Here is a 187,892-nt window from a genome sequence, read left to right as displayed (position 1 = left end):
CTCGTCGAGGTTCAGGCAGCCATCAAACGCTTCATCGCCGAGAGCAACGGCAACCCGAAACCTTTCGTCTGGACCGCGGACCCGGACCGCATCATCCAGGCCGCCAAACGCGGGCACCAAGCGTTAGACTCGAACCACTAGGTCCACCGCGGGCACGGTTTCGTGTGGAACTGCGATAGGCCCGTCCCTCGACCATCGATGCCGACTGGCCGGATCTCATCCAACTCGGCTTCCTCACGGCGGACCCATGAAGAAGCCCGCCCGGATGCTTTCCGAGCGGGCTCCCGTTACGCCGTCAAACCATGTTTGCCGGCCTGGCTCGCAACGACCTATCGAGGAGATGTCGTACCCGGGGCGGTTCCGGCAAATGCCGCCTTCAGATCCCCGATGACGGCAGTCTCGGCCTCCTTGGCCTTGGCAACCACGTTGCCCATGCCGAAGAACTCGTGCGTGACGCCGGGGTAGTCGCGATACGTCACCTGCCCGCCGGCCGCCTTGACCTTGTCGGCCAGCATCTTGCCGTCGTCGTGGAGCGGGTCGATCTGGGCGGTCACCACCGTGAACGGCGGAAGATCCTTCAGGTCGGCCTTGCCGACGATGTCGAGGCGCGGGTCGGCGCGGTCGGCGTCGTTGCGGACCGTCTGGTCGTAGAACCAGGTCATCATCGGCTTGTCGAGGGGCTTGGCCGACGCGTTGTCCTTGTAGGACTGGGTGTCGAGGTTGGTGCCGGCCATCGGGTAGACCGCGACGACCCGAACCGGCTTCTCGACGTTCTGGTCGCGCGCCGCGATGGCGACGTTCGTCACGAGGTTGCCGCCGGCGGACTCGCCGAGCAACGCGACCTTGGACGGGTCTCCGCCGAAGGTCTTCGCGTTGGCCAGCGCCCACTTGTATGCGGCGAAGGCGTCGTCCTGCTGAGCCGGGAATTTGAACTCCGGGGCGTGACGGTACTCGACCGAGACCACCACGGCCATGGCACCCTTGGCGATGGCGCGCGGGGTCGCGTCGTAGGTGTCGAGGTCGGCGATCACGAAGCCGCCGCCATGGTAGTACACCACGACCGGCAGCGGGGCGGTGGTACCGTCGGGCGTGTAGATCCGGACCTTCTGCTGGCCGCCCGCAGTCCCGTAGGCCATGTCCTTCGTGGTCACGCCGGGCTCGGGCGCGGTGCTCTTGCCCTGCTCCTTGAGAAGCTCCTTCACGCCGTCGGCGGCGCTAGGTTGCTTGCGGGCTTCCTGTGGGGAAAGCTTCGGGATGGGCTTCGGGTCGAGCTTCTTGAGCGCGTCGAGCACGTGCTTCATGTCGAGGTCGAGGTCGGCCATCGGCGAACCCGTCACGGTCGAGACGACGCTGTCGAGGCGGTCCTTCACCGTGGGCTTTTCCTGCGCCCAGACCGAGGAGCCTGTCAGCAGGGTGGTGCCGGCGAGTAGCGCGGCGAGGCAATGCGTCTTGGTGCGTACCTGCATGGAGATCCCTTTTGTAGAATTGGAACGCTCTGGACGGCCGCTCAAGCCTCGACCGGCCCTTCGCGGCGTTTCGTAGTCTCGTGAGTCAACGGGGCCTCGTTCGATCCCGTTGACATCGCTTTCCCTCGACCGGCGTCGCCTCAGCGTGCCTCGACCTTGATGCAGGTGAAGGCGACGGGAAGGGCCTTGTCGCCCTCGGCCTTTTTCGTGAACGACGCGGCATTGGCCGTGGTCGACGCGATGGCGTGTTCGGCGTCGGGGCTGTCGACCGGCAGCACGTAGTCCTGGCCGTCCTTGATCCCCTTGGTCGGGTCGAACACCCGGATGGTGACGTTGAAGGGTTTCAGGTCCGTCTTCGTCATTCCCTCCGCCTGAGCCTGGGTAGAGCCAAGAAGTATGAGAGTGGCGGCGGCCGCCACGAAGGGGTTGAGCAAGTGGATCTCCCTCAGCGCCCGGCGCCGGGCTCGTGGATGGGGCAGCCGTTGAAGCGCTGGCGGAACTTGGCCGAGTGCCTGTAGGGGGCGTTGCGGGCACGATTGATGTTGCCCAGTGGCCGGTGCGCGGAGAGCCCCGTCCAGATGCTGAAGCGCATCTCCTCATCCACGGCCTGCACGCGAGCGGCATCCCAACTGTCCTGCGCCCGGACGGTGATCAGGCCGACCCGCTGGAACGGCGCCTCCTCCTCGTTCCACTCGACCGTCGGGTCCTCGACGGGTTGGCGTTCGAGGTCGCGGCACAGCTGGACCCGGAACTCCCAGACGCCCGTGATGCCCTGCATCTCGGACTGCACCGTCTCGCGGATTGCGTTCGGCCGGCCGGAGGCGTTGATCTCGGTCCCGGTGAGTGCGGTCAGACCAGGAGCAACGGGGGCGACCGAGAACTTGGCGATGTGGTCGCCGTACCGGAAAGGCGTGACGCTGTAGTAGATCTCGCCGAGGGGATCGACGTTGGGCGCCCCGCCGAGCGGTCCGAGAGTCGCACTCTCGATGCCGACCGCCGTCAGCGCCTTGTTCACCCCGCGCAGCACCGTCGAGGCCGCGACCTTCAGGCCCTCCGCCCGGTCGGTGGTCTTAGCCAGCAGCTTGAGGCTGCCGAGGAACTTCTCGGCGTTCGGAGCCTGGAACACCTTGCCGTTGACCAGGATGAAGTTCTGCGTCTTGCCCTCGGCATCCGGCAGGCGCTCGCCTTCGACGTCCAGCACCTTCAGGGCCAGGCCGCGGGGCAGGGAGATGGCATCGGGTAGGATGTCGCCCGCGTTCGTCGACAGCCGCATGAGGACTTTGTGCTCGCCGGGTTTGGCGAACAATCCCTGGGCTAGTTCCGGCGGCAGGCTCGGATCGATCCTGAGTACGCCCTCCAAGATGCCGTGCGCCTTGGCGTGGACGGAGCGGACGGCATGGCCCGAGTCTTCGGCGACCGTCTGCAGGATGGTGTCGAAGGTCTCGTTCAGTTCCTCGATTGTGTTGCCCTCGTCAGGCTTCACCACCTCGACGTCAGGGCTGTAGCGGACAGGCGCTTGCAAGGCTCAGGGCTCCGTTTTTTGCAATTTGGAAATGAACCTCCCTCGTCGTCCTCCGTTCCATCACGCGTGAATGAATTGCCGGGACGTGACTTCCGATGGGGGCGTCCAGCCGAGGCCCGGCACATCGGGAATGGGTCCGACCCAGCCAGGAGACGGAGAGAGACATGAGCTTGCAAGGACGGAAGATCGCCATCCTGATCGCCCCGCGCGGGACGGAGGAGCCGGAGTTCGCTCAGCCGCGCGAAGCGGTGACGAAGGCCGGGGCCAGCGTGACGGTGATCGGGCTGGAGGCCGGCAAGGCCGAGACTGTCAACAACGACCTGGACCCGGCAGGGCGCTACGCGGTCGACGCAACCATCGAGCGTGTCTCGGCCTCCGATTACGACGGGCTCGTCATCCCGGGTGGCTGCGTCGGCGCCGACAAGCTCCGGGCGAGCAAGGCGGTGGTCGCGTTCGTCCGGGACTTCTTCGCCCAGGGCAAACCGGTCGGCGTGATCTGCCACGGACCTTGGACCCTGGTGGAGGCGGACGTCGTGAAGGGGCGTACGCTCACCTCGTTCCCGACGCTTCAGACCGACATCCGGAACGCCGGTGGCACCTGGGTCGACCAGAAGGTCGTCACGGACAAGGGCCTCGTCACCAGCCGCAATCCGAAGGACCTGCCCGCCTTCTGCGCCAAGATCGTCGAGGAGTTCGCCGAGGGCCGCCATCCCGACCAGGCCCGCAGCGTCTGATGGCCGTCCTGCTTTCGGCCGGTCGCACAATCCGCGGCCGGCCCGCGTTGCCCCTCATAAAAACCGCGAGGTGACCATGACCTATCTTCGATACGCCCCCGACATCGAGAAGCCCGCCGAGGGCGAGCAGCAGACGATCGACGGCATCATCAAGGGGATGACGCAGCAATCCGAGACGGTCGAGGCCCGCGAGCAGCACGCGGTGCGCGCCAGCCACGCCAAGAGTTCGGCCTGCGTCACCGGCGAGTTGACGATTGCAGCGGGCTTACCCCCCGAACTGGCGCAAGGGCTCTTCGCCACCCCCGGCACCCACCCCGTCGCGGTGCGCTTCGCGCAGGGGCCGGGCGAGACCCTAGGCGACCGCGTCTCGACCCACCGGGGCATGTCCATCAAGGTGTTCGACGTCCCCGGCGAGAAGCTGCCCGGCCACGTCGTCGATACCCAGGACTTCGTCCTCGCGACCGGCACCACCTTCCCCTCGGGTACGGCGGCCGGCTTCCTGCGCGACGGCACGGTCATCGGCAAGTCGACCGGGTTTCCGGAAGGGGTCAAGAGCGCGGTCTCGTCGACCATGCGCAATCTCAACCGTGCCCTGCACGCCTTCGGCGCCGAAAGCGCGCTCGCCGACTTCTTCGGCCATCCCTACAGCCATCCCCTGGCCGACAGCTACTTCAGCCAGGCGCCGGTCCGCTACGGCGACTACGTCGCCAAGCTCGGGGCCGTGCCGTCGACGGAAAGCCAGCGCGCACTGTCCGAATGGCGCCTCGACCCGCACCAGGACGAGGACGGTTTTCGCCATGCGACGGTCGCCTTCTTCCGGGACCACGAGGTGGTGTTCGAACTGAAGGCCCAGCTCTGGGCCGATGCCGAGCGGCAGCCCATCGAGGACGACTCGGTCGACTGGCCGGTGTCGATCAGCCCCTACCGCACCGTCGCGACGCTGCGCCTGCCGCGCCAGGATGCTTACGCACCGGATCGCGTGCGCTACTTCGACGAGGTGATGACGTTCCGCCCCGCCCACAGCCTCGCGACGCATCGGCCGCTCGGCTCCGTGATGCGCGCGCGGCTCCAGGTCTACCAAGCCCTGAGCGCCTTCCGCCATCGCGAGAACGGCGTGGCGGAGGAGGATACCGCGAGCATCGACCGTATCCCGGCCTAGGACCGGCGTTTCGGGCGCCGGTGTGCATAGCCCTGCCAAAGGAGGCTTCGCGTGAGCGAGCAACAGGTCGAGACCACACTCCTGAATGTCAACGTCCATGTGGCGGGTCCCGCGGACGGCCCTGCCGTACTTCTGCTCCACGGCTGGCCGGATGACGCCACGACCTGGGCGACCGTGGCCGGGCATCTGAACGACGCCGGCTTCCGGACGGTGACGCCGGAACTGAGGGGTTTCGGACGTACGCGGTTCCGCTCGTCCGACACGCCGCGCACCGGCAACTCCAGCATCCTGGCCCATGACGCTGTCGACCTCATGGATACGATGGGCGTCGGGACCTTCGTGGTTGCCGGCCACGACTGGGGCTCGAACGCCGCCGAGGCGATGGCGGTCGGCTGGCCCGATCGTGTGACCCGCATGGCGATGCTCTCGACCCCGTCGCGTCTCGGCGGCATGCCGACCCCGCCGTTCTCGCAGTGCCAGCGCCAATGGTACCACTGGTTCCAGGCGACCAGGCGCGGCCAGGACGCCGTGCGGGCCGATCCCAAAGGGTTCGGCCGCATCATGTGGGACAACTGGAGCCCGCCCGGCTGGTACTACGATGCCACGTTCGAGGCGGTCTCCGCGTCCTGGGAAAATCCGGACTTCGTCGACGTCACGTTGCACTCCTACCAAGCGCGCTGGGACGAGGCCGAACCGGACCCGCGCTCGGCCGAGCTTGAGGCGAAGGTGAAGGCGACGAAGTCCCTATCGACGCCGACCCTGTACATCCAGGGCGCCCTCGATGGGGTGAACCCGCCGGAGGCGAGCAAGAACGTACCGTCGAAGTTCTCTGGCCCCTTCGAGTTCGTCACCCTGGACGGGGTGGGCCACTTCCCTCCGCGGGAGGCTCCGGATGCCGTCGCGGCAGCGCTCGTCCGGCACTTCCGGTCCACGGAGGGCAACGAGGGAGCACGGTGATGCGTGAGGTATGGGATGGCGCGGCGGTCGAGTGGGATTCGGTCGAGATCGAACCCGGCATGCGCCTGCACTACGGCGTAGCCGGCGATGGCGAGCATGTGATCGTGCTGGTCCACGGCTATCCGGAAACGGCCTACGCCTGGCGTCGCGTCGTGCCGCTGTTGGTCCACGCCGGCCTGCGCGTCGTGGTGCCAGACTATCGCGGGGCGGGCGGCTCCTCGAAGCCGCCGGGAGGCTACGACAAGCATACGATGGCCGGTGACCTGCACGCGTTGCTCTACGGCCATCTCGGACTGACGCAGCCGGTGACGATGGTCGGGCACGACATCGGGATGATGGTCGCCTATGCCTTTGCCCGCCGCTTCCCGAAGCAGACCGAGCGGCTCGTCGCGATGGAGGCGCCGCTGCCGGGCACCGATGCCTACCAGACGGCGCTGGGTGACACCGACAGGCTCTGGCACTTCCAGTTCCACCGTGCGCCGGACGTACCCGAGTTGCTCACCGCCGGGCGCGAACAGCTCTACCTGGAGCGCTTCTACCAGGACCTCGCCTACGACACGGAGGCCATCGGCCCGGACGCAATCCAGCGCTACGTGCGGGCCTTCTCGCGGCCGGGCGCCATGCGGGCCGGGTTCGAGCTCTACCGCGCCTTCCCGACCGACGACGCGCACAACAGGGGCGAGGTGAAGCGCGACGGGGCGCTCACGATGCCTGTTCTTGCCGTGGCCGGCGTGCAGAGCGCGTTCGCACCGTTTACCGAGGCGATGATGCGCGAGGTCGCGAAGGACGTGACGTTCCGGACCATCGAGCGGGCGAACCACTGGATACAGGAGGAAAACGCTGAGGGTCTCGTCAAGGAGATCCTCGGCTTCGTCTGTCAGAAGTGACGGTACCGGGTTCGGCGAGGGTCAGTCGGCGGAGCCGGGCTTGGAGAAGACGCGGTGCGCGGCCGCCACGAGGGGCTCGGGCAGCGCCTCCGCCACCGCGCTCATGACCTTGTTCTTGGCGGTCGGGACGACCTTGTCCTTCCCGGCCTGGAGCGCCTCGAAGGCCGCCTTCGCCACCACGGCGGGATCGTCCTTGCCTTCCATCGCGCCGGCCTTGGTGTCGAGCATCTCGGCGCGGTTGAAGAAGTTCGTGTCGGTCACCCCCGGCATCAGGACCGTCACGCCGACGCCTGTATCCTTGAGTTCGCTGCGCAGCGACTCGCCGAACCAGCGCAGGAACACCTTCGTCGAGCCGTAGATGGCCTCGAACGGGTCCGGCATGGACGCTTCGACCGACGACGTGAACAGCAGCTTGCCGCTGCCGCGCGCGACCATGTCCTTGAGAACAAGCTTGGTCAGCTGGACGGCACCGCGGACGTTCAGGTCGATCATCTTGAGCTCGCGCTGCAGGTCGGTCTCGACGAAGGGACCGCCCAGGCCGACGCCGGCGTTCAGGCACAGCACGTCAACGGGTCGACCGGTGGACCGCACCTTCTCGAACAGGCTGTCCACGCCGTCCTCGCGCGAGAGGTCAGACGCGTGGGTCAGTACCCTGGCACCGCTGCCAGACAGGCGTTGCGCCGCGTCCGCGAGGTGCGCCTCGTCCTGGGCGGCGATGAGCACGTCATGGCCGTTCTCGACGAACTGCCGGGCGAGCTCGAAGCCGATGCCGTTGGAGCCGCCGGTGATGACGGCGAAGGGGCGGGATGTATCGTTGGGCATGAAGCGCTCCGTTTCCGACGCCCAACCCTAACTCGCAAGGCCAGGTTCCTGTCCGCCGGCAACGGTCCAAGCACAGCCGTGTGATGTGCCGGAACAGTTCAAACGAAAACGGGTTTGAAAAAGGCTGGCCGTCTTTCCGGCTGCAGACACCCGCAATCTTACATGGGGCCGTCATTCGCGAGCCTCGCAGGAGGCATCCATGAAAGCGCTGTGCTGGCACGGCAAGGGCGACATCCGCTGCGACACGGTTCCCGATCCGCGGATCGAGGATGCGCGCGACATCATCATCAAGGTGACGTCCTGCGCCATCTGCGGCTCCGACCTCCACCTGATGGACGGCCAGATGCCGACCATGGAAGCGGGCGACGTGCTCGGTCACGAGTTCATGGGCGAGGTCGTCGAGGTCGGGCAGGGCTTCACCAAGTTCAGGAAGGGCGACCGCGTCGTCGTGCCCTTCAACATCAATTGCGGCGAATGCCGCCAGTGCCGCCTCGGGAACTGGTCTGTCTGCCAGCGCTCGAACCGCAACGCCGCCATGGCGGCGGCCCAGTTCGGCTACACCACCGCCGGCCTGTTCGGCTACTCGCACCTCACCGGCGGCTACGGCGGCGGGCAGGCCGAGTACGTGCGCGTGCCGATGGCCGACGTCGCGCCGATGCTGGCGCCCGAGGGCGTCGACGACGAGTCGCTGCTGTTCCTCACCGACATCCTGCCGACCGGATGGCAGGGCGCCGAGCATTGCGAGATCAAGGGCGGCGAGGTCATCGCGGTCTGGGGCGCGGGCCCGGTCGGCCTGTTCGCGATCCAGTCCGCCAAGATCATGGGCGCCGAGCGCATCATCGCGATCGACACGGTGCCCGAGCGCCTGGCGCTCGCCCGCACCTACGGCGCGACCGACATCATCGACTACGCGAAGGAAGACGTGTTCGAGCGGATCAAGGAGATCAGCAAGGGCGAGGGCGCCGACGGCGTCATCGACTGCGTCGGCATGGAGGCCAGCGCCGGCCATGGCGTCGCCAGCCTCGTCAACACGATCCAGGAGAAGCTCACCTCGACCGAGCGGCCCTACGCCCTGATGGAGGCGATCAAGGCGGTGCGCCCCTGCGGCATCGTCTCGGTGCCCGGCGTCTACGGCGGCCCGATCCCGGTCAACATGGGGATGATCGTCCAGAAGGGCCTCACCATGAAGAGCGGGCAGACCCACGTGAAGCGCTACCTGGAGACGCTGACCAAGCTGATCCAGGCGGGGAAGATCGACATGACGTCGATGATCACCCACCGCTCCACCAACCTCGCCGACGGGCCGGACCTCTACAAGACGTTCCGGGACAAGAAGGACGGCTGCGTGAAGGTCGTGTTCCATCCGAATTGACCACCTGCGTGGTTGCGGGTCGGCCGTCGCGCCGGTCGGCAACCACGAAAAGTCGGCGCTTCCGTCCCCGAGGCCAGGGTTCGCATCTTTCCGGCACAGCGCGGGCCGGTTCGACGACAATCACGGAGCAAACCAAATGGATCTCGGCATTAGCGGGCGAGTCGCCGTCGTCACCGGCAGCGACTCGGGGATGGGGTTCAAGACGGCGGAGTTCCTTTTGCGCGAGGGCGTGAAGGTCGTCCTCACCGACATCGACGACGCGCAGCTTCAGAAGGCCGCGGGAGAGCTTGCGGCCTTCGGCGAGGTCAGGGCCGTGGCGGCCGACCTCAGCGGGTCCAAGGGCATCGAGGTGCTCGCCGCCTTCGCCAACATGGCATTCGACGACAAGCCTACCATCCTGGTCTGCGCTGCCGGCATCACCGGGGCCTCCGGCGATTTCCTCGAACTCACCGACAACGACTGGCTGGAGGCTATCCAGACCGACCTGATGGCGGGGGTGCGCGCCACCCGCGCCTTCATCCCAGGCATGCGCAAGGCGGGCTGGGGCCGCATCGTGCTGTTCTCGTCCGAGGATGCCGTACAGCCCTACGTCGAGGAGCTGCCCTATGCCGCCGCCAAGGCCGGCGTCCTGAACCTCGCCAAGGGCCTCTCGAAGGCATACGGGCCGGACGGAGTGCTCGTGAACGCGGTCGGGCCGGCCTTCATCGCCACGCCGATGACCGATGCACAGATGGAGAAGAAGTCCAAGGAGAAGGGCATCTCCTTCGACGAGGCGGTCCGGCAGACCCTAGACGAGGAGCGTCCGGGAATCGTGGCCAAGCGCCGGGGCAAGGCCGAGGAGGTGGCAGCCGCCGTCGTCTTCTTGTGTTCCGAGCGTGCCAGCTTCATCACCGGCGAGTTCCTGCGTGTCGACGGCGGCTCGGTCCTGACCATGGGAGCTTAGGCGGCGCCTAAGGTCGATATCTCCTGCGATCCGGTTGACCTGGACGAACGCCGCAACCTTGAGGCACGGATCCGGCGCTCCGTCTAACGCGACGCGGTCGCGGTGTTCTGATGGCGAGCGATCTCGATCTGCCTCTCGGGGACATGCTCGCGGCTGTCCGCGATGCCGCGCTACGCATCGGCGGCCGAGACATGAGTGGGCGGCTCGGGCCCGAAACGCGCTTGAGGAGATAATTGCATCGGCTTCCCGGCAAAGGTGCCAGGTGCGGCATGCGCTGGGGTCCGCTCCTCCCCGGCGGGGGAGGACCGACCGGGACTTCCGGCCTAGGCCCCCGTGGGGGCCGCCGGCATCGGAAGCGCGACGGCGATCCTGAGGCCGTCCGGATCGTAGGAGATGTCGACCTTGGCGCCGACCTGGAGGGTCAGGACGCGGTTGAGCAGTTGCGAGCCGAAGCCTTCCCGCGTCGGCAACGCGACGGGCGCTCCGTCATGCTCGTTCCATGTCCAGTGCAGGACAGGCCCCTCGGGGCCCTCCTCGACGGACCAGTCCACCGCGACCCTGCCGTCCGGATCGGCCAGCGCACCATGCCTTATGGCGTTCGTCGTCATCTCGTGCAGCGCCATCCCCACCGGGACCGCCACTTCCGAGGGGAGAAGGACCTGCGGTCCCTTCAGCGTCACCCGTCGTAGGCCGGGCCGGTCGTAGGCTTCGAGTTCCGTGCGGAGGAGTTCCTCGAAGGAGACGACCTGGACGTGGTCCTCGGTGATCAGCGCATGCGTCTTGGCGAGGGACGCGATGCGGCCGGAGAAGGCCTGCCGGAACTCGGACAGGCCGAGCGACGAGCGCAGGGTGGCGTTGAGCACGGCCTGGACCGTGGCGAGCGTGTTCTTCACGCGGTGGTGGAGCTCGCGCACCAGCATGGCCTGCCGGTCTTCGGAGGCACGACGTTCGGTGACGTCCCGTTGCGCGGACATCCACCGCGTGATGCGGCCCTCCCCGTCACGCAGGGGCGTGATCAGCCATTCGACGACGTAGGTCGAGCCGTCCTTGCGATGGTTGATGGCCTCGCCCTGGAACGCCTCGCCGGCGTCGAGCGCCGCGCGCATCCGGTCGAGGACGCCGCGGTCGGTAAGCGGCCCCTGGAGGATGCGCGGGCTGCGGCCCAGGACCTCGGTGGCCTCGTAGCCGCTCATTCGAGTGAAGGCGGGATTGACGTACTCGATGCGGGGGCCGGGGTGGTCGAGCTCGGCACAGGTGATCAGGATGGCCTCGCCGGACCCTTCGACGGCGGCCAGGAGAACCTCCAGGTCGGGCCTGACCCCTGCCACGATATGTTCCTCCCGCAAGACCGCCCCCTGTCGGCCCACAATCCGAGACCCGGAAGGACAACCTCCAGAGCGGACAGTTGTTTCTGCGTGCGGCACTGTCCCCTGGGCGGGCCTCGGTCGGGAAGGAGCTATCCCTTCGAGGTCGGTGCCGTCGCCCATGCCGGCAGGTCTCGGTCCGTGTCCTTCTCCGGAAATTGGCCGGGACGCATCGTGGAGCCGCTGCCGGCGACGGATCATGGTCGATGTCGTGGCCCTCGCTCGTCAGCGGGATCGCCTCGGATGTCAAAAAGCACCGGAACGGGACCCCGGATTGGAGTGGGCCCCTGATGGTGGTCGGATTGGGCGGGGCTGATTGACCGGATGGCCGGGTCTTCGAAGGATGAAGACCATGGCACGACACCGTTCCAACATGACCTGCAGACGCGTGTTCGCCGCCGCTACGTCACGACCACCGACAGCGACCACGAGAGCCCGATCTTCCCGAACCTGGCCCGGGACATCGTGCCGAATGGGCCCGACCAGCTCTCTCGTCGCGGATCTGACCTACGTCGCGGCGATGGGCGGCTTCGTCTACGTCGCGATCAGTCTGGATGCCTGGTCGCGCCGCGTGGTTGGCTACGCGCTCGGCCGGTCGATCGACGCCCGCCTGACCCTCGCGGCTCTGTGCGCGGCGATCGAGCGGCGTCGGGCGGCACCGGGACTGACCCACCACACGGACCGCGGCAGTCAATACGCTGCCGAGGCCTATCGAAAGGTGTTGGTCGAGCACGGGATCGTCGGTTCGATGGGCCGGCGCGGCAATCCCTACGACAACGCCAAGGCCGAGAGCTTCATGAAGACGCTCAAGGTCGAGGGGATGTACCCGATGGCGTTCGAGACCTTCGCCGAGGTAGTAACCGAGCTACCGCGCTTCATCGACGAGGTCTATAATACCAAGCGGCTGTACTCCGCGCTCGGGTACCTGAGCCCCGTGCAGTTCGAGGAGCAACACGCCCGACCGATGGTCAAACCCGCCGCCTGATCGTGCCTACCATCAGGGGCCCACTCCAAAACGGGGTCCTTATTCCACGCCTAATCACAGGCTGTTGCGCCGCAGGTCTCGGGCTTCCGCCTCTCGTCGACTTCCCGCGTGCAGACTTCGCCACCCTCCATGTGCCTTCCGGTAGGGAGGGGCCATGGAAGGCGGTTGGAAGCCTAAAAGGCCAAGCCGCCGAGGACTGTGGGCACCTGATCCGGATTAACGTGAGCCCCCTCCAGCCTACTCAGGGGACGCATCGAAGGCAGTGGCGCTAGCTCTTGCCGAGGACCTTGTCGGCTTTGACGTCGACCTTCTTCCTGTCGGATGCCGAGAGGTTGCCCGCTTTTTCCTGCTGGGCGGCGCGTGCCTTGGCGTTCCTGGCGTGTGCCTTGTCTTCCACGGGGTACTTGCGCTCGTCGGGCAAGGCGAACTTGCTCTTGGACAGATCCTCGCGTTCCTCGGGTTCGAGCTTCGACATAGCTGGCTCCAGGTGTTCGGATGGATAACGCGGCACCGGATGTCGTGGTGGCCGCCTCGATGGGGTTCACGGCGGACGGGCATCCGTTCCATGCCGACGCCGCCGCGCGGTCGCAGCCGTGTGTGGATGGCATAGGCACCGGCCTTGCTCGGCCGGCGCGCCCGGGCGATCACGAGATTTCCATCAGGAGTCCTTCACCATGAAACGTGTGGCCCAGCACCCGTCCGACTGACTCTGGAGTGCCCTGGCGCGTGCCGAGCCTCCGTGCATGGAGGCTCCCATGACAAACGCCCGTACCTTCTTCGTTTCAGACACGCATTGGAACCACAGGGCGACCCTGGGGGACCGCCTCGGCCTCAACCGGCCCTTCGCGACCATCGAGGAGCACGACGAGGCGCTGATCGCCCGCTGGAACGCAGCCGTAGGCGCCGACGACACCGTCTGGCACCTCGGCGACTTCTGCCACCGCTGCCCAGAAGATCGTGCCCGCACCATCTTCGAGCGCCTCAACGGCCGCCAGCGTTTCCTCGTCCGGGGCAACCACGACCGCATCGGCGCGCGCCTGCCCTGGGACGGCATCTTCGACGTCGCCCGCGCGCTCGTCCCACTTCCGGACGGCGCCGTCCAGGGTATCTGGTGTTCGCACTGGGCGTACCGGGTGTGGCCCCGGCAGAACCGCGGCGACATCCACCTCTACGGTCATTCCCACGGCAGGCTGCCGGGTACGGCGTCAAGCACGGACGTCGGGGTGGACTGCTTCGACTTCCGGCCGGTCACCCTCGACGAGATCCGCGTTCGCCTCGCCGAGAACGCCAGGGTAGCGGGAGGTGTGCCATGACCGCACCGGCCCAGCGGCTGTGGGTTTTCAGCGACCTCCATCAGGAATGGCCCGAGAACGCCTGGGACCCTGGCGCGCACGCGCCGGCGGGTGGCTTCGACGTGGCCGTTGTGGCCGGCGACGTGCACGTACCGCTGACACGGTCACTGGACTGGCTGGCCGACCGCCTGCCCGGCGTGCCGGTCGTCTACGTGCCTGGCAACCACGACTTCTGGTGGGACCGTGGCGAGGATCGCTACACGATCCATGACCAGCTCGAACGCGGAAGGGAGCGTCCCGCCGTGCTCGGCATCCACCTCTTGCTCGACGGCGCCGTGGTGATTGGCGGCACGCGGTTCCTGGGCGGCACGCTCTGGACGGATTTCCGGCTCGGGAGCTACGGCCTCACGCACGCCTTCCGGACCGCCCAGGGGCGCTTCGGCATGGTGGACTACCGCCGCATCAGGACGGGGCCCAGGTCGCGGAACAGGATCGATCCCGGTGAAGTGCTGGCGATGCATCGTGCGACGCGGGCATTCATCGGGGCAAAGATCGCCCGGCCCTATGATGGTCCGACTGTGGTCGTGACCCACCACGCCCCGCACCCGGCCAGCCTGCCGGACGCGCACGCCGACCTAGCTTGGTGCTACGCCTCTGACCTGACGGACTTGATCCATGAGCGCGGACCGGACCTGTGGGTGCACGGGCACGTGCACCAGGCTGCCGACTACGTGGTCGGGCGCACCAGAGTTGTCTGCAACCCTCGCGGCCATGTCGCCGAGAGGTCCGGTTTCATATCCGACCTGACAATTCGAATTTGACTTCGTCGAACCGACGTGACGCCACATGAGCGCGAACTAACCTTTTCGCCGATAGAGATCGTGTTTTATTTCCTCATAATGTACACAACTAAATAAATACGAACGATATTTGGATTATTACAGCGGCAATTTTGTTGGTATGATGAGCAAGGTGTTACGCGAACGACATCATACGACTAGGCCGGAAGCAGCGGTCACCGCCGAAGGCAATTTTAGTCACACAACCTTTCCTCAGCCTGGTGAGACGAGAAGTAGCGTTCTGAATGAAGGTGAAGAAAGTCTCCAAGGAGACGGTGGTCCGGTCTGACGAAGTTGCCTCGACGGACGAGTGCGATCGGTTCGAGTGATCGCTTGCGGGTTGAGCGACGCGAACCTATCTGCGACCCCAGCAAGAAGCTTGGCGGGTGGGAAATGTGGGCTGACGTCGAGACCGACCAGGACTTCCTCAATTTTCGCGTCATGGCCGGCCTCGCCGGACAGATGATCAGGGACACCGGGGGCAAGCCTCTCAGCATCGGTATTTCGGGTGGCTGGGGTGTCGGCAAGTCGTCGATGGTGAAACTCATCGCCTCGGACCTCCGCGAGAAGAACCCCGACAAGCTCGTCTTCCTTACCTTCAATGCCTGGCTCTATCAGGGTCATGACGATGCCAAGGCGGCGCTCATGGAGGAGATCGGCCGCGCTCTGATGGAGCGGGCCAAGGAGGACACCACCCTGCTCGCCCGGGCCAAGGACTTGGTCTCCCGGATCAACGTCTTTCGTTGGACCAGGTTCGGCGCAGAGCTCGGAGCCACCTACGCCACGGGGGTTCCCGTCACCCCGCTGATCAAGGGCGCCGAGCTGATCTACGAGCACCTGACGGACGGCGAAATCTCGACGGACGACGTCGACGAAGTCAAGAAATTCGCCAAGGACAACAAGGACGAGGCCAAGGGCTTCTTCAAGCCAAAGAAGAAACCCGAGACGCCTCCCGAGATGATCCATGCACTGCGAGATCACTTCCAGAAGCTGCTAACAGACCTCGACGTCACGTTGGTGGTGTTCGTCGACGACCTAGACCGCTGCCTCCCCCCGACGGTGATCGGGACGCTGGAGGCCATGCGGTTGTTCCTGTTCATGGACCGGACCGCCTTCGTCATCGCGGCCGACGACAAGATGATCAAGGAGGCTGTCCGCATCCATTTCAAGGAGGCGAGGCTCGATGACGACCTCGTCGTCAGCTACTTCGACAAGCTCATCCAGGTGCCGCTGCGCGTCCCTCCACTGGGGGTGAACGAGGTCAGGGCCTACCTGATGCTGCTCTTCATCGAGAACTCCTCCCTTGAAGACGATGCAAAGGCCGAGGTGCGCCGCGCCGTCAACGCACGTTTAGCGCAAAGCTGGAAAGGCGTGGCGGTCAACGCCGAGTTCGTCACGGGATCGATCGCGGATTGCCCCACGACGCTCAAGGCGGAATGCGCCCTCGCGGACCGGCTTGCCAAGCAGATGGCAACCTCGCGCCGGATCGCCGGTAACCCGCGCCTGATCAAGCGCTTCCTGAACACCCTCTCGATCCGACGGAAGCTTGCCGCCATCCAGGAGATCCCGATGGACGACGCCGTCCTAGCGAAGATCCTGCTCTTCGAACGCTGCGCCACGCCGGCGGCGTTCGACTTCCTCGTCCAGTCCGTCACCAGGACCGTCAGCGGCAAGCCCGAGAACCTGATGTCGGTCGAGCGCACGGTGCGCGGCGGGGGCGACCTGCCCGGCGACGGCAGCGACCCGTGGTCGTCCGACAAGGCATTCGTGACCGAGTGGCTCAGGCTCGATCCTCCCCTGGCCGACGTCGACCTTCGCGGCGTGCTCCATGTCGGACGGGAAAGCCTGCCGCTGATCTCGGCCGACGACCGAGTCTCGAAGGAAGCGCAGGACGCCCTCGCCGAAATCGCCTCGCTGCGCATGCGCGGGACGGCCGACCTCAAGGAACGGTTCGTGCGACTCGTCCCTGACGAGCGGACCTTCGTCATGGACAAGCTACTGGAACGGGCGGCGTCCGAGAGCGCGTGGGGCACCCCCGAGATTCTATGGGGCCTCGCGCTCGTAGCGGACGGCGACGTGGATCAGGCCAAGCGCCTCGTCGTGTTCCTGTCCAACCTGCAGAGTTCGGCGCTGCAGCCCCCGGTGGTCCTCCGCATCCGCGAGACCGCATGGGGAGAGGAGGTCCTGGCCGAGTGGAAGGAGCGGAGCGACCTTCCCGAGACCATGCGGAAGATCATGGCCCGCAAGCCCAAGGCGGTGGCCTGATGGGAACATCACGATCCAGCACCGGCCCCGGCAGGGGTGTCGGCCTCGTGCCGCAGATGCTCGACGTCCCAGGCACGCCGCCTCCGCGACCGCCCCCACCCGCGGCCCCACCTCCGGGAGGTGGTAACCCTGCCCCGGCACCGGGTCCCCAGCCGCCGCCCCCCGTACCGCCTCGACCGGTCCAGGCGCCACCGCAGGTCGGGCAGGCGCTGCCCCGTCGGTTCTCCGACGCCAGGCGCGCCGTTCGGGATTTCGTCGAGAAGGGAAGCGAGGACCGCCTTCGAGCAGGTCTCGGAAGCTACGTCCGCAAGGGATATCGCGGGTCGCGGACCGCCGCCGCGCGGATGGGGCAGGCAGCGACCTCGGCCGGGCGGGCCTACGATGTCCTGAGCCGGGTCGCCGACGGGTCGATCACCCCAGCGGAGCTCGGCTTCGATCCGGCCATGTTGGCTGGCGGTCCGGTCGAGGACATCATCGACTCGCTCGTTGATGCGATCTGCGCGAACGACACCACGCTCGACGACGGGGCCGGTCGCATCGCGGTCAACGAAGCCCTCGGCGAGGTCCTGGGCGAACATCCCGACATCGACGCCTTCGCGATGCCGGTCGAGCACACGCGCGAGGTCTGGCTCAGGACGCTGGCGTATCACGTGTTCGACAACATCATGCTCGACCTCGGTCCGAGCCTCCAGCGGGGAGCTGCGGGGAACGCCGTCCTTCTAAACGACCGTCGCTTCCAGATCAGGGGCTTCGTCCTAGAAAGTTATCGCGAGCAGATGGCCGCGTTCGAGGCCCGGGGTCGTGTCGTCGACAGGGCAACGTCGGACGCCGTCGCCCGCGAGGTGAACGCCGCGGTGTTCGACGTCTACGGGGAGTGGGCGGAATGAGGATCGCCGTCCTTCCCAACCACGTGCCCGCCGCCGGGCTGGACTTCGACGCGAGGATCGCGCTGCTCGAACCGCACCGGCCCGGCATGGCCGGAAGCGTCGGCACCCAGGTCATTCGGGAAACCCACCGTGCGCTCGGCAGGACGCCCCCGGCCCAGGCCTGGGACTTCCTGGCCCTCGCCATGGCGACCATCGCCGCCGACCGTCACGTCAACCGGGCCGCGGTGAGCGAGGATGGATGGACGCGACCGATCCACCTGACCGTCGCGGTCACGGATCCGCACCGTTGGAACCGGCTCGCCCCATCCGTCCAGGCGATGCTGCGCTTCCTGACAGGCGACGTCTGGACGCTGTCGTTCGTGGCGGACGGCATCCAGCCACGTCCGCCCGCGCATGCCTTGGGCGGTCGCCCGGAAACGTGCGTATCGCTCCTCTCCGGCGGCCTCGACAGCCTCATCGGCGCCATCGACCTCCACACCGCCGGAGAGGTCCCCCTGTTCGTCAGCAACCGGGTGAAGGGGGATTGCGAGAAGCAGGACACCTTCGCCGAGGCGGTCGGCGCACAAGACAGGGTCTTGTCCCTCAACCACAACGCCAGGACGGAAACCCCGAACCCCGAGATCTCGCAGCGGCCTCGGTCGCTCGCCTTTCTGACCTTTGGCATCCTCGGTGCCACGACCCTCGACCGTTACTGGGACGGCGGGACCGTCGACCTCCACGTGCCCGAGAACGGGTTCATATCCCTCAACGTCCCCCTCACGCCGCTACGCCTGGGAAGCCTGAGCACGCGCACCACCCACCCTCGTTTCCTCGACGCGATGCAGGCGTTGCTCGGCGAGCTCGGCATCAGGGTACGGCTCGTGAACGATTACCGGCACAAGACCAAGGGCGAGATGATGCTGGAATGCTCCGACCGGGCGCTTCTATCCAGTCTCGCTCCGTCCTCCATGAGTTGCGGGCGCGGCGGTCGGATCAACCGGCATTGCGGTCAATGCCTACCGTGCCTCGTGCGCAGGTCGGCCTTCCTGAAGTTCACCGGATCCGTGGCCGGGGACCTGACCATCCCGGCCTACAAGAAGCCCGAACCGGCCGGAGCGTTCAGGCAGGAGGCGTTCAGCCGTTACGACGACGTGATGCAATGCTTGGCGGCCCTCGATACGGTACGTCGACGCGGTGCGCGCCGCTGGATCGGCCCTGCGATCTCGGCCTTGAAGATGCCGGATCCCGAGCCTTATCGAGGGGTTGCGGAACGCGGGTTGCTGGAAATCGGAGACTTCATGCAAGCGGTCGGACTGGCTTGATCGACTTCCACTGCCACCTCGACCTGTACGCGAAACCGGCCGAGGTCATCGCGGAGGTGGCCAGGCGCGGGACCTACGTCCTCGCCGTGACGACGACCCCGAAAGCGTTCGAGGGTAACCTGCGCTACGTCAGCGAAGTCGCCCGCATACGTGTCGCGGTCGGTCTCCATCCCGAGCTGGTGAAGGAGCGGCACCACGAGGTCGGGCTCGTCTGCGCGACGCTGGCCAGGACCCGATACGTCGGGGAGGTCGGCCTCGACGGCTCACCGGACCATCGCCCGTCGATGGAGCTTCAGCGCGAGGTCCTGCGTAGGATCCTCGGTGCCTGTGCCAGCCAGGGTGGCAGGATCGTCAGCCTCCACTCCCGGATGGCGGCGTCACAGGTCCTCGACGAAATCGAGATCGCCGGTGCGGCCGCGATGGGCACGCCCGTGCTGCACTGGTTCTCAGGCTCGCTCAAGGAACTCGGTCGCGCAGCCGGTCTTGGATGCTGGTTCAGCGTCGGGCCTGCCATGCTGGCCTCCCGGAACGGCCGGACGCTGGCGTCGCTCATGCCGAGGGACCGGGTCCTGCCCGAGACCGACGGCCCGTTCGGCCAAGCCGACGGCAACCCCCTCTCCCCTTGGGACGCCGAGAACGTCGTGCCGGCTTTGGCAGAGCTTTGGGGCGAGCCTAAGCAAGCCGTCGCGACCGTGATGACGTCCAACTTGCGTCGCCTCGTTTCCTGATGGCGAGCCTTCGAAAGCCTCAACCGTAGCGCCCGGCACAGTTAGACGTTTTGACGTCAGAACGTTCTAGCGTCCGGGAATTCCATGCAGCGCAGATCGACGTTTTAACGTCAAAACGATTCCACTGCTGCCACCATGCGGCGCGTCGGTTGACGTTTTAGTGTCGGTTTTAAATGCGATGACGGCATCCAAGTTTTCGGTCGCAGAGCGTATGGGTTCGCCCTGCTGCCTGACCTCGATGAGGCGGTTCGATGGCCCTTGGCGAAGAGTGCGCCTTCCCAGACGGATCGATGACGATGGCTTTCCGGGAGTACCCAGTATCCCGCCCTTGGTACCGGAGCACGACGGTGTCACCAAAGCGCCAAAGCGTTTTGACGTTTTCTGCGCCGACGTGCGCTTAACGTTTTGACGCTACGATTGCTGCGGATCCTGGATTGCGAGGGGTTACGTGACTGCGCGGGTTACGATTTACCTCCCGGCGGATGTCCTTAAAGCCGTGCGGGTTGCCGCGCTCGACCAGGATGTCTTCGTCAGCGACTTCATAACGAAAGCTGCCCAGGCCTACCTCGCCTCAGGTGATCTTGAGGCGCCCGAACAGCGGATGGAGACCGAGATGCCCGCGGCCCGGAAGGTCGGGGCGGCAACGAGGACGGTGCTCGAACTGCTTGGGAAAGCAGGTCCCGGAGGGATCAAGGTAAGCGATCTCAGAGGTGGGTCGATCAGGGCGGGCAACACTCTCGGGGCGACGGACGCGGCCGTCGCGGCGCTGAGCGAGGCGGGGCTTTTGCATCGCGCGGGGAACCGATGGACGCTCGACCGAACGGACGGGTCATTGGACGCGTAAGGCCAGACCACCCGTTTTCGGTCTCGTTCCCCATGCCGTGACGATCGGGTTGGTCACCGCGCCCGTAGCCCTGGATCGAAAAAAGCTGCCGCTGACCTCCGCGGTCAGGGTGCTTATTTCCGCGGCGCGGCCGACCTGTTCCGGCCAGGGTACCGCTGCCTCGTTGATGCCGACGGCGACATCTGCGGCCCGACGAAGCTCGCCGAGGCCGCAGTAGGCGCGCCTTTCGTCGGGATCATCGATGGCTGCCTTATGTTCGCGCCGCTGCTCGCTGGCGCCGCTCCCAATGCGCTCGTCGCTGTCGACCTTCGTTCGGTCAGGTCGAGGCGGGCGGTCGCTAACGCGACGCTGGCGTGTCTGACCTAAGCTTCCAGCGCGTCGGCTGAGAGGACCCAGGCGCAAGCCTTCGATGGCCATCCAAGTCTAATTAACCATGTTTCTGTGGAAGACGCAGTCTCGTCACGGGACGACTTGCGCTACCGCGTCTTTATCGGCACTTAAGAACCCATGTTCGCACCGACGAAATCCACGGCGAACCGGGCGGGGATCCCCGCACCGGCCCACGCCGATTCCTCCTCCCGCGGATAGCCGCGCGTCCCTGCACGCGTGACCGGGAGGCCTTTGAAGGTTTGCTCCCGATGACGACCACCCTCCGAAAATCGGCTGCCATCCCGGCCAGGGTCTTCCCTGGCCGCGACCCGTCACGGGCGCTCACGCGCCTTCCCGACACCCGCTGAGGGCTGACCCGCCGCCATGGAGCGCGGCCGGCTGCCCCTGCGTGGAGGCAGCTATGGTCAGAAGTCTCAAGAAGCCGCTTGTCGACGACGTGCCCACCGAAGAGTACCTGGGCGTCGACCAGGAACGCGCGGGTACCGCGCTCCGGCGGGCCGGATCCAGCCTTACCCTTCTTGCAAGCCTCCTCCTGGAGGAGGCGATGACGCCCGAGATCCGGCACCGCGTCACCAGCGAGCGCGGTCTTGCCGTGTTGGTCGAGGCGCCCTCCGCTGCGTGGGTGCCGCATCTGCGACGCGCCCTCGCGCAAATAGCCAAGTGGGGGCTCATTGAGGGGCGTGACGGGTCCTACCAGGCCCGGCGGAAGCCGACGGATGGCGCCGCGGAGCTGGTCGAGGCCGTCGCCGCGGGCCAGCGTGTGGCAGTGATCTGCCACGCCCCGGAGGCCCACGTGCCGCCGGCCTTCATCGCCGCCGCGGACCTCCGCCTCAGGACGGGGCGGCCCACGGCGGCGCTGGTCGCAGCTGCAATCCGCGCCCTGACGGGGCGGACGCCTCGGAAGTTGCCAACCTCCGTCGAGGGCCTGGACCTGCCCGAGTTGGCGTTGGCCCTGCGGTCGGGGGCCGGCGGGGCGACCGGCTGCGTCAAGCGCCTGCAGCGGACGCTCGCCGCACGCGCGTCGTCCGCGCCCCTGAGGGAGGTCCCTCTGGTGCATAACCTCCACGGCATGGGCGAGCCCGGCGGGTGGGCGCGCCGCCTCGTCGACGACTTTCACACGATGCGGCCCGAATTGTTCTGGCGCGAGGCTGACAAGTGCTCCGTTTGGGCCGGTGACCCCGGGACGGGCAAGACCAGCCTGGCGCACAGCCTGGCCCTCAGCCTCGGGCTCGAATTTCGGGAGACCTCGGTGGCGGCGTGGTTCGAGGGCAGCTCGTACCTCGACAAGACCATCGCGGCCCTGGTCGAGGCGTTCGCCGGTGCCCGCGCGCGAGGCCGGGAAGGAAGAGGGGTCATCCTCTTCTGCGATGAGCTGGACGCGTTGCCCAGCCGCGAGGGCGGGGAGGACGACCGCACCGGCTCGTACTGGAAGCCGATGCAGCAGGCCTATTTGCGGGAGGTGGAGGCCACCGCCGCCGCAGGCGAGCGGGTCATCCTGATCGGCGCCACCAACCATCCCCGCAGGCTCGATCCCGCCCTCCTGCGCCCGGGACGCTTCGGCAGGGTGATCAGCGTGCCCCGGCCGGACGCATCCGCCCTCGAAGGCATCTTGAGACAGCACCTGGGCGAAGACCTCGCCGAGGCCGACCTGGCGAGAGCGGCCTTGGCCGGCCTCGGCGGAACAGGGGCGGACGTGACCGCGTGGGTGAGGGGGGCGCGCAGATCGGCGCGGGTCGCGGGCCGATCCATGACGCTCGACGACCTGCTCGACGAGGTGCTGCCACCCGACGACCGGAGCGCGGACGATCTCTGGCGATGCGCGGTGCACGAAGCGGCGCACGGGGTCGTCGCTCATGCTTTCGGCGGGCAGGTCAGGAAGGTCAGCATCGTCGCGTCGGGCCGACGCGGGGGCTCGACGGTTATCGCCCCCGGCGATGCTCAGACGCTTGGAAAGGACGGCCTGCAAGCGCTCGTCGTCTCCGCCCTCGCCGGCAGGGCCGCCGAGGAAGCGTTCGGCTTGGGCGTCTCGACCGGGGCGCATGATGACCTGGCCCACGCCACCGGCATCGCAGCTTCCGCCCGTGTGTCGTTCGGCCTCGGCGGCACTTTGGTCCATCGAGCGCCGATGGAGCGGGCGGCCACCCTCCTGGAGGGCGATCCCGAACTCCGGGCATCGGTGGGGCGTGACCTGCAACGGGCCTACGTCGCCGCATCGGGACACGTTCGTGACCGGCGAAACCTCGTAGAGGCGTTGGCCCGCCTGCTCCTGACCGAGCGGGTCGTCGATGGCGGCGACTTCATGCGCCTCATGGCGGCCCACGACCGAGCCCAGGCCGCCCTCGACGGTCAGGAGGCGTGCCATGGATGAGCGCATCCTGTGCCTGCTCCAGACCCTCGCCGAGGTGGAGCGCGAACTGGGCGGGGCCGTCTACGACAGCGCCATCGAGCGAGCCCGGCTGGCCGTCGCGGCCGAAGTGATGGTCGAGGCCGAGCGGCGAGCCCTGCGCTCGCGACCGCGCCGCGGGCCCGGCAACGTCGTCTACCTGCGCGGCACCGACAAGCCCGATGGAGGCTGCGATGCGAATCGCTAGGCCCCTCAAGCCCGCCCGCGGCGCGATCCCCAGGCGAACCGACCCCTGCGATCGTAGGTCGCAGGGGCGTGGTTTCGACCCTCGAAACCCGGTCGCCGAGCGACTTCGAGACCCGTCGCCTCGCGCGGTCCCGACCAGCGTTCGGACCCGACCCCGCCGCGGTCGCCGACCGGCATGCTCGCGGCGGAACGCCGGGTTTGACGGCCTCGCGAACGTACCGGGCGGGGTGGTTCAAGAGCAAGGATTGTCGCGCCAATCCTGTCAGGATCAAAATCCTGATCCTGGTGTTCCCGTGCCACGTCCTAGGATTGCCGCAAGGATCAATCATGAGATCCTTGAGCTGCGGCGACGACACCGAACCGGGCTTCCGACCGGCCCGGACGGATCCGCCGAGCCGGTCCGGAAGCCCGTCGCGGGCCGGTTCGGGCCCGGCCCAAACAGGCCGTTTTGCCGGTTTTCGGCGCTTCGTTCGAACCGGTCGCTGAGGGCCGCGCGACGGCCCTCCCGGACCGATTCGCGCCCTCGACGAGGTCGATGCGCTCTTGCACGGCGCCCCGATTGGAGTCTGGATGGGGGCGCCGGATGACCGGGCCTGGACCGACCGAAGGCCAAGCCCAGGCCACCGCGGCACCCATCTCGATGGGCGACTTGATCACGGAGACGGAGGCCTACGAGGTCTACGGCGACGTGCTTGAGGACAAGCAGTTGCGGCGTGCCAGGCAGGAGCGCCGCATAGGATACCTACGGCGGAAGCGTAGGATTATATACCGCAGAGACGAGCTTGAGCGCTACGTTCAGGCCATCCTTACAGAAGGGTACGTGGAACCATGTCCAGAAAGAGCAGGGCCGCCGACAACGCGGCCGAGAACGACGACGTCGACCCCGGCGCCCCCCGCGTCGGAAAGTCCACCCGGCGCTTCAGGGCGACTGACGGACGACGTGCTTCGAAGGGCCGCCGAGAGGCTGCGCCGCCTTCCGTCCGGAATGCGCTGAGGAAGCCGCGCAAGAACGCCGCCCGGAAGCCGCACGAGGCCATCATCCGCGGGCTCGTCGCGATGGGCGAGGCCGCGGAGAGGATCGGCGGCACGTTCGTCATCGAGGGCTACAAGCTGAAGAAGCCGGGAAATTCCCACAACCTCTACGTCGCCAAGTACGATTCGGAGCGAGGCTACGACAACAAGGTCAGCCTCGGCACCGACGACGAGTTGGTGGCGAGGGCGATGATCGCGATCCGCGTCGCCGAGGAGCTCGGCGGGGAGGTCGCCGAGCCGTTCATGCGCGAGGACGACCTGCCGGTCGACGTCGTCGTCGAGCTCTACCTCCTGAGCGACCCCAAGAGGAACAAGAGCTGGGCGACCACCTCGGGGTCGGCCCTCCGTGGCCTCGAAAGGGTGCTGCCCGGGGTGACGGTGGGCGAGTTCTCCAAGGGCAAGCAGAAGAAGCTCATCAACGAGCTCGCGGGCGGCGTGTCCGGCCGGGTGATGCAGGTCGGCACGGTCTCGAACGTGATGATCCTGATCAAGAGCGCGATCAACTGGGCCTGCGACGAGGACGACGACCGCAACCGGCTGTGCGCGGTGACGCGCCCGCCCATCATCAGCAGCAAGGAGCACGTCGCCGACGTCCTCGGCGCCCCGGAGCCCGAGGCGCGGAACTGGCATGCCTCCGTGGAGGAGCACGCCGCCTTCCTCAGGCTCGTCAAGGACGACGAGAACCTGCGGAGGTGGTTCCTCCTGGCGCTCGCCTTCGTCTCCCGGGCCGACGCCGCCGCCGCGGCCACGGCGGCGCAGATCGACCTGCGCAAGGGCGTCTACCACCTCAACCCGAAGGGTCGGGCGCAGGAGCCGACCAAGTACCGTCCCTCGCTGCCCCTGCCGCCCTCGCTGCTCGCCGAGATCGAGTGCTGGGGCGACGGCGTCTGGGTCGGCGAGGAGGTCGTCGACCTGCGCGCGCGGTTCAAGGCCGCCGGCGCCCGGCTCAACCTGGGCCCGGACTTCATCCCGTCGAGCGTGCGCGACTTCGGTTCCACGATCCTGCGCGAGGCCTACGTCCGCTACGGCGTCCCCTTCGTCGTGGAGGAGCAGCGCAAGATGTGGATGGGGCACCGCGAGAAGAGCATCAACCACCTCTACGGCAAGTTCTCGCCCGAGTTCCTCCTGCTGGCCCGGAACGCCATCGAGTGCGTCCTGCACGAGCTCGACGAGCTCAGCGGCGGCGTGCTGTTCCGCAACGCCCGCGCCGCCGGCACGCTGCCGCCCGGCCCGGTCGTGATCGACCCGGCCGAGCTGCGCGGCAGCGGGATGCGGAAGGCGTCTGGCAACCCTGCCAAGCCGGTGGCCGTGGCCGAAGACGAGGAGGGGGACAAAACTACTGCAAATCCCACTCCCGCTAAGGGGGAGAACGAGATGAAAGCCTGGGGCCGGGCGGTCGTCATCGGCTCCAACCGGGCGAAAACGGGCGGTATCGGGTCGCTGAAAGGGCGGTTCTGCCAAGTCCAGGCAAGCCCGGACTGGGTGAACGAGAGGCCGGACAGCATCGCCGCCCGCCTCATCGAGCAGGGCTTCAGGATCGTCGAGTTCTGGCCCGAGGGCGACGAGGGCGGCAACCCGCAGCTTTTCGTCGTCGGCAAGTCGGCGAAGCTGCTGTCGGACGAGGACGCCCGGCGGGTCTGCAACTCGTCCTGGACCCGGTGGGTCAAGGGGCGCCGGACGTTCGAGCCGGGTGCGCAGTCCCCCATGGGCATGCAGGTCGAAGACGAAGTGGCACCCATGGTGGAGGTCACCCGCTCGCCGCCGCTCCCGCCTGCCCGGCGGAAGGCCGCCTCTAAGCGCCGCTGCAAGTACGATCCCCGCTAAGCGAGCTGGCCTACCGGAAACCCAGCACGGCCTCGAAGCTGTGATGGTGAGAAGCTATCAAACCCGCCCCTAAACGGCGAACCACATCATTTGCCGGCCTACTCATTCCATCGAGACCACGTGGTAGATGCCGGCGGCCCGGAGCGCGTCGTTGGTCGCCGGCCCGATCAGACCGCGCTTGCCCGTCACCAGGGCGGCCGCCACCGCCCCCGCCTGCCCCCCCGCGGCCTGCGCGATCCGGCGGGTCAGGGCGTTGCGGGCTTCGTCCAGCAGGGCGGCGAGGCGCAGGCGCAGGGGCGGCGGCTCGGACGGCGCCCGGATCGTGACGGCGCCGAGCAGGGAGCCGACCGCGCCGATTCCCTGGAAATACGCGTCCCGGGCGAAGTCGTAGCCGCCCGGCCGGGCCGCCTCCGGCGGCGGCAGCAGGCGGGCGGTGGCGGCGATGACGTCCCCGGGCCGCGGGATCGGCGTCTTCCGGAACGAGACCCGCACCCGGCCGGGCCGCGCCTCCGGCGCAAGCCCGGCAAACGCCTCCACCCGGATCACCAGCCGGGCGCCGACCTCGCGCTCGTCCAGGGCCTCGACCATGCCGACGAGCGGGCCGATGGTGGTGCGGGCGAGGATCGGGGCGGCGACCTGCGACACCCGCCAGGTCGCCGCCGCGAAGCCGAGGAACGCGGCCGCCGCCGCCAGGGCCAACGCCAGGGCGACCGGCCGCGCGCCCAGGACGGGGACCGGCGCCAGGGCGAGGGCCGCGCCCACCAGGGGCGCGGCCAGGATCGGCGTGCCGTCGGCCGCCGCGAAGTAGACCGCGATCCCGGCGCCGAAGGCCACCGCCAGCCAGGGGAACAGCCGCCGCTGCTCGGCCTCCCGGGCGATTCCCTCCACCAGCCAAGCGCGGATCGCCGGCAGGGCGACGGCGCGCGGGCCGGCCAGCGCCACAGCGCCGCCCGCCAGCCTCGCGCCGATCCGCCGCATTGCCGCCGCCCCGATCCGCGCGACCTGTCGTCGGCGGCCGGGCGATTCCCGTAGCGATTCTTAACCGATCCGCCGGCCCGTGCCACAGCCCGCGCTTCGTGCTACGGGCGCCCTGTCGAGCCCTCTCGCCGCGCCGTCGCCCCTCGCCGTCGCCCCTTTTGCCGCCCCTTCGCGCCCCCGCCGCGAACAGCCCCCGAACCTGTCGGATCGATGTCCTCAGCCGTCGTCACGCGCTTCGCCCCGTCGCCCACCGGCTACCTGCATATCGGCGGGGCCCGCACGGCGTTGTTCAACTGGCTCTACGCCCGCCACATGGGCGGCCGCATGCTGCTGCGCATCGAGGATACCGACCGGGAGCGTTCCACCAAGGGCGCCATCGACGCGATCCTGGACGGCCTGTCGTGGCTCGGGCTCGACTGGGACGGCGACGTCGTGTTCCAGTTCGCCCGGGCCGAGCGCCACCGCGCCGTGGCGGAGGAACTGCTGGCCGCGGGGCGCGCCTACCGCTGTTTCGCCAGCGCCGAGGAACTGGCGCAGATGCGGGAGGCGGCCCGGGCGGAGGGGCGCCCGCCGCGCTACGACGGCCGCTGGCGCGATCGCGATCCCTCCGAGGCGCCCGCCGGGGCCAAGCCGGTGATCCGCCTGCGCGCGCCGACCGAGGGCGAGACCGTGGTCGAGGACGCCGTGCAGGGGCGGGTGACCTGGGCCAACCGCGACCTCGACGACCTCGTGCTGCTGCGCTCGGACGGCACGCCGACCTACATGCTCGCCGTCGTGGTCGACGACCACGACATGGGCGTCACGCAGGTCATCCGCGGCGACGACCACCTGACCAACGCCGCCCGCCAGAGCCAGATCTTCTCGGCGCTCGGCTGGGAGGTCCCGAGAATGGCCCATATCCCGCTGATCCACGGGGCCGACGGGGCGAAGCTGTCGAAGCGCCACGGGGCGCTGGGCGTCGAGGCCTATCGCGACCTCGGCTACCTGCCCGCGGCCCTGCGCAACTACCTGGTGCGGCTCGGCTGGAGCCACGGCGACCAGGAGGTGTTCTCCACCGACGAGATGATCGCGGCCTTCGATCTCGGCTCCGTGGGGCGCTCGGCGGCGCGCTTCGATTTCGCCAAGCTCGCGAACCTCAACGGCCTCTACATCCGCACCAGCCCCGATGCCGACCTCGTGGCGGCGATCGAGTCGATCCTCCCGAATGTCGGGCCCGAGCGCGGCCTGTCGGCGCCGCTGCAGCCCGCCTTGAAGGCGAAGCTCACCCAGGCCATGCCGGGCCTGAAGGAGCGGGCGAAGACGCTGATCGAACTCCTCGACAGCGCCTATTACCTCACCGCGCAGCGCCCCCTGGTGCTGGACGACAAGGCCCGCATCCTCCTCTCCGACGAGGGCCGGGCGCGCCTCGCCGGGGTGCGGCCGGCCCTGGAGGCCGTGCCCGACTGGAGCGCCGTCGCGACCGAGGAGGCCGTGCGGCGCTACGCCGAGGAGGCCGGCTGCAAGCTCGGACAGGTGGCCCAGCCCCTGCGGGCGGCGCTCACCGGCCGCACCACCTCCCCGCCCCTGTTCGACGTGATGGCGGTGCTCGGCCGGGACGAGACGCTGGCGCGGCTCGGCGACCAGATGCCCCAGGGCTAGGGCCGCCCGGCGCCTCCGGGAACTGCCGTGTCCGGCCCGAATTTCGCTAGGTGGAATGCGCGCGGCGAAATTCGCTTGGCGTCGGGGGCGGGTTGTCACCGACGCCGTTGCTGCTGCAGTGCCGTTTGGGTAACCCATGCCTGTGAGCACCCGCAGCATAATGCGGTGTGCTCAGGCCCCCGGGACCGGCTCGGGCAGCCCGAGGCCGGCATCCGCCACGTCGCCACAGAAGGGTCCACGATCCATGAGCGCACCCAGCACCATCACCGTGGACGGCAAGACGATCGAGCTGCCGGTGAAATCCGGGACGATCGGGCCGGACGTCATCGACATCGGCAAGCTCTACGCTCAGACGGGCGCCTTCACCTTCGACCCGGGCTTCACCTCGACGGCCTCGTGCGAATCGAAGATCACCTACATCGACGGCGACGAGGGCGTGCTGCTCTATCGCGGCTATCCGATCGAGCAACTCGCCGAAGAGGGCGACTTCCTCGAGACCTGCTACCTGATGCTGTTCGGCGCCCTGCCGACCGAGGCCCAGAAGGCCGATTTCGACTACCGGGTCACGCGCCACACCATGGTGCACGACCAGATGAACCGGTTCTTCACCGGCTTCCGGCGCGACGCGCACCCCATGGCGGTGATGGTGGCGTCGGTGGGCGCGCTCTCGGCCTTCTATCACGACTCGACCGACATCACCGACGAAAGTCAGCGGATGATCGCGTCGATCCGCATGATCGCCAAGATGCCGACGCTCGCGGCGATGGCGTATAAATACTCGATCGGCCAGCCGTTCGTGTACCCGAAGAACGATCTCGACTACACCTCGAACTTCCTGCGCATGTGCTATGCGGTGCCGTGCGAGGATTACGTGGTCAACCCGGTCTTCGCCCGGGCGCTCGACAAGATCTTCATCCTGCATGCCGACCACGAGCAGAACGCCTCGACCTCGACGGTGCGGCTCGCCGGCTCCTCGGGCGCCAACCCCTTCGCCTGCATCGCGGCGGGCATCGCCTGCCTGTGGGGCCCGGCCCATGGGGGCGCCAACGAGGCGGCGCTCAAGATGCTGATGGAGATCGGCACCCCTGAGAACGTCGGCAAGTACGTCGCCAAGGCCAAGGACAAGAACGATCCGTTCCGCCTGATGGGCTTCGGGCACCGGGTCTACAAGAACTACGACCCGCGCGCCCGGATCATGCAGAGCACCACCCACCAGGTGCTCAAGGAGCTCGGCAAGACCGACGATCCGCTGCTGCACGTCGCCATGGAACTGGAGCAGATCGCCCTCAAGGACGAATACTTCGTCGAAAAGAAGCTCTACCCGAACATCGATTTCTACTCGGGCATCACCCTCAAGGCGATGGGCTTCCCCACCGACATGTTCACGGTGCTGTTCGCGGTGGCCCGCACGGTCGGCTGGATCGCCCAATGGGCCGAGATGATCGAGGATCCCTCGCAGAAGATCGGCCGGCCGCGCCAGCTCTACGTCGGCCCGACCCAGCGCGACTACGTGCCGATGGATCGGCGCGGCTGAGTCGGAGCCTGTCCGACGACGGCACCACGGGGGCGGCCGAGCGGCCGCCCTTCGCGTCTGCGGAGGCGGGCGACCTCCGTCTTCCCTACCGTCCGCCCTACGATTGGGCGGCGATCCTGGCCTTCCTGGCGAAGCGGGCGATCCCGGGAGTCGAGACGGTCGACCCCGGCGGCTCGGCCTACGCCCGCACGATCCGCGTCGCGGGCCGGCAAGGGTTCCTGACGGTCCGGCCCGGCGACGGCTGCCTCCACGTCGCGGTCCGCGGTCTCGATCCCCGGCACGGCCCGGCGGTGGCGGAGCGCCTGCGCCGCCTGTTCGACTGCGACGCCGACCCGGTCGCCATCGCGGGCTGCCTTGCGGGGGATCCGGTCCTGGCAAAACTCGTGGTGGCGCGCCCGGGCTTGCGCCTGCCGGGCGCCTGGGACCCGTTCGAGACCGGTTGCCGGGCGATTCTCGGCCAGCAGGTCTCGGTGACGGCCGCGATCGGTCTCGCCGGGAAGCTGGTGGCGGCGTTCGGGACGTGGCTCGCGGAGCCGGCGGGCGGCCTGACCCACGTGTTCCCGTCGCCGGCCGCGCTGGTCGAGGCGGATGTCGCCCTGGCGCTGAACATGCCGCGCGCCCGCGGCGCGGCAATCCGGGCTCTCGCCGCCGCGACGCTCGCCGATCCGGACCTGTTCGCCCCGGCGGAGAGCCTGGAGGCCGCGGTTCTGCGCTTCACCGCGCTCCGCGGGATCGGACCCTGGACCGCGCAGTACATCGCCATGCGGGCGCTCAAGCTGCCGGACGCCCTGCCGGTGGGCGATGTCGGCCTGCTGCGGGCGCTGGCGACGGGCCCCGGCCGCCCGAGCCCGGCGGTGCTCCTCGCCCGGGCCGAGGCGTGGCGGCCGTTCCGAGCCTACGCGGCCCAGCACCTCTGGGCGGCGGACGAGGCGGCTGCGCGGAGGGCGGTGAGGGATCGATCGGCCTGCGTGCCCCGCAGCGTCCTGCGGGCTAACCTCGCAGCCGGCCGGGGGCGCGGATTCCATGCCGGAAGCGGACGAGGAAGCACGCGACAAGCGCGTCGCGAACGAGCGCATCAAGTTCCCGGCCACTTATGCCAACGGCCTCGCCGTCGCGATCTGTGCCGTAGGCGGTTTCGCGCCGTTCCCATCGACCGCCCTGTCGGATCGTCCGCATTGTGCGCCCGTGCTCGTCGCCCTGGTGGTTGGCTGGATCATGAGTGGCGCCATACATTGGGCTGTGCGGCGCGCGCTTCGGGATCTTCGCCCATGACGACCGCCCAGTTCCTCCTCCTGCTCGCGGTCCCGATTGGCGGCGGCGTGCTGGCTTTTGGCGCACTCTGGCTGAGCCAGCGCGCGCATTGAGGTCGTGGCCTGGATAGGTCCGCTCTGCGTCGAGCCCCCGCTTCAGCGCCCGAACCGCTCGAACTTCGGGAAACTCCGCGCCATCATCAGCCCGACCTCGGCGCGATGGCCCAGCCACTTCTCCAGCACCGACACGTTGGCCAGGCGGCCCTCTGGGGAACCGTCCTGCCAGGGCAGGCCGTCGGCCAGCTTGAAGACGTGCGCGTCGACGAGCCCGCCGCTGCGGCAGCGCTGGAGCCGGACGCCCTTGCCGCGGGCAAGTTCCGCCACCTCGGAGATCGGGAAGACCAGCAGCAGCTTCTCCGTATTGACCACCGCGACATGGTCGCCGTCCGCCGGGACCAGCACCACCGCGGTGGCGTCGCCGTCGAGGCCCAGCACGCTCTTGCCCTTGCGGGTGTTGGCCACCAGCGCGTCGGCGGGCGCCACGAAGCCGCGCCCGTCGGAGCCGGCGATCAGCAGCTTGGTCTCCGGCCGGTAGGGCAGAGCCGCCACGATCTCGGTGCCGTCGTCGAGGTCGGCCATCAGCCGCACCGGGTCGCCGAAGCCGCGCCCGCCCGGCAGCTTCGAGGCCTCCAGGGTGAACACCTTGCCGTTCGTGGCGAGCAGCAGGATCTTCTGGGTGGTCTCGGTCGGGAAGGCGATCTTCAGGGTGTCGTCGCCCTTGAACGCCACCCCCGAGAGGTCGGCGACGTGGCCCTTCAGCGCCCGGATCCAGCCCTTGGTCGAGACGATCACGGTGATGGGCTCGCGCTCCACCAGCGCCGCCGTGAAGTCGATGCCGCCGACATCGGGCGGGCTCGCGAGCGTCGTTCGGCGCTTGCCCAGCTTGGTCTCGGGCCCGAAGGTCTTCTTCACGGCCCGGATCTGCCCCTGGATGGTCTTCCACTGCGCCGGCTCCGAGGCGAGCAGCGCGTCGATCTCGGCCTTCTCGGCGGTGAGCGCCTCGAACTCGCGCTTCAGCTCCATCTCCTCCAGCTTGCGCAGGGACCGCAGCCGGGTGTCGAGGATCGCGTTGGCCTGGAGCTCGGTCAATTCGAACCGGGCCATGAGGGCGGCCTTCGGCTCGTCCTCCTCGCGGATGATGCGGATCACCTCGTCGAGGTCGAGATAGACGATGAGCAGGCCGCCCAGGATCTCCAGGCGGCGGTCGATCTGGCCGAGGCGGTAGCGGGACCGGCGCTGCAGCACCACGCGGCGGTGGTCGACCCATTCCCGCAGGCACTCGACGAGCCCGATCACCTTCGGCACGAGGCCGCCGACCAAGACGTTGAGGTTGAGCGGGATGCGCGTCTCCAGCTCGGTGAGCCGGAACAGCGACTCCATCAGGATGACCGGATCGACCGTGCGCGAGCGCGGCTCCAGCACGACGCGCACGTCCTCGGCCGATTCGTCGCGGACGTCGGCGAGCAGCGGCAGCTTCTTCTCCTGGAGAAGCTCGGCCATCTTCTCGATCAGCCGCCCCTTCGGGATGCCGTAGGGGATCTCGGTGACGACGATGTTCCAGGTGCCGCGGCCGAGATCCTCCTTGGCCCAGCGGGCGCGGACCCGGAAGGCGCCGCGGCCGGTCCGGTAGGCCTCGGCGATCGACTCGGCCGAGTCGACCAGGATGCCCCCGGTGGGGAAGTCCGGCCCCTGCACGAACTTGGCGAGATGGGCCGAGGTCGCCTCGGGATGGTTGATCAGGTAGAGCGCCGCGTCGCACAGCTCGGCGGCGTTGTGCGGCGGGATCGAGGTCGCCATGCCGACCGCGATGCCCTGGCTGCCGTTGGCCAAGAGGTTCGGGAAGGCCGCCGGCAGGACGACCGGCTCCTCCTTCTCGCCGTTGTAGGAGGGCCTGAAATCGACCGTGTCCTCGTCGATCCCGTCGAGGAGCAGACGGGCGACCTCGGTGAGCCGCGCCTCGGTGTAGCGGTAGGCCGCCGGACCGTCGCCGTCGATGTTGCCGAAATTGCCCTGCCCGTCGACCAGCGGGTAGCGCTGGGCGAAGTCCTGGCTGAGGCGCACCAGGGCGTCGTAGATCGCCTGGTCGCCGTGCGGGTGGAAGTCGCCCATCACGTCGCCGACGATCTTGGCGCACTTCTTGTGCGCGGTGTTCGGATCGAGGCGCAGCAGCCGCATGCCGTACAGGATGCGCCGGTGCACGGGCTTCAGCCCGTCGCGGGCGTCCGGGAGGGCCCGGTGCATGATCGTGGAGAGCGCGTAGGCGAGATAGCGCTCCTCGAGCGCGGATTTCAGCTCGACGCTCTCGATCCCGTCGCCGGACGGCGGCTCGAAGGGCTGGCCCATGTCGGCTCCTCAGTTCACCATCTCGACCACACCCCGGTACCCCGGGACCGCGCAGCGGAGACCGGAATCCAGAGCCGCCGACGCCGCAACTCTGTGCACGGACGGGGATTCTGGAGTCCGGTCTCGCCTGCGCCGCCCCGGAACGACGACCGCGGGCCGACAGAACATAACACGAACATTATCCGGCCTCGCGGCCGAGCGCAACGAATCGCGCCCGCTCCTCGGGGGGGCCGAGACCGCGCGGGCCCCAGACGTGCCGGTCGAGGAAGTACCCCGTCAAGGTAAACCCTTGGGCAACGCCGTCGGGGCCCGGGGATCCGCCCGCGTGCAGGAAGGTCGGCAGCGCCAGCAGGCGCGCCCGAAACGGCTCGCCCGCCGAGGCGCTTACCGCCCGCCCGCTCTTCGGGGAGACGTAGGCCAGGGCATCGTTTCCTCCGGTGGCCGCGCAGGCGGTCAGATCGAGGCCGAAACCGAGTTCGGCCAGGATGGCCAGCTCGAACCGCACCATCAGGGGGGGTGCGATCGCCGGGTCGTCGAGGTGCTCGACCAGGATCCCGGCTGCTGCGTAGAGCGCCGGATGCGGGTCGCGTTCGGGGAGAAGCCGCAACAGGGCCGCCAGGTGACCGATGCCGTAGAGCGCGAGGCTCGACGCGATCAGCCGGGAGACCTGCGACTCGAGGGGCTCCACCGCGAAGGACCCGAGACCCTCGTCGAGGCGCGCCCGCCATGTCAGCCGCACGCGGTTGCCGGGCTGCAGCACCGGCTGCATCCGGCGCGAGCGCCCGCCATGCACGAGCCCGAGGTGGCGCCCGTGATCCGCCGTCATCGCCTCCAGGATGACGCCGGTCTCCCCATGCCGGCGCAGGCCCAGAACGATCCCCTCATCCGTCCACTGCATCGGCGATAGATAAGCCTTCCGGGGCCAACTTGGCAGCGCCTCCACGCTCTGGAAAAGATTCCTGATTTGTGGCGCAATTGCCCGCCGGGACGCGGCGAGTCGGCACCATCGGCCCGCCTCGATCCGGCCGGGGCGTCGGAGGCGCGCGTTCGATGGCAGCGTGTTCAGTCGAGAGGCCGCGGTCCGGCAGGGCAGCCGCCGCGAGGGGTCGACGCGGGCCCGGCGAAGCGCCGAGCCGGTGCGGCCTCGTCGTCGCCCTGGTGCTGGCCGCCACCGCGGCGCCGGCCGCCCCGCGGACGGCGAAGCCCGATCCTGCGGATGCGCCCTCCCCCGCCCTCAAGGAGCGGATCGCCGCGCTGGCCCTGAAACAGGTGGCGTTCGGCTCGGTCTCGCTGCTCCCGGTGCGGTTCGAGGGCAGCCGGCTCGCCGGCCCGATCGAGGATGGGGGCCGGACGATCTACTGCGTATCGAGCCGGATGAGCGGCCGGACCTTCGGCAAGCCCGAGCGGCCGAAGGCGGCGATGCGCTACCACGCCGACCGCTTGGAGGTGATCGACGACGACGAGGTCTGCACCGGGCATCGCAGCCAGCCGTTCCCCGAGCTGGACGCGATGGGCAACAAGCCGTGAGGCCCCGGCGTTGAGGGGCATGCCCGCTCCGCCGCGCACCCTCGACCTCAGCCTCGACCTCATCGCCCGCGCCCATGCGCTGCCCGTGCCCGACGATCCGGGCGCCCTCGACGTGCTGAGTGACGCGGAGCTGCGCCCGGGGCTGGAGAGGATCGTCGCGGGGCGCGAGGGCAGCGACCTCTGGGTCTTCGCCTACGGCTCCCTGATGTGGCGACCGGAATTCGAGGTCGCGGAGCGCCGGCTCGGGACCGTGCGCGGCTTCCACCGGCGCTTCTGCCTGCTCCAGCGCCGCTTCCGCGGGACGCCCGAGCGGCCGGGCTTCGTCCTGGCGCTCGACCGCGGCGGCCTCTGCCGGGGCGTGGCGTTCCGCCTGCCCGGGATGGAGATCCGCGAGGCGCTGATGCCGCTCTGGCGGCGGGAGATGCGCGGCCGGGGCTACGTCGCCCGCTGGCTGCCGGTTGCCACCGAGGCCGGCACCGTCTCGGCGCTGACCTTCCTGGTCAACCGCGCCAGCGACCGCTACGCCGGCCGCCTGTCGGATGCCGAGATCGCCGAGAAGATCGCCACCGCCTGCGGGCATGCAGGGCCCAGCGCCGAATATCTGTTCCGGACCGTCGAGGCGTGCGAGCGGCTCGGCATCCGCGACCGTCATCTCTGGAGCCTGCAGGCGCTGGTGGCGGCGCGGCTCAGGGCCTGCGCGCCGGAGGCGTGATCGCGTCTCCCGTCGACGACTCCGGCACCATCGTCCTCGCGACCGCTGCGACGCCGTCCAGGGTGGCGTCACGCTCGCGATGACGGCGCGGTCTGCAGAGCGCCGGGGCGTCCGCCGGAGACGGATGCGGCTCAGGCCCAGGCGCGCTTCATCACCAGGGCGACGCGCCCGCCCGTATGCTCCGCATCCGGGTTGCGCGGCTCCCGGATGCCGGGGGCGCGGCCGGTGGTGAGGTAGACCACCAGGGTGAGGACGAGCAGGATCTTCGTGCGCATCGCGACGCTCAAGCTTGAGCATCGGTGCATAGGATCGATCGGTTTTTACGGAGTTGCTGCAACGCACACGGGTGCCGCCGCAGGTGAGTTCCCGTGAACAGGGTGAAGGAAGGGTTACGGCGGCGCCCCGATCGTCTATGTCGCCGGCCCGGGATCTCCACAGGCGGAGGATACGATGCGGCTTCGGGTCGGCGTGGGCTTGGCGATCGTGATCATCGCCGCCGCGGCCCTCCTCGCGGGACCGCTGAGCCGCGGCGACCGGCTGTCCGACATCCTCACCGGGCGGGCGCCGCTGCTGCCCGGCGGAAGCCGGGTTCCGGGCGGCAGCGCGGACCTCACCGGCACCGCCGAGCTGGGGACGGATCGGAGGCCGGCGACCCTGCACGTCGCCTGCGATCCGGGCGGCACCGGTCTGTCCGCGGCGCTGACCGTGCCGCGCTTCGCCGAGCTGGCGCCGCGCTTCGACTTCGCCGGGCTCGCAGGCTCCGCCAGCGAGACTCCGCTCACCGGTATCCTGGTGGCGAGTGCCGGCAGCGTGCGCTCGGTGCGCATGCCGGTCCAGGGCGCGGCGACCGGGGCGGAGTCCGGTTTCACCCTCACGGTGACGGGCGCCCGCCGGGGCGAGGATCCCCTGCGCGGGGTCGCCCTGACCCTCACCCAGCCCGGCACCAAGCTCACCTGGACGCAGGCGAGCCCGCGCGCGGGCGACCCGGCCCTGACGGCGACGTTTACAGTGGCGGAGGGCGATGCCTCCGCGCTGAAGGCGGCGCTCGGCGGGTGCTTGGCTACGCCGTTCTGACCGCGCTGCCGGGTAGATCCGTCGCCGTGGGGGGCGGGATCGATCTGGGCTCCGGCGTCTTCGCCGCCGTGCCCCCGGGGCGGTCCGAGACCCCGATCCCCCACACCACCCGGGAGGGTGCCGGCGTGCGGCCGGCGGTTCAGGCTCCCTCATACCTCGCGGAGGCGGCGGTGCCCGCGCTGGCGAAAGGCCGATCGAGCATCGCCCCTCCCTAGCTCACCTCCACCTGCACCACCCCCGGCACGGTCCGGAGCTGGCCGGCGAGCGTCGGCGTCGCCTGGAACTTGCCCGGCAGCCGGATCTCGACCTCGCGGCTGCCGCCGTCGAGCTTGAGGATCAGCGACACCTCGCTCTCGCCGCGCATCGACAGCCGCTGCTGCACCGGCGCGACCCCGCGCGGGTCGCTCAGATGGATGCGGATCCCCTTCTGGTGGCGGGCCACCGCGTGATCGAGGGGTTCCGCGGTGAGGATGCGGGCGCGCACGTCCTCGCCCTCCAGGTTCGCCTGGAGCTGGAGCACCAGGGGGCGGCCGGGCTCCAGGATGTCGCGGTACTGGCCGAGCCCCTCGGAGAAGATGATCGCCTCGAAATGGGCGGTCCGGTCCGAGAGGGTGACGATGCCCATCTTGTTGCCGGTCTTGGTGCGGCGCTCCGCCCGGTCCAGCACCGAGGCCGCCACCCGGCCGACGCTCGAGGTCCCGGCCCGCACCGCCCGGCAGAAATCCGCCCAGCTCTGCACCCGCAGCTTGTCGAGCAGGTCGCCGTACTCGTCGAGCGGATGGCCCGAGACGAAGAAGCCGATCGCCGCGTATTCGCGCTTGAGCGTGTCGGCCATCGGCCAGATCTCGTGGGGCGGGATCCGCAGGAACACGTCGTCCGCCACCACGCCGCCGAACATGTCGGTGACGCCGGCGGTCTCGGCCTCCGCCGCACTGGCGGCGAGCTTCATCATCGGCTCCACCGCCGCGAAGGCCCGCGCCCGGTCGGGCTCGATGCAGTCGAGCGCCCCGGCCTGGACCAGGCTCTCCAGGGTGCGCTTGTTGATCATCCGCGGGTTGAGCCGGCGGGCGAGGCAGGCGAGATCCTTGAACGGCCGGTCGCCCCGGGCCTCCACCAGTGCCCGCACCGCCTCGCGGCCGACGCCCTTGATCGCGGCCAGCGCGTAGAAGATCCTGCCGTCGCGGACCTCGAACACCTCGCCTGAGGTGTTGATCGAGGGCGGCTCGACGGTGATCTTCAGGCGCTGGGCGTCCTGGCGGAATTCGGCGAGCTTGTCGGTGTTGTCGATGTCGAGCGTCATGGCGGCGGCCAGGAACTCGACCGGATGGTTCGCCTTCAGGTAGGCGGTCTGGTAGGTGAGCAGCGCGTAGGCCGCCGCGTGGCTCTTGTTGAAGCCGTAATCGGCGAACTTGGCCAAGAGGTCGAAGATCTCGTTGGCCTTGGCCTTGGTCAGGCCGCGCTCGGTGCTGCCCTTCAGGAACCGGTCGCGCTGCGCATCCATCTCGGCGCGGATCTTCTTGCCCATGGCGCGCCGGAGCATGTCGGCCTCGCCGAGCGAGTAGCCGGCGAGCACCTTGGCGATCTCCATCACCTGTTCCTGGTAGACGATGATCCCGAAGGTCTCCTTCAGCATCGGCTCCAGCTTCGGATCCGGGTACCAGGACGCCTCGTTGCCGGCATCGCGGCCGAGCTTGCGCTCGCAATAGACCGGGATGTTGGCCATCGGGCCCGGCCGGTAGAGCGCCACCAGCGCGATGATGTCCTCGAACCGGTCGGCCTGCATCTCGCACAGCGCCTTGCGCATGCCGGCCGATTCCACCTGGAACACCCCGACCGTCTCGCCGCGGCCCATGGGCTCGTAGGTCTTCCTGTCGTCCAGAGGCAGGGAGGCGAGGTCGATCGCGATGCCCCGCTTCGCGAGCAGATCCGTGCAGCACCGCAGCATGGTGAGGGTCTTGAGGCCCAGGAAGTCGAACTTCACCAGCCCGGCCTGCTCGACCCACTTCATGTTGAACTGGGTCACCCGCATGCCGGTCTTCGGATCCCGGTAGAGCGGGACCAGCTCCTCCAGGGGCCGGTCGCCGATCACCACGCCGGCGGCGTGGGTCGAGGCGTGGCGGTGCAGGCCCTCAAGCTTCTTGGAGATGTCGATGAGCCGGCCGACGATCGGCTCCTCCTCCATGGCCTGCTGGAGCTTCGGCTCGCCCTCGATCGCCTGGGCCAGCGTCACGGGGTTTGCCGGGTTCTGCGGCACCAGCTTGGTCAGCTTGTCGACCTGCCCGTAGGGCATCTCCAGGACGCGGCCGACGTCGCGCAGCACGCCGCGGGCGAGCAGCGTGCCGAAGGTGATGATCTGGCCGACCTGCTCCTCGCCGTAGCGGCTCTGCACGTAGCGGATCACCCGCTCGCGGCCCTCGACGCAGAAATCGATGTCGAAATCCGGCATCGAGACGCGCTCGGGATTGAGGAAGCGCTCGAACAGCAGGCCGAAGCGCAGCGGGTCGAGGTCGGTGATGAGCAGCGACCACGCCACCAGCGAGCCCGCGCCCGAACCGCGGCCCGGACCCACCGGAATGTCGTGGTCCTTGGCCCACTTGATGAAGTCCGAGACGATCAGGAAGTAGCCCGGGAACTTCATCGACACGATGACGTCGAGCTCGAAGGCGAGGCGCTTGCGGTAATCGTCCTCGGAGAAGCCCGGCGCCGTGCCGTGCTGCTTCAGGCGCAGCTCCAGCCCGGCCTCCGCCTGCCGGCGCAGCTCCGTCGGCTCGTCGGCGGAGACCGCCTGCACGCCCGTCTCGGCGGCTTCCGCCAGCGCCTTCGCCATGGGCGGGCTCTCGCCCGCCGCCACCGCGCCGAAATTCGGCAGGATCGGCTTGCGGGTCCGCGCCCGGACGGCGCAGCGCATGGCGATCTCGACGGTGGCCTGGAGCGCGTCCGGCAGGTCGCGGAACAGCTCGCCCATCTCGGCGCGGGTCTTGAAGGCGTGGGCCGGCGTCAGCCGGCGGCGGCGCTCGTCGGAGACGATCCGCCCCTCCGCGATGGCGAGCAGCGCGTCGTGCGCGTCGTAATCGTCGGGCTTGGCGAAGTAGGGCTCGTTGGTCGCCACGATCCCGAGACCGTGCCGTCCGGCGACGTCGAGGAGCGCGGTCTCGATCCGCCGTTCCTCCGGCAGTCCGTGCCGCTGCAACTCGACGTAGAGCCGGTCCTCGCCGAAGGCCTCCTTGAGCCGCTTCAGGCGGGCGAGCGCCAGTTCGGGGCGGCCGGTCCGGAAAGCGGCGTCGAGAGGCCCCCCCGTCCCGCCCGTGAGCGCGATCAGTCCGTCCGAGGAGCCGGCGAGCGCCGCCGCGTCGAGACGGGGGGCTTCGCCGAGCGCCGTGTCGAAATAGGCGCGGCTCGCCAGCCGCAGCAGGTTGGCGTAGCCGGTCTCGTCCTGGGCGAGGAGCACGATCCCGTGGCTTGCCGGGGCCTGCCGCTGGTGCGGGTCGGGCGCCTCGAAGGCCACCGCGAGTTGCACGCCGGCGATCGGCTGCAGGCCTTCGCCCGCCGCCTTCTCGGAGAATTCCAGCGCGCCGAACAGGTTGTTGGTATCGGTGAGCGCCAGGGCCGGCTGCCGGTCCGCCACCGCGGCCTTGATCAGGGAGCCGACTTTGAGCGCCCCTTCGAGCAGGGAATAGGACGAGTGGACATGGAGGTGGACGAATCCGACCTCCTTGAGCTGGCGTGGCATGGCCGACCTTGTTCAGGGGCGTCCAGCATCCCCGCTCGCCGGTTCCAAGTCGACGTGTGCCGGGCCGCCGGACCACGATATCCACCGGTCGTGCCCCGGGAGCACCAGTTCGGCCCTCCCCTGTGGATAATCGGCGGCCGCAGGCCGATCGCCTGTGCATAAGCCCGACGCGGCGGGAACCGGGCGGGCTCGCGCATGAAATCGGCTAACGAACCGGTGCCAAGGCTATGGCCCAGGCGCCCACCGCCGCGAACAGCATCCCGAACGCCATGAATTCCGCCAGCCCGGTCAGGACCAATCGCTTCAGCATCGCCGTGGCTCCCGTGTCACGGGTCCAGTATGTTCATGTTTTGTTCTGATGGAAGCGAAATCGGCGGCGCGGCGGTAACGCCTCATATTTATAGTTAAAAGTATCTTGATGCGGATGGGTCGGGCTGGCATGCCCCGGCCCCAGGAAGACCACGTCATCTGACCGGGGGGTTCGAAGGAGCAGGCCATTCCCGTGCACCAGACGGCCGAGCGGTTCGACGTTGCCCTCGTGGCCGTCGGCACACACGGCGACGTCCTGCCGTTCATCGCGCTGGGTCACGAACTCATGAAGCGCGGTCACGGCGTCTCGCTGGCTGCGCCGGCGCCGTTCGAGGCGATGGCGCGTCGCAGCGGGCTCGCGTTCCAGCCCCTCGGCACGGTAGCCGATTACGAGGCGGTGATCCGTCAGCCGGACCTCTGGCATCCGCAGCAGGGTTTCCGGCCCATGTTCGACTATGCCCTGCAGGTGGCGGAACCCACCTGCCTGTGGCTCGGGGCGACCCGGGCGCGGGGGGTGAAGCTGCTGGTGGTCGCTTCGCCGCTGAGCTGGGGGGCTCGGCTCGCCCAGGATCTCTACGACCTCCCGACCGCGACCCTGCACGTGATGCCGTTCCTGATCGAGAGCCGGTACGATCCGCCCCGGCTGCCGGGACTGGCGCTGCCGCGCTTCCTGCCGGCTTCGCTCCGCGCCTTCGTCAATCGCGGCGTCGACACGGTGGCGGTCGGCCCGTTCACGCTGCCGCCGCTGAACGCCCTGCGCGCCCGACTCGGCCTCGATCCGGTCGCCCGGCTGCGGCACTGGTGGAACAGCCCGACGCGCATGCTCCTCATGTTCCCCGACTGGTACGCGGCGCCGCAGCCCGACTGGCCGACCCAGGCGGTGCAACTCGGGTTTCCGCTGGTCGACCGCTTCGGCGACGTGCCGGCGATGCCGCCCGCCCTGGACGCCTTCCTGGCCGCGGGCGACGCGCCGATCGTGTTCACCTACGGCTCGGCCATGCGCCACGGCGCGCCCTTCTTCGTCACCGCCGTGGAGATGTGCCGGCGCATGGGCCGCCGCGGCGTCCTGCTGGCCCCTCAGGGCGGCCAGATCCCGAGCCCGCTGCCCGCCGGTCTCATCCACCTGCCCTACGCGCCCTTGAGCACGCTGCTGCCGCGCAGCGCCGCCCTGGTCCATCACGGCGGCGTCGGGACGGTGGCGCAGGCCCTGGCGGCGGGCGTCCCGCAACTCGTCGTCCCGGTGGCGTTCGACCATTTCGACGAGGGGCGGCGCCTCAAGGACCGGGATCTCGGCGCGACCTTGAGCCGGCGCGCCTTCCGGCCCGCCCGGGCGGCGCGCGTCCTGAACCGGCTGCTCGGCGATCCCGCGGTGGCGCGCGCCTGCGCGGCGGCCCGGGTGCGGATGGCGCGGAGCCGCGACGCGATCACGGATGCCTGCGATCAGGTGGAGGCGCTGGCCGCCGCGCGCCCCGCAGCGGCCAGCCCGGATCTCCGGACCGGAGCCGCACCCCGCCGCTGACCGATCGGGCTGCGGTGCCGGCAGGGCCGGCGCTCCGGCTTCGACCGGTCGAAGCCGGAGCCCGCCCCCGGACCTACCGAGCCAGCAGGAGGGTCGCCGAGCCGACCAGGGTCGTGAGGAGACCGATCACGAATGCGCCGATCATGACGTAGGAGACGGGCTTGAGCGGCATCCGCTACGGCGCCGGATCAGCAACGGTATCCGCCGGCCGTCTGCCCGTACTGCTTGATCGGACGGGTCTGCTGGTCGGCATTGCCCTCTGCGGCCGAGCTCATCGGGCAGCCCGCGTAGAAGGGGCCGTCGTGGACGCCGAGGCCCAGCGCGCCCGTGGTCTCGACCGGGTCGGTTGCGAAGCCGGTCCAGCGCGCGCCGTCGAACGCCAGGGCGGACGAGAGCGGTGCGACACCGAGGACGAGGGCGGTGATGGCGGCGGCGATACGGTTCTTCATGGTGGTGCTCCAGGTTTTTCGCAGCACATGCCGAATGTTCGGCGCTGTTTCGTCTTGCGTGATTGCAATATAGACAGCGAAGGTCTTCCGCGCCGTGACGCGCCGCACGCAGCGCCATGGATTAAACATCGCGCCGTCTCGGGTCTGTCGCGCAGCCGATCGGTTGGCTCCGATGGCGCTCCGATTCTGGTCGGAGGCGACGACGAGCCCCGCGACGCGCGGGCGAACGCCCGGGATGACCCGACGTGCGGGATCCGGCGGACTGCAGGTTCACCGGGTCGCCCGCGGTGCCCAGCGCCGTGGTGGCGGCTCTGCGCCGCGTGAAGTCCGGTTCGGCGGATGTGAGCCAGTCCAACCCGAGACGGTGAGCCGTCGCTCAGTCGAGCGGCGTGATCAGCCCGTCGCGGATCGTCACCCGGCGGTCCATGCGCGCGGCGAGGTCGAGGTTGTGGGTCGCCACCAGGGCCGCGAGGCCCGAGGCCCGCACCAGCGCCATCAGCACCGAGAAGACGTGGCCCGCCGTCCCCGGGTCGAGGTTGCCGGTGGGCTCGTCGGCGAGCAGGAGCCGCGGGCCGTTGGCCACCGCCCGGGCGATGGCGACGCGCTGCTGCTCGCCCCCCGACAGCTCGGCCGGGCGGTGCAGAAGCCGCGCCTTGAGGCCGAGGAAGCTCAGGAGCTCGGCGGCCCGGCTCTTGGCTTCCGGACTCTTCAGGCCGCGGATGAGCTGCGGCATCACCACGTTCTCCAGGGCGGAGAATTCCGGCAGGAGATGGTGGAACTGATAGACGAAGCCCATCTCCTCCCGCCTGAGGCGCGTGCGCTCGGGATCCGCCATCGCGGCGGTGGGCTGGCCGCCGATGTAGATCTCACCCCCGTCCGGCCGCTCCAGGAGCCCGGCGAGGTGCAGCAGGGTCGACTTGCCGGCGCCCGAGGGCGCCACCAGCGCCACCAGCTCCCCGGGCCAGATGGCCAGGTCGGCGCCGCGCAGGATCTCCAGGGCGCCCTCCGCCTGGGCGTAGCGCCGCTCGACGCGGGAAAAGAACAGGGCCGGCACCGGCGCGTCGCCGGCTCTCTGGCTTGAATCGCTCATGGGGCGGCCCGTCAGCCGTAGCGCAGGGCCTGCACCGGATCGAGCCGGGCGGCGCGCCAGGAGGGATAGAGCGTCGCCGCGAGCGACAGCAGCAGCGTGGTGATCACCACCGCGGTGATCTCCCTCGGGTTCATCTGGGCCGGGATCTCGGCGAGGAAGCGGACGGTCGGGTCCCAGGCACCCGGAAACAGCACGTGCTGGATCGGCTTGATGTTCAGGGTGATCAGGACGCCGAGCGCCAACCCGCCGAGGGTTCCGACGACGCCGATCAGCGCACCGTTGATCAGGAACACCCGCATGATCGTGCCGGGCGTCGCCCCCATGGTCCGCAGGATCGCGATGTCGCTGGACTTGTCGCGCACCAGCAGGATCAGCCCCGAGACGATGTTGAGCGTCGCCACCACGACGATCAGGCTCAGGATCAGGAACATCACGTTGCGCTCGACCTCCAGCGCCCCGAAGAAGGTCCGGTTGCGCTGGCGCCAGTCGGTGAGCAGGATCGGGCGCTCGGCCGCCATCTCCAGCGGCTCGCGCATGTCGCCGACATGGTCGGGATCGTCGACGTAGATCTCGATCATGCTGACGTCGCCGTCCTTGTTGAAGAAGGCCTGCGCCTCGGCGAGCGGCATGAACACGAAGGTCTGGTCGAACTCGGTCATGCCGACCTCGAACACCGCCTTGACCGTGTAGCTCTTGGTCCGGGGCGCCGTCCCGAACGGGGTCGACGAGCCCTTGGGCGTCACCAGCGTGATGGTGTCGCCGGCCTGAAGGCCCAACGTGTCGGCGAGCCGCCGGCCGATCAGCACGCCGGTGCCGTCGTCGAAGCCCTCCAGGGTGCCGCCGCGGATCGACGACGACACCGCCGCCAGCGCGTCGAGATCCGCCGCCCGCACGCCGCGGATGATCACCCCCGAGCCGCCGTACTGCGACGACGCGAAGGCCTGCCCCTCCACCAGCGGCACCGCGGCGCGCACCCCCGCGACCTTGGACAGGCGCTCGGACAGGTCGGTCCAGTCGTTGAACGGCCGATCGATCGGCGTGGCGAACAGGTGGCCGTTGATGCCCACGATCTTGGACAGCAATTCCGCCCGGAAGCCGTTCATCACCGACAGCACGATGATCAGGGTGGCGACGCCGAGGGCGATGCCGAGGACCGAGAAGAACGCCACCACCGAGACGCCGCCGCCCCGGCGGCGGGCGCGCAGGTAGCGGCCGGCGAGGATCCACTCGAACGGCGCGAAGGGCGCGGTGCCCGCCCGGAACGACGCCGCGAAGCTCCTCATCCGGTCGATCGCCGCGGATCCCGCCATGATCGGGTCTCAGACGCGCCGGATTCGCGCCAGCAGGTCGACGACCGCGAGACTCTCGCGCTCGCCCCCGGCGCGCCGCTTCAGCTCGACCTTGCCCTCGGCCAGTCCCTTCGGGCCGACGATCACCTGCCAGGGCAGGCCGATCAGGTCGGCGGTGGCGAACTTGGCGCCGGGCCGCTCGTCCCGGTCGTCGTAGAGGACCGACAGGCCGGCGGTCTCCAGGTCGGACTGGATCTGCGCGCAGGCGGCATCGGTGCCGGCATCGCCGACCTTGAGGTTGATCAGCGCCACGTCGAAGGGCGCCACCGAATCCGGCCAGATGATCCCGGCCTCGTCGTGGCTCGCCTCGATGATCGCCGCGACCAGCCGGCTCGGGCCGATGCCGTAGGAGCCCATATGGACCGGACGCTCGATCCCGTCCGGCCCGGCGACCTTGGCGCCCATCGGCTCGGAATATTTCGTGCCGAAATAGAAGATGTGCCCGACCTCGATGCCGCGGGCGGCGAGGCGGTTCTCCTCGGGCACCTCCGCGAAGGCCTCCGGCTCGTGCATCTCCTCGGTGGCCGCGTAGTGGGAGGTCCAGGCGTCGACGATGCCCTGGAGGGCGGCGACGTCGTCGAAATCCACGGTCTCGGGCGGGGTCTGGAAATCCAGATAGGCCTTGTCGCAGAACACCTCGCTCTCGCCGGTCTTGGCCAGGATGATGAACTCGTGGGACAGGTCGCCGCCGATCGGGCCGGTATCGGCCCGCATCGGGATCGCCTTGAGGCCGAGCCCCGCGAAGGTTCTGAGATACGCCACGAACATGCGGTTGTAGGCGTGGCGCGCCCCGGCCTGGTCGAAATCGAACGAGTAGGCGTCCTTCATCAGGAACTCGCGCGAGCGCATCGTGCCGAAGCGCGGCCGGACCTCGTCGCGGAACTTCCACGAGATCTGGTAGAGGTTCTTCGGCAGGTCCTTGTAGGAGCGCACGCTCGCGCGGAAGATCTCGGTGACCATCTCCTCGGCGGTGGGGCCGTAGAGCATCTCGCGCTCGTGCCGGTCCTTCAGGCGCAGCATCTCCTTGCCGTAGGCGTCGTAGCGGCCGGATTCCCGCCACAGCTCGGCGGATTGCACCGTCGGCATCAGGATCTCGATGGCGCCGGCACGGTCCTGCTCCCGGCGGATCACCGCGCAGACGCGCTCCAGCACCCGCAGGCCGAGGGGCAGCCACGCGTAGATGCCGGCGGCCTCCTGGCGGACCAGGCCGGCGCGCAGCATCAGCCGGTGCGAGACGATCTCGGCTTCCTTGGGCGTCTCGCGCAAGGTCGGCATGAAATAGCGGGAGAGACGCATGTCGTCTGGGTCTTGGAAGTGGAAAGGGCCGGGAGGAGCCGCGGCGCGCGGGCACACAACACGCCGGAGACGCAAATTACAAGCACTGCGCGACCACGGACCGGCGTAATCGCCCCTCGCCGGGGGCCGACCACGACGGCCCCGGCCCCGGATACGATCTGCCCATTTGCCGGCAAGAAAGCGCAGTTTTTTCTCTCGGACCCGGTGACAACACGAATTGTTGTTCCTATAAGCGTCCGGCGATGTTTGCGATGCCCGGAAGAGGCGGCGCAAGGTCCGAGTCTCGGGAGGAAAAGCGACCGCCCCGCAGCCAAATGCGAGGGATATATCAAGGTCGAGCCATTGAAGCTTGAAAAGCAAGGCCTCGGGCCTTGCTTTTTTTATTGTCGCGGGCGGTCCGCCGACATCCCCGCGGGCCGAGCCGGCGCCGCCGAGACCCGGTTGCGACATCGTGGGCTCTGTGAAGAGCGGGATTAGCGAGGACAAGCCACCGCTCTGTCGAGTGTTCGACATTGCCCGGTCCCGTCGTTAACCCGCCAGGCTCCCGACGCGCGCAAGGTCGTCCGGTCCCGAATGGTTGGACCGGCCATGCACTTCCAGATCCGCCAAGCCGATACGAGGTGGTCCTGGGTCCTCCTCAACGCGACCCACGAGACGATCGCCGAATCGGACCAGACCTTCCCGTCGGCCGCGCAGGCCTCGGCGGCGGCCCTCGCCTTCGCCCATCTGGTGGCGCGGGCGGGTAAGTCGCTGACGGTGATGCCGACCTCCGGCAGGCTGCTCTGAGCCGCCCGGGCCCGCATCGTCCCGAAAGATGGGGCCCGCCGTTCGGGATGAGGCGCTACAGCCCGGTGAGCGGGAATATCGCCAGGGCGAGCAGGAACGCCGCTCCGGCCACCAGCGTCGTCCAGATGGCCTTCTCGCGCAGCCGCGGCGTCGCCGGCGCGCCCGGATCCTGTCCCGGGACCACGTAGCCGGGCCGGGTCTCCGGCTGGTTGCGCAGGGGCAGGACCGCGAAGAGCAGGGTCCACCAGACCACGAAGTAGAGGGCGATCGCCCCGCCCACCGTGAGCTTGAACAGGCCCACGCCCGCCGCCACGAAGGCGGCGACCAGCACGGTGACCACCGCGAGCGTCACCGGGGTCGAGCGGGCCAGCCGCGCCATCATCCGGCTCACACCTGCTCCAGCTCGACTAGGGTACCCAGGAAATCCTTGGGGTGCAGGAACAGCACGGGCTTGCCGTGGGCGCCGATCCGCGGCTCGCCGGTGCCGAGCACCCGGGCCCCCTGTCCCTTGAGCTTGTCGCGGGCGGCCAGGATATCGTCGACCTCGTAGCAGACGTGATGGACGCCCCCGCCCGGGTTGCGCGCCACGAAGGCCTCGATCGGCGAGCCTTCGCCCAGAGGCGCCATCAACTCGATCTTGCTGTTCGGCAGCTCGACGAACACCACCGTGACCCCGTGCTCGGGCTGCGGCAGGGGCGGCGTGATCGTGGCGCCGAGCGTGTCGCGATAGACCGCGCAGGCGGCCTCGAGGTCCTGCACGGCGATGGCCACGTGATTGAGACGGCCGATCATGGTGTTCCTCCCCGTTCGAATGCCGATGGCAGGCCCTCGCCGTCTCCCTCCATCGCCCTCATCCCGGGGCCGGAGCGCACCGAAGGCCTCGAAGGAGATCTGCTTCGAGGCCCGCGCCGCGGACACTTGAGGATGAGGGGATGGGGAGGATCTGCCTCGGTCTGTCGTGCCGGTTTCGTACCTTAAACTTCCACGACCTGCACGTGGCACGCGGGCTTCTTGCCCCAGACCTCGTTGACCGCGGTCCGCACGGCCCGGTCGACCGCCTTCTCGACGCCCTCCGAGTCCTTGAGCTTGCCGCGCGACAGGCCCGACAGGGTCCGGGAGACCGCGTCCACCACCGTGTCGATCAGCGGGTCGCCCGACCGGCCGCGGTTCGGCAGGCCGATGATGTCCACCGCCGGCTCGCCGAGCACGACGCCGTCCTCGTCGATGGCGATGGCCACCGAGACCAGACCCGCCTGCATGAGCTTGCGCCGCTCGGGGATCGCCCGGTCCTTGTCGTCGATCAGGACGTCGCCGTCCTTGAACAGGCGTCCGGCCTTGACGTTGTCGATCACCGCGGGCGTGCCGGGGCTCAGGCGGACGAGGCTGCCGTTGCGCGCCTTGACGACGTTCTGCACGCCCTGGGCCCGGGCGAAGCGCGCGTGCTCGTCGAGGTGCAGCGGCTCGCCGTGCACCGGGATCGCGGTGCCGGGGCGGGTCCACTTGTACATCTCGACCATCTCGTCCCGGCGCGGGTGGCCGGAGACGTGGACGAGTTCGGTGCGGTCGGTGATCACCTCGACCCCCTGCTCGATCAGGTCGTTGATGATCGACCCGACGTCGCGCTCGTTGCCGGGGATCGCCCGCGACGAGAAGATCACCCGATCGCCCGAGGCCAGGCTGATATCCGGGTGGTCGCGGCGGGAGACCCGGGCGAGCGCCGCCCGCGGCTCGCCCTGCGAGCCGGTGAGCAGGGCCACGACCCGCTCCCGCGGCAGGCTCTTCCACGAATCCGCGCGGCGGAACTCGGGCAGGCCGTCGAGGTAGCCGCACTCGCGGGCGACATCGATCACCCGGTCCATGGCCCGGCCGACCGCGACGATCTCGCGCCCGCACGCCACGGCCGCCTCGGCAACCGCGCGGATCCGAGCGACGTTCGACGCGAAGGTGGTCACCGCCACCCGGTGGGGGGCGTCCGCGATCAGGGTCTTGAGGGTCTCGGCGACGGCCTTCTCGCTGGGGGAGAAGCCTTCCCGCACCACGTTGGTCGAGTCGCAGACGATGGCGAGAATGCCCTCGTCGCCCAGGGCCGTGAACGCTTCCGGCGAGGTGACCGAACCGGCGATCGGCGTCGGGTCGATCTTCCAGTCGCCGGTATGCAGCACGAGGCCCGCCGCGGTGCGGATCGCGATGGCGTTCGATTCCGGGATCGAGTGCGAGACCGGGACGTATTCGAGCTCGAAGGGGCCGGCATTGATGCGCCGGCCGGGCTTGACCTCGCGCAGATCGACCTTCGGAGCCCCGGGATCCGAGAGGCGGCGGGTCTCCAGCAGGTTCTTGGCGAAGCGGGTCGCGTAGACCGGTGCCTTGAGCCGCGACCACAGCTCGGAGATCGCCCCGATATGGTCCTCGTGCGCGTGGGTGATGAAGATCCCCAGCAGGTCCTTGCGCCGCTGCTCGATGAAGGTGAGGTCCGGGAACATCAGGTCGATGCCCGGCATGTTCTCCTCGCCGGCGAAGCCCATGCCGCAATCGACCATGATCCACTTCCGGCCCTTCTCCGGGCCGAACCCGTACAGGGCCGCATTCATTCCGATCTCGCCCACGCCGCCGAGCGGCAGGAAGACCAGCTCCTCCTGTCCCATCACCATCTGTCGTCGTCCAAACTCACGCCGCCGTCGCGGCCGTTCCGAAATGCACCTCGCCCGCCGTCACGGTATGCCGGTTCCCGTCGGGGGCGAGGATCACGAGCCGCCCCCCCTCGTCGATGGTCTCGAACACGCCCCTCAGGGTATGCCCGCCGCTGCGCACCGCGATCCCGGACCCGAGACCTGCGGCCTGCGCCAGCCATTCGGCGCGCAGGGCAGCGAAATTCCGTCCCCGGTCCCAGGCGCGCGCCCGCGCAGCCATCCGGTCCGAGAGAGGCTCCAGTAGCGCTTCGGCGCCGCCCACGTAACCCGTCTCCGCCAGACAGGCGGCGCCCAGACCGTCCGGGGCCGCCGCGACGTTGACACCGAAGCCGATCACCGCGGCCCGGCGGCCGCTCGGCAGCGTCTCCGCCTCCAGGAGCAGACCGGCGAGCTTGGCCGTGCCGAGCAGCACGTCGTTGGGCCATTTGAGCTTCACAGATCGGGCGCCGCCCCCGGCTTCGGTATCCGGCAGGGTGCCGCAGGCGGCCGACAGCGCATCGATCAGCGCGAGACCGGCGACGAAGCCCAGTTCCGCGAGATGCTCCGGCGGCACGCCCAGGACCGGCCAGAGCACGCTCGCGGCGAGGTTGCCCGGCAGCGACGCCCAGGCGTTGCCCCGCCGGCCCCGTCCCGCCTCCTGGCGGTGCGTCACCACCCAGAGCGGGCCGGTCTCGCCCGCGCGCGCCTGTCCCATGGCCTCCGTGTTGGTGGAGCCGAGACGATCGTGGACGTGCAGGCGATGGCCCTGGGCGCGTGCCTCGGGCCCGAGTCTGTAGCTCAAGGCGACGGTTTCTTGATCTGTCGTATGCCCGTCAAAGCCGGAACCCGCGATGCCCTAGAACAGCGACCGGGCGGCCCGGCCGGCGGCGCCGACCAGCGGTCCGGGCAGCAGGAAGAACAGCACCACCACGACGCTCGACAGGGCCAGCACCACGCGAAGCCCCGGGGCCATCGCCTCGTAGGGCTCCTTCGGCTCGTCGAAATACATGATCCGCACGATGCGCAGGTAGTAGTAGGCCCCGATCACGCTGGTGACGACGCCGATCACCGCCAGGGTCACGAGGCCCGCCTTGATGGCGGCGGCGAAGACGTAGAACTTGGCGAAGAACCCGGCGAGGGGCGGGATGCCGGCCAGCGAGAACATCATCGCGGCGAGGCAGAAGGCCAGCCACGGATGGGTGCGCGACAGGCCCGACAGGTCCTCGATCGTCTCGAACATCACGTCCCGGCGCCGGAGCGACAGGATGATCGCGAAGGTGCCGAGCGTCATCGCCAGGTAGATGATCATGTAGGTGACGAGGCCGCTGATCCCCTCCTCCGAGCCGCAGGCAAGCCCGATCAGCGCGTAGCCGATATTGGCGATCGACGAGTAGGCCATCAGGCGCTTGATCGAGGTCTGGCCGATGGCCGCGAAGGAGCCGAGCGCCATCGAGACCACCGAGACGAAGATGAAGATCTGCTGCCAGATCGCCGTCACGTCCGGCATCGCGCCGATGAACACCCGCACGGTCATCGACACGGCCGCCATCTTGGGCGCGGTGGCGAAGAAGGCGGTCACCGGAGTCGGCGAGCCCTCGTAGACGTCGGGCGTCCACATGTGGAACGGCACCGCCGACATCTTGAAGCACACGCCCGCGGCCAGGAACACGATGCCCAGCACGATGCCCAGCCCGGCATTCTCGTTCAGCGCCGAGACGATGCCGGGGAACGAGACCGTGCCGGTGAACCCGTAGACCAGCGAGGCGCCGTACAGCAGCATGCCGGAGGAGAGCGCGCCCAGCACGAAGTACTTCAGGCCGGCCTCGGTGGACTTGGCGTCGTCGCGGTGGAACGCCGCGATCACGTAGGCGGCCAGCGACTGCAGTTCCAGACCCAGATAGAGCGCGATCAGGTCGTTGGCCGAGACCATCACCATCATGCCGATGGTGCAGAGCAGGATCAGCACCGGGAACTCGAACCGGTCGATCCGCTCGCGCTTGAAGAAGTCGTGCGCCAGCAAAATCGTCGCCGACGAGCCGAGCAGAACCAGCGACTTCATCACCTTGGAGAAGGCGTCCGAGACGAAGGCCCCCGACAGGGTCGTGACCCGTCCGGGGACCGGCTGCGACACCACCACGAACAGGGCGACCAGGAGCAGGACCAGCGCGCCGATGCTCACGGATTCGGCGGAGCGGTCGCCGCGCCAGGCGCCGTAGAGGATCAGGACCAGCACGCCGATGCCGAGGATCAGCTCGGGCAGCAGCGGCGTCAGCGAGGGCAGCACGGAGTGGACGGTGGGCATTGTTTCCGTCTCAGCGCGGGATCGGGAGCGCGGCGGCCGCGGTCTGGGTGTTGGCGAGGGCGGCCTTCATGCTCGCCATCAGCGCATCCGTCGAGGGCGCGAACACGTCGAGGATGGGGGCCGGGTGCACGCCGTAGTAGATCGTCAGCACCACGAGGGGCGCCAGGATGATCTTCTCGCGGGTGTCGAGGTCGAGGATGCCCTGGAGGTTCGGCTTCTCCAGCTTGCCGTAGATCACCCGGGCGTAGAGCCACAAGGCGTAGCCGGCCGACAGGATGATGCCGAAGGTCGAGAAGAACGCGACGTTCGGGTTCGCCTTGAAGGCGCCGAGCATCGACAGGAACTCGCCGACGAAGCCGGAGGTGCCGGGCAGGCCGACATTGGCCATGGTGAACACCATCATGGCCACCGCGTAGAGCGGCATCCGCTTCACGAGGCCGCCATAGGCCGAGATCTCGCGGGTGTGCATCCGGTCGTAGACGACGCCGACGCAGAGGAACAGCGCCCCCGACACGATGCCGTGGGAGATCATCAGGAACAGCGCGCCCTGGATGCCCTGCTCGTTCAGGGTGAACAGGCCGAGCGTCACGAAGCCCATATGGGCCACCGACGAGTAGGCGATCAGCTTCTTGATGTCGGTCTGCATCATCGCGGTGAGCGAGGTGAAGATGATCGCGATCACCGACAGCGCGAAGACCAGGGGGGCGAAGTCGTGGCTCGCCACCGGCAGCATCGGCAGGGAGATCCGGATGAAGCCGTAGCCGCCCATCTTCAGGAGGATGCCGGCCAGGATCACCGACCCGGCGGTCGGCGCCTCCACGTGGGCGTCGGGCAGCCAGGTGTGGACCGGCCACATCGGCATCTTCACCGCGAAGGAGGCGAAGAAGGCGAGCCACAGCCAAGTCTGCATCTCCACCGGGAAGCGGGTCTGCAGCAGGGTCGGGATGTCGGTGGTGCCGGCCTGCCAGTACATCGCCATGACGGCGAGCAGCATCAGCACCGAGCCGAGCAGGGTGTAGAGGAAGAACTTGAAGCTCGCATAGACCCGGCGCGCGCCGCCCCAGATCCCGATGATCAGGAACATCGGGATCAGGCCGGCCTCGAAGAACAGGTAGAACAGCAGCAGGTCCAGCGAGGCGAACACGCCGATCATCGTCGTCTCGAGGACGAGGAAGGCGACGAAATACTCCTTCACCCGGAAGTGGATCGAGTGCCACGAGGCGCCGATGCAGAACGGCATCAGGAACGTGGTCAGCAGGATCAGCGGCATCGAGAAGCCGTCGACGCCGAGCTTGAACCGGATCGTCTCCGTGAGCCACGCGTGGCTCTCGACCAGCTGGAAGCTCGCCGAGGCCGCGTCGTAGCGGCTCCAGGCCACCAGCGAGAGCAGGAAGGTGACCACCGTGGTGGCGAGCGCGGCCCAGCGGCTGTTGCGCGCCACCGACTCCTCGTCGCCGCTCAGCGTCAGGATGAAGGCCGCGCCGCAGAGCGGCACGATCAGCAGGCCGGAGAGGATGCCGAGACCGAGCATGTCAGTGAGCACCCTTGGGCAGGCCGGACATCAGGTACCAGCTGATCAGGCCGGCGACGCCGATGAGCATCACGAAGGCGTAGTGGTAGAGGTAGCCGGTCTGCAGGCGGACCACGCCGCGGGTCACGTCCACGACGCGCGCCGCGATGCCGTTGGGGCCGAGCCCGTCGATGATCCGGCCGTCGCCCTGCTTCCATAGGAACAGGCCGAAATCCTTGGCCGGGCGGACGAAGATCCGGTCGTAGATCTCGTCGAAGTACCACTTGTTGAGCAGAAACCGGTACAGCGACGGCTGCTGCGCGGCGAGCGCGCGCGGCAGCTCCGGCCGGCGGATGTACATCCAGTAGGCCAGGACGAAGCCGAGGATCAGCATGATCAGCGGCGAATAGGAGACCAGTGCCGGGACCTCGTGGATCTCGTGCATGATGTGGTTGTCCGGCCCGTGCGCCAGGGCGTGGCCCCAGAACGCGTCCATCCCCTCGCCGATGAAGCGGTTGTGGAAGATGATCCCGGCGAACAGCGCGCCGAAGGCGAGGATCGCCAGCGGCACCGTCATCACCGGCGGGCTCTCGTGGGGCGTGTGGTCGCCGTGCCCGTGATGGTCGTCGGCGACGAGGTCGCTCCTGTGCGCCGGCTCGATGTCGTGACCGTGATCGTCGTGGGCGACGCCCTCCGTGTGGCCGGGCGCCCCGTCGGCCTCGTGCGCCATGGCGGAATGCGCCACCGCGGGGGCGTCGTGATGGTCGTGGGCCGCGTGGGCGCCCCAGCGGGCCGGACCCTCGAAGGTCATGAAGAACAGGCGCCAGGAGTAGAACGAGGTGAAGAACGCCGCCACCACGACGCAGAGAAAGGCGAGCGTGTGCCCGGGCCGGCTCGACGCGTAGGCCGCCTCGATGATCGCGTCCTTGGAGTAGTAGCCCGCCGTGTAGGGGAAGCCGATCAGCGCCAGGGAGCCGATCGCCATCATGGCGCTGGTGTAGGGGATGTAGCGGCGCAGGCCGCCCATGTTCCGCATGTCCTGCTCATGGTGCATCGCGTGGATGACCGAGCCGGCGCCCAGGAACAGCAGCGCCTTGAAGAAGGCGTGGGTGAACAGGTGGAACACGGCGGCCGAGTAGGCGCCGACGCCGAGCGCCACGAACATGTAGCCGAGCTGCGAGCAGGTCGAGTAGGCGATCACCCGCTTGATGTCGTTCTGCACGAGGCCGATCGTGGCCGCGAAGAACGCCGTGATGCCGCCGATCACCGTCACGACGACCAGCGCGTTCGGCGCCTCCTCGAACAGCGGCGACAGGCGCGCGACCATGAACACGCCGGCCGTCACCATGGTGGCGGCGTGGATCAGCGCCGAGACCGGGGTCGGGCCCTCCATGGCGTCCGGCAGCCAGGTGTGCAGCAGGAACTGCGCCGACTTGCCCATGGCGCCCATGAACAGCAGCAGGCAGGCGAGCGTCAGGGCGTTCCAGTCGTAGCCGATGAAGTGGAAGGTGAGCGTCTTGATCGCGTCGACCTTGCCGAAGATCGCGTCGAACGCCACCGAGCCGGTCAGCACGAACACCAGGAAGATGCCGAGCGAGAAGCCGAAATCGCCGACCCGGTTGACGATGAAGGCCTTCATGGCGGCGGCGTTGGCCGAGGGCTTCTCGTACCAGAAGCCGATCAGCAGGTACGAGGCGAGGCCGACGCCCTCCCAGCCGAAGAACATCTGCACGAGGTTGTCGGCCGTCACCAGCATCAGCATGGCGAAGGTGAACAGCGACAGGTAGGCGAAGAACCGCGGCCGGTGCGGATCCTCCTCCATGTAGCCCACGGAGTAGAGGTGCACGAGGGTCGAGACCGTGGTGACCACCACCAGCATCACCCGGGTCAGGGCGTCGATCTTGAACGCCCAGTCGACCTGCAGGTCCCCGGCCGAGAACCAGGAGGCGACCTGCACCCGCTCGGCGTGACCGCCGTCGAGGAACACGCCCCAGGCGATCAGCGCCGTGAAGGCGAGGAACGCCGTGGTGATGTACTCGCACGCCCGCGCCCCGATGTACCGGCCGAACAGGCCAGCGATCAGGAAGCCGATGAGCGGGAAGAAGACGATCGCGTGATACATCGCTCTCTTGCAGTCCGTCCTCCGGGCCGGCCGCCTGGCGGCGGCGTCCGGATGTCACTCGGGGCGGGCGAAGAAGAAGGTCCTAGCCCTTCATCATGCTCACGTCCTCGACCGCGATGGAGCCGCGGTTGCGGAAGAACACCACCAGGATGGCGAGGCCGATCGCCGATTCGGCGGCCGCGACGGTCAGCACGAACAGGGCGAAGACCTGCCCGGTGATGTCGTTCAGCTGCGTCGAGAAGGCGACGAGGTTGATGTTGACCGAGAGCAGGATCAGCTCGACCGACATCAGGATGACGATGATGTTCTTGCGGTTGATGAAGATGCCGAGCACGCCGAGCGTGAACAGGATCGCCGCGACGGTGAGGTAGTGGCTCAGGCCGATCATCGTTCGGTTCCTTCGGCGGTCATCAGACCTCCACGCCCTGGCGCGAGGGGACCTTACGGGTCTCCACCGCCATGGCCTGGGTGCGGGCGTTCTGGACCGCGATGTTCTGGCGCTTGACGCCGGGCCGGTCGCGGAGCGTCAGCACGATCGCGCCGATCATCGCGACCAGCAGGATCAGGCCGGCGAGCTGGAAGAAGTAGGCGTAGTCCGTGTAGATCACCCGGCCGAGCGCCTGGGCGTTGGTCAGGTTCTCGGCCGCCGCGACGTTGCCGAGCGGCGCCTGCACCAGGCCCGGATCGATGCTCCAGGAGCCCACCACCAGCAGCAGCTCGACCAGGAAGATCGCCCCGATCAGGGCGCCGACCGGCAGGTATTGCTGGAAGCCCTGGCGCAGCTCGGCGAAGTCCACGTCGAGCATCATCACCACGAACAGGAACAGCACCGCCACCGCGCCGACGTAGACCACCACGAGGATCATCGCGAGGAACTCGGCACCCATCAGGACGAACAGCCCGGCGGCGTTCACGAAGGCCAGGATCAGGAACAGCACCGAGGCCACGGGATTGCGTGATGCGATCACCATGAAGCCCGACGCGACCGTGACGCTCGCGAACAGGTAGAAGAAGGCGGCTGCTGCGGTCATGCGCTGGTCGGGATCGGCCGCCGGAGCGGCCCCTTCTGCCGTGCGTGGAGACGGTCCGCAGCGGGCGGCCCGTCTATAGAACCCGGTCGGCGGGGGCACAACAGCGCCCCCGGCATGGGGTCAGCGATAAGGTGCATCCATCGCGATGTTGCGGGCGATCTCGCGCTCCCAGCGGTCACCGTTCAGGAGGAGCTTCTGCTTGTCGTAGAGCAGTTCCTCGCGGGTCTCGACCGAGAACTCGAAGTTCGGCCCCTCCACGATGGCGTCCACCGGGCAGGCCTCCTGGCACATGCCGCAATAGATGCACTTCACCATGTCGATGTCGTAGCGCGTCGTCCGGCGCGTGCCGTCGTTGCGGCGGGGACCCGCCTCGATGGTGATCGCCTGGGCCGGGCAGATCGCCTCGCAGAGCTTGCAGGCGATGCAGCGCTCCTCGCCGTTGGGATAGCGGCGCAGCGCGTGCTCGCCCCGGAAGCGGGGCCCGCGATGGCCCATCTCGAAGGGGTAGTTGATCGTGGCCTTCGGCTTGAAGAAATAGCGCATGCCGAGGATCATCCCCGACACGAACTCCTTCAACAGAAGGCTCTTGGCGACCTGATCGAGCTTCATGCCCGGATCTCCGATGCGAAGGGTGGGCTCAGGCGCCCGGTGCGAGACCGGTCAGCTTGAGCACGAAAGCGACGACGACGACCGAGACCAGCGAGATCGGCAGAAAAACCTTCCAGCCGAGGCGCATGAGCTGGTCGTAGCGGTAGCGCGGCACGATGGATTTCACCATCGCGAACAGGAAGAACAGGAAGCTCGCCTTCAGGACGAACCAGATCACGCCGGGCACCCAGGTGAAGGGCGCGAACGGGATCGGCGAGAGCCAGCCGCCCAGGAACAGCACGGTGCCGAGGGCGCACATGCTCATGATGGCGACGTACTCACCGAGCATGAACAACAGGTACGGGGTCGAGGAATACTCGACCATGTAGCCGGCCACGAGCTCCGATTCGGCCTCCGGCAGGTCGAAGGGCGGGCGATTGGTCTCGGCGAGCGCCGAGATGAAGAACACCACGAACATCGGGAACAGCCACAGCCAGTACCAGCCGAACAGGCCGAGGCTGGTGTCCTGCGCCATCACGATGCGCGAGAGGTTGAGCGAGCCGGCGCAGAGCAGCACGCAGATGATCACAAAGCCGAGCGAGACCTCGTAGGAGATCATCTGCGCCGCCGAGCGGAGCGCGCCCAGGAAGGCGTATTTCGAGTTCGACGCCCAGCCGCCCATGATGACGCCGTACACGCCGAGCGACGAGATCGCGAAGATGTAGGTGATGCCGACATTGATGTCGGCGATCGCCCAGCCGTCCGCGAGTGGGATCACCGCCCAGCTCGACAAAGCGAGCATCGCGAAGACCAGCGGCGCCAGCAGGTAGATCGCCTTGTTGGCGCCCGCCGGGATGACCGGTTCCTTCAGCACGAACTTGAGCAGGTCGGCGAAGGACTGGAACAGGCCGAACGGCCCGACCACGTTCGGGCCGCGCCGCAGCTGCACCGCCGCCCAGATCTTCCGGTCGGCGAGCAGCGCGTAAGCGATGAAGATGAGCAGCGCCGAGAGCAGCACGAAGCTCTTCAGCACGATCAGGAGCACGGTCCCGAGGATTTCGAGCGACGTCATCGGTGCGTTCCTACTCGGCCGCCGCGAGGGGCTGCGCCTCGGCGGCCCGTTCGCGGGCCAGCCGCGAGCACTCGGCGAGGATCCGCGAGGCGCGGGCGATCGGATTGGTGAGATAGAAGTCGGACACCGGCGAGGCGAAGGCAGGCCCGCTCGCCGAGCCGCCCAGGGCCGCCAGCCGCTCAACCGCCTCGACCGCATTGCCGGGCTCGACGGTCCCGACCGCGGCGAAATGCGGGTGCGCGGCGTAGAGCGCCCGGCGAAGTGCGGTGAGCGAGTCGAACGGCAGGCGGTGACCCAGCACGTCCGAGAGGGCGCGCAGGATCGCCCAGTCCTCGCGGGCATCGCCCGGCGGGAAGGCGGCGCGGTTGCCCATCTGGACCCGCCCCTCCGTGTTCACCCAGGTCGCCGACTTCTCGCTGTAGGCGGCCCCCGGCAGGATCACGTCGGCCCGGGAGGCTCCGCGGTCGCCGTGGGTACCCTGGTAGATCACGAAGGCGCCCGGGGGCACGTCGCGCTCGTCGGCGCCGAGGTTGAACAGCACGTCGAGCGCGCCGGGCTCCAGCATCTGCGCGAAGGTCAGGCCCCCCTCCCCCGGCACGAAGCCGAGATCCAGGGCCCCGACCCGGGCGGCCGCCGTGTGCAGCACGCCGAAGCCGTTCCCCTCGGCCGAGACCGCGCCGACGTCCCGGGCCAGCGTCGCCGCCGCCGCCAGGATGCCCGGCGCGGCGTTGGCGCCGACGATGACGAGCGGCGCCTTCGCCTCCTTGAGGATCTCGAGGAAGCTGTGCTCGCCGCGGGCCAGCGCCGCCAGCGACTCGGGGCCGGCGCCGATGTAGTGGCTCGGGTAGGTCAGGTCGACCGGCTCGCCGATCACCCCCACCGCCAGCGGCGCCATGCGCCAGCGCTTGCGGATGCGGACGTTCAGCAGCGAAGCCTCGGTGCGCGGGTTCGCGCCGACGATCAGGATCGCGTCCGCGGCCTCGATCCCCGGGATGGTCGGGTTGAAGATGTAGGACGCGCGGCCGAGCGCCGGATCGAGCCCGGCGTCGGTCTGGCGGCAATCGAGGTTGGGCGAGCCGAGGCTCCGCATCAGTTCGCGCAGCGCGAACATCTCCTCGACGCCCGAGAGATCCCCGACGACCGCGCCGATGCGCTTCGGGTCGGCGCCCTTCACCCGGGCGGCGATGGCCTGGAACGCCTCACCCCAGGAGGCCGGGCGCAGCCGGCCGTTCTCGCGCAGGTACGGCCGGTCCAGGCGCTGCATGCGCAGCCCGTCGATGTGATAGCGGGTCTTGTCCGAGATCCACTCCTCGTTGACCTCCTCACTCACCCGCGGCTCGATCTGCATCACCTCGCGGCCGCGGGTGTCGATGCGGATCGACGAGCCGACCGCGTCCATCACGTCGACCGATTCGGTCTTGTTCAGCTCCCAGGGGCGCACGTTGTAGCTCTGCGGCCGGTGCACCAGCGCGCCGACCGGGCACAGGTCGGCGACGTTGCCCTGGAGTTCCGAGGCCATCGACTGCTCGAGGTAGCTGGTGATCTCCATGTCCTCGCCGCGGCCGATGGCGCCGAGATCCGGCACCCCCGCCACCTCCGCGAGGAAGCGCACGCAGCGGGTGCAGTGGATGCAGCGGTTCATCGCCGTCCGCACCAACGGGCCGATGTGCTTCTCCTCGACCGCGCGCTTGTTCTCCTGGTAGCGGGTCGAGTCGACCCCGTAGGCCATGGCCTGGTCCTGCAGGTCGCAATGGCCGCCCTGGTCGCAGATCGGGCAGTCGAGCGGGTGGTTGATGAGGAGGAACTCCATCACCCCTTCCCGGGCCTTCTTGGTGCCCTGCGAGCGCGTCAGCACCTCCGGCGGCTCGCCGTTCGGGCCGGGGCGGCAATCCTTCACCGCGTAGGCGCAGGAGGCCACGGGCTTCGGCGCGCCCTTCAATTCGACCAGGCACATCCGGCAATTGCCGGCGATCGACAGGCGCTCGTGGAAGCAGAAGCGCGGGATCTCGGCCCCGGCGGCCTCGCAGGCCTGGAGCAGGGTGTAGTCGGCGGGGACGTCGACCTCGGTGCCGTCGACGAGGATTTTTGTCATCGGTGCAATCTCAGTGCGGGGCGTCGGCGAGATCGAGGCGTCGCTCGGTGCGTTCGATGCGAAGCTCGACCCTGTCGATCCACCGGTGGACGCCAGCCAGATTCTCTTCGACCGCCGCCATGCGGCCCTTCAGTTCGCGGACATCGTCCCTGAGGCGATCGACCTTCTCGTCGATCCGCCGCAGGTACACGGGCATCAGGTTGTCTGGCTGGCCCGTCATGGCGCCTACTCCGCGGCCATGGGCACAGGCTCGCTGTGCGGGTTGGCGGTGTAGCGGTCGATCCGCTTCTCGATCTCGGGGCGGAAATGCCGGATCAGGCCCTGGATCGGCCACGCCGCGGCGTCGCCCAGCGCGCAGATCGTGTGGCCCTCGATCTGCTTGGTGACCTCGAACAGCATGTCGATCTCGCGCTTCTGGGCGCGGCCCTCGGTCATGCGCTGCATCACCCGCCACATCCAGCCGGTGCCCTCCCGGCAGGGCGTGCACTGGCCGCACGACTCGTGCTTGTAGAAGTACGAGATCCGGGTGATCGCCGCGACGATGTCGGTGGACCTGTCGAGCACGATCACCGCCGCCGTGCCGAGGCCCGAGCCGAGGTTGCGCAGGGTGTCGAAGTCCATCTTGGCGTCGACGATCTGCTCGGCCGGCACCAGCGGCACCGACGATCCGCCGGGGATGGAGCACAGGAGGTTGTCCCAGCCGCCGCGCATGCCGCCGCAATGGCGGTCGATGAGTTCGCGGAAGGTGATGCCCATCTCCTCCTCGACGTTGCAGGGCTTGTTGACGTGCCCCGAGACGCAGAAGAGCTTGGTGCCGGTGTTGTTCTTGCCCCCGAGCCCGGCGAACCACGCGCCGCCCCGGCGCAGGATCGTGCCCGCCACCGCGATCGACTCGACGTTGTTGACCGTCGTCGGGCAGCCGTAGAGGCCCATATTGGCCGGGAACGGCGGCTTCAGCCGCGGCATCCCCTTCTTGCCCTCCAGGCTCTCGATGAGGGCCGTCTCCTCGCCGCAGATATAGGCCCCGGCGCCGTGGTGGACGTAGATGTCGAAGGGAAAGTCGTGCACGTTCGACTGGCCGACGAGGCGGGCCGCGTAGGCCTCGTCCACGGCCTTCTGGAGCGCGTGCTTCTCGGCGACGTACTCGCCGCGGATGTAGACGTAGCAGGCATGCGCGCCCATGGCGAAGCAGGCCAGCATGCAGCCCTCGATCAGGAGATGCGGATCGTGCCGCATGATCTCCCGGTCCTTGCAGGTGCCGGGCTCCGATTCGTCGGCGTTGACCACGAGGTAGTGCGGCCGCCCGTCCGACTTCTTGGGCATGAACGACCACTTCAGGCCGGTGGGGAAGCCCGCGCCGCCGCGGCCGCGCAGGCCCGAGGCCTTCATCTCCTCGATGATCCAGTCGCGGCCCTGCTCCAGGAGGAACTTGGTCCCGTCCCAGGCGCCGCGCTTCTTGGCGGCCTCCAGGCCCGGCGACTGCAGGCCGTAGAGGTTGGTGAAGATGCGATCCTGATCCGACAGCATGTGCTTCGTCCCTCAGCTGACCGGAGCGTCGGTGATGTCGAGGCGGCGCTCGATGCGGGCGAGCCGCGAATCGAGGGCGCCGAACGTCTCGTAGAGGTTGCCGATATCGGTCTGCACGGCGTTCATCTGGAGCTGCTGCGCCTGCTGGTTGCCGCGCACGCCCTTCAACTCGCCGCGCACCTCGCGCAGACCCTCTTCCATGTTGCCCGGACGCGCCTGCACGGCCTTCAGAACTTCGTAGATCAGCTCGTGCGTCACGGCGGCCATGGCGGTCACGCTCCCGTGCCCGACAGGGTCTTGGCCTGCCCGACCCAGTCCTCGCGGTCGATGCGACCCGGGAACGCGAGGTAGGTGCCGACCCAGGCGATCTCGTCGCGGGTCCAGACGGCGATCTGGTCGAAATGGTAGATGCCGAGCCCGTTCAGGCGCTGGCTGTTGCCCGGGCCGATCCCCCTGATCCGGGTGAGATCGTCCGGCTGCCCGGCACGGGCGCCCTCCAGCCCCGGCGGGCGCTTGCCGACCGCGTCGGCCTTCTGCTCGGGGCTCGCATCCTTCGGCAGCGCCGCGAGCGCGCCGGCGACGCGGGCCTCCTCGGCCTCCGCGGCGACCTCGGTCTCGCTGGCGCCGGAGGCTTCCGGCTGCTGCGGGACCGCGTCGCGGGCCGGCGCTTCCTGGTGGCCCTGCTCGCCGGCGGCCGGCTCGCCTTCGGCGACGCGCTTGGCCGGCGAGTCGAGCACATCCGCGTCGCCCGGGCGGGCGGCGCCGTGCTTGGCGGTCGAGCGGCCGCGCTCGGCGGCGTCGGCGCGATCCTCCGGCTTGACGGGTTCCTCGCCGTTGGCGGCGCGCTGGGCCGGGGCATCGCTCACGGTCCGCTCGACCGGACGGCCGGCATCGGGCCGGGCCGGCTTCGGGTTCGTGGCGGCCTGCTGCGCGCTGGCGGCCGCCTCGCCGGTCTTGGAGACCGGATTGGCGGCGGGCTCCTCGGCCTTGCCGGCCTCCTCGAAGCGCTTGCGCCACGCGCCGACCCGCGATCCGTCGTAGAGCGTCGGGTCGATGAGCGTGTTCGCGCCGCCCAGGGGCTCCGAGGAGACGCGGCCGGTCTGCGAGCCGATCTTGACGGGCCGGCCGGCCGCGAGGTCGTCCATGAGCTGCCCGAGCGTTTCGGGCGTCAGGTCCTCGTAATAGTCCTGGTTGATCTGCACCATCGGCGCGTTGCAGCAGGCGCCCAGGCACTCGACCTCGAGCCAGGAGAACGTGCCGTCCGCCGAGACGTGTCCGGGCGGCCCGAGCCGGGCCTGGAGCATCTCCTTGAGCCCGCGCGCGCCGCAGGAATCGCACGGCACCGTGCCGCAGACCTGGATCCAGTAGCGCCCCACCGGCTCCAGGGCGAACATCGTGTAGAAGGTCGCCACCTCCAGCACGCGGATGTTGGGCATGCCGAGCTCGGCCGCCACCGCCTCGATGGCCGCCCGCGGCAGCCAGCCGCCGTTCTGCTCCTGCGCCTTCCACAGGAGCGGGATCACCGCGGAGGCCTGCCGGCCCTCCGGGTACTTGGCGATCTGGGTCTTCGCCCATTCGGCGTTCTCCGAGGAGAACGCGAAGCTGGCGGGCTGCTCCGACGCGGGGGCGAGTCTGCGGTTTGCCATCGCTCTGTCTTATCGATCCACTTCGCCGAACACGATGTCGAGGGTGCCGAGCACGCACGACACGTCGGCCAGAAGGTGCCCCCGGCACATCCAGTCCATCGCCTGCAGATGGGCGAAGCCCGGCGCGCGGATCTTGCAGCGGTACGGCTTGTTGGTCCCGTCCGAGACCAGATAGACGCCGAACTCGCCCTTCGGCGCTTCCACGGCGGCGTAGACCTCGCCCTCGGGAACGTGGAAACCCTCGGTGTAGAGCTTGAAGTGGTGGATGAGCGCTTCCATCGAGCGCTTCATCTCGCGGCGCGGCGGCGGCGCGAACTTGCCGTCGAGCGCCGCGATCGGACCCTGGCCGGCGGGCTCGCGCAGCTTGGCGCAGCACTGCTTCATGATCTTCACCGATTCCCGCATCTCCTCCATGCGGATCACCTGACGGTCGTAGGTGTCGCCGTTCCGGCCGACCGGCACGTCGAAGTCCATCTCCTCGTAGCACTCGTAGGGCTGCGCCTTGCGCAGGTCCCACGGGATGCCCGACCCGCGCAGCATGACGCCGGAGAAGCCCCATTCCATGCACTCGTCGACCGAGACGATGCCGATGTCGACGTTGCGCTGCTTGAAGATGCGGTTGGCCATGACGAGGTCGTCGAGATCCTGTACGACCTGCAGGAACGGGTCGCAGAACGCGTCGATGTCGTCGATCAGCTTCGGCGGCAGGTCCTGGTGGACGCCGCCCGGCCGGAAGTAGTTGGCGTGGAGCCGGGCGCCGCTCGCCCGCTCGTAGAAGATCATCAGCTTCTCGCGCTCCTCGAAGCCCCAGAGCGGGGGCGTGAGCGCGCCGACATCCATCGCCTGCGTGGTGACGTTGAGCAGGTGCGACAGGAGGCGGCCGATCTCGCAGAACAGGACGCGGATCAGCTGCGCCCGCCGCGGCACCGTGATCCCGGCGAGCTTCTCGATCGCCAGGCAGAAGGCGTGCTCCTGGTTCATCGGCGACACGTAGTCGAGCCGGTCGAAATAGGGCGTCGCCTGCAGGTAGGTCTTGTGCTCGATGAGCTTCTCGGTGCCGCGGTGCAGCAGGCCGATATGCGGATCGACGCGCTCGACCACCTCGCCGTCCAGCTCCAGCACGAGGCGCAGCACGCCGTGCGCCGCCGGGTGCTGCGGGCCGAAGTTGATCGCGAAGTTGCGGATGTTGTGTTCTGTCACTGACAGTCTCCGCTGCTCAGGCCGACGTCTTCTTCTCGTCTCCGGGCAGCACGTAGTCGGTGCCTTCCCACGGGGACAGGAAGTCGAAGTTGCGGAATTCTTGGGTGAGCTGGACAGGCTCGTAGACCACCCGCGCCTCGTCCTGGTCGTACCGGACCTCGACGAAGCCGGTGAGCGGGAAGTCCTTGCGCAGGGGGTGCCCCTCGAAGCCGTAATCGGTGAGCAGGCGGCGCAGGTCCGGATGGCCCGAGAACAGGATCCCGTAGAGGTCGTAGGTCTCGCGCTCGTACCAGTTGGCCGCCGGGAACACCTCGATCGCCGAGGGGACCGGCGTCACCTCGTCGGTCTGCACCTTCACCCGGACGCGCGCGTTGTGGCGCAGCGACAGCAGGTGATAGACCACGTCAAAGCGCTTCTCGCGCTGCGGATAGTCCGCACCGCAGATGTCGATGAAGCTGCGGAACGCGCAGGCCGGGTCGTCGCGCAGATAGGTCAGCGCGAAGACGATGTCGGAGGCCTGGACCATCAGCGTCAGCTCGCCGAACGCCAGGGTGTGCGACACCACCGCCGGGCCGAGCGCGCCGACGATGCGCTCGGCCATCGTCGTCAGCGCCGCTTCGCCGCTCTCGGGCTGCGTGTGGGACAGGATCGAGATGCCGTTCGTCATCGCCGCTCCTCAGCGCTCGATCGTGCCGGTGCGGCGGATCTTCTTCTGCAGCAGCAGCACGCCGTAGAGCAGCGCCTCGGCGGTGGGCGGGCAGCCGGGCACGTAGATGTCCACCGGCACCACCCGGTCGCAGCCGCGCACCACCGAATACGAGTAGTGGTAGTAGCCGCCGCCGTTGGCGCAGGACCCCATCGAGATGACGTAGCGCGGCTCCGGCATCTGGTCGTAGACCTTGCGCAGCGCCGGGGCCATCTTGTTGGTCAGGGTGCCGGCGACGATCATCACGTCGGACTGGCGCGGCGAGCCGCGGGGCGCGAAGCCGAAACGCTCGCAATCGTAGCGCGGCATCGACATCTGCATCATCTCGACCGCGCAGCAGGCGAGCCCGAAGGTCATCCACATCAGCGAGCCGGTGCGGGCCCAGTTGATCAGCTCGTCCGTGGTGGTGAGCAGGAAGCCCCGGTCGGCCAGCTCGTCGCTGATCGACAGGAAGGTCGGGTCGTCGGCGCCGATCGGACGGCCGGTGTTGGGATCGATGAGCCCCTTCGGCTGGGGCACGATCGCCGGGGCGCGGGATGGGGTGGTGTCGGTGATCAGGGCCATCGGCGACTCGAAATCCGGTGCGGGCGGGGGCTGACGGGACTCAATCCCATTCGAGGGCGCCCTTGCGCCACTCGTAGACGAAACCGACGGTCAGCACGCCCAGGAAGACCATCATCGACCAGAAGCCGAACCAGCCCAGATCTCCGAAGGTGATCGCCCAGGGGAACAGGAACGCGACCTCGAGGTCGAAGATGATGAACAGGATGGCCACGAGGTAGAAGCGCACGTCGAACTTCATGCGCGCGTCGTCGAAGGCGTTGAAGCCGCATTCGTAGGCCGAGAGCTTCTCCGGATCGGGGCTCTTGAAGGCGACCAGGAACGGCACGACCAGCAGCGCCGTGGCGATGAAAAGCGCCACGCCGATGAACACGATGAGCGGCAGGTAATCCGCCAACAATCCGGTCATGCCAGGGCCTCGCGAGACGTAGAAAACCGCGGTGCGACGCCGACCCGGACTCGCCCGTGGAATTGTTCTTATGCCAGGATGCGCGCGGCCGGAGGCTTAGTCGAGCCGCCGGCCCGTGACAATGGCTTGTCGCGTCGCACAATGCGTGCTGTCCGCCGACTGTGAGATGGGGGCGGGCGGCATGCCTGCAACACGACGGAAGCGCGCAGGTCCCCCCGGTCGGCACGGCGACGAATCCGGGCCGGATGCGCTTGACAGGTTCCGAGGCGGCCCATAAACCCCGCCCCGTCGCCGGGCGAAACGCCCCTTCGAGGCGACCACGCCGTGCGGGCGTAGCTCAGTTGGTTAGAGTGCCGGCCTGTCACGCCGGAGGTCGCGGGTTCGAGCCCCGTCGCCCGCGCCACGTTCCTCCTCCACAACACGATTGACCCCGATCAGCCGGCCGCCGGTCGCCTTGACGTCCGCCGCGGGGTCGACCCTGTGCAGGCGGGCATCGGGCCGAGGATCACGCCACCGTGGACGGCGCCGTGGTCTCAGACGCGGCGGAGGCAGCGGGGGCGGACCGGCCGCCGCGAAGGCTCAGGGCGATCCCGACCAGGATGAGGCTGCCGCCGGCCAGGATGTCGGTGCTCAGAGGCTCCCCCAGGACCAAGTGCGTGCTCAGGATGCCCGCCACCGGCACGAGTAGCGCGAAGGGGGTCACCGTGGCCGCCGGGTATCGGGTCAGGAGCCGGCTCCAGAGGCCGAAGGCGAGGAGCGTCGTCGGATAGGCCTGGAAGGCGATCGACGCGATTGCCACCCAACTCGGATGCGACAGGGAATCGAGGGCGCCGCGTCCCTCCGTCAGCAGCGACAGGGCCAGCAGCGGCGGCGTGGTGGCGAGGCTGCCCCAGACCATCAGGGCGAGCATGTCGACGCGGCCGATCCGCTTCGCGATGATGTTGGCGCAGGCCCAGGCCAGCGCCGCCCCGACCACCATCAGCAGCGGTCCCGCCGGGGCGCCCCCGCCCCGTCCGAGCCCCACCGCGGCGACACCGGACAGCGCGATGGCGCCGCCGAGCAGTTGCAGGCCCCGCGGCCGCTCCTTCAGGAACAGCCAGGCCAGCACCACGGTGAACGGCACCTGGACCTGGATCAGCAGCGAGGACAGCCCGGCCGGCATCCCGAGCCGCAGCGCCGTGAACAGCAGCCCGAACTGGCCGACCCCCAGCGCCAGCCCGAACGCGACCACGAGGGCGAGCGGAGCCCGGGGCGGTCGGATCACCAGGACCGCCGGCAGCGCCGCGAAGGCAAAGCGCAGCGCGCTCAGCATCAGCGGCGGGACCGTCTCCAGGCCCACCTTGATGGCGACGAAGTTCACACCGAGGATCGTGACCACCAGGAGAGCGGCCAGCCCGTCACGCAACGTCATTCCGTCGATCCTAGGCCCCTGTCCGGCCAATCACCACCGCCGTGCCCCCGCGCGGGCATGGCGGCGCTCGTCGCGGCGGCCCACCAGCAACGCGATGGCGTCGTCGCCGTTCGGCACGCCGGCATCCGCCACGTCCTGCGGCGTCAGCCCGATATCCTTCAGCTCCCGTGCCGACAGGCTCGAGAGGCGCTGCAGCACGCGCCGGTTCATCGCCGCGCGCGACAGGTCGGCCCGCAGCTCGGCGCCGAACGCGGCGACGCGCGCGGCCGCCCGGGCGATCCACGGCGTCCGGACTTCGGCTCCGGCGGTCTCGGTGAGGCAACGGTCCATGATCCCCTCCTCCATGTCTCTGGGGCCGGGCGATCCTGGACCGCCGGGGCTGGCGGCGACAGGAACACTTCGGTACGGTTCCGAAGAATTGTCCGGCCGAATGAGCAGTACGGATGGCGATCGGAGCGAACAGTCCCGGGACCCGCGTCGAGGCCGTGGCGGGCGAGATCCGGACGCGGATCGCGGCGCGGCGGCTGGTCCCGGGGGTGCGGATCCCGTCGGTGCGCGCCTTCGCCGACACGATGGGCGTGTCGAAATCCACGGTCGTGGAGGCCTACGAGCGCCTCGCCGCCGAGGGCGCCGTCGTGGCCCGTCCGGGCTCGGGCTTCTACGTCGCCGGCAAGACCCGGCCGCTCTCGCTCCAGGCGATGGGCCCCCGGCTCGACCGGATCGTCGATCCGCTCTGGATCACCCGGCAGGCGCAGCAGGCCGGGGCCGACCAGCTGAAGCCCGGGGCCGGCTGGCTGCCCGATTCGTGGATGCCCCACGAGGCGATCCGGCGCGGCCTGCGCCGGGTGGCCCGGGCCACCCGCGCCGAGATGACCGACTACGACCGGCCGCTGGGCTACGCGCCCCTGCGCCATCAGATCGCCCGCAAGGTCGGCGAGAAGGGCGTCGGCGCCGAGACAGACCAGATCGTGCTGGTCGAATCGGCCACGCAGGCGCTGGACCTCGTCTGCCGCTTCCTGCTCCAGCCCGGCGATACCGTGCTGGTGGACGACCCGTGCTATTTCAACTTCCTGGCGCTGCTGCGCGCCCACCGGGTCGCGGTGGTCGGCGTGCCGATGACCCCGGAGGGGCCGGACCTGCCGGCGCTCGCCGCCCGGCTGGAGCGGCACCGGCCGCGCTTCTACCTGACCAACGCGGCGCTACAGAACCCCACCGGCACGAGCCTCGCGCCCACCGTGGCGCACCGGCTGCTGAAGCTGTGCGAGGCGCACGACACGCTCATCGTGGAGGACGAGATCTTCGGCGACCTGGAGCCGGAGGCCGCCCCGCGGCTCGCCGGCTTCGACGGGCTGGAACGGGTAATCCAGATCGGCAGCTTCTCGAAGACCCTGTCGGCGGCGGCGCGCTGCGGCTGGATCGCGCTCCGGGCCGACTGGGTCGAGCCGCTGGTCGATCTCAAGCTGGCGCTCAGCCTCGGCAACGGCCACGTCACCGCGGCCCTGGTGCACACGCTGATCACCGAGGGGGCCTATCGCCGGCACCTCGCCGAGACCCGCCGCCGGATCGCCGGCGCGATGGTGCAGGCCTCCGCGGAGCTGCGCGCCTGTGGCCTCGAGCCCTGGGCGCAGCCCCGGGGCGGCTTCTTCCTGTGGATGCGCCTGCCGGACGGGCGCGACGGGGCCGAGGTCGCCCGCCGGGCGCTGGCCCGCGGCATGGTCCTGGCGCCGGGGACCTCCTTCAGCCTGTCCGACGCCTGGAACGGCTACATGCGCTTCAACGTGGCCCACTGCACCGACCCGCGCATCCGGCCGATCCTGCGGGAGGCGTTGGGTTGAGCCGCGCGGAAGCACGAACCTTTGGAAGGTGTGGCTCGTCGGCGGGGTCGGGGCGTAGCCCCGATGCATCGGGCGGGGCCCGGCCTCGGTTCTCGTCCGAGAGCAGGATCCCGAGCCTCACGCCGGCACGTGCAGCTCCGCCCGCAGGCCGCCGAGATCCGAGCGCCCGAGGGTCAGGCCGCCGCCGTAGAGCTCGGCGAGCTCCAGCGTGATCGGCAGTCCGAAGCCGTGGCCCGGCACGCCCTCGTCGAGGCGCCGGCCCCGCGCCATCACGGCCTCGACGGCGACGGCGTCGAGACCCGGGCCCTCATCCTCGACCCGCACCTGCACGATCCCCCCCTGCACGGAGGCCGCGACGCGCACCCGGGTCCGGCACCAGCGGCAGGCATTGTCCACGAGATTGCCCAGCATCTCGTCGAGATCCTGGGCCTCGCAGGCGGCGGACAGGTCATCCGGTACGGCAAGATCGAGCGCCACGCCCTTCTCGGCGTAGAGGCGCGCCAGCGCGTCGCGCAGGTCCGCGAGCCGCGGTGCCAGCGGGGTCCGGGACCGGGCGGAGCCGGCGAGCGCCGCGGCCCGGGCCCGGCGCAGGTGATGGCGCACGCGGCGGTCCATATCCTCGACCTGCAGGCGCAGCGCGCCGTCCGGGTCGCGGGCGGGGTCGGCGAGCGCCATCGACAGGGTCGCGAGCGGCGTCTTGAGGGCGTGGGCGAGGTTGGCGACGTGGCCCCGGGCCCGCTCCAGGTTGCGGGCGTTCTGGTCGAGGAGCCCGTTGAGTTCCGCCACCATCGGGGCGATCTCGGCGGGCTGGTCCGCCGGGACCCGCTCGCGCGTGCCCGCCCGCACCGCCGCGAGGTCCGCGCGCAGCCGGCTCAGCGGCGCGAGACCGACGCGCACCTGGAAGGCCAGGCCGCCGAACAGGCAGAGACCGAGCACACCGAGCGCCAGGGCGAGGCTCGTCAGCGCCTCCCGCAGCGGCCCGCGCAGCTCGCCCTCCGGTGCCGCCACCACGATCGTCGCCCGGGGCGGCCCGGGCAGCGAGAGCACGCGGGCGACGAGCGGCTCGCCCCTTGGCCCGGTTCCCGAGGCCGGGTGCGGGCGGCCGGGATCGTCCTCCGGCCCCGGATCGGACAGGCGGATGTCCCCGCCGCGCAGCGAGCCGGAGCGGACCGTCTCGGACCCGCGCCGCACCTCCCAGGCCCAGCCGGGGCCGGGCCGGTCGTAGGGCGGCGCGTCGAGGCTCTGGGTCAGGATCCCGGCCTCGAGCCCGGCCCGCAGGGCGACGATCTGCGCGTCGAGCCGCCCGTCGATCTGCCCGCGCGCGAACCGGTGCAGGATCACCCCGATGGCGAGTCCCGCCACCACCAAAGCCGCCAGGACCAGGACCAGGGCGGCGGCGAGCAGCCGGGTGCGGAGCGAGCGGCGCGGCGTCCCGGCCGCCATCAGGCCGGGTCCGCGTGGAGGCGGTAGCCGTGGCCGCGCACGCTCTCGATCCGCGCCGGCGCGATCTTCCGGCGCAGACGGGTGATGATCACCTCCACGGAGTTCGAATCGACATCCGCGTCGCCCTCGTAGACCCGCTCGATCAGGTGCGGGCGCGGCACGACCGTCTCGCGGTTCAGCATCAGGCAGGACAGAACCCGCCATTCCAGCCCGGTGAGCTTGAGCGGCAGACCCTCGTGCTCGAAGGCGCCGAGACCGGGATCGAAGCTCAGCGGCCCGCAGACGATCCGGCTGGCGCCGCCGCCCTGCGACCGGCGCACCAGGGCGCGCAGGCGGATCACCAGCTCCTCCACCCGGACCGGCTTGACCAGATAGTCGTCCGCCCCGGCCTTGAAGGCCGCGACCTTGTCGCTCCAGCCGTCCCGGGCGGTCAGCACCAGCACCGGCAGGGTCCGCCCGGCCGCCCGCCACGCCCGCAGCACCGAGACGCCGTCGCCCCGCGGCAGGCCGAGGTCGAGCACGACGGCGTCGTAGCCCTCGGTCTCCCCGAGATGCTGGGCATCCACGCCGCTGGCGGCTTGGTCGAGCACGAAGTTCTCCGCGCGCAGGACCTTGGCCACCTCGGCGGACAGCGCCGCGTCGTCCTCCACCAGCAGGATCTTCACCGGCTCCCCCTCCTACACGGGCCCACGCCCGGCCGTCGGTCGTCGCACCCCGGCCTTCCCGGAGGATGGGCCCGCTCTCTCCGTCATCGCGGGCGGAGCGGAGACACCCAGGCCGGCGCATCCTCCGAGCGGGTGCCGCGACCGGATGGCTTCGCGCCGCCCGCAGAGACGGCGGTGCCGAAGCCGTCGGCATCCCCCAGCCCCACCGTCGCGGTCCAGCCCCAAACCCAACGGCGCCAGCACCTTGGCGGCGGGTCCTCGTGTGGCCCGGCATGACGGACGGGTGCGGGCTCCGATCGGTCGGCCGGCCTCAGCCCGCGCTGCCAAGTCCTTGAGCACGCACGGGTTCCGTGGGGTACGCACTAGCGGGCCGGATTTAACCGGGGCTGAACCGGCCGGTTCAGTCCGGATTGCCGGGGGCGCCTTACGAAAGGGGGCATCGGATCGAACGGATCCGGACCATTTGAAGGACGAGACCATGAGCGATGACAAGACCATCGACGGCACCGCCCACGAGATCCGCGGGCCCGCCGCCGGACCCGAAGGCCCGCGCCGGATCGCGGTTCCCCGGCGGACCTGGGTGGTGGGCGCCGTCGCGGCGCCCCTGATGCTGGGTGCCGTGGGCCTGTCCCTGGCCCAGGGCACGACGTTCCAGCCGACGCCGGTGGAGCCGGTGGCGATCCAGGCGCTCGCTCCCTCCGGCGCCACCGCCGTCAGGGGAACGGTCGCCGAGATTTTCGGCAACAAGTTCGTGGTCCAGGACGGGACCGGACGGGCGCTGGTCGAGACGGGCCGCGAGGGCGAGGGCGGCGGCCTCGTCGCCAAGGGCGAGGCCGTGACCGTGCAGGGCCGGTTTGACGAGGGCTTCCTGCATGCCAGCGTCCTCACCCACGGCGACGGACGCAAGGTCCTCCTCGGCCCGGCCGGCGGTCCGGCGACGGGCAGCCTGGACTGGGCGAAGGACCGGCTCGGTCTCGGGACGAAGCCCGACCTCGCCGCCCTGACGGCCACGGTCCAGGCGGCGGGCTACAGCGACATGCGCGTCACCGGCCGCGGCCCGCGCCACCTGGAGGTCGCCGCCAGGGACCGGGACGGGCGCGAGCATCAGCTCCACGTCGGCTTCGACGGCCAGGTCCGCGAGCGGCCCGGGCGCGAGCGGCCGATGCTGTGACCCGGCGCCGGGGCGGACGGGCATGCAACCCTTCCCGCCCTGCCGCGTCCTCCTGTCTCTCACCCGGCAGGAGGTACGCGACGTGGAGCCGATGAAACCGAAGGAACCCATGAAGCCCATGGAACCCATGAAGCCGATGAAGGGCATGGAGCCGTTCTGGCCCAAGGACCTCGGCGATCCGTCCACCAGCGGCTCGCAGAACGGGATGAAATACGCGTTCTTCCCGGACAAGCAGCGCCTGGTGATCGAGCGCGACGGACAGGTCTCCACCTACGACAGCGGCGATCACCGGATCGGCGGCGTGTCGCAGGCGGACGGGGCCTCGAAGACCCTGACCTTCTCCAGCCAGAATGGCGACGTGGATCTCGACAAGCTGAAGAAGCTCGGCTGATCCCGTCGTGGACAGGCCCGGGCGTCACCCTTAAGCCCGGGCCTGCCATGCGAGCCGCTCACCGCGAATCCCCGACGCCATGCGCGCGCTGATCGACCTCGTCCGCGCCCTGCGGGCGCCGGACCGGCGGCGCCTCGCCCTGATCGCCCTCGGTCTCGCGGTGGCGGCCCTGCTGGAGGTGGTGGGGGTCGCCGCGGTGATCCCGTTCCTGACGCTGGTCGGGGACCCCGCGGCGGCGACCCGCATCCCCTACCTGGCCCAGGCCCGGGCCGTCCTCGGGCTCGCCGACGAACGGGGCTTCCTGCTGGCGGCCGGCGGCGCGGCCCTCGCGGCGATCCTAGTCACCGCGCTGGTCAATGCCGGGCTGACCTACGCCCAGCTCCGGTTCACGCATCTGGCCGGCTACGGCTTCAGCCGGCGGCTGCTGTTCCGCTATCTCGACCGGGAGCGTCTGTTCTTCGCGCAGGCCAACAGCGCCGAACTCGCCAAGAACGTGCTGTCCGAGACCGACCGGCTGGTGGTCGGCGCCCTCACGCCCGCCACCGTGCTGGCCTCGCGGGCGAGTTCGGCGCTCGCGGTGATCGCCTTCCTGCTGGCCTACGCGCCGCAGCTCGCGCTGATCCTCGGCGGCGGCTTCGGGGGGCTCTACGTCGGCATCTACATGGTCATGCGGGCCCGGCTCGCCCGGCTGGGCACCCGCACGGTGGCCGACAACGAGGCGCGCTTCCGCATCGTGCAGGAGACCTTCGGGGCGCTCACCGAGCTGAAGCTCTACGGGCGCGCGGCGGCCTTCGCGGGCCGGTTCGACGCCCCGGCCCGCGCCTACGCCATCGCCACCGCGGAGAGCCAGCTCACCGGCCAGATGCCGCGCTTCGTCATTGAGGCCCTGGCCTTCGGCGGCGTGATCGTGGTGGTGCTGTTCGCGCTGGCGCAGGGGCTCGACGTCGCCGGGATCCTGCCGCTGCTCGGCCTGTTCGCCTTCGCGGGCTACCGCATGCTCCCGGCCTTCCAGAACATCTTCACCTCGGTGGCGCTGATGCGCTTCACCCTGCCGGCGGTGCGGGCGATCGTCGACGAACTCGCCGACGAGCGCGACCCCCTGCCCCGCACCGCCGAGCGTCTGCCCTTCACGAAGGCGATCCGGCTCGAAGGCATCGGCTTCGCGTACGGCGCCGGCCGGTCCGCGCTGGCCGGCATCGACCTGACGATCCCGGTCAACACCACGGTCGGGCTCGCCGGCCGCACCGGCTCGGGCAAGACGACCCTGGCGGGGCTGATCCTCGGGGTGCTGAGTCCGAGCGCGGGCCGGATCACCGTGGACGGGTGCGCCCTCGATCCGGACACTCTGCCGGCCTGGCAGAACCGGATCGGCTACGTGCCCCAGGAGGTCTTCCTGGTGGACGGCACCGTGGCGGAGAACGTCGCGCTGGGGCTCGACACGCCGGATCTCGCCGCCGTCGAGCGGGCGGCGCGGCTCGCCGGCGCCCACGACTTCGTCATGGCCCTGCCGCACGGCTACGGCGAGCGGGTCGGCGAGCGCGGCGCGCGGCTCTCGGGCGGCCAGCGCCAGCGCATCGGCATCGCCCGGGCGCTCTACCACGACCCGGACGTGATCGTGTTCGACGAGGCGACCTCGGCGCTCGACGACGAGACGCAGGGCGCGGTGATGCGGGCCCTGCGGGCGCTGTCTGGGCGTCGCACCCTGATCCTGATCGCCCACCGCCTGTCGACCCTGGAGGGCGCCGACGCGGTGCACGTGCTCGAGGCCGGGAGGCTGGTCGCCTCCGGGCCGCCCGAGACGGTGCTGCCGGGGCTCGGCACGGCGGCGTGAGCCGTCGGGCGCGCGCCCGCAACGCCCCCCCGGCTCACACGCGTGTCCCCGCCGCAGGCCGGCCGAACCGCCGGGTCCGCCACCCTTGCTCCCCGCCCCGCATCCGTTACCTCGGTTCTCCGAGGACCAGCGGGAGAGCCCTGTGAACACGCGCATCGACCTGACCGGTCCGGACGGCACCACCGCCGCGCTCTCGACCCACGGCGCCGAGCCGGTCTCTTGGCGGGTCGGCGGGACCGAATACCTCTGGAGTGGCGATCCGGAGCACTGGAATCGCCACGCGCCCTGGCTGTTCCCGGTGGTGGGCGCCTCGGCCGGCGGTGCGGTGAAGGTCGGGTCGGAGCACTACCCCATGGGCCAGCACGGCTTCGCCCGCGACCTGCCCTTCGCGGTGGTCGAGCGCAGCGCCGACGCGGTGACCCTGCGCCTCACCGACGGGCCGGAGACCCGGGCCCACTACCCCTTCGCGTTCGGGCTCGACGTCGCCGCCCGGGTGCGCGCGGCCGGCCTCGACCTCGACGTGACCGTCACCAATCCCGGCGCCGTGCCCCTTCCCTACGCGCTCGGGTTCCACCCGGCCTTCCCATGGCCCTTCGCGGGCGGGACGCGCGCCCGGGACGGCGGCTACGCGGTGGAATTCGAGCACGCGGAGCGCCCGTTCGCGCCCCAGGTCGGGCCCGGCGGCCTGCTGCTGCGCGACGAGCAGCCGATCCCGTTGACGGGCGCCACGCTGCCCCTCGATCCGGCGCTGTTCACCGAGGCCTTCGTGTTCCGGAACGCGCGAAGCCGCCGGATGCGCTTCACCGGTCCCGGACGGTCGATCCGCATGGAGATGACGGACTTTCCGCATCTGGCGGTCTGGACCAAGCCGACGGCGCCGTTCCTGTCGCTCGAATGCTGGACCGGCTACGCCGACTGGGCGGATTATTCCGGCGCACTCGCCGAGCGCGACTCGCAGCGCCTGCTCGCGCCGGGGCGCGCGGCCCGCCACGGCGTCCGCCTCTCGCTGGAAGGCTAGGCGTTGCGCGTCTGGGTGGCGCGGCCCGAGCCGGGGGCGACGCGGACCGGCGCGGCGCTCGCGGCGCGGGGCCATGCGCCCCTCATCGCGCCGGTCCTCGTGGTGCGTCCCACCGGCGAGCGCCCGCCCCCCGGATCGTTCGACGCGCTGCTCGTCACCAGCGCCCATGCGGTGCCGGCCCTTCAGGACGTCGCGGCCTTGCGCGGCCGACCGGTCTTCGCGGTGGGCGCCCGGACCGCCGCCGTGGCGGTCCGCGCCGGCTTGGGACCGGTGCTGGAAGGGCCGGGCGACGCATCGGGCCTCGCCGCCCTGGTGGTGGATACGCTGCCCCCGGGCGCCCGCCTGCTCCATGCGGCCGGCGCCGAGCGCAAGGCCGAGCCGGCGGCGACCCTCGCGGCCGCCGGGTTCCGGATCGAGACCTTCGTGGCCTACGCGGCGGAGGCGCTGCGCCGGCTGCCGGATCTCGCGGACGGGGCGCTGGCGCGCGGCGGCCTCGATGCCGCCCTGCACTACTCCCGGCGCAGCGCCGCGATCGCCCTCGCGCTGGCGGATGGATCGGGTCACGGCGGAGCTTTCCGCAGCCTGAGGCATTACTGCCTGTCGGCGGATGTCGCCGCACCCCTGGAAGCGGCCGGTGTCCCGGTCCATTTCGTCGCGGCGTGTCCGCGCGAAGCGGAACTGCTCGACGCCCTCGAGCCGAACCGTCTCTCGGGGTGCGGTGACAGGGAGGCCGGGCCGCCGTATCTCGCTCTCGCGCCCGGGGCTACCGCGGTGCATAGGGGGCGCGGCGACGCCGAAGACTTGGAGGACTTGCCCGTGACGCCACCACCCAGCGACGCCGACAAGCCCGGATCCGGCGGCCGGAAGCCGGATCCCGTACCCGGAAGGCCCGGGGCGTCTGGAACGGACGGCCGGCCCGCCGCGCCCGCGGGTGGACGACCGGGTGCGCCCGAGGCCCCGAAGGCGCCTCAGACATCCGCCACCGGGACGCCGCCAAAGCCGGCCGCCGAACAGGTCAGTCCCGCCAAGCCCGGCACGACCGACGCCCCCAAGCCCGAGGCCGTCAAGCCGGGTGGCGCGGAGGGATCGAAGCCGGGTGCGTCCAAGTTCGAACCGGGCAAGCCCGTCGCCGCGACGCCTGAGCCCGCAAGGCCGGAACCGGCGAAGGCCGAGCCCTCCCCGGTCGGCGCGCCGAAGGTCGGGACGCCCACCTCTGAGCCGGCAAAAGCGGCCGCCGCGACGGCATCGACGGCGGCCGGCGTGAAGACCGATCCCCCCAAGCCCGAACCAGCCAAGCCCGAAGCATCCAAGCCCGATCCTGCCAGGACCGAGCCCCCGAAGGCCGGTCAGCCGGGCCCGGGCGCCGCCGCGCAGGCGGGCTCCCGGCCCGGCGGACCCGCGGCGGGCACGGCGTCGACCAGCGCGGTGACGGCCGGCCCGATCATCGACCTGAAGGCCAAGCGGATCCCCGACGCGCCGGCGCCCGGGCGGGAGGGTCCGAAGGAACCGTTCAAGGACGCCGGGAAGGAGCCGCCGAAGGGGCCGGTCCCGGGCGCGGCCTCGGTCCAAGCGCCGAACGTCGCGGCTCCGGCGGCCGGTCGGGCCCGCGCCGGGTTCGGATCGCTCGCCGCCGCCGGTTTGCTCGGCGGGGTGATCGGAGCCGGTCTGCTGTTCGGCGCCGAGAAGGTCGGAATCGGGCAGGATCCCCGCCTGAACGCCGTCGACCAGAAATTGTCTGGCCAGATCGCGACCCTCGACAAACGCTTCGACGGGCTCGCCCCCCGCGACGCCGTCGCAGGCCTCGACAAGCGGGTCGCCTCCGCCGAAGCGACCGCCAAGCAGGCGCTCGACAAGGCCGGCCCGGCGCCGGCCGCGCCGGACGGGCAATCCGCCGGACAGGCGCCGGCCGTGCCGGCGGATCTGGCCGCCCGCCTCGACAGCCTCGACCAGCGCGTCGCCGCGCTGCAGGAGGAGCCCGGCCGCGACCAGCCGGCGGAGTCGAAGCTGAACGCGGTTCAGGACGGCGGCAAGCCGCTCGCCGATCTCGACGCGCGCCTGAAGGCCCTCGAGGAGAACGGCGCCAACAAGGGCGCGGCCGAGGACGTGTCGCAGAAGCTCGCCGCGCTGCAGAGCACGCTGGACGAGAGGACCAGGGCGAATGCCGAGGCCGACGCGGCGCTGGGACAGCGCCTCGACGCCCTCCAGCAGGCCCTCGACGCCCGGGTGAAGGCCGCCACCGAATCGGTGCAGGCGGCGACGCAGGCGAGCCGCACCGCCGCCGAGGCCGGGCAGGCCCAGGCCGCCGAGGCGTCGAAGGCGGTGGACCGACGCCTGCAGGAGCAGGCCGACACGATCGCCGCCCTCGACAGGAGCGTGGCGCAGCGCGCCGAGGCCGGCACCGTGCAGGCGGCCCTCCAGCTTGTGGTGATCGACCGGCTGGCCGCGGCCCTGGAATCCGGCGCGCCCTTCGCCGAGCCCCTGGCGGCCCTGCGCAAGCTCGACCCGGCCACGGACGCCCAGGCCAGGTCTCTCGCGCCCTTCGCCGCGACGGGCGCGCCCACCGCGTCCCAGCTCGCCGACGAGTTCCGGCCGATCGCCGAGCGGATCGCCGCCAAGCGGCAGGCGCAGCGGGCCAAGAGCGCGTCCGAGACCGGCGATTTCCGCACCAAGCTCCTCAGCATGGCCGATGGCCTCGTGCAGGTGCGCAAGGCCGACGCGCCCGCGCCGGAGGCGTCCGAGGCTCCGGAGGGCAAGGTCCAGGCGGCCCTCGATCGCGGCGATCTTCCGGCGGCCGCGGCGGCCTTCGCGGCGCTGCCGGCCGAGGCGCGGGATCAGGCGGCCGATTTCGGTGCCCGGCTCCAGGCGCGGGCGGAGGCGGAAACCGCCGTCCGGACGCTGATCGACTCAGCCTTCAAGGCCCTGCCGGTCGGCGCCGCGGCGACCGCGCCGGCCCAGGGGGCGCCAGCCGCCCCCGCCGGGCATTAGGCCGGTGACGGCTCCGATCCGCGCACGGCGCGGCCGCGATCTCCCCGGGCGGACGCGCAGGCGCGCCGCCCCTCCCGCCCCCCGCGACGGTCGTTCGCCGGCCGCCGACAGGAGACACTGATCCCATGTGGCGCGCCCTCGCCTTCCTGGCCCTGCTCGCACTCGCCGCCTTCGGGGCGGTCTGGATCGCCGACAGGCCCGGCACCGTCACCGTCGTGTGGAACGGCTACCAGATCGGCACGAGCCTGGCGGTCGCCCTGGTCGGGGTGATCGCCGCCGCGATCGTCCTGGGCCTGCTCTGGGCGATCGTGCGCGGCGTGATCGGCCTGCCCGAGGCGCTGGTCCGGGGCTCCGCCGAGCGCCGCCGCGCCAAGGGTCTCTCGGCGCTCTCGCGCGGCATGGTGGCGGTGGGCTCGGGCGATCCCCTGGCGGCCCGGCGCTTCGCCGGCGATGCCGAGCGGCTCCTCGGCACCGAGCCGCTCACCCTCCTGCTCAAGGCCCAGGCGGCGCAGATCTCCGGCGACCGGGATGCCGCCGAGAGCGCCTTCCAGCGGATGGTCGACGACCCGGAGACGCGGGTGCTGGGCCTGCGCGGGCTGTTCGTCGAGGCCCGGCGCCGGGAGGACGACAGCGCCGCGCGCGCCTACGCCACGGAGGCCGCCCGCCTCGCCCCGAGCGTCACCTGGGCCAACGACGCGCTCCTGGAGGCGCAGAGCGCGGACGGCGACTGGGGCGCGGCCCTGGACACGATCGAGCGGCGCTCGTCGCTCGGCCTGATCGACAAGGCGAGCGCGCGGCGGCAGCGGGCCGTGCTGCTGACGGCGATCGCCGGCGAGCACGAGGCCGGGGAACCCGAACTCGCCACGGAGCGCGTGCTGCAGGCGGTCAAGCTCGCCCCCGACCTCGTCCCGGCCGCCTGCATCGCCGGCCGGCTTCTCGCCCGCCGGGGCGACCTGAAGAAGGCCGCCCGCATCGTGGAAGCGGCGTGGAAGGCCAATCCCCATCCCGACCTCGCCAAGGTCTATCTCGGCCTGCGCCCCGGCGACTCGGTCCGCGACCGCCTCGCCCGGGCCGAGACCCTCGCCAAGCTGTCCTCGTGGGATCCGGAATCCCGGCTCGCCGTGGGACAGGCCGCCCTCGACGCCCGGGATTACGGCCGGGCCCGGGAGGCCGTGAAGCCGCTGCTCTCCGATCGTCCGACCGTGCGGGCCTGCCTGATGATGGCGGCGATCGAGGAGGCCGAGCACGGCGCGGCGTCCGGTCAGGCCCGCGAGTGGCTCGCCCGCGCCGCCCGCGCCCCGCGCGATCCCCTGTGGATCGCCGATGGCATCGCCTCCGACACCTGGGCCCCGGTCTCGCCGGTCACCGGGCGCCTGGACGCCTTCGCGTGGCGCGAGCCGCCGAACACCCTGGCGCCCGCCGGACCCGCTTTGGATCCCGAGCCGGACGCCGCAGCGGTCGCCCTGGTCCCGGCCGGTCCGATGGGGGCCGCGCCGGCACCGGCCGCATCGACCTCCGCCGGGCCGAAGGCCGCGATGCCCTCGACCGCGCCTGCCGTGCCTGTACCATCCGCATCTGTTCCTGCCGCGCCCGCGCCCGCCATGCCCGCGCCTGCCGTGTCCGTGCCCGCCATGCCCGTTCCTTCCCTCGCCCCCGCGGCGCCGGCCGGAGCCAAGGTTGCCGGGACGGATCCCGTTTCGGCCGGGATGGCGGCGGCGGCGCCAGCGGCCGCCGGGCAGGCGGTGCGCAGGATCGGCTAGCCGGCCGCTCCGCAGCGCCCCTCCCCGGCGCTGCGGATGGATCTGCGGCGTCGCCGCTACGGCATCATCCCATATTCATGTCGCGCGCTGCGACGATCCGCATTTATTGGACGTTCGGTACTGTGTAGCGTGCGCGTGTCGTCGCCGACCGAGGATCCGATCATCCGACTCCCTGCTCACGTTCCGGCCATGCACGCGGCCCGCTCGGGTCCGGCGGGGATTCGGCGCCGCGCGGTGCGGCCGTGACGATCGTCGAGGAGGACAGCGAGCCGCGGCGGCAGGTCGGCGCCTTGCCGTTCCGGCACGGACGGGACGGCAAGCCCAAGATCCTGCTGGTGACGTCGCGGGAGAGCCGGCGCTGGGTGATTCCCAAGGGATGGCCGATGAAGGGCCGCAAGCCCTTCCAGGCCGCCGCCCGCGAGGCCTTCGAGGAGGCGGGCCTGCGCGGGGCCGTCGGCAAGCGACCGATCGGCCATTATCTCTATCAGAAGCGCCTGAAGAACCTCGACGCGGTCCTGTGCCAGGTGAAGGTGTTCCCGCTGAAGGTGCGCAAGCAGCTGAAGCATTTTCCGGAGGAGCACCAGCGCGAGCTGCGCTGGTTCACGCCCGCCGAGGCCGCCGAGGCGGTGTCCGAGCCGGGGCTCGCCGCCATCATCCGCGCCGCCTGCCGCACCTAAAGCGCGCGGTTGCGGAACGCGGCGTTGCCAAGGCGGCGGCGATCCGTTATGGCCCCACTCGACCGGTCGGACCGGCCCCCGCGGGGGCGTCCCGGTCACCTGCTGCGGTAGCTCAGTGGTAGAGCACTTCATTGGTAATGAAGAGGTCGAGAGTTCAATCCTCTCTCGCAGCACCATTTTATCAGGTATTACAATGGTTTAGCTGCCAATCTGTTCGCTGAGTAGCTTCGATAGTCTTCCTGTCACGTTCTGGTCACAGCGACAGGATGCAGCAAGATGGCTACGCTCAGGAAGCGAAACGATAAGTGGCAGGCTCAGGTAAGGCGCGTCGGCACTCCTCCAATCAGCAGGACGTTTACGCTCAAGGCTGACGCTCAGGCATGGGCTCGGCAAATGGAGCTACAGGCCGAGCGGGGTGACCTTCCAGCCAAGGTGACCTCGATACCACCCGTCACTTTGGGTGCGATCGTCGCCCGTTACCGGGATGAGGTCACCCCTCGTAAGCGTAGCGGTAAGAACGAGGCGATCGTCCTCACCGCCTTTCTGCGTCACCAACTCGCTACAGTTCAACTCGACAGCCTCACCGCTGAGCGGTTTGCCGCCTACCGGGATGAACGGCTGGGTAAAGTGAAGGCAGGATCGGTCAGGCGAGAGCTAGCCGTCCTACGTCACTGCCTGGAGATAGCCATCGGTGAATGGGGGATCAACCTCCCGAACAACCCGATCAAGCTAGTCAAGCTTCCCAACGAAGCGAAGCCTCGCGACAGACGGCTCTTGGCTGGAGATAGTGAACGAATCAGCGAAGCCCTGAATTCCCCGTCGGCTTGGTATCTACGGCCATTCATTACCCTTGCCGTTGAGACAGGGATGCGGAGGGGTGAGCTTCTCTCCGTCGTATGGAAGGACGTAGAACTGACGACCCGGACAATGAGGGTGAGCAGGACGAAGAACGGCCATCCTCGCACAGTCCCGCTTTCCCCTGTGGCGGTTGAGACGCTAACCGGCATGGAGCGAACCGGTGATCGGATTTTTCCTGTGACAGCCAACGCGGTCAGGCTGGCTTGGCAACGTGCAAGGAAGAGGGCTGGGCTTTCAGGGCTACGCTTCCACGATCTGAGGCATGAGGCTGTATCGCGGCTTTTTGAAGCAGGCTTGAGTGTGCCTGAGGTTGCCATGGTGAGCGGGCACAGGACTCCAGCCATGCTCTTCCGCTACACCCATCCCAGGGCTGAGGCGGTGGCTATGAAGTTGGCACAAGCTCGCATCGCCGGGGACAACTAGAAGGTCTGAGCCAGGCAGCGCACAATCTGGGTTGAGGGTCTAGCCTCACTGAAGGGTGTTCGGCAGCCGACCTGGTAGTTGAGCCAGTGAACCTTCGCCGAGCTTCGCCGTTGAATCACCAAGGCAAGGCGTTGATCGCTTCACCGTTATTGTCCGGCTCGGCAGTGTAGGGGTTAGCTTTGCTCGCCTACGCCGCCGAGCCTTTTCTATTTCGCGCGACCGACATCCCTTCAGGGGCGCTCGGAAAAGCTCGATCAGAACGCCTAAGACCAGCTTGTCTCGTCGCTGTCGGACACCGCTTCGAAGGCGCCGATGCTTGCTAGGATTTCAAGCTGTCGGATACGGTGATTGCGAGCCGTTGCTCGAAAGAGAACGGCTTCGGCTAGATGTCTCTGGGCCACAAGCTCGAATGCGATCGCTGCGGCTTCGGTGGCGAGAAGGGCGTGCGCTTCCGCCCTTTGCATCAAAATCGAAAGTTGATCGGGCACGAACAGGTTCATGAGCCGGCCCTCGGAGGTCAGCACATAAACACTCGAAACCTGAAAGCGTTCGATCCTACTTGGACTACTGAACTCGTCTCGAGTTCAAACCAGCGCCTTCTGCACGATCATGGCTTCATAGTTTTCAGCTTGAAGACGGGTTAGGCCGGTGACCAGAGCGTGACTGTCTCGATAGACGGTCCAAGTGCCATCCTGCGTTGGCAGTATCCGAATCATGGTTGCCTCCGTAGCCAAACTACGTAAGAGCTTAACCATTCATTAGGTTTTGGCAACGGTCGGTCACTGGAATCGGTGAAGCCTGGTGATTGTTGAGGGCGCGGTCGTGGGATCTGTATCGTGACCAACTTCCCGGTGACCGGGTCGAGGATCGTCAAAGCGATACCCCAGCGATCCGATGGTTTCGGGCCGCGCGCTGGCTTGCGCGGGCATTGTGGAGACGTCGCATGCGCTCCTGGTGAACCTCATCCTCGTGCTGAGAATGGACTGGCTTGGCGATGAGTGAAGAAGCCGCGGAGCTGGTCTCGCGGGTTGCGATCACCTGTTTCATGGCCTGCCCCTATGTTTCTACGTAGGTAGCAAGCTTAACCATTCGTTAACTAATTGCAACCCAGGGGCGAAAAGACGCTGATTTGCCTGGTAATCGGATTCGGCCGATCGAGTGCAATGGCGCCCGTGCGCTATGTGGAGACGGGATGGCTTGAACCAAAACCTCTGATAGGGAAGCTCACGAAGCCGGTCAGCCCAAGCTGAGCAATACAAGCGAAGCGGGAGCCAGTGAGAAATTTTTTCGCCACCTATGCCTTTATTCAATGGTCAACGATTGCTTGTTCCTTCCGCTTGCTTAGCATGCATTGAATTCGCCGCTGCCGCGTGTCGTAGGGCGATGGTAAAGTCTTCGAAGCTAATTTTTTGATAGTCGTCCAGTAAGGAAGTCGCGGGAGGCTCCGATGAAACGGCTTGTCGTCTGCTGTGACGGAACTTGGAATAATGACGACCTCCAGACTGAGGACACCAATGTAGCGCGCATGGCTCGGGCTGTTCATGGATCAGAAGCTACGGGCGGCGTGCTGCAAATCGTGCTTTATATACGTGGTGTTGGCACCACTGGTCTGAAACTCGAGACCTTCGTCGAGGGCGCGACCGGCCTTGGTATCGACGACAACATTCGGTCGGCCTACCAGTTCATAGCGCAGAACTACATTCCGGGAGATGAAATTTTCCTCTTCGGCTTTTCCCGCGGAGCGTTCACAGCACGAAGTCTATCTGGCCTTATTTCGGCCTGCAGCATCTTGAAACGGCAGTCGCTCGGCTCCCTACCGGACGCCTGGGCTTATTACCGCACCGACAGACCGCATTCACCCGTGCTTTTTACAAAGTGGCTCGCTGACGAGGGAAAGGATCCTGCTGAGTTCCATCTCGATGTCACGATCAAATTTCTCGGCGTTTGGGACACTGTCGGCAGTCTCGGTATACCTGGCAGTCTTCTCACGGATTCGAACAAGAAAAAATTTGCCTTCCACGATACGAGTCCGTCCCCCATCGTGAAGACGGCCGTGCACGCCATGGCGGTAGATGAGCACCGCCATAACTTTACTCCCACTTACTGGACAGGCGTCGCGCCGGCAGGTGTCACCATCAAGCAAGTCTGGTTTGCGGGTGCCCATGCAGACGTTGGCGGAGGCTATAAGAACAGAACGCTTGCGGACATTCCTCTCGTGTTCATCGCCAGGCAAGCGGAAGCTGTTGGGTTGGCTCTCGATTGGAGTTGTCTACCGACATCCCCCCTGGACGTCACCGCCCCATCGCACAACTCGTCGTCCGGCTTGTTCGCCCTGGATCACTTCCGGCCAACTCTGAGAGAGATTAGCGGTCGCAAGTGCGATGTCGCCCTCAACGAGAGCCTGTTTGTTCCCGTCGATGAGAATGGCGAGCCTATCCAAACGATCAATGAGATGGTGCATAGGAGCGTCATTGAACGCTATGGCAAGCCGGCGCAGCTATGCGCGAATGACGAACAAGGCTTATGCAGGCTGGAGCCTTACCTGCCCAAGACCCTGAAACCCTTCATCGGTCCGAACGGCTTTTCCGGGTTACCGGTCGTCGATTGACAGTTAGGTGGTGCCCGGCCCTACGTGCGAGACAGAAGCTGTTGGGACGCCTACGATCAATTTATGACTTGGAACTGACCGTCGGCCGTTCGTGGTCACCCTGGCCCGTCAAGGCTCTCTGCTCTGTGAACTCCCGAAGGAGGGCACCTGACGAGTTCGCTAGCCCATCGACCAGAACGACAATAGGCTGACCGGAGTCCGGTCTCTCGGTGTGAGCTACCTCATGAGCCCAGACGAGGCAGACGGGGACGATTGGCGGTCGGTGAGCACCCGTGCTCCCGACAAGGAAACGATTAGGATCGCACAGGAACGGGCTCGCGAGCCTGGCCATGGCCGATCTGCGGCGAAGCCAACGGAGATACCTGCGCTTGGGTGGCGAGACATTCTTATGCGTGTCTTCTGGGCCGTTCCCCAGGATCGTGTCCTGTCCACGGCTGGTGGCGTAGCCTTCTTTACCCTCCTATCCACGTTCCCCGGTATCGCGACGATCGTGTCGCTCTACAGCTTGTTCGCCAATCCGGAGGTCATCGGTCAGCACTTAAGCGTGCTTCAAGGTGTCCTGCCGAGCGGTGTTATCGACCTCTTTGCAGACCAACTCCGACACGTTGCCAAGCAGGGTGCAGGGACCCTCAGCACAGCCTCATTGATAAGCTTCTTGATCGCGTTCTGGAGCGCCAATTCGGGCGTCAACGCCCTCTTTGATGCGCTGAACGTCATCTACAAAGAACGTGAGAAACGCTCCCTGATCCGTCTCTACCTTACGACGTTTCTCTTCACGCTCAGCGGAGCCCTTGTGACCGTCGCGGCCATCGCCATGGTCGTAGGATTGCCCATCGTTCTGAGCCAGATCGGATTGGCGGCGCGAACGGACACGTTGCTCCGGATCATACGCTGGCCTGCCTTGCTCATCCTCGTGAGCCTCGGCCTTTCGTTGGTATACCGTTACGGCCCGAGCCGTCGGACTGCCAAATGGAGATGGGTTAGCTGGGGCAGCGCCGTTGCAGCTGTGGGCTGGGTCGGAACCTCGGTGGCGTTCTCGCTCTATGTGGCGACATTCGATAGCTACAACCGGATCTACGGATCGCTTGGAGCCGGCATCGGATTCATGACGTGGATTTGGCTCTCAATTGTGATCGTGCTTCTCGGAGCTGAATTGAACTCCGAGATGGAACGACAGACAGCGAGAGACAGCACGGTTGGCCGACCAAAGCCGTTGGGATCTCGGAAGGCATTCGCTGCGGATACGGTCGGGCCGCCGTAGGGTCAATCCGTGACATTCTCCTTTCGCTCGTCGCTCAAGTGGACACAGGTGAATTCGGCACAAGATTGTCCGGTCGATCATTCATCTCAGGCGCAATCTGCCGTAAATCGCGATTTTGAGCGGGTATGTATGTTATAGCGGCCGGTATGTCCGACGACGGACCTCAGCCCTATGCCGTCTGTGGTGAGCGTGCACTGTCGTTTGCTCCCTGCTTTTTCGAGGGGGGGGGTGTAGGGGTGGATGGTCTTGACCAAAGCATCAGAATTACAAAGGAAGGTATTTAAACATAATTAATAAATTTTACATTCAAAAAATTAGGAGTAGACCTTACATCCTTACACCACCCCTTCGGAAAGGAAGCAGGAGGGCTGAAACAAGCTTTTACCTCCATGATGAGGTGATAACGTCTTTACGAAGATCGAGTGATGTCCCGACATGAATGCCGAGACATCTGGAATTGGTCAGACTTCCTTCAACCGGATACCTTGGCGATTGTTACCTGATTTGGTTCGCTTTACCTTGAAATTGAGTCGCTGTAAGCCTTTACCGAACTCACTTGTCACGAGTGGCTCGATGCCTTCGTTCCGACACCAAGTCACATAAGCACCGTGAAGTAATCCGACAGCAGTCGATGCATCTTGATCGTTTGTATCACAACAGACTTCGATAAACTGACCCACTGTGTCGTTTTCAAAACGAATTGCGTTCTTAAGATCTACTACCACTTGTGGTGGATCAAGATTATTCATTCGAATGTACTCTTGAAAACCCTTAAGCATCCAGTTCAAAATACCAGGTCGTTCGCTGTCTAGAATTCTCGGAAGGTCAGGTATTCGCATTTCCTGAGTGATAGTGATGTTAAACGGAATAAATTGAAGCCTTCTCCAGATCGCATCATCCGTGCTATCCGTTTTTGGAAATCTATTTGTGAAAAACCATAGCTTGAAGATTGGATTTATAGTCCGCGGGTCTTTGTAGAGTGAGCGAACGGAAATAGGATCTCCGCCCGTCGTCCTCTTGATTTTTGCTCCAGCGAGGAAATGTTCGGACTCACCTTCCTGTGTGAATACATATCTATACCCCTCTAAAGCCGCGAGATCATCAGTTTTGAAGCTCCCAAGTTTGTCTTTGACCAGGGTTTGGATCGGTGCCGGGCATGCATAATCCCCCATGACTTTTGATGCGATATTCTCAAGAGTGCTTTTGCCGTTAGATCCGCTTCCTATGCAGACAAACATGCACTGTTCGCTCGTTGAAGCTGATAGGGTATAACCCCACGCTCGCTGAACAAAACCGATGAGGGACGCATCTTCGCCAAAACTTACAGAGACAAACCTCTCGAACGCAGGACAAAGCGCGGCCGGATCGAAATGGGTGCCTAATTTGCGAGTGATGATATCCTGAGTGTCAACCAGCGTGCCTTTCATCAGGTCCAACACACCATTCGCGCATCCAACAAGCGTAGGATTTAGGTCGAATAAGTTGCTTGAAACCGCGAGGAATGTTTTAGCCTCTCTAAGTATAGCATTTATGCGTTGCGATGACATCATCCTCCTGATGGAATTCGTTTCGTCTTCGCATGATGAATGTGCATATTTTTGATCTAGATAATTATGAACGTTGCCTCGCGTTCTCGGCTCGCTTATAGGAGTGTAGACTCCATCTTTGCGCTCATAGAAAGTATCGTTCGTATCGCAATAGATCAGACTTCCGTGAAGTGATTTCGCGAAGTCGCGCCCATATTCGAGATCAGTAGTGGCAATCTCTTGGTTGCAACGCTTTGCAACAGCTTCGCCCTTGGACTTTCGATTACGTTTCATACCCATCCATTTGTAGATTTGATTTCCGATTACATCCCCCAAAATCCCGCGCAAAGAATCCATTCCGTCGACGGTTTTCCCATTCGTGTGACGTCGATAGGTGTCTTCTACCGCTCGATTGCGATCGGCGCCTTCTTCGTCGCTCGCTTCAACAACTATTACGTCGATTATTTTCAAGCATATCTCTTTGGGGATTCCGTTGGCGGCACAAGCACCCGCAAATGCGAGGGTCTTGAAGTGCCGTGAGCCCTTTTCCCAGTCTTCGGCAAGTAGAAAAGTCGTGGCTACGAATCCACCTTGACGACGAAGATGCTCAAAAGCAATCGTTGTGGGATTGCCGTTTTTCCCTTCGACGAATTCGATCAGTTCGCCATTTTCATTTGTAGAACCCACGCATCGGGTCTGTTCTCCCTCCCCTCTCAGTTCGATAATCGATCTTTGTTTGACGGGATGAACGAATTTTGCACCTTTACAGACTTCGCCCTCCCGGCACCTGTATATAAGGTGGCTAGCAGGTTTGCCAGGTCGGCCAAACACAAAATCAGTTGTGGGAAGTATTCTATGGGCGATGGTAATTGCTCCTAGTTGGTCAATGTCGACGTCTACGGCGCCACCTGACGGCTGTCCAAGCAGTAATCCGGCATTTAGATCGGGATTTTTCGTATATTTGTCGAATAGTTCTTTGCGATCCAAGTGACGCCTTTGCCAGTCATGCTCCAGCGGTATCTTGCTGCGTGGCCTAAGAGGCACGATCTGAAAACCTCGGTCGGTGAGATCGAGAACCAAGTCAGCGATCATTCTAAAACTCCGCAGTCGTTTGATCTAGGAATAGTTGGGCTTCATTTTTTCTTGTAACTGAATCGTGCAGAGACAGTCGACTGGCGAAAGCCAGCTCGATGCTGCTCTATGTTCCATTGCTTAAAGCTACGGCGAACCCGCGCCGTCTGACAGGCGTCGATATAGTGTGTGTCAGAATTTGCGTCAATATCGCCGGCCAAAATTATTAGCGGCTTTGGCCCCCACCGCGTAGGTTTACTTCAGACAATGATATGATGTTTGTATGTTTGGGCCTAAAGCACGGTTTGTTGTCAAAACGTCAAATCTCATGCTTTCCGTCGAAAAAATGCCTTTGACTGCAATCTCGCAAATCCTACGAGATCGTTCGATCCGACTGTTTCACCTAAATTTCAAACAATCATCCCTTTAAGCACAGCTCTGCTGTCTCTCACATACACCGGTCTTCGGCAGGGAAGTTCGAATCCCGGATCGGCTTGACAGCCGTTTCCTGCCCGGCCTTCTGCCGGGATCGGTCTTTCATCCATAGCGAAGCAGTTCGATGTCCAGCGCACTTCTCTGACATCGGCGAACCTTCGCCTTAAGGTGAACACACCGCTCATGACGGCGAAGCCACGTCAAACGTGTTGGGTTCGGTCCAGCATCGCCCAAGCGACATCAACGAGCAAGCGTTGGTCAGTCCAACCGCCATCCAAACAGGGCGTCGGGCCTGGCTCGCAGGTCCTCGCTACCCCATCATCTTCGATCGCTTCCACGGCAACAGTAAGCGGGATCTAAGTCACGTCGTAGATCGTCTGATTCATGTCGCCACGTCAGTCTGGTTTGAATTCTAACCGAGCGAATCCTTCTAGACTATAACGATCTATGATACGATTGGCGAGATCATCATCCTCATAATCATAGAAACTTATGTTACGCAGATCACGTCGTATCTCATTGTATATTAGCTGGCACAGCCTCAAATGTGGTGCGGCTTTCCAAGCTTGTGTTAGGACCGCCAGAACCTCGTCTTGGAATTTTTCGTCGCGCATGGGTGAGTCCTAATCAGTCCAGGAGACCTGATCTGAGATTCTATCACGACCCGCTGCGCGATCGAAACAGTCTCGGCATCTGTAGTCTCCGCAGGTGCTACCTCGAAGGTTTCAGCTTCGCTCCAGCATCGCCTTGGCGATAGCGACCAGCAAGCTTTGGTCAGGGACTGACAGCCGTCCAAAGAGTGCATTGAGTTGCGCCCGTTCGTCCTGGCTAGCTCCGTCATCTCCGATCGCCTGAACGACAGCAGTAAGGGGGACTTTCGTCACGTCGCAGATCGCTTGCAGTGTGTCGAGCGCAGGAAGGGAAAGCCCCCTCTCTACATTGCTCACGGCTTCCTTCGTGCGATCGATGCGTTCGGCCAATTGACTTTGCGTGAGACCCGAAGCTTCACGTGCACTCTTCACCCTTAGTCCGACGATACGGCTCAGCTCTCTTCCCATCCTACCAAGCTCGACCTTCCCTCAGTTCGGAAGCGAAGTTTAGTTCACCAGATGGTGGTTTGCACGAAGTCCGACTCCGTTTTATGGCGCTGAGTGACCTCCCAACGCCTCAGGCGTCTGGCACATGTGACGTTACCTATTGATGTGGGGGCTCCGGTGCGAACGGGGAATCGCGGCTGCCGTGGGCTTCGCGCACTCGTGTTTGACCACCCACATGCTGCTGTGGGGAAGAAGTTAAATTTAAAATCTGTAGATATCTTTCATGATCGACGTCTTTTTGAGCACGTGCACTTGACTACCCTCCGAAGTCGTCGCGTTCGTCGCACACGCATTTAAGGAGGTTCAAATGGACGCCAACACAACTCTTTCAGCATCAGGGCGGCCCGATTTCATCGACCTAACCGCCGATATCGTTGCCGCCTACGTTGCGAACAACTCTGTCCCGGTGGTCGAACTGCCAACGCTGGTATCCGGCGTTCACGCCGCACTCGCTGGGCTGGGTGGCGCCACTGCTTCGCCTGAGCCTAAGGCGAATAGGCCGACACCATCACAGATCCGCAAGTCGGTCACCCCAGACGCGCTGATCAGCTTTCTCGACGGCAAGCCGTATAAGACGCTGAAGCGGCACTTGAATGGCGCGGGGTTGACGGTTGAGCAGTATCGCGAGCGCTTCGGTCTGCCAAGGGACTACCCCATGACGGCGGCCAGCTACTCGGCCATGCGCTCCGAATTCGCCAGGAGCAATCGGCTTGGCCATCAGCGTCGAACCGCCGCAGCGAAGACGGCAAACACCGCTGAAGTGGTGACGGAGGCTCCGAAGGCCCGCGGCCGGAAGAAGGCCAACGAGCCCGCTGCGAAACCATCCAAGGGCAAAAAGCCCCGGAAGGCTAGTTCTTCCGGAGCAAAATGAATCGATCGAGCGATTTTAGACCCAAAAGGAAATTTGCCCGCCCCGGCTTAGGTCGTGGCGGGCTTTTCGCGTCCCGCCTGTGCCGCAGACAGGTCTTACTCGAATCGTGCTCCCCGAAACCACAGCCAATTTCGAGGCGGTAGGGCGGTTCCAAGCAGTCTCGGAATGGCTTTAGTAACGGCTAGATCGCATCCGTCACGCTAAGTAATTGAAGAACATCGGAAAAGTCGGTGGGCACCGCGATCGTCATATCGCGGCTATCCGCCAAAGGACCGGCTCTTCGTCGACGCATTTAAGACGGACTGCCTGAGCCACGGCCACCGCGAGCCGTTACGAGATACAACGGTCAAATCAAATTGGTATTTGAGGGCGAAACCCTCAGCCTGCGTCGCACGAGCTACGATGCCAACCTTCCCGATGGTCTCGCGCATCGTGGTCACGATTAGCTCGGGATCAGGGTTTTTAGGGTCCGACCGAGGTCCCCAACTTTGAAGTCGAATAAACTAGCCCGTTCCCGGTTGACAACGAGGTAGCGCGGCAACTCGATACGCTACTGCAAACGCCGGCAGATGATACCAATGAGGTGCGACACTTCGACTGCATCTCCACGGTCTTAACTTACGTCAGCGACGCATTGCGGGCTAAGTGCATCAGTGACGCAAGCTTCAATTGATTTTGTGGCGACAATGCGCAAGACGACTCGCCAAATCACTCGAATATCAATAATTCGGATGTTGGATACACCCCGTGTATCTGGCAGCAGAGGTTTTATATTGCGTGGCGACAGGAATGCAAGCTTGAGCAACATTATTGATCTAATTCAAAGATTTGTAGACCATTCGGCATAAAGCAAGCATAACTTTTCTTCCATAGAGTGATCAGGGAAGGAATCGATTTTGACCGTTACGGTTCTTGGTATATCTGCTTACTATCACGACTCCGCGGCGGCGCTTGTCCGCGATGGAGAGATTATAGCCGCGGCTCAGGAAGAAAGATTCTCACGAAAGAAGCACGATCCGCGCTTTCCGCACCGAGCTATCGATTTTTGTTTGAGCGAAGCTTTCATTGATCCATCCGAATTAGATGGCGTTGTATTCTACGATAACTCAATGCATACGCTGGACCGCGCCGTAAAAAGCGCTGCAACGGTCGCGCCAGCTGGGCGGGATCAGTTTGTCGCTGCAATGCGCGCCCTGCTTGGCCCGAAGGCGAGGCTTGCGTTGGATTTAGAGTCGGCCCTTGGCGAGCTTCCACGTCTGCTCGGCACCCAACATCACTTGGCTCACGCAGCAAGTAGTTACTTTCCGTCTCCATTTGGAGAGGCGGGAATTCTGACTATCGATGGTGTTGGCGAATGGGCTACATGCACACTCGGTGTAGGAAAAGGCGTAGACATCGATTTGTTGCAAGAGTTACGTTATCCGCATTCGCTCGGATTACTCTACAGCGCCTTCACCTATCACTGTGGTTTCAAAGTGAATTCTGGCGAATACAAGTTGATGGGACTAGCGCCATACGGTGAGCCCCGCTTCGCCAAAACGATCCGGGATAAACTCGTCGACATTCGCGATGATGGATCATTTATTCTGAATACAGACGCATTAGGGTATGTCGACTCTGGGCTCATGACCAATGAGCGATTTGAAAGCCTTTTCGGCGGTCCTGCCCGAAAGCCAGAAGCGTTGATAACCCGCCGGGAAATGGATCTTGCGGCGTCCATTCAACACATTGCAGAAGAAATTGTCCTCAAACTCGTCAAGCACGTCAAATCTATTACACGATCAAATAACTTGACCATGGCGGGTGGCGTCGCGCTGAATTGCGTTGCAAATGGCCGAGTTTGGCGAGAAGCAGGACTGGATGGTCTTTATATCCAACCGGCCGCTGGTGATGCCGGTGGAGCACTCGGCGCGGCTTTGCTTGCTTCACATAAGTTGTTCGGTGTTCCGCGAACATCTAGCAGCATTCGCAATGCACTCAAGGGAAGTTTGCTCGGTCCCGCGTTCTCGCCTCCCGAAATCGCTGCGTTTGTTGACCGCACTGATGCGCCGAATCACCTTGTAGCCGACAAGGATGAGCGCGCGAGCATCGTTGCCGACGCACTTGCTAGTGGCAAGATCGTGGGGCTGTTCAACGGCCGAATGGAGTTCGGACCGAGAGCACTCGGAGCACGGTCAATTTTGGGCGACCCACGCGATGCCGATATGCAGAGCCGAATGAACATAAAGATCAAATTCAGAGAAAGTTTCAGACCGTTCGCGCCCGCTGTGCTCGCAGAACACGCAGCGGAGTATTTCGAGTTGGAGGGCGAAAGTCCTTACATGTTGCTTGTAGCACCAGTCCGAGCGGAGCGTCGGCGACCGCTTCAGCAAGAATTGGACGATGACGACAACATGCTGACGATCGTAAACCGGGTGCGGAGCGATATTCCTGCTGTGACTCACGTCGATTACACTGCACGTGTTCAAACAGTGGGTGAGGAGGCAAATCCTGAATTCCGCCGCATCCTTAGAGCTTTTCACAAAAAGACCAATTGTCCGGTCTTGATAAATACATCATTCAACGTGCGAGGCGAGCCAATAGTTTGCACTCCACAGGATGCTTTCCGTTGTTTCATGCGCACGGACATAGACTTACTTGTCATGGAGGACAGGTTACTCTGGAAGGCCGAACAGCCGGAACTGACCGAAGATAGTGAATGGCAGACCCAATATGAACTCGATTGAGACTAGCTTATCCGAGCGGCTCACTATTGAGCTTTTCGACGAATGCATCATACCATTGACAGCAGGCCGAAACGAAAATGATGTGTCTGCCCTTTTCTCTGCCTGTGATGGGGTAAGCTCTGCTTCGTATTTTCTTAAGCCGGACACGCCTGCAATGGAAGCTGCCGATTTTGACAAATTTGGTTTTGGATCCGCTGAACAGATAATTGAAGCTCTTGCCAGTTACTGGAAAAGTTCCGGGCAGGATGAGTTTTGTTCTTTGATCCCTACGATGAAGAAGATTGCTTCCGCGCTTCAAAAAGAAGACGTCGAGACTGACGGTGCAGTTAGCGTATTTTGCTACGCAATGTTTTAGCGGGGGTTTACCGTGTTGTTTCGCGACGAAATTGAAACCGATATTATAAATTGGATTCGCGAGTTCATTGTAGTTCCAAACGAGTTCTACGATGGCAAGTTCGCTCCATGTCCGTATGCTCAAGCAGCGATGTCCGCACGAGCTGTCGATGTAGCTGTGTGGGAGGCGGGCGATCCGCGCCTCTTCATCCGCGAAAAGGCGTCGACGATGCGCCAAGCGCCCAAGATTCAAACCAGGGTTATCGTTTTTCCTCCGCGAATACAGTGGTCGCTTGGCGTTAGCGAATACATCGATACTTTGAACACAGAATTAATTGCCGAGGATCTGTTTCTAAACACAGGTGTAGCGAAGACGACCAAAAGCTTGTATCCGGGATCTGGGAACAAGCCATATTTCATTGTTGTAGTGAATAGCTTAAATGCGGTTCTTCGTGGTGCGAAGTCGTTGCAAAAAACAAACTTCTATGACAAATGGCCGGCTTCACATTTAAAGATCGTCGTCGAACGCCGGGCGAATTTAGCAGCACGTTACGGTAAATCGAAGGACATATGACGTGACACGCACGTTGATGAGGTATGACTCGGAAGTCGGCGCCCTTTACACTCCGAACCTTAAACTTCGCGTGGCCGGAGAAAAAGGTGGTTATCTGGTTCGCACCAACGAAGCGGGGTTTCGATCCGAGCGGGAGTTTACAGATAGGCGAAACTCTGGATGGTTTAGGGCGGTCATGTTTGGCGACTCGCAGACCGCGGGAGACGGTGTGCCAAATACCCAAAGGTTCAGTGATCGACTCGAACAGAAAGTTCCTGGACTTGAAGTTTTTAATTATGGCATTAGCGGAACGGGGCCGGATCAGCAATTTCTAGCTTATAGGCGCTTTTGTAATGTAGAACATGATTTGTTAATCTTGGTGGTATACGTTGAGAACGTTCGCCGTGTTTGCAAAAGAGTGATCAAAGCTCGCGATCCTAACGGGAAAACTATCTTCTATTCAAAGCCTTATTTTGAACTTGTGAAAGGCAAGCTTGAACCGCGGAATATTCCGGTTCCAAAGCAAATTTGGTCTGAGGTATCGCTTCCAAATGAACTCAAGCCTCATGTTTACTCATATAATGAAACCAACATATTCCAGCAAATTACCGGAACTAAAGTTTCCGCGCCGCGGTTACCGAAGATTTTAGCGCCCCTAAGAAGCGTTTTAAAGGCCGGTATCTTACGCTTTCCCGGTTTTCGGATGCTGCCAGAATACAACACTAGCACGACGTCTGGTTGGGTCCTTCTTCGAACGATACTGGAGGACTGGATCCGGTCCAGTTCCTGCCCAGTATTAGTCGTTACAATCCCGCACTGCGTCACCTTCCTTTCCTCGCGAAATCCCACTCGATATCGGGTGCGTTTCAATGAGCTGGCGAGAGATACCAACTGCCATCACTATGATTTTCTGCCAGATCTGCTCAAAATTCCGCCAGATGATCGTCGAACGCTATGGCTGGACTGGTCCGGCCATCTTTCCACAGCAGGACACGAAATGCTAGCAGAGGTGCTTAAACCGGTGATCCAGAGAATAATGCATCGTGTTCACCTTGCGGTAAACAATGATCACGTTGGCACTGGCCGTTAGTTTGTTGCTTTTATAATCAGTCGCTATAGGTCCAGTCAGAAATTAAATCGAGTTTTGGCCATTGTAATTTCTAACGCAGATTGCTTGTAGCTAGAGGCGCTGTGCTCAAGCGGCGATTGCTTACGGCGGGAATGTCGAGCCCTCACTGTGTGTTGCCTGGGTCGTCCTTACGGCGGTTCGTTGTTTCTTTATGGCGAGGAATTCGGAATCTTGCAGCTGTGTGGTCTCCTTCCGCGAAGCCGTTTGGTTTGGCGGGGCTCCGGCATTTTGCGCTGATCTGACGGCCGGCGTTTCTGAGAAAGCTCTGGTTAGCTGTTCCTTCGTCAGGAACCGCTGGAATGAACCTTGAGCGTCAGAGTCGGATGGCTTCCAGCGTTACGAATGCTGTCTGAGAACGTTGGATCTCCGGGACACATCCCCGGTTTTGCCCGACCTCAACACTGCGGCCTTTACACTCCTTTCGGAACAGATTGCCTCGAAGACGCCATGGCGTTGCGGCACTTGTGTTCCCAGCCCAGTAGGGAGGGGAAATGATTCGATCCACGCTTGCAGTCAGTGCCGGATTAGCGGTGGTCTCGGTCGTGCTGGCTACGCTCTGGATCTCGCATGGCCCCCGGCCTCAGGCCGGCCAGAACAAGCAGTCGCCACCCGTCGTGCCGATCTCACAACAGCGGACTACGGGTTCATCTGGGCAGACAGTCCGCGCCATCGCTACCGCGCCGGCCAACGGGTCGGCCCTCGGCAGCCTCCCTTCCCAGCAAGCCAGAAGCGCTGCAGATCCGGCTCCCTTAGCTGTGATCCCGACCGCCGACTCTCCCCCCACTCAGCCAGGAAACCCCAGTTCGCCCACCAGGCTTGCTGACGTCGCACCCGCCTCAGGCTTGAGAATGGACACCACGGCGAACAGCGCCAATGAACCGGCAGCGACGGGTGGAAGCGTCGACCTGAACTCAGCCTCGGTCGAGCAACTGAACGCCCTTGGAGCCGGAATGATCGGGAAGCGCATCATCGAGTTCCGTCCATACGCCTCCGTCGACGATTTGGTCACGAGACGCGTTTTGAAGCGTTCTGACGTCGAGACGATCAAGGGCGCGGTCACTGTTCGCTAGACCGACGGAAGGGCTTGGAAGGCGATCCCCGATCAACCGATACCTGCATCAGGCTCTCCATGTGGGCGGCAACGGCCCGCAGCCCAGAACGTCAGCAGTGAACAGGCGTCAACCGACGGCGTTGATCCGGAGGTCGCTCGCCAGAAGCGATTGAGGAACGCCTGAGGAGCCTGTCATGCGGAACACCGCTTTGATCGCGGCAGCGAGCTTGCTGTCGATGGGAACTGTCAGCTTAGCCGCCGAGAACTCTGGAGCCACTGGCGCGTCCGGAAACACGCCCCGTATGCAGGGTTCGCCCAACGCTGCTGGCTTTGGAAAGGCCGAAACCACAGGCACTGCCAGCTCTCAAACGCCTGACGCGACGGCCAGCCAAGATGGCCGCATGAAAGGCCCTCCGAACGCGGCTGGGTTTAAGCAAGACAATGCCGGAGCAGGAACCAACAAGAGTGGCTCTGCGTCCGGTCGTTAAGCTTGTATGGCGGGGTTGCAAATCAATGGCAGCCCTGCCGTTCCGGTCTGATCCTATGCGATGATCGAACCGTAGTGCGGACTGCGCTACCCAATCGTCGGCCTCACCGTTGTGGTCTTTAGTGCCAAACAGCGGCGCTCTTAATACTTCAACCGTTCATGCGTCCGTTGTCCTCTTGTTGGTTATCCCCGCGGTTGACCATTTAAATTTAGTGACAACCCCAATGCGCCTCGTGATGTAAGCTTTGCAGCAGCGAAGCTTCGATTTTTAGTGACTTCGATTAAAGTTAGGCGCACTCTCATCAAAAGAACGGGAGGTAGCCATGAGCCTGATAACACCGGGTCGCAATCCATTTTTCAATGAAACTAAAGGCACTCTTATCGCGAGTGCTGTAATCTTGACAGTCCTGGGATGCTTACTTCTAGGTTTGTTGTGATAGGTCTGGCATAGACCGCGGCCATCTCTGCGCGCCAGAACAACGATCTATAAGAATTGTCGGGAGTGAATGCGTCAAGGCTGAAATCGAGAACGTCACTATTCGCAAAGTGATGTGGCGGCTGATGCCGTTTCTCTTTGTATGCTATTTTGTCGCTTATCTCGATCGCGTTAATGTTGGATTTGCAAAGCTGCAAATGAATTCAGCCCTAGGTATGTCGGAGGCCGCATATGGCTTCGGCGCAGGGCTATTCTTTCTCTCTTACTTCCTGCTCGAAGTTCCCTCCAACCTCGCCTTAGATCGTTTTGGTGCGCGACTGTGGATCGCCCGCATAATGCTTAGCTGGGGCGTGATCTCCGGCTTGTTTGCATTCATACGTCCGATCTCTTCGGCGACGGGAATTTCGAACGAGTGGGTGTTCTTCAGTCTTCGTTTCCTGCTCGGTATCGCTGAAGCAGGCTTCTTTCCCGGGATCATCTTCTACCTGACCCTATGGTTCCCGTCGGTCTACCGCGCCCGTGTCGTTGCCCTTTTCATGCTGGCCATTCCCTTCTCTTCGATCCTCGGCGCCCCGGTCTCGGGGGCGCTTCTGAATCTCACCGGCGGCGGTCTCGACGGCTGGCAGTGGCTCTTCATTCTGGAAGCGGTGCCTTCGATCGCGATGGCTATCGGCGTCATCCTCTATCTCACCGATCGGCCAGCCATGGCGACGTGGCTTGCCGACGATGAAAAGAGCTGGCTTGAGGGACGCCTCGCAACTGAGCAGGAACAGAAGACCAAGGATGGGCACGTCAGCATCACCAGGGTTATGTCTGACCCACGGGTGCTCGCCTGCTCCTTCGTCTACTTCTGCCTGAACGCAGCGAGCTATGGGGTGGCGTTCTTCCTGCCCACCATCGTGAAGGGCTTCGGCGTCAGCAACTTCCAGACTGGCCTGCTATCCGCCTTGCCATTCGTGTTCGGCGCGGTAGGCATGATCCTGCTGGGCCGCAACTCCGATCGCACTCTGAAGCGCCGAGAGCACGTCTGCCTCGCGATGATGCTCGCCGCAGTCGGTGTTGCCGGTGCCGCACTCGTCTCCGAACCAGTCCTGGTGCTTGGTTTGCTCTGCCTCAGCCAGATCGGAGTCTCAGCCACACCACCGCTTCTATGGCCCATCCCCAGCGCCTTTTTGACGGGGACCTCGGCTGCAGCGGGCATCGCTGCGATCAACGCGATCGGGAACCTGTCCGGTTTCGCTGGACCCTACGTCATGGGCTACCTCAAAGACGCGACGGGTAACTTCTCCGCTGGCCTGCTCGTCTTAGCTGGCTGCACCTTTGCGGGCGGCATTGTGGCAATGACGTTGAGAGTGAGCAGGCATTTGGAGGCCGTTGAACCGGCCCGCTTGGCTCCGGCAGAGTGAGTTTTGGTTGTGGGCAGTTCGCAAAGCCTCGCGCTCGGTGTGCAGTCCAGCTCCCGCTACAGGTGAGCAAGCTTCCCTCCTGCGTCCGCCACGTTCCATGGCCGACCTCATCCCCTTCCACTCTACCTGTCACAAGCGCCGTCGTTGCGGCCGTTGATATGGTCCCATGCACGGCGGCAGCCTGTGAGATCCCACCAATCACGGAATACAGGATGCTGGAGGACACGGTCGCCTCGCCTTGGGCGACATTCATCTCCAGGCTCAGAGTGCCCGGGCATGCCCCACTCATCGTGGTCGCCTCGATGGTCCAGCGTCCGTCATATTTGGCAGGAACGGACACCGGATTGCCTGCCCAGGCCAGCGGAGCGCCAGTGACCAACACCAGGACTGCCGCGGAAAACGCTGTTCGACGCATCATGTGAACCGCTGTTGGACCGTCCCTACAACAAACCTTCGTGGCGCCAGGTTCGGGACAAGGCTGCTGTCCGTCGCGGCTAGTAGATTCTCGCCGACCAAGCCCGCATATCTGGATCGAGACACTGCCCGGCGGAGCGCATCTCTACCGGAGGGTTTGCACCGCGAAGCGTGCAGAGGATGGCGGACATGCCGCACCCTGCAACATCGACGTGAAATTCGGCCTAGACAACCTAAAAGCGATTTGCCAGCATGAAGGTTGCATAACATAGGTGGACGCCTTGGCTCGGATAACTCGAGATGACATCCTCGCCTTATATGAACTATTTCCATTCGAGCGACATCCGCTATGGACTTCGATTATTGGCGGCCAGTTAAGCTTAAAGCAGGTCTTGTTGGCGGAGGAGCAGCACTACCTACGCTCTAACATTGGCCGACATTTCCGGAGGCGGGCGATGGAAGAGGCCAGAGAGATTTCACACCGCGCTTATCTTCTTCTTTCTGAAACTTATAAAGAAGAGTGCACCGATGATGAAAGTGGGCCAAGTCACGTAGATCTAATCAAGCGGCTTCTTGTTCGGGGCGGCGTCGATCCAACAACTCTCGATCAAACGCCGATGACGCCTGGCAACAGCGCCGCCATCGCCCTTTACAAAGAAATCGGCGATAGAGGACCTCTTTACCACATGATTGGCGCCGGCGCTGTAGAGTATTATTACAGCGAGCTGAGCCCAAAAATTTTCGAGGCGTATACGACTATTTACGGTATGGATAGCGATCAGGCTGAAACTTATCAGCTTCATGGACCGATGGACAAGGAGCACGCCGAACGTGCCTTGAGTCTTGTCGACGATCCATTAGTATATAATGACGCAGGCGAGGTGTTAAGGGCGGTTCGAGACGCGTTCGTTGCGACAAGCCTTCATTATGACGGGATGTTGCAGGCAGCCACCGGAACCATACAATATTGGAGTGGGCGTTGAAGGGCTATATTTATCGGCTATACGGCGGTTCAGACCCTGCAAAAGGATGGATATTTAACGACCCAATCTTCGGCAGCCCACCAACATTGGGTGCATGTGTTCCGAATTTACGGCGTGCTGTAGAACTTGGAGACTGGGTTTATTGTATAAGCGGCCGCGTTGCCACGCATCAACCATATGTCGTGGGCGGATTTCAAGTTGAACAGAAAATATCTGCGCTACAAGCATACGAACGCTTTCCTCAATACCGACTGGATCGGTCCGAAAATGGACAGAACGTCGGGAACGTGATTGTGGACGAGGCGGGCAATCATCATCAACTCGATAAACATGATAACTTCGAAGGACGTGTTGAAAATTACCTGGTGGGCGGAGAGTCATTTTTCGTCTCTGAGCCAGCTCAGATCGAGCGCGCCAGAAGCGAGACTGTCCCAGTGCTATCCAAGATTTTTCAAAAGGCGGCCAATCGGTCGTTCGACATCGTTCCTCGATGGAGACGAATGGAAGAAGCTCAGATCAATGAGATGAACGTTTGGCTTCGGTCATTGACGCGATGACAACTGCACTGCAAGATTATTTTGAAAGCATAGGGATCTCTCGAGAAGCTCTGTCGCGGACAGGCATTAACTCAGTGCGTCTAGACGAACTTTTGACTGGTTCCGATCCTACAATCGATGAAATACGTGCAATTAGCAGAGAATTGGGGATATCCTCCCGGCACCTTATTTCACGTCGTCAGAAATTGAACCTTGATAGATTGAAACGCCGACAAAACTATAGCGTGGACGATTTTAGAGCTTTCACAGAAACGGCAGATATCGCCGACCGGGCGCATGAGTTAAGTCGACACCTTCCCGAAAGGATAGATCTAAAATACACAGTTGCCCTTGAAGAGGATGCTAGGGATTTTGAGCGCGCTGAGCAACTTGCTCACTTCGGGCGACAGGTAGTTCTCAAAGTCTCGGAGCTTGATCCTCTCTTAAATCTTGATCGGCTTTTAATAAAATCGACCAGTGTTTATATGATAGTAGATCAATTCAGGGCCGTTGAAGGTGCGACGTTATCAGCAAATGGACGGCAATTCATATTCTTAGCCGAACGTCCAGATCCAAGGATGCGTTTTACTCTTGCGCATGAATTCGCGCACTACCTTGTTGATGTATTGGAGGACAACCAGGGCTGGTTTGATGAGGATGTCAATCGTCCCCATCCAGAGGAGCGCAAAGCCGAACGATTTGCAAATGCCTTTGCCGCGGCGCTGCTTATGCCTGCGATTGCCATTGGGCGTGCGCTCGCTGTGTTTAGACGCCGCTATAATGTGAAGGGCGATACGATAAGCGATGTCGAGCTTGTCTTTTTAGCCCGCATGTTCGGCGTGAACTTTCAGGTAGCAGCACGACGATGTGAGGACCTAAAGCTAATGCCGCGTGGCGGCGGCCAGTCGCTCTATTCAAACGTTATAAAGAAATACAAGTCACCCGAACGGCTGGCTGATAGCTTCGGCCTGCCGCCCAGGATTGTCTATGATTGGTCATCCTGGGGACATTTCCTGGCTGACCGAATTCGCCCGGCCGTCATGGACGCAGATATTTCGCTCGGGCGTCTTTCCGAACTGGTCGGACTTCCTATTGATGCTCTCCAGGAAAAGCTCTTGTAGATGCTCACTTGTGTCGATTCGTGTTGCTTGATGAACTTGCTAAATGGTGGCGTAGTCGAGCTTATTGTTCGCGCGAGATCCCGTGTGCTGCAATATCAGGGACTTGTCGAAGACGAAATTCTCTCGCATCGGGATTTGTTGGCGGATTTAACAGGCAGAGGATTAATCATTCATATATCTGGGGCGGAAGTGTTTGCCTCTGAGGTCGGTGCAATCGCTGACAAATACAATGTTGGTTTAGGTGAGGCTGAATGTATCGCGATCGGACTTAAAAGCGGCTGCGCAGTTGCGTCTGATGATAGGAAAGCAAGAATTGCCGCAGAGACTGAATTGGGCAGATCCCGAATCATAGGCTCAATTGGACTTTTAGCTGAATCTGTCGCGGCAGGTGTTATCCTGCCGGCAGATGCGTATACTTCTTATAGTATTATGAAGGCTAAAGGCGCTCACTTGCCTCGCCTCTCGGAAGACTACTTTGTTTAAGTGATGAATGGATTTGTGTGTCCGAGTTCCTTGCAAGAGCCGGGGAGCCTGCGTCAAGAAAGCCAAGTTCGGTCATCGCCCGTTCGAAACCGCGACACCCTTAGCCGAACGTCTGAACCTACCCCTCAGAGCCGACTATGGCGTCTCACAGGAACGTGAATTGGTCGACGGGATCCGGAAGCTCACCAGGGGTCGTGATCGTCTTTTTGGGAGCACTAGGCCATCGTCACGGACCTGATCCCAGCCTTGAAGGGTGATCAAATCATCCCCGGCGTTCCGACCAGATGGGATGGCGACCGATTCGACGTGGTGCTCCGGTTCGATAGGGCTGTGCCGGACGCCCCTTGGTCGTTCCGGCAACTATCCCCACGTCTTATGAGCGGCGACAGTGATGCGCCATTTTCCGAGCTTGAGGGATAAGCCGCTGACCGGCGACCGATGATTACCTCATCCGATCTGTGCCTCCGTCTTGGGGCTTCTGTGGCCGCCGGCATGGTGGTTGGCATCAATCGAGAGATGCATGCCAAGCCGGTCGGTGTTCGCACGCTTGGGTTGGTCGGTCTTGGGTCCGCTCTCGTGACGATGGCGGGTTCGGGATTTTCGGCTGAAGGTGTCGATGCCAATGCCAGCCGCGCCATTCAGGGTATCGTTACGGGCATCGGTTTCCTGGGCGCGGGCGTCATCGTCAAAGGCGGCAGCAAGTTTCACGTCCACGGTATGACCACAGCCGCTGCCATCTGGGTAACGGCCGCGCTTGGGATCTCTTGTGGAGTTGGCGCTTATCTACCTGTCGCGGTCGGCGTGGTCCTGTTGCTTCTCCTACTCGGAATCGGTGGTCGTCTCGATCGGATCATCGACGCACGCGGGATGAGGAAGCACGGCAAGGACACCGAGAAAGCCGAAGCATCAGGGCAAGGAAGCGTCGCACCGGATTAGTCCGTGATGATCCTCCGAAGCGTTCAATCACGATCTACTGCGGCTTCCGTCTTGGAGCTTGAGGAATACGAGCAGGTATCTGGAAAACGAACCGCTACGGTTTCCGCCGGGCATGGCTCATTTCCTGATGCTCAGGCTCAACCGCGCTTCCATAGCGGCTCTGTCGGTGGGTGTGCCTCTCCGCGCGTCCTATTTGTGACGGTTTCGCTGTCACAATGGTGTCACACCCGGGCCGAGTCCCAATAGCCCGACTTACCCTCTTGCCAAAGCAGGCGGATTTATGTAGGCACACGGTGTAACAGGTTGAAATATTGAGGTTATCGCAGTTTTACCCCCCCACTCGACCGGTCGGACCGGCCCCCGCGGGGGCGTCCCGGTCACCTGCTGCGGTAGCTCAGTGGTAGAGCACTTCATTGGTAATGAAGAGGTCGAGAGTTCAATCCTCTCTCGCAGCACCATAAAAATTCTTGTCCGCGCAAGACCTCGTGGCATCCTCGGGACTCAGAGCCGCGGCCTTTCGCGGAGCGGTTTGACCGCGACACGTCCACGGCGCGGCGCGCCACCTCTGCAAATCCCGTGTCCAAACGCCTGCGACGCGCCGATCTGACCTCGCCCCGGTCGCCCGGCCTCAGAACCGGTACGCGAGGGTGCCCCTGGCGGCGTGGTCCTGGGCGCGGGCGCCGACCTGGCCGGTGTAGGACACGCCGACGCTGAGGCCCGGGGCGAGCGTGGCGGCGAGCCCGGCCTGCGCCACCAGCGCGTCCCGGTCGACCGGCAGGCCCGCGCTGGCGAACCGGGCGCCGGTGCCGCGGAACGCCAGGACCTGCGGCAGCGCCACGTCGCCGAACGCCCGCCGGTAGCCCACGAGGCCGGTCACGAAGACCGGACTTTCATCCCCGAGCGGCGCCTCTGCCCGCAGCCCCGCCGTGGCGGTCGGCAGCAGGCTGGCGCGCGCCGGACCGGACAGGGCCGCCGCCCCGCCCCCCTCGGCGAAGCGGTCGCGCCCCAGCGCCACCGCGCCCGCCCCCACGAACGGCTCCAGCACCGCGCCCGACCCGATCCGGATCCGGTAGCCGGCCTCGCCGAAGCCCTGGAGGCTGCGCCCGCCCAGGCGCGCCGTGGGCGTGTCGGTCAGCCCCGGGAACGCCACCACCCGGCGCAGCCGCGCCGGCTCGTCGGCGGCGAGCGCCCCGAACCGCAGGACCGCCGGGCCGGCCGCGAGGCCGCCGTAGACGCCGCCGAAGGTGCTCGCCAGCGTGCCGGTCTGGACCTGGCCGGGGCTGGCGAAGCTGGTCTCGACATGGCCGCCCACGGCGCCCAGCCGCAGCCCGCCCGCGCCCCGGGCGTCCAGGCGCGCGTCGACGCCCATGCCGACGCCCATCACGAACCCGGCGGTCTGGCGCGACAGCCCGGCGGCGCTGCCGTCCCCGCGCACGGAGCCGAGGCTGCCCAGCCCCTGGCCCCACAGGCTCACCGGCTCCGGCGGCTCGATCCGCGCCGGGACCCCGCCCGGCGCCGGCGGCCGGGTGGTGTAATCCCGCAGCGCGGGGGCGCCGCCCCAGCGCAGCCGGTCGAGCACGGCCTCGCGGGCGAGGTTGGCGGTGGCGAAGGCGGTCGAGGTCAGGCTGGCATGGCCGTCCCCCGCCAGGGCCCTGAATGCCCCCCGGGCCTGCGGCGCCGACAGGGTCGCGACCGCGTCGTACAGCGCCGAGCCGACCCCGCCCGCCTGCACCGCCCCGGCGACCGCGCGCTGGTCCCGGGTCTGGGCCACGGCGGCGAAGTCGAGGTCGTTGCGCGCCAGGGTCAGGATCACCGCGTCGGGGGCGTAGGCCAGGAACGGGGTCAGGAACGCGAAGTTGCTGGTCACCCCGGCGAACCGGCCCTGGACGCCGCCGGCGGCGGTGAGGATCGCGTAGCGGGTGCGCGGGGCGTAGGCGCCGGTGCCGGCCTGGGCGTCGACCCGCGCCCCCGTGACGGTGGCGGTGCCGCCGACGTCGATGCGGTCGGCGCGGCCGTCGGCGGCGGCGTCGACCCGGTAGACCGATCCGGGGGCCAGGGTGAGGGCGCCGGCCACGGCGATCCGCCCGAGGGCGCCCGGGGCGGCACCGGGGGCGACCACCGCGCCGGCGCCGAGGCTCAGGCTGGCGAAGCGGCCGTCGCCCGAGAGCAGGCTGCCGGGCCCGGCGGCGACGGCGGCGTTGGGCAGGGCGCCGGTGACGGCGAGTTCGCCGCCCAGCACGCTGACCGGCCCCGACAGGGTGCTGAGGCCCGAGAGCGTCAGCGTGCCGGCGCCGAGCTTGGTCAGGCTGGTCGGGCTGCCGCCGTCGACGATCTGGCCCGCGTAGGTGGTCGAGCTGCCGTCGGCCCCGACCGTGAGCCGGCCGTTGCCCAGGACGGCGGCGGGGTTGCCGCCGTCGAGGGCGCCGACCGCCAGGGCGGTGGTGCCGAGATCGAGGGCGCCGTTGTTGGTCAGCCGGGTGATGCCGCCGGTGGCGCCGGTGAGCGCGATCAGGCCGCCGGGGGCGTTGGTCACGGCCCCGGCCAGGGTGCCGGCGGCCTGGACGAAGCCGGTGTTGTCGAGGCCGCCGGTGAGGGTCCCGGTGGTGATCAGGGTGCCGGCATTGGCGAAGGGCTGCGACAGGGTCGCGAAGCGGCCGGTGTTGACCAGCGTGGCGCCGGCGGCGTTGACGGCGTCGGCGGTGTAGGTGCCGGCATTGACCACGCGGCCGGTGTTGACGAGGTCGTCGACCACGCTGGCGTCGGCCGCGACGGTGAGCAGGCCGGCATTGCCGACGCCGCCCGCCACGAGGCGGCCGCCGCCCGCGACCGTGACGGTGCCGGCGTTGGTCAGGCGCCCGGCGAGGCTGTAGCGGCCGGTGACCGAGAGGCTGGCGCCGGCGGCGTTGGCGAAGCCGGCATCGCCGGTGACGGGTCCGGTGACGGCGATCTGCCCGGCATTGCGCACGGGCCCGTCGAGGGCGCCCGCCGTGGCGGTGAGCGACCCGGTGTTGGTCAGGCCGCCCGCGACGGTGCCGCGGGTAAGGGTGGTGCCGGCATTGGTCAGGCCGCCGGCGAGCGTGCCGGCGTTGGTGAGGGTGGTGCCGGCCAGGGTCACGACCGGGGCGACGAGGCGGGCGGTGTCGGTGAGCGCGAGGGTCCCGGCCGCCACGGTGGCGAGGCCGGTGAAGCTGTGGGCGCCGGTGAGCGTCAGGGTGCCGGGGCCGCGCTGGACCAGGGCCCCGGGGCCCGAGACGGTACCGGCGAAGGTGAGGTCGTCGCTGCGGTTGAACGCCAGGGTGCCGGCATCGGCGACGTCGCCGACGAGGCTGCCGGCGGTGCCGCCAGCGCCGACCTGCAGGGTCCCGGCCGCGATGGTGGTGCCGCCGGCATAGGTGTTGGTGCCCGTGAGGGTCAGGGTGCCGGCGCCGGCCTTGATCAGGCCGCCGGCGCCGTCGAGGGTGCCGGCGAAGGTGGTGGAGCTGTCGTCGCCGCCGGCGGTGAGGCGGGCGCGGCCGAGGGCGACGCGGCCCTGGCCGGCCAGGGACCCGACGGTCTCGCTGTCGGCGAGCGCCAGGGTGGCGCCGGCGGCGAGCGTGACGGCGCTGCGATCGCCGATCGCCTGTCCGCCGCGGGCCTGGAGGGTTCCGGCGGCGACCAGGGTGGGGCCCGCATAGGTGTTGGTGCCTGTGAGCGCGAGGGTGCCGGGGCCGAGCTTGGCCAGGCCGCCGGATCCGGCGAGCGCCTGGGCGAGGGTGAAGGTGTTGGCCGGGTCGGCGATGTCGAGCCCGCCGCCGTTCCGGCCCCAGGTGATCGGGCGGGCGGTGGCGGTGAAGGCGGTCCCGGTGACCTGCAGGGTGCCGCCGTCGAAGGTCAGCGGCCCCCCGGCGGCGCCGAGATTGGCCTCACGCGCCACCGACAGGGTCCCGGCCGCGATGGTGGTGCCGCCGGAATACGTGTTGGTGCCGGTGAGCGTGAGGGTGCCGGCGCCGAGCTTGATCAGGCTGCCCCGGGTCGGAATGCCGGCGAAGGAGGCCAGCCGGGCTGTCTCGACCTGAACCTCGGTCTGCCAATCCCCCGCCGCATCCGCCGCGGCCTGCCTGTAATGCGCATCGGTCAGACGAGACAGGTAGATGGTGAGCTGGCCGCCGATGGCCGTGCGGTACGAGGGGTCCTGGGTCGGCCAGATCGAGCCGAGTTGATTGATTCCGATGAAGGTCGCCAGGACCTTGTCGGCCAGTGGATTGGCCTCGATCGCCCGGAGGGCGTCGCCAACGGCCTGGTCGTCACCGTTCTGCAGGGCGTCCGCCGCGGTGTCGAGGACGGCCTGGGCGGACGGGATCGCGGCCAGGAGCGCCGGGAGCTGCATCTGCGGGTCGCGGGCGGCCCTGTGAACCGGCCAGGCGGCAGCCTCGGCGGCATTTTCCTGCTGACGCTGGATCAGCGCGTCCTCGGATATGGCGTTGGACCACGTGTCGGAGGTTCCACCCGAAAGGTTGGCGGCGACGACGCCGAGGAACTGGCCGGGCCCCCGCATGGCCTTGGCGAGGTCGATCACGCCCCAGCCCCAGACGGCGTTGGGCGCGCCGGGATTGGCATCGGGCACGCCGTCGACGGCGTCCCGGTGGAAGGCGGTGGTGAGCAGGACGTCCCGCGTCTGCTCGTTGGTCATGTAGGGGAAGCGCTGCATGATCAGCGCCAGGGCTCCGGTGGCGTGCGGGGCCGCCATCGACGTGCCGCTGATCGCCGTGTAGCCGGTCTGATTGTTGGGATCGATGTTCCAGTCCGGGGCATCCCAGGGGGCGCCCGGCGTGTGGGGCGGAACGGCGCTGAGGATGCCGCTGCCGGGGGCGACGACGTACCAATACTTGTCGACGCCAGCCTTGTTGGAATAGCTGGCTATCGTGAGACTTTGCGGGCTGTAGTCGGCGCTGTTGGTCTGCTCGCCTCCGCCCACGGCCAGCCATCGGCTCTCGAGTTCCGGCCGGAAATAGGGCAGCGAGGCGCGGATGTCGGAATTCTTGTAGGAGGTATTGCCCGCGATCACGACTTGGATGACGCCGTACTTCTGCGTCACCTCGTCCATCGCGTCGAGGAGCGTCTTCTTCCCGGAAAATGTCGCGTAGGCGCGGAGCAGGCCGGCGGTCGTATTGTACTCGTCCTGCACCGGGGGATCGCCCCAGGACGTGTTGATCGCCCGGGCGCCCGTCCGCGCGATCGTCTCGTAGGCGTTCCTGAAGTAGGCGTAGTCGATGTTGGCGCCATGCCGCGAGAAGTCGATGGTCTTGGTGTTCGCGACGTAGACATCGGCCTCGAAGGCGACACCATGCATGCCGGTACCGTCGCGGGAGGCTGCGATCGTCCCGCTGACATGGGTGCCGTGCGGATCGTTGTAGGTGGGGTTGTACGTGCCCGGCACCGTATAGGGCTGCCCTTTGCTGAAGACGCTCCAGGGCGGCGAATTCCATTCCGGGTTCCCGTTGGAATCCATGAGGTAGAACCCATCCGATCCGAAGGTCCCCGTCAGCGTCACCGGCCGGACCCGCCCGTCGGCGAATTCCGGGTGGGCCGCATAGACCCCCGAATCGACGACCCCGACGGTGATGCCCAGGCCGGTGTAGCCGGCCGCGTAGGCGTCGGCGGCGCGCATGGCCTCGAGGCCCCAATCGGCCCGGTATTCCTGGCTACGCCACGAGGCGGGATCCGTCGTCGGCAGGCTCTGGGCGAGGGTCTGGTGCGAGAGGCCCGCGCCCAGCGCGGCCAGCCCGAGGGTCGACCACCACACGACGGATCCCGTCCGCGGTCCGGTTCCGGTCCGGGCTGCAGCGTCGAGACACGTTGTTCTGCGCACGAGCTGCCGTCCTGAATTGAACCAATCGGCCATGGGTCCGTCTTTCTCGAGATCATCGAGACTATACCGGCGCACAGGGTGCCGGTCCGAACATCATTTGTCGGACCGTGCGCGGACAAAATTCGGGAATCAATCGGGGATAAATGACTTTTCATCAATGCTTTAAGTAAAAAGTATTTTGAAACGGAAAAAGTATCTTTGGCTTAGAGACTTCATTGCTCTTGGATGCGCAGCCGGCAATTCATAGAATTGGCATATATCTTGCTTGTATTTTCATGGTCCGCGGCGCGATTCGGACAGCTCCGCCTCGGCCCGTGCGCACAATTCAGCGACCTTCGTCGCATTTGCGCAACACCTCGAGCCAAGCCCCGTACCGCCGGGATGGTGAAGATCGTTCGAGCTGCCCGTCTCCGATCGCGCCACGCAGCGGTGGTCGCGAGACGGTCTCCGCCTCAACGCTTTGGTGGACGCGGCCCTCGCCGTCATCATGCCCGCGGACCGGTGAACGCGGCCACGCGACGCCGGGCGCCGTGGCGCCGACTGTCGATGCGAACGGTCCGATCGGAGCGGCCTCGATACGTCCCGGCATCCATTTCAGCAGCACAGGGACGGCACGCACGAGCGGGTTGTGCTGCGGCGTCTGGTCAAGCGCGACCCGACGCTGGTGCTCTTCGCACAAATGCCGCCGGTGCCGGAGGCGTGCGGCGGACCACCGGGCTGGCCGGCTTCAGGCGCCGTGCCGTGACGTGTGCCTGAGCGCGGCGTAACCGGCCAGGCCATAGGTCTGCCGAGGCGGGAACGACGCGGCCGACGCCGCACCCCCGGCGATGCGATCGCCCAATCCGACCCGCTCCGGCTGGGGTCGGGACTGCGCCGCGGGCCGGGGCTGACCCCGATGATCTGCGGATGCCCGACGGCCACCCCGCCATCGGCCGGCACCGGCTGGGCTGCATCACCCGCGCGCGCTCCGATGCCGCGCAGCCTGCCCTTGGCCGGCGCCGGCAGGCGGTAGGACGACGCGCTCGCGCGGTGGCGCATCGCGTTCCTCGGATCGGCCGAGGCGCGCCGCCGCCCGTCAGATGCCGACGCTGGCCGCGCCCGCATCGGCGGCCTGCTGGACGGTGGCCCCGTCCCGCAGCGCCATCGCGATCGCCGTCGACATGGTATCGACCGCGGCGGCGCGATCCTCGCCGTGATCGTAGGCGCTGTTGCCGCCCGTGCTCAGCCGGGCGTGGTAATTGTCCGGGAAACTCTTATCGACCCGCGTCTTCAGCAGTTTCGTGGCCGCGCGATAATCGGCCTCGAAGTTCCTGGCCCGGGCGGCGGTCTCTCCCTCGTACAGACCCGCCTCCTTGCGTTTCGCCATCGAGCGGCTCCGCCGGCTGTCCCCGCCACCGGAGAGGAACCGTGCTATCTTGGAGATCAGCCAAACGAGCGTGTTCATCGTGGTTCCCTGATGGTGCAGCGGCGCATGCGCCATCTCGGAGAAGACAACGCGCGAGAGCCGCCTTCGACCCTGCGGTGCGGCCATGAGGCCTGCCGGGCCGCGCACCCGCGTTCGGACCGTGCGCCGGATCGCCTGGCGCTTCCGCCGCCGCATCGCGCTTGCACGCGACCGGCTCGGCCCCAGTCCGATCGCCGGGGAGCGGGGCGATGGCGGCGGCATCCGGACTGTTCGGTCATCCCCACGGGACGCGTCCGGAACGGAGACCGGACCGCGCTCACAGGGGGCGATGTTCGGAGGCCGGGATCGACGCCAGCTGGCCGTTGGCTCCACCCACCGCCACGACGCCGAGGCCCGGAGCGGCCTGGGACGCGGCCGGGCGGTTCGGAACCAACACGTACGGCCGCGATTGCCACCTCATGTCCGCTCCCGCCCCGCCCCTCGGTGTCCGCCTGAGCGTCGACGTCAACCTGTCTCGAGCCCGGGACCGTGACCGGGCGGTCCGTCCGCATCCGGGGGCCGGAGGCGCCGGCCCGGTCCCCGCCCCGGACCCGTCCTCCTGACGTCAACGCGCGGACACACCATGGCAGACACGAGCCTTCTCGGGCAGATCAAGGACTTCGCCAATCGCGCCGACCCGTACCCGCTCTACGCCCGCCTGCGGCAAAGCCCGGTCTCGCGCCAGGACGATGTCGGTGAACCGAACGGGTCGTCAGGCGACGGAGCACAGGGCGTGTGGGTGGCGGCGAGCCACGACGCCATCATGCGCCTGCAGAACGACCCGCGTCTCAGCGTCGAGACCCAGCCGCCGACGAAGCGTCCGTCTACGGGCAACCCGGTCACCGATTACCTCGTCAATCCGATCAAGAACCGCATCACCGACCGACATCAGCCGTTTCTGTTCCGCGACCCGCCCGAACACGACCGCCTCCGCGCCGCCACCGTTCGCCACTTCACGCCCGAACGCGTTCACAGGATGCGCGCGCGCTCCGAGCGGCTCGTCGCCGAGATGCTCGACCGCAAGATGGGCGCGGGCGAGATCGACGTGGTCGACGACCTCGCCTATCCGCTGCCGGTGGCGGTGATCTGCGAGTTGTTCGGCGTGCCGGGCGGGGACGAGACGCGGTTTCACGATTGGTCGAGCCAGCTCGCGACCGCGGTCGAGCCAGGGGTCGCGGTCGGCGAGGAGACCCGTATCGAGAATGCCCGGACCTTCGATGCCATCTCCGACTATCTCACCGACCTGATCGCCGAGAAGCGTCGCCGACCGTGTGACGATCTGCTGTCCGGGCTGGCCAACCAGGCCTCCCCCGACGGCGGCCGGATGGGCGACTTCGACCTGATCTCGACCGCGATCCTGATCCTCGTGGCCGGCCACGAGACCGCGGTGAACCTGATCGGAAACGCGTGGCTCGCGCTGATGCGCCACCCGCGCGAGTTGGAGCGGCTGCGTGCCGACCCGAGCCGCGCGCCCCGTGTGGTCGAGGAGGTCATGCGCTACGATCCCCCGGTGCAGCTCGTCAGCCGCAAGACCCTCGGCGCCATCGAGATCGCCGGTACCACGATCCCCGCGGGCGAGGCGCTCGTCCTGATGCTCGCCGCGGGCAACCGCGACCCGGCCGCGTTCAGCGAACCGGACAGGTTCGATCCGGATCGCGTCGGCACGCGCCACCTCGGCTTCGGCGGCGGCCTGCATTACTGCGTCGGTGCGCCCCTGGGCCGGTTCGAAGCCGAGGCCGCGCTCACGGCGCTCGCGCGCCGCCTGAAGGCTCCGCGCTTGGTCGAGGACCCCCCGCCCTACCGACGCCCGGCGACGCTCCGCGGACCGGAGCACCTGCGGATCGCCGTGGAAGGGATCCTCGACTGACCGCCGAGCGCGGCAGCGCCCGGCGCCGAGGCGCGTGACCGATATGCCTACTTGGTGATGCGGACCGAGACGGGATCGCTGCCGGGGAAGCTCTCCTCCAGCGCATCGTCGAGCCGCGCGTGCATCCGGTCCGGATGGTTCTCCGGCAGATGGCGATCCGTCGTCGCCCCGGTCGATCCCGAAGGAACAATCGCCAGACGCCGGCGGTCCGCCGCCGTCCGGAAGGCCTCGTAGACCAGCAGACCGAACCCGGCCGCGATCAGCAGCGCCGGCACGGGGTTGATCCGCACCTCGTCGACGAGGCGCTCGACCGTCTTGCCGGCAGCCTGCCCCGATCTGCGCAGGTCGGCCAAGTCGCGCGGGATCCCCGGCTGGTTCAGCCGGGCCTGCAGATCCGCCAGCGTTCGGTCCAGCCGCCCGCGGCTCGCTTCGACATCCCGCTCCAGATCATCGGGTGCGTTGTTCATGCGTCTCTGCGCTCCGTGAGAACCTGTGCGTCCTGCCTGACCTGCCGCTCCGTGCGCCTGGGTTCAAGCGTCGCGAGTGACGCGTTGCTGCGCCCGAGCAGTCCCAGACCAAGGGCGAGGAGCAGAAAGACTCCGCCGACGATCAGCGCTGCGAGCGCATCCGACTGCACGAGGACCGCGACGCCCTTCACCAAGGCCAGGAGCAACGTGAACAGGCCCGTGATGGCGAGCACGGCCGCCATGAGCAGGAGGCCGAGGCCGAGGGAGATGCGATGGAGGCCCTGCGCCATCTCCGTGCGGAACAGCGCGATCTCGCTGCCGACGAGGTCCCGCAACTCGCGGACCGCGTCGCCGACCAGCGTCGGGATGCTCCGTATTCCAGGATCGGCCATGGCGTCCTCCTAGAGGTCGGGTGTCGGGAAGACGTCGACCGGAACGATCGCATGGGAGCGGGGAATCGGCCGGGCTTTCTGCGCGTTCAGGGTCCGGAACAGCGCAAAGCCGGCCATGACCGCCACCGCGGTGGCCAGAGCGGGGCGCCGCCGCGCCGCCGCGTGGACCTCGTCGTACATCTCGCCGAAGGAGCGGCGCGCGATGCTCTCCGCCAACGCGTCGACGCCGAGCGCGGCCTGATCGAAGAACTCCTTCAGCTGCGGCAGCCCGTCGAAGCCGGTGCCGGTGTCGCGGATCGCGTCGCCGACATCCGACACCAGCCGGGCCGCGTCGGCTTTGCGCTTCTCGACATACCCGTGTGTCTGATCGCGGAGCGTATCGGCAAAACTGCGCGCGTCGTCGCGATCCGGACCCGCGGGGCCTGACCGACCTTCCTGAGTACCGTTCGGCATCGGGCACTTCCTCTGGAATACTCCGGACCAGGGGAACCGCAGGTACCGCCTGCAGTTCCGTGGAGCCGCCGAGACGGCGGGCTCGCAGCCGGGACGGATGGCGCCGACCCCCCGTGGTCGGCGTTCTGAAGTACGCCCGGCACAGGCATGGAGCGGGCAAGTCCACGCGCACGGTGCGTGTCGTTGCCGTCGCGACGGAAGCCGCCGAGGCCGAGGCGCACGATCCGGTCCAGGCCGAAATCCAGGCCGTGGCTGCCCGTCCTGGATCCGACGGGCTCCGGAGCTCTCGGAGCAGGTCAACGCCGATCCGATCGCACTGGCCGTCCCGCGGCGCGTCTGGGCAAGGTCGCCGGAAGTCCCGTCGATGGCGTGGGGTCTGCCCTCGGGCGGCCCGTCGACACCGTCACGCCCGACGAAACCGCCGATTGCTTCGCCGTAGCGGGGCATGAAGCAGATTGAACCGAAAATGCTCCAGTCTCTGGGGAAAGAACGTCCCGAAGCCACTGCCGATGATCAATCCCGGGCGCGGCGGCGTTTTGGCCACACTCTCGACGCAAAGGCCGAGCTTGCCAGCGTACTGGGTATCGACAGCCTCAGCTTGGCAGTGCGCGTGACCAATATGGCTGACGCGTTCTCTGATCCAGAGCAGGATATAGAAAGTCCGGGATCATGATCATAGACGGTGGGCAGGCCGAGACGGGCGCGATCGCTCCGCTCGGAGACCGGGCGAGGCTCCTCAGCCGCCGTTCGTTTCTGGCCGGCTCGGCCGTCGGCATCGGCGCATTGGGGCTCGCCGGTTGCTCGACAACCGATGGCCTGCTCCTCGCCGAGGCGCGGAACACCTATGGGCCGATGCCGAACGAGAAGTTCCCGATCCCGGCAGTCGATATCAGCAAGGTCGATCCGAAGTACTACCGCAGGGCGGTCCGCTACGAGACCAAGGAGGCCGCCGGAACGATCATCGTCGATCCCGGCAACTTCTATGTCTATCGCGTCGAGGGCGACGGGACCGCGACCCGTTACGGCGCCAATGTCGGTCGCGATGGATTTCTGTGGAGCGGTGACGCTTATGTCGGCCGCAAATCCGAGTGGGCGACGTGGACACCGCCGAAGGAGATGATCCGGCGTCAGCCCGAGGCCGCCAAATACGCCCGGGGTATGCCGGGCGGCCTCGACAACCCGCTGGGCGCCCGCACCCTGCACCTCTACCAGAACGGCGCCTACACGCTCTACACGATCTACGCCAGCAGCGAACCGGACACGATCGGTTCGGGTATCACGAGCGGCTGTGTCGGCTTGCTCAGCCAGGACATGATCCACCTCTACGCGCGAACACCGGTCAAGACGAAGGTGGTCGTCCTGCCGGCTTAGGCGGAATCCCCGCCTTGACCCGCGCCTCACGCAGCTTGGACGGATTCCCGTGCCATCGGTCGACCGTCGAGCCGCCGCAAGCGGCAAGGCCCCTTGACGACCGCACCGAAGCTTCGAGCCATGTCGAGCCCGTGTGGTCGTAAGCCGTTCTGTCGCGATCAGCGGCGCGTCGGACGCGGGCCGTCGATCCTCTCGCGCGGCACCAGCCACCGCTCTGATGTCACGGTCGATCCGGTGGATGCCGCCGGTCCCGTGACGGGACCTGCCGCGGATCGATCTGCCGCTGAAGGGAACGTGCGGACGTGAATTCGACAGCCTTGATCACGATGCTGGGCTTCGTCCTCGGTTGGGCGGTCTTGGCGGTCGCCGCGCTCGGCACCGGCCGGCTCGCCACCTTCGCGTTCCTGATCCTGAGCGTGATCGCGCTGTTCCTCTACGTGCCCTGGGTGCGGCTGCGCGTCGACGGGATCGACGGGTCCAGCCGCCCGGTCCGGTTCTGGACCAACGTCGCCATGCTGGCCGTCAGCCTCGCCGCCTGCCTCGCCTTCGGGGTGATGCTCGCCCGGCGGACGGGCTTTCTCTGAGCGGTTCCGGCTCGGGCTCGCTGCTCCCACGGAGTGCGACGCCAGCGACCGATCGCGCGGCGGCCCCGGGGCGCGCGGGACCGTGAGGCTCTGTCCTCCCCCCGGGACCTCGGCGCGGGACGCTTCCCGCCGGGGGTCAATGCTTCGTCAGCGACGCGACAACCGTGCCCTGCTCGAGCGTCTCCGAGAACCGCGCCAGCCGGCTTCGGCTCGGTTCGTTCAGGCCGCCGGCATGGGCGTAGGTCGTCAGGGCGATGCCGACCAGGAACCGGGCCTCCTCCACGGTGACGGCCCGGCCGCTGAGGGTACTGGCGGCGCCGCGCACGGCGAGAACCGCTTCCTGGAAGGCAGGATCGTCTTCGAGTTCCGTCAGTCGGGTCATGCGTGCGGTCTCAGCCTCCGTTCAGGTTTGCGATACGGCCGGCGTGAGCCGGAATTCGCCGGCGCGAGGGCATGTTCGGCCGTGCCATCGATCCGAAGTCTCGGCGGACAGATCTCCACGCGAAAATGCCGCGGCGAGTCCATTCCCTTTACGAGAAGACCCGTCACGATAGCCATGCAACGTATCATCGATCGGTCTCAAGATCAGTGTTTCCGCTGATCCATGTTGCGGCGTGGGCCCGAATTCAGGCGCTAATCGCTTGGCCCATGCTCTCATCCCGCTCCGGTGATCGGCTGTCATGCGCGCACGCTCCTTCGACGATGAGACAACCGACAGGCTGGCGCCCCGGCTCCCCGTCAGCGTCCAGTCTCATCTCGGCCATCTGCTGGCGGCGACTTACGCGCCGGACGCCGCCGAGCCGGCCCTCTCCGATCGCTTCGCCGAACTCCTGAGGCAGCTGCATGCCGCCTTCGGCAAGGCGCTGGACGACCACGAGCGTGAGTTCCAGGCATCGTTGCTGGCGCTGGTGCCGAACCTCCGGCGTTTCGCGCGCTCGCTGCTGCGCAACCATGTCGGCGCCGACGACCTCCTCCAGAACACGCTTCTGCGGGCGTGGCGCTCGCGCGCCAGGTTCACGCGGGGCACCAACCTGGAGGCATGGCTGTTTACCATCATGCGCAACCAGTTCTACAACGAGCACCGCAAGCGCGGCCGCGAGGTGCAGGACGCGGACGGCGTGCAGGCGGAACGCAGGGTCTCTCTGCCCGAGCAGGCGGGCCACCTCGACCTCAGGGATGCGCGCTCCGCCCTCGATCGCCTCGCGCCGTCGATGCGGCGGGCGCTGGTCCTCGTGGCGATCGAGAATCTTACCTACGAGGAGACAGCGGCGGTCATGCAATGTCGCATCGGTACGGTGAAGAGCCGGGTCTGGCGAGCGCGGACGCAGCTCGCGGAGATGCTGGGCTATACCGGGCGCGAAGTCGGCAGCGACGATGTCATGCTGGCCGCGGCCGGTCCGAAGGCGCGCAAGTCCGCGACCGTCTCCTGAGCGCGGCCTGATGGCTCACGGCCGCGCGTCCGGCTCCTGGGCGTCGGGGGGCGCGGTCCCGTCGCGCGCAGGCAGTCCCTGGGGCCGCCTCCCGGCATACGGGCTCGTGCGCGTGGTGGTCGCGCTCGGGCTGCTTCTGGGCTCCTGGGCCGCCCCGGCTCGGGAGAACCCCGGCCGTGCGGTGCGCACCTGGCTCTCGGATCTCGTCACCCGGATCGACGCCGTGGACCGGGCCGCCCGGCGGCCGACCGTCCGGCACCGTGGTGGTCCACGTTGAGGTCGCCGCGGACGGGACCCTGCGGCGGACGGAGATCGAGCGCGGTTCGGGCTTTCCGGAGCTTGATCGACGGGCCCTCCGCGCCGTTCTGGGCGTCGGTCCGCTGCCCGCACCGCCGCCCGCGCTGCTCGGCGGGTCGGGATTCGCCGATCTCAGCATCCCGGTGGAACTCGGCCGCTGACGGCGGGCGGCTCGGATCGGCGGCTCTGTGACGATTGTCAGTCTGAGACGAGGCGCCCCCGCGCCAGGAGTCTGGTCCGCGCCCGGGTTCGGCGCGACCGCGCGAGGACGGCCGTATACCCGCACGCGACGGCGTCCATAAGGCCCGGCCCTCGGCAGCGCGACCGAAAAATCGATTTCATCAATGTTCGTTATCGATCCAATCTGTTTGGATCATGTTGCTGTGCAACGTAGATATCCCTCGAAGCCGGGCCGAGCCCGGACACTCGAGAGGATTTTAGACCATGACCGTTCGCACCATCGCCCTCCGCGCCCTCGCTGCCGCATCCCTGATCGGCCCCGCGTCGGCGGATGAAGCCATCCACCTGACCCCTCCGCTCTATCGCGAACAGGCCCGCGCGGCGGTAGCCCTGCGCCCCGCATCCGAGTTGGCCACGACGCCGCGCCTCGTGCCGGCGGCGCCGGCGCCTCGGCGGGTCGTCGCCACGGCCACCCCGACCGAGTGATGCAGGCGCATGCCCGGGTCCGGCGCCACCGGAAGATCCGGCGGCGCCGGACCCGGCGAGTACCAGCGTCGGGCCTCGCAGGCATGACGGCCGGACGCCGCGACGCGCGGGACTCTGCAGCCCGCAGATCTCCGGCCCCGCAACTCTTGTCCGAGTCGATGGCTGCAGGGCGGCAGGACTGACACGCAACGCTCGATACGCAGCATTGCTATGCCTTCTGTGGGGCGTGCCAGCATTCGCGAATGGTGTATCCTCTCCGAAAATGGAGGATCCAATGGCCTACAAGATCACCTTCCGGAAAGGTAAACGCGTCAGCGGCAGCAAGCTCTGGCCGTGCGATCTCGAGGCGGCCATCGCCCACGCCAAGGCACAGCTTCCGATCCAGCGCGGGCAGACCGGCGCGACCTCCGTCAGCGTGTCCTGCGAGCGAACCGGAGACGTCGTCTTCACCTTCGCGGAGCAGCCGGAATCCGCGGATCTCTGAACGGCCCGGGGCGCATCGGTTGCGGCGGGTGCCCTGCCCTCACGGGTCGTGGGGCCGACGCGGAGGCTTGGCTGGGGCGCCAGGATTCGAACCTGGGAATGGCGGTACCAAAAACCGCTGCCTTACCACTTGGCGACGCCCCAAGGTGGGCCGGGGCTCTCTAGCTGCCGGGGGGCCGGCTGGCAAGATGGCGCATCCCCCCGCCGGGCCTCCGTCCCGCCCGCGCGACCGGCTCAGCGCCCGTCGCGGACGCCGTCGATGCGCCGGGGGAGCTTGAGCGGGTTCGAGGCCTGCAGCGCGGGCGGCAGCAGGGTGTCGGGGACGTCCTGGTAGCTCACCGGCCGCAGGAACCGGTCGATCGCGAGGCTGCCCACGGAGGTGGTGCGCCCGTCCGACGTCGCCGGATAGGGGCCGCCATGGACCATGGCATGCGCCACCTCGACGCCGGTGCCGAAACCGTCCACCAGGATGCGCCCGACCCGGCGCTCCAGAAGCGGCAGCAGCTCCCGCGCCGCCGCGTGATCCTCGGGCGCGAGGTGCAGCGACGCCGTGAGCTGGCCCTCCAGATGCTCCAGCACCGCCCGCATCGCGGTGAGATCCCGGCAGCGGACCACGAGGGCCGCGGCGCCGAACATCTCCTCCTGCAGCACGGGATCGGCCAGGAAGGCGTCCGAGTCGGTGCCGAACAGGGCGGCCCGCCCCTGCGTCGCCGCGCCCTCCGGGCCTTCGGCCAGCAGGGTGACGGCGGCTTGGCCCGCCGCCCGGGCGACGCCCTCGCGGTAGGCGCGGTTGATCCCCGGGGTCAGCATGGTCGCCGCCGGGCTCTCCCGCAGGGCCGCCCCGGCCGCTTCAAGGAAGGCGTCGAGGCCGGGTCCCGGCAGCGCCAGGACCAGGCCCGGATTGGTGCAGAACTGGCCGGCGCCCAGGGTGAGCGAGGCCGCGAACGCCGTCCCGATCGCGGCCCCCCGAGCGGCGAGCGCCCCCGGGAACAGCAGGACCGGGTTGATGCTGCTCATCTCGGCATAGACCGGGATCGGGCTCGGGCGCCCGGCCGCGATGGCCATCAGCGCGGTGCCGCCCCGGCGCGATCCGGTGAAGCCCACGGCGGCGATCCGGGGATCGGCCACCAGCGCCTGCCCGATGGACTGGCCGGCGTCGAACAGGAGCGAGAAGGTCCCCTCGGGCAGCCCGCGGGCGACGACCGCCTTCCGGATCGCTCCGCCGACCAGCTCGGAGGTGCCGGGATGGGCCGGGTGGGCCTTGACCACCACCGGGCAGCCCGCCGCCAGCGCCGAGGCGGTGTCGCCCCCCGCCACCGAGAAGGCGAGCGGGAAGTTCGACGCGCCGAACACCGCCACCGGCCCGATCGCGATGCGCCGCAGGCGCAGGTCGGGCCGCGGCAGCGGCTTGCGGTCCGGCTGGGCGGGGTCGATCCGGGCCTCGACGTAGCTGCCCTCGCGCACCACGGCGGCGAACAGGCGCAGCTGGCCGGCCGTCCGGGCGCGCTCGCCCTCGATCCGCGGGCGCGGAAGCCCGGTCTCGGCCATGCAGCGGGTGACGAGATCGTCGCCGATCTCGAGGATGTTCGCGGCGATCGCTTCGAGGAAGCCGGCCCGGGTCTCCGGGTCGGTCTCGCGGTAGGTGTCGAACGCGGCCTCCGCCAGGGCGCAGGCCCGGTCCAGATCCGCCCGGCTCGCGCCCGGGAAGTCGGGCTCCAGAGGCGCGCCGGTGGCGGCCTCCACGGCCCGAAAGGTGGCCTCCGTGCCGCGCCGCGCCTCGGCGCCGATCAGGTTCTCGCCGCGCAGGGTCATGGGCTGCTCCTCTTGCTGTGACGGGGCGCCGGGCACCGGGCCGCCCCCGCGATGGGCGGTCAGCCCCGCTGGGCGGCCAGGGCCTTCTCGCGGATCGCCGCGAGCGTCAGGGTCGGGGTCAGCGCCTCGGGATCGACCCGGCAGTGGATCATCGCGGGCAGGCCCGAGGCGAGGCTGCGCTCGAAGGCGGCGGCGAACTCCTCGGTGCGCGCCACGTGCTCGCCGTGGCCGCCGCAGGCCCGGGCCAGCGCGGCGAAGTCGGGGTTGCGCAGCTCGGTCGCGGAGACGCGTCCGGGATACTCGCGCTCCTGATGCATCCGGATCGTGCCGTACATGCCGTTGTCGAGCACCACCACCACGATGGCGACGCCGTACTGCACGGCCGTGGAAAATTCCTGCACGGTCATCATCACGTCGCCGTCGCCGGCGAGCGCCACGACGATCCGCTCGGGATGGCTGCGCTTGGCCATGAAGGCGGCCGGCAGGCCGTAGCCCATGGAGCCCGAGGTCGGCGCGAGCTGCGTGCCGAAGGCGCGGAACCGGTAGTAGCGGTGGATCCAGGTGGCGAAATTGCCGGCGCCGTTGCAGATCACCGCGTCCCGCGGCAGCCGCTCGCGCAGCCACGTGATCGCTTGGCCGTACTGGAACGCCCCCGGCTTCGGCTCCGGCGTCTCGGACCACGCGCGATAGGCGGCATGGGCCTCGGCGGCCCGCCCGCCGCCGGTCGCCGCGAAATCCGGCAGGGCCGTGCAGAAGGTTTCCGGCGTGGCCTCGATCGCCAGCGCCGGCTGATAGACCCGGCCGAGTTCCCCGGCGTCGGGATGGACATGGACCAGCGGCAGGCCGGGATCGGGGATGCCGAGCAGGCCGTAGGATTGCGCCGGCATCTCGGAGAGGCGCCCGCCAACCATGAGCAGCAGGTCGGCGTCCCTGATCCGGGCCAGGAGCGCCGGGTTGGGCCCGATCCCCAGCTCGCCGGCGAAGTTCGGGTGATCGGCCGGGAACAACTGCGCCCGCCGGAACGAGACCGCCACGGGCACGTCGTGGCGCTCGGCCCAGACCGCGATCGCCGCCACGGCCTCGGGCGTCCAGCGCGAGCCGCCGAGCAGCACCACCGGTCGGCGCGCCTGCGCCAGCATCGCCCGCAGGCGCGCCACGTCGGCCGGGGCCGGGGCCGGCTCGGCCGGGACGACGCGCGGCGCGTCGGCGACGGCGGCGATGTCGTCGAGCATGTCCTCCGGCAGCGCCACCACCACGGGGCCCGGCCGACCCTGCAGCGCCACCCGGAAGGCCCGGGCGAGGATCTCGGGGATCCGGGCCGCGTCGTCGATCTCCACCGCCCACTTGGCGAGGCCGCCGAACATCTGCCGGTAATCGACCTCCTGGAACGCCTCGCGGTCCCGCATCCGCCGGGCGATCTGCCCGACGAACAGGATCATCGGCGTCGAATCCTGGCGGGCGATGTGGACCCCCGCGGAGGCGTTGGTGGCGCCCGGCGCGCGCGTGACGAAGCAGATGCCGGGCCGGCCGGTGAGCTTTCCGGCGGCCTCCGCCATGATGGCGGCTCCCCCCTCCTGCCGGCAGACCAGCACGTCGATGCCGCTGTCGCGCAGGGCATCGAGCACCGCGAGGTAGCTCTCGCCGGGGACGCAGGTGACGCGCTCGACGCCCTGGGCGAGGAGCTGGTCGACGAGCACCTGCGCGCCGGTGCGTGGGGGCAATCCGCTCAAGCCGTCTCTCCCTGGCCTCTCGCTTCGCCCCGGACTCCTGCCGGGGCAGCCTGCCGCGATGTTGCCCCGCGGTCTGGGATGCGCCTGATATCTCAGTCACGGATAGAGGCGTGTCCTCGGCCCTCAACCTGTCAGACGAGGGGCCGCCGGTCGAGGGCCTTGCGGGTCATGTGGTCGAGAAAATCGAACAGCGACCCGATGCCGGCGATCGCCGTCTCGGGATCGCGGGCCGCCACCGCGGCCACGATCCCCGCGTGGATGCGCGCGCAATCGAGGAAGCTCGCGGTCGGCTCGTAGGTGTACCAGAAGCGCCGGGACTGGGCGTGCAGCGCCGCCATGGTGCTGGTCAGCGTCGGGTTGTAGGCGGCCCCGACCAGAGCCTCGTGCAGCGACCGCTTGATCCGGAAATAGACCTCGCGGTCCCGGGCTCCCGCCGCCGCGACCAGCCCGGACGCGCGTTCCCGCAGCGTCGCCACATCCGCCTCCGAGGCGCGCGCGACCACGCAGCGGGCCACGGTCTCGTCGAGGGGGCGCCGGACCTCGAGGAGTTCGAGATGCTTGATGATGTCCACCGGGGTGACGAGCACGCCGCGGCGCGGGTGAACCTCGACGAAGCCGATCGCCTTGAGCCGCGCCAGCGCCTCGCGGACCGGGGTGCGCCCGAGCGCCAGCTCCTCGCCGAGTTCCCCCTCCGACACCATCGCGCCCGGGGCGAGGCGGCGGCTGATGATCATCTGCTCGATGGCGTCGTAGGCGGTCTCCGCCAGGGAGCGCGCCGGTCGCGGGCCCGACGGGATCGAGCCGCCCTGCCCTTCAGCCGCACCCAGTCCAGACCCGGCCAACACAGTCCTCGTCACCTTCGGAAGACCGTCCGACGCTTCGCCGGCCGGACGTATTCGTGTTGACAATGGATTCACGGCGCGTGCTATTCAAGTCCTGAGATATCAGTCGGTGCCCAGGGCCACGCTTCGGCCGGATCGGATCCTCGACGGTCCGGTCCGCGGCGCCACGATCGTCGGGAGGAGAAGCGGATGTCCGGGCTGTCCCCAGAGACGCGCGCCAAGCTGAAGACCGTCAGCACGGCGACGCTGATGACCGCCCTCTACAAGCGCGGCTTCCGCAACCAGATGATCCAGGGCGTGCTCCCCCTGAAGCGCGGCGGCGGCACCATGGTCGGCGAGGCGTTCACCCTGCGCTACATGCCGGCCCGCGAGGACCTCAACCCCATCACCGTGTTCCGGGACCGGGCGCATCCGCAGCGCAAGGCCGTGGAGGAGTGCCCGCCCGGCGCCGTGTTCGTGATCGACAGCCGCAAGGATGCCCGGGCGGCCTCCGCGGGCTCCATCCTGGCGACGCGGCTGATGGTGCGGGGCTGCGCCGGCCTCGTGACCGACGGCGGTTTCCGCGATGCCGACGAGATCGCCGCGCTCGACATGCCGAGCTACCACGCGCGCCCGTCGGCACCGACGAACCTCACCATCCACCAGGCGATCGACATCAACGTCCCGATCGGCTGCGGCGACGCCCCGGTCTTCCCCGGCGACGTGATCGTGGGCGACGGCGACGGCGTCGCGGTCATCCCGGCCCATATCGCCGACGCGGTCGCCGCCGAGGCCGTCGAGATGACCGCCTACGAGGATTTCGTCACCGAGGAGGTCCGCAAGGGCCGCTCCATCCTCGGCCTCTACCCGGCCACCGACGAGCAGAGCCTCGCCGACTTCGCCGCGTGGCGGACGCGGAACGGCCGCTGAGCGCCGCGCCCCGTCTCGGCTTCCGGGGCGACGCGACGACCACCACGATAGGATTTCGGAGGGCGCCATGGCGGCGGGCATTCCAGCGATCGCGGCGGCGCCGGAGATCGAGCGGCGGACGGTTTCCAAGGTGTCGTGGCGCCTGCTGCCGCTGATCGTGGTGATCTACTTCGTCGCCTACATGGACCGGACGAACGTGGGCTTCGCCTCGTTCGGCTTGAACCGCGAGTTCGGCTTCTCGTCCTACCTGTACGGCTGGGGCGCGGGCATCTTCTTCCTCGGCTATTTCCTCTTCGAGGTCCCGAGCAACGTCCTCCTGGAGCGCACCGGGGCGCGGATCTGGATCGCCCGGATCATGATCACCTGGGGGCTGATCGCCGGCGGCATGGCGTTCATCGCCGGTCCGGTCAGCTTCCTGATCATGCGCTTCCTGCTGGGCGTCGCCGAGGCCGGGTTCTTCCCCGGCATGATCCTGTACTTCACCTACTGGTTCCCGCGGAAATACCGGGCCCGGGTGGTGGCGGCCCTGTTCCTGGCGGTGCCGGGCTCGAACGCCCTGACCGCGGTGATCTCGGGGGCGCTGCTCCAGCTCGACGGGACGCTCGGCCTGCACGGCTGGCAGTGGCTGTTCCTCGTCGAGGCGGGTCCCGCCATCGTCCTGGCCTTCGTGGTGCTGGCGCTGATGACCGACCGACCCGCGAAGGCGAAGTGGCTCTCCGAGGACGAGCGCCGCTGGCTGGAGGAGACCCTCGAGACGGAGCGCCGCGGCACCGTCAAGGCGCACGGGCACTTCACGCTCCGGCAGGCGCTGACCGACTCCCGGGTCCTGACGCTGGCGGCGATCTACTTCACCATCGTCACGGCGACCTACGGCATCACCTTCTTCATGCCGCCGATCCTGAAGAGCCTGAAGCTCACCGACTGGGAGACCGGCCTCGCCACGGCGGTGCCCTACGTGGTCGGCACGATCGGCATGGTCGCCTGGAGCTGGTCGTCGGACCGGCGCAACGAGCGGCGCTGGCACTTCGTCATCGCGGCGATCGTCGCCGCCATCGGGTTGATCGCCTCCGGGCCGCTGCTCGGCAGCCTATGGGCCCTCGTGGCGATGTCGGTGGCCACCGTCGGCCTCTACGGCACCAAGCCCGCCTTCTGGCCCCTTCCGGCGGAGTTCCTCTCGGGCCCGGCCGCCGCCGGCGGCATCGCGCTGATCAACTCGGTGGGCAATCTCGGGGGCTTCGTCGGCCCCTACGTCCTGGGCTGGCTGAAGGATGCCACCTGCACCTACGAGGCCGGCCTCTATTTCCTGGCGGGCTGCGCGCTGGCCTCGGCGGCCCTCGCCTTCGTGTCGATCCGCCCGCAGGCGCCGGCCACGGAGGCGGTGGCGACCGGGGCCGTCCGCCCCGCCCGCCCGAACGCGTGAGACCCGGAGAGATCGCCATGACCGCGCGCAAGAAGACCCTGGGCGAGCTGCGCAGCCAGCGCTGGTTCGGCGCCACCGACCTGCGCAGCTTCGGCCACCGCTCGCGCATGCTCCAGATGGGCTACGAGCGCGCCGATTTCAGCGACAAGCCGGTCATCGGCATCATCAACACCTGGAGCGACATCAACCCCTGCCACCAGCACTTCCGCGAGCGCGTCGAGCACGTGAAGCGCGGCGTCTGGCAGGCGGGGGGCTTCCCGATCGAATTGCCGGCGCTGTCACTGTCGGAGAACTTCGTCAAGCCGACCACGATGCTCTACCGCAACCTGCTCGCCATGGAGGTGGAGGAACTGCTGCGCCAGCACCCCGTCGACGGCGCGGTGCTGATGGGCGGCTGTGACAAGACCACGCCCGGCACCGTGATGGGCGGCATCTCGATGAACCTGCCGATGGTCTTCCTGCCGGCGGGCCCGATGATGCGCGGCCATTTCGGGGGCAAGATCCTCGGCTCGGGCTCGGACGTGTGGAAATACTGGGCCGAGAAGGAGGCCGGGACCATCACCACGCAGGAGTGGAACGACATGGAGGCCGGCATCGCCCGGTCCGCCGGCACCTGCATGACCATGGGCACGGCCTCGACCATGACGTCGATCACCGAGGCGCTCGGCCTGTCGCTGCCCGGCGCGGCCTCGATCCCGGCGGCCGACGCCGACCATCCCCGCATGGCGAGCGCCTGCGGCCGGCGCATCGTCGAGATGATCTGGGAGGACCTGAAGCCCTCCGACATCCTCGACCGCCGCTCGATCGACAACGCCCTCGTGGTCCACAACGCGCTCGCCGGCTCCACCAACGCGATGATCCACCTCGTCGCGATGGCGGGCCGGGCCGGCATCCCGGTCAAGCTGACAGAATTCGACGAGTTCGCCCAGAAGGTGCCGGTGATCGCCAACCTCCGGCCCTCGGGGCAGTGGCTCATGGAGGATTTCCACATCGCCGGCGGGATCCGCGCCCTGATGGCGCGCCTGTCCCCCCTCCTCCACCTCGACGCCCGCTCGGTCACCGGCGGCACGATCGGCGACGGACTCGCGGGCATCCGGGTCTACGACGACGACGTGATCCGCCCGCTGGACCGGCCGATCGTGGCCACCGGCGGCACCGCGATCCTGTACGGCAACCTCGCCCCGGACGGCTGCGTGATCAAGCCGCCCGCCGCCGACCCGCGCTTCCTCAAGCATACCGGGCCAGCCCTGGTCTTCGACGATTACGACGCCATGACCGCGGCGGTGAACGACCTCGACCTCGATGTCACCCCCGACCACGTCATGATCCTGCGCAATGCCGGCCCGATCGGCGGCCCCGGCATGCCGGAATGGGGGATGCTGCCGATCCCCAAGGTCCTGCTCCGGCAGGGCGTGCGCGACATGGTCCGGATCTCGGACGCCCGGATGAGCGGCACGAGCTACGGCGCCTGCATCCTGCACGTGTCGCCGGAATCGGCCGCCGGCGGCCCGCTCGCCGCCGTGCGCAACGGCGATCTCGTCACGGTGGACGTGCCCGGGCGGCGCATCCACCTGCACCTGGACGATGCCGAGATCGCCGAGCGCGTGAAGGCGTTCCGCCCCCCGGACCGGGCCTATCCGCGGGGCTACAACCGCCTGTTCGCCCAGCACGTGCGGCAGGCCCACGAGGGCTGCGACTTCGATTTCCTGGAAGGCGCGGGCGGCATTCCCGAACCCGAGATCCATTGACCGGTCCGAGCCGCCGAAGAGCGGCGGGCCATCACCACAGGGAGGCGACATGGCGATCATCGCGCGCAGGGGCCTGCTCGCCGGAGCGGCCCTGCTCGGCGCCGCGCGGGCGGCGGGAGCGGGCTGGGAGCCGTCGCAGCGCGTGCCGGATCCGGCCGTCGAGGTGCTGGACCCGGCCTTCGCCCGGTACCGCCTCGCCTCCGCCACGGTGGAGCGGGTCGCGACGGGACTGCGCTGGGCCGAAGGGCCGGTCTGGTTCGGCGACATGGGGTCGCTGCTGTTCAGCGACGTGGTCAACGACCGGATCATGAAATGGGAGGAGGCGTCGGGGGCGCTCTCGGTCTTCCGCAAGCCGTCGAACTACGCCAACGGCAACACCCGCGACCGGCAGGGCCGGCTGATCACCTGCCAGCACAAGACCCGCAGCGTCACCCGGACCGAGCATGACGGCACCATCACCACGCTCATGGACCGGTTCGACGGCAAGCCGCTGAACTCGCCCAACGACGTCGTCTGCCATTCCGACGGCGCGGTCTGGTTCACCGATCCGGCCTTCGGGCCGAACCCGCACGAGTCGATGGCGGCGCCCGAACTTCCGGGCAACGTCTACCGGATCGACCCGGTGACCGGGCAGGCCGGCATCCGCCGGCACTCCGCGCGCCCGCGGCAGGGCCTTGCCGCCAGCCTCGTAACGCGCCGTTCCTGCCGGAATCCGCCGTCGTTGCGAGCGCAGCGAAGCAAGTCAGAGGAGCGCCGCGCCCGCCGGCCGCGCGCCGGCGCGACGCCTGTTGGTCCACTTGCCAACGACCGCCACCGGCACCATCCTGGCCGACATGAAGGCCGAACTGCTGCCCAAGGAGAGGATCGCGATCATCCCTGAGCGGTCGTTCGCCGAGATGGTGGTCTGAAGCGCGCCGGCTCCGGTTCGCGAGAGCCCCCACGGCTTCAAGTATCGGCTCGCTCTCGTGGTCGATCGCGTGTGCGTGCTCCGCTACGACAACGAGGCCGGAAAGAGCGACCATAAGCACGTCGGCGGGCAGGAGTTCCCCCTACCGCTTCACCTGCCCGGAGGCCTTGCGGGCCGATTTCTGGGCCGATGTCGAACCCTGGAGGCAGCCATGAGGACCGTAATCATTGGCGTTTCCTCGCTCGAGGAGGCCAGTGCCCGCGCCCTGGCTGCCTTCCGCGGAGAGGCGCAGGGCGCGTTTGTCTCCTTTCCCACCGTCGAGGGATTGTGGACCGTGCTGACGCCGCGTCGCTGGGCGCTTCTCGGGGCACTCGCGGGGCAGGAGCCCATGTCGCTGCGCGCCGTGGCACGGCTGCTGGATCGGGATGTGAAGAACACGCACGCCGACGTGCACGCGCTTCTGAACGCCGGCATCCTGGGACGCACGGACGACGTGCGGATCGTGTTCCCCTACGATGCCGTGCACGTGGATTTCACGATCGGGAAGGCCGCCTGAGGCCCCTTCCGACGCCGCATCACCCCGTCCCTGCCGCAACCCGCCGTGCCTGCGCGTTCCGCGAAGAGGCCGGGGCAACGCTGGCCGACCTCACGCTGCCCCGGGGGCGCTTCGCGGCGCCCGCGATGCCGGGCGGGGAGAGCGCAGGCCCCCGCCCTACTCCGCCGCCTGCGCCAGATACCGCGCCGGGTCGTAGTTCAGGATCGGCCCGAGCCAGCGCTCGACCTCGCCCACATCCATGCCCTTGCGGTCGGCGTAATCCTCGACCTGATCGCGCTCGACCTTGGCGACGCCGAAGTAATGCGCCTCCGGATGGGCGATGTAGATCCCCGAGACGGACGAGCCCGGCCACATCGCGTAGGACTCGGTGAGCTTCACGCCGATCCGTCGCTCGGCCTTCAGCAGATCGAACAGCGTCGTCTTCTCGGTATGGTCGGGCTGGGACGGGTAGCCGGGGGCCGGGCGGATGCCGGCATAGGGCTCGGAGGTCAGTTCCGCGGGGGTGAACGTCTCGTCGGCGGCGTAGCCCCAGAACTCCCGGCGCACCCGCTCGTGCATGCGCTCGGCGAAGGCCTCGGCGATGCGGTCGGCCAGCGCCTTCACCAGGATCGCCCGGTAATCGTCGTTCGCCCGCTCGAAGCGTTCGGCGATGCGCACCTCCTCCAGCCCCGCCGTGACCACGAAGCCGCCGACATAGTCGGCGATGCCGGTCTCTGCCGGAGCCACGAAGTCCGACAGGCAGGTGTTGGGCCGCCCGTCGCGCTTCGAGAGCTGCTGGCGCAGGCCGTGGAAGGTGGCGAGCCGCTCCTGCCGGCTCTCGCCCGTGTAGAGCGCGATGTCGTCGCCGACGCTGTTGGCCGGCCAGAAGCCGATCACCGCCTTCGGGTTGAACCAGCGCTCCTCCACGATCTGTTTCAGCATTTCCTGCGCATCCTCGTAGAGGGCGCGGGCCGCGGGGCCCTGCTCGGGATCGTCCAGGATCGCCGGGAAGCGGCCCTTGAACTCGTAGGTCTGGAGGAACGGCGTCCAGTCGATGTAGGGCACGAGGTCGGCGACCTCGTAGGAGCCGAACACCCGCGCATCCGTGAAGGCCGGCTTCTTCGGCGCGTAGCCCGACCAGTCGATCTTGAAGGCGTTGGCCCGCGCCTTGGCGAGCGGCAGCCGCTGCTTGTCGACCTCCGCGCGCCTGTGGGCGTCGGCGACCTTGGCGTACTCGGCCCGGACCTTCTCGATCGTGGCGCCGCGGGTCTCCTTGGAGATCAGGCTCGACACCACGCCGACCGCCCGGCTCGCGTCGGTGACGTAGACCGCCTGACCCTTGGCGTAGGCCGGGTGGATCTTCACCGCCGTGTGGACGCGGCTCGTGGTGGCGCCGCCGATCAGCAGCGGCACGTCGAAGCCCTCGCGCTCCATCTCGCCGGCCACGTGGACCATCTCGTCGAGCGACGGGGTGATCAGGCCCGACAGGCCGACGATGTCGACCTTCTCGCGCTTGGCGGTCTCCAGGATCTTGGCGGCCGGCACCATCACGCCGAGATCGATGATCTCGTAGTTGTTGCAGGCCAGCACGACGCCGACGATGTTCTTGCCGATGTCGTGGACGTCGCCCTTCACGGTGGCCATCAGCACCTTGCCGGCGGCCTGGCGCTTGCCGTCGCCGCCGTTGGCGCGCTTCTCTTCCTCCATGTAGGGCTCGAGATAGGCGACCGCCTGCTTCATCACCCGGGCGGACTTCACCACCTGCGGCAGGAACATCTTGCCCGCGCCGAACAGGTCGCCGACCACGTTCATGCCGGCCATCAGCGGGCCCTCGATGACGTGGAGCGGCCGCTCGGCTTGCGCTCGCGCCTCCTCGGTGTCGACGATGATGTACTCGGTGATGCCGTTGACCAGGGCGTGCTCGATGCGCTTCTCGACCGGGGCCTCGCGCCAGGTCAGGTCGGCGATCTTGGCCTGGGCCGAGGCGCCGGTCTTGAAGCGCTCGGCCGACTCCAGCAGGCGCTCGGTGGAATCGTCGCGGCGGTTGAGGACCACGTCCTCGCACAATGCGCGCAGCTCCGCCGGGATCTCGTCGTAGACGGCGAGCTGGCCGGCATTGACGATGCCCATGTCCATCCCGGCCTGGATGCAGTGGAACAGGAACACCGCGTGCATCGCCTCGCGCACCGGCTCGTTGCCGCGGAACGCGAAGCTGAGGTTCGAGACGCCGCCCGAGATGTGGGCATGCGGCAGGGTCTGGCGGATCTGCCGGGTCGCCTCGATGAAGGCGACGCCGTAGCCGTTATGCTCCTCGATGCCGGTGGCGACCGCGAAGATGTTCGGGTCGAAGATGATGTCCTCGGGCGGGAAGCCGACCTGCTCTGTCAGGATCTTGTACGCGCGGGTGCAGATCGCGACCTTGCGCGCCTGCGTGTCGGCCTGCCCTTGCTCGTCGAAGGCCATCACCACCACGGCGGCGCCGTAGGAGCGGCAGACCTTGGCGTCGTGGATGAACTTCTCCTCGCCCTCCTTCATGGAGATCGAGTTCACGATCGGCTTGCCCTGGATGCACTTGAGTCCGGCCTCGATCACCTCGAACTTCGAGGAATCGACCATCACGGGCACCCGGGCGATGTCGGGCTCGGCGGCGACGAGGTTGAGGAACTCGACCATCGCCTTCTGGGAGTCGAGCAGGCCCTCGTCCATGTTGACGTCGATCACCTGGGCGCCGGCCGCAACCTGGTCGCGGGCGACGTCCAGCGCCGCCGCGTAGTCTCCGTTGGTGATGAGCTTCCTGAACTTGGCCGAGCCGGTGACGTTGGTGCGCTCGCCGACGTTCACGAACGGGATTTCCTTGGTCAGGACGAACGGCTCCAGCCCCGAGAGCCGCATCAGGCGCGGGATCTCGGGGATCGGCCGCGGCGCCTTGCCGGCGACCGCCTCGCTGATTGCGCGGATGTGGTCCGGGGTGGTGCCGCAGCAGCCGCCGACCATGTTGACGAGGCCGGATTCGGCGAACTCGCCCACCAGCTTGCCCATCGCCTCCGGGCTCTCGTCGTAGAGGCCGAACTCGTTGGGCAGGCCGGCATTCGGATAGGCGCAGACCAGCGTGTCGCAGATCCGCGACAGCTCGGCGATGTGGCCGCGCATCTCGCGGGCGCCGAGGGCGCAGTTGAGGCCGAAGGTCAGCGGGTCCGAGTGGCGCAGGGAATGCCAGAAGGCCGCCGGGGTCTGGCCCGAGAGGGTACGGCCCGAGAGGTCGGTGATCGTGCCGGAGATCTGGACGGGCAGGCGGATGCCGGTCTCGTCAAAGACCTGCCAGGCCGCCGCCACGGCCGCCTTGGCGTTGAGCGTGTCGAAGATGGTCTCGATCAGGATCAGCTCGGCGCCGCCGTCGATCAGCCCGCGGATCTGCTCCACATAGGCCTGCTTCACCTGGTCGAAGGTGACGGCCCGGAAGCCCGGGTTGTTCACGTCCGGCGAGATCGACAGGGTGCGGTTCGTCGGCCCGATGGCGCCGGCCACGAAGCGGCGGCGGCCGTCCTTCTCTTCGGCGAGCCGGGCGGCCTCCCGGGCGAGCCTTGCGCCCTGCCGGTTCAGCTCGTGGATGATCGACTCCATGCCGTAATCGGCCTGGGCGATGGTGGTGCCCGAGAAGGTGTTGGTCTCGCAGACGTCGGCGCCGGCCAGGAAGTAGTCGAGGTGGATCTGCCGGATCGCGTCGGGCTGGGTCAGGATCAGCAGGTCGTTGTTGCCCTTCTGATCGTGGCCGTGATCCTTGAACCGGTCGCCGCGGAAGTCCTCCTCCGAGTACGTGAGCCGCTGGATCACGGTGCCCATCGCCCCGTCGAGGACGAGGATCTTCTCCGCCGCGCGCTGGCGCAGGGCCCGGGCGATCTCGGGGCCGTCGACGGGGGGAAAATCGGTCATTGTGCGTCCTGTCAGATCACCTCATCCTGAGGTGCCGGAGCGAAGCGGAGGCCTCGAAGGAGCCCTCCAGAAGTCTCGGTGTTCCCTGGAGCCCTCCTTCGAGGCCGCTCGCGCGGCACCTTCCGATGAGGTGGAGGGTGGGTTCTTCGGTCTCTCGTGCGCGCCCGAGCAGTCGGCTCGGACACGTCGCGATCTTTGCGAGCGAAGCGAAGCAAACCAATGCGACGCTTCAGTCTGGGCTGGGCCGGGTCAGCCTGCCTTCTCCGGGGCAGCGAGGCGCCTCTCGATCGCGCTGAGCCGCCCCGCGACCCCCGCCGCGGCGTAGCGACCGAGGACCGATTCGCCGTTCACGGCCTCACGCAGATTGTCGAACCGCCGTTCTAACCTGTCGAAGCGTGCATCGACGGCTTCGAACTGCGGACGGACGTCAGCGAAGCTCGTTTGCATCTCCGCTCTCATCTCCCGGAGGAGCGGAACGATCAGATCCTGCGGCTCGGCCATGATGGTGCCCCCTTCCGCGCCCGAACCGGGCGCAGGCGGAATTTAAGCCGCCGCCTTCTCCGCCACCAGCTTCGGCGCCTGCGCGCGCAGGCCGAGCAGGTGGCAGATCGCGTAGACGAGGTCGGATCGGTTCATCGAGTAGAAGTGGAAGTCCTGGACCCCCTCGTCCACGAGGTCGAGCACCTGCTCGGCCGCCACCGCGGCGGCGACGAGGCGGCGGGTCTCCACGTCGTTGTCCAGCCCTTCGAACCGGGCGGCCAGCCAGTAGGGCACCGAGGCGCCGGTGCGGCGGGCGAAGTTCGCCGCCTGCTTGAAGTTCTGCACCGTCAGGATGCCCGGGATGATCGGGATGGTGATCCCGGCGGCCCGGACCTTCTCGAGATAGCGCAGGTAGACCTCGTTCTCGAAGAAGAACTGGGTGATCGCCTGGTCGGCGCCGGCATCGACCTTGGCCTTCAGGGCGTCGATGTCGGCGTCCAGGGACGCCGCCTCCGGGTGCTTCTCGGGGTAGGCCGAGACCGAGACCTTGAAGTCGCCGATCCGCTTGATCCCGGCGACCAGTTCGGCGGTGGTTGCGTAGCCCTCGGGATGCGGCCTGTAGGCGTTCCCGACGCCCTCGGCGGGATCGCCGCGCAGCGCCACGATGTGGCGCACGCCGGCATCCCAGTAGGACTGGACCACCGCGTCGATCTCGGCGCGGGTGGCGTCCACGCAGGTGAGGTGCGCGGCGGGCTTGAGCGTGGTCTCGCGGACCATCCGGGCGACCGTGTTGTGGGTGCGCTCGCGGGTCGATCCGCCGGCCCCGTAGGTGACCGAGACGAATTTGGGCTGGAGCGGAGCCAGGCGCTCGATCGAGGCCCAGAGGATCTTCTCCATCTCGTCGGTCTTCGGCGGGAAGAACTCGATCGAGACGCGGATCGGGAGGTAGCCGTCGCGGCTGGCGCGGTGGGTGGAGCGGCGCATCGGGTCTCGTCCTCTGTGTCGATCGGGTCAGACGATGGGTCTGCGAAGGGTCTGCGAGGGGTGGTGGGCCTCAGGCGACGGCGCGCTGCGGCGGTTCGGTATCCTGGTCGGCCAGACCGTCCTGGGCGAGCCAGAGGGTCACCGTGAGCTGGCCCGACTCGCGGGGTGCGAGATCGCGGGTGGCGATTGTGGCAAGTCCAGCCTCGGCGAGCCAGCCGGAGACCTGATCGGCGGAGAAGCCGAGCCGCCGGTGGGCCTGACCGATCCGCAGGAATTCGAGTTCGTGCGGGGCGAAATCGACCACCAGGAGGCGCCCCCCCGGGGCGACCAGGCGTGCCGCGCCGCGCAGCGCCCGGGCCGGATCGTCGAGATAGTGCAGCACCTGATGCACCACCACGAGGTCGAAGCTCGCCCTGGCGAAGGGCGGCGCGTGGATGTCGCCCTGCCGCAGATCGACCCGCGACAGCCCCTGCCGCTCCAGGTTGGCCCGGGCGACGGACAGCATCGCGTGGCTCGAATCGAGGCCGGTGGCGCGGGCCGCCCGGGGCGCCAGCAGGCCCAGCATCCGCCCCGTGCCCGTGCCGAGATCGATCAGGCTGCCGATGGGCCGCTCGCCCAGGGCATCGAGCACCGCAGCCTCGACGATCGCCTCCGGCACCTGGAGGGAGCGCAGCTCGTCCCACTTGGGCGCGAGGCGGGCGAAGAAGGTCTGGGCTGTCTCGGCCCGCTGCGTCCGGACGGCGTCGAGCCGGGCGCGATCCTCCGACAGGGGCGGCACCGTCCGGTCGAGCCCGGACAGGAGCGGATCCGCCAAGCCGGCGCGGCCCTCGGACAGCCGGAAGAAGGCCCAGGCGCCCTCGCGGTGGCGCTCGACCAGACCCGCCTCGACCAGGAGCTTGAGATGGCGGGAGATCCGCGGCTGCGACTGGCCGAGGATGTCGGTGAGGTCGGAAACCGACAACTCCCCCTCGACGAGCAGCGCCAGGATGCGCAGGCGCGTCTCCTCGGCGGCCGCGCGCAGGACGCCCAACGCGTCCGGGAAGGGGATCGATCCCGCCACTTGCCTGCCATCGATAGACATAAAGATATGTTTATGTCCGTTTTGGCGCGGGCGCAAGCGGGATCTTCGATGCCGCGCTCGGGCTGCACCCTCCTGGGCATTTCGGATCCGCGCAGGCGGGAACCCTGCGGCCTACCGGAGCCGGTAGCGGTCCGGCTGCAGGGCCTCCGGCATGGCTTCGCCGAGGGCGTGATGCACGATGCGGTCGACGGTCCGGACCATGGTGTCGAGGGGCAGGTCGTTTGGCTCCGTGCCGAAGGGCTCCTCCAACTCGTCCCCGAGGGCGTCGAGGCCGAAGAACGTGTAGGCGACGAGCGCCACCACCACCGGGGTCACCCAGCCCAGGGCGCCGGTGAGCCCCACCGGGAGGAGCAGGCAGTAGAGCCATGCGGTCCGGTACACCAAGAGCGTGTAGGCGAAGGGCAGCGGCGTGTTGGCGAGCCGCTCGCAGGCGGTGTGGACCCCCGACAACGCCTCGATCCGCGCCTCCAGGATGCCGAACTGGATGTCGCTCAGCCGGCCCGCGCGCGTCAGCGCGGCGAGATCGCGGGTCATGGCGGCCAAGACGGAGTCGGTGGCGTTCGGGCCGGACAGGTCCGATCCGGGACACGTCCGCGCCACCGCCGCGGCCTCGTCGAGGTCGCGCAGCCGGGCGTGGAGGCCGTGCGCGAAGGCCGACAGGCGCCGGAGGTGGGGCGCGGCCTCCTGCGCCGGCAGCAGCGCCGGCAGGGCGCGGGCGAGGTTGCGCACCTCGCCGATCAGGCTGCCCCAGTGCTTCCGCGCCTCCCACCAGCGCTCGTAGCAGGCGTTGTTGCGGAAGCTCAGGAAGATCGACAGGGCGAGGCCGACCACCGTGAAGGGCGTGACGCCCGCGGTGATCGGGAACGCCGCGGGCCAGCGCGCCTCCGCCCAGACCACCGCGCAGGAGACCGCGACGATCCCGGCCAGCTTGGGCGCCACCCGAGGCAGAATCGATCCACGCAGGGTGAACAGCAGGGTCAGGAGGTTGGGTCGGGTGCGGACGATCATCGGGGCTACGAAGCTGAGGCGGGGCTCTCCTGCCCCGTCCGCCGCGCCGTCGCAAGGAACGTCTCGGTCAGCCGGGCTGCGGAGCGGGTCGTCGCCACCGGTCCGCCCGGCGCCGGACCGGTGGCCCGGTCCGGGGCGCGTCGGTCATTCCGCCGCCGCGGCGCACGGCCTGTCGGCCAGCGGCGGCAGCGACCCGGCCGACGCGCTCTGGGCCGCGCCGACGGGCAGGCGCACCGAGGCTGGGGAGCAGCAGGCAGGGCGCTTCTGCACGAACGCGTTTCGAGCCCGATGAGAGGGCGGGTCCGGCTGGAAGATGTTCCTGTACATCTGGGTCAACTCGGCGCGCCGATACTGGGCGAGCGGCCGGCGCCCCTCGTCCTCCAGGCGCTGGACCCGCTTGGCCGCGGCGATGGCGGCGTGATCCCGCACCTTCGCGGCGGCGAAGACCCGCCCCGCCTGCTCGAACGTCTCTGCGTCGCCGGCGATCACCGCGTCGGCCCACGGCCGGAGGCGGGCCCCGCGGTTCTTCCAGGACCGCGTCAGGCGGCATCCGCCGCCCACAGCCACGCCGCCCCCCGCACCCCCGACGCGTCCCCGTGGTGGCTCGCCCGCACGGGCGTGTCGAAGGCGTCCGCGAACACGTGCGGGGCGATCGCGGCCGGCAGGCCGGCGATCAGCTCCGGGACCCGCGACAGGCCGCCGCCGATCACGATCACATCGGGGTCGAGGAGGTTCACCGCCTGGGCAATCGCTCGCCCGAGACGCTCGACGTGGATCGAGAGGGTCTCCTGCGCGTCCGGGCTGCCGGCCCGGGCCGCGGCGGCGACGGCCTCGCCGGTGAGGCTGCCGCCGTGCCGCCGCGCATGGTCCGCTGCCAGCCCGGGGCCCGACAGCCATGTCTCGACGCAACCCCGGCGGCCGCAATAGCAGGCGGGACCCGGCCGCTCGTCGTCGCGGGGCGACGGCAGGGGGCCGTGGCCCCACTCGCCCGCGATGCCGTTGCGGCCCGGAAGCACCCGCCCGTCGACGGCGATGCCGGATCCGACGCCCGTGCCCAGGATCACCGCCCAGACGACGCGGGCCCCCGCGCCCGCGCCGTCGATGGCCTCGGACACCGCCAGGCAATTGGCGTCGTTCTCGATCCGCAGGGGCCGCCTCAGGCGCTCCCCGAGGTCGACCGCGAAGGGGCGGCCGTTGAGCCAGTGCGAGTTGGCGTTGCGCACCAGGCCGGTCGCCGGGGACAGGCTGCCCGGCATGCCGATTCCGACGCTGCAGGGGGTGCCGGCCTCGGCTTCGAGATGCAGCACCAGGCCGGCCACGGCCGCCAGGGTGGCCGCGTAGTCGCCGCGCGGGGCGGCGATCCGGGCCTCGGCCAGGGTCGATCCGTCCCGGTCGAGCACGATCCCGGCGATCTTGGTGCCGCCGAGATCGATGCCAAGGCGGGGCCGAGCCCCGGACCCACGCGCGGGCGAACCCATCACTCCGCGGCGGCGACCTTGTTGTCGGACGCCATCGGCTGGGGCGCCGCGTCGGTGATGTGGGTGCCGATGGAGATCGGATTGGCCATCACCTCGTTGAGCTTGGCGACGTCGAGTTCGCCCTCCCAGCGGCTCACCACCACGCAGGCGACGCCGTTGCCCACGAGGTTGGTGAGGGCCCGACACTCGGACATGAACTTGTCGATGCCGAGCACGAGGGTCATGGCGGCCACCGGGACCGGGCTGTTGGGGATCGCCGACAGCGTCGCCGCCAGGGTGATGAAGCCCGCGCCGGTCACCCCGGAGGCGCCCTTCGAGGTCAGCATCGCCACCAGGATGATCGTGGCGTACTGGGTGAAGTTGAGATCGACGCCCACCGCCTGCGCCAGGAACAGGGTGGCCAGCGTCATGTAGATGTTGGTGCCGTCGAGGTTGAACGAGTAGCCGGTGGGCACGACGAGGCCGACCACCGAGTCCGAGGCGCCGAGCCGGCGCATCTTGGTCATCAGCTGCGGCAGCACCGTCTCGGAGGACGAGGTGCCGACGACGATCAGCAGCTCGTCCTTGATGAAGGCCAGGAAGCGCAGGATCGAGAAGCCCGCCACCCGGGCGATGGCCCCGAGCACCACGACCACGAACAGGATCGCCGTCGCGTAGAAGGTGCCGACGAGCCACGCGAGATCGTAGACCTTCTGGATGCCGTACTCGCCGATCGTGAACGCCATCGCCCCGAAGGCGCCGACGGGGGCGAGCTTCACGACGATGCCGATGATCTTGAAGAAGATCTGGCCGGCGGTGTCGATCGCGTGGTTCACCGAAGCCGCCCGCTCGCCCAGGCTCGTCACCACGACGCCGGTCAGGATCGAGATCAGCAGCACCTGCAGCAGGTCGCCGGTGGCGAAGGGATCGAAGAAGCTCTTCGGGATGATCGCCAGGATGTGGGCGACGGTGGAGTCGGCCGCCGCCTTGCTGGCGTAGGTCGCGACCTTGCTGGCATCGAGCTTCGACGGGTCGGCGTTGAAGCCGGCGCCGGGGCGGACCACCTCGCCGACCAGCACGCCGACGAGCAGCGCCAGGGTGGAGACCAGCTCGAAATAGACCAGCGCCTTGACGCCGACGCGGCCGACCTTCTTCAGGTCGCCGACCGACGCGATGCCGTGGACGATGGTGCAGAAGATGATCGGTGCGATCATCATCTTGATCAGGCCGATGAAGGCGTCGCCGAGCCACTTCATCGACTTGCCGGTGGCCGGGTCGTACCAGCCGAGCAGCACGCCGAGCGCGATGGCGATCAGGACCTGTATGTAGAGCACCTTGTACCAGGGCTCGCGGGGCGCCGTGGTCGGACCCGTCGCGTGGATTGCCTGTGCCATATCCATCCCGTGCGACTGCCGCGCACCCTCCCAATGTGCCGGCACGCTAGCGATTATCCGTCCCCGCCTCAACGGCCGCTCGGTAATCTGCGGAGAACCATCCGTGACAAAAACCTGTCAATTCCGGCTGGGAAGACTTCTCCGGCCCGGAGATTGCGCGCATCCCAGTTGACACGGTTCTTCTGGCGTCCCGCCAGGTCTACCGGTCTTGGCGCGGTGATTTCGATATGTCCTCGAGGCGCTTCGCGGCCGTGCCCGATTGGGCCAGAACTGGATTTCTGTGCGGCCTCCTCGTCTTCGGCTCCGCTGAAGGGGCCGCCGCCGGTGTCGTCGCGCAGATCGACCAGTCGCGCCAGCGCATGCGCGTCTTCGTCGACGGCATCGCCGCCTATGACTGGCCGGTCTCGACCGCCCGAAGCGGCTACTACACGCCGAACGGCCGGTATCGGGTCGGGCTGATGGCTCCGATGTGGCGCTCGCACAAGTATCACGGCTCGCCGATGCCGCACGCCATGTTCTTCCGGGGCGGCTACGCGATCCACGGGACCTACGCGACCGGGTCCCTGGGGCGCCGGGCAAGCCACGGCTGCATCCGCCTCGCACCCGGCCACGCGGCCGCCCTGTTCGGCCTCGCCCGCAGCCGCGGCGGGGCCGCGGTCGTCATCCGAAACTGACCGGCTGCCGTCATCGGCCCGCGCGATTCGGCTGCCCCGGTCCCGGACAAGGGAAGGGCCGCGGCGCGTTGCGCACAGCGGCCCGGAAGGGGTCGGGTCGTCGGTCCGGGGCGCTCGGCCGCCGGTTCAGTTCTGCTGCTGGGTCCGGCGGGGGCGCACGGTCCAGCGCTCGAAGACCGAGCCGGGATCGTCGCCCTTCCCGTCCTTGTTCTCGGATCCGGGATCGGGCTGCTGGTGGATCGCCGCGCCGAGCGCCTGCGACAGGCTCTCGATCACGTCGTCGATGCGGGCGTCGCCATGGAGGGTGTCGGCGGCGCCGTTGTGCGCGGGGGGCGACTCGGACGCGGCCGGCGCCGCATGGGGGACGGGTTCGGGGGCGGGAACCGCCTCGGGCTCGGCCTGGTGTTCGGGGGCCGGCTCGGCATGCATCGGGGCCGCGGCCTCGACAGGCTCCGGCGCGGGCGGCGGCACGGGGACGGCGGGCGGCGGCGGGGGAGCCGCGGGGGCGGCCGCCGGAGGCGTGGCGATGCGGCGCGTCGCGGATTCGTCGGACTCGCTCGACCGCGCGGCGCTGCCGTAGCGGCCGAACCCGAACCGCGGCTCGATCAGATCGAGGATCGCCTCCAGCGCGGCGTTGCTCAGGGCCACCTCTTCGCCGGCCGGCACACCCTGGATGGCCAGGGCCTGCCGCTCATAAGCCGGCTCGCCACTGACCTCCCGGCCGAACCAGCTCGGCGCCTGGAAGCCTGCGGCCTCGCCGTCGCTGTCGAACGCGACGCTGATCAGATCCAGGCTGCCCGGGGTGACGTAGCGGTCGATGGCGATCTCGCGGCCGCCCGCGCTCAGGGTGCTGCGATCGTAGGCGGCCTTGCCGGGGCAGACGTCGAGCAGCGCGTCGCCGTGGGCCCGCGGCACGTCGGTCCGTTCCTCGACCGGGATGCCGTCGGGCCCCTTGTTCACGAGCACCAGCTGGCAGACCTGGCCGTCGACGCGCACGTAGGAGGCGCGGCCCCCCTGCGGCGCGAAGTGTCCCTCCGTGATACGCGCGCCCCCGCGCTCCTTGCGGATCAGGCGGACCAGGGACGGGGCGACCAGGAATCGGCGAACGGTGCTCATATACTCAAAAACCCTCCCGCTAGGCCGGCGGCGCGCCGTTCCGGCGGACAGCCCTCAGGTCCCCCGGCTCGGGCGGGACGGATCAAGTGGAACCGATCGCAGCGACGTATAAGCTGAGCCGCAACGCCGTATTCGATCGGACCTGACCGCTTCCGCCGGAAATCACCGGACAGCGACAACATGAGAGTATACAGCGCTAAGCAAAAAAGCGACGAAATCAAGACCGGAACCCGCCGATGTTCCGGTCGGACCGGATTCTGTCCCCGCTATCCCACTCTCGCGCCGCGATTCTGCAACCCAGATTAAATCGACGGCTGCCTTACGTTGCCGGCTCAAAACCCATGGCGGCGCCGTTCATGCAGTAGCGCAGGCCGGTCGGGGCCGGACCGTCGTCGAAAACGTGGCCGAGATGGCCCTTGCAGCGGGCGCAGTGCACCTCGGTGCGGACCATCCAGTGGCTGCGGTCCACCGTGGTCTCCACGGCGCCGTCGATCGGTTCGAAGAAGCTGGGCCATCCGGTTCCGGATTCGAACTTGGTCCCCTGCTCGAACAGGGGCTGGCCGCACCCCACGCAGGTGAAGGTGCCGGGCCGCTTCTCGGCGAGCAGGCAGCTCGTGCCGGCCCGCTCGGTGCCGTGCTCGCGCAGGACCCGGTACTGCTCCGGCGTGAGGGTCGCGCGCCACTCGGCGTCGCTGCGGGCCTCGGGGCTGGTGGTCGGCGTATCGGCCATGACGGTCTCCCTTTTCGCACCGCTATATAGGGAACGCGCCGGGTCTTCGGCAGTCCTGAGTCAGTCGCACGGGGTACGACCGCACCCTGCGCCGGCGTCTCGGGGGCGTCCGATCCGCCGGTCCGGCCCCGCCCCAGGAGCCTGGACGGCGTGCCGGCACCTGCGGGAGCGACCGGAGCAGTGTAGCGGCCGCGCCGCACCGCCCGTCAAAGCGTCGTCACGGCCAAGCCGGAGCTTGACTGCCGTCCCGGCCGGGCCATCGTTCGCGGATGCAGGACCGCACACCCGTCGAGGCACGCGCCATGCGCCCGATACTCAACGGCCTCGCCCTCGGGCTGGCCCTTCTCGCGCTGGCGCAGCCCGCGCTCGCCCGCTCGGCCCGGGAGGACATCGAGCCGTCCGAGGAGCGGATCTTCCCGTTCGACGCGGACATCCCCGGCTGCCAGGATCCCTCGGTGCTGGAGCAGCTCTCCACCAACTTCGCCGAGAAGGAGGCGAAGTTCTGGAACTCGTCGATGACGATCCTGTCCTTCGACACGATCGCGCGCACCGCCTGGCGCCCCTGGGGCCTCGACACCTATCCACGCCGCTTCTGCACCGCCACCGTCACCACCTCGGATGGCGTCCGCCGCAAGGTCGACTACTCGGTGCGCGAGAGCCTCGGCATCATCGGGGCGACCTGGGGCGTCGAGTTCTGCGTCCACGGGCTCGACCGCGAACTCGCCTACGCCTACGCCACCGCCTGCCGGATGGCGCGTCCCTGACGATGCGCGGCCTCGTCGCCTGCCTCGCCGGCCTGCTGCTCGCCGGCCCGGCCGCGGCACAGGATTACGGCGGCTTCGCCCGGCGCGGCGCCCCCGGCGAGTTCGACTTCTACGTGCTGGCCCTGTCGTGGTCGCCAACCTACTGCGCCGACAGGGGCGACCAGCGGGACGACGTCCAGTGCGCCCCCGGCCGCAATCTCGGTTTCGTCGTGCACGGGCTCTGGCCGCAATATGCCCGGGGCTATCCGGAGAACTGCTCCGCGGTGGTGCGCCCGCCGACCCGCCAGGCCATGGAGGTGGCCGGGCAGGTCTATCCGAGCGAGGGGCTCGCCCGTTACGAGTGGCGCAAGCACGGCACCTGTTCGGGCCTCGATCCCGCGGCCTACTTCGCCGCCGCCCGCGCGGCCCGGCTGGCGGTGACCATCCCGGACGCGCTCAGGGGCGGGTCTCCGCCGCAGTCGCTGGCGCCCATCGAGATCGCGCGGCTCTTCGTGGCCGCCAACAGCGGCCTCCGGCCCGACATGATGGCCGTCGCCTGCAACCGGGGACGGCTGCAGGAGGTCCGCCTCTGCTTCGGCAAGGATCTGCGCGGCTTCACCCCCTGCCCGGAGGTCGCCCGCGGCAATTGCCGGGCTCCCGAGGTGACGCTCGACGCCGCACACTGAGTTTTTTCGGCGGTTCCGGCGGCGCGCACTGGACCCGGGGCGCGCGATCGGCTTGAGGGCGCTGCCATGAACTATCGGCACGCCTTCCACGCCGGCAACCATGCCGACGTCCTCAAGCACCTCGTGCTGGCGCGGGTGCTCGACCACCTGCGCCTCAAGGACAAGCCGTTCCGGGCGCTGGACGCCTTCGCGGGGCTCGGCGTCTACGATCTCGAGGCCGACGAGGCGGCCCGCACCGGCGAATGGCGGGACGGCTGGGGTCGGATGGATGCGCCGTTCGCGCCCGCGGTCGAGGCGCTGCTCGCGCCGTATCGGGCGGCGGTGGCGGCGGTGCGGGCGCATCACGGCGCCAACGCGTATCCCGGCTCGCCCGCCCTGATCCGCGAGGCGCTGCGGCCCGGCGACAAGGGCGTGTTCGTGGAGCTGCATCCGGCGGACGCCGCCACCCTGCGGGCGCGCTACGAGCGCGACCCGCGCACCAAGGTGCTCAACCTCGACGGTTGGACCGCGGTCAACGCGCAGATCCCGCCGCCCGAGCGGCGCGGCCTCGTGCTGATCGATCCGCCCTACGAGGTCCCCGGCGAGACCGCGCGCCTCGGCGTCCATCTCGCCCGTGCCGTATCGAAGTGGCCGACCGGGATCTTCCTGGCCTGGTACCCGGTCAAGGATGCCGCCGCCCTCGACCGCATGGTCCGGGACCTCGACGGCGCGCTCCCCCGCCCGGCGCTGCGCCTCGATCTGCTGATCGACCGGCCGGACGATCCGACGCGGCTGACCGGCAGCGGGCTGATCGTGGTCAACCCGCCCTGGCGGCTGGCCGAGGAGGCGATGCTGTTCCTGCCCGCCCTCGCGGAGCGCTTGGCCCGGAACGACTTCGGAGGTTTTCGCTGCGATTCGATCGGCACGGCAGGCTGATCCGGCAGCATTCGTCAGCATCGGGCCATCCGGCCGCGTATCGCCACAAGATGCCGCCGGTGCCGGCAAATCGAATGTGGCGACAAAGTCACATTCGCGCGGCTAACGACCCACGCCGTCGTGAAATGCTCAAAAAATATGCAAGTGCTCGATGTTTGATTTTGTCTCATTCACCACTCGATGTCAGCTTGGCCGTTGACGAACCTCAACGAGCTGCGATCTCCATGCTGAAGCGATCAACCCTGACCGGCCTCGCCGCCGTGCTGCTGTCTTCGACCAGCATCCTCGCGGCCGATCTCGCGGTCCCGGCGCCGGCTCCCGTGCCGCCCCCGGCCGAGCCCTGCAAGGCCACCCTGATCGGCCCCGCCTTCAACGGCGTGATCAAGGCGAACCCGAATCCGACCTGCTTCCCGGTCGGCGGCCTCGGCGACATCTACATCGGCGGCGCGCTCACCGGCTACGGCTACACCCAGAGCAACCCGTTCGCCTTCACGGCGCCCACGACGCCGGCGGATCGGGACCGGGTCGCACGGTTCGACTTCTCGAACCTTCAGGGCTGGGTGCAGAAGGCCGAGGGCACGTTCCAGTTCTACATCCAGGGCGGCGGCTACGCGATCCCGCAGCTCGGCGTCGCCAACTTCAGCTCGGTCACCCAGACCGACCTGCTGTTCACGCCGCTGCCCGTCGCCTTCGGCAAGATCCAGATCAACGACGCTTGGTCGCTCCAGGGCGGCCGGATGCCGACGCTGATCGGCAGTGAGGCGCCGTTCACGTTCCAGAACCTGAACATCAACCGCGGCCTGCTGTTCGTGCAGGAGAACGTCATCAACCACGGCGTGCAGCTCAACTGGGCCGAGGGACCGTGGTCGGTCTCGGTCGCGGGGACCGACGGGTTCTTCTCCGGCGAGATCACGTGGTTCACCGGCGCCGTCACCTACAAGCTCGACGATTCGAACACGATCGGCGTCAACGGCGGCCTGAATCTGGGCCGGCAGAACGCCTTCGACCGCAGCCTGCGCTACCAGTTCGCCACGCCGGGCTTCCAGCAGAACAGCGGCATCTTCGACATCAACTACACCTACTCGAACGGTCCGTGGATCGTCTCGCCGTACTTCCAGTTCACCAACGTGGAGCGCGACCCGCGCGCCGGCATCTTCGCCAGCGCCTCGACCTATGGCGGCGCGCTGCTGGCCTCCTACGCCTTCACCGAGAACTTCGCCCTGGCGGGCCGCGTCGAGTACGAGGAGCAGACGGGGGTTCGGGGCTCCGGCACCACCAGCCTGCTCTACGGTGCGGGCAGCAACGCCTTCTCGGTCACGGTCACCCCGACCTTCACGTTCGACCGCTACTTTCTTCGGCTCGAATACGCGCATGTCGAGCTCGGCGGCATCACCCGCGGCAGCCTCGCGGACGGGACGCTCGGCACCGGCTTCGGCCGCACCGGCAACCGCACCACGCAGGACCGCTACATGGTCGAGACCGGCATCACCTTCTGATCCGACCCCATCCGTCGCCGGCCCCCCGGGCCGGCCCTGGACAAGCCCCCGGTCTCAGGCCGGGGGTTTTTTATGTGCGGTGCGGCAGTTCTTTTTGTGTCGTGCATGAGAGACTTGCAGTCTATCCACGAAGATAATGAGTATTAATATTGAATAGTGATCCGTCCGTTTCAAGACCCATCATCGGTCCATTGAAGTCCCGCGGGCGCGGCGAGCGCACAACTTGCAATGTCATGCTGTAGTCATGTACGGTCCGCGCCTTCCAGCGATGGGAAGACCGGGGACAGTCGGAATGGTTTCGATCGAAGATTTGTCGGCCACGTTGCGCAGCATTGCGGCGCCGGGCATGACGCCGAAGGCGCTGCGGAGCGCTGTCCGCGAGAAGCACCCCGAGGCGTCCAAGAAGGACGTGGTGCGCGCGGCCTTCTACGCGCTGACCGAGGCGCAGTCCTTCGGCGGCCGCGGGGTCGACGAGCTGCACAGCTTCGCCCTGTCCGAGCGGGCACCCGACGACGAGCCGCCGATCCGGATCGGTGAACGCCGCAAGAAGAAGCGGCTCCGCGAGGCCGGGACGGCGGCCAAGCCGGCCGATGCCGCCGTTTGAGGACAGGGGACGGAGGCGGGGCCCGTGATGGCTCAGGCGGGCCTCGCGCTCGATCTGCGGCCGATCCGAAAGCGAAGCGGACCCGGGCCGGTGGCACTCCGACGGAGCTTCAGTCCCGCCGGAGCAGCCGGCGGCCCGGACGGTGCCCGTCCTCGCCGGTATCGCGGAAGCCGAGCTTCTGAAGCAGGCCCCAGGAGGCGACGTTGGCGGGCCGGCACTCCGCCACGATGGTCCGCGCCGGAAAGCGCGCGCCGAGCGACCCGATGATGGCCGAGACCGCCTCGAAGGCGAAGCCCCGTCCGCGGGCCGCGCCGCCGATCCAGTAGCCGATCTCGATCACGCCCACCCCGCGCAGGTGTGTTCCCACCACCCCGACGAGTTCGCGCGCGGGCGGCTCCGGCGCCGGTTTCCCCGCGCCGAGGCCGCCGGTGCGCATCCAGGCGCCGAGAAAGCGGTCCTGGCCACGCGCGCCGCTCCGGATCAGGTCCTCGGCATCCTGGAGCGTGAACGGCGCCGGGAGAAAATCCACGGCCGCGGTGATCGCCGGGTCGTCGGTGAGCTGGCGCAGGACCTGCGCATCCTCCGCCCGCAGGCCGACGATCGACAGGCGCGCGGTCTCGATCCCGGGCAGGTCGGCGAGGCTGTCGCGTGCGGCGCGCATGGTAAACATGCCTTCGATGTGGGGTGCCGCCCGGGATGAAAAAGGCACGCGCGTCCCCCACCGGATCATCCCTCGCGGCGCGCGAAATCTCTGCGCGTTCCTTCGCGCGAGGGTCGCAGACATGCGGAACGGGAACGGTTGCTTAACCTGAATCCGTCTTCATTGGGGCATCAGGTTGCGTCAGGCAAACGGGTGCGTCGATGCGGGTGCGCGGTACGGGTCAGATGTTGCGGACGCTCTCGCGCGTCGCGCTCATCGGCATCATCGGCGGTGCGGCGGCCGCCTGTTCGTCGGACGCCTCGCGGCTGACCAACCCGTTCTCGAACCCGTTCGACGCGGAGCCCTCCGCCACAGGCAGCCTGCCGGACGGCACCCTGAAGCCCGGGCCCGCGATCCGGACCGGCCGGATCCAGTCGGAGGCGCTGAGCCCGCCCTCGACCCCGCGTCCCGTCGCCGCCGCCAGCCCGGCCCCGACCCATTCCGCCGCACCCCCGACCCGCGTCGCCTCCACCGGCGCGGTCGGCTGGAGCGCGCAGGGCGGGACGCAGATTACCGTCTCGCAGAACGACAGCTTGAACCAGATGTCCACGCGGTTCGGCGTGCCCGCATCGGCGATCCTGTCGGCCAACGGATTGACCAGCGCGAGCCAGATCACGCCGGGGCGGCAGCTCGTGATCCCGGTCTACAACGCCTCCGGCATGAACCCCGCCGCGGCTCCCATGACGGCCCGCCCCGCCCGCGCGGCCGAGGAGAAGCGCGAGGACGCCAAGCAGGTCGAGTCGAAGATCGCCGCGAAGCGCGAGGAGGCCAAGGAGGCGGCCAAGGAGGCGGCCAAGCGCGCCGCCGCCGCGAAGGAGGCCGACCGCAAAGAAGCGGACCGCAAGGACGCCGAGCGCAAGGAGGCCCTCGCCCGCGACGCCGCCGCCCGGAAGGTCGCCGACGCCAAGTCCCGCAAGGAGGCTTCGGTGAAGGAGGACGACAAGCCGCGGCACGTGCGTCCCGGACAGGTCGCCAAGGCCGACGACAGGAAGGCCGACGACAAGAAGGTTGAGGCCAAGGCCGAGGCGAAAGCCAAGGCGGAGGCGAAGGCCACGGAAGCCAAGGCCGAAGCGAAGGCGGCTGCGAAGGCCGAGGCGGCCCAGAAGCTCGCCGAGGCGAAGGCCGCCAAGGAGGCCGCCCAGAAGGCGGCCGCCGCCGAGAAGACCGAGAAGGTCGCCGCCAAGGAGGCGCCGAAGGCAGCCGCCCCCGTCGCCCCGGCCAAGCCGGAGCCGGCCGCGACCGGCTCGGTGGCCGATGCCTCGGCTTCGGAGAGCTTCCGCTGGCCCGCGAAGGGCCGGGTGATCTCGGGCTACGGCACCTCGGGCAACGAGGGCATCAACATCGCGGTGCCGGAGGGTACGCCCGTGAAGGCCGCCGAGGAGGGCACCGTGGCGTATGCCGGCTCCGACGTGAAGGGCTACGGCAAGCTCGTCCTCGTGCGCCACGCCAACGGCTACGTGTCGGCCTACGCCCACAACGGCGAGATCGACGTGAAGCCCGGCGACAAGGTCAAGCGCGGCCAGACCATTGCCAAGTCCGGCGCCTCCGGCAACGTGACCTCGCCGCAGCTGCATTTCGAGATTCGCAAGGGCGGTTCGCCCGTGGACCCGATGTCTCAGCTGGCCAGCAACTGAGCGGTCCACGCGATCCGGAACGAGAGGCGGTCCCGGGAGGGGCCGCCTTTCTCGTTGCGCACCGTTACCGCTGCGGCTCCCGCAGCGTCCCCTCGGGGCTGTGGTGGTCCACCGCCGCGGGCAGCGTCTCGGCGAGGGTCGGGAAGAGCTGATCCACCGGGATGCCGAGCTTCTGCGCCATCTGGTGCACCTGCTCGTTGTTCAGGACCTTGCGCAGGTCGTCGGCGGTGATCGGCTCATTGGGCCCGCGGCCCAGCCAGGAATTGACCTGGCTCTCGTAGCCGGAGCGGCGGAGCTGCTCGAGCAGCGCGTTGAGGCCGCCCGGAAGGACCTGCTGAATGATGCCGGGCAGCGCCTTGAGCGCCATCTGGCCCAGCGAGCCACCGAGGGAATCGAGCAGACTCATCCTGTCCTCCTGGCGGTCCCGCCGTTCGCTGGCATTCTAGAGCGCCGGCCGGGAAACGGGAGAGCGCGCGGGCCGCCGAGCCGCGTGAACCGCAATTTAATCGACACCACCCGGATGTTTGCCCGGTATGCCGGCTCGGCCTCCGTCCACGGTCAAGCGGTCATGAGATGTTTGGCGCTGTCTGTCGTGCTGTTCGTTGCGACCGGCGCGGCACTGGCGGTGCCGGATGAGACGCCCCGGCCAGCCCGTATTGAGCGAACCCTCACGGACGGCGTCTTCGTCCGGCCCCTCTACGGGGTGTATCGGCATTGCGGCGGCGCCTGCCTGAAGAGCGGGGAGCTGACCTGGTACTGCTTCGCCAAGCAGAGCTGCTCCCTGAGTTGCGCGACCGCGCCGCCCCAGATGAAGTGCGCGACCCCCTAGCACCACCTCGCCGGAACCCGGGGCGCCGCCCGCCTTCTCCGCCCGCTCAGCGGATTTGGGTGCTGAAGTTCGGTTGTGGCCTGAGCCGGCCGTCCGCGCTCTGCTCGGCGACGGCGGCCGGCAGGAACTCCGACAGGGCCGTGGCGACGCGATCCTGCGGCAGACCGAGATCGTAGGCGAGGCGCTCGGTGACCGCCTCCGGCAGGCAGGCCGCGACGGCGGCGGCCGGGACGGTCTGCCGTTCCCCGGAGGACGACCAGGAATCGACGGCCGTTCCGTGGCCGTCCGCGCGCAGGCGGTCGAGGAAGCCCGCGAGGCCCCCGGGGTAGAACTTCGCCAACGCCATCGCGAGCTTGCCGCTGCCGGTCGCCTCCAGCGCCCGGTCGGCCGCCGCGGTGACATCGCCGATCAGGTTCTTCGCAGTGTCGAGCAGGCCCATGAGTCTCCACCGTCGCGTGTTGCGATGCGCTCGGGACTTCGGGCGCGCCCGGCCGTCGGCAAGCGCGTGCGGCAATTGCGCGGTGGATCGCCGCGCGGGTCCTGCGCACGCGCCACGGCCGGTCAGCGGATCTGGACGGTCTTCCGTTTGCAACGCCTTCGCGCCCGGTCCTAGGATGCGGGACGCCGGGTTCCGGGAGTCATCATGAAGCGCGTGCGCGCGGGCGTGCTGGACGTCGCCTATCGGGAGGTCGGACCGCCGGACGGTCCGCCCGCGGTGCTGCTCCACGGCTTCCCGTACGACATCCGCGCCTGCGAAGCGGCGGCCGAGCGACTGGCCGGCACCGGGATCCGCTGCCTCGTCCCGTACCTGCGCGGCTATGGACCGACCCGGTTCGTCGACGCCGCGACCCCCCGCTCGGGCGAGCAGGCGGCCCTCGGAGCCGACCTCTTGGCCTTTCTCGACGCCCTCGGCATCGAGCGCGCCGTGCTCGCCGGCTACGATTGGGGCGGTCGAGCGGCCTGCGTGGTCGCGGCGCTGTGGCCGGACCGGGCCAGGGGCCTCGTGAGCTGCGGCGTCGGCTACAACATCCAGAACATCCCGGCCGCCGGCCGACCGGTCGCGCCGGAAGCCGAGCACCGGCTCTGGTACCAGTACTACCTTCACGGCGAGCGCGGCCGGGCGGGCCTCGCGGCGAACCGCGACGCGTTCTGCCGCCTGCTCTGGCAGCTCTGGTCGCCGACCTGGACCTTCGACGCGGCCACCTTCGCGGCGACCGCCCGCGCCTTCGAGAATCCCGATTTCGTGGACGTGGTGGTGCATTCCTACCGCCACCGTTTCGGCCTCGTGCCGGGCGACCCGGCGCTGGTGGAGATCGAGGCGCGTCTGGCGGCCCAGCCGCAGATCTCCGTGCCGTCGATCGTCCTGCTGGGCGCCGAGGACGGCGTCGGGCCGCCGTCGGTCGCCGACACCGACGCGCGCCACTTCACGGGCCCGTATCGGCGTGAGATCGTCGCGGGGGTCGGGCACAACTTTCCGCAGGAGGCGTCGGACGCCTTCGCGGCGGCGGTCCGCGCCCTGGTCTGACGCCGTCGCGGGTCCGCGCCGCTTCGGCGTTGCTTTCGGGAAGCCCCTGGCTATAGTCCGCGCGCTTTTCGACAGGTCTGGCCACGCCGAAAACCGGCCGCCGGCCCGCGCGCCATTTGCAGGAGACGCTCGTTGATCACCCCCGCCTTCGCGCAAGCGGCCGGTACGGCCGCTGGCGGAGCGGAGATCGCCTTTCAGGTGGTCCCGTTCGTCCTGATCTTCGTGATCATGTATTTCCTGATCCTGCGGCCGCAGCAGAAGCGGGTCAAGGATCACCAGACGCTGCTGAAGGCCGTGCGTCGGGACGACACGATCGTCACCAACGGCGGCCTCGTCGGCCGCGTGGTCAAGGCGTCGGACGACCAGCCCGAGATCGAGGTAGAGATCGCCCCGAACGTGCGCGTGCGGGTGGTCCGGTCGATGATCTCCGAGGTCCGGGCCAAGGGCTCGGTGAAGGCCGTCTGAACTTCCAGTTGAACCGGCCGGCGTAACGTGCCGGCCCACAAGAGAAAAAAGACGGCCGATGCTGCGCTTCTCCCGTGCGAAGATCATCGCGACGCTTGGCCTTATCCTGATCGGCCTGATGCTCGCCGTGCCGAGCTTCTTCTCGCCCGAGCAGCGGAAGGGCTTCGTCGCCAGCCTGCCCTCGTGGTTCCCGAGCTGGGTGGTGCCGACCCGCGCGATCGTGCTCGGCCTTGACCTCCAGGGCGGCTCGCAATTGCTTCTCGAGGTCGACCAGAACGAGCTGATCGCCTCCCAGGCCAAGGCCCTGCGCGACGACGTGCGCCGGGTGCTCCAGCAGGAGAGCGTCCGCGCCGACGGCGGCATCGGCCTGCTCCAGCGCGGCGTCCAGGTGAAGATCGCGGACGATGCCGCCCGGGCCAAGGTCCTGCCGAAGCTTCAGGAACTGTCGCAGCCGATCACCACCTCGCTCGGCCAGACGGCGGCCCGCACCCTGGACGTGTCCGAGCAGCCGGGGGGCTTGGTCCGCCTGACGCTCACCGATGCCGGCATCACCGACCGCACCCGGCGGGCCGTGAGCCAGGGTATCGAGGTCATCCGCCGCCGCCTGGATTCCACCGGCACCACCGAGCCCTCGATCCAGCAGCAGGGCGCCGACCGTATTTTGATCCAGGTGCCGGGCGAGCAGAACCCCGAGCGGCTGGAGAAGCTCCTCGGCTCCACCGCCAAGCTCGAATTCCGGATGCTCTCCGACAGCCCCTCGGGCGATGTCGATATGCTGCCCTCCAAGGACGAGAAGGGCGCCAAGGTGCCGGTGGAGCGTCGGGTCATGGCCGACGGCGGCGAGCTGACCGACGCGCAGCCCTCCTTCGACCAGCAGTCCCACGAGCCGATGGTCAGCTTCAAGTTCAACCTGCGCGGGGCGCAGCGCTTCGGTCAGGCGACCTCCGAGAACGTCGGCCGGCGCATGGCGATCGTGCTCGACAACGAGGTCGTGTCGGCCCCGGTGATCCGCTCGGCGATCACCGGCGGATCGGGCCAGATCACCGGCAACTTCACCGTGCAGCAGGCCAACGACCTGTCCGTCCTGCTGCGGGCCGGCGCGCTGCCGGCGAAGTTCACCGTGGTCGAGCGCCGCGTCGTCGGGCCGGGGCTCGGCCGCGATTCCATCGAGGCCGGCAAGCTCGCCACGCTGGTGGCGGCGGGCCTGGTGGTCTGCTTCATGTTCGCCACCTACGGGACCTTCGGGTTCATCGCCAACATCGCCCTGATGGTCCACGTGGGCCTGATCCTCGGCCTGATGTCGGTGCTGGAGGCGACCATGACCCTGCCGGGCATCGCCGGGATCGTGCTCACCATCGGCACCGCGGTGGATTCCAACGTGCTGATCTACGAGCGCATGCGCGAGGAGAGCCATGCCGGCCGCTCGCTGATCTCGGCCCTCCAGGCGGGCTTCGATCGGGCGTTCGCGACGATCATCGACTCGAACTCGACCATGGCGATCGCCGCCCTGATCCTGTTCTTCCTCGGCTCGGGCCCGGTGAAGGGGTTCGCGGTGGTGTTCATCCTCGGCATCCTCACGACGGTCATCACCGCGGTGACGCTGACCCGGATGATGATCGCGGTGTGGTACAAGACCTTCCGGCCGAAGGCCCTGCCGTTCTGAAGATGCTCACTTTCGGGAGACCGATCACCGCTGGCAAAGGCCGCTCCAAACCACGCCCTCATCCTGAGGTGCCCGCGCCAGCGGGCCTCGAAGGAGCCCTCCAGCCGGCGCCGTGAGTTCTGGAGGCCTCCTTCGAGGCCTCCGCTGCGCTCCGGCACCTCAGGATGAGGGTAAGGATGGGATGAGCGGGTCGGCGCTGTCACTCCCCAAATGTTAGGTCCGAAACAATGCGCCTGCTCCGCCTCTGGCCCGATGAATCGCATTTCGACTTCATGCGATTCCGGCGCTTCACCTTCCCGCTCTCGGCGCTGCTGTCGCTCGCCACCGTGGCGCTGTTCCTGACGATCGGGCTGAACTTCGGCATCGATTTCAAGGGCGGCACCCTGGTCGAGCTGCAGGCGAAGTCGGGCAACGCGGATGTGGCCGCGATCCGGCACACGGCCGTCGGCTTCGGCTTCGGTGAGCCGGAGGTGCAGGAACTCGGCAACCAGGGCACGGTGCTGGTCCGCCTGCCGCTTCAGCCCGGCGAGCAGGGCCAGACCGCGGTGATGAACAAGGCGCACGCCGCCTTCGATCAGGATTACGAGTTCCGCCGCACCGAGACCGTCGGCCCGCGGGTCTCCGGCGAGCTGGTGCAGTCGGGCACGCTCGGCGTCGTGCTGTCGGTGGTAGCGGTTCTGCTCTACCTGTGGTTCCGTTTCGAGCGGGAGCTGGCGCTCGGCGCCATCGTGGGCACCCTCCACGACATCGTGCTGACGATGGGCGTGTTCATCGTCACCCGCATCGAGTTCAACATGACCTCGATCGCCGCGATCCTGACCATCGTCGGCTACTCGCTGAACGAGACGGTGGTGGTGTTCGACCGTACCCGGGAGCTGATGCGCCGGTACAAGACGATCCCGACCGTCGATCTGCTCAACCTGTCGATCAATTCGACCATGTCGCGCACCGTGATGACGTCGATCTCGTCGTCCCTGTCGCTGCTGGCCCTGGTCTTGTTCGGCGGCGAGGCGATCAAGGGGTTCGCCGTGGTGATGCTCTGCGGCGTCGTGATCTGCACGTACTCGGCGATCTTCATCTCGACGCCGGTGTTGATCTACCTGGGCCTGATGCTCTCGGGCGCCCGGGCGGCCGCCGAGCGGTCCGGTGTCCCGCAACCGGCGGAGTAGTCTGTTTCCGACATGGCCGAGCGGGAGACATCGACGGGCTTCGAGTCGGGCTTCGTGCCCGGGCGCCACATCATCGACACCTATGGCAACGGCGGCTTCCGCTTCGCCGGCATGTCGCATCGTGGCTCGATCCTGCTCCTGCCCTCGGGGGTGCGCGCCTGGGAGGTGACGGAGCCGCGGGCGATCGATCGGGCGGCGCTGCGCCCGGTCCAGGCGGAGGCCGGGGGGATCGAGCTCCTGCTCGTCGGGACCGGCCTCGACATCGCGGCCATCGATCCGGCCCTGCGGGGGTGGCTCAAGGATTTCGGCGTCGGCCTCGACGTGATGCAGACCGGGGCCGCCGCCCGGACCTACAACATCCTGGTGGCCGAGAACCGTAAGGTCGCGGCCGCTCTGATCGCGGTGGCCTGATGCCGGAGGTCGAGGGCACGACCGCCGAGACGGGCCTCCCCTTCGCGCAATCCCATTGCGAGGGTCTGGTCCGGGCCGGCGACCCGGACCGCTACTACGCCACGCTGTTCGCGCCGGCCGAAGCACGGCCGCACCTGTTCGCGCTCTACGCCTTCAGCCTGACCATCGCCCGGGTGCGCGAGGCGGCCTCGAACCCCATGGCCGGGGAGATCCGCCTGCAATGGTGGCGCGACGCCCTCCAGGGCGAGGCCCGGGGCGACGTGCGCGCCAATCCGGTGGCGGCCGCCCTCGAGGAGGCGATCCGGGTGAACCGCCTCGGCCGCCAGCCCTTCGTCGACCTGATCGACGCCCGGGTGTTCGACCTCTACGAGGATCCGATGCCCCGGGTGAACGACCTGGAGGGCTATTGCGGCGAGACCGCCTCGGCGCTGTTCCGCCTGGCGAGCCTCGTGATCGGCCACGGCGCGGAGCCCGGCGGCGCGGGCGCGGCCGGGCATGCCGGCGTCGCCTACGGGATCACCGGCCTGCTGCGCGCCCTGCCCTGGCACGCCCGCTCGGGACAGGTCTACCTGCCCGCCGACATCCTCGCGCGCTACGGGGTCACCCGCGAGGACGTCGTCACCGGCCGCGGCGGCCCGGGCCTGCGCCGGGCCTGCGCCGACCTGCGCGCCCTCGCCCGGCAGCACCTGAAGGCCTTCGAGGCGGCACGGCCGACCATCGCGCCCTCGGCCGGGGCCGCGTTCCTGCCGGTGGCCCTCGTGGAGCCCTACCTCGCCGCCATGGAGCGGGCGAGCTACGATCCGCTCAACACGTCCGTGGAGCTGCCGCGCTGGCGCCGGCTCTGGCACCTGTGGCGGGCGTCGCGGCGGATCGGGTGATTCCAACCAGCGTCCTCATCCTGAGGTGACCGCGTCAGCGGGCCTCGAAGGAGGGCTCCAGCCAGCCGCGCGATCCCTGGAGGGCTCCTTCGAGGCTTCCGCTACGCTCCGGCACCTCAGGATGAGGGGGGATGGGTTGGAAGGCCGATCTGAGCTTTGATAGTCTCGTGCAGCCGTCGATCTTGCGGGGGTCGAGCGACCAACTTCGCGGCCAGTTCGGATGGCTCAAGCGACTGCGCGTTTCACGGGGCGGAGGTCCGCCGCCGCGACGGGGGCGAGCGCGCTGACCGGCTCCGCGAACTCGACCTCAAAATCCACACCGTCGCGCCGGATGTCGACGATCGTTCCTTCGGTCCCCACAACCATCGTGAAGCCGTCATCCGTCACCTCAGCGGCGGTGAGCGTCACGCGATCGAGATCCCGGAGGTCCGACGGCAACTCGCTGCGTCTCACGATGTAAAGCGCATCGATCGACGTGGCGGAAGGAAGAAGGGTCGCCTGCCGCGGCGCAGAGGCCACGGTGTCATAGAATTTGCGCCAGTTCCGGCACCAGCGCCGCGAGGCGGATCGGGACGCCCGCCTCCGCTTCGGCCTCCGGCGACGCAAGCACCGCGACCCGGCACACCCCATCGCCCCTGAGCCCCGTGACCAGCCGTCCGCCGGGTTCGAGGGCCGCGCGCCAGTGCGGCGGGATCGCGTTCACGCTGCCGTGCACCAGGATCCGGTCGAAGCCCCCGTCCGGCAGCTTCGGGGCGAGGCCGTCGGCCCGGACGACGTGCACCTCCGACAGGGCGGCGAGCCGCATCGCCGCGTCGGCGGCGAGGGAGGCGTAGCGTTCCAGGCTCAGGACCGCGCCGGCCCCGAGCCGGGCGAGCAAAGCCGTGACGTAGCCCGATCCGGTGCCGATCTCCAGGACACGCTGGCCGGACCCGACCCGCAGCAGCGCCAGCATCAGTGCCACCGTCGAAGGCGCCGTCATGGACGCGCCGCAGGGCAGCGGCAGGGCGATGTCCCGCCGGGCATGCTCCCGATGCGGGGGCGGCGCGAAGGCCTCCCGCGGTACCTGCTCCATCGCCCGGAGGACCGCTGTGTCCCGCAGCCCCCTGCCCCGGAGCGCCATCACGAAGGCCGCGTTGCCGGCAGCCGTCTCCAGGCTGCCCAGATCGATCACTCGGCGAAGGCCTGCGCGAAGCGCGTCAAGGTCGGCTCGTCGGTGAGGTCGAGGCGGAGCGGCGTCACCGCGATCCGCTTCTCCGCGATGGCCTTGAGGTCCGAGCCGTGGCCGGGCTCGAAACGGGCCTTGGCGAAGGCGAGCCAGAAATACGGGTTGCCGCGGCCGTCGACCCGGGCGTCGATCGACAGCAGCGCCTGGTTGCGGAACCCCTGGGCCGCCACTGCGATCCCCTGCACGTCGGCCGGCTCGCAATCCGGAAAATTCACGTTGACCAGGATGCCGGGTTCGATCCCGGTCTCCAGGATCTTCCGGACGACGCGCGCCCCGTGGGCCTTGGCGCAGTCCCATTTGAGGTTGCCGCGCCCGCCCGGGCCGTAGGCCTGGCTCATCGCGATGGAGCGGATGCCCAGGATCGTCCCCTCCATGGCGGCCGCGATGGTGCCCGAATAGGTCACGTCCTCGGCGACGTTCTGGCCGCGGTTGACCCCGGACAGGACGAGGTCCGGCCCGTGATCCTCCAGGATGTGGCGCACGCCGAGGATCACGCAGTCGGAGGGCGTGCCCTTCACGGCGAAACGCTGGTCCGAGATCTGCCGCAGCCGCAGCGGGTCGTTCAGCGACAGCGAGTGCGACACGCCGGACTGGTCGCTCTCCGGCGCCACGACCCAGACGTCGTCGGACAATTCCCGGGCGATCTCCTCCAGGGTGGCGAGGCCCGGCGCGTGGATGCCGTCGTCGTTGGTGACCAGGATGCGCATCAGCGGGTGCCCTCGATCCGGTTGAGCCCGCCCATGTAGGGGTGGAGCACCGACGGGATCGTGATGCTCCCGTCCGGGTTCTGATAGTTCTCCATCACGGCGATGAGCGCGCGGCCGACCGCGACCCCCGAGCCGTTGAGGGTGTGGACATAGGCCGGCTTGCCGTCCTTGCCCCGGAAGCGGGCGTTCATCCGGCGGGCCTGGAAGTCGCCGCAGACGGAGCACGAGGAGATCTCGCGGTGGGTGCGCTGGCCCGGCACCCAGACCTCGATGTCGTAGGTTTTTTGCGAGGCGAAGCCCATGTCGCCGGTGCAGAGCGTCATCACCTGGTAGGGCAGATCCAGCTTCTTCAGGACCGCCTCCGCGCAGGTGAGCATCCGCTCGTGCTCGTTGGCGGATTCTTCGGGCGTGGTGATCGAGACCAGCTCGACCTTGTTGAACTGGTGCTGGCGCAGCATGCCGCGGGTGTCGCGCCCCGCCGCCCCGGCCTCGGCCCGGAAGCAGGGGGTCAGCGCGGTGAAGCGCAGGGGCAGCTCCTCCTCGCGGAGGATGGATTCGCGGACGAGGTTCGTGAGGGGGACTTCGGCGGTGGGGACGAGCCAGAAATGCTCGTCGCTGATCGGGGCGGCGTCCGGGGGGGGCGCATCGCCCTGCCCTGGACCGCGCAGCGACTTCACATAGTCCAGGCCCTTGAAGACCGAGAACTGGTCATCCTCGAACTTCGGCAGCTGCGCCGTGCCGAACATGGCCGCGTCGCGCACCAGCACCGGCGGCGCCACCTCCAGATAGCCGTGCTCCTGCGTGTGCAGGTCGAGCATGAACTGGCCGAGCGCCCGCTCCAGCCGGGCGAGCTGACCCTTCAGCACCACGAAGCGCGAGCCCGACATCTTGGCCGCCGCCTCGAAATCCATCAGGCCGGCGGCCTCGCCGAGATCGAAATGCTCACGTCCCTCGGTGAGCCGCGCGCGGGTCGAGGCATGGCTGCGGTAGAGCACGTTGCCGTGCTCGTCCGCGCCCTCCGGCACGTCGGCCTTCGGCCGGTTCGGGATGGCCGCGAGGCGGTCCGCCAGGGCCTTGTCGGCCTCGTCCTGCGCGGCCTTCAGCTCCGGCTCGGCGCCTTTCAGCGCCGCGACCTCCGCCATCAGCGCGGCGGCGCGGGCCTCGTCCTTGGCCTTCTTGGCGCCGCCGATCTCCTTGGCGAGCGCGTTGCGCCGCTCCTGGTTGGCCTGCGCGGCCGACACGGCGGACTTGCGCGCCTCGTCGAGGGCGATCAGCGCGGCCGAGAGCGGCGCGAGGCCCCGGCGGGCGAGGTCGCGGTCGAAGGCGTCCGGGTTCTCCCGGATGGCGCGGATGTCGTGCATCGAGTCGGCTCGGGTCTTTGCGCGCGGCGTCGGCGCGCGGGCCCCGCTTTGCCGCATCGCGCCCGGTGGGACAAGCGCAGGGGCGCCCCGACCGTGGCCGTCAGTCCTTCGGTGGCGCGAGCTTGAGCTGGTCGATCGCCCAGAGCCACGTCCCGTCCGCCTGCTCGCGGGCGACCTCCACCGAGAAGGCACCGTTGGGCAGCCGGGCGAAGGTCATGGCCAGCGCCCCGGTGCGCAGGGGCGGCAGGGTTTCCGGGCTCGGGAAGTCGGATTTGCGCGCCAGCAGATCGGTGTAGAAGCTGCGGATCTCGGCGTGCCCGGTGGCCACGACCCGGCCGGCGGCCAGCACCGCGTCGGGCTCGTAGAGGGCGACGAGCCCCTCGACGTCGCCGGCATTGGCGTACCGGTTGAAGAGGGCGGCCAGCGCTTCCGGGGCGCGGGCGGGCTCTCGGGTCTCATCCGACATGGCGTCTCCTTGTCCGGTTCGGCCGACCGGTTCGCGCTGCGAGAATGCGCCGGCCGGCGGATCTTTCGGCGGGGGCGCTCATTTCAGGCGGGTTCCGTCGCGATCCGTCACCGAGACGGCGACCGGGATCCCGGCCTTCACGCTCTCCGAGACGGTGCAGAACCGCTCGAACTGCTCCAGCACCCGGTCGATCCGGGGCATCTCGTCGGCGGCGGCGCCCAGGCCGATCCGCACGTCGATGCCGGTGATGCGCAGGCGGCCGTCCAGGTTGCGTTCCACCCGGCACGACGCCTCGGCGGCGACGCCCCGCCCCTCCTGCCGGAACTTTCCGAGGGCGAAGACGAGACTGGCGCAGAGGCAGTTCGCGACGCCGGCGATCAGGACCTGCTCGGGAAACGGCCCGGTCCCGCCGCCGATCGGGGGCGCCTCGTCGGTGACGAGCGCCGGCAGGGCGGCACCGAAATCGACGGTGAAGACGTAAGCATCGACCTGGGTGATCCGGATGGTCGGTCCCGCGTCCATCTCTGTTCCCCGGCGGCGCGTCTCGCCCTCTGGAGACGCCAACGCTCGATCCCGGCCCCGCGTTCGGGAAACCGCGCAGCCCCTCCAAGGTGTCCGACGTGGAGCGCGGTGTCGGATCGCTGCTCCCGCGCTCATGACGGGCACACGCCCTTGCCCGGACAGGTGGAGCGTCAGCGGAACCTGATCCGGGATCCAGCGCGAGGAGCGCCGCGAAGCGGCACATTTTTTGACGCTCCGCGATGTCTCGCGCTGGATCCCGGGCGCATTCCGCTGTCGCGGCATGCGCCCGGGAAAGGGGCCGTGCACCATATCAATGCGCCGCCGCAATGGCGTCGGAATGCGGTTCAACGCCTGGAAAGAGCCGATGGGCCACGCCATGCGTCCGCAACCGGATGCTTTCCCGCGACGATCCCCGTAGAACCGGCCCCCTGCCCACCCCGAACCCTCCGAGCCGATGACGAGCGCCCCCACCCTCGACACCCTGATGCCGCTCCTGGAGCGCATCGCCACCGCGCTGGAGCGGGCCGCGCCCCCGGTCCCGCCGGCCTTCGACCCGAACGCCGCCGATGCCTTCCTGTGGGGACCCGAGCGCCGGCTCACCCCGGTGCCGCAGGTGGCCCGGGTGGAGATGGGCCTGCTCACCGGCATCGACCGGGCGCGCGACATCCTGGTGGAGAACACCGAGCGCTTCGCCCGCGGCTTGCCGGCCAACAACGCCCTGCTGTGGGGCGCCCGCGGCATGGGCAAATCCTCCCTGGTCAAGGCGGCCCATGCCGAGATCAACGCCCGCCGGCCCGCCGGATCGCTGCCGATGAAGCTCGTGGAGATCCACCGCGAGGACATCGAGGCCCTGCCGGACCTGATGGGCCTGCTGCGCCCCGACCCGCACCGCTGGCTGGTCTACTGCGACGACCTCTCGTTCGATGCCGACGACACCTCCTACAAGTCGCTCAAGACGGCGCTCGACGGCGGCATCGAGGGGCGGCCCGGGAACGTGCTGTTCTACGCCACCTCCAACCGGCGCCACCTGCTCGCCCGCGACATGGTGGAGAACGAGCGCTCCACGGCGATCAACCCCGGCGAGGCGGTCGAGGAGAAGGTCTCGCTCTCGGACCGGTTCGGTCTCTGGCTCGGCTTCCACAAATGCAGCCAGGACGAGTATCTGGCGATGATCCGCGCCTATGCCGAGCGCTACGGCCTCGCCGTGAATCCGGAGCAGCTGCGGGCGGAATCCCTGGAATGGGCCACCACCCGCGGCTCGCGCTCGGGCCGCACCGCGTTCCAGTTCATCCAGGACCTGGCCGGGCGGCTCGGCAAGACGCTGGACTGACCGCCGCTCCGATCACTTGTCCGTCCCGACATCCCGGGTTTCCGAAGGTCTCGACCCAGCCCGTTCAAGGTGTTTGGCCGAGCACCCGGTATGGGATCGGTACGCCGAGGCTTCTGACGCGCGCCCTTTCCCGGGCAGGTGAAGCGACAGCGGAACCTGATCCGGGACCCGGCGGATGAAGCGCCGCGCCTGTGATCAGCAATGCGGTCAGTGTCCGGACCCATCGGGCGGATCCATTCGAGATATCGCTGATCATCGTCCTGCCGTCGGTCGAACGTCGTCTTGACCTTGTCGCAGGCTGGTCGTGGTTGCGTCGGTTCGCGTTGCGTCAAGATCTGTCCGGCGCGTCTAACATCTTTCGGCAACATTCACAGGCAAAGTAGATTTGACTTTTTCCAGTTCTTGATTTCGAGGATTTTCCGGATGCCTTGAGAAGATTAATCGATCTTTCGGAATGGCGCACGAGCGAGTGTTCGCCCGCTGCACTTCCGTGCGGACGATCGATTGTCGGCGCGGAGTGTATTGCTCACCAGCTCAGCGCGGATCGCCGATGACGCCGAGTTGCCGCCGGGCCCGGGCTCCGGAACGCCCGGCGACGCGGAGGGATCTCCGCCGCTAACGCCCGCTCGATCCGAACCCGCCCGCGCCGCGCCCTGACCCGGGGCCGGACTCGTCCGTCAGAACGGTCAGGACCGGCCGGGCGATGCGCGTGAAGACCAGCTGCGCGATCCGCTCGCCGGGCTCGATGCGGATCGGCGTGGCGTCGTCGCGGTTCCAGGCGGAGACCATCAGCGGACCCTCGTAATCCGCGTCGATGACGCCGGTGCCGTTCCCCAGCACCAGCCCGTCCCGGTGGCCGCGGCCGGAGCGGGGGACGATCAGGCCGCACCAGTCCGGATCGCGGATCAGAACGCTGAAGCCCGCGGGGACCAGCGCCGGCCGACCGCGGGGCGGCAGGATCAGCGGCCCGTCGAGGCAGGCGTGCAGGTCGAGGCCCGCGGCCGCCGCCGATCCCCAGCGCGGGAAGCCCCACGCGGTCAGCCGCTCGTCGAGGAGGCGCAGGCCGACCTCCGGCAGGTTGCCCGGTCCGGCGTTCACGCGCCGAGCCGCGCGATCGCTCCGGCCATGGCGAGCGTGCGCCGGGCCGCCTCGACATGGAGGCGCTCGACCATCCGGCCGTCGACCGCGACGACCCCGCGATCCCGGTTCTCCGGGGCCTCGAAGAGGTCCATCAGCCGGCGCGCCTCGGCGATCTCCGCGGCCTCCGGCCCGAAGGCGGCGTTGGCCGGGGCGATCTGGCTTGGATGGATCAGCATCTTGCCGTCGAACCCCAGATCACGCCCCTGCGCGCACTCGGCCTCGAACCCCGCCGCGTCGCGCAGGTCGGTGAAGACGCCGTCGATCGCCTCGATCTCGTAGGCCCGGGCCGCAGCCAGCACGCTCATCAGCCACGGCATCAGGGCGGCGCGCCCCGGCGGCCGGATCCGCGCGGCCTTCAGGAGGTCGTTGGGGCCGATCACCAGGGCGGAGAGCCGCCCGTCCACATCCCGCGCGGCGCCCGCGATTTCGGCGGCGTTGACCACCGCCATCGGGGTCTCGATCATCGCCCAGATGCGGGTCGCGACCGGCGCGCCGAGCCGGCGCAGGCGCGAGCCCGCGGCGATCAGCGCGTCCGAGCTGCGCACCTTCGGCACCAGGATGGCGTCCGGCGCAGCCGCGGCGAGCGCCGCGAGGTCGGCCTCCCCGTCGTCGGTATCGGGCGGGTTGATCCGCACCACCACCTCGCGGGGACCGAAGCCGCGCCGGGCGACCGCCTCCGCCACCTGGGCGCGGGCCGCATCCTTCATCTCGGGGGCGGTGCCATCCTCCAGATCGATCAGGATCACGTCGGCGGGAAGAGTCTGCGCCTTCTCCAGGGCCCGCGCGTTGGAGCCGGGCATGGCCAGGACGCTGCGGCGGGGACGGATCTCGCTCATCACGTTTCTCCCGAGGCGGCGGTGGCCGCCGCGACGCGGATAGCTTTCCGCGGCCATGCGGGCAAGAACGCGGGCCCGGTTCCGCGCGGGCGGCGGGGGGGAGGCGCGATATGACGCGCTGGGTTGCGGGCCTGGATGGATGCCGGGGGGCGTGGGCGGGCGCGCTCCTCGATCTCGACGATCCCGGTCGGCACCGCTGTGCCCGCTTTCCCGATGTGGCCGCGCTCCTCGACGCGCCGGAACGGCCCCTCGTCGTCGGGATCGACGTGCCGATCGGCCTGCCCGACCGGATCGTCGGCCGCGGCCGGGCGGCCGATCTGGCGGCCCGCGCCCGGCTCGGGCCGGCCCGGTCGTCGGTCTTCCCGATGCCGCCGCGGGCCGCCGTCTACGCGCCCGATTACGCGGCCGCCAAGGCCGCCTCGCGGGCCGCCAGCGAGCCGCCCTTCGCGCCCTCGATCCAGGGCTACAACATCTTCCGCTACGTCCGCGCGGTCGACACGCTGCTGCGCGAGCGCCCGGAGGCGCGCGACCGGATCCACGAAGTCCACCCCGAGGTTGCGTTCCACGCCCTCAACGGCGACCGGCCCCTCGGCCTGTCCAAGAAGGGCCCCCGGGCGCGGGCGGGGCTGGACCTCCGGCGGGCGCTCCTCGCCGCGGCGAGTCTCCCGGCGGCGCTGATCGACGCCAGGGTCCGGGGCATTCCGGAGGACGACCATCTCGATGCCCTGGCCGCGCTGGTGGTGGCGCGCGACATCCTTGAGGGCTGCGCGCGACCCCTTCCGGCGGTGCCGGAGCGCGACGCGCACGGCCTGCCGGTGGTGATCTGGACGCCGGCCGTGCGGACCATCGCGGCCGAGCCGGACGCCCCGGCGGTTCCGCCATCGCGCCCGCCCTCCGGCACGGAATGAGTGTTTTTCCGCGGTCGAAGCCCTAGCTCTGGCGCCATGAGCGCACCGACATCCCTCCCGATCCGCCACATCGCCCGGGCGATCGTCCTCGATCCCCAGGACCGGATCCTGCTGATCGCCTACGCGTCGGTCCACGCGAAGGGGCCGGACGGCGCGCCCCTGCGCTTCTGGTTCATGCCCGGCGGCGGTCTGGAGCCCGGCGAGGACCACGTCACGGCGTGCCGGCGGGAACTGGACGAGGAGATCGGCCGCGCCGACGTGACGATCGGCCCGCAGGTCGCCGTCTGCGACGGCCCGTTTCACCTGTTCCGCCAGTCACGGGATGCCCGCGAGCGGTATTTCCTGGTCCGTCTGCCCGACGACCAGGTCGATACCAGCCGCCTCGCCGAGACCGAGGACAACCCGGTGCTGGGCACCCGCTGGTGGCCGATCGCCGAGTTGCGCGCGAGCGGCGAGCGCGTCGAGCCGGCAGGTCTCGCCGATCTCGCGGCCGAACTCGCGCGCGGGACTATTCCCTCCGATCCGCGCGTTCTGGCTTGGCAAGAGCGGTAGGTTCGGCCCTACCGGAGCGGCGTGTCCCCAACCGAAGGTGATCTGATGTTCCCCATCTATCTGACAGAAGGCTACCGGTCGTTCCTGGAGGCCCGATTCCCGACCGAGCGCCGGCGCTTCGCACAGCTTGCCGACAGCCAGACGCCGGAGATCCTGGTGATCAGCTGCTGCGACAGCCGGGTCTCACCGAGCGCGATCTTCAATGCCGGGCCGGGCGAGCTGTTCACGATCCGCAACGTGGCCAACATCGTGCCGATCTATCAGCCCGACGGCCAGTATCACGGGACCTCCGCGGCGCTGGAATTCGCCGTCCAGGCCCTGGAGGTGAAGCACATCGTCGTGCTCGGCCACGCGACCTGCGGCGGCATCAAGGCCTACGCCAACAAGGCCAAGCCGCTCTCGCCCGGCGACTTCATCGGCAAGTGGGTGTCGCTTGTCGGTCAGGCGGAGGACAAGGCGGGGGATCCCGAGGCCCCGGACTACCTGACCCGGCTGGAATACGCCGTGGTCACGCAGGGCATCGACAACCTGAAGACCTTCCCGTTCGTGAAGGAGCGGGTCGACGACGGCCGGCTCGAACTGCACGGCGCGCATTTCGGCGTGGCCAACGGTTCCCTGCTGGTGCGCGATCCGCAGACCGGCGAGTTCAAGCCGCCGATCGATACCGCGGGCCTGCCTGTCCGGTCGGTCGCCGCCGTGACGTGCGACTGACGCGGCCACGCCCGACCGCGTCCCCGACCCGCCGGGATTCAGACGGGGCCGGACCGATGCCCGGGGGGCTCGGCTGCGGTCGCGGAGTCGAACCGGCGTTTGCCGGAGGCGCCGGTCAAAAAAAGACGGCGGCGGGTTCGCACCCGCCGCCGACCGCTGCGACCCGGCCGCGGCCGGATCGCCCGACGTCCAGTCGGACTTACATCGCGCCCGGAAGGCGCTGGGCCTCCGAGAAGTGCATCTGCAGAGCCGGCAGAGCCTGCTGCGCGTAGTTGCGCAGGGCCGGGTTCGGGCCGCCCTGGGCATAGGCCTGGGTCATCGCGATCGACATCTGATGCGCCTGGATCTGCTGGGTGGCGTAGACGCGGTCGAAGCGCGGGCCCGCCGGGGCCGCAGCCAGCTCGGACAGCATCGCCTGCTGCTCGGGGCTCGGCGCCACCAGGTTCGAGGCACCGGTCGCGGCCACATCGCCGCGGCCCAGGCGACCGCCCGCGGCGGCGCCATTCGCCGCACCGGCACCCGCGCCCTCAAGGCCGCCGACCGGGCCGCCCGCCAGCGTGCCGCCGACCACGCCGGTCGCCGCGCCGACACCGGCGCCCACGGCGCTGCCGGCCACCGCGATCGGGGCCGTGACCAGGCCGCCGAGGCCGGGATCGCCGGCCGCCATCGCGCCGGGCTGACCGCCGGCAAGCGCCACATTGGCGGCGCGGTGATCGCGGATCACCTCCTGAGCGTAGGAGCGGATCCGCGGGTTGCGCGACTTGGACAGGGCGATCTGCGACGACTGGATCTCGAAGGTGTTCGCCTGCATCGACTGGAGGCGGAAATCGTTCGCGCTCTGGGCGAACGCGGGGGCCGAGAGCCCCAGGACCAGCGCGGAAGCGGCAGCATAAGTCTTCAGCATAAGGAACCTCGGATTGAGAGGAATGTGCGAATCGGCATGGCCTGCCGGAGGCGCAGGGCGATGAATCTCACCCCGGCACGTTCGCGAGTTGGTGCGTCAACGATGCCATCGGCCTATGGTTCCTCCGGTTTTCGCGTCGGATGGGTCGGCCGGGTGAGCGTCCTCCGCAGCATGGTGCGCGGCTCCGGGCCCGGTGCCGCGCCGGCCCGGATCGTCGGCGCGGATGGGACGCCGACCTCCGCGTGGCGGCGGATCGGCCGGTGACCCTCGTCGCGATCCAGATCCTGCGCGCCGTCGCGGCCCTGATGGTCACGTGGCACCACGCGCGCCACGAGGCTGGGTTGCTGGCGGAGCGCGGCGCCGGCCCTTCCCTCGATCCCGGGACGCTCCTGCCCTGGTGGGGCGGGGTCGACCTGTTCTTCGTGATCTCCGGCTTCGTCATCGTGCTGGCGAGCGGGCGCCAGCGCGGGACGCCGGGCGGCCGGGCCCGTTTCCTCGCCCACCGGATCGCCCGGGTGGTGCCGCTCTACTGGCTGGCGAGCCTCCTCTATCTGGGCCTCGCCCTGGCGCGTCCGGACCTCCTCGGGGAGGCCGCCTCCCTGGCCCGCGAACCCGCCTATCTCCTCGCCGGGTTCCTGTTCTGGCCGGCCGCCCGGCCCGACGGCACCGTCCAGCCGCTCTACGGATTGGGGTGGACCCTGAACTACGAGGCCTTCTTCTACGTCCTCTTCGCCGCCGGTCTGGGCTTCGGCCGGCGCGCCGCCGTGGCCTGGCTGGTGGCGATCCTGGGGCTCCTCGCGGCGGCCGGCGCCGTCGTGCCGGATCTGCCGCTGCCGGTCCGGTTCTGGGCGGATCCCATCGTTCTCGAATTCGCCGCGGGGGCCGTCCTGGCCCTCGCCTACCAAGAGGGTTTCCGACCGGCGGCCCCGGTCCGGGTCGGGTTCGCGATGCTCGGCGTCCTCGGCCTGCTGCTCGCCGCCCGGGCGTTGGCCGGCCTGGACGGCGCCGACGGAATCCTGCGCCCGCTCCTCGTCGGGGTGCCGGCGGCCTTACTGGTGGCGGCGTCCCTGGGTCCGGGACACGATGCGGCGCAGAGCGCGCACCGGCCGGCCCCACTGCGCGCCCTCGCGGCCCTCGGCGACGCCTCCTACGCCCTTTATCTCGTGCATCCCTTCGTCCTGCGTCTGGGACGTGAGGTCCTGATGCGGCTCGGCCTCGCCCCCGCGCTTCACCCCTGGGGCGGCATGGTCGCGATGCTGCTGGCCAGCGTCGGGGCCGCCCTCCTCGTCCACCGCCTCGTCGAGCGGCCCTTGAGCCGCCGGCTCCGGGCCGCCCTCGACCCGGGCGACGGGCAAATCCGTGTGCGCGCCGCCCCGGGACCGGTTCCCCACGGACGCCGCCCGGATTAGCCTTCGCCCCAGAGGAGGACGCCGCCATGAAGACTCTGCTCGTACCCGTCGCGATGCACGACGCCCTGCCCTCCGTCTTCGAGACGACGCGGCTGGCGGCGACGCGCTTCGGCAGCCTGATCGAGGGCGTCTCCCTGCGCCCGGCGCTCGCCGAATATGTCCCGGTCGACATGGTCGGCGGCATGACCTGGCTGCGGGACGAGGAGGCCGACCGCGCCGAGGCCGAGGAGGCGGGCGGCCGGTTCATCGCCTTCATGGACGCCGCCGGCGTCCCGCGCCACGCCCGCGACGGGTTGTGCATCCCGGACCGGGTGGCCGACGCGGGCCCGCGTTACCGGTGGCGGCAGGACGTGCCCACCGGCGACGCGTTCCTGGGCCAGTACGCGCGGCTGTTCTCGGCCACCGTGGTGGGCCGTCCGGGGACCTCCGACAACGCGCCGCGCATGACCACCTTCGAGACCGCCCTGTTCGAGAGCGGCCGGCCGATCCTGCTCGCGCCGCCGACCCCGCCGGCCAGCCTCGGCGAGGCGGTTCTGATCGCCTGGAACGGCTCCACCGAGACCGCCCGGGCCGTGGCCTTCGCCATGCCGTTCCTGCGGAAGGCCGCGCGGGTGATGGTGCTCAGCGTCGAGGGCGGCATGGTGCCGGGCCCGACCGCGCAGGACCTCGCCCAGGCCCTGGCCTGCGAGGGCGTGGACGCGACCCACCGGGCCCTGCTGGCGGGCCGGCGCGCGCCGGGCGAGACCTTCCTGGCCGAGGCCAGCGCCTTCGGCTGCGATCTGCTGATCAAGGGCGCCTACACTCAGAGCCGCCTGCGCCAGATGATCTTCGGGGGCGTCACCAGTCACGTGCTCGCCCACGCCGACATGCCGGTTCTGATGGCGCATTGAGACGAGCGGGACCGCGCCCGCGCGGTCTGATGGGGAACTGCGGCTCCGGAGCGGCGTTCGGGTCCGGCATCCGCCCCGCAGCGATTGGGAGCCCCGTGACGAGACCCGTGCAACGCCTCATCCTGGCCGCCCTGCTGTCCCTGGTCGCCGTCGCCGCCGTCCGGGCGGAGCCCGCGGCCGCCCGGTTCCGCGGGGTCGTGATGCGGGCCGAGGCCGACCGCCTGGAGATCCGGCGCGCCGGCGGCAGCACCCTCACCCTGCGGATGACGCCGCGGACCCGGGTCTACGCGGTCAACGAGTCGGCCCTCCGGGCGATCAAGCCGGAGAGCTATGTCAGCGTGGTCGGCGCCCCGGGGTCGGAGCCGCGGCGCGCCCTGTCGGTGACGCTGTATTCCCCCTCCGAGCGCGGGTTCGAGGCCGGGACCCAACCCTGGGACGGCGAGCCCGGCGCCACCCTGACGGCCGGCTGGGTGGCCGACCTCCGGGGCGGTGCGCCGCTCCGGCTCGGGCTCGCCTATCGCGGCGGCCAATCGACCTTCGACATCCCCGCCGACACGCCGGTGACCCAGCTCTCGCCCGGCGAGAAGGCCCTGCTCGAACCCGGCGCCGCCGTCACGATCTTCGCGCGCTCGGAGGCGGACGGCGCCCTCGAGGCGGGCACGGTCGCGGTCGGACGGCAGGGGGTCGTGCCGGGGCTCTGATCGGACCGGCCGTGTACCCCGGGGCTGCGTCACCGTTTTCGCCGTCGGAACGCGCGCCGGCGCGCGCGCTGCGCTACATCGGTCGGCGATGAGCGACTCGCACTTCACCCTCGACCCGCGCCTGGCCGCCGACACCGCCGAGGTGGGCGACCTCACCCTGAGCCGCGTCCTCCTGATGGACGATGCCCGGTTCCCCTGGCTGATCCTGGTGCCGCGCCGCCCGGCCGTGGCCGAGGTCACAGACCTGTCCGAGGCCGATGCGGACACGCTCTGGCGCGAGATCCGTCTCGCCGTCGGCGTGATTCAGGCCCTGTCCAGTCCCGACAAGGTGAATGTCGGTGCCCTCGGCAACGTGGTGGCCCAGCTCCACGTCCACGTGGTCGGACGTTTCCGCTCGGATCCGGCTTGGCCCGGGCCCGTCTGGGGCTTCGAGACGCGCAAGCCCTACCCGCTCCACGCCCGCGCTCAGCTCCTCGAGCGCGCCGGCGCCCTGTTCACCGCGGCCTGAATCCCATCATGACCGACCCCCGCGACACCCTGGGCTTCGTCCTGAACCGTCTCGACCGGCATTCGGCAGAGCAGCCCGAGGCGGCGGTGCCCGCCTTCGACGCGCCCGATGCCCATCTGGTCTTGATCTGCGGCGACCGGATCGTCCTGCGCGGGGGGAGCGCGCTGGTCGCCCCGGCCGACGCGGCCGGTCTCGACACCGCGATGCGGATCTTCCTCGGGCACCGGGACGGGCGACCGGTCTTCGCCGCCGCGGCCCCCGCCGCATCGGCCGAGCGGTTCGCCGACGACCGGACCCGGACCCTCGATCTCCGCTCGATCGCCACCGAGTCGGCCGTGGAGGCCGACGAGCTGGGGCTTCTGGCGGTGGCCAAGTCGATGCTGGACTGGCACGCCCGCCACGGCTTCTGTGCCAATTGCGGCACGGCGACTCTGGCGAAGGCCGGCGGCTTCCGCCGCGAATGCCCGTCCTGCGCGGCCCACCACTTCCCCCGGGTCGACCCGGTGGTGATCATGCTGGTGCGCCGCGGCGAGACCTGCCTCTTGGGCCGCGGGCCGCATTTCCGGCCGCACATGTTCTCCTGCCTCGCGGGCTTCCTCGAGCCCGGCGAGACGATCGAGGACGCGGTGCGCCGCGAGGTCTTCGAGGAGACGCGGATCCGCGTCGGCGCGGTCACCTACCGCACCTCGCAGCCGTGGCCGTTCCCGTCGTCGCTGATGCTCGGCTGCGCCGCCGAGGCCCTCGACGGGACCATCGTGGCCGATCCGAGCGAGCTGGAGGATGCCCGCTGGTTCACCCGGTCCGATGTCGCGGCCATGCTGGCGGGCACGCACCCCGAGGGGATCCAGGCGCCGCCGCCGATGGCGATCGCCAACTACCTGATGCGGGCCTTCGTGGCCGGCGAGACCTGATCGGCGCGGGCCGGCCGCGTCGGTTCGTCGGCGCCGCCGACGGCTCTCGGGCGCGTGCCGGCCGGCTCGGTCTTCGCCTCAAACCGCCACGCGGCTCGGCTCCGCTTCGGCGGGAAGCGCGCCCCGCATCTCCGAGAACGCCGCGCCGACCATCAGAAGGGCCGGCCCGTCGAGACCGGCCGCCTCGACCCGGTCGGCGAGGTCGACCGCCGTGCCGCGCAGGGCCTGCTGGTTCGGGCGCGTGGCGTTGAACACGAGGAGCGCCGGAGTCGAGGGGGCAAGGCCCTCCTCCACCGCCCGGGCGAGGAGCGCCCGCAGGGTGCGCTTGGGCATGTACACCACCGTGGTGACGCTCGGATCCGCGAGGGCGCCCCAGTTGAGATCGTCCGGCAGGGCGCCGCGACGGTCGTGGCCGGTGACGAACTGCAGGCGGCGGGCGGCGTCGCGGTGGGTCAGGGACAGGCCGAGGGCCGCCGCCGCACCCTGGGCGGCCGAGACGCCCGGCACCACGGTGACGGCGATGCCGGCGGCCCGGCAGGCCTCGATCTCCTCGCCCGCCCGGCCGAAGACCAGCGGATCGCCGGATTTCAGCCGGACCACCTGCTTGCCCGAGCGGGCGAGCTGCACCATCAGCGCGTTGATGTCGTCCTGCCGGCAGGACGGGCCGTGGCCGGTCTTGCCCACCAGCATGGTGCGGGCCTCGCGGCGGGCGTAGTCGAGGATCTCCGGCGCGACGAGGTCGTCGTACAGGATCACGTCGGCGTTGCGGAGCGCCCGGAGGGCCTTGAGGGTCAGCAGCTCCGCGTCGCCGGGGCCCGCACCCACCAGGGTCACGGCCCCACCCTTCGGGGCGGCCTCGGTCTCGCCGAGCAGCTCGGCCAAGTCCGTATCGGACGGCGCCCGGTCGGGTTCCGCGAAGGCGCGGTCGGTGAAGCGCTCCCAGAAGCTGCGTCGTTCACTGAACCCGTGGAAGCGCGCGGTCACGCCGTCCCGCCAGTCCCGGGCGGCCGCGACCCAGCGACTGAACCCGCGGGGCAGCATCGCCTCGATCCGCGCGCGGACGGTCTGGCCGAAAACCGGCGCGGCGCCCTCGGTGGAGATGCCCACCACCAGCGGCGAGCGGTTGACGATCGCGCCGAACTTCACGTCGCAGAGATGCGGCCGGTCCACCGCGTTGACGATGGCGCCGGCCCCGCGGGCGGCCGCCACGAAGGCGACGCAGTCGGCCTCGTCCTCCAGGGCCCCGATGCAGAAGGCCGCGCCCCAGAGGTCGTCGGGCCTCCAGGCGCGCGCGTGCAGCACCACCTGCCCGTCGACGATCTCGCCCGGGACCGCCAGCAACTCGTCGCTGGGCTCGGGGGCGTAGACGTCCACGTGAGCCCCGGCCGCGGCCAGGACCTTCACCTTCCAGGGCGCTCCCCCGGACGAGCCGGCGAGCACCACGCGCTTGCCGCGCAGCGGCACGAAGACGGGCAGAACCGCCAGCGGCTCCAGGCCGGCGGCCTTGGTCTCGCGGGGCGCGCGGGCTGCGCGCAGGGGGGAATCGCTCACGGGTCCGTCCTGAATCGTCCTGATCGGGCCGGTCCCGCCCACGCCCTCATCCTGCGGTGCCGGAGCGCGGCGGAGGCCTCGCAGGCGGCCTCCAGGGATCGCGATGCCGTCTGGAGGGGTCCTTCGAGGCGGCTGCGCCGCACCTCGGGATGAGGCGGTGGGGTCGGACGGCCGGTCTGTCTTCGCACGGAGTGTATCAGACAATCACGCGGCGCGGGCGGTCTGCCCGGTCAGCATCTTGCGGATCTCCGGTATGCACGAGCCGCAATTCGTGCCGGCCTTGCAGGCGGCGCCCACCGACTCCACGGAGCCGGCGCCGGCCGCGATGGTGGCGGCGATCACGTCGGCGCCGACCCCGTGACAGGCGCAGACCACCGGACCCGCCGCGGCGGTGGCGGCGCGGCCCGAGAGCAGCGCCCGACGTTCAGCCGCCTCGGGTTCCTCGGTGGCGAACAGGGCTTTGGCCGCCTCCCAGTCCGGACGCTCCGCCGCGGGGGCGTAGGCGAGGCACGCCACGAGGCGCGCGCCGTCATAGACCGCGCAGCGGTAGCGGTCGCGGGCGTGGTCGGCGTATTCGGCCAGCTCGCAGCCCGACAGGGCCTCGCTCCGGATCAGCCCGCGCATCATCAGGGCCGCGGCGCTGGAACCCGCCGTCGTGGCGAATTGCGCACCCCAGCCGCCGGTGATCGCGGCCCGCGCCCACCACCACGCGTCGGGCATCGCCACCTGTCGGCGCGACAGCAGGAACCCGCGGGCCCGGTAGGCGGCCGGGGCGATGGCGGCCGGGGTCGCCTTCAGCTCGGGCTGGCCCGAGACCGGATCCGGCACGCCGCGCACCAGGGCGCCGACCCGGGCCTTCGACGCGAAGGCGCCGCCCCAGTGCATCGGCATGAACAGGCAGCCCGGCACGACCGTGTCGGTGACCACCACCTCCAGTTCGGCTTCGCCGAGTTCGGTTGTGAGCCGGGCGATGCCGCCGTCGGTGAGGCCCCGGGCCGCCGCGTCGTCCGGGTGCACTTCGACGAACGGAACGGCGCGGTGCGCCGAGAGGCGCTGGCTCTTCCCCGTCCGCGTCATGGTGTGCCAATGGTCGCGCACCCGGCCGGTGTTGAGCACCAGGGGAAAGGCTTCCGAGACCGCCAGCGCGAGGCCCGGCGGCTGCACCGCCACGAAGCGCGCTCGCCGGTCGAAGGTGTAGAACCGCCCGTCTCCGAACAGGCGCGCCCGGCCCTGCGGCGCCCCCCGGGGGCCGGACCGCTTCGGGATCGGCCACTGGACCGGCAGGTTCACGTCGTAGGCGGCATCGCTGAGGTCGGTCAGCGCGCCGAGGTCGAAGTCGCGGGTGCCGTTGTTCTCGAAGGCCGAGAGGCCGGCATGCTCGCGGAAGATCGCGGCGGCGGAGTCGAACGCGAAGGCCCGGCCGTGGCCGAGCCGGCGGCCGACCTCCGACAGCACCGCCCAGTCGGGCCGGGCCTCGCCGGGACCGGCGAGGAAGCGGCGCTGGCGCGAGATCCGCCGCTCGGAATTGGTCACCGTGCCGTCCTTCTCGCCCCAGGCCAGGGCCGGCAGCAGCACCGTCGTCTTGCCGAGGCCCAGGGCGGTGTCGGAATCCGCCACCGCTTCGGAGACCACGTAGAGGTCGAGGCCGTTCAGGGCCTCGCGGATCACGTCGGCCTGCGGCATCGAGACCAGCGGGTTGGTGCCCATCACCCAGAGCGCCTTGATCTTGCCCCGGACGACCGCGTCGAACAGGGCGACCGCCTTCATGCCCTCTCCGGTGATGATCCGCGGCGCCGCCCAGTAACGGCGCACCCGGTCGACCTCCTCGGGGCTGAAATGCATGTGGGCGGCCAGCATGTTGGCCAAGCCGCCGACCTCGCGCCCGCCCATGGCGTTGGGCTGGCCCGTCAGCGAGAACGGCCCCATCCCGGTCTCGCCGATGCGGCCGGTGATCAGGTGGCAGTTGATGATGCTGTTGCCCTTGTCGGTCCCTTGGGCCGACTGGTTCACGCCCTGCGAGAACGCCGTGACCACCCGGCGGGTCCCGGCGAACAGGGCGTAGAACGCCGCGATGTCGGCCTCCGGCACGCCGGTGGCGGCGGCGACCGTCGCCACATCCGGCGCGATCGCGCGGGCGCGTTCCAGGGCGCCGTCGAGCCCGGCCGTGTGGGAATCGATGAAGGCGCGGTCGCGGAAGCCGTTGTCGGAGAGGTGGACGAGGAGCCCGGAGAACAGGGTCACGTCGGTGCCCGGCCTGATGCCGAGGAACAGGTCGGCTTCCTGCGCGGTCTGGGTCCGGCGGGGGTCGATCACCACGAACTGCGTGCCGCGCCTTGCCTTCGCGTCCGCCATGCGGCGGAACAGGACGGGATGGCACCAGGCCGTGTTGGAGCCGACGAGCACGATCAGGTCGGCCTCGTCGAGATCCTCGTAGCAGCCGGGGACCGTGTCGGAGCCAAAGGCCCGCCGGTGCGCCGCCACGGCGCTCGACATGCACAGCCGCGAGTTGGTGTCGACGTGCGGCGTGCCGATGAAGCCCTTCGCGAGCTTGTTGGCGACGTAGTAATCCTCGGTCAGCAACTGCCCCGACAGATAGAAGGCGATCGCGTCCGGCCCGTGTTCCTCGGCGACAGCGCGCAACTTGCCCACGACGGTGTCGAGGGCGGCGTCCCACGAGGCCCGGGCGCCGTCGACCTGCGGGTGGAGCAGGCGGTTCTCCAGCGACAGCGTCTCGCCGAGCGCCGAGCCCTTGGAGCACAGGCGGCCGTAATTGGCCGGGTGCTCGGTGTCGCCCGCGATGGCGGCGCCCCCCTGCCCGTCCGGGGTGGCAAGCACGCCGCACCCGACCCCGCAATAGGGGCAGGTGGTCCGCACCGTCGGATCTGCCACGGACAGGGGCATGGCTGGGTCCTCGAAGGTCTTTTGTTCACGGTGCCCGCAAGAGGCGGGCCGCTCGCGCCCTCCCGCAGAAGCTCCGCCGCGTCGCCGGATGGGGCGCGTGTCCCCGCGCCCGTGCGGGCGAGGGGCGCGTCGCGTGTCGCGCGGGCCCGGACGTGAACGTCGCGGCCCGCACGGAGTCGGGGCCGGTCAGTACACGTCGGCCTGATACCGTCCGGCCTTCTTCAGCGCGGCGAAATAGGCGACGGCATCCTCGGGGCTCTTTCCGCCGTGGCTGGCTGCGACGTCGATGATCGCCCGCTCGACATCCTTGGCCATGCGCTTGGCGTCGCCGCAGACGTAGAAATGCGCGCCGCCCTCCAGCCACTTCCACAGGTCGGCGCCGTTCTCGCGCATCCGGTCCTGGACATAGGTCTTCTCGCTGCCGTCCCGGGACCAGGCGAGCGACAGGCGGGTGAGGACCTTGTCGTCCCTCAGCTTGGTCAGCTCGTCCTTGTAGAAGAAGTCCGAGGCCTGCCGCTGGTGCCCGTAGAACAGCCAGTTGCGGCCCGGCGCCTTCGTGGCGGCGCGCTCGCGCAGGAACGCCCGGAACGGCGCGATGCCGGTGCCGGGGCCGCACATGATCACGTCCTTCGACAGGTCGGCCGGCAGGCCGAAGCCGTGCGCCTTCTGCAGATAGACCTTCACCCGGGTCTGTTCGGGCAGCCGCTCGCCGAGATGCGTGGAGGCCACGCCCAGCCGCAGCCGCGAGCGGTGGTTGTAGCGCACCGCGTCCACCGTCAGGGAGACCCGGCCGACATCCATCTTGGGCGAGGAGGAGATCGAGTAGAGCCGCGGCTGCAACTCGTCGAGCGATTCCAGGAAGACCTCGGCGTCGGGCCGGGCACCGGGGAACTTGTGCAGGGCGCCGAGCACGTCGAGATAGGCGGCGTCGCCGTCCGGATCCTCGCCGGAGGCCAGCGCCTGCGCCTTCTTGCGGGCCGCCCCCGAGGTGAGCAGCGAGAGCAGCTGGTAGAGGTTGTCCGGGGCGGCACCCAGTGCATAGTCCTTGAGCAGGTGGTCGCGCAGGGTCCGGGCGCCGATCACCCGTTCGGGCCGGGCGCCGAGTTCCGCGATGACCGCGTCGACCAGAGCCGGGGCGTTGGCCGGGAACAGGCCTAGGGAATCGCCGACCTCGTACTGGATCGGCGTGCCGTCGAGGCCGATCTCGATGTGCCAGGTCTCCTTCTCGCCGCCCGGATCGTTGAGGCGGCGGCGGGACAGGAACAGCGCCTCCACGGGGTTCTCGCGGCAATAGCCGAGCGGACCGAGATCGGCCGCGGGCTGCTGGCCATCCGCGTCCGCCTTCGGGGACGCCGGTGCGCCGCCTTCGGCCCCGAATTCCTCCTCCAGCTTCTTGAGCATGCGCAGGGTTTCCTTGCCGCCGGGCTGGCAAAGATTCAGGCGCGCCTCGTTCTTCAGGAAGATCGCGTTGGCGTAGTCGGCGCAGTTGTAGCCGCACTGACCGCAATCCTGCTGGGCCATGGCGGCCATCAGCTTCTGCGGCTCGGGCCGCTCCTTGGCCATCTCCATCCGCTCGCCGATCGGAACGGAGGGGTCGTGCCAGGGGGCGTCGTCGTTGTCGGCGAGGCGGGGGCCGGCGCCGGGCGCCTCGCCCGGGGCGAGGGCGGTGGCGCCCTCGACCGCAGGGCCGAGAAGCGCCGCGAAGTAGCCCGAGAGCCAGGCCCGCTGGTCGGCGTCGAACGGGGCGGTCTCGGGAATCAGGACCAGAGGGGGCGAGACGTGCTGGGTCATGCGGCGGCCTTCAGGGCGGGCTGTTCCTCGGCGGCGTCGCGGAGCGCCTCCGCGCCGGTGCGGCTGGTGAAGGCCTGGAAGCTCTCCTCGGGCCCCTGGCGGCGGTCGAGATAGGCGCGCAGCAGCGCCTCCACGCGGGAGGGGCAATCCTCGGCTTTCACGCCCTTCCAGATCTCGGTGCCGATCTTCGGGTTCTCGGCGAAGCCGCCGCCGACCACGATGTCGTAGCCCTCGACGGTATCGCCCTCCTCCGAGACGACGACCTTGGCGCCGATCAGCCCGATATCGCCGATGTAGTGCTGGGCGCAGCTGTGATGGCAGCCGGTGAGGTGGACGTTCACCGGCACGTCGAGCTCCCGCACGGTCGTCTCGACATGGTCGGCGATGATCAGGGCGTGGCCCTTGGTGTCGGAGGCGGCGAACTTGCAGCCCCGGGCGCCGGTGCAGGCCACGAGGCCGGAGCGGATGCCCGCCGCCTTGATGGAGAGCCCCAGCGCCTCGACCCGGGCCTCGACCTCGGCGACCTTCGCGTCCGGAACGCCGGAAAAGATGAAGTTCTGCCAGACGGTGAGACGGATCTGGCCGTCGCCGCAGTCCCGGGCGATCTCGGCCAGCGCCCGGACCTGATCGCTGGTCATCTTGCCCACCGGCAGGACCACGCCGATCCAGTTCAGGCCGGGCTGCTTCTGCGCGTGCACGCCGACATGGGCGTAGCGGTCGGTGGGCTTGCGCGGCGCGACATGCGCGGGATCCACCCGATCGAGCTTGCGGCCGAGCTTCTCCTCGACGGCGGCGAGGTACTTGTCGAAGCCCCAGGCGTCGAGGACGTACTTCATCCGGCTCTTGTTGCGGTTGGTCCGGTCGCCGTTCTCGATGAACACCCGGATGATCGCGTCGGCGACCGCGTTGCAATCCTCGGGCTTGAGCACGATGCCGGTGTCGCGGGCGAGGTCCCGGTGGCCCGAGATGCCGCCGAGCACGAGGCGCATCCAGATGCCGGGCGCCACGGCGGCGCCGTCGAGCACCTCCACCGCCTGGAAGCCGATGTCGTTGGTCTCCTCCAGGGTCGGCATCACGCCGCTGCCGTCGAAGGCGACGTTGAACTTGCGCGGCAGGCCGTAGAGCGAGCGGTCGTTGAGGATCCAGTTGTGCCAGGACTTCGCCAGCGGACGCGTGTCGAGCAATTCCTGCGCGTCGATGCCGGCGGTCGAGGAGCCGGTGACGTTGCGGATGTTGTCGGCCCCCGAGCCCCGGGCGGTCAGGCCGATATCGGTGAGCCCGTCCAGGAACGGCTGGGCGTGCTCGGGGCTGATCTCGCGCACCTGCAGGTTGGCCCGCGTCGTCACGTGGACGTAGCCGCCGCCATGCTGATCGGCGAGGTCGGCGACGCCCGCGAACTGCCAATGGTGCAGGATCCCGTTCGGGATCCGCATCCGGCACATGTACGAGACCTGGTTCGGCGCGACCCAGAACAAGCCGTGGTAGCGCCAGCGGAAATTATCCTCGGGCTTGGGCTGCTTGCCGGAGGCCGCCTCTTGGATCAGGCGGTTGTGGCCGTCGAACGGGTTCTCGGCGCGCTTCCACTTCTCCTGCTCGCAGAGCTTGCCGCCGTCCTTGACGGTCCTGTCCTGCGCCTTGACGTGGATCGCGTCCGGTCCGATGGGCTCGGCCGGCGGCGCGGCCCCACCGGCCCCGCCGGAGGCGAGGCCGCCGGTCATCCTGACGGCGGAGATCCCGGAGGCGAAGCCTTCGAGAAAGCGCTTCTGCTCGGCGTCGAAGGTGCCCGCTTCGGTCGGGGTGAGGGTGTCGGCCATCCGTGCCTCCCTAAGCGGCCAGCGGCTCGGGCGCGGCGCGCCCGAACATCAAGTCGTCCACGTTCTCGATCGGAGCGCCGGAGCGGATCAGGCCCTTGCAGGCGCCCTGCTCGGCGATGTCGCCGACGAACACGGCGCCGATCAGCCTGCCCTCCCGCACCAGCAGCTTGCGGTAGAGGCCTGCCCCGGGATCGGACAGGACGACCGCCTCGGCGTCGTCGGGCGTGTCCACGATCCCCGCGGAGAACACCGGCAGGCCGGAGACCTTGAGGCTCGTGGACAGGGCCGTCCCCCGATACTCGGCCGATTGGCCGGCGAGGTGGCGGGCCAGCGTGTCGGCGTGCTCGTAGGCCGGCTCGACCAGCCCGTAGACGAGGCCGCGGTGCTCGGCGCATTCCCCGAGGGCGAAGATGCGCGGATCCGAGGTGGTCATCCGGTCGTCGACCGTGATACCCCGGCCGATGTCCAGCCCCGCGCTCTGCGCCAGGGCTACCGACGGGCGCACCCCCACCGACATCACCACGAGGTCCGCCGGCAGCCGGGTCCCGTCCGCCAGGACGAGGCCCTCGACCCGGCCGTCACCCTCGACCCGTGCCGTGTCGGCCTGGAGGATCACCCGCACGCCGCGCGCCTCCATGGCGCGCCGCACCAGCCCGGCGGCGTGATGGTCGAGCTGGCGCTCCATAAGCCGGTCCATGACGTGGAGCAGCGTCGTGTCGACCCCGAGGCGCGCGAGGCCGACCGCGGCCTCCAGCCCCAGGAGGCCGCCGCCGATGACGATGGCCCGGGCGTGCTGGACGGCCGCCCGGCGGATCGCCGCGACGTCGGCCAGGTCGCGGAAGGTGATGACCCCCGGCAGGTCCATGCCGGGCTTCGGCAGGCGGATCGGAACCGATCCCACCGCGAGCACCAGCTTGTCGTAGGGGAGGACGTGCGTCTCGCCGACGACGACCAGGTTGTTCTCCCGGTCGATCTGCGTGGCCGGCGCGCCGGTGATGAGGCGGATGCCATGGGCCTCGTACCAGTCCAGGCCGCGGAACTCGCAGGCCGCCTCATCGACCTCGCCGCCGAGCAGGGAGGAGAGCAGGACGCGATTATAGGCGGCCCGGGGCTCGGCACCCACGCAGGTCACGTCGAAGCGGCCGGGGGAGCCCTCGGTCAGCCGCTCCAGAAAGCGCAGGGAGGCCATGCCGTTGCCGACGACGACGAGTCGCTCGCGTGGGAGGCCGGTTTCGGCGCGCGCATCGTGCACGCGGGTCTCATGGGCGGGGGTGTCGATAGGCAATGTCGCCATCACTCGATCGCGTCTGGAACCTCGATTGCAGGATCGTTGGCGGACCGCCCACGAAAAAGCCGCTGCCGGTCGTCTCCCAGCGGGCTTCAGCCTCAGGAGGACCGGATCAGCGGCCTCGCTGACGGTGCTGTCCGTCGCCGTTGACGGACGCGTAGCTCGGAGCAGGTTCCGTGCCAATCCGGCGGGCCGGCGCTAACCCATTGCTTCAAATCGAGGAAATCAGACGGCCGAAAGACCTGCCTGCTGCGCTGCCGCGCCCTGTGCGCTGCACAAAAATGAGGCGATCGGTGGTCAATTCAGCAGATGTCGAGGCGGCGCGCGCCAGGGGCATCTCAGCCGTGTCGGGCAACAGGCCGGTGCGGCGCCAACGGGATCGGCGGCGCACAGGGAGGCGCCGGGGGCGCCACAGCGCGACCCACGCAACACCGTGCGTCGCGCGCGGCGGCTCAGATCAGGGAGGACAGGGCGGCGAGCAGACCCAGCGTCGGCAGGGCGCCGACAACCAGGACCCAATGCCAGGCGCGGCCTGCGCCGGGTCGGCGGTTGTCGTTGCAGGCGCGGGGCACCCTGCCCCCTCTGCACACATACCGTCGAAGCTCGACCCGCATGCGCGGATGCGACGTCAACGAGCCAGTATCGAGTCTGCGGCATCCGGGCATGGCGAAGTCACAACGAGCGAGACCGCGCGGCGTTCCGGGGTCGAAGCGCCTGACGGCCTGTGCAGGTGACGAAAACCGCCGCCTGTCGGCCGCCTCACAGGTCGGCGGCGGCGGCCCGGTAGATATCGGGCCTGTAGACGGTCTCGACGTCGCTCGGCCGCACGCCCTGCCCGGACCGCCGCATCTCCTGCGCGATCCAGCGGGCGTGCTCCAGGCTGGGTTCCTCGATCGGGGCGCCGAAGCGGAGGCGCTCGCCCGCGGGCATGTCCGCGGTCGCTTCGCTCGGGATCGCCGCGGCGAGGATGTTCGCGTCAAGATCGAGGTAGCTCCGGCGGGCGAGGCGCTGGATCAGCTCCGTCCGGTTGTCCGGATCCGCGCACCAGCGTCCGGCCCGCGCCACGGCCCGGACGAGCGGCAGCAGGGCATCGTCGAGCCGCTCCGAGACCGCCAGCACCTTCTCGGGCGCGTCCGGCGCCAGCGTACTGCCGAGCACCGCGATGCGGCCGTGGCCTGCCGCCGCCGCCACCGCGTTCCACGGGGCGCCCGCACAGAAGCCGTCGACGAGGCCGCGGGCGAGTGTCTCGAGGCTGTACTGGGGCGGGACCACCACGGTGCGGATCGCGGCGGGTTCGAGTTCGCCGGCCTCGGCGAACAGCCGCAGCTGGTAGGTGTGGCAGGAGAACGGATGGACGGTGCCGAGCGTCAGGGGCCGGCCCGCGTCACGACGGGCCGCCGCCACCCGCGCGAAGGCGCGGGCGATGTCCGCCAGACCGGTGCCGCCCGGCTGCATCTCGTCCCACAGGCCGCGCGACAGGGTGATGGCGTTGCCGTTGACGCTCAGCTGGAGCGGCACGATCAGGTCGGAGGGCGGCCCCGACAGGGCGAGCCGGCTGGCCATCGCCAGGGGGGCCAGCATGTGGGCGCCGTCGAGGTGGCCCAGCGCCAGCCGGTCGCGCAGCGTCGCCCAGGACGGCTCGGCGGTCAGATCGAGGTCGAGCCCTTCGGTCCGGGCGAAGCCGAGTTCGTGCGCGGCGATCAGGGGTGCGGCGTCGCAGAGCGGGACGTAGCCGAGCCGTAGCCTCATCCGAGCAGATCCGCGGTCGTGACGATGGCCCGGGCGATGTCGGCGATCTTGCGCTTCTCGTTCATCGCCTTGCGGCGGAGCTGCTTGTACGCCTCGTCCTCCGACAGGCCCTTCACGCTCATCAGAATGCCCTTGGCCCGCTCGATCAGCTTCCGGTCGGCGAGTTCGCCCCGCGCCTCCGACAGCTCGCGCTGGAGGCGCGCGAAGGCGTTGAAGCGCAGGATCGCGATGTCGAGGATCGACTTGATCCGCTCCGCGCGCAGCCCGTCCACCACGTAGGCTGAGATTCCGGCATCGACCGCCGCCTGCATCATGGTCGCGTCCGAGCGGTCGACGAACATCGCCACGGGCCGCTCGACCTGACGCGAGACCCCCGACATCTGCTCGAGAATATCCCGGCTGGGGCTCTCCAGATGCACGACGATCACGTCCGGCCGCAGGGCGTTCACGCGTTCCGTCAGGTCGGCCGTGTCCGGCATGATCACGACGCGGCCGACGCCGGCCGCGCGCAGCCCCTCCTCCAGGATCGCCGCTCGGGCGCGGCTCGGATCGATCACGGCGACGGTCAGGTTCGTTTCGGTCATCGGAGCCCGGTTCGGGGCGGGTCATCGCGGAGAGGCGCCGCGGTTCGGGCGTCTCGAGCCAAGCAAGGTATATGCCCTCCGGCGGGCGCCGCCGGGAAGCCCGCGCGGCCGGAGCCCGTCCGGCATCCCGGCCCGCACCGGAACGCGCCTCAGACATCACCGCGAAAGCAAACGGTCCAGCTTCCGCCGCAATGCTGGCCGCATCTTGAATGTGTTGAGGCGGTCACGGAGATCGGTGATTCGGATGCGCAGGCCAGATCAGCCCGCCCTCACGGACGCCGCGACCGGCCGCGTCTCGATGCCGTTCCTGCCGACGCTCGTCGTGGTGGCGATCCTGGGCATGGCCTCGCTCTACTGCCCGTCCTCCAGGCCGGTCCTGCCGGCATCCCTGACGGAGAGCGTCGGGCCGGTGGACCCGCTGTCGGCGCCGTCCCCCACCTACTTCGCACCTGCGGCTGCGCTCGTTTCCCAACCCGGCCGTCTCCCGGCCTCGCTCGCCTTCGCGGAGGCCTATCCCCTCGAAGCGCCGGCGGTGAAGCCCGTCGCCGCACCCGTCCGCATGGCGGCGCCGGCGCGGCCGCTGCCCCACTTCGCCGCCGCGAGCCGACGCGCCTGCCCCGGGCGCCGCTGCCCGGAGGTGCCGCAGCGGGTGACGGATCCGTTGGCCGCAGCCCACGCGGAGGCGTCCGAGCCTGCTGACGACCAAATCATCCCCCGCCAGGCACTGCCCTTTACCGACACGGTGGCGGAGACCCTGGCGCCCGCTGTCCGGGCCGTCGGGGATGCGGCCAACCTCGTGCGCACCGGTGCGACGGCGGTCCGGGGGTCGGTGGTTCTGGCGGTGGCCGACTGCCTGCGCTGACGGCCGTGCCGCACGTCCGGGACCGCCCGGTTCACGCAGCGCAAGATCCCCTATGATGCCGTGTCCGGTTCCGGAGTTGATCGGCCTCCGCTTGGGTGATGGTCTGGAACTCTCGATCCGCCGTCCTAGGTGCGTTGCAGCGGACGGTCCGAACCGGCCGCCGACCGGAGCCGGCGCCGGATGGCTGCACGCATCGAGGATTACGCACTCGTCGGCGATTGCCGCAGCGCCGCGCTGATCAGCCGGCAGGGCAGCGTCGACTGGCTGTGCTGGCCGCGCTTCGACGCGGCGGCCCTGTTCGCCGGCCTTCTCGGGACCGACGCGCACGGGTTCTGGAAGATCTTCCCCGAGGCGGAGAACGTCGAGACGCGCTGGTCCTACCGGCCCGGCAGCCTCGTGCTGGAGTCGCGACACATCACCCGCCAGGGTGAGGTCCTCGTCACGGACTTCATGCCGATCGGCGACGGATCGCATCTGGTCCGTCTCGTGGAGGGGGTGCACGGCCGCGTCGCCATGCGGATGGAGATGGCCGTGCGGTTCGATTACGGATCGGCCGTGCCGTGGGTATCCCGGTCCGAGCTCGGCGACCTGCGCGCGGTCTCGGGTCCGCACAAGGTGGTGCTGCGCACCGACGTCCATCTCAAGGGGTCGGACACGCAGACCACGGTGGCGACGTTCACCGTGCACGCCGGGGAGAAGCACCGCTTCGTCCTGAGCTACGGCGCCTCTCACGAGGACGATCCCGTGGCGATAGAACCCCGCAAGGCGCTCGACGCCACGGATCGGAGCTGGCGCGCCTGGTCGAGCCGCTGCGCCGGCGGGACCAGCTGGGACGCGATGCTCCAGCGCTCCCTGTTGACGCTCAAGGCGCTGATCTACGAGCCCACCGGCGGCATCGTGGCGGCGCCGACCGCCTCCCTGCCCGAGGGGCTGGGGGGCGAGCGCAACTGGGACTATCGGTTCTGCTGGCTGCGCGACTCGACGCTGACGCTGATCGCCCTGATGGATGCCGGCTATGTCGACGAGGCGCGCGACTGGCTCGGCTGGCTGCTGCGGGCGGTCGCGGGCAATCCGGAGCAGGCCCACATCCTCTACGGGATCGGCGGCGAGCGGCTGCTGCCGGAGATCGAGCTCGAATGGCTGCCCGGCTACGAGAACTCGAAGCCCGTGCGGATCGGCAACGCCGCCGCCAGCCAGTTCCAGCTCGACGTCTACGGCGAATTGTTCGACGCGCTCTACCAGGCCCATGCCCGCGGCCTGCCGGTGAGCAAGGACGGGCTGCGCGTCGGGCTGGCGATCCTCGGTCACCTCGAGCGGGCCTGGCGCGAGCCCGACGAGGGGATCTGGGAGGTGCGCGGCGGTCGGCGCCACTTCACCCACTCGAAGGTGATGGCCTGGGTGGCGTTCGACCGGGCGCTGCGCATGCATGAGATGCACGAATCCGGCGCCACCGAGGAACAGGCCAAGCGCTGGCGCGCTGTCAAAGACGAGATCCACGCCGAGGTCTGCGCGAACGGTTTCGACCCGGCCCTCAACAGCTTCGTCCAATCCTACGGATCGAAGGCACTCGATGCGAGCCTGCTGCTCATCGCCCATACCGGCTTCCTGCCGCAGGACGATCCCCGGGTGGTCGGCACGGTCGAGGCGATCGGCAAGGGACTGATGCGCGACGGCTTCATCCTCCGCTACGAGACGCAAGGGCAGACCACCGATGGGCTGACGGGCAGCGAGGGCGCGTTCCTGCCCTGCACGTTCTGGTACGTCGACAACCTGATCGGGCTCGGCCGCCGGGACGAGGCGCACGCCATCATCAACCGGCTCCTCGGCATCTGCACGGATCTGGGCCTCGTCAGCGAGGAATACGACGTGCAAGCCAAGCGTCTTGTGGGTAACTTCCCGCAGGCGTTCACTCACGTCGCCCTCGTCAACACGCTGCTCAGCTATACGCGTCGCGAAGGGCCGGCGGACCGGCAGGGTGGTAAGGCCAACGGAGCCCCTCCCGCCGTCCTGCGGCAGCGCGAAGCCGCGAAGCGGACCGCGCGAGGCGAACTGGAAGACACGACATCATGAGCGGCGCTGACACACCCGCCAAGGCGGCCCTCGCTGAGATCGATACGCTCAGCATCAACACGATCCGGACGCTCGCGATCGACGCGGTGCAGAAGGCGAATTCCGGTCATGCCGGCGCGCCCATGGCCCTGGCGCCGGTCGCCTATACTTTGTGGAACCATTATCTCCGCTACGATCCGGCGCATCCGCACTGGCCGAACCGCGACCGGTTCGTGCTGTCCTGCGGCCATGCCTCGATGCTGCTCTACGGGCTGCTGCATCTCGCGGGCGTCGCCCAGAGCGACGGCGGCAATACGCCGGCGGTGTCGCTGGAGGACATCAAGAAGTTCCGCCAGCTCGACAGCCGCACCCCCGGCCACCCGGAATATCACTTCACCACCGGCGTCGAGACCACCACCGGCCCGCTGGGCCAGGGTGTCGCCAACTCGGTCGGCATGGCCATGGGCAGCCGCTTCCTCGGCGAGCACCTCAACCGGCCGAACCTGCCGCTGTTCGACTACAACGTCTACGCGGTCTGCTCGGACGGCGACCTGATGGAGGGCGTCGCCTCCGAGGCGGCCTCCCTCGCCGGCCACCTGCGGCTCGCCAACCTCTGCTGGATCTACGACGACAACACCGTCACCATCGAGGGCCATACCGAACTCGCCTTCGGTGAGGAGGTGGCAACCCGGTTCCTGGCCTATGGCTGGCAGGTGCTGCGCGTCGCCGACGCCAACGACGTGCATGCGCTCTCCGGGTCGATCGAGACGTTCCTGGCCACCGGCGACCGGCCGACGCTGATCATCGTCAAGTCGGTGATCGGCTACGGGGCGCCGAAGAAGCAGGGCACGTCCAAGGCCCATTCCGACCCGCTGGGCGAGGACGAGGTGAAGGGTGCCAAGCGTGCCTATGGCTGGCCGGAGGACGCCCAGTTCCTCGTGCCGGACGGCGTCCAGGAGAATTTCCGGAACGGGATCGGCAAGCGCGGCGCCGGCCTCTACGACGCGTGGCAGGGCATGCTGTCCAAGGCCAAGGCGGCCGATGCCGATCATGCCGAGGATCTCGACGCCCTGCTGGAAGGCCGCCTGCCGGACGGTTGGGACCGGGACATCCCGGTGTTCGAACCCGACGCCAAGGGCATCGCCACGCGCGAATCCTCCGGCAAGGTGCTGAACGCCATCGCGCAGCACGTGCCGTTCCTGCTCGGCGGCTCGGCCGATCTGGCGCCGTCCAAC

Annotated in this window: 166 protein-coding genes, 4 tRNA genes and 3 pseudogenes (1 of these 173 cut by a window edge); 91 read left to right on the top strand and 82 right to left on the bottom strand. The window is 68.4% G+C overall.

All coding sequences use genetic code 11. The annotated features are described in order from the left end of the window. Nucleotides 1-329: 329 nt before the first annotated feature. The 3 genes from MKL01_RS33430 to MKL01_RS33420 form a co-directional block, all read right to left on the bottom strand. The gene (locus MKL01_RS33430; protein ID WP_243909459.1) at nt 330-1,466 is read right to left on the bottom strand and encodes an alpha/beta hydrolase; all 1,137 of its coding nucleotides are present in this window, start codon (nt 1,464-1,466) and stop codon (nt 330-332) included. Nucleotides 1,467-1,606: 140 nt separating this feature from the next. Next, the gene (locus tag MKL01_RS33425) at nt 1,607-1,900 is read right to left on the bottom strand and encodes a hypothetical protein (RefSeq protein WP_243909458.1); all 294 of its coding nucleotides are present in this window, start codon (nt 1,898-1,900) and stop codon (nt 1,607-1,609) included. A gap of 11 nt (nt 1,901-1,911) precedes the next feature. After that, on the bottom strand, nt 1,912-2,988 hold the full coding sequence (locus MKL01_RS33420; protein ID WP_243909457.1) for a catalase family protein: 1,077 nt from the start codon (nt 2,986-2,988) through the stop codon (nt 1,912-1,914). A gap of 164 nt (nt 2,989-3,152) precedes the next feature. Between MKL01_RS33420 and MKL01_RS33415 the strand changes: the two genes are divergently transcribed. The 4 genes from MKL01_RS33415 (at nt 3,153) to MKL01_RS33400 (ending at nt 6,725) form a co-directional block, all read left to right on the top strand. Next, the gene (locus MKL01_RS33415; protein ID WP_243909456.1) at nt 3,153-3,722 is read left to right on the top strand and encodes a type 1 glutamine amidotransferase domain-containing protein; all 570 of its coding nucleotides are present in this window, start codon (nt 3,153-3,155) and stop codon (nt 3,720-3,722) included. A 76-nt stretch (nt 3,723-3,798) separates the two neighbouring features. Continuing rightward, entirely contained in the window at nt 3,799-4,881 is a 1,083-nt protein-coding gene (locus tag MKL01_RS33410) for a catalase family protein (RefSeq protein ID WP_243909455.1), read from the top strand. Between the two features lie 51 nt (nt 4,882-4,932). Further along, nucleotides 4,933-5,838 carry an alpha/beta fold hydrolase gene (locus MKL01_RS33405; protein ID WP_243909454.1) on the top strand — a complete coding sequence of 302 codons (906 nt, stop codon included), beginning with the start codon at nt 4,933-4,935 and terminating at the stop codon, nt 5,836-5,838. Beyond that, nucleotides 5,838-6,725 carry an alpha/beta fold hydrolase gene (locus MKL01_RS33400; protein ID WP_243909453.1) on the top strand — a complete coding sequence of 296 codons (888 nt, stop codon included), beginning with the start codon at nt 5,838-5,840 and terminating at the stop codon, nt 6,723-6,725. Before MKL01_RS33405 ends, MKL01_RS33400 begins: the two co-directional genes overlap by 1 nt. Before the next feature lie 21 nt (nt 6,726-6,746). Here the strand turns inward: MKL01_RS33400 and MKL01_RS33395 are convergent, their stop codons facing one another. Then, nucleotides 6,747-7,547 carry an SDR family NAD(P)-dependent oxidoreductase gene (locus MKL01_RS33395; RefSeq protein WP_243909452.1) on the bottom strand — a complete coding sequence of 267 codons (801 nt, stop codon included), beginning with the start codon at nt 7,545-7,547 and terminating at the stop codon, nt 6,747-6,749. A 199-nt stretch (nt 7,548-7,746) separates the two neighbouring features. On the opposite strand from MKL01_RS33395, the gene MKL01_RS33390 reads away from it, so the two are divergent. Together MKL01_RS33390 and MKL01_RS33385 are read left to right on the top strand one after the other, a co-directional pair. Further along, nucleotides 7,747-8,919 (top strand): zinc-dependent alcohol dehydrogenase, encoded by a 1,173-nt coding sequence (locus MKL01_RS33390; protein ID WP_243909451.1) that lies wholly within the window; start codon nt 7,747-7,749, stop codon nt 8,917-8,919. A gap of 136 nt (nt 8,920-9,055) precedes the next feature. After that, nucleotides 9,056-9,862 (top strand): SDR family NAD(P)-dependent oxidoreductase, encoded by an 807-nt coding sequence (locus MKL01_RS33385; RefSeq protein ID WP_243909450.1) that lies wholly within the window; start codon nt 9,056-9,058, stop codon nt 9,860-9,862. 323 nt (nt 9,863-10,185) lie between these two features. Here the strand turns inward: MKL01_RS33385 and MKL01_RS33380 are convergent, their stop codons facing one another. Continuing rightward, a complete protein-coding gene (locus MKL01_RS33380; protein ID WP_243909449.1) occupies nt 10,186-11,190 on the bottom strand; it encodes an HWE histidine kinase domain-containing protein in 1,005 nt (334 codons plus the stop codon). Nucleotides 11,191-11,698: 508 nt separating this feature from the next. Between MKL01_RS33380 and MKL01_RS33375 the strand changes: the two genes are divergently transcribed. Next, nucleotides 11,699-12,211, top strand: a complete 513-nt coding sequence (locus MKL01_RS33375; RefSeq protein WP_243909448.1) for an IS3 family transposase — start codon at nt 11,699-11,701, stop codon at nt 12,209-12,211. Between the two features lie 268 nt (nt 12,212-12,479). Here the strand turns inward: MKL01_RS33375 and MKL01_RS33370 are convergent, their stop codons facing one another. Next, on the bottom strand, nt 12,480-12,686 hold the full coding sequence (locus tag MKL01_RS33370; protein WP_243909447.1) for a DUF6582 domain-containing protein: 207 nt from the start codon (nt 12,684-12,686) through the stop codon (nt 12,480-12,482). Nucleotides 12,687-12,966: 280 nt separating this feature from the next. Between MKL01_RS33370 and MKL01_RS33365 the strand changes: the two genes are divergently transcribed. From MKL01_RS33365 to MKL01_RS33320, 10 genes are all read left to right on the top strand, one after another. Beyond that, nucleotides 12,967-13,524, top strand: a complete 558-nt coding sequence (locus MKL01_RS33365) for a metallophosphoesterase (protein WP_243909446.1) — start codon at nt 12,967-12,969, stop codon at nt 13,522-13,524. Further along, nucleotides 13,521-14,324 carry a metallophosphoesterase gene (locus tag MKL01_RS33360; protein WP_243909445.1) on the top strand — a complete coding sequence of 268 codons (804 nt, stop codon included), beginning with the start codon at nt 13,521-13,523 and terminating at the stop codon, nt 14,322-14,324. The genes MKL01_RS33365 and MKL01_RS33360 overlap by 4 nt, the downstream gene beginning before the upstream one ends. 411 nt (nt 14,325-14,735) lie before the next feature. After that, nucleotides 14,736-16,607 carry a KAP family NTPase gene (locus tag MKL01_RS33355; RefSeq protein ID WP_243909444.1) on the top strand — a complete coding sequence of 624 codons (1,872 nt, stop codon included), beginning with the start codon at nt 14,736-14,738 and terminating at the stop codon, nt 16,605-16,607. Nucleotides 16,608-16,951: 344 nt separating this feature from the next. Beyond that, nucleotides 16,952-17,494, top strand: a complete 543-nt coding sequence (locus MKL01_RS33350; RefSeq protein ID WP_243909443.1) for a hypothetical protein — start codon at nt 16,952-16,954, stop codon at nt 17,492-17,494. After that, complete coding sequence (gene qatC / locus MKL01_RS33345; protein WP_243909442.1) at nt 17,491-18,795, top strand: Qat anti-phage system QueC-like protein QatC; 1,305 nt, start codon at nt 17,491-17,493, stop codon at nt 18,793-18,795. The genes MKL01_RS33350 and qatC overlap by 4 nt, the downstream gene beginning before the upstream one ends. Further along, nucleotides 18,792-19,523 carry a Qat anti-phage system TatD family nuclease QatD gene (gene qatD / locus MKL01_RS33340; protein WP_243909441.1) on the top strand — a complete coding sequence of 244 codons (732 nt, stop codon included), beginning with the start codon at nt 18,792-18,794 and terminating at the stop codon, nt 19,521-19,523. The genes qatC and qatD overlap by 4 nt, the downstream gene beginning before the upstream one ends. Before the next feature lie 448 nt (nt 19,524-19,971). Further along, the gene (locus MKL01_RS33335) at nt 19,972-20,367 is read left to right on the top strand and encodes a hypothetical protein (protein ID WP_243909440.1); all 396 of its coding nucleotides are present in this window, start codon (nt 19,972-19,974) and stop codon (nt 20,365-20,367) included. 790 nt (nt 20,368-21,157) lie between these two features. Beyond that, on the top strand, nt 21,158-23,125 hold the full coding sequence (locus tag MKL01_RS33330) for an AAA family ATPase (RefSeq protein WP_243909439.1): 1,968 nt from the start codon (nt 21,158-21,160) through the stop codon (nt 23,123-23,125). Then, nucleotides 23,118-23,348: a hypothetical protein gene (locus MKL01_RS33325; protein ID WP_243909438.1), complete on the top strand. Its 231-nt coding sequence runs from the start codon at nt 23,118-23,120 to the stop codon at nt 23,346-23,348. Before MKL01_RS33330 ends, MKL01_RS33325 begins: the two co-directional genes overlap by 8 nt. Nucleotides 23,349-24,175: 827 nt before the next feature. Continuing rightward, the gene (locus MKL01_RS33320; RefSeq protein WP_243909437.1) at nt 24,176-26,203 is read left to right on the top strand and encodes a hypothetical protein; all 2,028 of its coding nucleotides are present in this window, start codon (nt 24,176-24,178) and stop codon (nt 26,201-26,203) included. Between the two features lie 108 nt (nt 26,204-26,311). Here the strand turns inward: MKL01_RS33320 and MKL01_RS33315 are convergent. After that, a pseudogene (locus MKL01_RS33315) lies at nt 26,312-27,181 on the bottom strand (DUF4131 domain-containing protein); the annotation flags it as partial. Between the two features lie 210 nt (nt 27,182-27,391). Between MKL01_RS33315 and gltX the strand changes: the two are divergent. The 3 genes and pseudogenes from gltX to MKL01_RS33300 all read left to right on the top strand — a co-directional run. Next, a complete protein-coding gene (gene gltX, locus MKL01_RS33310) occupies nt 27,392-28,819 on the top strand; it encodes a glutamate--tRNA ligase (protein ID WP_243909436.1) in 1,428 nt (475 codons plus the stop codon). A 244-nt stretch (nt 28,820-29,063) separates the two neighbouring features. Beyond that, the gene (gene gltA / locus MKL01_RS33305) at nt 29,064-30,353 is read left to right on the top strand and encodes a citrate synthase (RefSeq protein ID WP_243909435.1); all 1,290 of its coding nucleotides are present in this window, start codon (nt 29,064-29,066) and stop codon (nt 30,351-30,353) included. 116 nt (nt 30,354-30,469) lie between these two features. Beyond that, nucleotides 30,470-31,291, top strand: a pseudogene (locus MKL01_RS33300) (DNA-3-methyladenine glycosylase family protein); the annotation flags it as partial. Nucleotides 31,292-31,759: 468 nt separating this feature from the next. Here the strand turns inward: MKL01_RS33300 and parC are convergent. Further along, nucleotides 31,760-34,006, bottom strand: coding sequence for a DNA topoisomerase IV subunit A (gene parC, locus MKL01_RS33295; RefSeq protein ID WP_243909434.1), 2,247 nt, complete (start codon nt 34,004-34,006; stop codon nt 31,760-31,762). Nucleotides 34,007-34,184: 178 nt separating this feature from the next. Further along, on the bottom strand, nt 34,185-34,904 hold the full coding sequence (gene recO, locus MKL01_RS33290; RefSeq protein WP_243909433.1) for a DNA repair protein RecO: 720 nt from the start codon (nt 34,902-34,904) through the stop codon (nt 34,185-34,187). A 152-nt stretch (nt 34,905-35,056) separates the two neighbouring features. Between recO and MKL01_RS33285 the strand changes: the two genes are divergently transcribed. Both MKL01_RS33285 and MKL01_RS33280 read left to right on the top strand, forming a co-directional pair. Further along, nucleotides 35,057-35,533: a hypothetical protein gene (locus MKL01_RS33285; protein WP_243909432.1), complete on the top strand. Its 477-nt coding sequence runs from the start codon at nt 35,057-35,059 to the stop codon at nt 35,531-35,533. Nucleotides 35,534-35,552: 19 nt separating this feature from the next. Next, nucleotides 35,553-36,245, top strand: coding sequence for a gamma-glutamylcyclotransferase (locus MKL01_RS33280; protein ID WP_243909431.1), 693 nt, complete (start codon nt 35,553-35,555; stop codon nt 36,243-36,245). A 131-nt stretch (nt 36,246-36,376) separates the two neighbouring features. Here the strand turns inward: MKL01_RS33280 and MKL01_RS33275 are convergent, their stop codons facing one another. Then, nucleotides 36,377-36,520 (bottom strand): hypothetical protein, encoded by a 144-nt coding sequence (locus tag MKL01_RS33275; RefSeq protein WP_243909430.1) that lies wholly within the window; start codon nt 36,518-36,520, stop codon nt 36,377-36,379. Between the two features lie 175 nt (nt 36,521-36,695). Here MKL01_RS33275 and MKL01_RS33270 point away from each other — a divergent pair, with 175 nt between their 5' ends. Next, the gene (locus tag MKL01_RS33270; protein WP_243909429.1) at nt 36,696-37,319 is read left to right on the top strand and encodes a hypothetical protein; all 624 of its coding nucleotides are present in this window, start codon (nt 36,696-36,698) and stop codon (nt 37,317-37,319) included. 211 nt (nt 37,320-37,530) lie between these two features. On the opposite strand, the gene dnaE is transcribed toward MKL01_RS33270, so the two are convergent. Beyond that, nucleotides 37,531-41,049, bottom strand: coding sequence for a DNA polymerase III subunit alpha (gene dnaE, locus MKL01_RS33265; protein WP_243909428.1), 3,519 nt, complete (start codon nt 41,047-41,049; stop codon nt 37,531-37,533). 502 nt (nt 41,050-41,551) lie between these two features. Between dnaE and MKL01_RS33260 the strand changes: the two genes are divergently transcribed. Beyond that, complete coding sequence (locus MKL01_RS33260) at nt 41,552-42,877, top strand: glycosyltransferase (RefSeq protein ID WP_243909427.1); 1,326 nt, start codon at nt 41,552-41,554, stop codon at nt 42,875-42,877. A 188-nt stretch (nt 42,878-43,065) separates the two neighbouring features. Here the strand turns inward: MKL01_RS33260 and MKL01_RS33255 are convergent, their stop codons facing one another. The 4 genes from MKL01_RS33255 to proS form a co-directional block, all read right to left on the bottom strand. After that, on the bottom strand, nt 43,066-43,326 hold the full coding sequence (locus tag MKL01_RS33255) for a hypothetical protein (RefSeq protein WP_243909426.1): 261 nt from the start codon (nt 43,324-43,326) through the stop codon (nt 43,066-43,068). Nucleotides 43,327-43,702: 376 nt separating this feature from the next. After that, nucleotides 43,703-44,416, bottom strand: coding sequence for an ABC transporter ATP-binding protein (locus tag MKL01_RS33250; RefSeq protein ID WP_243909425.1), 714 nt, complete (start codon nt 44,414-44,416; stop codon nt 43,703-43,705). Nucleotides 44,417-44,427: 11 nt separating this feature from the next. Beyond that, complete coding sequence (locus MKL01_RS33245; RefSeq protein ID WP_243909424.1) at nt 44,428-45,726, bottom strand: lipoprotein-releasing ABC transporter permease subunit; 1,299 nt, start codon at nt 45,724-45,726, stop codon at nt 44,428-44,430. 9 nt (nt 45,727-45,735) lie between these two features. Continuing rightward, a complete protein-coding gene (gene proS, locus MKL01_RS33240) occupies nt 45,736-47,061 on the bottom strand; it encodes a proline--tRNA ligase (protein ID WP_243909423.1) in 1,326 nt (441 codons plus the stop codon). A 588-nt stretch (nt 47,062-47,649) separates the two neighbouring features. Between proS and MKL01_RS33235 the strand changes: the two genes are divergently transcribed. Then, nucleotides 47,650-47,847 (top strand): hypothetical protein, encoded by a 198-nt coding sequence (locus MKL01_RS33235; protein WP_243909422.1) that lies wholly within the window; start codon nt 47,650-47,652, stop codon nt 47,845-47,847. A gap of 55 nt (nt 47,848-47,902) precedes the next feature. On the opposite strand, the gene MKL01_RS33230 is transcribed toward MKL01_RS33235, so the two are convergent. The 20 genes from MKL01_RS33230 to MKL01_RS33135 all read right to left on the bottom strand — a co-directional run bounded on the left by MKL01_RS33230 (nt 47,903) and on the right by MKL01_RS33135 (nt 67,279). Beyond that, nucleotides 47,903-48,229: a DUF1467 family protein gene (locus MKL01_RS33230; protein ID WP_243909472.1), complete on the bottom strand. Its 327-nt coding sequence runs from the start codon at nt 48,227-48,229 to the stop codon at nt 47,903-47,905. 5 nt (nt 48,230-48,234) lie between these two features. Beyond that, nucleotides 48,235-48,639, bottom strand: a complete 405-nt coding sequence (gene mce / locus MKL01_RS33225; protein ID WP_243909421.1) for a methylmalonyl-CoA epimerase — start codon at nt 48,637-48,639, stop codon at nt 48,235-48,237. A 182-nt stretch (nt 48,640-48,821) separates the two neighbouring features. Then, entirely contained in the window at nt 48,822-50,495 is a 1,674-nt protein-coding gene (locus MKL01_RS33220; RefSeq protein ID WP_243909420.1) for a ribonuclease J, read from the bottom strand. 16 nt (nt 50,496-50,511) lie between these two features. Continuing rightward, nucleotides 50,512-51,315: a biotin--[acetyl-CoA-carboxylase] ligase gene (locus MKL01_RS33215; RefSeq protein WP_243909419.1), complete on the bottom strand. Its 804-nt coding sequence runs from the start codon at nt 51,313-51,315 to the stop codon at nt 50,512-50,514. A gap of 54 nt (nt 51,316-51,369) precedes the next feature. Beyond that, nucleotides 51,370-52,815 carry an NADH-quinone oxidoreductase subunit NuoN gene (gene nuoN, locus MKL01_RS33210; RefSeq protein ID WP_243909418.1) on the bottom strand — a complete coding sequence of 482 codons (1,446 nt, stop codon included), beginning with the start codon at nt 52,813-52,815 and terminating at the stop codon, nt 51,370-51,372. A gap of 10 nt (nt 52,816-52,825) precedes the next feature. Then, complete coding sequence (locus tag MKL01_RS33205; RefSeq protein ID WP_243909417.1) at nt 52,826-54,346, bottom strand: NADH-quinone oxidoreductase subunit M; 1,521 nt, start codon at nt 54,344-54,346, stop codon at nt 52,826-52,828. A 1-nt stretch (nt 54,347) separates the two neighbouring features. Beyond that, entirely contained in the window at nt 54,348-56,447 is a 2,100-nt protein-coding gene (nuoL, locus tag MKL01_RS33200; RefSeq protein ID WP_243909416.1) for an NADH-quinone oxidoreductase subunit L, read from the bottom strand. Between the two features lie 82 nt (nt 56,448-56,529). Beyond that, nucleotides 56,530-56,835, bottom strand: a complete 306-nt coding sequence (gene nuoK / locus MKL01_RS33195; protein WP_010686008.1) for an NADH-quinone oxidoreductase subunit NuoK — start codon at nt 56,833-56,835, stop codon at nt 56,530-56,532. A gap of 22 nt (nt 56,836-56,857) precedes the next feature. Then, complete coding sequence (locus MKL01_RS33190; protein WP_243909415.1) at nt 56,858-57,478, bottom strand: NADH-quinone oxidoreductase subunit J; 621 nt, start codon at nt 57,476-57,478, stop codon at nt 56,858-56,860. 120 nt (nt 57,479-57,598) lie between these two features. Then, nucleotides 57,599-58,087, bottom strand: a complete 489-nt coding sequence (nuoI, locus tag MKL01_RS33185; protein ID WP_007560744.1) for an NADH-quinone oxidoreductase subunit NuoI — start codon at nt 58,085-58,087, stop codon at nt 57,599-57,601. Nucleotides 58,088-58,115: 28 nt separating this feature from the next. Next, nucleotides 58,116-59,138 (bottom strand): NADH-quinone oxidoreductase subunit NuoH, encoded by a 1,023-nt coding sequence (nuoH, locus tag MKL01_RS33180; protein ID WP_243909414.1) that lies wholly within the window; start codon nt 59,136-59,138, stop codon nt 58,116-58,118. 10 nt (nt 59,139-59,148) lie between these two features. Further along, nucleotides 59,149-61,230: an NADH-quinone oxidoreductase subunit NuoG gene (gene nuoG, locus MKL01_RS33175; protein WP_243909413.1), complete on the bottom strand. Its 2,082-nt coding sequence runs from the start codon at nt 61,228-61,230 to the stop codon at nt 59,149-59,151. A gap of 10 nt (nt 61,231-61,240) precedes the next feature. Further along, nucleotides 61,241-61,450 carry a hypothetical protein gene (locus tag MKL01_RS33170; protein WP_243909412.1) on the bottom strand — a complete coding sequence of 70 codons (210 nt, stop codon included), beginning with the start codon at nt 61,448-61,450 and terminating at the stop codon, nt 61,241-61,243. A gap of 5 nt (nt 61,451-61,455) precedes the next feature. Then, a complete protein-coding gene (gene nuoF / locus MKL01_RS33165; RefSeq protein ID WP_243909411.1) occupies nt 61,456-62,757 on the bottom strand; it encodes an NADH-quinone oxidoreductase subunit NuoF in 1,302 nt (433 codons plus the stop codon). A gap of 12 nt (nt 62,758-62,769) precedes the next feature. Continuing rightward, complete coding sequence (locus tag MKL01_RS33160) at nt 62,770-63,024, bottom strand: hypothetical protein (protein ID WP_243909410.1); 255 nt, start codon at nt 63,022-63,024, stop codon at nt 62,770-62,772. Between the two features lie 5 nt (nt 63,025-63,029). Next, nucleotides 63,030-64,403, bottom strand: a complete 1,374-nt coding sequence (gene nuoE, locus MKL01_RS33155; RefSeq protein WP_243909409.1) for an NADH-quinone oxidoreductase subunit NuoE — start codon at nt 64,401-64,403, stop codon at nt 63,030-63,032. A 9-nt stretch (nt 64,404-64,412) separates the two neighbouring features. Further along, nucleotides 64,413-65,603 (bottom strand): NADH-quinone oxidoreductase subunit D, encoded by a 1,191-nt coding sequence (locus tag MKL01_RS33150; RefSeq protein ID WP_243909408.1) that lies wholly within the window; start codon nt 65,601-65,603, stop codon nt 64,413-64,415. A gap of 16 nt (nt 65,604-65,619) precedes the next feature. Further along, nucleotides 65,620-66,270, bottom strand: a complete 651-nt coding sequence (locus MKL01_RS33145) for an NADH-quinone oxidoreductase subunit C (RefSeq protein WP_243909407.1) — start codon at nt 66,268-66,270, stop codon at nt 65,620-65,622. 9 nt (nt 66,271-66,279) lie between these two features. Then, nucleotides 66,280-66,873 carry a NuoB/complex I 20 kDa subunit family protein gene (locus MKL01_RS33140; protein WP_243909406.1) on the bottom strand — a complete coding sequence of 198 codons (594 nt, stop codon included), beginning with the start codon at nt 66,871-66,873 and terminating at the stop codon, nt 66,280-66,282. Between the two features lie 40 nt (nt 66,874-66,913). Beyond that, the gene (locus MKL01_RS33135; protein ID WP_210034424.1) at nt 66,914-67,279 is read right to left on the bottom strand and encodes an NADH-quinone oxidoreductase subunit A; all 366 of its coding nucleotides are present in this window, start codon (nt 67,277-67,279) and stop codon (nt 66,914-66,916) included. Between the two features lie 326 nt (nt 67,280-67,605). Between MKL01_RS33135 and MKL01_RS33130 the strand changes: the two genes are divergently transcribed. Further along, a tRNA-Asp gene (locus tag MKL01_RS33130) sits at nt 67,606-67,682 on the top strand. A 102-nt stretch (nt 67,683-67,784) separates the two neighbouring features. Here the strand turns inward: MKL01_RS33130 and MKL01_RS33125 are convergent. Continuing rightward, a complete protein-coding gene (locus tag MKL01_RS33125; RefSeq protein ID WP_243909405.1) occupies nt 67,785-68,690 on the bottom strand; it encodes an EamA family transporter in 906 nt (301 codons plus the stop codon). A 30-nt stretch (nt 68,691-68,720) separates the two neighbouring features. After that, the gene (locus MKL01_RS33120) at nt 68,721-69,020 is read right to left on the bottom strand and encodes a DUF1127 domain-containing protein (RefSeq protein ID WP_243909404.1); all 300 of its coding nucleotides are present in this window, start codon (nt 69,018-69,020) and stop codon (nt 68,721-68,723) included. Nucleotides 69,021-69,133: 113 nt separating this feature from the next. On the opposite strand from MKL01_RS33120, the gene MKL01_RS33115 reads away from it, so the two are divergent. Further along, complete coding sequence (locus MKL01_RS33115; protein WP_243909403.1) at nt 69,134-70,525, top strand: PLP-dependent aminotransferase family protein; 1,392 nt, start codon at nt 69,134-69,136, stop codon at nt 70,523-70,525. Between the two features lie 117 nt (nt 70,526-70,642). On the opposite strand, the gene MKL01_RS33110 is transcribed toward MKL01_RS33115, so the two are convergent. Then, nucleotides 70,643-71,968, bottom strand: a complete 1,326-nt coding sequence (locus MKL01_RS33110; protein WP_243909402.1) for an ATP-binding protein — start codon at nt 71,966-71,968, stop codon at nt 70,643-70,645. After that, entirely contained in the window at nt 71,968-72,633 is a 666-nt protein-coding gene (locus MKL01_RS33105; RefSeq protein ID WP_243909401.1) for a response regulator transcription factor, read from the bottom strand. Before MKL01_RS33105 ends, MKL01_RS33110 begins: the two co-directional genes overlap by 1 nt. Before the next feature lie 478 nt (nt 72,634-73,111). On the opposite strand from MKL01_RS33105, the gene MKL01_RS33100 reads away from it, so the two are divergent. From MKL01_RS33100 to MKL01_RS33055, 9 genes and pseudogenes are all read left to right on the top strand, one after another. Beyond that, nucleotides 73,112-73,804, top strand: a complete 693-nt coding sequence (locus MKL01_RS33100) for a DNA-binding protein (protein ID WP_243909400.1) — start codon at nt 73,112-73,114, stop codon at nt 73,802-73,804. Between the two features lie 91 nt (nt 73,805-73,895). Beyond that, nucleotides 73,896-74,195: a hypothetical protein gene (locus MKL01_RS33095; protein WP_279605052.1), complete on the top strand. Its 300-nt coding sequence runs from the start codon at nt 73,896-73,898 to the stop codon at nt 74,193-74,195. A gap of 79 nt (nt 74,196-74,274) precedes the next feature. Beyond that, the gene (locus MKL01_RS33090) at nt 74,275-76,026 is read left to right on the top strand and encodes an ABC transporter ATP-binding protein (RefSeq protein WP_243909398.1); all 1,752 of its coding nucleotides are present in this window, start codon (nt 74,275-74,277) and stop codon (nt 76,024-76,026) included. Nucleotides 76,027-76,168: 142 nt separating this feature from the next. Then, nucleotides 76,169-77,044 (top strand): aldose 1-epimerase family protein, encoded by an 876-nt coding sequence (locus tag MKL01_RS33085; RefSeq protein WP_243909397.1) that lies wholly within the window; start codon nt 76,169-76,171, stop codon nt 77,042-77,044. Between the two features lie 3 nt (nt 77,045-77,047). After that, nucleotides 77,048-77,743 (top strand): annotated as a pseudogene (locus MKL01_RS33080) (uroporphyrinogen-III synthase); the annotation flags it as partial. Nucleotides 77,744-80,154: 2,411 nt separating this feature from the next. Continuing rightward, nucleotides 80,155-81,789, top strand: a complete 1,635-nt coding sequence (locus tag MKL01_RS33070) for a heme biosynthesis protein HemY (RefSeq protein WP_243909396.1) — start codon at nt 80,155-80,157, stop codon at nt 81,787-81,789. Between the two features lie 242 nt (nt 81,790-82,031). Further along, on the top strand, nt 82,032-82,466 hold the full coding sequence (locus tag MKL01_RS33065) for an NUDIX hydrolase (RefSeq protein WP_243909395.1): 435 nt from the start codon (nt 82,032-82,034) through the stop codon (nt 82,464-82,466). Nucleotides 82,467-82,567: 101 nt separating this feature from the next. Continuing rightward, a tRNA-Thr gene (locus MKL01_RS33060) sits at nt 82,568-82,642 on the top strand. 100 nt (nt 82,643-82,742) lie between these two features. Then, nucleotides 82,743-83,747 carry an integrase gene (locus tag MKL01_RS33055; protein ID WP_243909394.1) on the top strand — a complete coding sequence of 335 codons (1,005 nt, stop codon included), beginning with the start codon at nt 82,743-82,745 and terminating at the stop codon, nt 83,745-83,747. A 263-nt stretch (nt 83,748-84,010) separates the two neighbouring features. On the opposite strand, the gene MKL01_RS33050 is transcribed toward MKL01_RS33055, so the two are convergent. Next, nucleotides 84,011-84,247, bottom strand: a complete 237-nt coding sequence (locus MKL01_RS33050) for a hypothetical protein (RefSeq protein ID WP_243909393.1) — start codon at nt 84,245-84,247, stop codon at nt 84,011-84,013. A 947-nt stretch (nt 84,248-85,194) separates the two neighbouring features. Here MKL01_RS33050 and MKL01_RS33045 point away from each other — a divergent pair. Together MKL01_RS33045 and MKL01_RS33040 are read left to right on the top strand one after the other, a co-directional pair. Next, nucleotides 85,195-86,355: a DUF2235 domain-containing protein gene (locus MKL01_RS33045; protein ID WP_243909392.1), complete on the top strand. Its 1,161-nt coding sequence runs from the start codon at nt 85,195-85,197 to the stop codon at nt 86,353-86,355. A 223-nt stretch (nt 86,356-86,578) separates the two neighbouring features. Then, nucleotides 86,579-87,616 carry a YihY/virulence factor BrkB family protein gene (locus MKL01_RS33040; protein WP_243909391.1) on the top strand — a complete coding sequence of 346 codons (1,038 nt, stop codon included), beginning with the start codon at nt 86,579-86,581 and terminating at the stop codon, nt 87,614-87,616. A 461-nt stretch (nt 87,617-88,077) separates the two neighbouring features. On the opposite strand, the gene MKL01_RS33035 is transcribed toward MKL01_RS33040, so the two are convergent. Beyond that, nucleotides 88,078-90,234, bottom strand: a complete 2,157-nt coding sequence (locus MKL01_RS33035; protein ID WP_243909390.1) for a phage/plasmid primase, P4 family — start codon at nt 90,232-90,234, stop codon at nt 88,078-88,080. Nucleotides 90,235-91,373: 1,139 nt separating this feature from the next. Continuing rightward, entirely contained in the window at nt 91,374-91,670 is a 297-nt protein-coding gene (locus MKL01_RS33030; protein ID WP_243909389.1) for a helix-turn-helix domain-containing protein, read from the bottom strand. A 382-nt stretch (nt 91,671-92,052) separates the two neighbouring features. Between MKL01_RS33030 and MKL01_RS33025 the strand changes: the two genes are divergently transcribed. From MKL01_RS33025 to MKL01_RS32965, 13 genes are all read left to right on the top strand, one after another. Continuing rightward, nucleotides 92,053-92,616, top strand: coding sequence for a MucR family transcriptional regulator (locus MKL01_RS33025; protein WP_243909388.1), 564 nt, complete (start codon nt 92,053-92,055; stop codon nt 92,614-92,616). An 896-nt stretch (nt 92,617-93,512) separates the two neighbouring features. Beyond that, the gene (locus MKL01_RS33020) at nt 93,513-95,342 is read left to right on the top strand and encodes a carbamoyltransferase (protein WP_243909387.1); all 1,830 of its coding nucleotides are present in this window, start codon (nt 93,513-93,515) and stop codon (nt 95,340-95,342) included. Continuing rightward, a complete protein-coding gene (locus MKL01_RS33015) occupies nt 95,329-95,697 on the top strand; it encodes a hypothetical protein (RefSeq protein WP_243909386.1) in 369 nt (122 codons plus the stop codon). Before MKL01_RS33020 ends, MKL01_RS33015 begins: the two co-directional genes overlap by 14 nt. Before the next feature lie 12 nt (nt 95,698-95,709). Further along, nucleotides 95,710-96,249 carry a hypothetical protein gene (locus tag MKL01_RS33010; RefSeq protein WP_243909385.1) on the top strand — a complete coding sequence of 180 codons (540 nt, stop codon included), beginning with the start codon at nt 95,710-95,712 and terminating at the stop codon, nt 96,247-96,249. A 1-nt stretch (nt 96,250) separates the two neighbouring features. Further along, nucleotides 96,251-97,318, top strand: coding sequence for an SGNH/GDSL hydrolase family protein (locus tag MKL01_RS33005; protein ID WP_243909384.1), 1,068 nt, complete (start codon nt 96,251-96,253; stop codon nt 97,316-97,318). Between the two features lie 887 nt (nt 97,319-98,205). After that, nucleotides 98,206-98,427, top strand: a complete 222-nt coding sequence (locus tag MKL01_RS33000) for a ComEA family DNA-binding protein (RefSeq protein ID WP_243909383.1) — start codon at nt 98,206-98,208, stop codon at nt 98,425-98,427. A gap of 1,029 nt (nt 98,428-99,456) precedes the next feature. Continuing rightward, entirely contained in the window at nt 99,457-100,737 is a 1,281-nt protein-coding gene (locus MKL01_RS32995; RefSeq protein WP_243909382.1) for an MFS transporter, read from the top strand. Nucleotides 100,738-101,606: 869 nt separating this feature from the next. Continuing rightward, the gene (locus tag MKL01_RS32990; RefSeq protein ID WP_243909381.1) at nt 101,607-102,134 is read left to right on the top strand and encodes an iron-containing redox enzyme family protein; all 528 of its coding nucleotides are present in this window, start codon (nt 101,607-101,609) and stop codon (nt 102,132-102,134) included. Beyond that, complete coding sequence (locus MKL01_RS32985; protein WP_243909380.1) at nt 102,131-102,691, top strand: hypothetical protein; 561 nt, start codon at nt 102,131-102,133, stop codon at nt 102,689-102,691. Before MKL01_RS32990 ends, MKL01_RS32985 begins: the two co-directional genes overlap by 4 nt. Continuing rightward, nucleotides 102,688-103,791, top strand: a complete 1,104-nt coding sequence (locus MKL01_RS32980; protein WP_243909379.1) for an ImmA/IrrE family metallo-endopeptidase — start codon at nt 102,688-102,690, stop codon at nt 103,789-103,791. Before MKL01_RS32985 ends, MKL01_RS32980 begins: the two co-directional genes overlap by 4 nt. An 84-nt stretch (nt 103,792-103,875) precedes the next feature. After that, nucleotides 103,876-104,274, top strand: coding sequence for a hypothetical protein (locus MKL01_RS32975; protein WP_243909378.1), 399 nt, complete (start codon nt 103,876-103,878; stop codon nt 104,272-104,274). Nucleotides 104,275-104,712: 438 nt separating this feature from the next. Further along, nucleotides 104,713-105,210 carry an MgtC/SapB family protein gene (locus MKL01_RS32970; RefSeq protein ID WP_243909377.1) on the top strand — a complete coding sequence of 166 codons (498 nt, stop codon included), beginning with the start codon at nt 104,713-104,715 and terminating at the stop codon, nt 105,208-105,210. 383 nt (nt 105,211-105,593) lie between these two features. After that, nucleotides 105,594-105,668 (top strand) — tRNA-Thr (locus MKL01_RS32965). Between the two features lie 170 nt (nt 105,669-105,838). Here MKL01_RS32965 and MKL01_RS35890 read toward each other — a convergent pair. From MKL01_RS35890 to MKL01_RS32945, 3 genes are all read right to left on the bottom strand, one after another. Continuing rightward, nucleotides 105,839-110,992 (bottom strand): S8 family serine peptidase, encoded by a 5,154-nt coding sequence (locus MKL01_RS35890; RefSeq protein ID WP_313901504.1) that lies wholly within the window; start codon nt 110,990-110,992, stop codon nt 105,839-105,841. A gap of 1,141 nt (nt 110,993-112,133) precedes the next feature. Continuing rightward, nucleotides 112,134-112,589 carry a hypothetical protein gene (locus MKL01_RS32950; RefSeq protein WP_243909376.1) on the bottom strand — a complete coding sequence of 152 codons (456 nt, stop codon included), beginning with the start codon at nt 112,587-112,589 and terminating at the stop codon, nt 112,134-112,136. A gap of 190 nt (nt 112,590-112,779) precedes the next feature. Next, nucleotides 112,780-112,923: a hypothetical protein gene (locus MKL01_RS32945; protein ID WP_243909375.1), complete on the bottom strand. Its 144-nt coding sequence runs from the start codon at nt 112,921-112,923 to the stop codon at nt 112,780-112,782. 162 nt (nt 112,924-113,085) lie between these two features. Between MKL01_RS32945 and MKL01_RS32940 the strand changes: the two genes are divergently transcribed. Continuing rightward, nucleotides 113,086-114,369, top strand: coding sequence for a cytochrome P450 (locus MKL01_RS32940; RefSeq protein WP_243909374.1), 1,284 nt, complete (start codon nt 113,086-113,088; stop codon nt 114,367-114,369). Nucleotides 114,370-114,416: 47 nt separating this feature from the next. Here the strand turns inward: MKL01_RS32940 and MKL01_RS32935 are convergent, their stop codons facing one another. From MKL01_RS32935 to MKL01_RS32925, 3 genes are read right to left on the bottom strand one after another with little or no spacing between them, the layout of a single operon-like run. Beyond that, on the bottom strand, nt 114,417-114,836 hold the full coding sequence (locus MKL01_RS32935; RefSeq protein WP_243909474.1) for a hypothetical protein: 420 nt from the start codon (nt 114,834-114,836) through the stop codon (nt 114,417-114,419). Then, nucleotides 114,833-115,228 (bottom strand): phage holin family protein, encoded by a 396-nt coding sequence (locus MKL01_RS32930; RefSeq protein ID WP_243909373.1) that lies wholly within the window; start codon nt 115,226-115,228, stop codon nt 114,833-114,835. The genes MKL01_RS32935 and MKL01_RS32930 overlap by 4 nt, the downstream gene beginning before the upstream one ends. A 9-nt stretch (nt 115,229-115,237) precedes the next feature. Next, nucleotides 115,238-115,681: a hypothetical protein gene (locus tag MKL01_RS32925; protein ID WP_243909372.1), complete on the bottom strand. Its 444-nt coding sequence runs from the start codon at nt 115,679-115,681 to the stop codon at nt 115,238-115,240. 445 nt (nt 115,682-116,126) lie between these two features. On the opposite strand from MKL01_RS32925, the gene MKL01_RS32920 reads away from it, so the two are divergent. The 3 genes from MKL01_RS32920 (at nt 116,127) to MKL01_RS32910 (ending at nt 117,636) form a co-directional block, all read left to right on the top strand. Then, entirely contained in the window at nt 116,127-116,354 is a 228-nt protein-coding gene (locus tag MKL01_RS32920) for a hypothetical protein (protein ID WP_243909371.1), read from the top strand. Beyond that, nucleotides 116,351-117,052: a L,D-transpeptidase gene (locus MKL01_RS32915; protein WP_243909370.1), complete on the top strand. Its 702-nt coding sequence runs from the start codon at nt 116,351-116,353 to the stop codon at nt 117,050-117,052. The genes MKL01_RS32920 and MKL01_RS32915 overlap by 4 nt, the downstream gene beginning before the upstream one ends. 302 nt (nt 117,053-117,354) lie before the next feature. After that, nucleotides 117,355-117,636: a hypothetical protein gene (locus tag MKL01_RS32910; protein ID WP_243909369.1), complete on the top strand. Its 282-nt coding sequence runs from the start codon at nt 117,355-117,357 to the stop codon at nt 117,634-117,636. A 136-nt stretch (nt 117,637-117,772) separates the two neighbouring features. On the opposite strand, the gene MKL01_RS32905 is transcribed toward MKL01_RS32910, so the two are convergent. Next, nucleotides 117,773-118,018, bottom strand: coding sequence for a hypothetical protein (locus MKL01_RS32905; protein WP_243909368.1), 246 nt, complete (start codon nt 118,016-118,018; stop codon nt 117,773-117,775). Between the two features lie 298 nt (nt 118,019-118,316). On the opposite strand from MKL01_RS32905, the gene MKL01_RS32900 reads away from it, so the two are divergent. The 5 genes from MKL01_RS32900 (at nt 118,317) to MKL01_RS32880 (ending at nt 120,513) form a co-directional block, all read left to right on the top strand. Next, the gene (locus MKL01_RS32900; RefSeq protein WP_243909367.1) at nt 118,317-119,066 is read left to right on the top strand and encodes a sigma-70 family RNA polymerase sigma factor; all 750 of its coding nucleotides are present in this window, start codon (nt 118,317-118,319) and stop codon (nt 119,064-119,066) included. Nucleotides 119,067-119,076: 10 nt separating this feature from the next. Further along, on the top strand, nt 119,077-119,343 hold the full coding sequence (locus MKL01_RS32895) for a hypothetical protein (RefSeq protein ID WP_243909366.1): 267 nt from the start codon (nt 119,077-119,079) through the stop codon (nt 119,341-119,343). After that, nucleotides 119,327-119,524 (top strand): energy transducer TonB, encoded by a 198-nt coding sequence (locus MKL01_RS32890; protein ID WP_243909365.1) that lies wholly within the window; start codon nt 119,327-119,329, stop codon nt 119,522-119,524. Before MKL01_RS32895 ends, MKL01_RS32890 begins: the two co-directional genes overlap by 17 nt. A gap of 283 nt (nt 119,525-119,807) precedes the next feature. Beyond that, nucleotides 119,808-120,029, top strand: a complete 222-nt coding sequence (locus tag MKL01_RS32885; protein WP_243909364.1) for a hypothetical protein — start codon at nt 119,808-119,810, stop codon at nt 120,027-120,029. Nucleotides 120,030-120,303: 274 nt separating this feature from the next. Further along, nucleotides 120,304-120,513: a hypothetical protein gene (locus tag MKL01_RS32880; RefSeq protein WP_243909363.1), complete on the top strand. Its 210-nt coding sequence runs from the start codon at nt 120,304-120,306 to the stop codon at nt 120,511-120,513. 68 nt (nt 120,514-120,581) lie between these two features. On the opposite strand, the gene MKL01_RS32875 is transcribed toward MKL01_RS32880, so the two are convergent. From MKL01_RS32875 to MKL01_RS32860, 4 genes are all read right to left on the bottom strand, one after another. After that, nucleotides 120,582-120,656: transfer RNA gene (locus tag MKL01_RS32875), tRNA-Gln, on the bottom strand. Nucleotides 120,657-120,746: 90 nt separating this feature from the next. Continuing rightward, nucleotides 120,747-122,324: an aldehyde dehydrogenase (NADP(+)) gene (locus tag MKL01_RS32870; protein ID WP_243909362.1), complete on the bottom strand. Its 1,578-nt coding sequence runs from the start codon at nt 122,322-122,324 to the stop codon at nt 120,747-120,749. Between the two features lie 59 nt (nt 122,325-122,383). Beyond that, the gene (locus MKL01_RS32865; RefSeq protein WP_243909361.1) at nt 122,384-124,054 is read right to left on the bottom strand and encodes a thiamine pyrophosphate-binding protein; all 1,671 of its coding nucleotides are present in this window, start codon (nt 124,052-124,054) and stop codon (nt 122,384-122,386) included. A gap of 131 nt (nt 124,055-124,185) precedes the next feature. Next, nucleotides 124,186-124,896 (bottom strand): GntR family transcriptional regulator, encoded by a 711-nt coding sequence (locus tag MKL01_RS32860; protein WP_243909360.1) that lies wholly within the window; start codon nt 124,894-124,896, stop codon nt 124,186-124,188. A 189-nt stretch (nt 124,897-125,085) separates the two neighbouring features. Between MKL01_RS32860 and MKL01_RS32855 the strand changes: the two genes are divergently transcribed. From MKL01_RS32855 to MKL01_RS32830, 5 genes are all read left to right on the top strand, one after another. Then, nucleotides 125,086-125,805: a ribonuclease activity regulator RraA gene (locus MKL01_RS32855; protein ID WP_243909359.1), complete on the top strand. Its 720-nt coding sequence runs from the start codon at nt 125,086-125,088 to the stop codon at nt 125,803-125,805. 67 nt (nt 125,806-125,872) lie between these two features. Beyond that, nucleotides 125,873-127,225 carry an MFS transporter gene (locus MKL01_RS32850; protein ID WP_243909358.1) on the top strand — a complete coding sequence of 451 codons (1,353 nt, stop codon included), beginning with the start codon at nt 125,873-125,875 and terminating at the stop codon, nt 127,223-127,225. Nucleotides 127,226-127,242: 17 nt separating this feature from the next. After that, on the top strand, nt 127,243-128,973 hold the full coding sequence (gene araD / locus MKL01_RS32845) for an L-arabinonate dehydratase (protein ID WP_243909357.1): 1,731 nt from the start codon (nt 127,243-127,245) through the stop codon (nt 128,971-128,973). A 49-nt stretch (nt 128,974-129,022) separates the two neighbouring features. After that, complete coding sequence (locus MKL01_RS32840; RefSeq protein ID WP_243909356.1) at nt 129,023-129,853, top strand: SMP-30/gluconolactonase/LRE family protein; 831 nt, start codon at nt 129,023-129,025, stop codon at nt 129,851-129,853. A 238-nt stretch (nt 129,854-130,091) separates the two neighbouring features. Further along, nucleotides 130,092-130,436, top strand: coding sequence for a transcriptional regulator (locus tag MKL01_RS32830; RefSeq protein WP_243909473.1), 345 nt, complete (start codon nt 130,092-130,094; stop codon nt 130,434-130,436). Nucleotides 130,437-130,592: 156 nt separating this feature from the next. On the opposite strand, the gene metH is transcribed toward MKL01_RS32830, so the two are convergent. The 8 genes from metH to MKL01_RS32790 all read right to left on the bottom strand — a co-directional run bounded on the left by metH (nt 130,593) and on the right by MKL01_RS32790 (nt 140,749). Continuing rightward, nucleotides 130,593-134,345 carry a methionine synthase gene (gene metH / locus MKL01_RS32825; protein WP_243909355.1) on the bottom strand — a complete coding sequence of 1,251 codons (3,753 nt, stop codon included), beginning with the start codon at nt 134,343-134,345 and terminating at the stop codon, nt 130,593-130,595. A gap of 249 nt (nt 134,346-134,594) precedes the next feature. After that, a complete protein-coding gene (locus tag MKL01_RS32820) occupies nt 134,595-134,846 on the bottom strand; it encodes a hypothetical protein (RefSeq protein ID WP_243909354.1) in 252 nt (83 codons plus the stop codon). A gap of 42 nt (nt 134,847-134,888) precedes the next feature. After that, nucleotides 134,889-135,809: a methylenetetrahydrofolate reductase [NAD(P)H] gene (metF, locus tag MKL01_RS32815; RefSeq protein WP_243909353.1), complete on the bottom strand. Its 921-nt coding sequence runs from the start codon at nt 135,807-135,809 to the stop codon at nt 134,889-134,891. A 70-nt stretch (nt 135,810-135,879) separates the two neighbouring features. Then, a complete protein-coding gene (locus MKL01_RS32810) occupies nt 135,880-136,890 on the bottom strand; it encodes an ArsR/SmtB family transcription factor (protein ID WP_243909352.1) in 1,011 nt (336 codons plus the stop codon). 111 nt (nt 136,891-137,001) lie between these two features. Beyond that, nucleotides 137,002-137,898 carry a bestrophin family protein gene (locus MKL01_RS32805; RefSeq protein ID WP_243909351.1) on the bottom strand — a complete coding sequence of 299 codons (897 nt, stop codon included), beginning with the start codon at nt 137,896-137,898 and terminating at the stop codon, nt 137,002-137,004. Between the two features lie 144 nt (nt 137,899-138,042). Then, nucleotides 138,043-138,387: a hypothetical protein gene (locus MKL01_RS32800; protein WP_243909350.1), complete on the bottom strand. Its 345-nt coding sequence runs from the start codon at nt 138,385-138,387 to the stop codon at nt 138,043-138,045. A gap of 50 nt (nt 138,388-138,437) precedes the next feature. Beyond that, nucleotides 138,438-139,376: an ROK family protein gene (locus MKL01_RS32795; protein ID WP_243909349.1), complete on the bottom strand. Its 939-nt coding sequence runs from the start codon at nt 139,374-139,376 to the stop codon at nt 138,438-138,440. Then, complete coding sequence (locus MKL01_RS32790) at nt 139,376-140,749, bottom strand: dicarboxylate/amino acid:cation symporter (protein ID WP_243909348.1); 1,374 nt, start codon at nt 140,747-140,749, stop codon at nt 139,376-139,378. The genes MKL01_RS32795 and MKL01_RS32790 overlap by 1 nt, the downstream gene beginning before the upstream one ends. 227 nt (nt 140,750-140,976) lie before the next feature. Between MKL01_RS32790 and MKL01_RS32785 the strand changes: the two genes are divergently transcribed. Then, complete coding sequence (locus MKL01_RS32785; RefSeq protein WP_243909347.1) at nt 140,977-141,423, top strand: L,D-transpeptidase; 447 nt, start codon at nt 140,977-140,979, stop codon at nt 141,421-141,423. Between the two features lie 126 nt (nt 141,424-141,549). On the opposite strand, the gene MKL01_RS32780 is transcribed toward MKL01_RS32785, so the two are convergent. Together MKL01_RS32780 and msrB are read right to left on the bottom strand one after the other, a co-directional pair. Beyond that, complete coding sequence (locus MKL01_RS32780; protein WP_243909346.1) at nt 141,550-142,539, bottom strand: hypothetical protein; 990 nt, start codon at nt 142,537-142,539, stop codon at nt 141,550-141,552. Between the two features lie 319 nt (nt 142,540-142,858). Continuing rightward, complete coding sequence (gene msrB / locus MKL01_RS32775) at nt 142,859-143,269, bottom strand: peptide-methionine (R)-S-oxide reductase MsrB (protein WP_243909345.1); 411 nt, start codon at nt 143,267-143,269, stop codon at nt 142,859-142,861. Between the two features lie 302 nt (nt 143,270-143,571). Between msrB and MKL01_RS32770 the strand changes: the two genes are divergently transcribed. The 5 genes from MKL01_RS32770 (at nt 143,572) to MKL01_RS32750 (ending at nt 147,713) form a co-directional block, all read left to right on the top strand. Further along, the gene (locus MKL01_RS32770) at nt 143,572-144,033 is read left to right on the top strand and encodes a hypothetical protein (protein WP_243909344.1); all 462 of its coding nucleotides are present in this window, start codon (nt 143,572-143,574) and stop codon (nt 144,031-144,033) included. 2 nt (nt 144,034-144,035) lie between these two features. After that, the gene (locus tag MKL01_RS32765) at nt 144,036-144,698 is read left to right on the top strand and encodes a ribonuclease T2 family protein (RefSeq protein WP_243909343.1); all 663 of its coding nucleotides are present in this window, start codon (nt 144,036-144,038) and stop codon (nt 144,696-144,698) included. 66 nt (nt 144,699-144,764) lie between these two features. Next, complete coding sequence (locus MKL01_RS32760; RefSeq protein ID WP_243909342.1) at nt 144,765-145,613, top strand: 23S rRNA (adenine(2030)-N(6))-methyltransferase RlmJ; 849 nt, start codon at nt 144,765-144,767, stop codon at nt 145,611-145,613. A 224-nt stretch (nt 145,614-145,837) separates the two neighbouring features. Continuing rightward, a complete protein-coding gene (locus MKL01_RS32755; protein ID WP_243909341.1) occupies nt 145,838-147,109 on the top strand; it encodes an outer membrane beta-barrel protein in 1,272 nt (423 codons plus the stop codon). Nucleotides 147,110-147,401: 292 nt separating this feature from the next. Further along, nucleotides 147,402-147,713 (top strand): hypothetical protein, encoded by a 312-nt coding sequence (locus tag MKL01_RS32750; protein ID WP_243909340.1) that lies wholly within the window; start codon nt 147,402-147,404, stop codon nt 147,711-147,713. A 109-nt stretch (nt 147,714-147,822) separates the two neighbouring features. On the opposite strand, the gene MKL01_RS32745 is transcribed toward MKL01_RS32750, so the two are convergent. After that, nucleotides 147,823-148,383: a GNAT family N-acetyltransferase gene (locus tag MKL01_RS32745; protein ID WP_243909470.1), complete on the bottom strand. Its 561-nt coding sequence runs from the start codon at nt 148,381-148,383 to the stop codon at nt 147,823-147,825. A gap of 191 nt (nt 148,384-148,574) precedes the next feature. Between MKL01_RS32745 and MKL01_RS32740 the strand changes: the two genes are divergently transcribed. After that, complete coding sequence (locus MKL01_RS32740) at nt 148,575-150,047, top strand: peptidoglycan DD-metalloendopeptidase family protein (protein ID WP_243909339.1); 1,473 nt, start codon at nt 148,575-148,577, stop codon at nt 150,045-150,047. 64 nt (nt 150,048-150,111) lie between these two features. Here MKL01_RS32740 and MKL01_RS32735 read toward each other — a convergent pair whose 3' ends face one another. Continuing rightward, nucleotides 150,112-150,453 carry a YidB family protein gene (locus MKL01_RS32735; protein ID WP_243909338.1) on the bottom strand — a complete coding sequence of 114 codons (342 nt, stop codon included), beginning with the start codon at nt 150,451-150,453 and terminating at the stop codon, nt 150,112-150,114. Between the two features lie 162 nt (nt 150,454-150,615). Here MKL01_RS32735 and MKL01_RS32730 point away from each other — a divergent pair, with 162 nt between their 5' ends. Next, nucleotides 150,616-150,876 (top strand): hypothetical protein, encoded by a 261-nt coding sequence (locus tag MKL01_RS32730; RefSeq protein ID WP_243909337.1) that lies wholly within the window; start codon nt 150,616-150,618, stop codon nt 150,874-150,876. A gap of 46 nt (nt 150,877-150,922) precedes the next feature. On the opposite strand, the gene MKL01_RS32725 is transcribed toward MKL01_RS32730, so the two are convergent. Further along, a complete protein-coding gene (locus MKL01_RS32725; protein WP_243909336.1) occupies nt 150,923-151,315 on the bottom strand; it encodes a YidB family protein in 393 nt (130 codons plus the stop codon). A 204-nt stretch (nt 151,316-151,519) separates the two neighbouring features. Between MKL01_RS32725 and MKL01_RS32720 the strand changes: the two genes are divergently transcribed. The 6 genes from MKL01_RS32720 to MKL01_RS32695 all read left to right on the top strand — a co-directional run bounded on the left by MKL01_RS32720 (nt 151,520) and on the right by MKL01_RS32695 (nt 156,987). Next, nucleotides 151,520-152,401, top strand: coding sequence for an alpha/beta fold hydrolase (locus tag MKL01_RS32720; protein ID WP_243909335.1), 882 nt, complete (start codon nt 151,520-151,522; stop codon nt 152,399-152,401). A 132-nt stretch (nt 152,402-152,533) separates the two neighbouring features. Continuing rightward, nucleotides 152,534-152,866: a preprotein translocase subunit YajC gene (yajC, locus tag MKL01_RS32715; protein ID WP_243909334.1), complete on the top strand. Its 333-nt coding sequence runs from the start codon at nt 152,534-152,536 to the stop codon at nt 152,864-152,866. A gap of 58 nt (nt 152,867-152,924) precedes the next feature. Further along, nucleotides 152,925-154,529 carry a protein translocase subunit SecD gene (gene secD, locus MKL01_RS32710; RefSeq protein ID WP_243909333.1) on the top strand — a complete coding sequence of 535 codons (1,605 nt, stop codon included), beginning with the start codon at nt 152,925-152,927 and terminating at the stop codon, nt 154,527-154,529. Between the two features lie 227 nt (nt 154,530-154,756). Then, a complete protein-coding gene (secF, locus tag MKL01_RS32705) occupies nt 154,757-155,698 on the top strand; it encodes a protein translocase subunit SecF (RefSeq protein WP_243909332.1) in 942 nt (313 codons plus the stop codon). A gap of 12 nt (nt 155,699-155,710) precedes the next feature. Then, complete coding sequence (locus MKL01_RS32700; protein WP_243909331.1) at nt 155,711-156,109, top strand: Mth938-like domain-containing protein; 399 nt, start codon at nt 155,711-155,713, stop codon at nt 156,107-156,109. Next, the gene (locus MKL01_RS32695; RefSeq protein ID WP_243909330.1) at nt 156,109-156,987 is read left to right on the top strand and encodes a phytoene/squalene synthase family protein; all 879 of its coding nucleotides are present in this window, start codon (nt 156,109-156,111) and stop codon (nt 156,985-156,987) included. The genes MKL01_RS32700 and MKL01_RS32695 overlap by 1 nt, the downstream gene beginning before the upstream one ends. A gap of 225 nt (nt 156,988-157,212) precedes the next feature. On the opposite strand, the gene MKL01_RS32690 is transcribed toward MKL01_RS32695, so the two are convergent. The 6 genes from MKL01_RS32690 to MKL01_RS32665 form a co-directional block, all read right to left on the bottom strand. Then, nucleotides 157,213-157,506 (bottom strand): DUF4926 domain-containing protein, encoded by a 294-nt coding sequence (locus MKL01_RS32690; protein ID WP_243909329.1) that lies wholly within the window; start codon nt 157,504-157,506, stop codon nt 157,213-157,215. 4 nt (nt 157,507-157,510) lie between these two features. Next, nucleotides 157,511-158,158: a protein-L-isoaspartate O-methyltransferase family protein gene (locus tag MKL01_RS32685; protein WP_243909328.1), complete on the bottom strand. Its 648-nt coding sequence runs from the start codon at nt 158,156-158,158 to the stop codon at nt 157,511-157,513. Continuing rightward, nucleotides 158,155-158,919 (bottom strand): 5'/3'-nucleotidase SurE, encoded by a 765-nt coding sequence (surE, locus tag MKL01_RS32680; protein WP_243909327.1) that lies wholly within the window; start codon nt 158,917-158,919, stop codon nt 158,155-158,157. Before surE ends, MKL01_RS32685 begins: the two co-directional genes overlap by 4 nt. Next, nucleotides 158,919-160,280, bottom strand: coding sequence for a serine--tRNA ligase (serS, locus tag MKL01_RS32675; protein WP_243909326.1), 1,362 nt, complete (start codon nt 160,278-160,280; stop codon nt 158,919-158,921). The genes surE and serS overlap by 1 nt, the downstream gene beginning before the upstream one ends. Nucleotides 160,281-160,380: 100 nt before the next feature. After that, nucleotides 160,381-160,746 (bottom strand): YybH family protein, encoded by a 366-nt coding sequence (locus MKL01_RS32670; protein WP_243909325.1) that lies wholly within the window; start codon nt 160,744-160,746, stop codon nt 160,381-160,383. Between the two features lie 78 nt (nt 160,747-160,824). Next, nucleotides 160,825-161,268 (bottom strand): OsmC family protein, encoded by a 444-nt coding sequence (locus MKL01_RS32665; RefSeq protein ID WP_243909324.1) that lies wholly within the window; start codon nt 161,266-161,268, stop codon nt 160,825-160,827. 454 nt (nt 161,269-161,722) lie between these two features. Here MKL01_RS32665 and MKL01_RS32660 point away from each other — a divergent pair, with 454 nt between their 5' ends. Beyond that, complete coding sequence (locus MKL01_RS32660; protein WP_243909323.1) at nt 161,723-162,598, top strand: ATP-binding protein; 876 nt, start codon at nt 161,723-161,725, stop codon at nt 162,596-162,598. Between the two features lie 615 nt (nt 162,599-163,213). Here MKL01_RS32660 and dut read toward each other — a convergent pair. Beyond that, on the bottom strand, nt 163,214-163,696 hold the full coding sequence (gene dut / locus MKL01_RS32655; protein WP_243909322.1) for a dUTP diphosphatase: 483 nt from the start codon (nt 163,694-163,696) through the stop codon (nt 163,214-163,216). Beyond that, the gene (locus MKL01_RS32650; protein WP_243909321.1) at nt 163,693-164,574 is read right to left on the bottom strand and encodes an HpcH/HpaI aldolase/citrate lyase family protein; all 882 of its coding nucleotides are present in this window, start codon (nt 164,572-164,574) and stop codon (nt 163,693-163,695) included. Before MKL01_RS32650 ends, dut begins: the two co-directional genes overlap by 4 nt. Nucleotides 164,575-164,684: 110 nt before the next feature. Here MKL01_RS32650 and MKL01_RS32645 point away from each other — a divergent pair, with 110 nt between their 5' ends. Genes MKL01_RS32645 through MKL01_RS32635 form a run of 3 tightly spaced genes read left to right on the top strand, consistent with a single transcriptional unit; the run spans nt 164,685 to nt 166,745 of the window. Next, complete coding sequence (locus MKL01_RS32645) at nt 164,685-165,482, top strand: DUF429 domain-containing protein (protein ID WP_243909320.1); 798 nt, start codon at nt 164,685-164,687, stop codon at nt 165,480-165,482. Nucleotides 165,483-165,518: 36 nt separating this feature from the next. Next, entirely contained in the window at nt 165,519-166,034 is a 516-nt protein-coding gene (locus tag MKL01_RS32640; RefSeq protein ID WP_243909319.1) for an NUDIX hydrolase, read from the top strand. 45 nt (nt 166,035-166,079) lie between these two features. Beyond that, nucleotides 166,080-166,745, top strand: coding sequence for a carbonic anhydrase (locus MKL01_RS32635; protein ID WP_243909318.1), 666 nt, complete (start codon nt 166,080-166,082; stop codon nt 166,743-166,745). A gap of 199 nt (nt 166,746-166,944) precedes the next feature. On the opposite strand, the gene MKL01_RS32630 is transcribed toward MKL01_RS32635, so the two are convergent. After that, nucleotides 166,945-167,649 carry a DUF4142 domain-containing protein gene (locus MKL01_RS32630; RefSeq protein ID WP_243909317.1) on the bottom strand — a complete coding sequence of 235 codons (705 nt, stop codon included), beginning with the start codon at nt 167,647-167,649 and terminating at the stop codon, nt 166,945-166,947. A 275-nt stretch (nt 167,650-167,924) separates the two neighbouring features. On the opposite strand from MKL01_RS32630, the gene MKL01_RS32625 reads away from it, so the two are divergent. The 5 genes from MKL01_RS32625 to nudC all read left to right on the top strand — a co-directional run bounded on the left by MKL01_RS32625 (nt 167,925) and on the right by nudC (nt 172,068). After that, nucleotides 167,925-169,058 carry an acyltransferase family protein gene (locus MKL01_RS32625; protein ID WP_409566398.1) on the top strand — a complete coding sequence of 378 codons (1,134 nt, stop codon included), beginning with the start codon at nt 167,925-167,927 and terminating at the stop codon, nt 169,056-169,058. Nucleotides 169,059-169,084: 26 nt separating this feature from the next. Next, complete coding sequence (locus tag MKL01_RS32620; protein ID WP_243909315.1) at nt 169,085-169,948, top strand: universal stress protein; 864 nt, start codon at nt 169,085-169,087, stop codon at nt 169,946-169,948. A gap of 107 nt (nt 169,949-170,055) precedes the next feature. Then, nucleotides 170,056-170,649, top strand: a complete 594-nt coding sequence (locus tag MKL01_RS32615) for a hypothetical protein (protein WP_243909314.1) — start codon at nt 170,056-170,058, stop codon at nt 170,647-170,649. An 88-nt stretch (nt 170,650-170,737) separates the two neighbouring features. Next, nucleotides 170,738-171,157, top strand: a complete 420-nt coding sequence (locus tag MKL01_RS32610; RefSeq protein ID WP_243909313.1) for an HIT domain-containing protein — start codon at nt 170,738-170,740, stop codon at nt 171,155-171,157. Between the two features lie 8 nt (nt 171,158-171,165). Further along, on the top strand, nt 171,166-172,068 hold the full coding sequence (nudC, locus tag MKL01_RS32605; protein WP_243909312.1) for an NAD(+) diphosphatase: 903 nt from the start codon (nt 171,166-171,168) through the stop codon (nt 172,066-172,068). 78 nt (nt 172,069-172,146) lie between these two features. Here the strand turns inward: nudC and cysG are convergent, their stop codons facing one another. The 7 genes from cysG to MKL01_RS32570 form a co-directional block, all read right to left on the bottom strand. Further along, the gene (cysG, locus tag MKL01_RS32600; protein ID WP_243909311.1) at nt 172,147-173,619 is read right to left on the bottom strand and encodes a siroheme synthase CysG; all 1,473 of its coding nucleotides are present in this window, start codon (nt 173,617-173,619) and stop codon (nt 172,147-172,149) included. 204 nt (nt 173,620-173,823) lie between these two features. Continuing rightward, complete coding sequence (locus tag MKL01_RS32595; protein ID WP_243909310.1) at nt 173,824-176,520, bottom strand: nitrate reductase; 2,697 nt, start codon at nt 176,518-176,520, stop codon at nt 173,824-173,826. A gap of 186 nt (nt 176,521-176,706) precedes the next feature. Then, entirely contained in the window at nt 176,707-178,311 is a 1,605-nt protein-coding gene (locus tag MKL01_RS32590) for a sulfite reductase subunit alpha (protein ID WP_243909309.1), read from the bottom strand. Beyond that, the gene (locus MKL01_RS32585; RefSeq protein ID WP_243909308.1) at nt 178,308-180,125 is read right to left on the bottom strand and encodes a NirA family protein; all 1,818 of its coding nucleotides are present in this window, start codon (nt 180,123-180,125) and stop codon (nt 178,308-178,310) included. The genes MKL01_RS32590 and MKL01_RS32585 overlap by 4 nt, the downstream gene beginning before the upstream one ends. 10 nt (nt 180,126-180,135) lie before the next feature. After that, the gene (locus tag MKL01_RS32580) at nt 180,136-181,419 is read right to left on the bottom strand and encodes an NAD(P)/FAD-dependent oxidoreductase (RefSeq protein ID WP_279605032.1); all 1,284 of its coding nucleotides are present in this window, start codon (nt 181,417-181,419) and stop codon (nt 180,136-180,138) included. 753 nt (nt 181,420-182,172) lie between these two features. Then, nucleotides 182,173-183,162, bottom strand: a complete 990-nt coding sequence (locus tag MKL01_RS32575; RefSeq protein ID WP_243909307.1) for a CmpA/NrtA family ABC transporter substrate-binding protein — start codon at nt 183,160-183,162, stop codon at nt 182,173-182,175. After that, nucleotides 183,159-183,746: an ANTAR domain-containing response regulator gene (locus tag MKL01_RS32570; RefSeq protein WP_243909306.1), complete on the bottom strand. Its 588-nt coding sequence runs from the start codon at nt 183,744-183,746 to the stop codon at nt 183,159-183,161. The genes MKL01_RS32575 and MKL01_RS32570 overlap by 4 nt, the downstream gene beginning before the upstream one ends. A 244-nt stretch (nt 183,747-183,990) precedes the next feature. Between MKL01_RS32570 and MKL01_RS32565 the strand changes: the two genes are divergently transcribed. From MKL01_RS32565 to tkt, 3 genes are all read left to right on the top strand, one after another. Next, a complete protein-coding gene (locus MKL01_RS32565; protein WP_243909305.1) occupies nt 183,991-184,608 on the top strand; it encodes a hypothetical protein in 618 nt (205 codons plus the stop codon). Nucleotides 184,609-184,788: 180 nt separating this feature from the next. Next, entirely contained in the window at nt 184,789-186,678 is a 1,890-nt protein-coding gene (locus MKL01_RS32560; RefSeq protein ID WP_243909304.1) for a glycoside hydrolase family 15 protein, read from the top strand. Next, nucleotides 186,675-187,892 carry the 5' portion of a transketolase gene (gene tkt / locus MKL01_RS32555; protein ID WP_243909303.1) on the top strand. The gene runs 858 nt beyond the window's last position, so the window shows 1,218 of its 2,076 coding nt (coding positions 1-1,218); its start codon is at nt 186,675-186,677; the stop codon falls past the right edge of the window. The genes MKL01_RS32560 and tkt overlap by 4 nt, the downstream gene beginning before the upstream one ends.

This window comes from Methylobacterium sp. J-070, from assembly GCF_022829385.1.
In the GTDB taxonomy this organism is placed as follows: Bacteria; Pseudomonadota; Alphaproteobacteria; order Rhizobiales; family Beijerinckiaceae; genus Methylobacterium.
The sequence above is the reverse complement of the archived record's forward strand: the minus strand, read 5'-3'. Positions and strand labels throughout refer to the sequence as shown.

Bases quoted from the DNA above. Each gene is read 5' to 3' on its own strand.
- MKL01_RS33430 (WP_243909459.1), bottom strand. From the start codon at position 1,466: ATGCAGGTACGCACCAAGACGCATTGCCTCGCCGCGCTACTCGCCGGC.
- MKL01_RS33415 (WP_243909456.1), top strand. From the start codon at position 3,153: ATGAGCTTGCAAGGACGGAAGATCGCCATCCTGATCGCCCCGCGCGGG.
- MKL01_RS33410 (WP_243909455.1), top strand. From the start codon at position 3,799: ATGACCTATCTTCGATACGCCCCCGACATCGAGAAGCCCGCCGAGGGC.
- MKL01_RS33400 (WP_243909453.1), top strand. From the start codon at position 5,838: ATGCGTGAGGTATGGGATGGCGCGGCGGTCGAGTGGGATTCGGTCGAG.
- MKL01_RS33395 (WP_243909452.1), bottom strand. From the start codon at position 7,547: ATGCCCAACGATACATCCCGCCCCTTCGCCGTCATCACCGGCGGCTCC.
- MKL01_RS33390 (WP_243909451.1), top strand. From the start codon at position 7,747: ATGAAAGCGCTGTGCTGGCACGGCAAGGGCGACATCCGCTGCGACACG.
- MKL01_RS33385 (WP_243909450.1), top strand. From the start codon at position 9,056: ATGGATCTCGGCATTAGCGGGCGAGTCGCCGTCGTCACCGGCAGCGAC.
- MKL01_RS33375 (WP_243909448.1), top strand. From the start codon at position 11,699: ATGGGCCCGACCAGCTCTCTCGTCGCGGATCTGACCTACGTCGCGGCG.
- MKL01_RS33370 (WP_243909447.1), bottom strand. From the start codon at position 12,686: ATGTCGAAGCTCGAACCCGAGGAACGCGAGGATCTGTCCAAGAGCAAG.
- MKL01_RS33365 (WP_243909446.1), top strand. From the start codon at position 12,967: ATGACAAACGCCCGTACCTTCTTCGTTTCAGACACGCATTGGAACCAC.
- MKL01_RS33360 (WP_243909445.1), top strand. From the start codon at position 13,521: ATGACCGCACCGGCCCAGCGGCTGTGGGTTTTCAGCGACCTCCATCAG.
- MKL01_RS33355 (WP_243909444.1), top strand. From the start codon at position 14,736: ATGTGGGCTGACGTCGAGACCGACCAGGACTTCCTCAATTTTCGCGTC.
- MKL01_RS33350 (WP_243909443.1), top strand. From the start codon at position 16,952: ATGGGGCAGGCAGCGACCTCGGCCGGGCGGGCCTACGATGTCCTGAGC.
- qatC (WP_243909442.1), top strand. From the start codon at position 17,491: ATGAGGATCGCCGTCCTTCCCAACCACGTGCCCGCCGCCGGGCTGGAC.
- MKL01_RS33330 (WP_243909439.1), top strand. From the start codon at position 21,158: ATGGTCAGAAGTCTCAAGAAGCCGCTTGTCGACGACGTGCCCACCGAA.
- MKL01_RS33325 (WP_243909438.1), top strand. From the start codon at position 23,118: ATGGATGAGCGCATCCTGTGCCTGCTCCAGACCCTCGCCGAGGTGGAG.
- MKL01_RS33320 (WP_243909437.1), top strand. From the start codon at position 24,176: ATGTCCAGAAAGAGCAGGGCCGCCGACAACGCGGCCGAGAACGACGAC.
- gltX (WP_243909436.1), top strand. From the start codon at position 27,392: ATGTCCTCAGCCGTCGTCACGCGCTTCGCCCCGTCGCCCACCGGCTAC.
- gltA (WP_243909435.1), top strand. From the start codon at position 29,064: ATGAGCGCACCCAGCACCATCACCGTGGACGGCAAGACGATCGAGCTG.
- parC (WP_243909434.1), bottom strand. From the start codon at position 34,006: ATGGGCCAGCCCTTCGAGCCGCCGTCCGGCGACGGGATCGAGAGCGTC.
- recO (WP_243909433.1), bottom strand. From the start codon at position 34,904: ATGCAGTGGACGGATGAGGGGATCGTTCTGGGCCTGCGCCGGCATGGG.
- MKL01_RS33285 (WP_243909432.1), top strand. From the start codon at position 35,057: ATGGCAGCGTGTTCAGTCGAGAGGCCGCGGTCCGGCAGGGCAGCCGCC.
- MKL01_RS33280 (WP_243909431.1), top strand. From the start codon at position 35,553: ATGCCCGCTCCGCCGCGCACCCTCGACCTCAGCCTCGACCTCATCGCC.
- MKL01_RS33275 (WP_243909430.1), bottom strand. From the start codon at position 36,520: ATGCGCACGAAGATCCTGCTCGTCCTCACCCTGGTGGTCTACCTCACC.
- MKL01_RS33270 (WP_243909429.1), top strand. From the start codon at position 36,696: ATGCGGCTTCGGGTCGGCGTGGGCTTGGCGATCGTGATCATCGCCGCC.
- dnaE (WP_243909428.1), bottom strand. From the start codon at position 41,049: ATGCCACGCCAGCTCAAGGAGGTCGGATTCGTCCACCTCCATGTCCAC.
- MKL01_RS33255 (WP_243909426.1), bottom strand. From the start codon at position 43,326: ATGAAGAACCGTATCGCCGCCGCCATCACCGCCCTCGTCCTCGGTGTC.
- MKL01_RS33250 (WP_243909425.1), bottom strand. From the start codon at position 44,416: ATGAGCGATTCAAGCCAGAGAGCCGGCGACGCGCCGGTGCCGGCCCTG.
- MKL01_RS33245 (WP_243909424.1), bottom strand. From the start codon at position 45,726: ATGGCGGGATCCGCGGCGATCGACCGGATGAGGAGCTTCGCGGCGTCG.
- proS (WP_243909423.1), bottom strand. From the start codon at position 47,061: ATGCGTCTCTCCCGCTATTTCATGCCGACCTTGCGCGAGACGCCCAAG.
- MKL01_RS33235 (WP_243909422.1), top strand. From the start codon at position 47,650: ATGCACTTCCAGATCCGCCAAGCCGATACGAGGTGGTCCTGGGTCCTC.
- MKL01_RS33230 (WP_243909472.1), bottom strand. From the start codon at position 48,229: ATGATGGCGCGGCTGGCCCGCTCGACCCCGGTGACGCTCGCGGTGGTC.
- mce (WP_243909421.1), bottom strand. From the start codon at position 48,639: ATGATCGGCCGTCTCAATCACGTGGCCATCGCCGTGCAGGACCTCGAG.
- MKL01_RS33220 (WP_243909420.1), bottom strand. From the start codon at position 50,495: ATGGTGATGGGACAGGAGGAGCTGGTCTTCCTGCCGCTCGGCGGCGTG.
- nuoN (WP_243909418.1), bottom strand. From the start codon at position 52,815: ATGCCCACCGTCCACTCCGTGCTGCCCTCGCTGACGCCGCTGCTGCCC.
- MKL01_RS33205 (WP_243909417.1), bottom strand. From the start codon at position 54,346: ATGCTCGGTCTCGGCATCCTCTCCGGCCTGCTGATCGTGCCGCTCTGC.
- nuoL (WP_243909416.1), bottom strand. From the start codon at position 56,447: ATGTATCACGCGATCGTCTTCTTCCCGCTCATCGGCTTCCTGATCGCT.
- nuoK (WP_010686008.1), bottom strand. From the start codon at position 56,835: ATGATCGGCCTGAGCCACTACCTCACCGTCGCGGCGATCCTGTTCACG.
- MKL01_RS33190 (WP_243909415.1), bottom strand. From the start codon at position 57,478: ATGACCGCAGCAGCCGCCTTCTTCTACCTGTTCGCGAGCGTCACGGTC.
- nuoI (WP_007560744.1), bottom strand. From the start codon at position 58,087: ATGAAGCTCGATCAGGTCGCCAAGAGCCTTCTGTTGAAGGAGTTCGTG.
- nuoH (WP_243909414.1), bottom strand. From the start codon at position 59,138: ATGACGTCGCTCGAAATCCTCGGGACCGTGCTCCTGATCGTGCTGAAG.
- nuoG (WP_243909413.1), bottom strand. From the start codon at position 61,230: ATGACAAAAATCCTCGTCGACGGCACCGAGGTCGACGTCCCCGCCGAC.
- MKL01_RS33170 (WP_243909412.1), bottom strand. From the start codon at position 61,450: ATGACGGGCCAGCCAGACAACCTGATGCCCGTGTACCTGCGGCGGATC.
- nuoF (WP_243909411.1), bottom strand. From the start codon at position 62,757: ATGCTGTCGGATCAGGATCGCATCTTCACCAACCTCTACGGCCTGCAG.
- MKL01_RS33160 (WP_243909410.1), bottom strand. From the start codon at position 63,024: ATGGCCGCCGTGACGCACGAGCTGATCTACGAAGTTCTGAAGGCCGTG.
- nuoE (WP_243909409.1), bottom strand. From the start codon at position 64,403: ATGGCAAACCGCAGACTCGCCCCCGCGTCGGAGCAGCCCGCCAGCTTC.
- MKL01_RS33145 (WP_243909407.1), bottom strand. From the start codon at position 66,270: ATGACGAACGGCATCTCGATCCTGTCCCACACGCAGCCCGAGAGCGGC.
- MKL01_RS33140 (WP_243909406.1), bottom strand. From the start codon at position 66,873: ATGGCCCTGATCACCGACACCACCCCATCCCGCGCCCCGGCGATCGTG.
- MKL01_RS33135 (WP_210034424.1), bottom strand. From the start codon at position 67,279: ATGACCGGATTGTTGGCGGATTACCTGCCGCTCATCGTGTTCATCGGC.
- MKL01_RS33125 (WP_243909405.1), bottom strand. From the start codon at position 68,690: ATGACGTTGCGTGACGGGCTGGCCGCTCTCCTGGTGGTCACGATCCTC.
- MKL01_RS33120 (WP_243909404.1), bottom strand. From the start codon at position 69,020: ATGGACCGTTGCCTCACCGAGACCGCCGGAGCCGAAGTCCGGACGCCG.
- MKL01_RS33115 (WP_243909403.1), top strand. From the start codon at position 69,134: ATGGCGATCGGAGCGAACAGTCCCGGGACCCGCGTCGAGGCCGTGGCG.
- MKL01_RS33110 (WP_243909402.1), bottom strand. From the start codon at position 71,968: ATGGCGGCCGGGACGCCGCGCCGCTCGCTCCGCACCCGGCTGCTCGCC.
- MKL01_RS33100 (WP_243909400.1), top strand. From the start codon at position 73,112: ATGAGCGATGACAAGACCATCGACGGCACCGCCCACGAGATCCGCGGG.
- MKL01_RS33095 (WP_279605052.1), top strand. From the start codon at position 73,896: ATGAAACCGAAGGAACCCATGAAGCCCATGGAACCCATGAAGCCGATG.
- MKL01_RS33090 (WP_243909398.1), top strand. From the start codon at position 74,275: ATGCGCGCGCTGATCGACCTCGTCCGCGCCCTGCGGGCGCCGGACCGG.
- MKL01_RS33070 (WP_243909396.1), top strand. From the start codon at position 80,155: ATGTGGCGCGCCCTCGCCTTCCTGGCCCTGCTCGCACTCGCCGCCTTC.
- MKL01_RS33055 (WP_243909394.1), top strand. From the start codon at position 82,743: ATGGCTACGCTCAGGAAGCGAAACGATAAGTGGCAGGCTCAGGTAAGG.
- MKL01_RS33050 (WP_243909393.1), bottom strand. From the start codon at position 84,247: ATGAACCTGTTCGTGCCCGATCAACTTTCGATTTTGATGCAAAGGGCG.
- MKL01_RS33045 (WP_243909392.1), top strand. From the start codon at position 85,195: ATGAAACGGCTTGTCGTCTGCTGTGACGGAACTTGGAATAATGACGAC.
- MKL01_RS33040 (WP_243909391.1), top strand. From the start codon at position 86,579: ATGAGCCCAGACGAGGCAGACGGGGACGATTGGCGGTCGGTGAGCACC.
- MKL01_RS33035 (WP_243909390.1), bottom strand. From the start codon at position 90,234: ATGATCGCTGACTTGGTTCTCGATCTCACCGACCGAGGTTTTCAGATC.
- MKL01_RS33025 (WP_243909388.1), top strand. From the start codon at position 92,053: ATGGACGCCAACACAACTCTTTCAGCATCAGGGCGGCCCGATTTCATC.
- MKL01_RS33015 (WP_243909386.1), top strand. From the start codon at position 95,329: ATGAACTCGATTGAGACTAGCTTATCCGAGCGGCTCACTATTGAGCTT.
- MKL01_RS33000 (WP_243909383.1), top strand. From the start codon at position 98,206: ATGGACACCACGGCGAACAGCGCCAATGAACCGGCAGCGACGGGTGGA.
- MKL01_RS32995 (WP_243909382.1), top strand. From the start codon at position 99,457: ATGCCGTTTCTCTTTGTATGCTATTTTGTCGCTTATCTCGATCGCGTT.
- MKL01_RS32990 (WP_243909381.1), top strand. From the start codon at position 101,607: ATGGAAGAGGCCAGAGAGATTTCACACCGCGCTTATCTTCTTCTTTCT.
- MKL01_RS32980 (WP_243909379.1), top strand. From the start codon at position 102,688: ATGACAACTGCACTGCAAGATTATTTTGAAAGCATAGGGATCTCTCGA.
- MKL01_RS32970 (WP_243909377.1), top strand. From the start codon at position 104,713: ATGATTACCTCATCCGATCTGTGCCTCCGTCTTGGGGCTTCTGTGGCC.
- MKL01_RS32950 (WP_243909376.1), bottom strand. From the start codon at position 112,589: ATGGCCGCACCGCAGGGTCGAAGGCGGCTCTCGCGCGTTGTCTTCTCC.
- MKL01_RS32945 (WP_243909375.1), bottom strand. From the start codon at position 112,923: ATGAGGTGGCAATCGCGGCCGTACGTGTTGGTTCCGAACCGCCCGGCC.
- MKL01_RS32940 (WP_243909374.1), top strand. From the start codon at position 113,086: ATGGCAGACACGAGCCTTCTCGGGCAGATCAAGGACTTCGCCAATCGC.
- MKL01_RS32935 (WP_243909474.1), bottom strand. From the start codon at position 114,836: ATGAACAACGCACCCGATGATCTGGAGCGGGATGTCGAAGCGAGCCGC.
- MKL01_RS32930 (WP_243909373.1), bottom strand. From the start codon at position 115,228: ATGGCCGATCCTGGAATACGGAGCATCCCGACGCTGGTCGGCGACGCG.
- MKL01_RS32925 (WP_243909372.1), bottom strand. From the start codon at position 115,681: ATGCCGAACGGTACTCAGGAAGGTCGGTCAGGCCCCGCGGGTCCGGAT.
- MKL01_RS32920 (WP_243909371.1), top strand. From the start codon at position 116,127: ATGAAGCAGATTGAACCGAAAATGCTCCAGTCTCTGGGGAAAGAACGT.
- MKL01_RS32915 (WP_243909370.1), top strand. From the start codon at position 116,351: ATGATCATAGACGGTGGGCAGGCCGAGACGGGCGCGATCGCTCCGCTC.
- MKL01_RS32905 (WP_243909368.1), bottom strand. From the start codon at position 118,018: ATGACCCGACTGACGGAACTCGAAGACGATCCTGCCTTCCAGGAAGCG.
- MKL01_RS32900 (WP_243909367.1), top strand. From the start codon at position 118,317: ATGCGCGCACGCTCCTTCGACGATGAGACAACCGACAGGCTGGCGCCC.
- MKL01_RS32895 (WP_243909366.1), top strand. From the start codon at position 119,077: ATGGCTCACGGCCGCGCGTCCGGCTCCTGGGCGTCGGGGGGCGCGGTC.
- MKL01_RS32885 (WP_243909364.1), top strand. From the start codon at position 119,808: ATGACCGTTCGCACCATCGCCCTCCGCGCCCTCGCTGCCGCATCCCTG.
- MKL01_RS32880 (WP_243909363.1), top strand. From the start codon at position 120,304: ATGGCCTACAAGATCACCTTCCGGAAAGGTAAACGCGTCAGCGGCAGC.
- MKL01_RS32870 (WP_243909362.1), bottom strand. From the start codon at position 122,324: ATGACCCTGCGCGGCGAGAACCTGATCGGCGCCGAGGCGCGGCGCGGC.
- MKL01_RS32855 (WP_243909359.1), top strand. From the start codon at position 125,086: ATGTCCGGGCTGTCCCCAGAGACGCGCGCCAAGCTGAAGACCGTCAGC.
- MKL01_RS32850 (WP_243909358.1), top strand. From the start codon at position 125,873: ATGGCGGCGGGCATTCCAGCGATCGCGGCGGCGCCGGAGATCGAGCGG.
- araD (WP_243909357.1), top strand. From the start codon at position 127,243: ATGACCGCGCGCAAGAAGACCCTGGGCGAGCTGCGCAGCCAGCGCTGG.
- MKL01_RS32840 (WP_243909356.1), top strand. From the start codon at position 129,023: ATGGCGATCATCGCGCGCAGGGGCCTGCTCGCCGGAGCGGCCCTGCTC.
- MKL01_RS32830 (WP_243909473.1), top strand. From the start codon at position 130,092: ATGAGGACCGTAATCATTGGCGTTTCCTCGCTCGAGGAGGCCAGTGCC.
- metH (WP_243909355.1), bottom strand. From the start codon at position 134,345: ATGACCGATTTTCCCCCCGTCGACGGCCCCGAGATCGCCCGGGCCCTG.
- MKL01_RS32820 (WP_243909354.1), bottom strand. From the start codon at position 134,846: ATGGCCGAGCCGCAGGATCTGATCGTTCCGCTCCTCCGGGAGATGAGA.
- metF (WP_243909353.1), bottom strand. From the start codon at position 135,809: ATGCGCCGCTCCACCCACCGCGCCAGCCGCGACGGCTACCTCCCGATC.
- MKL01_RS32810 (WP_243909352.1), bottom strand. From the start codon at position 136,890: ATGTCTATCGATGGCAGGCAAGTGGCGGGATCGATCCCCTTCCCGGAC.
- MKL01_RS32805 (WP_243909351.1), bottom strand. From the start codon at position 137,898: ATGATCGTCCGCACCCGACCCAACCTCCTGACCCTGCTGTTCACCCTG.
- MKL01_RS32795 (WP_243909349.1), bottom strand. From the start codon at position 139,376: ATGGGTTCGCCCGCGCGTGGGTCCGGGGCTCGGCCCCGCCTTGGCATC.
- MKL01_RS32790 (WP_243909348.1), bottom strand. From the start codon at position 140,749: ATGGCACAGGCAATCCACGCGACGGGTCCGACCACGGCGCCCCGCGAG.
- MKL01_RS32785 (WP_243909347.1), top strand. From the start codon at position 140,977: ATGTCCTCGAGGCGCTTCGCGGCCGTGCCCGATTGGGCCAGAACTGGA.
- MKL01_RS32780 (WP_243909346.1), bottom strand. From the start codon at position 142,539: ATGAGCACCGTTCGCCGATTCCTGGTCGCCCCGTCCCTGGTCCGCCTG.
- msrB (WP_243909345.1), bottom strand. From the start codon at position 143,269: ATGGCCGATACGCCGACCACCAGCCCCGAGGCCCGCAGCGACGCCGAG.
- MKL01_RS32770 (WP_243909344.1), top strand. From the start codon at position 143,572: ATGCGCCCGATACTCAACGGCCTCGCCCTCGGGCTGGCCCTTCTCGCG.
- MKL01_RS32765 (WP_243909343.1), top strand. From the start codon at position 144,036: ATGCGCGGCCTCGTCGCCTGCCTCGCCGGCCTGCTGCTCGCCGGCCCG.
- MKL01_RS32760 (WP_243909342.1), top strand. From the start codon at position 144,765: ATGAACTATCGGCACGCCTTCCACGCCGGCAACCATGCCGACGTCCTC.
- MKL01_RS32755 (WP_243909341.1), top strand. From the start codon at position 145,838: ATGCTGAAGCGATCAACCCTGACCGGCCTCGCCGCCGTGCTGCTGTCT.
- MKL01_RS32750 (WP_243909340.1), top strand. From the start codon at position 147,402: ATGGTTTCGATCGAAGATTTGTCGGCCACGTTGCGCAGCATTGCGGCG.
- MKL01_RS32745 (WP_243909470.1), bottom strand. From the start codon at position 148,383: ATGTTTACCATGCGCGCCGCACGCGACAGCCTCGCCGACCTGCCCGGG.
- MKL01_RS32740 (WP_243909339.1), top strand. From the start codon at position 148,575: ATGCGGGTGCGCGGTACGGGTCAGATGTTGCGGACGCTCTCGCGCGTC.
- MKL01_RS32735 (WP_243909338.1), bottom strand. From the start codon at position 150,453: ATGAGTCTGCTCGATTCCCTCGGTGGCTCGCTGGGCCAGATGGCGCTC.
- MKL01_RS32730 (WP_243909337.1), top strand. From the start codon at position 150,616: ATGAGATGTTTGGCGCTGTCTGTCGTGCTGTTCGTTGCGACCGGCGCG.
- MKL01_RS32725 (WP_243909336.1), bottom strand. From the start codon at position 151,315: ATGGGCCTGCTCGACACTGCGAAGAACCTGATCGGCGATGTCACCGCG.
- MKL01_RS32720 (WP_243909335.1), top strand. From the start codon at position 151,520: ATGAAGCGCGTGCGCGCGGGCGTGCTGGACGTCGCCTATCGGGAGGTC.
- secD (WP_243909333.1), top strand. From the start codon at position 152,925: ATGCTGCGCTTCTCCCGTGCGAAGATCATCGCGACGCTTGGCCTTATC.
- secF (WP_243909332.1), top strand. From the start codon at position 154,757: ATGCGCCTGCTCCGCCTCTGGCCCGATGAATCGCATTTCGACTTCATG.
- MKL01_RS32700 (WP_243909331.1), top strand. From the start codon at position 155,711: ATGGCCGAGCGGGAGACATCGACGGGCTTCGAGTCGGGCTTCGTGCCC.
- MKL01_RS32695 (WP_243909330.1), top strand. From the start codon at position 156,109: ATGCCGGAGGTCGAGGGCACGACCGCCGAGACGGGCCTCCCCTTCGCG.
- surE (WP_243909327.1), bottom strand. From the start codon at position 158,919: ATGCGCATCCTGGTCACCAACGACGACGGCATCCACGCGCCGGGCCTC.
- serS (WP_243909326.1), bottom strand. From the start codon at position 160,280: ATGCACGACATCCGCGCCATCCGGGAGAACCCGGACGCCTTCGACCGC.
- MKL01_RS32670 (WP_243909325.1), bottom strand. From the start codon at position 160,746: ATGTCGGATGAGACCCGAGAGCCCGCCCGCGCCCCGGAAGCGCTGGCC.
- MKL01_RS32665 (WP_243909324.1), bottom strand. From the start codon at position 161,268: ATGGACGCGGGACCGACCATCCGGATCACCCAGGTCGATGCTTACGTC.
- MKL01_RS32660 (WP_243909323.1), top strand. From the start codon at position 161,723: ATGACGAGCGCCCCCACCCTCGACACCCTGATGCCGCTCCTGGAGCGC.
- MKL01_RS32650 (WP_243909321.1), bottom strand. From the start codon at position 164,574: ATGAGCGAGATCCGTCCCCGCCGCAGCGTCCTGGCCATGCCCGGCTCC.
- MKL01_RS32645 (WP_243909320.1), top strand. From the start codon at position 164,685: ATGACGCGCTGGGTTGCGGGCCTGGATGGATGCCGGGGGGCGTGGGCG.
- MKL01_RS32640 (WP_243909319.1), top strand. From the start codon at position 165,519: ATGAGCGCACCGACATCCCTCCCGATCCGCCACATCGCCCGGGCGATC.
- MKL01_RS32635 (WP_243909318.1), top strand. From the start codon at position 166,080: ATGTTCCCCATCTATCTGACAGAAGGCTACCGGTCGTTCCTGGAGGCC.
- MKL01_RS32630 (WP_243909317.1), bottom strand. From the start codon at position 167,649: ATGCTGAAGACTTATGCTGCCGCTTCCGCGCTGGTCCTGGGGCTCTCG.
- MKL01_RS32620 (WP_243909315.1), top strand. From the start codon at position 169,085: ATGAAGACTCTGCTCGTACCCGTCGCGATGCACGACGCCCTGCCCTCC.
- MKL01_RS32610 (WP_243909313.1), top strand. From the start codon at position 170,738: ATGAGCGACTCGCACTTCACCCTCGACCCGCGCCTGGCCGCCGACACC.
- nudC (WP_243909312.1), top strand. From the start codon at position 171,166: ATGACCGACCCCCGCGACACCCTGGGCTTCGTCCTGAACCGTCTCGAC.
- MKL01_RS32595 (WP_243909310.1), bottom strand. From the start codon at position 176,520: ATGCCCCTGTCCGTGGCAGATCCGACGGTGCGGACCACCTGCCCCTAT.
- MKL01_RS32590 (WP_243909309.1), bottom strand. From the start codon at position 178,311: ATGACCCAGCACGTCTCGCCCCCTCTGGTCCTGATTCCCGAGACCGCC.
- MKL01_RS32585 (WP_243909308.1), bottom strand. From the start codon at position 180,125: ATGGCCGACACCCTCACCCCGACCGAAGCGGGCACCTTCGACGCCGAG.
- MKL01_RS32580 (WP_279605032.1), bottom strand. From the start codon at position 181,419: ATGGCGACATTGCCTATCGACACCCCCGCCCATGAGACCCGCGTGCAC.
- MKL01_RS32575 (WP_243909307.1), bottom strand. From the start codon at position 183,162: ATGAGGCTACGGCTCGGCTACGTCCCGCTCTGCGACGCCGCACCCCTG.
- MKL01_RS32570 (WP_243909306.1), bottom strand. From the start codon at position 183,746: ATGACCGAAACGAACCTGACCGTCGCCGTGATCGATCCGAGCCGCGCC.
- MKL01_RS32565 (WP_243909305.1), top strand. From the start codon at position 183,991: ATGCGCAGGCCAGATCAGCCCGCCCTCACGGACGCCGCGACCGGCCGC.
- MKL01_RS32560 (WP_243909304.1), top strand. From the start codon at position 184,789: ATGGCTGCACGCATCGAGGATTACGCACTCGTCGGCGATTGCCGCAGC.